At 58.4% G+C, this 225451-nt stretch carries 217 protein-coding genes and 5 pseudogenes; 116 read left to right on the forward strand and 106 right to left on the reverse strand.

Annotated features, from left to right (window positions below; translation table 11 throughout):
* The first annotated feature begins 506 nt into the window (after positions 1-506).
* The 3 genes and pseudogenes from JIO00_RS11210 to JIO00_RS11220 all read left to right on the forward strand — a co-directional run.
* On the forward strand, positions 507-869 hold the full coding sequence (locus JIO00_RS11210; protein WP_010459091.1) for a DUF6124 family protein: 363 nt from the start codon (positions 507-509) through the stop codon (positions 867-869).
* A 454-nt stretch (positions 870-1323) separates the two neighbouring features.
* Entirely contained in the window at positions 1324-1686 is a 363-nt protein-coding gene (locus JIO00_RS11215) for a DUF6463 family protein (protein ID WP_200668215.1), read from the forward strand.
* A gap of 164 nt (positions 1687-1850) precedes the next feature.
* Positions 1851-2030: pseudogene (locus tag JIO00_RS11220) on the forward strand (alcohol dehydrogenase catalytic domain-containing protein); the annotation flags it as partial.
* Between the two features lie 70 nt (positions 2031-2100).
* On the opposite strand, the gene JIO00_RS11225 reads toward JIO00_RS11220, so the two are convergent.
* The 5 genes from JIO00_RS11225 to JIO00_RS11245 form a co-directional block, all read right to left on the reverse strand.
* Positions 2101-2904 (reverse strand): 2OG-Fe(II) oxygenase, encoded by an 804-nt coding sequence (locus JIO00_RS11225; RefSeq protein WP_077748806.1) that lies wholly within the window; start codon positions 2902-2904, stop codon positions 2101-2103.
* Positions 2905-2987: 83 nt separating this feature from the next.
* Entirely contained in the window at positions 2988-3794 is an 807-nt protein-coding gene (locus JIO00_RS11230) for a glycosyltransferase family 2 protein (RefSeq protein WP_083377112.1), read from the reverse strand.
* 737 nt (positions 3795-4531) lie between these two features.
* Positions 4532-5665: an aminotransferase class V-fold PLP-dependent enzyme gene (locus JIO00_RS11235; protein ID WP_200668216.1), complete on the reverse strand. Its 1134-nt coding sequence runs from the start codon at positions 5663-5665 to the stop codon at positions 4532-4534.
* Between the two features lie 369 nt (positions 5666-6034).
* Entirely contained in the window at positions 6035-6277 is a 243-nt protein-coding gene (locus JIO00_RS11240; RefSeq protein ID WP_200668217.1) for a hypothetical protein, read from the reverse strand.
* Positions 6278-6488: 211 nt separating this feature from the next.
* Positions 6489-6971 (reverse strand): HIT family protein, encoded by a 483-nt coding sequence (locus JIO00_RS11245; protein ID WP_200668620.1) that lies wholly within the window; start codon positions 6969-6971, stop codon positions 6489-6491.
* 232 nt (positions 6972-7203) lie between these two features.
* Between JIO00_RS11245 and JIO00_RS11250 the strand changes: the two genes are divergently transcribed.
* The gene (locus JIO00_RS11250; RefSeq protein ID WP_200668218.1) at positions 7204-7548 is read left to right on the forward strand and encodes a VOC family protein; all 345 of its coding nucleotides are present in this window, start codon (positions 7204-7206) and stop codon (positions 7546-7548) included.
* Between the two features lie 135 nt (positions 7549-7683).
* Here the strand turns inward: JIO00_RS11250 and JIO00_RS11255 are convergent, their stop codons facing one another.
* Positions 7684-7932, reverse strand: coding sequence for a hypothetical protein (locus tag JIO00_RS11255; RefSeq protein WP_077750078.1), 249 nt, complete (start codon positions 7930-7932; stop codon positions 7684-7686).
* A gap of 207 nt (positions 7933-8139) precedes the next feature.
* Here JIO00_RS11255 and JIO00_RS11260 point away from each other — a divergent pair, with 207 nt between their 5' ends.
* The 3 genes from JIO00_RS11260 to JIO00_RS11270 all read left to right on the forward strand — a co-directional run bounded on the left by JIO00_RS11260 (position 8140) and on the right by JIO00_RS11270 (position 10915).
* Positions 8140-8481 (forward strand): hypothetical protein, encoded by a 342-nt coding sequence (locus JIO00_RS11260; RefSeq protein ID WP_077750079.1) that lies wholly within the window; start codon positions 8140-8142, stop codon positions 8479-8481.
* A gap of 247 nt (positions 8482-8728) precedes the next feature.
* Positions 8729-9727: an acyltransferase family protein gene (locus JIO00_RS11265; RefSeq protein WP_010459106.1), complete on the forward strand. Its 999-nt coding sequence runs from the start codon at positions 8729-8731 to the stop codon at positions 9725-9727.
* Between the two features lie 198 nt (positions 9728-9925).
* Positions 9926-10915 (forward strand): MBL fold metallo-hydrolase, encoded by a 990-nt coding sequence (locus tag JIO00_RS11270; protein ID WP_200668219.1) that lies wholly within the window; start codon positions 9926-9928, stop codon positions 10913-10915.
* Between the two features lie 122 nt (positions 10916-11037).
* Here JIO00_RS11270 and JIO00_RS11275 read toward each other — a convergent pair whose 3' ends face one another.
* Positions 11038-11409 carry a winged helix-turn-helix transcriptional regulator gene (locus JIO00_RS11275; RefSeq protein WP_234452946.1) on the reverse strand — a complete coding sequence of 124 codons (372 nt, stop codon included), beginning with the start codon at positions 11407-11409 and terminating at the stop codon, positions 11038-11040.
* Between the two features lie 118 nt (positions 11410-11527).
* Between JIO00_RS11275 and JIO00_RS11280 the strand changes: the two genes are divergently transcribed.
* The 4 genes from JIO00_RS11280 to JIO00_RS11295 all read left to right on the forward strand — a co-directional run bounded on the left by JIO00_RS11280 (position 11528) and on the right by JIO00_RS11295 (position 14167).
* Positions 11528-12664, forward strand: coding sequence for an alkene reductase (locus tag JIO00_RS11280; RefSeq protein WP_200668220.1), 1137 nt, complete (start codon positions 11528-11530; stop codon positions 12662-12664).
* Positions 12665-12843: 179 nt separating this feature from the next.
* Entirely contained in the window at positions 12844-13008 is a 165-nt protein-coding gene (locus JIO00_RS11285; RefSeq protein WP_010459110.1) for a DUF2986 domain-containing protein, read from the forward strand.
* Positions 13009-13098: 90 nt separating this feature from the next.
* Entirely contained in the window at positions 13099-13689 is a 591-nt protein-coding gene (locus JIO00_RS11290) for an eCIS core domain-containing protein (protein ID WP_200668221.1), read from the forward strand.
* A 19-nt stretch (positions 13690-13708) separates the two neighbouring features.
* Positions 13709-14167, forward strand: a complete 459-nt coding sequence (locus JIO00_RS11295) for a metallophosphoesterase family protein (protein ID WP_077750085.1) — start codon at positions 13709-13711, stop codon at positions 14165-14167.
* 93 nt (positions 14168-14260) lie between these two features.
* On the opposite strand, the gene JIO00_RS11300 is transcribed toward JIO00_RS11295, so the two are convergent.
* Positions 14261-15325 carry an alpha/beta fold hydrolase gene (locus tag JIO00_RS11300; RefSeq protein ID WP_077750086.1) on the reverse strand — a complete coding sequence of 355 codons (1065 nt, stop codon included), beginning with the start codon at positions 15323-15325 and terminating at the stop codon, positions 14261-14263.
* Positions 15326-15606: 281 nt separating this feature from the next.
* Here JIO00_RS11300 and JIO00_RS11305 point away from each other — a divergent pair, with 281 nt between their 5' ends.
* The 3 genes from JIO00_RS11305 (at position 15607) to JIO00_RS11315 (ending at position 17743) form a co-directional block, all read left to right on the forward strand.
* The gene (locus tag JIO00_RS11305; RefSeq protein WP_145310873.1) at positions 15607-16542 is read left to right on the forward strand and encodes a Ppx/GppA phosphatase family protein; all 936 of its coding nucleotides are present in this window, start codon (positions 15607-15609) and stop codon (positions 16540-16542) included.
* Positions 16543-16672: 130 nt separating this feature from the next.
* Positions 16673-17101, forward strand: a complete 429-nt coding sequence (locus tag JIO00_RS11310; RefSeq protein WP_077750088.1) for a DUF1801 domain-containing protein — start codon at positions 16673-16675, stop codon at positions 17099-17101.
* Between the two features lie 306 nt (positions 17102-17407).
* A complete protein-coding gene (locus tag JIO00_RS11315; protein ID WP_010459119.1) occupies positions 17408-17743 on the forward strand; it encodes a hypothetical protein in 336 nt (111 codons plus the stop codon).
* A gap of 142 nt (positions 17744-17885) precedes the next feature.
* On the opposite strand, the gene JIO00_RS11320 is transcribed toward JIO00_RS11315, so the two are convergent.
* Both JIO00_RS11320 and JIO00_RS11325 read right to left on the reverse strand, forming a co-directional pair.
* Positions 17886-19571, reverse strand: a complete 1686-nt coding sequence (locus JIO00_RS11320; protein ID WP_200668222.1) for a sensor domain-containing diguanylate cyclase — start codon at positions 19569-19571, stop codon at positions 17886-17888.
* Positions 19572-19715: 144 nt separating this feature from the next.
* Positions 19716-20609, reverse strand: coding sequence for an AraC family transcriptional regulator (locus tag JIO00_RS11325; protein WP_145310866.1), 894 nt, complete (start codon positions 20607-20609; stop codon positions 19716-19718).
* Positions 20610-20747: 138 nt separating this feature from the next.
* Here JIO00_RS11325 and JIO00_RS11330 point away from each other — a divergent pair, with 138 nt between their 5' ends.
* From JIO00_RS11330 to JIO00_RS11340, 3 genes are read left to right on the forward strand one after another with little or no spacing between them, the layout of a single operon-like run.
* Positions 20748-21491: an SDR family NAD(P)-dependent oxidoreductase gene (locus tag JIO00_RS11330; protein ID WP_200668223.1), complete on the forward strand. Its 744-nt coding sequence runs from the start codon at positions 20748-20750 to the stop codon at positions 21489-21491.
* A gap of 18 nt (positions 21492-21509) precedes the next feature.
* Complete coding sequence (locus JIO00_RS11335; protein ID WP_200668225.1) at positions 21510-21911, forward strand: VOC family protein; 402 nt, start codon at positions 21510-21512, stop codon at positions 21909-21911.
* On the forward strand, positions 21908-22876 hold the full coding sequence (locus JIO00_RS11340; protein ID WP_200668227.1) for a saccharopine dehydrogenase family protein: 969 nt from the start codon (positions 21908-21910) through the stop codon (positions 22874-22876). The genes JIO00_RS11335 and JIO00_RS11340 overlap by 4 nt, the downstream gene beginning before the upstream one ends.
* Here JIO00_RS11340 and JIO00_RS11345 read toward each other — a convergent pair.
* Entirely contained in the window at positions 22873-23178 is a 306-nt protein-coding gene (locus JIO00_RS11345; protein ID WP_010459128.1) for a DUF7693 family protein, read from the reverse strand. The genes JIO00_RS11340 and JIO00_RS11345 overlap by 4 nt on opposite strands.
* Positions 23179-23349: 171 nt before the next feature.
* Between JIO00_RS11345 and JIO00_RS11350 the strand changes: the two genes are divergently transcribed.
* The 3 genes from JIO00_RS11350 to JIO00_RS11360 all read left to right on the forward strand — a co-directional run bounded on the left by JIO00_RS11350 (position 23350) and on the right by JIO00_RS11360 (position 26415).
* Positions 23350-23730, forward strand: coding sequence for a c-type cytochrome (locus JIO00_RS11350; protein WP_077750094.1), 381 nt, complete (start codon positions 23350-23352; stop codon positions 23728-23730).
* A gap of 878 nt (positions 23731-24608) precedes the next feature.
* Positions 24609-25817, forward strand: coding sequence for an MFS transporter (locus tag JIO00_RS11355; protein WP_169857318.1), 1209 nt, complete (start codon positions 24609-24611; stop codon positions 25815-25817).
* A 118-nt stretch (positions 25818-25935) separates the two neighbouring features.
* Positions 25936-26415: a VOC family protein gene (locus tag JIO00_RS11360; RefSeq protein ID WP_010459133.1), complete on the forward strand. Its 480-nt coding sequence runs from the start codon at positions 25936-25938 to the stop codon at positions 26413-26415.
* A 25-nt stretch (positions 26416-26440) separates the two neighbouring features.
* Here the strand turns inward: JIO00_RS11360 and JIO00_RS11365 are convergent, their stop codons facing one another.
* The 8 genes from JIO00_RS11365 to JIO00_RS11400 all read right to left on the reverse strand — a co-directional run bounded on the left by JIO00_RS11365 (position 26441) and on the right by JIO00_RS11400 (position 38589).
* The gene (locus JIO00_RS11365; RefSeq protein WP_200668228.1) at positions 26441-27304 is read right to left on the reverse strand and encodes a hypothetical protein; all 864 of its coding nucleotides are present in this window, start codon (positions 27302-27304) and stop codon (positions 26441-26443) included.
* Positions 27301-28275, reverse strand: a complete 975-nt coding sequence (locus JIO00_RS11370; protein WP_200668229.1) for an alginate O-acetyltransferase AlgX-related protein — start codon at positions 28273-28275, stop codon at positions 27301-27303. Before JIO00_RS11370 ends, JIO00_RS11365 begins: the two co-directional genes overlap by 4 nt.
* Complete coding sequence (locus JIO00_RS11375) at positions 28272-28925, reverse strand: alginate O-acetyltransferase AlgF (RefSeq protein WP_172790682.1); 654 nt, start codon at positions 28923-28925, stop codon at positions 28272-28274. Before JIO00_RS11375 ends, JIO00_RS11370 begins: the two co-directional genes overlap by 4 nt.
* A gap of 8 nt (positions 28926-28933) precedes the next feature.
* Positions 28934-31477: a bacteriophage N4 adsorption protein A gene (locus tag JIO00_RS11380; RefSeq protein WP_200668230.1), complete on the reverse strand. Its 2544-nt coding sequence runs from the start codon at positions 31475-31477 to the stop codon at positions 28934-28936.
* The gene (locus tag JIO00_RS11385) at positions 31474-33588 is read right to left on the reverse strand and encodes a glycosyl transferase family protein (protein WP_200668231.1); all 2115 of its coding nucleotides are present in this window, start codon (positions 33586-33588) and stop codon (positions 31474-31476) included. The genes JIO00_RS11380 and JIO00_RS11385 overlap by 4 nt, the downstream gene beginning before the upstream one ends.
* A 12-nt stretch (positions 33589-33600) precedes the next feature.
* On the reverse strand, positions 33601-35814 hold the full coding sequence (locus JIO00_RS11390) for a hypothetical protein (RefSeq protein ID WP_200668232.1): 2214 nt from the start codon (positions 35812-35814) through the stop codon (positions 33601-33603).
* Between the two features lie 41 nt (positions 35815-35855).
* Complete coding sequence (wecB, locus tag JIO00_RS11395) at positions 35856-37094, reverse strand: non-hydrolyzing UDP-N-acetylglucosamine 2-epimerase (RefSeq protein WP_081854013.1); 1239 nt, start codon at positions 37092-37094, stop codon at positions 35856-35858.
* A 607-nt stretch (positions 37095-37701) separates the two neighbouring features.
* Positions 37702-38589 carry a LysR substrate-binding domain-containing protein gene (locus JIO00_RS11400; protein WP_102593380.1) on the reverse strand — a complete coding sequence of 296 codons (888 nt, stop codon included), beginning with the start codon at positions 38587-38589 and terminating at the stop codon, positions 37702-37704.
* Positions 38590-38723: 134 nt separating this feature from the next.
* Here JIO00_RS11400 and JIO00_RS11405 point away from each other — a divergent pair, with 134 nt between their 5' ends.
* The 4 genes from JIO00_RS11405 to JIO00_RS11420 are packed head-to-tail and all read left to right on the forward strand — an operon-like array spanning position 38724 to position 42930.
* Entirely contained in the window at positions 38724-39776 is a 1053-nt protein-coding gene (locus JIO00_RS11405; RefSeq protein WP_200668233.1) for an agmatine deiminase family protein, read from the forward strand.
* 4 nt (positions 39777-39780) lie between these two features.
* Positions 39781-40689, forward strand: coding sequence for an N-carbamoylputrescine amidase (gene aguB, locus JIO00_RS11410; RefSeq protein ID WP_200668234.1), 909 nt, complete (start codon positions 39781-39783; stop codon positions 40687-40689).
* 1 nt (position 40690) lies between these two features.
* Entirely contained in the window at positions 40691-41788 is a 1098-nt protein-coding gene (locus JIO00_RS11415) for an extracellular solute-binding protein (protein ID WP_200668236.1), read from the forward strand.
* A 23-nt stretch (positions 41789-41811) separates the two neighbouring features.
* Positions 41812-42930 (forward strand): agmatine deiminase family protein, encoded by a 1119-nt coding sequence (locus JIO00_RS11420; protein ID WP_200668238.1) that lies wholly within the window; start codon positions 41812-41814, stop codon positions 42928-42930.
* A gap of 49 nt (positions 42931-42979) precedes the next feature.
* Here JIO00_RS11420 and JIO00_RS11425 read toward each other — a convergent pair whose 3' ends face one another.
* Positions 42980-43930 (reverse strand): helix-turn-helix domain-containing protein, encoded by a 951-nt coding sequence (locus JIO00_RS11425; RefSeq protein ID WP_145310836.1) that lies wholly within the window; start codon positions 43928-43930, stop codon positions 42980-42982.
* Between the two features lie 294 nt (positions 43931-44224).
* Here JIO00_RS11425 and JIO00_RS11430 point away from each other — a divergent pair, with 294 nt between their 5' ends.
* The 6 genes from JIO00_RS11430 (at position 44225) to JIO00_RS11455 (ending at position 49484) form a co-directional block, all read left to right on the forward strand.
* Entirely contained in the window at positions 44225-45532 is a 1308-nt protein-coding gene (locus JIO00_RS11430; RefSeq protein WP_102593384.1) for an ABC transporter substrate-binding protein, read from the forward strand.
* Between the two features lie 197 nt (positions 45533-45729).
* Positions 45730-46503: an L-iditol 2-dehydrogenase gene (locus tag JIO00_RS11435; RefSeq protein ID WP_200668240.1), complete on the forward strand. Its 774-nt coding sequence runs from the start codon at positions 45730-45732 to the stop codon at positions 46501-46503.
* A gap of 227 nt (positions 46504-46730) precedes the next feature.
* Complete coding sequence (locus JIO00_RS11440; RefSeq protein ID WP_200668242.1) at positions 46731-47657, forward strand: Gfo/Idh/MocA family protein; 927 nt, start codon at positions 46731-46733, stop codon at positions 47655-47657.
* 91 nt (positions 47658-47748) lie between these two features.
* The gene (locus JIO00_RS11445) at positions 47749-48051 is read left to right on the forward strand and encodes an ArsR/SmtB family transcription factor (protein WP_010459152.1); all 303 of its coding nucleotides are present in this window, start codon (positions 47749-47751) and stop codon (positions 48049-48051) included.
* Between the two features lie 65 nt (positions 48052-48116).
* Positions 48117-49100: a zinc-dependent alcohol dehydrogenase family protein gene (locus JIO00_RS11450; protein WP_172790690.1), complete on the forward strand. Its 984-nt coding sequence runs from the start codon at positions 48117-48119 to the stop codon at positions 49098-49100.
* Positions 49101-49133: 33 nt separating this feature from the next.
* A complete protein-coding gene (locus JIO00_RS11455) occupies positions 49134-49484 on the forward strand; it encodes an antibiotic biosynthesis monooxygenase family protein (RefSeq protein ID WP_200668244.1) in 351 nt (116 codons plus the stop codon).
* 59 nt (positions 49485-49543) lie between these two features.
* Here JIO00_RS11455 and JIO00_RS11460 read toward each other — a convergent pair whose 3' ends face one another.
* The gene (locus JIO00_RS11460; RefSeq protein WP_186353611.1) at positions 49544-50239 is read right to left on the reverse strand and encodes a tRNA (adenine(22)-N(1))-methyltransferase; all 696 of its coding nucleotides are present in this window, start codon (positions 50237-50239) and stop codon (positions 49544-49546) included.
* Between the two features lie 276 nt (positions 50240-50515).
* Here JIO00_RS11460 and JIO00_RS11465 point away from each other — a divergent pair, with 276 nt between their 5' ends.
* The 3 genes from JIO00_RS11465 (at position 50516) to JIO00_RS11475 (ending at position 53840) form a co-directional block, all read left to right on the forward strand.
* Complete coding sequence (locus JIO00_RS11465) at positions 50516-52375, forward strand: ABC transporter ATP-binding protein (protein ID WP_200668246.1); 1860 nt, start codon at positions 50516-50518, stop codon at positions 52373-52375.
* Positions 52376-52629: 254 nt separating this feature from the next.
* Positions 52630-53124: a cupin domain-containing protein gene (locus JIO00_RS11470; protein WP_200668247.1), complete on the forward strand. Its 495-nt coding sequence runs from the start codon at positions 52630-52632 to the stop codon at positions 53122-53124.
* A gap of 257 nt (positions 53125-53381) precedes the next feature.
* Positions 53382-53840, forward strand: a complete 459-nt coding sequence (locus JIO00_RS11475; protein WP_010459160.1) for a MarR family winged helix-turn-helix transcriptional regulator — start codon at positions 53382-53384, stop codon at positions 53838-53840.
* Positions 53841-53854: 14 nt separating this feature from the next.
* Here the strand turns inward: JIO00_RS11475 and JIO00_RS11480 are convergent, their stop codons facing one another.
* The 4 genes from JIO00_RS11480 to JIO00_RS11495 all read right to left on the reverse strand — a co-directional run bounded on the left by JIO00_RS11480 (position 53855) and on the right by JIO00_RS11495 (position 56228).
* Positions 53855-54307, reverse strand: coding sequence for a hypothetical protein (locus JIO00_RS11480; RefSeq protein WP_102593386.1), 453 nt, complete (start codon positions 54305-54307; stop codon positions 53855-53857).
* 110 nt (positions 54308-54417) lie between these two features.
* On the reverse strand, positions 54418-54846 hold the full coding sequence (locus JIO00_RS11485) for a nuclear transport factor 2 family protein (protein WP_200668248.1): 429 nt from the start codon (positions 54844-54846) through the stop codon (positions 54418-54420).
* A gap of 198 nt (positions 54847-55044) precedes the next feature.
* On the reverse strand, positions 55045-55524 hold the full coding sequence (locus tag JIO00_RS11490; protein WP_200668249.1) for a phage infection protein: 480 nt from the start codon (positions 55522-55524) through the stop codon (positions 55045-55047).
* 131 nt (positions 55525-55655) lie between these two features.
* A complete protein-coding gene (locus tag JIO00_RS11495; RefSeq protein ID WP_083377082.1) occupies positions 55656-56228 on the reverse strand; it encodes a chorismate mutase in 573 nt (190 codons plus the stop codon).
* A 172-nt stretch (positions 56229-56400) separates the two neighbouring features.
* Between JIO00_RS11495 and JIO00_RS11500 the strand changes: the two genes are divergently transcribed.
* A complete protein-coding gene (locus JIO00_RS11500) occupies positions 56401-57246 on the forward strand; it encodes a helix-turn-helix transcriptional regulator (protein ID WP_200668250.1) in 846 nt (281 codons plus the stop codon).
* A 46-nt stretch (positions 57247-57292) separates the two neighbouring features.
* On the opposite strand, the gene JIO00_RS11505 is transcribed toward JIO00_RS11500, so the two are convergent.
* Positions 57293-57802: a YkgB family protein gene (locus JIO00_RS11505; protein ID WP_200668251.1), complete on the reverse strand. Its 510-nt coding sequence runs from the start codon at positions 57800-57802 to the stop codon at positions 57293-57295.
* A gap of 363 nt (positions 57803-58165) precedes the next feature.
* Positions 58166-59092 carry a LysR family transcriptional regulator gene (locus JIO00_RS11510; protein ID WP_102594917.1) on the reverse strand — a complete coding sequence of 309 codons (927 nt, stop codon included), beginning with the start codon at positions 59090-59092 and terminating at the stop codon, positions 58166-58168.
* Positions 59093-59234: 142 nt separating this feature from the next.
* Here JIO00_RS11510 and JIO00_RS11515 point away from each other — a divergent pair, with 142 nt between their 5' ends.
* Positions 59235-59636, forward strand: coding sequence for a RidA family protein (locus tag JIO00_RS11515; protein WP_010459176.1), 402 nt, complete (start codon positions 59235-59237; stop codon positions 59634-59636).
* Between the two features lie 86 nt (positions 59637-59722).
* On the opposite strand, the gene JIO00_RS11520 is transcribed toward JIO00_RS11515, so the two are convergent.
* Positions 59723-60127 carry a DUF6632 domain-containing protein gene (locus JIO00_RS11520; protein ID WP_172790698.1) on the reverse strand — a complete coding sequence of 135 codons (405 nt, stop codon included), beginning with the start codon at positions 60125-60127 and terminating at the stop codon, positions 59723-59725.
* A 625-nt stretch (positions 60128-60752) separates the two neighbouring features.
* Here JIO00_RS11520 and JIO00_RS11525 point away from each other — a divergent pair.
* The 4 genes from JIO00_RS11525 (at position 60753) to JIO00_RS11540 (ending at position 65704) form a co-directional block, all read left to right on the forward strand.
* The gene (locus JIO00_RS11525; protein ID WP_200668252.1) at positions 60753-62594 is read left to right on the forward strand and encodes an RNA-directed DNA polymerase; all 1842 of its coding nucleotides are present in this window, start codon (positions 60753-60755) and stop codon (positions 62592-62594) included.
* Positions 62587-64146 (forward strand): DNA polymerase, encoded by a 1560-nt coding sequence (locus JIO00_RS29790; RefSeq protein WP_234452947.1) that lies wholly within the window; start codon positions 62587-62589, stop codon positions 64144-64146. Before JIO00_RS11525 ends, JIO00_RS29790 begins: the two co-directional genes overlap by 8 nt.
* 339 nt (positions 64147-64485) lie before the next feature.
* Positions 64486-64794: a hypothetical protein gene (locus tag JIO00_RS11535; protein ID WP_200668253.1), complete on the forward strand. Its 309-nt coding sequence runs from the start codon at positions 64486-64488 to the stop codon at positions 64792-64794.
* A gap of 367 nt (positions 64795-65161) precedes the next feature.
* On the forward strand, positions 65162-65704 hold the full coding sequence (locus JIO00_RS11540) for a DinB family protein (RefSeq protein WP_200668255.1): 543 nt from the start codon (positions 65162-65164) through the stop codon (positions 65702-65704).
* A gap of 181 nt (positions 65705-65885) precedes the next feature.
* On the opposite strand, the gene JIO00_RS11545 is transcribed toward JIO00_RS11540, so the two are convergent.
* Positions 65886-66821: a DMT family transporter gene (locus JIO00_RS11545; RefSeq protein ID WP_200668257.1), complete on the reverse strand. Its 936-nt coding sequence runs from the start codon at positions 66819-66821 to the stop codon at positions 65886-65888.
* A 74-nt stretch (positions 66822-66895) separates the two neighbouring features.
* On the opposite strand from JIO00_RS11545, the gene JIO00_RS11550 reads away from it, so the two are divergent.
* Complete coding sequence (locus JIO00_RS11550; RefSeq protein WP_200668259.1) at positions 66896-67750, forward strand: LysR family transcriptional regulator; 855 nt, start codon at positions 66896-66898, stop codon at positions 67748-67750.
* A 204-nt stretch (positions 67751-67954) separates the two neighbouring features.
* Here JIO00_RS11550 and JIO00_RS29795 read toward each other — a convergent pair whose 3' ends face one another.
* The 5 genes from JIO00_RS29795 to JIO00_RS11570 form a co-directional block, all read right to left on the reverse strand.
* Positions 67955-68254: a hypothetical protein gene (locus JIO00_RS29795; RefSeq protein ID WP_077750366.1), complete on the reverse strand. Its 300-nt coding sequence runs from the start codon at positions 68252-68254 to the stop codon at positions 67955-67957.
* Positions 68255-68346: 92 nt separating this feature from the next.
* Positions 68347-69066, reverse strand: a complete 720-nt coding sequence (locus JIO00_RS11555; protein ID WP_200668261.1) for an NADPH-dependent F420 reductase — start codon at positions 69064-69066, stop codon at positions 68347-68349.
* 343 nt (positions 69067-69409) lie between these two features.
* A complete protein-coding gene (locus JIO00_RS11560; RefSeq protein ID WP_077750368.1) occupies positions 69410-69970 on the reverse strand; it encodes a hypothetical protein in 561 nt (186 codons plus the stop codon).
* A 60-nt stretch (positions 69971-70030) separates the two neighbouring features.
* Entirely contained in the window at positions 70031-70525 is a 495-nt protein-coding gene (locus JIO00_RS11565) for a PaaI family thioesterase (protein WP_200668263.1), read from the reverse strand.
* An 80-nt stretch (positions 70526-70605) separates the two neighbouring features.
* Positions 70606-71610, reverse strand: a complete 1005-nt coding sequence (locus tag JIO00_RS11570; protein ID WP_077750370.1) for a LacI family DNA-binding transcriptional regulator — start codon at positions 71608-71610, stop codon at positions 70606-70608.
* A gap of 227 nt (positions 71611-71837) precedes the next feature.
* Between JIO00_RS11570 and JIO00_RS11575 the strand changes: the two genes are divergently transcribed.
* Genes JIO00_RS11575 through JIO00_RS11585 form a run of 3 tightly spaced genes read left to right on the forward strand, consistent with a single transcriptional unit; the run spans position 71838 to position 75360 of the window.
* A complete protein-coding gene (locus tag JIO00_RS11575) occupies positions 71838-72977 on the forward strand; it encodes a Gfo/Idh/MocA family protein (protein WP_174604247.1) in 1140 nt (379 codons plus the stop codon).
* The gene (locus JIO00_RS11580; RefSeq protein WP_200668622.1) at positions 72974-74071 is read left to right on the forward strand and encodes a sugar phosphate isomerase/epimerase family protein; all 1098 of its coding nucleotides are present in this window, start codon (positions 72974-72976) and stop codon (positions 74069-74071) included. The genes JIO00_RS11575 and JIO00_RS11580 overlap by 4 nt, the downstream gene beginning before the upstream one ends.
* Positions 74072-74127: 56 nt before the next feature.
* Positions 74128-75360 (forward strand): nucleoside permease, encoded by a 1233-nt coding sequence (locus JIO00_RS11585; protein ID WP_200668265.1) that lies wholly within the window; start codon positions 74128-74130, stop codon positions 75358-75360.
* Here JIO00_RS11585 and JIO00_RS11590 read toward each other — a convergent pair.
* From JIO00_RS11590 to JIO00_RS11605, 4 genes are all read right to left on the reverse strand, one after another.
* Complete coding sequence (locus tag JIO00_RS11590; RefSeq protein ID WP_200668267.1) at positions 75345-76037, reverse strand: class I SAM-dependent methyltransferase; 693 nt, start codon at positions 76035-76037, stop codon at positions 75345-75347. The genes JIO00_RS11585 and JIO00_RS11590 overlap by 16 nt on opposite strands.
* Positions 76038-76123: 86 nt before the next feature.
* Positions 76124-76654 (reverse strand): glyoxalase superfamily protein, encoded by a 531-nt coding sequence (locus JIO00_RS11595; RefSeq protein WP_077750375.1) that lies wholly within the window; start codon positions 76652-76654, stop codon positions 76124-76126.
* A gap of 314 nt (positions 76655-76968) precedes the next feature.
* Entirely contained in the window at positions 76969-79224 is a 2256-nt protein-coding gene (locus tag JIO00_RS11600; protein WP_200668269.1) for a TonB-dependent siderophore receptor, read from the reverse strand.
* Positions 79225-79493: 269 nt separating this feature from the next.
* Complete coding sequence (locus JIO00_RS11605; protein WP_145309509.1) at positions 79494-79919, reverse strand: hypothetical protein; 426 nt, start codon at positions 79917-79919, stop codon at positions 79494-79496.
* Between the two features lie 154 nt (positions 79920-80073).
* Between JIO00_RS11605 and JIO00_RS11610 the strand changes: the two genes are divergently transcribed.
* Positions 80074-80748, forward strand: coding sequence for a TetR/AcrR family transcriptional regulator (locus JIO00_RS11610; protein ID WP_077750378.1), 675 nt, complete (start codon positions 80074-80076; stop codon positions 80746-80748).
* Positions 80749-81404: 656 nt separating this feature from the next.
* Here JIO00_RS11610 and JIO00_RS11615 read toward each other — a convergent pair.
* Entirely contained in the window at positions 81405-82097 is a 693-nt protein-coding gene (locus JIO00_RS11615; protein WP_010459214.1) for an RES family NAD+ phosphorylase, read from the reverse strand.
* Entirely contained in the window at positions 82091-82495 is a 405-nt protein-coding gene (locus JIO00_RS11620) for an antitoxin Xre-like helix-turn-helix domain-containing protein (protein ID WP_200668271.1), read from the reverse strand. The genes JIO00_RS11615 and JIO00_RS11620 overlap by 7 nt, the downstream gene beginning before the upstream one ends.
* A 194-nt stretch (positions 82496-82689) precedes the next feature.
* Between JIO00_RS11620 and JIO00_RS11625 the strand changes: the two genes are divergently transcribed.
* Positions 82690-83160, forward strand: a complete 471-nt coding sequence (locus tag JIO00_RS11625) for an anti-virulence regulator CigR family protein (RefSeq protein ID WP_145309503.1) — start codon at positions 82690-82692, stop codon at positions 83158-83160.
* A 171-nt stretch (positions 83161-83331) separates the two neighbouring features.
* A complete protein-coding gene (locus JIO00_RS11630) occupies positions 83332-83853 on the forward strand; it encodes a hypothetical protein (protein ID WP_200668273.1) in 522 nt (173 codons plus the stop codon).
* A gap of 182 nt (positions 83854-84035) precedes the next feature.
* Here JIO00_RS11630 and JIO00_RS11635 read toward each other — a convergent pair whose 3' ends face one another.
* On the reverse strand, positions 84036-84470 hold the full coding sequence (locus JIO00_RS11635; protein WP_200668275.1) for a GFA family protein: 435 nt from the start codon (positions 84468-84470) through the stop codon (positions 84036-84038).
* Between the two features lie 46 nt (positions 84471-84516).
* A complete protein-coding gene (locus tag JIO00_RS11640) occupies positions 84517-85458 on the reverse strand; it encodes a carbon-nitrogen hydrolase family protein (protein ID WP_154911633.1) in 942 nt (313 codons plus the stop codon).
* A 104-nt stretch (positions 85459-85562) separates the two neighbouring features.
* Here JIO00_RS11640 and JIO00_RS11645 point away from each other — a divergent pair, with 104 nt between their 5' ends.
* Entirely contained in the window at positions 85563-86252 is a 690-nt protein-coding gene (locus JIO00_RS11645) for a winged helix-turn-helix transcriptional regulator (RefSeq protein ID WP_010459223.1), read from the forward strand.
* 98 nt (positions 86253-86350) lie between these two features.
* Here the strand turns inward: JIO00_RS11645 and JIO00_RS11650 are convergent, their stop codons facing one another.
* The 6 genes from JIO00_RS11650 to JIO00_RS11670 all read right to left on the reverse strand — a co-directional run bounded on the left by JIO00_RS11650 (position 86351) and on the right by JIO00_RS11670 (position 91152).
* A complete protein-coding gene (locus JIO00_RS11650; RefSeq protein WP_010459225.1) occupies positions 86351-86638 on the reverse strand; it encodes a cyd operon YbgE family protein in 288 nt (95 codons plus the stop codon).
* Positions 86635-86757 carry a cytochrome bd-I oxidase subunit CydX gene (cydX, locus tag JIO00_RS11655; protein WP_010459227.1) on the reverse strand — a complete coding sequence of 41 codons (123 nt, stop codon included), beginning with the start codon at positions 86755-86757 and terminating at the stop codon, positions 86635-86637. Before cydX ends, JIO00_RS11650 begins: the two co-directional genes overlap by 4 nt.
* Positions 86758-86779: 22 nt before the next feature.
* Entirely contained in the window at positions 86780-87916 is a 1137-nt protein-coding gene (gene cydB / locus JIO00_RS11660) for a cytochrome d ubiquinol oxidase subunit II (RefSeq protein ID WP_172790709.1), read from the reverse strand.
* Positions 87909-89480, reverse strand: a complete 1572-nt coding sequence (locus JIO00_RS11665) for a cytochrome ubiquinol oxidase subunit I (RefSeq protein WP_200668276.1) — start codon at positions 89478-89480, stop codon at positions 87909-87911. Before JIO00_RS11665 ends, cydB begins: the two co-directional genes overlap by 8 nt.
* Positions 89477-89677: a cytochrome oxidase putative small subunit CydP gene (gene cydP, locus JIO00_RS30140; RefSeq protein ID WP_331460111.1), complete on the reverse strand. Its 201-nt coding sequence runs from the start codon at positions 89675-89677 to the stop codon at positions 89477-89479. Before cydP ends, JIO00_RS11665 begins: the two co-directional genes overlap by 4 nt.
* Before the next feature lie 149 nt (positions 89678-89826).
* Positions 89827-91152 carry a sigma-54 interaction domain-containing protein gene (locus tag JIO00_RS11670; RefSeq protein WP_042932153.1) on the reverse strand — a complete coding sequence of 442 codons (1326 nt, stop codon included), beginning with the start codon at positions 91150-91152 and terminating at the stop codon, positions 89827-89829.
* A 237-nt stretch (positions 91153-91389) separates the two neighbouring features.
* Here JIO00_RS11670 and JIO00_RS11675 point away from each other — a divergent pair, with 237 nt between their 5' ends.
* The 6 genes from JIO00_RS11675 (at position 91390) to JIO00_RS11700 (ending at position 96015) form a co-directional block, all read left to right on the forward strand.
* Positions 91390-92268 (forward strand): MBL fold metallo-hydrolase, encoded by an 879-nt coding sequence (locus tag JIO00_RS11675; protein WP_145309493.1) that lies wholly within the window; start codon positions 91390-91392, stop codon positions 92266-92268.
* Positions 92269-92320: 52 nt separating this feature from the next.
* Positions 92321-93991 (forward strand): bifunctional protein tyrosine phosphatase family protein/NAD(P)/FAD-dependent oxidoreductase, encoded by a 1671-nt coding sequence (locus JIO00_RS11680; RefSeq protein ID WP_102594895.1) that lies wholly within the window; start codon positions 92321-92323, stop codon positions 93989-93991.
* Between the two features lie 28 nt (positions 93992-94019).
* Entirely contained in the window at positions 94020-94820 is an 801-nt protein-coding gene (locus tag JIO00_RS11685; RefSeq protein WP_083377057.1) for a sulfite exporter TauE/SafE family protein, read from the forward strand.
* A gap of 112 nt (positions 94821-94932) precedes the next feature.
* Entirely contained in the window at positions 94933-95373 is a 441-nt protein-coding gene (locus JIO00_RS11690) for a YeeE/YedE family protein (RefSeq protein ID WP_200668277.1), read from the forward strand.
* Positions 95370-95789, forward strand: coding sequence for a DUF6691 family protein (locus JIO00_RS11695; protein WP_200668278.1), 420 nt, complete (start codon positions 95370-95372; stop codon positions 95787-95789). The genes JIO00_RS11690 and JIO00_RS11695 overlap by 4 nt, the downstream gene beginning before the upstream one ends.
* Positions 95790-95802: 13 nt before the next feature.
* Complete coding sequence (locus JIO00_RS11700; protein ID WP_010459248.1) at positions 95803-96015, forward strand: YgaP family membrane protein; 213 nt, start codon at positions 95803-95805, stop codon at positions 96013-96015.
* Positions 96016-96049: 34 nt separating this feature from the next.
* Here JIO00_RS11700 and JIO00_RS11705 read toward each other — a convergent pair whose 3' ends face one another.
* The gene (locus JIO00_RS11705; protein WP_010459250.1) at positions 96050-96718 is read right to left on the reverse strand and encodes an FMN-dependent NADH-azoreductase; all 669 of its coding nucleotides are present in this window, start codon (positions 96716-96718) and stop codon (positions 96050-96052) included.
* Positions 96719-96821: 103 nt separating this feature from the next.
* Between JIO00_RS11705 and JIO00_RS11710 the strand changes: the two genes are divergently transcribed.
* Positions 96822-97676, forward strand: a complete 855-nt coding sequence (locus tag JIO00_RS11710; protein ID WP_200668279.1) for a LysR substrate-binding domain-containing protein — start codon at positions 96822-96824, stop codon at positions 97674-97676.
* A gap of 148 nt (positions 97677-97824) precedes the next feature.
* Positions 97825-98154, forward strand: coding sequence for a DHCW motif cupin fold protein (locus JIO00_RS11715; protein WP_010459253.1), 330 nt, complete (start codon positions 97825-97827; stop codon positions 98152-98154).
* A 177-nt stretch (positions 98155-98331) separates the two neighbouring features.
* On the opposite strand, the gene JIO00_RS11720 is transcribed toward JIO00_RS11715, so the two are convergent.
* Entirely contained in the window at positions 98332-98733 is a 402-nt protein-coding gene (locus tag JIO00_RS11720) for a hypothetical protein (protein ID WP_200668280.1), read from the reverse strand.
* Positions 98734-99225: 492 nt separating this feature from the next.
* Here JIO00_RS11720 and JIO00_RS11725 point away from each other — a divergent pair, with 492 nt between their 5' ends.
* On the forward strand, positions 99226-100119 hold the full coding sequence (locus JIO00_RS11725; RefSeq protein ID WP_200668281.1) for a transporter substrate-binding domain-containing protein: 894 nt from the start codon (positions 99226-99228) through the stop codon (positions 100117-100119).
* A 23-nt stretch (positions 100120-100142) separates the two neighbouring features.
* Here the strand turns inward: JIO00_RS11725 and JIO00_RS11730 are convergent, their stop codons facing one another.
* Entirely contained in the window at positions 100143-101060 is a 918-nt protein-coding gene (locus JIO00_RS11730) for a LysR family transcriptional regulator (RefSeq protein WP_083377050.1), read from the reverse strand.
* A 125-nt stretch (positions 101061-101185) separates the two neighbouring features.
* Between JIO00_RS11730 and JIO00_RS11735 the strand changes: the two genes are divergently transcribed.
* From JIO00_RS11735 to JIO00_RS11760, 6 genes are all read left to right on the forward strand, one after another.
* Positions 101186-101944, forward strand: coding sequence for a 5-oxoprolinase subunit PxpA (locus JIO00_RS11735; RefSeq protein ID WP_010459262.1), 759 nt, complete (start codon positions 101186-101188; stop codon positions 101942-101944).
* A 92-nt stretch (positions 101945-102036) separates the two neighbouring features.
* Positions 102037-102282, forward strand: coding sequence for an acetyl-CoA carboxylase (locus tag JIO00_RS11740; protein ID WP_169857289.1), 246 nt, complete (start codon positions 102037-102039; stop codon positions 102280-102282).
* Between the two features lie 10 nt (positions 102283-102292).
* On the forward strand, positions 102293-103666 hold the full coding sequence (locus tag JIO00_RS11745) for an acetyl-CoA carboxylase biotin carboxylase subunit (RefSeq protein ID WP_083377048.1): 1374 nt from the start codon (positions 102293-102295) through the stop codon (positions 103664-103666).
* Positions 103663-104535, forward strand: coding sequence for a 5-oxoprolinase subunit B family protein (locus JIO00_RS11750; RefSeq protein ID WP_102595540.1), 873 nt, complete (start codon positions 103663-103665; stop codon positions 104533-104535). The genes JIO00_RS11745 and JIO00_RS11750 overlap by 4 nt, the downstream gene beginning before the upstream one ends.
* Positions 104532-105506: a biotin-dependent carboxyltransferase family protein gene (locus JIO00_RS11755; RefSeq protein ID WP_200668282.1), complete on the forward strand. Its 975-nt coding sequence runs from the start codon at positions 104532-104534 to the stop codon at positions 105504-105506. The genes JIO00_RS11750 and JIO00_RS11755 overlap by 4 nt, the downstream gene beginning before the upstream one ends.
* A 111-nt stretch (positions 105507-105617) precedes the next feature.
* The gene (locus JIO00_RS11760) at positions 105618-106934 is read left to right on the forward strand and encodes a purine-cytosine permease family protein (protein ID WP_200668283.1); all 1317 of its coding nucleotides are present in this window, start codon (positions 105618-105620) and stop codon (positions 106932-106934) included.
* A 112-nt stretch (positions 106935-107046) separates the two neighbouring features.
* Here the strand turns inward: JIO00_RS11760 and JIO00_RS11765 are convergent, their stop codons facing one another.
* Complete coding sequence (locus tag JIO00_RS11765; RefSeq protein ID WP_154504284.1) at positions 107047-107532, reverse strand: DUF6130 family protein; 486 nt, start codon at positions 107530-107532, stop codon at positions 107047-107049.
* A gap of 331 nt (positions 107533-107863) precedes the next feature.
* Between JIO00_RS11765 and JIO00_RS11770 the strand changes: the two genes are divergently transcribed.
* Complete coding sequence (locus JIO00_RS11770) at positions 107864-108139, forward strand: hypothetical protein (protein ID WP_083377043.1); 276 nt, start codon at positions 107864-107866, stop codon at positions 108137-108139.
* A 97-nt stretch (positions 108140-108236) separates the two neighbouring features.
* Here the strand turns inward: JIO00_RS11770 and JIO00_RS11775 are convergent, their stop codons facing one another.
* The 6 genes from JIO00_RS11775 to JIO00_RS11795 form a co-directional block, all read right to left on the reverse strand.
* Positions 108237-108665 carry a hypothetical protein gene (locus JIO00_RS11775; RefSeq protein WP_200668623.1) on the reverse strand — a complete coding sequence of 143 codons (429 nt, stop codon included), beginning with the start codon at positions 108663-108665 and terminating at the stop codon, positions 108237-108239.
* Between the two features lie 100 nt (positions 108666-108765).
* Positions 108766-111348, reverse strand: coding sequence for a bifunctional diguanylate cyclase/phosphodiesterase (locus JIO00_RS11780; RefSeq protein WP_077749843.1), 2583 nt, complete (start codon positions 111346-111348; stop codon positions 108766-108768).
* 278 nt (positions 111349-111626) lie between these two features.
* Positions 111627-113081, reverse strand: a complete 1455-nt coding sequence (locus JIO00_RS11785; protein ID WP_200668284.1) for a TrkH family potassium uptake protein — start codon at positions 113079-113081, stop codon at positions 111627-111629.
* 250 nt (positions 113082-113331) lie between these two features.
* Positions 113332-113466: a hypothetical protein gene (locus tag JIO00_RS29940; protein WP_256580182.1), complete on the reverse strand. Its 135-nt coding sequence runs from the start codon at positions 113464-113466 to the stop codon at positions 113332-113334.
* 49 nt (positions 113467-113515) lie between these two features.
* Positions 113516-114298, reverse strand: a complete 783-nt coding sequence (locus tag JIO00_RS11790; protein WP_200668286.1) for a nuclease-related domain-containing protein — start codon at positions 114296-114298, stop codon at positions 113516-113518.
* Between the two features lie 111 nt (positions 114299-114409).
* A complete protein-coding gene (locus JIO00_RS11795) occupies positions 114410-114682 on the reverse strand; it encodes a hypothetical protein (protein WP_042932149.1) in 273 nt (90 codons plus the stop codon).
* Between the two features lie 617 nt (positions 114683-115299).
* Between JIO00_RS11795 and JIO00_RS11800 the strand changes: the two genes are divergently transcribed.
* Together JIO00_RS11800 and JIO00_RS11805 are read left to right on the forward strand one after the other, a co-directional pair.
* Positions 115300-115818, forward strand: a complete 519-nt coding sequence (locus JIO00_RS11800) for an isochorismatase family protein (protein ID WP_145309459.1) — start codon at positions 115300-115302, stop codon at positions 115816-115818.
* A gap of 168 nt (positions 115819-115986) precedes the next feature.
* Positions 115987-116541: a GNAT family N-acetyltransferase gene (locus tag JIO00_RS11805; RefSeq protein WP_145309457.1), complete on the forward strand. Its 555-nt coding sequence runs from the start codon at positions 115987-115989 to the stop codon at positions 116539-116541.
* 535 nt (positions 116542-117076) lie between these two features.
* On the opposite strand, the gene JIO00_RS11810 is transcribed toward JIO00_RS11805, so the two are convergent.
* Both JIO00_RS11810 and JIO00_RS11815 read right to left on the reverse strand, forming a co-directional pair.
* Positions 117077-117643 (reverse strand): DJ-1/PfpI family protein, encoded by a 567-nt coding sequence (locus tag JIO00_RS11810; RefSeq protein WP_145309452.1) that lies wholly within the window; start codon positions 117641-117643, stop codon positions 117077-117079.
* A gap of 329 nt (positions 117644-117972) precedes the next feature.
* A complete protein-coding gene (locus JIO00_RS11815) occupies positions 117973-119940 on the reverse strand; it encodes an alkyl/aryl-sulfatase (RefSeq protein ID WP_145309450.1) in 1968 nt (655 codons plus the stop codon).
* A 414-nt stretch (positions 119941-120354) separates the two neighbouring features.
* On the opposite strand from JIO00_RS11815, the gene JIO00_RS11820 reads away from it, so the two are divergent.
* Complete coding sequence (locus JIO00_RS11820) at positions 120355-121713, forward strand: MATE family efflux transporter (protein ID WP_042932146.1); 1359 nt, start codon at positions 120355-120357, stop codon at positions 121711-121713.
* Between the two features lie 70 nt (positions 121714-121783).
* Here the strand turns inward: JIO00_RS11820 and JIO00_RS11825 are convergent, their stop codons facing one another.
* Complete coding sequence (locus tag JIO00_RS11825) at positions 121784-122710, reverse strand: universal stress protein (protein ID WP_077749851.1); 927 nt, start codon at positions 122708-122710, stop codon at positions 121784-121786.
* A gap of 273 nt (positions 122711-122983) precedes the next feature.
* Between JIO00_RS11825 and JIO00_RS11830 the strand changes: the two genes are divergently transcribed.
* Entirely contained in the window at positions 122984-124228 is a 1245-nt protein-coding gene (locus JIO00_RS11830) for an MgtC/SapB family protein (RefSeq protein WP_200668288.1), read from the forward strand.
* Positions 124229-124243: 15 nt separating this feature from the next.
* Here JIO00_RS11830 and JIO00_RS11835 read toward each other — a convergent pair whose 3' ends face one another.
* Positions 124244-125143 carry a diguanylate cyclase domain-containing protein gene (locus JIO00_RS11835; protein WP_102593856.1) on the reverse strand — a complete coding sequence of 300 codons (900 nt, stop codon included), beginning with the start codon at positions 125141-125143 and terminating at the stop codon, positions 124244-124246.
* Between the two features lie 211 nt (positions 125144-125354).
* Between JIO00_RS11835 and JIO00_RS11840 the strand changes: the two genes are divergently transcribed.
* Positions 125355-126278, forward strand: coding sequence for a universal stress protein (locus JIO00_RS11840; RefSeq protein ID WP_200668290.1), 924 nt, complete (start codon positions 125355-125357; stop codon positions 126276-126278).
* Positions 126279-126331: 53 nt separating this feature from the next.
* On the opposite strand, the gene JIO00_RS11845 is transcribed toward JIO00_RS11840, so the two are convergent.
* Positions 126332-126895 carry a GNAT family N-acetyltransferase gene (locus JIO00_RS11845; RefSeq protein ID WP_077749854.1) on the reverse strand — a complete coding sequence of 188 codons (564 nt, stop codon included), beginning with the start codon at positions 126893-126895 and terminating at the stop codon, positions 126332-126334.
* 228 nt (positions 126896-127123) lie between these two features.
* Between JIO00_RS11845 and JIO00_RS11850 the strand changes: the two genes are divergently transcribed.
* The gene (locus JIO00_RS11850; RefSeq protein ID WP_169857433.1) at positions 127124-128035 is read left to right on the forward strand and encodes a universal stress protein; all 912 of its coding nucleotides are present in this window, start codon (positions 127124-127126) and stop codon (positions 128033-128035) included.
* Here the strand turns inward: JIO00_RS11850 and JIO00_RS11855 are convergent.
* Together JIO00_RS11855 and fnr are read right to left on the reverse strand one after the other, a co-directional pair.
* Entirely contained in the window at positions 128025-129008 is a 984-nt protein-coding gene (locus JIO00_RS11855) for a zinc-dependent alcohol dehydrogenase family protein (RefSeq protein WP_200668291.1), read from the reverse strand. The genes JIO00_RS11850 and JIO00_RS11855 overlap by 11 nt on opposite strands.
* A 23-nt stretch (positions 129009-129031) precedes the next feature.
* Positions 129032-129775, reverse strand: a complete 744-nt coding sequence (fnr, locus tag JIO00_RS11860) for a fumarate/nitrate reduction transcriptional regulator Fnr (RefSeq protein ID WP_200668292.1) — start codon at positions 129773-129775, stop codon at positions 129032-129034.
* A 251-nt stretch (positions 129776-130026) separates the two neighbouring features.
* Between fnr and JIO00_RS11865 the strand changes: the two genes are divergently transcribed.
* Positions 130027-132399 carry a phosphoketolase family protein gene (locus JIO00_RS11865; RefSeq protein WP_200668293.1) on the forward strand — a complete coding sequence of 791 codons (2373 nt, stop codon included), beginning with the start codon at positions 130027-130029 and terminating at the stop codon, positions 132397-132399.
* Between the two features lie 52 nt (positions 132400-132451).
* On the forward strand, positions 132452-133336 hold the full coding sequence (locus tag JIO00_RS11870) for a universal stress protein (RefSeq protein ID WP_200668294.1): 885 nt from the start codon (positions 132452-132454) through the stop codon (positions 133334-133336).
* Positions 133337-133369: 33 nt separating this feature from the next.
* On the opposite strand, the gene JIO00_RS11875 is transcribed toward JIO00_RS11870, so the two are convergent.
* Together JIO00_RS11875 and ftsH are read right to left on the reverse strand one after the other, a co-directional pair.
* On the reverse strand, positions 133370-133795 hold the full coding sequence (locus JIO00_RS11875) for a potassium channel family protein (protein ID WP_010459314.1): 426 nt from the start codon (positions 133793-133795) through the stop codon (positions 133370-133372).
* A gap of 9 nt (positions 133796-133804) precedes the next feature.
* Positions 133805-135649, reverse strand: a complete 1845-nt coding sequence (gene ftsH, locus JIO00_RS11880; RefSeq protein WP_154504306.1) for an ATP-dependent zinc metalloprotease FtsH — start codon at positions 135647-135649, stop codon at positions 133805-133807.
* A 303-nt stretch (positions 135650-135952) separates the two neighbouring features.
* On the opposite strand from ftsH, the gene JIO00_RS11885 reads away from it, so the two are divergent.
* Together JIO00_RS11885 and JIO00_RS11890 are read left to right on the forward strand one after the other, a co-directional pair.
* The gene (locus JIO00_RS11885; protein WP_200668295.1) at positions 135953-136873 is read left to right on the forward strand and encodes a universal stress protein; all 921 of its coding nucleotides are present in this window, start codon (positions 135953-135955) and stop codon (positions 136871-136873) included.
* Positions 136874-136969: 96 nt separating this feature from the next.
* Positions 136970-138358, forward strand: a complete 1389-nt coding sequence (locus JIO00_RS11890; RefSeq protein ID WP_234452949.1) for an MBL fold metallo-hydrolase RNA specificity domain-containing protein — start codon at positions 136970-136972, stop codon at positions 138356-138358.
* A gap of 53 nt (positions 138359-138411) precedes the next feature.
* Here the strand turns inward: JIO00_RS11890 and JIO00_RS11895 are convergent, their stop codons facing one another.
* The 3 genes from JIO00_RS11895 to JIO00_RS11905 form a co-directional block, all read right to left on the reverse strand.
* Positions 138412-138954 (reverse strand): Hsp20/alpha crystallin family protein, encoded by a 543-nt coding sequence (locus JIO00_RS11895; protein ID WP_200668298.1) that lies wholly within the window; start codon positions 138952-138954, stop codon positions 138412-138414.
* A gap of 84 nt (positions 138955-139038) precedes the next feature.
* Positions 139039-140532 carry an arginine-ornithine antiporter gene (arcD, locus tag JIO00_RS11900; protein ID WP_077749859.1) on the reverse strand — a complete coding sequence of 498 codons (1494 nt, stop codon included), beginning with the start codon at positions 140530-140532 and terminating at the stop codon, positions 139039-139041.
* 205 nt (positions 140533-140737) lie between these two features.
* Positions 140738-141805, reverse strand: coding sequence for an ArsO family NAD(P)H-dependent flavin-containing monooxygenase (locus JIO00_RS11905; protein ID WP_200668300.1), 1068 nt, complete (start codon positions 141803-141805; stop codon positions 140738-140740).
* Between the two features lie 210 nt (positions 141806-142015).
* Here JIO00_RS11905 and JIO00_RS11910 point away from each other — a divergent pair, with 210 nt between their 5' ends.
* Positions 142016-144856 carry a cation-translocating P-type ATPase gene (locus tag JIO00_RS11910; protein ID WP_234452950.1) on the forward strand — a complete coding sequence of 947 codons (2841 nt, stop codon included), beginning with the start codon at positions 142016-142018 and terminating at the stop codon, positions 144854-144856.
* 66 nt (positions 144857-144922) lie between these two features.
* Positions 144923-145375, forward strand: coding sequence for a hypothetical protein (locus JIO00_RS11915; RefSeq protein ID WP_200668302.1), 453 nt, complete (start codon positions 144923-144925; stop codon positions 145373-145375).
* Between the two features lie 48 nt (positions 145376-145423).
* Here the strand turns inward: JIO00_RS11915 and JIO00_RS11920 are convergent, their stop codons facing one another.
* A complete protein-coding gene (locus tag JIO00_RS11920) occupies positions 145424-146788 on the reverse strand; it encodes an erythromycin esterase family protein (RefSeq protein ID WP_200668303.1) in 1365 nt (454 codons plus the stop codon).
* A gap of 337 nt (positions 146789-147125) precedes the next feature.
* Here JIO00_RS11920 and JIO00_RS11925 point away from each other — a divergent pair, with 337 nt between their 5' ends.
* Positions 147126-147785 (forward strand): c-type cytochrome, encoded by a 660-nt coding sequence (locus tag JIO00_RS11925; protein ID WP_200668304.1) that lies wholly within the window; start codon positions 147126-147128, stop codon positions 147783-147785.
* A 72-nt stretch (positions 147786-147857) separates the two neighbouring features.
* Here JIO00_RS11925 and JIO00_RS11930 read toward each other — a convergent pair whose 3' ends face one another.
* From JIO00_RS11930 to JIO00_RS11955, 6 genes are all read right to left on the reverse strand, one after another.
* The gene (locus tag JIO00_RS11930; RefSeq protein WP_077749865.1) at positions 147858-148505 is read right to left on the reverse strand and encodes a BON domain-containing protein; all 648 of its coding nucleotides are present in this window, start codon (positions 148503-148505) and stop codon (positions 147858-147860) included.
* A gap of 207 nt (positions 148506-148712) precedes the next feature.
* Positions 148713-149414 (reverse strand): VIT1/CCC1 transporter family protein, encoded by a 702-nt coding sequence (locus JIO00_RS11935; protein WP_077749866.1) that lies wholly within the window; start codon positions 149412-149414, stop codon positions 148713-148715.
* A 31-nt stretch (positions 149415-149445) separates the two neighbouring features.
* Complete coding sequence (locus JIO00_RS11940; protein ID WP_234452951.1) at positions 149446-150423, reverse strand: FAD:protein FMN transferase; 978 nt, start codon at positions 150421-150423, stop codon at positions 149446-149448.
* Positions 150407-152587, reverse strand: a complete 2181-nt coding sequence (locus JIO00_RS11945) for a PepSY domain-containing protein (RefSeq protein ID WP_200668305.1) — start codon at positions 152585-152587, stop codon at positions 150407-150409. The genes JIO00_RS11940 and JIO00_RS11945 overlap by 17 nt, the downstream gene beginning before the upstream one ends.
* A 25-nt stretch (positions 152588-152612) precedes the next feature.
* On the reverse strand, positions 152613-153083 hold the full coding sequence (locus JIO00_RS11950; RefSeq protein ID WP_010459354.1) for a DUF2271 domain-containing protein: 471 nt from the start codon (positions 153081-153083) through the stop codon (positions 152613-152615).
* Between the two features lie 92 nt (positions 153084-153175).
* Complete coding sequence (locus tag JIO00_RS11955) at positions 153176-153499, reverse strand: PepSY domain-containing protein (protein WP_200668306.1); 324 nt, start codon at positions 153497-153499, stop codon at positions 153176-153178.
* 132 nt (positions 153500-153631) lie between these two features.
* Here JIO00_RS11955 and JIO00_RS11960 point away from each other — a divergent pair, with 132 nt between their 5' ends.
* The 5 genes from JIO00_RS11960 to JIO00_RS11980 all read left to right on the forward strand — a co-directional run bounded on the left by JIO00_RS11960 (position 153632) and on the right by JIO00_RS11980 (position 158733).
* Positions 153632-154291 (forward strand): response regulator transcription factor, encoded by a 660-nt coding sequence (locus JIO00_RS11960; RefSeq protein WP_154504324.1) that lies wholly within the window; start codon positions 153632-153634, stop codon positions 154289-154291.
* Positions 154288-155631, forward strand: coding sequence for a sensor histidine kinase (locus tag JIO00_RS11965; protein WP_010459360.1), 1344 nt, complete (start codon positions 154288-154290; stop codon positions 155629-155631). Before JIO00_RS11960 ends, JIO00_RS11965 begins: the two co-directional genes overlap by 4 nt.
* A gap of 562 nt (positions 155632-156193) precedes the next feature.
* On the forward strand, positions 156194-156841 hold the full coding sequence (locus tag JIO00_RS11970) for a hypothetical protein (protein WP_042932140.1): 648 nt from the start codon (positions 156194-156196) through the stop codon (positions 156839-156841).
* Positions 156842-157111: 270 nt separating this feature from the next.
* Entirely contained in the window at positions 157112-158239 is a 1128-nt protein-coding gene (locus tag JIO00_RS11975) for a saccharopine dehydrogenase NADP-binding domain-containing protein (protein WP_200668307.1), read from the forward strand.
* A 2-nt stretch (positions 158240-158241) separates the two neighbouring features.
* On the forward strand, positions 158242-158733 hold the full coding sequence (locus JIO00_RS11980) for a DUF2269 family protein (protein ID WP_010459366.1): 492 nt from the start codon (positions 158242-158244) through the stop codon (positions 158731-158733).
* Positions 158734-158772: 39 nt separating this feature from the next.
* Here JIO00_RS11980 and JIO00_RS11985 read toward each other — a convergent pair whose 3' ends face one another.
* Entirely contained in the window at positions 158773-159519 is a 747-nt protein-coding gene (locus tag JIO00_RS11985) for an SDR family oxidoreductase (protein ID WP_200668308.1), read from the reverse strand.
* A gap of 179 nt (positions 159520-159698) precedes the next feature.
* Here JIO00_RS11985 and JIO00_RS11990 point away from each other — a divergent pair, with 179 nt between their 5' ends.
* Positions 159699-160268, forward strand: coding sequence for a YceI family protein (locus JIO00_RS11990; RefSeq protein WP_200668309.1), 570 nt, complete (start codon positions 159699-159701; stop codon positions 160266-160268).
* A 13-nt stretch (positions 160269-160281) separates the two neighbouring features.
* Here JIO00_RS11990 and JIO00_RS11995 read toward each other — a convergent pair whose 3' ends face one another.
* Positions 160282-160725: a hypothetical protein gene (locus JIO00_RS11995; RefSeq protein ID WP_042932138.1), complete on the reverse strand. Its 444-nt coding sequence runs from the start codon at positions 160723-160725 to the stop codon at positions 160282-160284.
* A 297-nt stretch (positions 160726-161022) separates the two neighbouring features.
* Between JIO00_RS11995 and JIO00_RS12000 the strand changes: the two genes are divergently transcribed.
* The gene (locus JIO00_RS12000; RefSeq protein ID WP_042932845.1) at positions 161023-162150 is read left to right on the forward strand and encodes a GGDEF domain-containing protein; all 1128 of its coding nucleotides are present in this window, start codon (positions 161023-161025) and stop codon (positions 162148-162150) included.
* 171 nt (positions 162151-162321) lie between these two features.
* Here JIO00_RS12000 and JIO00_RS12005 read toward each other — a convergent pair whose 3' ends face one another.
* From JIO00_RS12005 to JIO00_RS12015, 3 genes are all read right to left on the reverse strand, one after another.
* Positions 162322-162678 carry a hypothetical protein gene (locus JIO00_RS12005; protein ID WP_010459375.1) on the reverse strand — a complete coding sequence of 119 codons (357 nt, stop codon included), beginning with the start codon at positions 162676-162678 and terminating at the stop codon, positions 162322-162324.
* 24 nt (positions 162679-162702) lie between these two features.
* On the reverse strand, positions 162703-163188 hold the full coding sequence (locus tag JIO00_RS12010) for a DUF3592 domain-containing protein (protein ID WP_200668310.1): 486 nt from the start codon (positions 163186-163188) through the stop codon (positions 162703-162705).
* A gap of 172 nt (positions 163189-163360) precedes the next feature.
* Positions 163361-163801: a hotdog fold domain-containing protein gene (locus JIO00_RS12015; protein WP_010459379.1), complete on the reverse strand. Its 441-nt coding sequence runs from the start codon at positions 163799-163801 to the stop codon at positions 163361-163363.
* 162 nt (positions 163802-163963) lie between these two features.
* Between JIO00_RS12015 and JIO00_RS12020 the strand changes: the two genes are divergently transcribed.
* The 4 genes from JIO00_RS12020 to JIO00_RS12035 all read left to right on the forward strand — a co-directional run bounded on the left by JIO00_RS12020 (position 163964) and on the right by JIO00_RS12035 (position 167781).
* Positions 163964-164599 carry a TetR/AcrR family transcriptional regulator gene (locus JIO00_RS12020; protein WP_083377017.1) on the forward strand — a complete coding sequence of 212 codons (636 nt, stop codon included), beginning with the start codon at positions 163964-163966 and terminating at the stop codon, positions 164597-164599.
* A gap of 24 nt (positions 164600-164623) precedes the next feature.
* Positions 164624-165334 carry a GNAT family N-acetyltransferase gene (locus JIO00_RS12025; protein WP_077749873.1) on the forward strand — a complete coding sequence of 237 codons (711 nt, stop codon included), beginning with the start codon at positions 164624-164626 and terminating at the stop codon, positions 165332-165334.
* A gap of 317 nt (positions 165335-165651) precedes the next feature.
* Positions 165652-167304: a malate dehydrogenase (quinone) gene (gene mqo / locus JIO00_RS12030; RefSeq protein ID WP_200668311.1), complete on the forward strand. Its 1653-nt coding sequence runs from the start codon at positions 165652-165654 to the stop codon at positions 167302-167304.
* A 180-nt stretch (positions 167305-167484) separates the two neighbouring features.
* The gene (locus tag JIO00_RS12035; protein WP_177346275.1) at positions 167485-167781 is read left to right on the forward strand and encodes a hypothetical protein; all 297 of its coding nucleotides are present in this window, start codon (positions 167485-167487) and stop codon (positions 167779-167781) included.
* An 80-nt stretch (positions 167782-167861) separates the two neighbouring features.
* Here JIO00_RS12035 and JIO00_RS12040 read toward each other — a convergent pair whose 3' ends face one another.
* Entirely contained in the window at positions 167862-168842 is a 981-nt protein-coding gene (locus JIO00_RS12040; protein WP_234452952.1) for an AraC family transcriptional regulator, read from the reverse strand.
* A 26-nt stretch (positions 168843-168868) separates the two neighbouring features.
* Here JIO00_RS12040 and JIO00_RS12045 point away from each other — a divergent pair, with 26 nt between their 5' ends.
* From JIO00_RS12045 to JIO00_RS12080, 8 genes are all read left to right on the forward strand, one after another.
* Positions 168869-169837: an oxidoreductase gene (locus JIO00_RS12045; RefSeq protein ID WP_154504336.1), complete on the forward strand. Its 969-nt coding sequence runs from the start codon at positions 168869-168871 to the stop codon at positions 169835-169837.
* 155 nt (positions 169838-169992) lie between these two features.
* The gene (locus tag JIO00_RS12050) at positions 169993-172203 is read left to right on the forward strand and encodes a putative bifunctional diguanylate cyclase/phosphodiesterase (RefSeq protein ID WP_200668312.1); all 2211 of its coding nucleotides are present in this window, start codon (positions 169993-169995) and stop codon (positions 172201-172203) included.
* Between the two features lie 162 nt (positions 172204-172365).
* The gene (locus JIO00_RS12055; protein ID WP_200668313.1) at positions 172366-175365 is read left to right on the forward strand and encodes a xanthine dehydrogenase family protein molybdopterin-binding subunit; all 3000 of its coding nucleotides are present in this window, start codon (positions 172366-172368) and stop codon (positions 175363-175365) included.
* Positions 175362-176168, forward strand: a complete 807-nt coding sequence (locus JIO00_RS12060; protein WP_200668314.1) for an FAD binding domain-containing protein — start codon at positions 175362-175364, stop codon at positions 176166-176168. Before JIO00_RS12055 ends, JIO00_RS12060 begins: the two co-directional genes overlap by 4 nt.
* 2 nt (positions 176169-176170) lie before the next feature.
* A complete protein-coding gene (locus JIO00_RS12065; protein WP_077750313.1) occupies positions 176171-176671 on the forward strand; it encodes a (2Fe-2S)-binding protein in 501 nt (166 codons plus the stop codon).
* Positions 176672-176676: 5 nt separating this feature from the next.
* The gene (locus JIO00_RS12070) at positions 176677-178215 is read left to right on the forward strand and encodes an AMP-binding protein (RefSeq protein WP_200668315.1); all 1539 of its coding nucleotides are present in this window, start codon (positions 176677-176679) and stop codon (positions 178213-178215) included.
* 19 nt (positions 178216-178234) lie between these two features.
* Entirely contained in the window at positions 178235-179038 is an 804-nt protein-coding gene (locus JIO00_RS12075) for an enoyl-CoA hydratase/isomerase family protein (protein WP_010459412.1), read from the forward strand.
* Between the two features lie 181 nt (positions 179039-179219).
* A complete protein-coding gene (locus tag JIO00_RS12080; RefSeq protein ID WP_200668316.1) occupies positions 179220-180572 on the forward strand; it encodes an MFS transporter in 1353 nt (450 codons plus the stop codon).
* Here the strand turns inward: JIO00_RS12080 and JIO00_RS12085 are convergent.
* The gene (locus JIO00_RS12085) at positions 180565-181350 is read right to left on the reverse strand and encodes an alpha/beta fold hydrolase (RefSeq protein WP_200668318.1); all 786 of its coding nucleotides are present in this window, start codon (positions 181348-181350) and stop codon (positions 180565-180567) included. The two genes, JIO00_RS12080 and JIO00_RS12085, sit on opposite strands and share 8 nt — an antisense overlap.
* A 90-nt stretch (positions 181351-181440) precedes the next feature.
* On the opposite strand from JIO00_RS12085, the gene JIO00_RS12090 reads away from it, so the two are divergent.
* Both JIO00_RS12090 and JIO00_RS12095 read left to right on the forward strand, forming a co-directional pair.
* Positions 181441-182412 (forward strand): XdhC family protein, encoded by a 972-nt coding sequence (locus JIO00_RS12090; protein ID WP_200668319.1) that lies wholly within the window; start codon positions 181441-181443, stop codon positions 182410-182412.
* 188 nt (positions 182413-182600) lie between these two features.
* A complete protein-coding gene (locus JIO00_RS12095; RefSeq protein ID WP_077750318.1) occupies positions 182601-183455 on the forward strand; it encodes a helix-turn-helix transcriptional regulator in 855 nt (284 codons plus the stop codon).
* Positions 183456-183558: 103 nt separating this feature from the next.
* On the opposite strand, the gene JIO00_RS12100 is transcribed toward JIO00_RS12095, so the two are convergent.
* Positions 183559-183849 (reverse strand): DUF6388 family protein, encoded by a 291-nt coding sequence (locus tag JIO00_RS12100; RefSeq protein WP_010459421.1) that lies wholly within the window; start codon positions 183847-183849, stop codon positions 183559-183561.
* Between the two features lie 69 nt (positions 183850-183918).
* Positions 183919-184662 carry an SPOR domain-containing protein gene (locus tag JIO00_RS12105; RefSeq protein ID WP_200668320.1) on the reverse strand — a complete coding sequence of 248 codons (744 nt, stop codon included), beginning with the start codon at positions 184660-184662 and terminating at the stop codon, positions 183919-183921.
* 586 nt (positions 184663-185248) lie between these two features.
* On the opposite strand from JIO00_RS12105, the pseudogene JIO00_RS12110 reads away from it, so the two are divergent.
* Together JIO00_RS12110 and JIO00_RS29800 are read left to right on the forward strand one after the other, a co-directional pair.
* A pseudogene (locus JIO00_RS12110) lies at positions 185249-185716 on the forward strand (cation:proton antiporter domain-containing protein); the annotation flags it as partial.
* Positions 185696-185845 (forward strand): annotated as a pseudogene (locus tag JIO00_RS29800) (zinc-binding dehydrogenase); the annotation flags it as partial. The pseudogenes JIO00_RS12110 and JIO00_RS29800, both read left to right, overlap by 21 nt.
* 109 nt (positions 185846-185954) lie before the next feature.
* Here the strand turns inward: JIO00_RS29800 and JIO00_RS12115 are convergent.
* Positions 185955-186938, reverse strand: coding sequence for an LLM class oxidoreductase (locus JIO00_RS12115; RefSeq protein WP_200668628.1), 984 nt, complete (start codon positions 186936-186938; stop codon positions 185955-185957).
* Between the two features lie 755 nt (positions 186939-187693).
* Here JIO00_RS12115 and JIO00_RS12120 point away from each other — a divergent pair.
* Complete coding sequence (locus JIO00_RS12120) at positions 187694-189001, forward strand: OprD family porin (RefSeq protein WP_200668321.1); 1308 nt, start codon at positions 187694-187696, stop codon at positions 188999-189001.
* 319 nt (positions 189002-189320) lie between these two features.
* Positions 189321-190136 carry a CmcJ/NvfI family oxidoreductase gene (locus tag JIO00_RS12125; protein ID WP_145309381.1) on the forward strand — a complete coding sequence of 272 codons (816 nt, stop codon included), beginning with the start codon at positions 189321-189323 and terminating at the stop codon, positions 190134-190136.
* 230 nt (positions 190137-190366) lie between these two features.
* Here JIO00_RS12125 and JIO00_RS12130 read toward each other — a convergent pair whose 3' ends face one another.
* From JIO00_RS12130 to JIO00_RS29805, 4 genes and pseudogenes are all read right to left on the reverse strand, one after another.
* Entirely contained in the window at positions 190367-191467 is a 1101-nt protein-coding gene (locus JIO00_RS12130) for a low temperature requirement protein A (RefSeq protein ID WP_017338523.1), read from the reverse strand.
* Between the two features lie 521 nt (positions 191468-191988).
* Positions 191989-192516, reverse strand: coding sequence for a DsbA family protein (locus JIO00_RS12135; RefSeq protein WP_010459441.1), 528 nt, complete (start codon positions 192514-192516; stop codon positions 191989-191991).
* Between the two features lie 17 nt (positions 192517-192533).
* The gene (locus JIO00_RS12140; RefSeq protein WP_200668322.1) at positions 192534-193070 is read right to left on the reverse strand and encodes a redoxin domain-containing protein; all 537 of its coding nucleotides are present in this window, start codon (positions 193068-193070) and stop codon (positions 192534-192536) included.
* 36 nt (positions 193071-193106) lie between these two features.
* Positions 193107-193412 (reverse strand): annotated as a pseudogene (locus JIO00_RS29805) (TolC family protein); the annotation flags it as partial.
* A gap of 428 nt (positions 193413-193840) precedes the next feature.
* On the opposite strand from JIO00_RS29805, the gene JIO00_RS12145 reads away from it, so the two are divergent.
* The 3 genes from JIO00_RS12145 to JIO00_RS12155 all read left to right on the forward strand — a co-directional run bounded on the left by JIO00_RS12145 (position 193841) and on the right by JIO00_RS12155 (position 199089).
* The gene (locus JIO00_RS12145; protein WP_442793949.1) at positions 193841-196606 is read left to right on the forward strand and encodes an AAA family ATPase; all 2766 of its coding nucleotides are present in this window, start codon (positions 193841-193843) and stop codon (positions 196604-196606) included.
* A gap of 125 nt (positions 196607-196731) precedes the next feature.
* Positions 196732-197166, forward strand: coding sequence for a phosphate-starvation-inducible PsiE family protein (locus tag JIO00_RS12150; protein WP_049870760.1), 435 nt, complete (start codon positions 196732-196734; stop codon positions 197164-197166).
* Positions 197167-197307: 141 nt separating this feature from the next.
* A complete protein-coding gene (locus JIO00_RS12155; protein WP_200668324.1) occupies positions 197308-199089 on the forward strand; it encodes a monovalent cation:proton antiporter-2 (CPA2) family protein in 1782 nt (593 codons plus the stop codon).
* A gap of 22 nt (positions 199090-199111) precedes the next feature.
* Here the strand turns inward: JIO00_RS12155 and JIO00_RS12160 are convergent, their stop codons facing one another.
* Positions 199112-200002: a LysR family transcriptional regulator gene (locus JIO00_RS12160; protein WP_010459455.1), complete on the reverse strand. Its 891-nt coding sequence runs from the start codon at positions 200000-200002 to the stop codon at positions 199112-199114.
* A gap of 110 nt (positions 200003-200112) precedes the next feature.
* Here JIO00_RS12160 and JIO00_RS12165 point away from each other — a divergent pair, with 110 nt between their 5' ends.
* Positions 200113-201120 carry a zinc-binding alcohol dehydrogenase family protein gene (locus JIO00_RS12165; RefSeq protein WP_102593885.1) on the forward strand — a complete coding sequence of 336 codons (1008 nt, stop codon included), beginning with the start codon at positions 200113-200115 and terminating at the stop codon, positions 201118-201120.
* A 73-nt stretch (positions 201121-201193) separates the two neighbouring features.
* Complete coding sequence (locus tag JIO00_RS12170; protein ID WP_102593886.1) at positions 201194-201502, forward strand: putative quinol monooxygenase; 309 nt, start codon at positions 201194-201196, stop codon at positions 201500-201502.
* Between the two features lie 55 nt (positions 201503-201557).
* On the opposite strand, the gene JIO00_RS12175 is transcribed toward JIO00_RS12170, so the two are convergent.
* Together JIO00_RS12175 and JIO00_RS12180 are read right to left on the reverse strand one after the other, a co-directional pair.
* Positions 201558-202541, reverse strand: a complete 984-nt coding sequence (locus JIO00_RS12175; RefSeq protein ID WP_200668325.1) for an LLM class oxidoreductase — start codon at positions 202539-202541, stop codon at positions 201558-201560.
* A 249-nt stretch (positions 202542-202790) separates the two neighbouring features.
* A complete protein-coding gene (locus tag JIO00_RS12180; RefSeq protein ID WP_010459465.1) occupies positions 202791-203348 on the reverse strand; it encodes an ATP-dependent Clp protease proteolytic subunit in 558 nt (185 codons plus the stop codon).
* A gap of 264 nt (positions 203349-203612) precedes the next feature.
* Here JIO00_RS12180 and JIO00_RS29815 point away from each other — a divergent pair.
* A pseudogene (locus tag JIO00_RS29815) lies at positions 203613-203774 on the forward strand (general stress protein); the annotation flags it as partial.
* A 600-nt stretch (positions 203775-204374) separates the two neighbouring features.
* Here the strand turns inward: JIO00_RS29815 and JIO00_RS12190 are convergent.
* Together JIO00_RS12190 and JIO00_RS12195 are read right to left on the reverse strand one after the other, a co-directional pair.
* Positions 204375-204956 (reverse strand): hypothetical protein, encoded by a 582-nt coding sequence (locus JIO00_RS12190; protein ID WP_145309530.1) that lies wholly within the window; start codon positions 204954-204956, stop codon positions 204375-204377.
* A 96-nt stretch (positions 204957-205052) separates the two neighbouring features.
* A complete protein-coding gene (locus JIO00_RS12195) occupies positions 205053-205955 on the reverse strand; it encodes a LysR substrate-binding domain-containing protein (RefSeq protein ID WP_442793950.1) in 903 nt (300 codons plus the stop codon).
* A gap of 243 nt (positions 205956-206198) precedes the next feature.
* Between JIO00_RS12195 and JIO00_RS12200 the strand changes: the two genes are divergently transcribed.
* The 6 genes from JIO00_RS12200 to JIO00_RS12225 all read left to right on the forward strand — a co-directional run bounded on the left by JIO00_RS12200 (position 206199) and on the right by JIO00_RS12225 (position 212693).
* Entirely contained in the window at positions 206199-207167 is a 969-nt protein-coding gene (locus tag JIO00_RS12200; protein ID WP_200668327.1) for a LysR family transcriptional regulator, read from the forward strand.
* 68 nt (positions 207168-207235) lie between these two features.
* The gene (locus JIO00_RS12205) at positions 207236-208873 is read left to right on the forward strand and encodes a GMC family oxidoreductase (RefSeq protein ID WP_172790754.1); all 1638 of its coding nucleotides are present in this window, start codon (positions 207236-207238) and stop codon (positions 208871-208873) included.
* Between the two features lie 19 nt (positions 208874-208892).
* Entirely contained in the window at positions 208893-210350 is a 1458-nt protein-coding gene (locus tag JIO00_RS12210) for an aldehyde dehydrogenase family protein (protein ID WP_200668328.1), read from the forward strand.
* A gap of 113 nt (positions 210351-210463) precedes the next feature.
* Positions 210464-211393, forward strand: a complete 930-nt coding sequence (locus JIO00_RS12215) for a catalase family peroxidase (RefSeq protein ID WP_200668329.1) — start codon at positions 210464-210466, stop codon at positions 211391-211393.
* Positions 211390-211938 carry a hypothetical protein gene (locus JIO00_RS12220; RefSeq protein WP_154504346.1) on the forward strand — a complete coding sequence of 183 codons (549 nt, stop codon included), beginning with the start codon at positions 211390-211392 and terminating at the stop codon, positions 211936-211938. Before JIO00_RS12215 ends, JIO00_RS12220 begins: the two co-directional genes overlap by 4 nt.
* 392 nt (positions 211939-212330) lie before the next feature.
* Positions 212331-212693 (forward strand): DUF6124 family protein, encoded by a 363-nt coding sequence (locus JIO00_RS12225; RefSeq protein WP_010459485.1) that lies wholly within the window; start codon positions 212331-212333, stop codon positions 212691-212693.
* Between the two features lie 816 nt (positions 212694-213509).
* Here the strand turns inward: JIO00_RS12225 and JIO00_RS12230 are convergent.
* The 7 genes from JIO00_RS12230 to JIO00_RS12260 form a co-directional block, all read right to left on the reverse strand.
* On the reverse strand, positions 213510-214526 hold the full coding sequence (locus tag JIO00_RS12230; protein WP_010459487.1) for an AbrB family transcriptional regulator: 1017 nt from the start codon (positions 214524-214526) through the stop codon (positions 213510-213512).
* A gap of 189 nt (positions 214527-214715) precedes the next feature.
* On the reverse strand, positions 214716-214934 hold the full coding sequence (locus tag JIO00_RS12235) for a PLD nuclease N-terminal domain-containing protein (RefSeq protein WP_010459492.1): 219 nt from the start codon (positions 214932-214934) through the stop codon (positions 214716-214718).
* Positions 214935-215109: 175 nt separating this feature from the next.
* On the reverse strand, positions 215110-216525 hold the full coding sequence (locus JIO00_RS12240; RefSeq protein WP_200668330.1) for a purine-cytosine permease family protein: 1416 nt from the start codon (positions 216523-216525) through the stop codon (positions 215110-215112).
* Between the two features lie 286 nt (positions 216526-216811).
* Entirely contained in the window at positions 216812-217963 is a 1152-nt protein-coding gene (gene argE, locus JIO00_RS12245; RefSeq protein WP_200668331.1) for an acetylornithine deacetylase, read from the reverse strand.
* Positions 217960-218637 (reverse strand): DUF1028 domain-containing protein, encoded by a 678-nt coding sequence (locus JIO00_RS12250; RefSeq protein WP_010459498.1) that lies wholly within the window; start codon positions 218635-218637, stop codon positions 217960-217962. Before JIO00_RS12250 ends, argE begins: the two co-directional genes overlap by 4 nt.
* 166 nt (positions 218638-218803) lie before the next feature.
* Positions 218804-219220: a RidA family protein gene (locus tag JIO00_RS12255; protein WP_017338215.1), complete on the reverse strand. Its 417-nt coding sequence runs from the start codon at positions 219218-219220 to the stop codon at positions 218804-218806.
* Between the two features lie 24 nt (positions 219221-219244).
* Positions 219245-220555, reverse strand: coding sequence for a flavin-containing monooxygenase (locus JIO00_RS12260; RefSeq protein ID WP_200668332.1), 1311 nt, complete (start codon positions 220553-220555; stop codon positions 219245-219247).
* A 269-nt stretch (positions 220556-220824) separates the two neighbouring features.
* On the opposite strand from JIO00_RS12260, the gene JIO00_RS12265 reads away from it, so the two are divergent.
* Positions 220825-221808 (forward strand): GlxA family transcriptional regulator, encoded by a 984-nt coding sequence (locus JIO00_RS12265; protein WP_169857429.1) that lies wholly within the window; start codon positions 220825-220827, stop codon positions 221806-221808.
* A 29-nt stretch (positions 221809-221837) separates the two neighbouring features.
* Here JIO00_RS12265 and JIO00_RS12270 read toward each other — a convergent pair whose 3' ends face one another.
* The gene (locus JIO00_RS12270; RefSeq protein ID WP_010459506.1) at positions 221838-222326 is read right to left on the reverse strand and encodes a copper chaperone PCu(A)C; all 489 of its coding nucleotides are present in this window, start codon (positions 222324-222326) and stop codon (positions 221838-221840) included.
* Positions 222326-222931 carry an SCO family protein gene (locus JIO00_RS12275; protein WP_010459508.1) on the reverse strand — a complete coding sequence of 202 codons (606 nt, stop codon included), beginning with the start codon at positions 222929-222931 and terminating at the stop codon, positions 222326-222328. The genes JIO00_RS12270 and JIO00_RS12275 overlap by 1 nt, the downstream gene beginning before the upstream one ends.
* Before the next feature lie 329 nt (positions 222932-223260).
* Between JIO00_RS12275 and JIO00_RS12280 the strand changes: the two genes are divergently transcribed.
* Both JIO00_RS12280 and JIO00_RS12285 read left to right on the forward strand, forming a co-directional pair.
* Complete coding sequence (locus JIO00_RS12280; RefSeq protein ID WP_010459510.1) at positions 223261-223461, forward strand: YbdD/YjiX family protein; 201 nt, start codon at positions 223261-223263, stop codon at positions 223459-223461.
* Between the two features lie 191 nt (positions 223462-223652).
* On the forward strand, positions 223653-224459 hold the full coding sequence (locus tag JIO00_RS12285; protein ID WP_010459513.1) for a membrane protein: 807 nt from the start codon (positions 223653-223655) through the stop codon (positions 224457-224459).
* 39 nt (positions 224460-224498) lie between these two features.
* Here the strand turns inward: JIO00_RS12285 and JIO00_RS12290 are convergent, their stop codons facing one another.
* Positions 224499-225242 (reverse strand): hypothetical protein, encoded by a 744-nt coding sequence (locus JIO00_RS12290; RefSeq protein WP_077750124.1) that lies wholly within the window; start codon positions 225240-225242, stop codon positions 224499-224501.
* Positions 225243-225451: the final 209 nt, after the last annotated feature.

Raw genomic sequence — 225451 nt, forward strand, 5'->3', positions numbered from 1 at the left:
CACAACCATTGCTCGAACTGAACCTTGACCACGCCGTTGGCATTTAACCGGCATTTTAATCTCTGTCATTGTTTTCTGACGCAAACAGGCCTGCGTGTACGCTTTTGGGCGAGCGCTACGCGTCGCTGTTTTTTGAGTGCTTTAAACATGTTTGGGCGCGCGCGTTTAAAGACACTCGGCGTTACGTCCTAACGGCTACAACGCCTTGCGTCGTTGCCTACGCGTGCGCCAGAATCCGCCGGCTTGTGCGGCTTTGGGGTGGGCTATATCGTTTCCTGGTCACTGAAAAACAGTGATCGGGTTTGGTAGCCCGCTTGTGACAGTCGCATGGCGACACCTCAGGCAGTCCCTTCTTTCGGACTCTGCTTTTATGGTGGGCATGCGTGGGGCTCCTTTGTGAGCGCCGGGTTTCCTGTCGCAACCGGTCTACCAACCCACGTATGGCCGCCACCCTCGTTTGGTAGCGAGAGTGATGGCTCCTTATATTTGTGACGGGAGCTTCATCTATGATCAAACCAACACCCAACCCACCGGACACCAATCCGGCATCCCCCTACGAATCCCTCGATTCCAGAAAACTCCACGAAGCCGCCGAACGCGCCCTCGACCACTACCTCAATCCGGGCGCCCACATCATGGCCAGCAACCACGAACCCGAACCCATGTTCCTCGCCAACCCGGCATACGACACCGAGTCCTTGCTGGCCAACGCCAGCGAATCACTGGGCTCGGCCACTACTATGCTCAGCAATTTTGCGGCGTTATTGGATAACTCACATCGCAAGACGCTGTTGGGGATTACCCAAGTGGTGATGTTGGGGGAGTTGGCGGTGAATCAGGCGTTGGATAAGGTTGAGGTGAAGGAGTAAGAGTGCACCCTCTGTGACGGTGGGTTAACCCGTCGTCACAGAGGGGAGGTGACTGCATCAGAATCAAAGGTCCGAACCGGAGGGCATTCGGTTATGAAAGATTTGCACGAAGTTGCCCAGCCTATTGCCCAGGTGTGTTCGACCCTCTTCCTTCCCGTTTGAAGAACCGTTGCACTGGCGGGATGAGCGGGGTCGCATCGCCCCCTGACGCGAGGCCCCTGCAAAAAGTAACGACGAATTTGCCTCGACACATCCTGCGCTTTGGGTCGACTGCGGTTTTTCGTGACTGACTGCAGTCGGCCAAAAGTGAACGGTGGACACGGTGATGGCAAATGGATAGCTTCGTTCGAGGGCTGCAGTCCTTGCGGCCAACCATGCTGCGTTTCTCCCTCAGCAATGTCGCATTTGCCGTGACCACTTCTAAACCACCTTACCGTTACGGAGCATATAAGACATGTCAAACATCGTCGCATGGACCCTGTTCTCCTTGGGTGTGCTCCATATTCCATTCGGTATTTTCAAGTTCAAAGCAGCATTCGCCGCCGCTGTAAATGCTGGCTTCGTTGACCAGTTCAGGGCGCACGAAGATCGGCGTGCAGCCTTCTGGTTTACCATGCTGGGGCCGCTTTTTATGCTCGCAGGGCAGACAGCGATCCACGCCGTAGCCGTTGGCGATCTTGCGCTACTTAAGATTGTTGGCATCTATGTGCTGATGATCTCGATCATTTGCGTCATTGCTGTTCCAAAATCTGGGTTCTGGGCAACGCTCCTGGTTTCTCCGCTGATCATCGCGGCAGGGTATGGCTTGTATGCCTGACAAACGGTTCATCCTTCACGACAGGCAACAATCGGCCAAAAGCAGTCGGTCGGTCTAGTCTACGAAATCTTGGTTATTCAGAGCGTTCAAGGTTGTTCTAGTGAAGTCACATCGCAATTGTCATCCGGTTGGCCGAGTATTACCGCATAAACTCGGCGGTTACCCTTACCGGACACGACATATCTGACGTTGTCGAAGAAGTGGGGCCGGGTGTGATGGCCTTCGCACCAGGAGACGAAGTCTGGTACACCCCGCAAATATTCGACGGGCCAGGAAGTTATGCCGAGTGCCACGCTGCTGCAGAAAGCATTATCGGGAAGAAGTCTCCCTCGCCGAGCCATCTTTAGGCGGCAAGCCTGAGCCTGGTCGGCGGAACGGCGGGGGGGGGGGAGGCGTCCTCTCTAGCGATATAGCTTAGTTTCTCTTTTTGATTAGTTTGTTCAAATAGTACTTGAGGCTTAAACGATCTTTGGGTCTTGGCTTGTAATGTGTTTTATTTCTTTGTGCGGGATCGGCCGCCATGGTTTGTGCGGTGTAATAATAAAGCGCTATAGACCTGCGCGTGATGTGCTCCGGAGTCGTTAAAGGCTCGGGGTGCCCATGATTACTGTCTTTGTCTGTGTTGAAAATGACACAGCGGTTATAAATTGGCAGCACTTTTTTAAGACAAGTCTTCATGTCGATATCCCAAAGTTCCAGGTTGCCGCCGTACTCCTCTTGCCAGTCTTCATTCAGATAAATTATGGCATTCAACCTGCGTTCAATATTAAGCTTTTTGTTGAGTCTGAAGTCCGAATGAACACCTAGGAAGCCACCACTTTTCGTTTCATGCAGCCCGCCACCGGTAAAGTAGGGGTCGGGTATCAAACCTTCAATGCCCGTGAGCTTTTCAAGAAACTGCAACATGGGGGCCGAGTTAAAGGCGTTGAAAACAGTCTTCAAATAGGGGGCGCATTCGTTGGGACTGATTTGTCGTTTGCGCTGACCTTTATAGCCACGCTCGTAGAGCATTTCGTTGTTAGTTGGCTCGACTGGGAAGTGCGAACAGATACTCGCAATCAGGTCTTCCTGTAAAAAGTTATCGATGACTATATGCGGAAATGGCGTAGCCTGGATATAGCTACTGGCTAGCGAGTCACCCAAAGCGCTGGCGGCGCTCTGGTCGAAATCAAGCTCCGGGGAGAGGGTGATAGGTAGTGTTTGAGTGATGGGGGCCATTACCGCTCCAATAACTTAATATAAAAACCCAAGGATAATTTCAAGCCGTGTCGCACACACTACTCGCTGCGTGCCTTCAACGCTTAGCTTTGGCTGTTGTCTTTGTTAAGACGCTTGAGAATGTTGTTGTACATTTTGGTTCGTCTATGAGTCTTTTCATAGCCACCAGCCGCTGCGACAGTGCCGGACTGAATGTGATCTAGATAGCTGAAAATTTTACGCGGCGATAACATTTCAATGACATAGCCAAGCTCGGTCATGCGGTCTTGGAGCGTGTAGCCGGGCACACGATCATCCATCGAGAAACGCAAGCCGTGCTGTTTGATAAGTTTGCAGTTCCACAATGTACAGAAACTCTTCAAGTAGACTTCTCTGTACGGTTTTGGTTCTCTGGAACGTAATCCCAAGGAGATTTTCAGGCGTCTGAAATGGTGCTTTAACAATCGTGAGCTAAACCGCCAAAGGGTTCTCGTGGTCCCACGATTTAGTTGCTCTACACAACCGACGGCTACAATGTTGGGGTTTTTCATGCATTTATTTAGCATCATTGGAAAAACATTTTTATCGAAAATAAATGTATCGGTGTGCATCAGGAGTAAATAATCAGACTCAATCCGCTCCAACACCATGTCAAGTGCTTTGCCATGGGCGATATGGCCCTGCTCTGGTTCAGAAACAGTACGCTCGATTAAGTTGATCCAGTCAAGAGTCCGCAAGTACTCAGTACTTTCATCGGCGGAATAGTTGTCAACTACCCATATTGGAACGATACCACCCACATGCTGATGCAATAAATCCAAACATATCTTGGTGATTTCTGGTGTCTTGTAATTCACTATCACTATACTGAAGCTCTTAGCGCTTTCACCCAGAAAACTAGTGTTATTCATCGCTCAGGCACCCAGCGGTATTGTATGTAAATATAGAAATAACTGACCTGTGGGCAGTTGCCGCTTATTTGTCTGCGAAAAATTTTGCGTGACTATAAAACACAATTTGTTAATCCGTTTTGTCATACACTGAATAACCATAGCTTACTCAGACGTGATGGGCAGGAATAAATGCGGACTCCATCGTATAAGGACCTACTCCATCGGTAAATATCCGTGAATTAATTCGTCACATAAGGAGGCTGGTCAGGCGACCTTCTCGGGGAAGGGTGAGCTGAGCTTACGTGTGGCGTTCACATTCGGTGTGTTAGCACCTACAGAGTCTTCCCAAGCAGGGACGTCATGCGTGTGCCGCGTTTGAGCGTGCATAGGGTGCACGCGATCCATTTTTAGGGTACGCCCACATCAGTGAATGTAACTTGGGGTTAAGGCACAAGCAGCGTCTGCTCTTGGCCGATTTTTGCCCGTTGCCACCGTCTGCAATGGGGCAATCCGAGTCATACAGCCGCCAATCATCCACCCCGTGAAAGGCTTTGTTGGAACCCTTTTCTGATAGCGCTGAAGGGTGCACGTGTCAGTAAGACGCGTGCATGGGCGTTCCCTTGTGGTTCTAATATGACGTCCGGGCGACTAGCGTCAAATTTGTCGAAGATTAGCGCCATGGGCCGGCAGTGCCCGGGGCAGGATGCCTTCCTGGAACTCACAGGTCCGGCATCTGCTGCGGGCACGATGAGGGCTTAGTTAACCAACACCTCGTCCAATGCCTGCTCGAGGGTGCTGACCGTGCGCTCGATATTGTGCAGCTTTTCGAGTCCGAACAGACCGATGCGGAAGGTCTGGAAGTCGGCCGGCTCGTCGCATTGCAACGGCACTCCGGCGGCGATCTGCAGGCCGTGGTTGGCAAATTTCTTGCCGCTCTTGATGTCGGCATCATCGGTGTAGCTCACCACTACGCCAGGCGCCTGAAAGCCCGCTGCGGCCACGCTTTTGATGCCTTTGCCGGTCAACATTGCGCGCACCCGATCGCCCAGGGCCTGTTGTTCGTCGCGGACCTTGTCGAAACCGTAGGCTTGCGTCTCTTTCATCACTTCGTTAAATCGCGCGAGGGAATCGCTGGGCATGGTCGCATGGTAGGCATGTCCGCCCTGTTCGTAGGCCTGCATGATCTGAAGCCACTTTTTCAGGTCGCAGGCGAAGCTGGTGCTTTGCGTCTGCTCGATGCGCTCGAGGGCCAAAGAACTGAGCATCACCAGTGCGCAGCAAGGGGAGGCGCTCCAGCCTTTCTGCGGTGCGCTGATCAGCAGGTCGACTGCGCATTGCTGCATATCAACCCAAAGCGTGCCTGAGGCGATGCAGTCCAGCACGAACAGGCCACCCACCGCGTGCACGGCGTCGCCGACGGCCCGCAGGTACTCGTCGGGCAGGATAATCCCTGATGAGGTTTCAACGTGGGGGGCGAAGACAATCTGCGGCTTCTGCGCCTGAATGGCTGCCAGCACTTCGTCCAGAGGGGGCGGGGCGTAGGCCGCCTGGCGACCAGTCTCGACCGGTCGGGCTTTCAGCACCGTGGTGGCCGCCGGGATGTTGCCCATCTCAAGGATCTGGCTCCAGCGATAACTGAACCAGCCGTTGCGTATCACCAGGCATTGCTGGTCGGTGGCAAACTGGCGCGCCACCGCTTCCATGCCAAATGTGCCGCTGCCCGGGACCACCGCAACAGCCTGGGCGTTGTAGACCTGTTTCAAGGTCCTGGAAATGTTCTTCATCACGTCTTGAAATGACTGCGACATGTGGTTGAGCGAGCGGTCGGTGTAGACCACTGAGTACTCGACCAACCCCTCGGGATCGATACTGGGATATACCTTTGACATGGGGTGACTCCTTTGGCAGAGATGTCAGTGGTATCGACCCTGCCCTAAGCCTTGGCAAATGACAAGATTGCTCGGGATCGAATTGCGACTTCTGTCGAGCGGCTGGTATCACCTGTGGGCGGCAACGGGTTCTAACTGCGCAGATTGCGCACATGAAATACAACGGTAAAAAGCAGGCAATTACCGATAACGAGTAAAACGGTGCAACTGCCCCCAGTCCGGTTGGCCGACAACGATGGTGTAACGCGGCAATCAGGTTACAACCAGTCTGTCTACTGACTATGACCGATTACAGCCTGTCGCGAAGGGCAGCAACCGACCCAAAGCGGACGTCGAGGGCGAGCTTCTGAGAATGGTCGATAAGACGATTTACGCGGCAAAAGTAAGCACTCTTGCCTCTTGAGTATCTGCTATGAACGCATTGACTTGCTCTTGCGGATGCGGGGAAAGCTCTGGGTATTCATCTGCAAGGTATTGGATGACCATATCTTCTTCCCAAGGGCCGAGCGAAGTCATGTAGTCAGGGTACTGATTTTGAATTTCTCTCCATGATTGGTAAGGATGCTTGGAGAGCAACATGACTGTTCGGGTGTAGATAATATGAATCTGCACGAATCTATTTCCGTATGTTGACGTTTGGGAAATCGCCAGGCGAGTTTAAATTCTTTTCAAGATTGCCTTCCTGTCGGCAGCTTTTGCCTGAAGAAAAGTGGTGGGCTGGACGTCCGCTTTTGGCCGATTGCAGTCCCTGGTGACGGGCAGAAATCGACCAATAGCTACCGTTCACGAAGGACATCGACCCCAAACGAACAAACCGCTCCCCCTATCTGAATGCTATTCGTAAATCATCAATAACCTGCTTGATTGACGGCCCTTGAACTTCAGGCGGCTCAGGGCTTTCTCCAAATTCACGCCAGATGAAGAGCGTGAGTTCTGCTCCATCAGTCAGTGACTGGGCGTTTTCGTCGCTGGCGAAAGTCTGCAAAAGCCTGTACCGGGCATCTTTCCAGAAAAGCGTCTCGACCCAGGCGTACACCGGAATGAAGTGAAAGTGGATGGGGTAGCCAGGGGCGTGACCGAATCGGCTGATGTAGAGCCATTTCGGCTTCAGCTGCCATTCAAGGGTTTTCTGGATGTTGGCCATCAGCCCACCCAACTCTGCGAGTGCACCTTCGGGAAGTTCAGCCAGTGAGTTGACCTGAGTTTTCGCCCCCAGCATCAAATAGCCGGGAAGCGCCGACGACCTATGATGATTGAGAAGCCAATGGGTGGTTTCAAGAATGACGAATGGTGGTGCTATTTCCATGTGCTGATGTCCATGGTCATGGGGCACATAGAGTATCAAGGCATCGACTGTTGTGAAGGCCACCTCTGTGCCTATGCGCTTCTCACATCGGATTAATGCCGATTCATCACTGTTTTTCAAAGGCTCGGGGCACATTTTTGGCCAAACCCCGACGCCGTACTGCGCGTTATTTCCCACCTGACAAAGCGCAAAAAAATGCGTATTCACTGACGTTTCAGTCGGCACCAATGATTTGAACAACGCCCGCAGTTTCTACGACAGCTTACTGGGCGAATTGGGCCAGAAGCGTATTGCCGACCTCGGCGACAACGGTTCTATCTGGGGCGAGAACTCACCGTCCTTCTTTGTTCTGAAACCGGCGAACGACGCACCTGCCAGCGTCGGTAATGGGGTGACCATCAGTTTCGAAGCGCCGCCCCGTGCCGCCATCGACGCGTTCCATGCAGCCGTTTTGGCCGCTGGCGGTACCTGTGAATGCCTGCCGGGACCGCGTGGCTGGGCACCGAATGCCTACGCTGCCTATGCCCGTGATCTGGACGGCAACAAACTGGCGGCCTATTGCTTCAGTCCCGATTAAAACCCGGTTCGCCTTGATTTTCGCCACCATGATCCTGTTGGACATACCCAGCAGGGCGTAGCGCGATTACCCCACTAGATGATCCACCAACGGGTGAACCGTCTCATCGACCGAGACCGGAGTCTGGACCCGCTGTCATTGGTCGGGCGCTAGCCATGTATCCACCACCCGCCGATCCAGCTCCTCCCAATCAGCCATGCCCAACACCCGCGTGGTGTTCAGCCCGCGCAAATAACCGCGCAGCTGGTTGGCGGTGGCACGGGTTAACTCCCGGTCGTGCGGGTTTTCGCACAGCAGTACAGTTTCGTACTGGATCAAGTACTCGGCCACCCGGTCACGGAACTCGGGCAGGACGGCGTCGCGGATCAGGTCAAACGTTCTCAAGGAGAGGCCTCATCAATGTATTTCGGTTGTGATTGAGTGTGTACGAGTCTGCACGGCGCGCAACTATTGCGTGAAGTAATAGTGACAATCACGAAAGACAAGTTCTGCTTTGTCAGTAATCACCGGAAAATCGCCCCCATCGAACACAGCCCGTGACGCTGACCCGTCACGCGATGAACCGGACTTTTTATTTTCAGGATGACACCCATGCGCCCTTTATTTGTGCCTGCCATGGCGTTTGCCTCTCTATTGCTCGCCGGTTGCGCCTCTGCGCCGAACGACCCGACGCTGACCCTGCAGACCAGTAAGACACCTGCGCAATACGCCGACTGCGTCGTACCGAAATTGCAGGGCAGTGCGTTGAACCCGACCGTCTCGCAGACCCAGCGCAGCTACCGGATCGTGGTGCCGAGCAAAGTCTCTGCGGACAACGTGCTGGAGGCCTACAAGTCCGGCAGTGGCGGCAAGGTGTTCATCTACGAGCGGCACTTGCTGGCCTCGAACTTCCTGCCGTCGAGTTTCGGACGCGCCGCCCAGGATTGCATCTGACCCCGGCCCGTAAACGTTTTTCAAGCGCTCCTTTGGTTGGCCGCAACCAACCAATTTTTTGCCCCGCACCGCCTTTCGGTCGCGGGGTTTTTTTTGTCAGGGCCAATTCGAATCGCCATACGGCATCGATTGCCTGGTCGATCTCACATGAATGAAAACAGGTCCCCGCGGCACGAAATAATCCTGTTCTCAGGACGCAAAGCATCGTAGTTTACGCGCCATAAATACAAGGACGTCAGGAGTGTAAGTGGGCGCTTATCGTTTGCTGTTGGCTATTCTTGTAGCCGTTTCTCATATGGGTAAAACGTTCGCGGGGCTTAACCCTGGCGTGGTTGCCGTGATTTCCTTTCTGATCATCAGCGGCTTTGTAATGACCTCGCTCATCGAGCGCAATTACAAGGCGCCGCAGAAAATCGGGCTGTTCTACATGGACAGGGCCTTGAGGCTTTACCCTCAATTCCTGTTCTACTTCCTGGCATCGTGCGCCGTGATTTATTGCCTGCTGCCCGGCACGCCTCAAGCCGCCGAGCTGACGCTCGGGAACATCGCGGCGAGCCTCACGATGGTGCCCCTCGGCTTCTACATGTTCGGGCTCGCCGGGCCGCTGATTCTGCCGCCGGCCTGGTCTCTGGGGCTGGAGATGTGTTTCTACCTGGTGATTCCATTCCTGTTGATCTACAAGGCGAGGGGCGTTGCGTTTGTCCTGTCTGTCGCCGTATTTATGACTGCGTGTCTTGGTTTCCTCAACACCGATGTGTACGGCTATCGCCTGTTGCCGGGCGTCTTGTTCATGTTCCTGTGCGGCAGCTACCTGTACAAACCGCAGGCGAAGGGTTTAGCGATCGCTGCCGGCACTGCCGTGGTGGCTGCCTTGATGTTTGCGGCCATCGAAGCGGGACTGATTGAGCGTCGGCCGTTTAACGCGGAGGTGACGGCGGGCATCGCCTTAGGCATCCCGGCCGTGTACGTGCTGACGAAACTCAAGTTTCACCGGGTTGACGAATTCCTCGGGGACATCAGCTATGGCGTGTTTTTGAATCACTTTGTGGTGATGTACTTCCTGCGTGCTTTCTGGCCGGTTGCCTACGACGCGCACATCGTTGCCGCCGTTCTGATCCTGTCGTTCGGGTTGAGTTGCGTTTCGTACTACAGCATCGAACGGCCGGCGCTGAAACTCCGCCATGCGCTTCGGGCGGGCGCGAGGTTCAGCGTGGGTAAACGGCGAGGCGGCGAAAAGGTGGCTTAGTGCGTGTGACTTCGTAGAGCCCGTCTCCACACTTTTGCATGAAACGATCACGCTAAGGTGCAAGCTCACCATACCCAGGTATGGTAGCTGGCGTGGTGCGTCGCGATGCAGACTCGATTCCTGAACGATCAGTCCCTTTCACCTCGAGAGAGTGGCTTTCGCTTAAGACCCCTTGAGTCAGGCAATCGGAGAATAACCATGACGACGCATCTGAACATCCCCACCCCAAAGGATGGAGCATCTCAGCCAGTGAGCGGTCAGCCGGTCTCCGGCTTAAGCTTGTACACCACCTCGAATTTCGGCGGAACGGGGGCGCAAGAGATGGTTTCTTCGCGCTATGCCCTGCGAGTCGGCGAGATTGACGTACTGGTGATCAGCGATGGGGTGCTGCCGCTGCCGACGTCGACGATGTCCACCAATGTCGACCCCGCCGATCGCGAGGCCTGGTTCAAGGATCAATACCTGGGGCCGGACGCATTCGATTGGCCGCTCAACGTTCTGGTGCTGCGCAGCGGCGACCAGACAATCTTGGTCGACGCGGGGCTGGGTGGGCAGTTCCCCGGCTTTCCGCGGGCCGGGCAGTTCCCCAAGCGTCTGGAGTCGGCCGGCATTGACCTGGCGTCGGTGACCGACGTGGTGATCACCCACATGCACATGGACCATATCGGCGGGCTGCTCGTCGATGAGGTGAAGAACCGGTTGCGTCCTGATGTGCGAATTCACGTTTCGGCGACCGAGGTCGATTTCTGGGCGACTCCCGACTTCACCCAAACCACCATGCCGACGCCGGTGCCCGACGTTTTGCGGTCCACGGCCCAGCAGTTCATGGATGCCTTCCACAACCAGCTGAAGACGTTCGAAGACGAATATGAGGTGGCACCGGGCGTGATCGTCAAGCTGACCGGCGGCCACACTCCGGGGCACAGTGTGGTCTACGTGAACTCTGGCGGTGAGCGGTTGACGTTCGCAGGCGACGCGCTGTTCCCGGTTGCCTTCGAGCACCCTGAATGGCACAACGGCTTTGAACATGACCCTGAGGAAGCGTATCGCGTGCGCGTTCGCCTGATGCGCGAGGCGGCGGCGAGCGGCGAGCTGTTTGTCGCTACGCACCTGCCGTTCCCCTCCGTTGGTCGAGTGGCCATCGACGGAGATGCCTTTCGCTGGATCGCGGCCATCTGGGACTATTGATCGCTCGCGGGAGCCGGACCTCCGTTCAGGCCAAGGCAGGCCGAGCGGGGGGCACAACTTTTACCGGGCCAGCGCTAACCTGGCCCAATGCGTATCAGCACGACGCGATGTCGGGCACCCAGTCAGGCATTCTCATTCTCTGATCGGATAATGCGATCTCGAACAACTGCCTCGCAGGGCAACAGCCGATCGGCCTCGTCGAGTTCCATCGCGTGATGGACGCCCCATTCGATCAACAATTCGAGGATGGGCCGCAGGCTTTCGCCCAGCGGGGTGAGCAGGTATTCGATCCCCTGACGATCCCGGGCGCTGGGTTGGCGGCTCACCATCCCGTGTTCCTCAAGCGCTCGCAGTTGCTCGATCAACACCTTCTGTGAAACGCCGACGATGCGCTTCTCCAGATCACAGGTGCGTTGCGGTCCGTCCAGCAGCACATGAAGGATGACTCCCTTCCAGCGCCCGGAGAGCACAGCCAGCGTGCGCTCGATCGGCAAGCCCGGCAGTCTATTGATTGTCTTCATTGGGTACCACTGACTAAACGGTGTGTAGATAAGCCTGATTTAGGAACAGTACGCTTTTCCTTCCGATCAGATCCGACCCGAAGGAAGCCCAATGATAGACCTGTTTGAATCTCAGTTGGTTGGCGGCACCCTCAGATTGAAAAACCGTATCGTCATGGCGCCCATGACGCGCACGCGGACGTCCGAGGGTGACGTCCCCAATGAATTGATGGCCACCTATTACGGGCAGCGAGCCAGTGCCGGACTGATCGTCGCCGAGGCAACGGACGTTGCGCCTTCCAGCAATGGCTACGCCATGACACCTGGTATCTACACGCCAGCCCAACGGCAAGGCTGGCGCCTGGTGACCGATCAGGTTCACCGCAACGGCGGCACGATATTTCTGCAACTGTGGCACGTTGGCCGGATGGCCCATCCATCGCTCATGCCGAACGGCGAGGCGCCTTGGGGCGTGACCGACGAAAGGGCTGAGTCGCAAGTGTTCGCTCACGGCCCGGATGGCAAGTTGGACCACATCCCGGCGGGCCAGCCTCGGCGCCTGACGTCAGAGGAGGTGATGGCGTTGGTCGACACGTTTACACAAGAGTGCATCCACGCCCGGGAGGCCGGATTTGACGGTGTCGAAATCCATGGTGCCAATGGCTATCTGGTCGAGCAGTTCATGAACTCGGTGCTCAATACGCGCACCGATTCATATGGAGGCGGCAGCTTGGAAAACCGTACACGGTTCCTGCTGGAAGTCGTTGACGCGGCGGTGCGTGAGTGGGGGCCGGGGCGTGTGGGTGTGCGCCTGTCGCCGTTTGGCAAGTTCAACGGTATTCCGGCGGACCCGCTGACCGAGGAAACCTTGCTGTACGTGGCTGAGCGTCTGGGTCGTCTCGGCGTCGCCTATCTGCACCTGGTCTACGAGCTGATGCCTGAGGAAAACATGGAGTTGGCCGAGTTCAAATCGAACCACCTCGACCACGCTCTGCTGGCCAAGGTTCGGGCCGCGTTCCCTGGCGCAATCATCTGGTGTGGCGGGTTCACTGATCGCAACAGCGCGCAGGCTGCGCTCGACACCGGGTTGGTGGACTTAATTGCCTTCGGCAGACCCTTTATCGCCAACCCGGACCTTGCAGAGCGTCTCAAGCACGGCTGGCCGTTAGCCGAAGCGGACCGATCAGCGTATTACACCCGCCGCGGCGAGGTCGGTTATACGGACTTCCCCGCCTATTCCCTGGGGTAGTGCTTTTCGCAGCCTTGGCCTGATTGCGGCGGTGGCAGGCGTTCGGTGGCGGGCGGTTCTGCCAGCGCCTGCGATTTGTCGTCAATTGCCCGCGTTGTGCACCCTGTGCGCACCCCGGGGATCGGGTCCGGCCATTTAAGCTGATATCATTCGGGCGCTGACACACCGAGTGAAAAACCATGAATCGTCAAAAAAAAATCAAGCAGCTATTAAAGGCGCATGCCAAAAAAGCCAGTGCCAAACTGGCACCGGCAAGCAAGTCTAAATACATCAGCAAGGCTGATCGATTGAAGCTCGCGGCTGAATCCACTCTCGACCCCACCACTTCCTCTGAGAGCGAGTGAGTTGCAGGAAAGAGTGGTCTGTGGTGTACAGCGATGTTTTGCCGACACGCCGATTCACTGTTAGCGCCGCATCCGTCCCTGGAGCGTCCAATGCCACCCATCATCACGCGCCTGGTGGCGCTTGTTGTTCTTTGCCTGACGCTTGAAGTGCCAGCCCAGACCGGCGCCTGCCCGGCTGGCGAGAAGCAAGTGTGCCTGGACGGCTGCATCTGCCTGCCAGACATGGGGCTGACAGGTGACCTCTACCAGATCGCCGCGCCAGCCTTGGCGCTGTGGCTGACCCAGGCCCGCGCCGACGCCGCCGTCACCGGCCTGCAACCCATTCCACCGCACATCCGGGAGCAATTGCTGCGCTGGTACGATCCCGTCGTCCTCGATGCCGCACGCTACAAAGTCAGCGATAGCGGCCAGTTCAACGCCGCCACTGCCATGCTGCAAAACCCCGATGTCGGTGCCGTGACGCTGATCGACATCATCCTCTTCCGGGATGCTGAAACCGCAGAACAGAACATCGTGCTCTGGGCGCACGAGCTCAAGCATGTGCAGCAGTTCCAGGAATGGGGGGTAGAAGGATTTGCCCAGCGGTATACACAAGATTTCAATGCGGTGGAGGCGCCGGCTTATGCCATACAGGCTGAGGTCAGGCGGACGTTGCGGGACGGAGCTGTCACTCATCCTTGAACCTGATCTGGAGCGGCGCATGAAAGTTGGTGTGATTTCCGATACTCACGGCTTGCTCCGTGCCGAAGCCCTGGCTGCCCTGGCGGGTTGTGAGCGGATCATTCACGCGGGTGACATCGGCAACGCCGACATTCTCGATCAACTCAAGGCTATCGCTGCGCTGTACGTTGTCCGTGGGAATAATGACCTGGACGCCCCGTGGGCAGAAAAACTTCCTGACCTTCTTCGTTTTGATCTCGACGGATGGGAAACGCTGCTGGTGCATGACGTCGCCGATGTCCCGGCCGCGCTCGACTCAGCCATCAAGCTAGTGATCACCGGTCATTCGCACAAGCCACGGATAGAGTGGCGTGGCGACCGGCTTTACCTCAATCCCGGCAGTGCGGGGCGGCGGCGTTTCAAGCTGCCGGTGACGCTGGCGCTGCTGGATGTGTTCGAAACGTCCCTGGAACCGCGTCTGGTGTCTTTGCTGGAATGATGTTCAGAACGGGGTCGGCGGAATTTTTTCCAACATAAAACGGCTCGTTGATAAAACGAGCCGTCGTTGTGAAAGGACTATTTCAGATCGGCCTCAAAGGTGATCCGCATCAATCACTGCCTTGGCGAACGCCTGTGGATCTTCCTGCGGCAAGTTGTGACCGATGCCGCCGCTGATCAGCCGGAACTCGTATTTGCCGGTGAAGCGCTTGGCGTAATCCTCGGGGGCTGGGTGCGGCGCACCGTTGGCATCGCCTTCAAGGGTGATGGTCGGCACGCTAATGGACGGCGCCGTGGCCAGTTTCTGTTCGAGCGCCTCGTATTGAGGCTCGCCCTGGACCATGCCCAGGCGCCAGCGGTAATTGAAGACGGTGATCTCGACGTGGTCGGGGTTGTCCAGGGCCTTGGCGCTGCGGTCAAACGTGGCGTCATCGAACGCCCATTTTGGCGACGCCAGTTGCCAGATCAGCTTGGCAAAATCATGAGTGTTTTTCTCGTACCCGGCACGACCACGGTCGGTGGCGAAGTAAAACTGGTACCACCATTGCAATTCGGCCTTGGGTGGCAGCGGGTTCTTGCCGGCCGCCTGATTACCGATCAGGTAGCCGCTGACCGAAACCAGCGCCTTGACCCGCTCTGGCCACAGCGCCGAGACGATGCCGGCGGAACGTGCGCCCCAGTCATAGCCACCGAGCACCGCTTGTTTGATCTTCAGCGCATCCATGAAATCAATGACGTCACTGGCCAATGCGGCCGGTTGGCCGTTGCGAAGGGTTTTATCGGACAGGAAATGCGTATCGCCATAACCACGCGCATACGGCATCAGCACGCGATAGCCCTTCGCTGCAAGCAGCGGGGCGACTTCGTCATAGCTGTGAATGTCATACGGCCAGCCGTGCAGAAGGATCACCACCGGACCATCAGCCGGGCCTGTTTCGGCGTAGGCCACGTTCAGCAGCCCTGCCTTGATGTGCTTCAGCGGGCCGAACGGGGAGGGTGTGGCCTGAGCGGCGTCGGCCTTGACCGCCGCCGGCTGCACGGTGGCGCTCGTTTGTGCGTGGGCCGCACCGAGCGCGCCGAACAGGGCGAATGCCAGGATCGACGAGCTGACCAGGTGGCGACGAGTCATGCCGGTTTTGTTCTGCATTGCCATCTTCATGGTGATGTCTCCGTTGCAAGGCGTTGGCCAGGGGTTCTGGCTGAGCCCCTTGAAACCTTGAAAACATTTGAACGCGGCGACGTATCTGGCCTGTGTCGAAACGCAGGCCCGGTGAAAACGCATGTATCAAGAGGGTAGCCGTACACACTGTGATACACAGCGACGCAGGGGGGGGCGGTGTCATCTTGGTGTCACCTAAGGCATGGCAGGATCATCACAAACCATCTTCAATACCCAGCGCACCCGCCCGCGGGCTGATGAATCTGCCAGGAATCCCCACCATGAAAGGGAACGCCTCTCTGTTTGCGGCCATTGACCTGGGCTCCAATGCGTTTCGCCTGATGATTGGCCAGTCGGTCAGACGCAACCAGCAGATCGTGATCCAGGAAGTCAAAACCCTGCGCGAGCCCGTCCGTTTGGCGGAAGGATTCCAGGGCGGCGCGCTGGATGAGTTGGCGTTGGATCGAGGTTGGCAGGCGCTCGCGCGATTCGGCAAAAAACTGCGCGGCTTTGAGGCTGGACGGGTGCGGGCCGTGGCGACCAGCGCGGTGCGCGAAGCCGACAATGCCCAGTTGTTTTTGACCAGCGCCGAGCGTCACCTGGGTTTTCGGATTGACGTGATCTCCGGGCATGAAGAAGCCCGGCTGGTGTATGCCGGGGTTGCCCACACGACACCGAGTGCCGCAAGTATGCGGCTCGTGGTGGACATTGGCGGCGGCTCCACCGAGTTGATTCTGGGGCAGGGCGCACAGCCCCTATTGACCGAAAGCATTGCCATTGGTAGCAGCACTTTTGGCACGCGTTATTTTCACGGAGGCTGCATTACGGCTCAGGGCCTGCTGGAAGCCGAGCGCGTCGCCACGGTGCAGTTTGAAAAGGTCGCACGTCGTTACCGGGCGCTGGGTTGGCAGCAGGCCATCGGCTCTTCAGGCACCGCGCGGATGCTCGCCAAAGTCCTCAAGGCCAACGGCTTGAACGATGATGACCAAGACGGAATCACCTACGGCGGCCTGCTGCGCCTGTCGTTGCGCCTGCTTGAAGCGGGGCAGGTCAATCACCTCAGGCTGGCGGGTTTGCAACCCCATCGCCTGAATAGCTTGCCTGGCGGACTGGTGGTCATGCTGGCCGCGTTCAAGGTTTTTGGCCTGTCGCAGATGACGCCTTCGGAAGCGGGTTTAAGGGTCGGGGTGTTACATGGATTGATGGCCAGGCATTGACTGGATTCTGATGACTGACTGCAGTCATTACCGGTCAGGGACGCAAGCCGTCAGTCAGCGCGCCTCAAAGGCGGGTGAACGCCATCTATCATGAACCGGGCGAATCCATCCTGAAGGAGGCGGTTATCTCATGAACAAGGAACCCATCGGCTCAAAGAACGCAGAGGACGAAGGCGCCTCTGCGCTGATAGACGCGAGAATCAAAGAGCTGAGTGACTGGCGGGGCGAAACGCTCGCCAGGATTCGAACGATCATCCAGCACGCCGACCCCGATGTGGTCGAGGAATGGAAATGGCGGGGCGTTCCGGTGTGGTCACACGCGGGCATCATCTGCACCGGCGAGACGTACAAGAACGCCGTGAAGATGACCTTCGCCAAGGGCGCTTCGCTGGAGGATCCTTCGGGACTATTCAATGCCAGTCTTGAAGGCAATACCCGACGGGCGATTGATGTGCATGAAGGCGATGAGATTGATGAGGAAGCGTTGAAGGCGTTGATTAACGCTGCCGTCGCGCTCAACTTCTCGCGAGCTGCCGCGCGTGCCAAACCGGTGAAATGAGCAAAGAACTGATGCCGATCAGTGAGTCAATCTCTACGGCTATGCCATTTCAATCCCCATGGCGGCGGTTGGGGCCGATGCTGGCAATGTTATCAAGCTGGACGACGAGCCTGTTTCATCTGCACGTTCACCGGCTGCGATAACTCAGAGCTGAGACGCGACGTTTCACTCTCTCGAACAAAAGCCGCCGCCAACCAAGGGGCGGCCAATCACCTGCGTTAGCTGATACCAATTGGCCATCTCATCCGTTAGAGTGTGCGCCGCCCGAGAGATGGATCCCGGGCAATATCTCATGGAGCTTTTTCAGTGAAGTACGTTAGTAAAGTTGTCGCAGTGGCCCTGTTCGGTCTGGTTCTGGCGGGTTGCACCGGCACGCCGATGAACACCCAGCATTATGAAAGCAGTCAATACACCGTCCTGGGCCACAGTGAAGCGAGCGCCACGGGCCTGCTGCTGTTCGGCGTGATCCCGATCCAGCAGAACAACCGTTTTGTTCGCGCTCAGAACGCGGCGATCAAAGCCAAGGGCGGTGACGCGATGATCAACACCCAGGTGCAGGAAAACTGGTTCTGGGCGTGGGTCCTGACCGGCTACACCACCAAGATCTCCGGTGATGTGGTCAAGCTGAAAAACGTTCAGTAAGCCCAATACCCGGTCTTGATTGCGGATGCGCAATTGTGGCGAGGGGATCAGTCCCCTCGCCACAGGTTGTCTCTCAGCTGAAGATGTTCTTAAGTGAATAGCCTTGCGGTTTAACCGGGTTTTCATCAGTGGAAGCTGGAGGTCAGTGGCGTTCCGTCACGCGAGCCTGCGGAGCCACCCGATTTCTTCCCGACCACTTCGCCTGATAGAGCTGTTGATCGGCGCGTTTGATCAGCGCGGTGGTATTGCTGTCCGATATCTCGGCCAGGCCAATGCCGATGCTGACCGTGACGTGCCCGACCGTAGCAAAAATGGCTGCGGCAATCGCGGCGCGAATCTTCTCGGCAACGACCTCGGGGCTCTCGGGTTCCTCGACTTCCGGTAACAGCACCGCAAACTCCTCGCCACCGTAACGGGCCACGAAGTCAGTGGCGCGGGTGTTGTCCTGGATCAGCCGGGCGAGTTGGTGCAGCACCTCATCGCCGATCGCGTGGCCGTGGGTGTCATTGATTTGCTTGAAGTGGTCGGCGTCGATGAACAGCAACGCAAAGGGCCGTCCGGTGCGTTGAAACAGCAGGTTGCACTCATTCAGTTTCTCGTCGAATCGGCGCCGGTTGTACACGCCGGTCAGTGCGTCGTGGGTGGCCAGTTTCAACAGATCGGCGTTGGCCTGGGTGAGGGCGGCGGTGCGTTGCGCGACCGTGGCTTCCAGCGACGCATTGGCTTCCTGCAACTCGCGCTCCTTGCCGAGCAAGGACTCCGTCATGCCCTGGAGGGATTGGCCCAGCTGGGCAATTTCTCGCACCGAATGGTCCCGCGGAAACGTCACACCCGGTTGTTGGTTTTGTACCCGTTTGGCTGACTTTGCCAGCTGTTCGATCGGGCGGCTGAGGTACAGCGCCAGGTAGTACGCCACCAGAGCAAACACGATGGCGGCAATGACCCCCAACACCAGCAATTTGTAAAACAGGATACGTGCGGGTTGAAGCGCGATATCCAGTGGCTGGCGGACCGCGATGTACCACGTCAGGTCCGTGCTCGAGGGCGTGGGGACCGCGACCACGCTGGTCAGGTAACCGTCGCCGACTGACCAGCCGGCGGTATCGGAATGGTTTTCCCGGGCGACCGGCATGTTCGCCACACGTTGCCCCATGAGCGCTTCGGGATAGAGCACTTTGCCGTCGTGGTCGACGATCAGCGCCTCTACCTCGGGCGTCATGTCCTTGCGCAGCACGGCCGCGTCGACAATCCGCGTCGCCCAGCTCCAATGGGCATGGGCTCCCAGCACACCGATCACCTGGCCCTCGGCATTGCGGATCGGCGCGGCGAAATCGATGAAGCGCAAAGGCTCGCCACTGGCGGTTCCGGGCAGCAGTTTGGCCAGCAGGACCGCTTCATGAGGATCGCCGGTATAAGCACCGCGCAACCCGGCCTGGAACCAGGGGCGCTCTTTCACCGATTGATTGACCAGAAGACTGTTCACGGCTTGCCGTACACGCCCGTTGGCGTCAGCCAAGCCCATCCAGGCGTACTCGGCACGGGATTGCGAACGCAGCTCCATCGACGACAAGATGTCCGGATCGCCCAGGTCGCCGTGCTTGAATAACGGCGCTCGACTGAGCAGAGACACTTCGAGCTGACGCTCATGCAGTTGTGCGCCCAATAGCTCGGCCGCCGACCTTGCCGTACTCAACAACGCATTGCCGCTGGCCTGCTTCATTTGCTCGGTGGCGATGTGGCCCACGTAGAAACCCACACTCACCAGCGTGAGCAACGACAGACCGGCAAACCAGAGTGTCAGGTGGCTTCGCAAGCTGGCTTTGATCATGGAAGACACCTGACGGTTTGAAGTCGCAGCATGGTATGCGCAATGGTCGGGTGGGGGCCAGTGGCGGCGCTTTCATGGCATCGATCGGTACACGCATTCGCCAACGCGATGACAAGAAACAGAGTCAGTCGGACCGAAGCACCCTCAGTCGGCACGTCCGCGCAGTTGCGCGAGAATCCGCGCGGCATCCCGGGCCGGAGGCAAACCGAAAACGCGGGCGTAGTCCCGGCTGAATTGGGTAGCGCTTTCATAGCCGACATCGAACGCGGCGCTGGTGACGCTTTTAGCGTTCGCCACCAACAAAGTCCGCGCCTGAAGCAGCCGCACGCGTTTTTGATACTGCAAGGGGCTGAGCGTGGTGACGGCTTTGAAATGGCGGTGGAACGCTGACACGCTCATCGACGCTGTGCGGGCCATGTCCTCGACCCGCAGCGGCTCGGCGAAGGCGCGGCGAATCCACTGGATCGCGAGGCTGACACGGGCCATGGCCGTATCGGGCGCGGCAATCTCGCGCAGCATCCAGCCGTGCGGTCCTTGCAAAACCCGATAGAGAATCTCCCGCTCGTACACCGGGCTCAGGGCCGCGATGTCCGCCGGCCGGTCCATCAATCGCAGCATGCGCACCCAGGCATCCATCAGCTCGGGTGTGACCGCGGCCACTGAGAAGCCGGCCTCCTGTTCTGACGGTGCGACAGGTTTTGGCAGGTCTGTCAGTAACGTTGCCAGTACGGCAGGGTCCAGCGTCAAGGCGACGGCGAGGTACGGCTCGCCAGACGTGGCCGGGTGCACACTGCCGACCGCCGGCAGTTCAATCGACATCACGAAATAGGTCGCCGGGTCATACCTCAATGTGCGATCGCCGACGGTGATGGTCTTACTGCCTTGCAGGATCAGGTTGATCATCGGCTCATAGACAGCGGCCAACTGATGTTCGGGAATCGCACCCTGGACCATGGCCACGCGCGGAATGCCCGTCTCTGTACGCCTGTTTTCGGCCCTGGCGGCAAGGGTTCTGAGTTCATGCAGTTGGTTTTCCATGGGGAGACATCTGACCGCAGGGGGACGCACGGCGCAAGCGAAAAGCAGAAACAGGCAGGATTGGAGTAGTAACGGCTGCGCTCGCCCGAGGGTCTATGGTTACCGTGGTTGCTCATCTGATTGACAGTGGAGCAAGCCATGAGCGTTATCGTCATTACCGGCGGCAGTCGAGGCATTGGTGCCAGCGCCGCAGTGCACTGTGCCCGGCGTGGAATGGGCGTCATCCTGACCTACAAGAGCAACGTGCAAGCGGCGGATTCGGTGGTTCAGCGCATCAAGTCCGAAGGTGGTCATGCCGTCGCCCTTGAACTGGATGTCTGCCATGCCGGGCGCTTCGGCGTGTTCGTCGATGCGGTACGACAGGCGCTGCAATCGAACTGGCAAACCACCACCTTGGGTGGTCTGGTCAACAATGCCGGCCACGGCCTGTTCAATCCGCTTGAGACGGTCACCGAGGCGCAGTTCGACGACCTCATGAACGTTCACCTCAAGGGCCCGTTCTTCCTGACCCAGGCCTTGCTGCCGCTGATGGAGGAGGGCGCAAGCATCGTCAACCTGACCAGCGCGACGACACGGGTGGTCACGCCAGGCGTGGCGCCTTATGCCGCTTTCAAGGGCGGACTGGAAGTACTGACTCGCTACATGGCCAAGGAGTTTGGTGAGCGGCGCATCCGTGCCAATGCCGTCTCGCCCGGCGCCATTCGCACCGAACTGGGCGGCGGCTTGAGCGAAGAATTCGAGACGCTGCTGGCCTCGCAAACGGCGCTCGGTCGCATCGGCGAACCGGACGACGTCGGTCGAGTGATCGCCACGCTGCTGTCCGAAGAAAGTGCCTGGATCAACGCGCAATCCATTGAGGTTTCCGGCGGTTACATCATCTGAACCAGCGAGGCGCATTCCATGCTTGATCATGTGTTTATCTCAGTCAGCGACACCCAACGCTCCGTCAATTTCTATACCGCGGCGCTCACACCGCTCCGCATCACTCACTCGCTCGATTTCGACGGCAAGGATGGCCCGCCGGGCCACCCGGACCTCAAGGGTTTCGGTGCGCAAGGCCGGGTGTTTTTCTGGCTGCGTGAAGGGGTGGTGGAGGGGCGGGCTGCGCATGTCGGGTTCGTTGCGAACAGCAGGGGCGAGGTCGATGCGGCCTATGCCGCTGCGATGAAAGCAGGCGCTACCGATAACGGCGCTCCCGGCGCACGGTTGCATTACGACCCGAATTATTACGCGGCTAACGTCCTGGACCCGGATGGCTACAGCCTCGAATTCGTCTATAAAAACTGGCAGCACCAACAATGAGCAAACTTCTGATTTATGGCGCAACCGGGTACACCGGCCGAATGGTCGCGGCACAAGCGAAGGTAGCCGGGCTGGACTTCGAAGTCGCTGGACGTGACGCGACAAGCGTGGCTGCGCTTGCCCGGCAGCTGAGCGTGCCTTATCGCACCTTCACGGCCGACGCTCAAACGGCGCAAGCGCTGAGCGGCGTCACGGTCTTGTTGAACTGCGCCGGTCCTTTTGTGATGACTGCAGAGCCGTTGATGCGGGCCTGCATCGAGGCCGGGGTCGACTATCTCGACATTACTGCCGAAATCAACGTTTACCGGCTGGCGGAGCGGTTGGGCGAGGATGCCGGTGTGATGCTATTGCCAGGCGTCGGCTGGGACGTTGTCCCCACTGACTGCCTCGCTCTGCACGTTGCCCGTCGTGTCGAACATCCGCAATCGCTACGGATCGCGCTGCAGGTTGCAGGCTCCATGTCCCGTGGATCGGCCAACAGCGTTGGCGAGATCATCGGTGCAGGATTGATGGCGCGGGTCGACGGCGTACTCGTTCCTGCGCCGGATGCGCAACCGCGTCACTTCGACTTCGGCGCCGGGCCTGTGCTCTGCGCGCCGCTGTCGTTCGGTGATCTGGTCACGGGTGGGCGCTCGACGGGTATCCCCAACATTGCGATGTTCGTGCACATCAGCGGTGACGCATTCCCAGAGGGCGACTTGTCCCGACTTCCCGATGGCCCCAGCGAGCAAGAGCGCCTGTCGCATCGGGCCTATGCGGTTGCTGAGGTGACGGGGGCAGATGGGCAGGTTGCGCGGTCGGTGATTGAGACTATCAACGGCTACTCCTACACACCGTTGGCCGCGGTGGAAGCGGCGCGACGCGTGTTGGCCGGGGAGCGGCGTTCCGGGTTCGAGACACCGGGTCGTCTGTTCGGAGTCGAATTCGCCGAGAGCATTGCCGGGACGGTGATCGTTGATCTCTAAGGCTGGCGCTGAAGGCACAGCAAGCGCTCGATCTGCGCTAACTCCCAGGTGCTGAGCAAACTGACCGGGTCGGTGCCGTAACGTTGCCAGCGGTCGAGTTCACCCTCGCGGCCGTCCGGGGCCTGGCAACGTTGGCAATGCAGCAGACGGGCGCCGTCGACACCGAGGCTCAGGCGCCAGCCTTCGATATCGACGTGCACGTGGCCGGGCTCGGGTTGTCTGGCGAGGCGCGATAGCGGCCGGAGTTCCAGCGCGGCGTCGCGCAACTGCTGGTAAACCTCGCGGGCGGTCAAGGGTGGCACAGGGCATCTCCGGTGGAATCGCAGGGTTGCACAGGATAGAGTCTGCGCTTGCCGCTGTCAGCGGATAGCGGGGTCGTTATTCCACCCGTCTGCCGGCGGCTTACTGGAAGTAGGTTCACCGGGTGCGAGCTGATTTACGTGCGCTTGGCCACAAATGATTTGGAGCAGGACATGAATAAAGCCGCAGCCCTTATGGTGCTTATTGCGGGGGTGTTCGGCGCGCAAGTCCAGGCGGCCGGCGATGCTGAAGCCGGCGCGACACTGTTCAAACGGATATGCGGCGGCTGCCATCAAGTGGGGGAGTCGGCGCGGGGTTCGTTCGGGCCGCAACTCAATGGCATTTTTGGACGCCCGTCAGGTAGCACGACGGATTATCAATACTCCGACGCCATGAAATCGGCCGGCATTGTCTGGACCCGCGAGACCCTGATCGCGTACCTCGAAGATCCAAAGGAAGTAGTGCCCGGTACCCGGATGATTTTCTGGGGGCTCAGCGATCCGGAGAAGATTGAAAACCTGTTGGCATATCTTCAGACCTTTCAGCCGCAGTAGGGCACCCTGCATTGACGCAGCGCGGCTTTCGATCAAACGCTCGGACCCACCCTCAGCATGGCGACGTGCGGACCATGACGATCTATATGTAGGAAGGCACCTACAGAAACTCACGAAACCATGATTTTTCACACTCATAATCGAACTGGATAACCGCCCGATGGCGCGGTTTTACTTCGTTAGGATGTGTCAGTTTCCTCCCGGTATTGACTTCGATGTTTCAGGGGGAGAGTCTTGGCGTCGCTGGAACCCGTAGCTGAAACCGGATAGAAATGCTCTTGCCAAATAGACTCGAAGATCATCGTGTCTCTAGTGCAGAAACAAAACATTCTGGTTTTCTGGCCGTGAATGTTGTTTTTCATGCGCCATGAATACACCGTGTTTGTTAGCTGCGAGCTGTCTGGGATGGGCGTTTTAGGTGGCATTGGTTACATGTGATAACACGGGTAAGAGGGGTTGGCGGATATGCCTGCCCTAAATAGTTAGTTCTAATGATCGACGCGTTGCCATTGGATAGTTTGCGGCAGATGGCAGGTTAGATTGATTAGATAATATTCCAAGGACTGCACTTGCATGATGTAAGTGCGAACAATCGATAGAAGTGAGTTTGTTCACTTCTGGAGGCAAGGATGCACGACCAAGTTACGTCTGAATTTTCTGTTCATCTGTGTATTCATCAACTATTCGAAGCCCGGGTTGCACGCAGTCCTGAAGCCACGTCGCTGGTCTTTGAGGGTGAGACGCTCAGCTATGGTGAACAACTGCCTCGCTTGCTTGCTGGTTCACCTGTGCCATTGAGTCGCCGATAAACCGCCCGCAACAGTTTGCGGGCGTGCAGCGGGGTACCCATCGGCGAAGCATTATTAAAAGGAGAAATCATGGCAAATCCCTACCGCGAACTGCTCACCACCCCGGGCGTCATGGGGTTGGTGATCGCGAGTTCCATTGCCCGTCTGCCACAGGCAATGATCGGCATCGGCATCATTACCATGTTGGTGCAGCAGACGGGACTTTATTGGCTGGCTGGCTCGGTCGCCGGTACCTTTACCCTGGCAAATGCGCTGATCGGCCCGCAGGTGTCGAAACTCGTCGATCAGCGGGGGCAGAGTCGGGTGCTGCCCTTAGTCACCACCTTCAGCATTGGCATGTTGCTGGCGCTGATCGTTGCCGTCTCTATGAGGGCGCCGACCCCGCTGTTGTTTATTCTTGCGGCACTGGCGGGCACGATGCCCAGCATGCCCGCGATGATAAGAGCACGCTGGACACAGCTTTTCCGTGGCAAGCCGCAGTTGCACACGGCTTTCTCCCTGGACACGGTGCTGACTGAGCTCGCTTTCATTATCGGTCCACCCCTGGCCATCGGTCTGAGCGTCAGTTTTTTTGCCGAAGCCGGACCGCTTGTCGCGGTCTTGCTGCTGGTCATCGGCGTGAGCGCTTTTCTTCTGCAAAAGCAGACAGAACCGAAGGTCATCGTGGGCGTCAGGAAGAGCACTGGCTCTACCTTGCTGATTCCCGGCGTTCGCACCATCGTTCTGGCACTCCTGGCGATGGGGGTGATTGGCGGATCAATCGATGTGGCGGCGGTGGCCTTCGCCAACGCACAAGACTGGCCAGCGTCCGCCAGCTTCATCCTCGCAGCCTATGCGCTCGGCTCAATGATCGCGGGCCTGACGTTCGGCGCGTTGAGGGTCTCCTTGTCGATTGAAAAGCAGTTCTTCGTTGGCGTTCTGATCACGGCAGTTACAGCCGTCTTGCCCATTTTCTCGCCGGACGTCTACATCCTTTCCGGGATGCTGTTTGTGGCAGGCATGTCATTCGCACCAACGATGGTCGTCGTCATGAACCTTGGTACGATCATCGTTCCACCGTCCAGGATCACCGAAGGCCTGACGTGGATGACGACGGGCATCAGCATCGGCGTGGCGCTCGGTGGCGTACTCGCGGGGCTGGTCATCGACGCCTATGGCGCACGGGCAGGGTTCGGCGTCGCCATCGGCGCGGGGCTGGTCATGGTGGTGATCGTGCTGTTGGGGCTGCGTACACTTCGCGCCACATCAGCGGTTTGCGCCGAGCCGAGTTTCCAGTAATCAGCACGCTGGACTTCGTTACAGCATTGATCTGCCGACAAGGGGCATGGCCCTCTTCGTGGTCCATCTGGTCGCTCAGCTAGAATGATCATTCATTCCCCATTGATGGAGAACCAGAATGGTCAGCAAAAACACGATTTGCCTCTGGTACGACGGCGCCGCGCTGGAGGCCGCGACGTTCTACGCCAAGACGTTTCCCGACAGCGCGGTGGGCACCATCCTTCGCGCGCCTGGCGACTATCCTGCGGGCAAGCAGGGCGATGTATTGACGGTCGAATTCACGGTGATGGGCATTCCGTGTCTCGGCCTGAACGGGGGCTCGGGGGTCAAGCACAACGAGGCGTTCTCGTTCCAGGTGGCGACTGACGACCAGGCCGAAACCGATCGCTTGTGGAGCGCGATTGTCGGAAACGGCGGCCAGGAAAACGTCTGCGGCTGGTGCCAGGACAAATGGGGATTGTCGTGGCAGATCACGCCCCGCGTCCTGACGGATGCCATCAATAATCCCGATCAAGCAGCGGCCAAGCGCGCGTTCAACGCGATGATGCAGATGGGGAAAATCGATGTCGCGGCGATCGAAGCGGCGGTCAAGGGTTAATCCGACCTGACGCTGATGATCTACGTTATCGCGCCAGTTGCTCCACCAGCTCAGGCGTCACGTAGTGCGGTCCGTCGAACAGGTACAGCGGATAACCGTCATAGGCTGCCAATTGCGGCTTGAGCTCGGCGGCGGTGGCGGAGCGAAATCCGCCGCCGAAGTTGGGGCGAAAGGCTTCGACGATGATGCGCACCCGGTCTTTGCCCAGACGCTCGCGCAACGCGTCGGCGTAGGTCCTGGCGACCGGTGCGGTGCGGGCGTAGACACCGACGCCGTCCTGGAAGAACACGCCAATATCATTCGGCAGCCACTGCTTGAGCCATTCTGCCGTGGCGACAGGGCCGATGTTGGCGCCGTCATATACGCTGATCCATAACGGTCGTGGCAGCTTGGCCAGCAGGGCGGGCAGTTCTTTGGCGCGGGTCCAGCTGGGGTCGACTTCGGCGGGGAAATACCAGCCGGTGACGTGCAAGGGCGTCGGCAATTTGGCGATGCGTGCCGAGACTGCCGCCAGTTGCTCGATGTTGTCCCGTGAGCGGTTTTCGCTGAAATAGCCGGCCAGTCCAAGGATGACGTCTTGCGCCCACGGGGCCTTGGCAATGCGTGCCCAATCGGGCAGAACCGGCACGCTGGGCAGGCCGGAACCGGCAACGAATGCCTGATCGTCGACGACAGACCATTGCACCAGCAGCTCGCGGGCCCCCAGCTTTTCCCAGTGGCCATTGATGCCGACGGTCTTGTTGTCCGGCTGCCAGACGATGCCGACGATCCCTGGGGTCTGGGCCTTTTTGTCCGTCACGTAGAGCACGCCGGTCCCGGTGCCGAGAATGGCGGCAAACAACAGACCCGCAATGGTCGCGCGACTGGCGGTGTAACCAAGAATGTTCACGGAAGCGCCTTATTGATGCGCTGATGCCATTGGCTCAGCGAGGTGACGCCTTTGGCGTTCCAGTTAGCTGCGGCATCGGGGCCGAGGTGGAATTGGCCCTCGTTGAATTGCCAGACGATCACTTGCGGTTTGTGTTGGGCGAAATCCGCAGACTCCAAGTATTGCAGCAGCGTAGCCCATGGGCCGACATCGCCAGGATTCCAGGTCAGCGCGACGGGACGGTCTAGGGCATTGGAAAGCTTTTGCGTAAAGCCCAGGTAAGGTTGGACAAAGCTGTTGCCGATCACCTGAACCGGTGCCGGTGCGTCATCGATCAGCAAGTCGTTCTGGGCCTGATGGCGAACGGTGTAGATGTCGCGACCAACCGATTTACGTTTGATCGCCGGCAGGAAATTGCTCGCCAGATCGCCGAACGCGCGTCGGTCGAACCACTCGCCCAGCGCCGCGCCACCGCCGGGTTCGCCTTGCAGGCGGTAACGCTCGGTAATCAGTTGCGCCGTGGCGTCGGCGGTGTTTTCCGCGCTCCAGGCGGTCCAGTGGTAGTCGGCGCGATAAAACGCGGTCTGTTTGCCGTGTTCAGTGCGTTGCAGGACGGGCTTGATGTTCAGCGTGGTCAGGCCTGCCTGAGTCAGCTCGCTCTGCAAGAGCTCGTAGCGCTGCATCACGGCCGGGCTCAAGGGCTGACTGGCGGGCAGGCGCGAGGCATAAAACGGCGCTTTCATCGGCACTACCAATACGACCAGACTGATGTGTTCCCGCGCAAGGTTCTGCTGGAGTTGTTTCACCAGCGCAATGTTGCGAGTCGTGCCGGGGTTATCGACCTTGCTCAGGCTTTCCCAGGCCGGGAACAGCCAGCCACCTTCGCCGGTAATGACCGCCGAGGCCGCTTCAACGCCGGTGCCCGACAGGCTCAACAAGACACCGGCGATCAGGGCGGAAACCGGCCAGCGAGATTTCCATTGAAGGGTCATGGCGCGGTCTGGTCGACAAGGCCGATCAGGCGTGGAGCCTGCCGGGAGCCGACCAGGAACAGGCTGTAACGATCGCCGGCCTTGAAGGGCGTCAGCTTGAACGGCAGGCTGATGTTCTGCTCGCAATTGGCAACCAGCGTTGCTTGCACCGGGTTAATCGTGCGCTGAGCCTGACCGTTGAACGGGACTTGATTGAACACCGGGGCATGGTTAGCCAGTTTCACCCCGGCCTTCTCGCAACCGCTGGCCAGGTTGTAGAGGTTGAGTTCGGCACGCAAGTCTTTGCCGCGCAGCGGCGGGTCGATGACCAGGCGGGGTGCCCGCGCCGGGTCACTGTCGAGAATCAGCGTGACCCACGCACTTTTCGGTGCACTCAGGCCCTTTATCTCGCGACCGTTGACGGTCACTTGCAGCGGTTGTCGCGAGTCCACGACCTGAAAAGGACTGGCCACCGTCGCCTGGGTCGAAAGGGCGAAACTCGCGCCCTGGCCCACCTGGACCTGCATGGCAGTGTCGGAGGGATTGACCACCCGCACCCAGGCCGAACCCTCCGGCAGTTTTGGCGCGTACAACTGGGCAATTTCAGGGGCGGCGTTTGCCCCCATCGGGATCAGGCCAAGTCCCAACCACAAACAGAATCGAATCTTCATGCAAGTCCTCAATAGGAATAAGTCAGGCGACCGAAGACACCTTGAGCGCGATCATCGCCCAGCACCTTGACGCGGTACTGCAGGGAGAAGTCGAGATAGGAGCGGGGCGCGTTGTACGCATCTTCGCGGAACCAGTAGCGCACGTTGTTGCCGACACCGATGCCACCGGCCTTGCCGGACGATGAGTCCGATTTGCCATCGGAGTCGGTGCCACTGTTCATCTTCGAGTCGTAATCGAACGCGGCCACCACATGAGGGAACGTCACCCAGCGTGAGCCCGCGCCACCGATGGCATAGCTGCGGCCGACCTGCCATTCGCTGTTGAAATAGTCCCGCGAGTCGTTGACGTAATGTCCGGCTTCAGCGAACAACTGCGAAGTCCACCAGCTGGAGGCATCGACCCGCAGATCGGTCCCGACGCTTGCGCCATAGCCCAGACGCAGCAGCCAGTCACCGTCGACGTCCGACGATCCCAAGGGGAATGTGCGCTCGACGGCGGCCATCACGTTCAGCGACGTGAAGGGTTTGACCCGTACACCCACCGCGCCTTGCAGCGCATCGAAACCGGTGTCCGAATCGCTGTTCTTGCTCCACAGCGTGTCGGTGACGCGTCCGTAGAGTTCGACAAAGCGTGCATTGCGATAGCCCAACGGGCGCCAGGACAATTCGGTGCTGTTTTGCAGGCTGTCATTGCTGCTATTGCCGCCGCTCGGCGCTGAGCTCAGGCCGCTGCTGGTGCTGTTGCCGCGGTAACTGGTGGTGTTGGTCAAACCCCAGGTGCGCGACACATCGGCCACGGCGCGACGGGTGTCGAACAGCTGCTGCGGGGACAGGTCCGGTTCACCGGCATTGTTTGCGTCGATGACGCGCTTGAAGTAGCTGACGGCTTGTTCGTCATCATTGACCCGCATCGCGTTATAGGCCGCGTCCTGAGTGGCTGTCGGCGTCAGTCGCGTCTCGGCATCGGCCTTGCGGAACGATGCGTGGGCACCCTCATCGTCGCCGGCCTGGACCGACAAGTAAGCGATCTGCAGGTCGCTCATCGATTCCAGTTCACCCGTGTCCCGCGCTTGTTGCAGCCGTTCGCGCGCGGTTCGGCGCTGGCCGATGGCGCTGTACAGACTGGCTTCTTCATAAGCAGGCAGGCTGCCCAGTGCCAAGGCCTGGGTAAAGTCCTGGCGAGCCCCGGCGTCGTCACCCGATTGCTGGCGCAGACGACCGCGTTGGGCCAGCAGTCGGGCGTCGTCGCCTGTGAGCCGGAGCCCCTCGCTGGCCGCCGCGATGGCTTCGGGCACTCGCTTCTGATCACTCAAGGCGCTGACGAGCAACCGTCGATACGCTGGATTCTGCGGCGCACGGGCAATGGCTTCGTTGGCCAGGACGACGGCCGAGGCGGGGTCCTTGCTGGCGAGTGCGGCGTAAGCCTGACCGGCCTTGTCGGTTCCGCCGTCGCGCTGGTTGCCCGGCCAGATATCGCAGACCAGGCCAAAAGCGGTTTCCTGACAGTTCAGGGCCGGGGCCGGAAACTGGGCGGCAGCGTTCAACCCGTTGTTTTTTTGCCTGAGGGCCATTCGGGCGGCTGTGCGTCGACGGGCCACTTCGCCGCCTTCGTCATCGGCCAAAGGTTGTAGCTGATCGAGCGCCCGCTGAGGCTCGCCATGGGCCAGCGCAGCGTCGGCGGCGAAGAAGCGTATGTCGCGGGTTTCGGTTTCCAGCAGGCCATCGATGGCCAGGGCGTGATTCAGGTCAGCCTCGGCTGCCGCTGTTTTACCCTGACGATCAAGGGCGTAGCTGCGCAGGATCCACGGCGCGATTTCGCCATCGTCCTGAGCCAGTGCGCCAGATGCGGCCAGCTCGGCTCCTCGGTAATCCTTGGCTGCGAGCAGGGCGCTGATCAGCAGTTGCTGATTGGCGCCGATTTCCGGTGCCCAGGCGACAGCCTTTCTGGCCTGATCCACGGCCAACGGCACCTGGCCTTGCTCCAGGGCGCGATAACTTTCGACGGCCAGCGGTGCGGCCAATTGCCGACGAATCGCTTCGCGGCGCATCAGCAACGTATCGTCGTCCGGGAACACGGCCAATGCCTGAGTGGTGGCTTGATCCGCTTCTTGAAGATGTTGTTGACGCTGCAACGACTCGATCAGCAGCAGTCGATAATCCATGCGTTTGGGTGCCTGAGCGATGGCTTTGCGTGACGCTTGTGCCGCCGCGCCGAAATCATCGCGATCATAGGCCTTGAAGGCTTGGGCGGCGGCGCCGAAGCCTGGAGCCTGACGTGACTGTGGGTAGCGCTTGGGATGATCACGCAGATCCTTGTCCCGTTGAGCCAGCACGATCAGCCTGTTCAAACGGGTGATGTCGGCGCGCTGACGCAACGCTTCGCGTGCCTTGGCGATGGCCAGGTCGTAGTCTTTGCGCTCGTAGGCGCTGTAGGCCTCGTTGGCGGTGACGTAGGCCGGACCGGTCAACGGTAATGGCAGTGTTTCGGCATGAGCCAGCGCAGGTATCAGGCTCAGCCCCGTGGCCATGAGGGTCAGCAAGGGGCGATTCATGCCGGAAGCTCCGCAGGATAGTGGCTGTGTTGACGTGCCACGGCCTTTTCGATGGTGGCGCGGGGCAGCACGCCGCTGTCGACCAGATAGTCGCCGATGCGTCCGTGACGCTGCGGGCGGTACTGCAACATGGTGCGGTTGAACACGTCGCGATCCAGCAGGCCCATTTCGATCAACAGGTCACCCAACAGTGGCGCGCGGGCATCTGGTACCGACTGGCCTTCGCGCACATTCATCAGGCGCAACTGCGCAACGATTTCGCTTTCACGGGCAATCAGCTGCACCGGCTCGCTGCCCAGTACCTCGCTGACTTGTTGCAGACCTTCGACAGGCAACGGACTGGCCACGGCCAGTTGGGCTCGTCCGTCGGCATTCAAACCCACCGGCACCACTCGCCAGCGCAGCGCGAATTCATCATCCAGGGTAAGGGTCGACGCCTGCGCCTTGTGGGCCACATCGAACACCCGCGGCAGGTCATTCTGGAAAGCGATGGCTTCGGCCAGTGTCTCGTCGTCCAGCCAGCCATTGCTGAGCAAGATCCGCCCCAATGGCATGTGCCGGGTTTTCTGTTCGGCGAGGGCGCTTTGCAGGTCGGTTTCGTTGATCGCCTGCCAGGACAGCAACACGCTGCCCAGCTTGCGCGGGGCGGCGGCGACCAGGTCGGTGGACGGGAAGTCGTGCATGGTCTTGTCCCACACCAGTTTGCGGTTCATGACCTTGCCGACCAGGAACATGCGCCAGGCCCGTGACGCGGCCATGAAGTTGACGAAGTTGCCCACCACCATGCGCGGGATGGACAGCAATCCGTGCTGCCAGCCGTACAGCACGGTGGTGAAGTAACAGCGATGCGCGATGCGCCAGGCCAGCGCAACACCGTTGGCCAGCAGCAAGTATTTGATGAAGCCGTTGGTTTCGAACGGCGTGGGGAAACTCACGTCCCACAGGCCGCTCTGGCGCAGGATGATCAGGCCCAACAGTTGGACCAGAATCACGTAGGCGATGATGCTGACAAACGCCGTCACCACGCCTTTGCGATCACGGAACAACAGATATCGGTTGGCCAGCGAACCGTTCCAGCCCATTTGCTCCCAGCCTTGCAGGCCGATGCCCAGCGTCCAGCGGGCCTTCTGCCGGAACGCGGTGCGGAAGGTGTCGGGAAAGAACTCGCGCACGCACAACGGCATCTTCAGCGTCGATTCGTAAGGCTTGCGAAACCAGGATTTGCGCAGCACGCGAAACTGCACCGGGAAGCGCACGAAGATCGCGTTCATGCCGACCTTGGCCAGGCGTGCGCCGACGTCGTAGTCCTCGGTGAGGCTGTCAGTGTTGAACGGCTGGTTCTGGGTTTCCCCGGCCAGCACACGCAGGGCGCGATGGGAAAAACAGGTGCCGACGCCGGCAGACGGCACCGTGTCGGTCATGCTTTCACGCACCACCAGGTCCTTGCCGTGCCATTCGGCGAACTCGTCCATGTAGGTGCCGGCCACCCATTCGTACCAGTTGCGTTCCAGCGAAACCACGGGCAACTGGATCATGTCCTTGCGCGGCAGCAAGTAGTTGAACAGACGCAATTCCATCGGGTGCAGCACGTCTTCGCTGTCGTGCAACACGACGCCGGCGAAGGTCATGCCGTGGGTTTTCTCATGCAGGAAGATCGCCTGGATCACCCAGTTCAGGCAGTCGGCCTTGCAGGTCGGCCCGGCGTGCGGGACTTCCACGCGGTGCAGCTGCTTGTAGCGCCGACGCATGCGCTCCACTTCGTCAATGGTGCGCTGATCGTTGATGTAGGTGCCGACGAAAACCACATAGTTCTGGTAATCGAGGGTCGACACCATGTTTTCGATCATCGGCGCGATGACGTCATATTCCAGCCAGGCCGGGACCATGATTGCCAGCGGCTGCTCATCCCGGGCCATCAACTGCTCGGCGGTCAGCGGTCGGTATTTGCGGTCCGCGGTGAACTTGCGAAACAGGCGGCGCGACCAGTACCACAGGTCAATGAACAGGTCGTCCAGGCTGGAAATCAGGATCAGCACCGCGACCACGATGGTCGAGATCTCCAGAAAGCTGTAGTAGTGAGCCAGCCAATAGGGCCAATAAAGCGACGTCATCGAAGGGTTCCGTTACTGGCGATTGCGACGGGCATTACGGCCAGCCAGCAACAGGATGAGAACCAACAGGATGCCACCCGGAATCAGCCACAACAGCGACGGCGTACGCCAGGCGTCGAGGCCCTTGGGTTCTTCGTTGTCGATCAATTGGCTGCCGCTTGGATCCTGAGTGTCGAAGGTGGTCAGTGCACCGTCGTTGCCGAGGATGGCCACATCGCCGCGGGTCAGCAGAATCTGTTTGGCGAAGCGTGGCGAGTCATTGCCCAATGCGCGATAGACCATACCGCGCTGGCCGCCGGCATCGACCACTTGCAACGAGGCAAGGTGATTGAGCGGATGCACGTCAAGCAACAGTTGATCCTTGTGATTGATGCGCAGACGCCCCTGCTCATCGACCTGCACGGACTCCTTGCTGTCTTTGATCGGCAGCTCGAAGGCGAGGAAGGCCTTGTCCAGCGTGACCGAGGCTTTCGGATCTGTGATGACCTTCAATTGCGCACGCAGCGGCGAGACCCCGGCGGCATCGGCGACTGAAATCACTTGCGGCAAGCTGCTCGCCGGATGATCGAGGTAGGCCTGAGGCACCAGGAGTTGGGTGTCCACGGCAAAGCGCGCGGCCATGCCGGAGAAGTCATCACCCAGCGCGGTTTTTTCCAGCACGATGTGGCTGGTCGGCAGCACGGAAACCGGGAAGGCTTGCGGCGTTTCCAGGCAGCGATCACTCACGGGCTGGCGCTGGAACGACACGCGTAGCACGTTGGTCGCGCCCACGGCGTAACGCGGGATGCGCGCTTCGATGCGTTGTTTTTCACCGTTGGCTACCAGCTGCTGCGCGCCAATCAGGTAGTCATTGAGAAACAGCGAGGCCACCGGCGCAGTGTCAGAAGCGCCGGGCGCGGCAGACACGTCGACCACAGCCTTCACCGGCAAGCGACCGTCGTAAGCCACGCTGCCCAGAGGGAATGACGTGCTCCAGTCAGACTTGGCCAGCACGTCGATGGCGCCGGGATTGCCGCCCAGGCGAGACAGGGCGACACGGCCGTCGGTGCTCAAGGGCAGCTGTGCTTCGCTGACGGTCAATTGGCGACTGCGTGCCAGTTTGTTCCAGGCGCTACTGAACAAGGCCAGCGCCTTGCCGGTGGCATGCGGCGCAATCATCAGAACCGGGCGCGTGCCCACCAGGGCCAGGCGCACATTGTCAGTGCCATCGGCGGCAAGGCCGGCATTGATATGCGTCTCACGCCATTGCGTGAACGCGTTGGCCGCCGTGGCATCGAAGCCCTGGATCTGGCTCTGCAGCGCGTCGAGGGATGCATTGATCGCTGTGAGCAGTTGCGGGTCGTTGATCGCCAGATCCGCCTGAACGTTCGGCGTCTGGCCCAATACCAGCAACGCGCCGATCTCCGCCGGGTTCGCCAAGGTGTGCGGACCTTTGCCGTTGAGGCTGGCGAACGCTGGAATACCTTGCAGTTCGGCCGGAATGCGCAGGCCGCTCAGGTCGACGCTGTCTTGTACGGCAGGGAAGGGCAGGATTTGACTGCGCTTGCCAATCCGCTCCAGTGCCACGCCCAGACGCCATGCCGAATCGTAGCTTTCAGCGGATAAGGTGCCGGGCGCGACCATGATCCCCGGTTTGCCAGGCAAGGCCGTCCACGCAGCGCCGACGTCGCGCAACTGGCTGGCGTCATAGCTGTAAGTCAGGCGGGTGTCGGGTTCGATACGTAGAACATTGCCGATGGCGCGTTCGTCTTCGCACAGCACACGGGACACGATCGACGACCAGGCGATGCCCAGGCGCAGCGAGCCGCTGTCCCGCGCTTTTTTGTCCACGCCCAGCGTGGCACTGGCGTCACCCTGGGGGTCGCTGAGCCCTTCGGCACGCACCGGATAACCGTCCAGCGACAGCAGCAGCGTGTTGCGGCCGCCTTCGCCATTGAGGTAACTGGCGTCGAAATTCAACGTCGCATCCGTCAGCGGAACACCTGCCGGCACCGGCAGATACAGTTCGCGGCGGGCATCGGTGGAGCCGAGGATGATCGGTGCATCGATCCCCAGATCGCTCAAGCGCACCTCCCGCTCTTGTCGGGTGTCGGCGTTGAGCCGGTTGATCGCCTGGGTGAGCGGACTGTCCGCGGCCAAGGCAAGGGTCGGCATGAGCGCGAGCAGGCTCACACCACAGGCAAGGGCGCTGAGGGCACCCGTATGGATGGCAACGGAAGACTTCATTCAGGTAGATCTCGAGCTGATAAGGGGAGGAACGGTTTGGTTTATCGAGAGGTAAAAGCGGGGTAATGCTTCTCGGGCGCAGGCTGTGCAGACGGGTATTGCAGGAACTTGGGCAAGGACTGGCCGGCCACGATGAAATCGTCCACCGGACGGCCCATCAGGGCATCGACGATGCGCGCACTGGCCTTGCCGTCGCCGTAAGGGTTGGCCGCCTGGGAGCAGCGGCGCCACAACAGGTCGTCATCGAACAGCGCGTTAACGCCAGCGATGATCGAGCCCGGCGAGGTACCGACCAGGCGCACAGTGCCCGCCGCCACAGCTTCCGGGCGTTCGGTCACATCACGCATGACCAGCACCGGTTTGCCCAGGGACGGTGCTTCTTCCTGCACGCCACCGGAATCGGTGAGGATCACATGGGCCCGTTGCATCAGGCGCACGAAGGCCAGGTAGTCCAGCGGCTGGATCAGGTGCACGTTGGGCAGACCGCCCAGATGCTCGGTGACCGGGCCCATGACATTGGGGTTCAAGTGCACCGGGTAAACGATCTGGATATCCGAACGCCGAGCCAGATGACTCAGGGCCTTGCAGATATCCAGGAAGCCTTCACCGAAATTTTCCCGACGATGCCCGGTCACCAACAGGACCTTGCGGCCGGTCTGCAGGAACGAAAACTGCCGGTCCAGGCTTGCGCGCAGGTCGGCATCCTGTTCAATGCGCCGTGCGGTCATCTGCAGCGCGTCGATCACCGTATTGCCGGTGACGAAGGTGCGACCCTGTAGGCGTTCGTCGAGCAGGTTCTGGCGCGACTCGTGGGTGGGCGCAAACAGCATGTCCGCCCCCAGGTCGATGCAGCGACGGTTCATTTCTTCCGGCCACGGGCTGTAGATATCACCGGTTCGCAGCCCGGCTTCCACATGGCCGACCGGGATCCGTCGATGGAACGCCGCCATCGCGGCCACCATGGCCGAGGTCGTGTCGCCGTGCACCAGCACGCGGTCCGGGCAGGTCATTTCCAGCACCGGGTCGATCGCCCCGTAAAGCGCCGCCGTCAGGGAGTTGAGCGTTTGCTGCGGGGTCATGACATCGAGGGTGTAATCGGCCTTGAGGTCGAACAGGTCCAGCACCTGTTTGAGCATGCTTTGGTGTTGGCCGGTGATGCATATCTGCGAATCAATGCCGGGTTCCGCAGCGAGGGCTTTGACTAACGGCGCCATCTTGATGGCTTCTGGACGGGTACCGAAGATCGAAAGGATTTTAATCCTTGAATGATGACGAGCGATGATGCCTTCCTCGCGCAGTTTTAGTGCGCAGCACAATGCAGGCCCAAGTTTTATTGAACTTGAGCAAGCCGGTGTTATTTGAATTTGATTAATGCCGGGGATCAGCGTTGATGCTGATATTCACTTCGTGTGAGGGGGAGAGCGCCTGTAAGCCCGGAAGCGGCGGAATTATTAGCATTGAAGAGAGATGTTTTAAAGCGTTACATGGAATTTATTATTTATTAAATGAGTTTGAAACTTTTATAGCTGATCCCTGTCTTTTTTTGGTTTTGTGTTTTTCTGGCGGGGTTTTGTTTTAGTTGGTAATAGAATATTAAGTTGTTGTTTTTAAAGGGTTTAAATATTTAAAGTCCATTCGTCGGTGTGTTTGAATTTTTGAATGATTGTTGCAGTCTCGATCGGCGGCATTAGCGAGTGGTTTTTGTGAAATACAAGTCACTTAAATGGCGCCTGAATAATGTCATGGCGCACTGGAAGTTCTTTTGAACTAATTAAGTTTCTTGTAAGCGACTATCTCTCAATAGCACTAGGCTGAGTGTTCTGTTGTTCAATATGAACTTCATCAACGGACTTGGCTGAGGATACTGGCCATTAGCCGAGTCCCCTTTCATATTGCAAGTGCGGGAGACGTCTGGCTCGTTGCGTCCAGGTTACTTAACAGCCACTCGACGAAGCTACGCGCCAGCGGATTGTTCTCGCTGTCACGATGGGTCAGCAAGGCCCAGTTCGGGCCGCGAATGGTGTCTTCCACCAAGGGCTGCAACAGTCCGCTGTCACGTGCCGGCCGACTCAGCAACTGACTGACCAGGGCGATGCCGAGCCCCGCGCAGGCGGCGTCCAGCAGCAGGCCGGGGTCGGAGAAATTCAGCCCCTGATCCTTCTGCCCGACATCAATCCCGGCCTCCACCGCCCAATGACTCCAGTCCATCTCCCGCTCTCCGTGAAGGGTGGTGCGCTGCTCGACGGGCACCGTCAACACGTCTGGATGACACGCCGGGTACAGGCGGTCGGCGTGCAACACCTTGAAGCTGCACTCGGCCTGGGAACTGATGTCGTCACGCACCGCGAGGTCGATGGTCTGGGTGGTCATGTCCGGGACTTCATCGGTGCTGAAAATCCACAGGTCGACCTCCGGGTGCTGACGACGAAAATCCCCCAGACGCGGCAGCAACCAATGACGGGCGAATGTCGGCGTGGTGTTGAGCACCAGTTGGTTGGGTTTCTGGTATTGCCCGAGGCGACGAATGCCGACCGCCAGTTGCTGCAATAACGCCTGGGTGGTGCTGAGCAAATCGTGACCGGCATCGGTCAGGCTGACGCTGCGTCCACTGCGAAAAAACAACGGCTGCTCAAGGTACGCCTCAAGCGTGCGGATCTGCTGGCTGATCGCCGATTGGGTCAGGTGCAGCTCGTCGGCCGCCTTGTGAAAACTGCCCAGGCGGGCGGCGGCTTCAAAGCCGCGAAGGGTGTTGAGCGGAGGCCAGTGCTTGAGCATATCGATAAGTTCCTCTAATTACTTTTCTACAAAATCCATCGTTTGTTGGCCTTGTTTTACGGCCGTAGCATGCATGCCAAGACCGCGAAGGCAGTTTTCATTGAACACAATGACTTAACTCAAGGGTGCTTGTCATGCAGCAGAACGAACTTCAGAACAGTGGCTGGTGGATGCCGGCAGAGTGGGTGAAGCACGCCGCGACCTGGATGGTCTGGCCACACAACCAGGCGCTTTGGGAGTCGGGCTGGGGCGTCACCTTGCCGTTAGTGCAAGAGGATTTCGCCCGGGTGGCGAACGCCATCGCCCGGTTCGAACCGGTGAAAATGGTCGTCGACCCGTCGGCCGTTGCGAGTGCCAAAGCGCTGTGTGGGCCCAACATCGAATTGATCGAATTGGCCGTGAACGACAGTTGGTGCCGCGACTCCGGCCCGAGCTTCGTCTGCCATCCGCAACACGGTCTGGGCGGGGTGAGCTGGCGCTTCAATGCCTGGGGCGGCAAGTCGCTGCATAACCTCGACGAAAGCCTGGCGCGCCGCGCACTCAATCGCCTCGGCGTGCCGTGCTTTGGCACCCCGCTGAGCAACGAAGGCGGTGCGATTCATGTCGACGGCGAGGGCACGCTGATCACCACCGAATCGGTGTTGCTCAACCCCAATCGCAACCCGGGCATGACCAAGGCCGAGATCGAGGAAATCTTCACGCAGTTATTGGGCGTGAAGAAAACCATCTGGCTGCCGGGTGACCCGGACTACGTGACGGGCGACATGACTGACGGCCACGTCGATGGCGTCTGCGCCTTCGCCCGCCCCGGCGTGTTGCTGGTGGATGCCACCCACGACAAAGATTCGGTGTACGCCGAGGTTGCACGGGAAAACCGTCGCGCACTGGAGCTGGCCACCGATGCCCACGGGCGCACGTTCGAGCTGATCGAACTCTATGAAGCCACCGATGCCGTGGACACCGAAGCCGAAGTGTTCTGTGCCTCGTACACCAACTTCTACATCGCCAACCACGCGATCATCATGCCGGCCTATGGCATCGACGCCGACCACGCGGCGGCCGAAGTGTTGGCCCGGGCGTTCCCGGGGCGCGAGGTGGTGCCGGTGCGGATCAATCACCTGGCCCATGGCGGCGGCGGGGTGCATTGCATCACCCAGCAGCAGCCCGCCTGGCCAGTGCAGGGGTGAAACCATGACGCTACTGACGATTGCTACCACCCAGATGCCGTGCACTTGGGACTTGCCGAACAATCTCGATCAGGCCGAGCGACTGATCCGTGAGGCGGCCGCGAAGGGCGCCCAGGTCATCCTGTTACAGGAGCTGTTCGCTACGCCGTATTTCTGCATTGAACAAAGCCATAAACATTTGGCGTTGGCCGAAGAGTATCGATACAGCGGCGTACTCAAACGCTTTGCTGCGCTGGCCAAGGAGTTGGGGGTGGTGTTGCCGCTGAGCTGGTTCGAGAAGGCTGGCAATGCCTACTTCAATTCCCTGAGCGTGGCCGACGCCGACGGGCGCTTGCTGGGGGTGTATCGCAAGACCCACATCCCCAACGCCATCGGTTACCAGGAGAAGGAATACTTCAGCCCCGGCGACACCGGCTTCCGTGTCTGGGACACGGCATTCGGGCGCCTCGGCGTCGGGATCTGCTGGGATCAGTGGTTCCCCGAGACCGCCCGCTGCCTGGCGTTGATGGGCGCCGAAGTCTTGCTGTTTCCCACCGCCATCGGCTCTGAGCCGGGCTGCGAAACCCTGGATTCCCGTGACCATTGGCAGATGACCATGCGTGGCCATGCCGCTGCGAACATCCTGCCGGTGGTGGCGGCCAATCGCGTCGGTCGCGAGGTGGCGACCACCGATGCGGCCTTGCAAATGAGCTTCTACGGCTCGTCGTTTATCTGCAACCACAAGGGCAAGTTGCTCGCCGAGGCTGATCGCGACAGCAGCGACGTGCTGGTCCACAGCCTGGACTTGCACGCCATGCGCGAAGAACGCCTGAGCTGGGGCATTTACCGCGACCGTCGCCCGGACATGTACGGGGCGTTGCTGAGTCAGGACGGTCGTCACCTTCATGCACGCTGGAACACTCAAGGAGTTTGATATGCGCATTCCCCGCAAGCTGTTGCTCGGCGCCTTGGGATGGGCAATCGCCTCGTCGCCGCTGCACGCCGAAGAGAAGACCCTGCGGCTCTACAACTGGGCCGATTACTTCGCCGAAGACACCCTCGCCAGATTCACTGCCGAAACCGGGATCAAGGTGATCTACGACGTCATGGACGGCAGCGAAACCCTGGAGGCCAAGATGCTCGCCGGCGGCAGTGGTTATGACCTGATCTTCCCCGGCGACACCGTCGCCGAACGCTTGATGCGCGCCGGCAGCCTGCTGCCGCTGGATCGCTCAAAACTCACCGCTGTGGACGACATCGAACCCGGTTTGCAGAAGCTGCGCAGGCAGTACGAAACGTCGAGCCAGGCCACCGTCCCCTACACCTGGGGCACCATCGGCCTGACCTACAATAACGAACAGGTCAAACAGCGTTCGCCCGACGCCCCGGTCAACAGCCTGGACATGCTGTTCAAACCGGAACTGGCGGCGAAATTTTCCGATTGCGGCATCTCGATGATCGACTCTCCGGACGAAGTGCTGGCGGTGGTGCTCAACTACCTCGGGCGTGAACCGCGCAGCGCCAAGCCTGAAGACCTGGCCGCAGCGAGTGAGTTGCTGATGAAGCTGCGACCGCACATTCGCAAGTTCCAGTCGCAACCCGTGACCGATCTGGTCAACGGCAACCTGTGCCTGTCCCTCGGTTACAGCGGTGACATGACCCAGGCACAACGCACCTCGGACAGCGCCGGCAAGCACACTCGTTTCGAATATCGCATTCCCCGCGAAGGCACGACCGTGTGGATGGACACCATGGCCATTCCGGTCGACGCCAAACACCCGGAGTACGCCTACGCGTTCATCAACTTCGTCATGCGCCCGCAGAACATGGCGGCCATCAGCAATTTCACCGGCTACCCGACATCCAACGCCAAGGCCCGCCCGGACGTCGATGCGACGATGCGCAACAACCCGGATATTTACCTCGATGAGGCCACCTATGCGCGGCTGATTCCGGGCAAGGACATTCCCCAATCCGACATGCGGGCGCGGATGCGCACCTGGACCAAATTCAAGACGGCGACAGCGAAATGAGTGCTTCAGACAAGGATCAACACATGCCGACACGTCGGGATTTCATCAAGCAGGTGTCGGTGATTGCCGGTCTCGGCGCCGCAGCTTCCCTCGGCTTCAGCTTTGCGCCCGTGCACGCAGCGACACAAGGTCGTTGGCGCATGCCGGACGAGGGCGACCGACATGAACGGGCCTTCATCGCGTTTGGCGCACAGAGCGCCATCTGGGAGGATTTCACGCCCGAAGTGCAAGCGACCATGGGCCTGATCGCCCGCACCATCGCCCGATATGAGCCGGTCACCGTGTTCTGCCGCCAGGGCGAGCGGCGTCTGGCCGAACAACAGTGCGGCACGACCAATATCACCTACGTCACCACTGAGCTTGACGACATCTGGATGCGCGATATCAGCGCCAATTTTGTCATCGATGGCGAAGGCGGACTCGGCGCCGTTGATTTCAACTTCAACGGCTGGGGCAACAAACAGCAGCATGACGAGGATGCGCAAGTGGCCGCTTTGGTGGCCGAGACTACGCAGGCACGTTATCTGCGCAGCGAACTGGTGGGCGAGGGCGGCGGTATCGAAGTGGATGGCCACGGCACGGGGATCATGACCGAAAGCAGCTGGATCAACCGCAACCGCAACCCCGACTGGACCAAAGCCGAGGTCGAGCAGGAACTGAAAGACCGTTTGGGGTTGCGCAAAATAATCTGGTTGCCGGGCATCAAGGGCAAGGACATCACCGACGCTCACGTTGATTTCTACGCGCGGTTCGTCAAGCCGGGCGTGGTGGTCGCCAACCTCGACAACGACCCCGATTCATACGACCGGAACGTGACATTGGCGCACCTGGATATCCTCAAAAACGCCACCGATGCGGATGGCCGCAAGCTGCAGGTGCATACCTTGTCGCCACCGCTCAATCCGCGCAAAAGTCAGTTCACCCGCAACAACCCGGACTTTGCTGCCGGATACATCAACTACTTTCTGGTGAATGGCGCGGTCATTGCGCCCGAGTTTGGTGACAAAGCGGCGGATACGAAGGCCTTTGAACTGTTGTCGCAGCTGTATCCGGACCGGGAGGTGGTACAGCTCAATATCGACGCCGTCGCGGCGGGTGGCGGAGGGATTCACTGTGTGACCAGTCATCAGCCGGCGGTTTGATCGCAATGGAAGCGAGTCCAGGTTGAACCGACTGGCTCGCATCGCTCATTCAATGGGCTTTGGTGAACGGCAGGGAGGCGTGGGGACCGTTGCGATTGAACAGGGTCATCGCCGAACCGCGACGGTATTCACTCGGGGTCTGGTCCATTTCGATACGGAAGTGCCGATTGAAGTTGGACAGGTTTTCATAGCCCACTTCAAAACAGATGCCCGCCACTGACATCTCGGTTTGCAACAGTAGCCGGCAGGCACGCTGAACCCTGAGCTTGCGCATCAGGTCGATGAAACCGTGGCCGGTGACTCGCTTGAAGAAGCGCGAAAAACCGGGCTCGCTCATGTTCAGGCGCTGGGCAATCACCGATAGGCGAATGTCGCCTGTGAGCTCGGTCAACAAGTAGTCAAAGGCCTTGTGGATGCGCTCGGAGCTTTGGGCATCCAGGGATGGCGCGTAGTAAGCGCTGGCGAGCACATGGACGTCTTGGGAGGGCGCTTTCATCAGTGCATTGATCAGTTGCAGAAACAGAATCAGGCGTTCGAGCCCCTGAGCGGGGCCAATGTCTTCCAGCAGATGTGCGGCCTGCACAGCCGTTGCGCCGCAGAACTCCAGGCCCCGGCGTGCACGTTCAAACAGGTGCTGAAGCTCGCCCAGTTCGGGCATCGTTTCACGCAAGGCCAGAATCGCGGCACCGTCGAATTGCAGAACCACATCGCGTCCTGCCAGGAACTCGCCGGGTGCCAGATCGCCTATCCAGTCATGGGGCAGATCAGGGCCGATCAGCGCCACATGTCCGGCACCGAATGCGCCGATGTAATCGCCCGCAACCAGCTTGCCGCTGCCTTGGCGGATCAGGTGGATTTCGAATTCCGGGTGGTGATTCCAGCGAGCCAGGGAGTAGGGGTAGTCGTGTTCATACCAGCGAAAACAATGATCGGGCTCGGGAAGAATGACCTCCAGTTCGGCGGGGCGCTGTTCAAACAGCGCGGCTCGGCTATCAGGCATGGCAGGTCTCTTTCTTTGTTATTTGTTGTTCGTATGCAGGCAACATACGCCTTCCTGCCTGGCGCTTGCTAGCTCGGGGATTGCTTGGCACTGATACTTTTTTGATCGCCAGGCTGTGTCCCGGGGACGGTAAAAAAAGTATCGGGTTGCTGTCCTCTGTGCGTTTGTCCGGGGTTTTCCAAGCTGGTGTAATCAAGCCGTCCACCATGGCTGCGCAGCTGTATTTGCCCGGCAATGGTTAACAACAAAAATAATAGCTTCCGTCGTCCAGGGCGCGAAGCGGAGAGCACTACGATGACCATCCCGAAAGCACTGTACATTTTTGCCGGCCTGTCTTTTGCCCTCGTCAGTCATGCAGCCGAAACGGTCACCATCGCCACTGTGAACAATGGCGATATGATCCGGATGCAGCGGCTCTCCAAGATCTTTGAACAGCAGCACCCCGACGTGAAGCTCAACTGGGTGGTGCTGGAAGAAAACGTCCTGCGTCAGCGCCTGACCACCGATATCGCGACTCAGGGCGGGCAGTTCGACGTGCTGACAATTGGTACTTATGAAACACCGCTGTGGGGTGCCAAGCATTGGCTTGAGCCGATCACGGCACTGCCGCCAGCCTACGATCTGCAAGACATCTTCCCCTCGGTACGCCAGGGCTTGTCGGTCGACAACACGCTCTACGCCTTGCCTTTCTATGGTGAAAGCACGATCACTTATTACCGCACCGACCTGTTCAAGGGCGCCGGGTTGACCATGCCGGAGCATCCGACCTGGACGCAGCTCGGCGAGTTCGCCTCCAGGCTGCACGAACCCGATAAAGGACAGTACGGCATGTGCCTGCGGGGCAAGGCAGGGTGGGGTGAGAACATTGCGTTGTTGAGCACCATGGCCAATGCCTTTGGCGCCCGCTGGTTCGATGAACAGTGGCAGCCGGAGCTGGCCAGCCCGGAGTGGACCGCCGCGGCGCACTTCTATGTCGACACCCTGAAAAAGTATGGGCCACCCGGTGTGTCGAGCAATGGCTTCAACGAGAGCCTCGCACTGTTCAACAGCGGCAAGTGCGCGATCTGGGTGGATGCCAGCGTGGCGGGATCTTTCACGACGGACAAGGAACAGAGCAACGTTGTCGACCGCGTTGGCTTTGCCCCGGCACCGACGCAGGTCACCGACAAGGGTTCGTCGTGGCTGTATGCGTGGTCGCTGGCAATACCGGCCACCTCCAAGCATAAAGAGACAGCCAAGGCGTTCATCACGTGGGCCACGTCGAAAGAATACATTCAACTGGTCGCTGAAAAAGACGGCATCGCCAATGTTCCGCCTGGCACGCGTCAATCCACGTACAACGAGGCCTATCTGCAAGCGGCGCCTTTCGCGCAAGTGACATTGCAGATGATGCAGCACGCTGACCCTGCACACCCCTCGATCAAGCCGGTTCCTTACGTCGGCATCCAGTACGTCACGATTCCTGAGTTCCAGGCGATAGGCACCTCCGTGGGGAAACTGTTTTCCGCTGCGCTGACGGGGCAAATGTCGGTCGATCAGGCACTCGCTGCCGCACAGACCTCCACCGAACGTGAAATGAAACGCGCCGGTTATCCCAAGTAGCCAACGGTGCATCGGGGGCCACTGTCCTGGTTTGTCTGGACACTGAGTGGCCTCCATCGCGGACAAGCCACGCGCCCACAGGATTGCGCAATTAATGTGGGAGCGGGTCTGTCCTGATGCGTCTCGCTGCCTGAACGCTACACCCCGCCTGCCCTTGATCGGGCTTACCCGAATGTTAGAAAACGGATGAACCATCAATGAAACGACTCGAAGGAAAAAGCGCGCTTGTCACAGGGGCTGCCCGAGGCATTGGACGTTCCTTTGCCCAGGCTTACATTCGCGAGGGAGCGACCGTCGCTATCGCGGACATCAACCTGGAGCGCGCCCAAGCCACGGCCACCGAGCTGGGGCCTGACGCATACGCTGTCGAGATGGACGTTACCCGCCAGGCGTCCATCGATGCGGCCATCGCCGCTGTCATCGCGCAGACCGGCAAGCTGGATATCTTGATCAACAACGCCGCACTGTTCGACCTTGCGCCCATTGTCGATATCACCCGCGACAGCTTCGAGCGTCTGTTTTCGATCAATGTGGCAGGAACGCTTTTCACCCTGCAGGCAGCGGCCCGTCAGATGATCATTCAGGGCCATGGCGGCAAGATCATCAACATGGCCAGCCAGGCGGGACGAAGAGGGGAGGCCCTCGTGGGGGTGTATTGCGCGACCAAAGCGGCGGTGATCAGCCTTACCCAATCCGCAGGGCTGGACCTGGTCAAGCATGGCATCAATGTGAATGCCATCGCCCCAGGTGTCGTCGATGGCGAGCATTGGGACGGCGTCGATGCAATGTTTGCCCGCTATGAGAACCGGCCATTGGGTGAAAAGAAAAAGCGCGTGGGGCAGGAAGTGCCTTTTGGGCGGATGGGCACCGCTGAGGACCTGACGGGCATGGCGATTTTCCTCGCGTCGTCCGAGAGCGAATATGTGGTGGCTCAGACCTACAATGTCGACGGCGGTAACTGGATGAGCTGACCTGTTTTTGCGCTGGCGTGGCGACGGTGCGATGCCTTCGCCCCGCCGGGTTCAGGGGGGCGTCGGTGGCGGGCCGCTATCGACCCTCGGCGTCCGTTGGCAGGGATAGCATCGCTCCAGCTCGCGTGCCAGATGAAACGTCAGCACATCATCAATGACTTCCCCGCCACACAAACGTAATCTTGCCGATTCGCGTATCAAGAAAAACAAAAAAACAGGAGTCATTGATGCAACCGATCCGTCTCGGTCTGGTGGGCTACGGCAAGATTGCCCAGGATCAACACGTCCCCGCTATCAACGCCAACCCCGCGTTCCAGTTGGTTTCTGTCGCCACGCAAGGGCAGCCCTGCGCCGGGGTCGAGAACTTTCGGTCCCTGGGCGAGTTGCTCGACAAGGGCCCGCAGGTCGATGCGATTGCGTTTTGCACACCGCCACAAGGCCGCTTCGCGCTGGTGCAACAAGCGCTGGCCGCCGGCAAACACGTGCTGGTCGAAAAACCGCCGTGCGCCACGCTGGGTGAAGCCATGGCATTGGTGAGCCAGGTGCAGGAGCAAGGCGTCAGCGGATTGTTCGCCTGGCATTCACGCTATGCGCCCGGTATCGAAGCCGCCCGTGCGTGGCTGGCTACCCGCACCCTGCACAGCGTGCAGATCGACTGGAAGGAAGACGTACGCAAATGGCACCCCGGTCAGGCGTGGATCTGGCAACCGGGCGGCCTGGGCGTCTTCGATCCCGGTATCAACGCGTTGTCGATTGCAACCCATCTGTTGGCGCTGCCGCTGTTTGTCGAGTCTGCTGAACTGCGAGTCCCCAATAACTGCCAGTCGCCGATTGCCGCTTCGATCAAAATGTCTGACGCGCGTCACCTCGACGTGCGCGCAGAGTTCGATTTCGACCACGGTCATGACGAACTCTGGAGCATCGAGATTCGCTGCACCGAAGGCACCCTGCGCCTGGATAACGGTGGCGCATTGTTGAGTATCGATGGCGTGCATCAAGCCGTCTCGGAGGAGGGCGAGTACGCGGCGGTGTACCGACATTTCCAACAACTGATTGGCGACAAAACCAGTGAACTGGACCTCCAGCCGCTGCGACTGGTGGCTGACAGCTTTTTTGTCGGCAGTCGGGTATCGGTTGAGCCGTTCTACGATTAACGGCTGCTCGGTCAAAGGGTGAGGCAAGCGTCAGCCGCTTGCTCTCGTATTAATGTATTGACATATCGGTAAATGTCGATATCTTCGAGTTATGGAATTACTCGAAATATTCAAAGCCCTCTCAAACCGTACACGCCTTGAAATCTTGAAAGGTTTGAAGGATCCAGCCAAGAACTTCCCTCCGCAGGATGAAGGTGACGTTCATACGGTGGGCGTCTGCGTCAGTAGTATTCAAGAAGGCGTCGGCCTGTCGCAGTCGACGGTGTCTGATTATCTGGCAACGCTGCAACGAGTGGGCCTGGTCGAGGTCAGGCGCATCGGTCAGTGGACCTACTACAAGCGCAATGAAGCAACCATCAGTGCTCTTGTCGAGCTCATGGGGAAAGAGCTGTAGCTTTTTTTTTACCGTAAGATATCGAGAAATCCCGATATCCCTTTTTGTCGAAACGAGGATTGACCATGAAAGCGCTCATACTCAAATCATTTGGCGGCCCGGAATCGTTCGAACTTCGTGACGTGCCCAAGCCAGTACCGCACACAGGACAGGTCCTGGTCCGGGTACACGCAACCTCCATCAACCCGCTGGATTACCAGGTACGACGTGGCGATTATCCCGATCTGGTGCAACTGCCATCCATTACCGGACACGACGTATCTGGCGTTGTCGAAGCCGTTGGGCCGGGTGTGACGACCTTCGCCCCGGGAGACGAAGTCTGGTACACCCCGCAAATATTCGACGGGCCAGGCAGTTATGCCGAGTACCACGTTGCTGCCGAAAGCATTGTCGGGAAGAAGCCTCCCTCGATCAGCCATCTTGAGGCGGCAAGCCTGAGTCTGGTCGGAGGAACGGCGTGGGAAGCACTGGCTGTGCGTGCTGAGCTCCGAGTGGGGGAAAGCATCCTGGTCCACGGCGGCGCGGGAGGCGTCGGTCATGTGGCGATCCAGCTGGCAAAAGCCATGGGCGCAAGGGTGTTCACGACTGTGCGCGAAGCAAACGTTGAGTTCGCTCGAAGTATGGGTGCCGACGTGATCATCGACTACGAAAAGGAGGATTACGTCGACGCCATCATCCGGGAAACCGGTGGTCGCGGAGTCGATGTCGTGTTCGACACCATCGGCGGCAACACACTGTCGCGCAGCCCCGACGTGCTCGCACAACTTGGCCGCGTTGTCTCGATTGTGGACATTGCCCAGCCACAAAACGTCGTTCAGGCCTGGGGCAAGAACGCGAGTTATCACTTCGTTTTCACAAGACAAAACCGCGGCAAGCTTGATGAGTTGAGCGCATTGATAGAACGCGGTCAGCTGCGGCCGCACGTTGGCGCTGTCTATTCGCTTGCCGACATTGCGCTCGCCCATGCCCTTCTGGAGAGGCCCAACAACGGTGTTCAAGGAAAAATCGCGATTGCAGTAGGGCCGTCGTCCCATCTCGTCAGTGCGTAATTTTGACCGTTGAACTCACTTTAAGGGAACGCCATGATTTACGAAATCGCTCTGCTACCCGTGCACAAAGAACACATTGAAACGTTCAGGCGTGCATTTGCCGAGGTCGCTCCTTTGCTCCGCCGCGCAAAGGGTTACCGCGGTCACTTGCTCGCACAAGGGATCGAAACTCCCCAGCTATTCAACCTGATCGTGCGATGGCAATCACTCGAGGATCACACGCCGGGCTTCGAGGCGAGTGAAGACCATCGGATATTCATGATGGGCTTGGAGGAATATTTTTCGGAGGAACCGACGGTCTATCACCTTGAGGGGGGAGCCTTTGCTACAGGCGAATATGATGATCCGAACAGCGCCGCCGGCATGGGGAATGCTGTTGCCTGAGGTGTTTTTAGCTTTGCCGGATCACCGCTCTGCACTGTTCGCGTAAGCCCTGCACAATCTCAAGCCAGCAGCTCGGTGATCCATCGGGCCTGCCGGGCGATCTCTTGCAGCTTCGCCTCGGGCACGGCCTGCCGCGCACGGGCGAAGTGGGTCAGGGTCTGCTGCTTGTGGCGCAGTATGCGCTGCCACTTGAGCAGGAACGCCGGGCTGCGTGCCTGCATCTGCAGCGGGCCGAAGTACAACTCCTCGGCGGTGTACGTCACTGCAGAGGCGCGCTCGGCGACGATGATTTCGTAGTCAAAGCGGTTTTCCCGCAGCAGTTCCTCGCAGAGGATGCGGTAACCGTTGTCCATCAGCCATTGGCGCAACGGCTGCTCGCCGCCGTTGGGTTGCAGGATCAGGCGTTCCTGGCCGCTCAGGTGCGCCTTGCCGCTGTCGAGGATGTCGCGGATCGTCTCGCCGCCCATGCCGCAGATGCTGATCGCCGTGATCCCATCTTCCGGCTCGATGGCCGCCAGGCCATTGGCCAGGCGCACGGTGATTCGCAGGTCTTGACCGCTTTCGCGCACGGTGCGTTCAGCCGAGTGGAACGGCGTCAATGCCACCTCACCGGCCACCGCCGATGCGATGACGCCCCGGCGCATCAACGCCACCGGCAGGTAGCCGTGATCCGAGCCGATATCGGCGAGGCGCGCACCGGCTGGCACATGCGCCGCCACGCGTTCCAGGCGCATGGACAATGTCTGTTCGTTCAACCGCAACCCCTTTTCACCACAAACGACCGGCACTTTGGCCGGATCGGGGCGCCATTCTGTCGAGCAACGCCGTGCATTTCAAATTCCTGCGACCGGGGCCATGGATCGCACGGTGCCTTGGCGCTCGAAGCGAACATGAATCCGAGCACTTTCTGTCATTGCTGAGTCAGTTCGGCGGTGCAATCGGCCAGCAGCGGCTTACCTCAATTTCACAAAACCCTCAAAGCAACCGTTCAATGGCAGAATCTCCCCCACTTGATCGTTTTGGAGAACACCATGCTTCGTGCGTTTGAACGAAGACTCGACCCTTTTCCTCCTGACGAGGTACCACCACCACCCGCCGGTCTGGCTCGTTTCCTGTGGGCCTGTACCCGGGGCGCCCGCGGTTACATCCTTGCGCTTGCGTTGCTCAGTGCCTGTGTATCGATCTACGAAGCCTGGCTGTTTTCCTTCCTCGGTCAGGTCGTGGACCTGCTCTCGACCTGGCAGGCGGGCGGTGAAGCGGCGGCGCAGGAAAGTCGCGTGTTGTGGGGCATGGGCATCGTCATGGTGACCAGTGTCGGGCTGGTGGCGTTGCGCACCATGGTGCAGCACCAGATATTGGCGATTAACTTGCCGTTGCGGCTGCGTTGGGACTTCCATCGCCTGATGCTGCGGCAAAGCCTTTCGTTTTTCTCCGATGAGTTTTCCGGGCGAGTCACTACCAAGGTGATGCAGACGGCGCTAGCGGTGCGCGACGTGCTCTTCACCCTGATCGAGATCGCACCCGGGATCGGGGTGTATTTCATCGCGATCATCGCACTGGCCGGCGGCTTCGCGCTGAAACTGATGCTGCCGTTCGTTGCCTGGGTCGTGTTGTTCGGTCTGGCCATGCTGTACTTCGTACCCCGTCTGGGGAAAGTCGGGCAGGAACAGGCCAATGCGCGGTCGATGATGACCGGGCGTATCTCGGACGCCTATACCAACATCACGACGGTCAAACTGTTCTCCCACTCCAATCGTGAAGCGCACTTTGCGCGTGCCGCGATGGAGGATTTCAAGCAAACCGGCTTTCGCCAGATGCGTCTGGTCAGCCAGTTCGAGATCGTCAATCAGGCATTGGTGGTGGCGTTGATCATGGCAGCCGGTGGTTATGCCCTGTGGCTATGGCACCTGGGTGAGGTTGGCGCGGGTGCCGTGGCGGCAATCACCGCCATGGCGTTGCGGATCAATGGCATGTCGCACTGGATCATGTGGCAAATGACCTCGCTGTTCGAGAGCATCGGCACCGTACAGGACGGCATGGCAACACTGACCCTGGGCGCCAAGGTGCAGGATGCACCGGGCGCGGGCGCGCTGGTGACCTCTGGCGGCGCAGTCACCTTCGATAAGGTGAGCTTCAACTACAATGGCGAACGCCAGGTGCTCGACGGCCTGAGCCTGAGCATTCGCGCGGGCGAAAAAATCGGCCTGGTCGGCCGCTCTGGCGCTGGCAAATCCACGCTGATCAACCTGCTGCTGCGCTTCTACGACGTCGACAGCGGGGAGATTCGCATTGACGGCCAAAACATCGCACACGTGACGCAAGAAAGCCTGCGCGGCTCCATCGGCATGGTCACGCAGGACACCTCCCTGCTGCACCGTTCTATTCGCGACAACATCGCTTATGGCCGTCCCGATGCGACCGAGGCGCAAATTCGCAACGCCGCGGCCAATGCCCAGGCCGATGGGTTCATTAGCCAACTGAGCGACCGGCAAGGCCGTACCGGCTACGACACCCTTGTGGGTGAGCGCGGCATCAAGCTGTCGGGCGGCCAGCGCCAACGCGTCGCGATTGCCCGTGTGATGCTCAAGAACGCCCCGATCCTGCTGCTTGACGAGGCCACCAGCGCGCTGGACTCGGAAGTCGAAGTCGCCATTCAGGAAAGCCTCGATGAAATGATGCAGGGCAAGACCGTGATCGCTATCGCCCATAGGCTGTCCACGATTGCGGCCATGGACCGGCTCATCGTCATGGATGACGGACGCATCATTGAACAGGGCACTCACAGCGAATTGCTTGGGAAGAACGGCGTCTATGCGCGGCTGTGGCAGCACCAAAGCGGCGGATTCCTGGGTGAGGACAAGGGTGTGTTCGAGGCGATGGATCAGGTGTGAGGGGGGAGGGTGAGCGTCCGGGCGAACTGTTGGTTGGCAAGAGCCCGGACTGAATTCATCCCTCCGTTGGAGGTTGTGTCAGCGCAGACGCTCGCGAAGTGAAAGGGCTGGCCATCGCCGTGAGTCGGGGGGCTGTTATGACACCTGTTATTGAATTGATTACATTGCGTATCAACTGAAATACGCATCAGCGGCATTATCACAGGAGATCGCCACCCCTACAGTAGAGAGGACATTTTTCTCAGGGGCCTCCCATGATTCAGAGCATTATGAAAACTGCTTGCCTGACTACGTTTCTTGCCCTGTGTACAACCCTGTCGGTGGTTCAAGCACAACCATTGCCGCTCGGTAAAACCGGTGCTTTGTATAACGAAGACGTGGAGTGGCGTAGCTTTCCAGCGTTTCCGCAAGCAGTAAAACTGGCTGTACTGGTCGGTGATCCTGCCAAGCCAGGTCCCTACGTCGTGCGAGTCAAAGTACCGAATGGCACGAAGTTAATGCCCCATACCCATCCTGAAGACCGTATATACACCGTCATGTCCGGTGTGTTTTACATTGGTTTTGGCTCTGTGTTTGATCCGGACAAGTTGGTCGCTTATGGCCCGGGCAGTGTCGTGGTGCTCCCGGCTAATACGCCGCATTTTCACTGGGCCAGATCGGGGGAATATGTTTCTCAGGTGTACGGAACAGGTCCGCTTGGGCTTGAGTACATTGACCGTCGTGACGATCCTCGTCATGCGTCAAAGTGAAGAAGAAGGGCGGGGCAGGCTTACCCTTTGGCCCGGTGACGCAAGCGCGAGTATGAAATCAGCATGCTGGTCAGCTCCTGCGTGAAAGTGATCTGAACCGCGCGATCAAGGGGCGTTCCCGTTGGACCGGTCGTCGGCCTTCAAAGGCCTGATCGACCTGAAAGCGCCGGCCGTAGCAGTGAGCACTTCCGATGCCATCGCATGCGACGTATAGTCTGACCTTGCAGTCCATCCGTCTTTGGCCACAGAGAACGCTCATGAAATCCACCGAAAAGACAGCCGCCCTCGACCTGAAGCTTTCAGACTTCCTGTGCTTTGCTGTCTATTCCTCTAACCTCGCTTTCGGCAAGGCATACAAGCCAATGCTTGAACGGCTCGGACTTACCTACACGCAATACATCACCCTTGTGGTGCTGTGGGAAGAAGACAACCAGACCGTTGGCAGCCTTGGCGAAAAGCTGTTCCTCGAATCCAACACCCTCACGCCGATCCTGAAGAAACTGGAGGCGATGGGTTATCTGCTGCGCCAGCGCGACCCGGAAGACGAGCGGCAGGTTCGCATCCGCCTCACAAGCGAGGGGCGAAAACTGCGTGAAGGCCTCACGGAAGAAGGCTTCCCGCAAACCGGTCTTGATCCCGACGAATTCGTGCAAATGCAGAAAGCCATTGTGAAATTACGGGACAACCTCATCCGTACTACGAAAGACAGGGAATAAGCCGTTTCGAATGGCTACTTCACTGCGCCTCCCTGCTTGATGTCACCGCAAAAAATATCGACGTTGCCACTCTCCGGAGCCGTTCGCACGACGATGGAATACTCGCTGGAAAGCAGGTCTTGCAGGGCGATCGGTGCACTTCTTGAGAACGACCAGCCGCGTACAGGTTCGCGCTGGGTGTTGACCTTGTCGTTCATTGCAAAGGCCACTGGCCCGGGCTGCTGGCAGGTGCCTTTATGGATGAAGCTATAGAGACGCAAGGGCAAAGTCGCTCCGCTGGGAGCTCCCGTGATGAAGAAGCTGAGTCCGGTCTGTTTTTCCCAGCTTGTCAGCGTGACGTTGCCGATCTGCCCGGTGTTCTGTCGGGTGGCGACCAAGGGGACAGACACGCCATGGTCTGTTGAAGTGGCGCAGCCGAAAAGGCTTACGCTGATCATTAGGGTTGCAAGTGAGCATCTGAAGTTCATTGCCAACTCCTGCGTAAGAACTGCAATGGGTGATTAGCCGGTATAGAGCGAGGTGCTCGGGTTGCCTGTCGGCCCCCCTGCAGCACCGCGCCCCAACCGATGCTTTGCAATCAGGCTTTGCTGGCGGCCAGAAAAGCGCCAAGGCGTTGTCCCATTTGCTCGCCCAAGGCTTGCAAGGCACTGAATGGGCGAACCATCACCTCGAATTCGACGATTTTTCCGTGTTCATTGAAGCGGATCATGTCGATACCCTTTAACTCTTTGCCGTTCACTTTGGCGCTGAACTCCAGGACGACGCTCAAGCCGTCGGCCGTCGACAGTTCCCGGTGATAGGCAAAATCCTCAAATACGTTGACTACCGTGTTGAGAATCATCGATACCACGGCCGCTCCCGGGTAGGGTGTGTGGGCCATCGGTGAGCGGAATATTGCCTGTGGGTCCAACAACTCGGGCAGGGCGCTCAAGTCACCCTTGCGGATCATGTCGTGCCATTGCTTCAGGGAGTGTGCGGCGTTGGGGTGCAGGTTCAGCTCAGACATTTTCAACTCCTGTATTTTTGTTGTTCTGTAGAACGTTTCAGTGTTGCCCATGCAGTGTCGCCCGATGGCTTGCTGCAAGACCCTGATAGTGCCGCCAAGATCGACTGGCGGCTATGCGAATGTACTAAAAGTAGCTCACGAAAAAGCCCGGCGGGTCAGGCCGGGCTTTTTGATAGGTACCGCTGTGAAGCCATTCATTCAGGCGACGCGGTTTTCAATCAGGCGGTCGGAACCACCTTCGGCAACGCGGTTCTCGATGAGACGGTCGGAACCACCTTCGGCGACGCGGTTTTCAATCAGACGGTCGGAGCCACCTTCTGCAACGCGGTTCTCGATCAGACGGTCGGAACCACCTTCGGCGACGCGGTTTTCAATCAGACGGTCGGAACCACCTTCGGCGACGCGGTTCTCGATCAGACGTTCGGAACCACCTTCGGCGACGCGGTTCTCGATCAGACGTTCGGAACCACCTTCGGCGACGCGGTTTTCAATCAGACGATCCGAACCACCTTCAGCAACGCGGTTTTCGATCAGACGATCCGAACCACCCTCAGCCACGCGGCTTTCAATCAGACGATCCGAGCCGCCTTCAGCGACAACCGGGTGAGCAGAGGTAGCGGCGAAAGCGTTAACTGCAAAAACCGAGAAAGCGATGCTGAGAAGGATTTGGCGTTTCATGATGGTGTGCTCCGGGGTGTAGTTGTTTGGTATGGAGGCGATGTTACGCCCCGGAGTTTTTAAGAGAACTTCATTGAGTTAATGGTGACTATTGATGCAGTCAATGGCTGCCCGAGACTACCGTCGGCCTGTCACTGATCGGCGACACACAGCTCCCCGGTCGCGCGTATCAATGCCTGACCATGCAGTTGGTCCTTGATCAGGCCGGCGCGTGCCTCGCCCAGCCAGTTGGGGCAGTTCGGGTCTTTGCGATAGGGCGCGAACTCAGCGTATTGCTGCAACAGCCGGTTTTGCAGCTCATCCAGTTGGGGCCTGATCTGTTTGGCAAGGTCCGGCCGCGGTGTGTCAGGCGCCTTGCCGGCCGCCCGCCAATTGGCGAGCAGTCCGTACTGCACGAGCTTGTTGGCTTCGATCTGTGCGGCGATCAACTCGGCGACCTGTTCCGGGTCCAGTTTGCGTTTAACCGCCATCTTCCTGGCGTTAGCGATCACTTGCGCTTCTCGGGCACTGTCCTGGATGGGTTTGCCGCTGTCCCACTTGGCCAGCGCCACCAAATCACCAATGTTCAGTCGCTCATTCATCGTCACCAGCAGCGGTTGCAAACTCTCGGGCGCTGGGGAGGGCGTGCTCGCCTGTGCGCCGCCAGCGAATAAACCGATCAGGGCGCAGGCCAGCAGTTGCGGGATGCGTGGGGAGTGGGGCATAAGCAAAACCTCGTCAGAACTCAGGACTCACACAATCAGGTGTTGTGTATCACACAGGTGCGCCAAGCATACAACGCCTGGAGCGCCCGCCGCGTGGGGAAAGGACCCAATCGGACCGCAACCCCCTCGGTGATATGCTCTTTCGTGTCTACACTTCGCCCAGAGATCGCCCATGGATCGCTTGTCTACACTGTTGTCGCAGTTCGGCGTGCGCGCCAACCTCTTTTACAACGGCAAGCTTTGCGGCATGGCGTCTTACGACGGTGCTGACACGCGAGGTCATATTCACCTGCTTCAGGCCGGTTCCCTCACGTTGCTGGGGCTCGATCGCAAGGACTTGCTGCTGACTCGGCCCAGTCTGATTTTTCTGCCCCGACCACGCCGGCATCAACTGTTCGCCAATGAACCCGAAGGGGCTCAACTCCTGTGCGCATCAATGGAGTTCGAGGGTGGGGTCGATAACCCGCTGTCGGCTTCGTTACCCGATCTGCTGGTGCTGCCCCTGGATGAGCTACCGATGCTGGCCGACACGTTGAGATGGATGTTTGTTGAGGCGGCGGGCGGACATTGCGGCAGGGAGGCTGCGCTGGATCGCTTGTTCGAATTGCTGATCATCCTGTTGTTTCGGCATCTGCTCGACCACCACCAGTTGCACACCGGAATGATTGCCGGGCTGGCCGATTCACGATTGGCGCGCTCCCTGGTCCAGATTCAAAACGCACCGCATCGTCCCTGGTCGATTGCCGAGCTTGCGAGCGAGTCAAACATGTCGCGCGCGGCCTATGCCGTGCATTTCCGGGCCGTCATCGGGCAGACACCGGCCGATTATCTGTTGAGTTGGCGTATCAGCCTGGCGCAGAAGCGTCTGCGTGAAGGGCGACCGATCACGCTGATCGCCGCCGAGGTCGGTTATGAAAGTCCTTCGGCGCTTGCCCGCGCTTTTCGTCGCAAGACGGGCTACAGCCCTCGGGACTGGATGAAGGATTCGGCAGGAGAGGCTGATGGCGAAATGGCCTGAAAACCTCTAGCGGTTTCAGGCCATTCCTGGAGGACAAATCATCGGTTCAACGCGATTCCAGTGCAGTCAGAGAATGGCCGGCCACGAAAACCGAAGCGGCAAGCAAGCCGATATCCTTCAGGAGAAACTGACCAGGTGCAACCGAAATGGCCGGGAAACCGAGGCCGGGTTCAATCACGCCAGGTGTCGACAACATGAAGCTCAAGGTCGTGAAAAACAATCCGGCAGACAACGCACCCCCGATCAATGAAAGCTTGGGTGACAGCAGACGCCCCGCAATAAGGAGACCGATCGAGACTTCCAGGATACCGAGCAGACTGGAGAACGTATCCACACTGAAAATGTTGTAGACCCAACCGAGGAAAGGGCTGTTGCTTACCAACGGGACCAGGCCCTCGGCTTCATAGTGCGTGAACTTCATGCCGCCGAACCAGAAGTAAATGATGGCCAGAGCAACGTAAGCACCGTAGGTGCCGATCGCCGTGGTTCTAACCCCGAGCGATGCTTTCTGAGTGACGCCGGTCGTTCTGAAGCTCTCATTGTTCAAGGTAGTCATGATTCAGGCTTCCAATAATGTGGGGATTCAAACCCAGCGCGGTTTACGTTGGGAGTGGACACAGTGTTGCCTTTGACTCCACGCTCTTGGCTTCTGAACGTATTGAGAACTGTGCAGATCGTCTTGACTCACTTCAGGTCTTGAAAAGAGGAGGGCGGCTGGACCATCGCGTCCCGACGCCTGCCCATGACACTGGCCAGCCTGTTGCTGTCCCTGGAAATGATCTTCGCGACCTGCCTGGGGCTGCTGTTGTATTTACCAGGGCCCTCGGTGCCGGAGGGGCATCGCACTGATTGTGGTGGGAGCCGTCACAGCGATCATTTGGACAAAGCGACCGCCATGGCGAATTCCCCAACGCTGTATTCACGAGTCATGTCCGTCGCTGACCGGCGCATGGTGTGCCATCAGCTCAGCGACCCAATCGATGAACACGCGCAGTTTGATACTGATATGCCGATTTGGCGGAAATGCCACGTAGATGGGCATCGGATCGAGTTTCCAGTTCTCGAACAGGGGCACTAACTCGCCGCGCGCTTCGAAGGTCTTGGACATGTACTTTGGCAGCCACAGCACGCCCAGTCCGGCAAGGCCGGCCGCGAGGTAGGCATTGCCATCGTCGACTGCCAGCGCGTAGCGACCTTTGATCCGGACACTCTCAACGTCGTTGTGCAGGGCATAGGGCACGGCTTTGCCGGTGCGCGCCCACAGGAAACCGACGATACGGTGATGCGAATCTTCCAGCTCCCGCGGATGCGCAGGCGTACCGACGCGTGCCAGGTAGCTGGGCGCTGCAAAAACACCAAGCTGGAGGTCGCCTACTCGTCGGGCCATTAACGACTGATCCGTCAGCTCGCCGCCGCGCACCACGCAATCGACGTTCTCATCAATCATATCCACGATACGATCGCTGACGCCCATGTCGATCTGGATGTCTGGGTACCGCTCGTAAAACGCAGGCAACGCGGGTACGAGAATCATGCTGGCCAGCGGGCTTGGCACATCCACTCGCAACCGGCCCCTGGGCAGCGTCGAGGCGCCGGACAGGCTGGTCTCGGCGTCGTCCATGTCGGCCAGCAATTGGAGCACTCGCTCGTAATAAACGGCACCGTCGGCGGTGACGTTGACTTTGCGAGTCGTGCGGTTAAGTAATTTGACGCGCAACCGTGCCTCAAGCTGCTGGACCAGTTGTGTCACGGTGGTCTTGCTCATGTGCAGTGTTTCGGCTGCCTTGGTGAAGCTGCCCGCTTCCACCACTCGAGCAAATGCCTGCATTGCATCAAAACGGTCCATTGCTGCCCCGGCTATCGATCAGATTGTTTGGATTTCACAAACAGTGATAGCTACGGTTGCTTGTTTATCGCCCAGGCACAAGTCCTTACAGTCTCGACATCGTTTGTTCCGGGTCTGCGTAGACCCATTGATGGAGGCATCTATGACACAGCGTGATGTTGTTTTTCCACCCGGACGCCAGGCGCTTTATGAGCGCAATCGCTATTCGCCGGCTATCAAGTCCAATGGTTTCTTATTCGTGTCGGGACAAGTCGGCAGTAACGAAGACGGCTCGCCCGAACCCGATCTGGAGGCCCAGGTTCGACTCGCGTTCAACAATTTGAATGCAATCCTGGGCGCTGCCGGTTGCACCTTCGACGATGTGATTGACGTCACCGTCTTCATCGTCGATCCCGAATCAAAGTTCGAGACGATCTGGAAGGTTCTGCCAGAGTTCTGGGGTAACGCGCCGCACCCGACGCTGACCGGCGTCGGCGTCACGTGGCTCTACGGTTACCAGTTCGAGATCAAGGTGATCGCCAAGCTTCCAGAAACCACGGGATGACCTGAGATCTGACGTATCGACAGCTCGCCCGTGGTTGCTTTACTGAAACGCAATTTTCGTCCCGATCCTGACAGTCAAACTTGCTCTTAGGCCCCATTGTGTGTCCGGGGCTGAGCGGCCAATTGCGAGCGGGGCGTCAAGATGGCCAAGGCAACCGCCACGATGAAAAGCGCCGGCACGTCACCTGCCAAGTGCCCCATTTGCCCCGGCTGGGTGAGCGCCTGGACGGTCATGATTCCTCCGTGAACGGCGCTAGACCATACGGTGAACCAGATTAGGCTCAGATTGGCTAATGGGTCGCGTGCGGCCAGGATCAAGAACACCCCAAGTGTGGCGTAGATGCCAACGATCATCATCGGGTAGTCCGAGTGACCGACGTGCCAGGCCCAGCCGGATGGCCAGAACAACATAAGTGGGTAGAGAGCAAGGCACGCGAGGCCAGCCAAAACTAGAACGACGCGCAAATACCTGAGGCGATCGACTACGGTCATGGCGGACTCCTCTTTGGGCCTAACTCTAAGTTGACCTCAAGTGGGGTGATAACACCTTCACGGGCTTGGTCGACTACATTCCTTGCTCTGTCATCTTGCCTGGCTAGACCGGGCATTGTGACTGTCGGGCGACCGCTGAAGGGGGTTATACACCATGGTCGAAAAGCCCATCTGCTCAATCAGTTCCGGCAGTACACCAAGCATAGCTACTCATTAGCTATCGCTTCGTTCACCGGCTGTTTTTGGCCGATGTCTGCCCGTCGCGAAGGGCAGACATCGGCCAATAGCTGACCTTCAAGGTATCTACAAAATCAGTAGCGATTCAGATCAGACGGTGACAGACGCCATCGCTTGCCTCACTCCCGATGACAGCCGGGTGTCACTACGACGGAGGACCCACGATTCGACAGAAAATTTTCGCCTCAATGATTCTTTCTATTCCTGTGGCAATACGCCAGCGGACATGCTACCAAGTAGACTTCGCCGGGACATTCGGATAAACGCTATCTCGCAGCATTTTTACGCATCGTCGCAAGCGTCAACAAAAGGTCTAATTCGCGGCATGGAAAATAGCAATATAGATGGGTGATTTGGCTGCGCTTCCTCAACTATCAAGGATTGAAGTATGGAAACAGAAATTGCTTCCGAAAACAGCGGCGAAATCACAGTCACCTGTGAAAGCGATTCACTTCATCTTACGCTAGACTTATTGTTGTCAGAGATACAAAATAACAAAGCACTACTTAAAGATAATGTTTTTCGAAAAAAACTAAACATCCTATTCAAAGAATCAAACTCCAAAAAGCTGATAACCTTAGATAGTAAAGATCCCCTTGAGCTATTAGCATTCCCAATTGACATCGACGCAGTATTACAACACTTAAACCAAGATATGCGCGATGACTGGTTCGTTGACGTAATACAGCACCAAGACTTATTTTCTAATAAGCTACAACTGCACGACACGTTAAAATCTCTCTTGCTTGAAGAAAATGGACGTTACTTAGGCTGTGAAAGACAGGCGTACGACATCCCAAAAAAAGGTCTAGGAATTCGTTATTCATTAGAAACGGACTTCTATGATCGCTTCATATATCAAGCTATTTGCTCTTATTTGATGCCATTTTATGATCCGCTATTATCTCATCGGGTGTTAGGTCATCGATTTAACAAAAAGCGATCGTCCGAGAAATACATATTCAAAAGCCGAATCGACTTATGGAAAACCTTCGAAGGCGTAACGAAAACAGCACTTTCTAATGACCAATCACTGCTAGTCACCGATCTAATTAACTATTTCGAAAATATTTCCCTATCGGCCATAAGTACATCGTTTGAAACAATGCTTGAGCAAGTGCGCGCATCAGGACCTGAGAAGACTTTAATTCGAAATGCGATACATACTCTATGTACGCTCCTGGCAAGATGGGGATACAATGAGAAACATGGCCTCCCTCAAAATAGAGATGCCTCTTCCTTCATTGCCAACGTAGTACTCAACTCAGTTGACCAGAATATGGTGGCTTTGGGATACGACTACTATCGGTATGTGGACGATATCAGGATCATTTGCTCTTCACCGCGAACAGCCAAAAAAGCGCTTACAGACTTAATAAATCAGCTCCGAAAACTCGGAATGAATATTAACTCAGGAAAAACCGCGATCCTTACAAAAGATACTCCAGACTCCGAAATCGCCGAAAATTTCCCGACTACCGACGATAGAACACTTACAATCGACAGCATGTGGCGCTCCAGAAGTAGGAGGGTTATAGCTCGATCAGCAAAGTACATATATCAGTTACTTAAAGACTGCATAGACAACAAACAAACTCAGTCGCGACAGTTTCGATTTGCAGTGAACCGTTTAATTCAACTAAGCGAAGCGAAGATCTTTGATATCCATACAGAGATTTCAGACGATCTTAAACTGTTAATAATAGAAACTTTAGAAGATCACGCTGCCTCTACAGACCAATACTGCCGCCTTCTTTCAGCCCTAAACTTAACAGAAGATGACCACGGAAAAATCACTCAATATTTGATGGATGATGAGAAATCCATTCATTCCTGGCAAAATTTTCATCTTTGGTTGTTGCTTGCAAAGAACCGCTACAAAAGTGAAAGAATTCTTAAGTACGCATCCGCCAAAATACAGACGGACGTTCTTCAAGCAGAGGCATCCGCGATCTTCATATACCTCCGCTGCGTTGATGAAAGTGCTGCATTAATTCCAGTCATACCGCAATTCAAAAGTACATGGCCTTTTTACCACCAAAGAAATTTTTTACTTGCCACTAGCGAATTTGGCAGGGAAGACTTACGGCCTTTAATATCAGAGTTAAAAACAAAGATAAAAGGTACTGCCACGCGAGCAAGATCTCATTTCAAAGACGGACGGCCTCTTACAGAACGCGAATCAAGAAGCCCAATGGAACTATACGAAGAGATAAGCCCATATGACTAAAAAGGCTCTCATTTTCATTAGGGATTACACGGATCAAGGAAAAGATAGATTTTTTCTTTGGTCTGAAAAAGTTCTGAAAGAGGCATCTGCTGAAGATATCTCCTCTCAAACAGAAGAGCTGGTTTGCCATGATTACTGGCTTATAGCCCCAATACTTTTCAGACTAACTGGGAGGCTTCCAAAACTAATTACAGACGTCGAAGAGCTAAGGATTTCCATCTCTGGGAAGAGATCCGAGAGAGAGAAAAAAGAAAAGATAGACATCACCAATTCGCTTCAAAGCCTTATACCCAAAGAGACCATACAAAAATATCTCGCGATATTTAACAGAAAAGAAGAAATCTGCGAAGAAACTCTTTCCGTGTTTGCCGATGCTCTCGTATCGTATTATAACCAAGTTGAAGCTGAAGCAAAACACGAGCAGGAATGGGACAGACTAGTCCAAGTTGAACAGCCTGTCGCGCGCTACCTGATAGGTTCTGCTGCGGCTGGAATAAATATAAGCACGGAAGTGCTCAGAGGCCACAAGGATAAAATAGAATTCGATTTTTACATGGCCCTAAAGCACTTTTCGTCCAAATACAGTGTTCCTCTAGAGGTCCCGTCGGATGAAGATGTCGTGGAATATTTAGAGCCTCGCGGCTTTGATTTTTCTGGCGTAAATGTAGATTACGTACTCAATTTCGTCCCAATGCAGGACGAATATGCTGACGACTTACTAAAACTAAGAAAAATTCATAAATCTAGGATGGTATTGGCGGCAATACCGCTCAGCCAGAAAAAAATATTCCCAATAGTAGACTCATTCGGTTCGATTACCTCGCGCATCTACTTCAAAGACCCATCATTGCAAAATCTTGCTAAGCAACACCGAGACATACTGATCCCAGATGAAGGAAAACTCTTCTCCTACGTCGATTACGATCAGTATGAGGCCGGAATAATGGCCGCGCTATCCGGCGATTCATTACTTACGAAACTTTATGCGGAAGGTGATCTCTATGAAATAGCGGCGGAATCTATTTTTCGGGATGCAACAAAGCGAAAAGAGGCGAAGCGACTATTCCTATCTTACGCGTATGGAATGAGGCATCGTGACTTAATTGATGCGGCGTACGGGTACGGCGCAGACAGACAACATGCAAAAGTTTTTTTTAGACAATTCTCTGAATTTGAGGATTGGAAATCCAGAGTTTATACTCAGTTTGAAACAGACGGCAAAATTGGAACCGCTCTTGGCAACCACATTAAGCGAGAGCGAACGGGAACTCTAAGTGAAAAGGAGAAGAGATCTTCAATCAGTCAGCAAGTCCAAGGTACCGCATCACTTATTTTTAAAAAGGCTTTAATTACGATGAGTGGCGATCCACGAGTCGAGCTAAAAGTGCCGATGCATGACGCCGTGCTTTTCCAGCACCAGGCAGGTTTTGACCCGCAAGTCGTAGTCAAAATTTTTGCAGAGGCTATGTCCAACCACTTTGAACACAAGGTGACAGGGAAAGCATCGTTGGCGCCGTTTGGTCCTCCTCCAGAAGCAGTCCAGATTGCCTAACGAATGAAAATAACTAAGCCTATGCTAGCCCCGAGTTTTTTGTGGCGCCAACAATCGACCGTTTCTGGTTACTAGCGGTGTCAATCTCCCGTGTTTCGTAGACAATTCTGTTAGTCCGCTTATGGCCGTTGTCTGCCGGTCACGACCGGCTTCTCCTAGCCGGTTTCGGCCTGTTGTAAGGGGCTGCAATCGACCCATAGTAGCCATACGTGGATGACAGCTTCCGGCCCATAACAACCTGTACGACAGCTCTGCCAGACCTGACTCCATTGTTGTAAAGTACACAATCGACGGTGAAGCGAAAACTAAGCTTTCTAAACCAGAAGGGTGGTTAATTAAATGAAGGAACAGTTGGAGATTTTAAATTCCTTGGCCGCCATCATTTATGAAGAGGCGCCGAACGCTTGTGAAGAAATTGTTTATAAAGCTGAGCTGGATTTAGATGAGGGTTGGGTTGAGTCCAGTTTTTCATACTCTAAAAATGGAGTTCGGCATTCGGATTTTTTATCCGATTCGTGTGAGGTGGGTGTGTCGGCGTTGGTTTCGAAGTTGAACGAGCACATGTTTCAGCATACGGGCGGTAGATGGCGTTGCTTTGTTATGAAATTTGACCGCGATTTTGAGGTTTCTACCGATTTTGAGTACTGAACAGGGGTAAATGGGGACAGATCACGTTTTCTGTGCCCCAATTTCATCAAGTAAAGAAGCTAACCGTTGTGCTTTTTAGTCCCTGCGCTTTGCTTCACTCCTACATTGCCTCGTTTGTGAGCGCACTCAGTATCGATTAGCTAAAGATGCATTTCTAATGTGTTCTACTTTACAAGTCAGCAGCCTCATATCAGGGCTTCGACAGGCAGCAATTGGCCGATTGTTGCCTGTCGCGAAGTGCAGCAACCGACCCGATATAGCCGGTCACGTGTCTACGAAATCAAGGGCGATTCAAAAAGCCTTGCTCTAGAATGGCCCCAGATGAGCGTGGAACGCTTGTCTAGTATTCACTCAAAGGATGAACACGATGGGCCGCACCGACCATATCTGCCTGATGGCTATCTATAACGATTGGATGAACGCAAAGGTTTATGAGGCGGCCAGAAGTCTGACAGATGAAGAGCTGTCAGTGGATAGGAAAGCATTCTTTGGTTCTATTCTCGGGACGTTGAATCACCTGGTGGCCGGGGACACTATCTGGCTAAAGCGATTTGCCAGGCACCCGGCGAATTACTTGGCTCTGGAGCCGATTCGACAGCTCCCGGCCCCTAAAAGCCTCGACCAGTTACTGCTCTCAAATATTCGAGAACTTTCGGCACATCGCGTTTGGCTCGATCAGGTGATTGTCGAGTGGTCTCGCTCGATTACAGAGGCGGATTTAGATTACACCCTCAATTACACAAGCATGAAAGGAACCCCCGCTGACAGGAGCTTTTATGGCTTGGTCATGCATTTCTTCAACCACCAGACTCATCACCGAGGCCAAGTTACTACTTTGCTGTCACAAGCGGGTGTCGACGTAGGCGATACTGATCTGGTCCTCCTCATTCCTTCCGAGTCGCGCACATAATCTAAAAACCAGCGCTAGACCGGGATTTTCATGTCATACCGGGCTGGTAAACCAGCGTGGCCATCTGCAACACTCCTTCGGCTTACACAGAATTTAGATGTGTTGCATCGACCGGTTGAATCCACAGCCGATTGCAGTCTGTCGGCAAGAGCAACTTCTGCCCCGAAACATCCATCAGCTTTTACCGCCGAGCCTGCCGAGCCTCCGACCGAACCACCATCCAGATACCGACCCCGGACACTGCCATGCCTGACACCATTTGCCATGACAACGGTTCGTTGAACATGGCCCAGGCCCAAAGCATCGTGACGGGCGGGCTCAGGTACAAGACGCTGGCCACTCGTGTGGCTGTCGCCCGGCGCAGGCAGACCCAATAAAGCCCGTAGCCGCCTAACGTAGACAATCCCACCGTCCACAGTACGCTTAGCGCAAACCCCATGCCGGGTATCGGCGCCAGGCTACCTTGCGTGCCCTCGATCAGGGCGAATGCAAAACTCGACACGCAACATTGCAGCCACAGGTTGGGCAGCAGGTCCAGCGATTCAGAGGCGTGCAGATGCTTCTGCCAGAGTGTCGCGATGGCGAGCGAAAGCGTACCGAGCACCGGCAGGCCATACGCCCAGAGGGGCGCGCTACCCCAAGCCAACGCGCCAAGCGTCACCACCACAACCCCAACCAGGCCGATGACCAGCCCTGTCCAGACTTGCCAGGCCAGTTTTTGCCCCAGCACGCCAGCGGCCAGCAATGCGACCGCCATCGGCAGCAGGTTGGCGAACACCGCGGCAAGGCCCGCCGGTACGCCCAGGGCTATGCCTTGTATGACGCCGGCCAGATAGCCGGCCATGGCCAGAAGACCGATGCCGGCGTTTTTCAGCAACACGGCAGGGGAGGTTTGCCGCAATTGCCTGGCGACGAAAGGAAACAGGATCAGCGTGACCACGACGCAGCGCCAAAACACCACCAACAAGGGGGGCGCATAGTCCATCGAGAATCGCGCGCCGACGAATCCGGAACTCCAGGTCAGAATCAAAGCCGCCTCGAGCAGCGGCAGCGGCATCTTCTGGCGCCAGTGGGGGATGACTTGCTGCTGACAGGAGATCGGTGTGGGCTGGTTCATTGCCACAGGCTACGAAATCGGCCTAATCTAATAAATCAAAATAAAGTGCAGCAGTCATTCACGAAGATTAAATCATGACGGCGATACTCGATATCGAGCTGGTACGTACATTTCATGCGGTGGCGCGGATTGGCAAATTCAGTGCGGCGGCCGAGCAGCTGCATAAAAGCCCGGCGGCGGTGAGCGTGCATATCCAGCGGCTTGAGGCAGTCGCCGGGGGGCGCTTGCTGAATCGCGATAATCAGTCCGTCTCCCTGACCGCACTGGGCAAGCGTTTGCTTTTGTCGACGACAGAACTGCTGAGCACCCATGACCGGGTGCTGGCCGACCTGCATGGAAGCCACCTGGCAGGACGCATCACCCTGGGGGTCCCCGACGAATACGCCGCCCATGTCATCCGCGACATCCTGCCGACATTCGCCGCTGCCTGGCCCAACGTGGTGCTGGAGTTGAAGACAGCCCCCAGTGATTCGCTGCGTGACCAGGTCCAGCGTGGAAAGCTTCAGGCCGCGGTGATTGCCCAAGCCAGGGGGCAGCTGACCATGCAGGCGCAATTTCTCGTCGCCACCACGCCGATCTGGGTGGGGCCGGCAAACAAGTCGCTGGCCTCGATGGATCCGCTGCCATTGGCCGTGCATGCGGCGCAATGCCCTTATCGGCAAGCCATGGTGGCATCACTCAAACAAAGCGGCCGCCGGTGGCGCGTGGTGCTGGACAGTCCGTCCAACCAGGCCGTCAGCGCCTGCGTGGAGGCCGGGTTGGCGATCAGTCTGATAGACCGCGCCCGGGTGACGGAAAGTATGCAGATTCTCGACGGTTTGCCCGTCATACCGGAGCATGAGGTCGTGTTTATCCGATCGCCGTCTTCAGATGGGGATGAAGCGGTGGATTTGCTCTCCCAAGCCATGCAGCAGCATTTTCGGCTCTAGTCCGCGAGCAAGGGAAACTGTCAGGCTCGACCGTCCCATGCTGAATGGCATTGCGAGCAAAGCTGCACTACCGTGTAGGTGTAAGCCTTCGTGCCGCAGTCCTATTCTGGTTGAGAGGTGGGTTTCATGAACAACATCATCTACATCGTCGGGTTAGTGGTGGTCGTCGTGGTTATCCTGTCGTTCCTCGGCTTTGCATAGGTTTCAATGCCTGCACTCCGCCAACACCACTTGGCAAGTAGTCGGCGTGCCACCGGATCGGCCGGCATAGCGGATGCAATTATCCATGGATTTTTTACGCGCCATGCTCAAGGTGGAGCCCCAAGCCAGTCCACCCTCGCCAGCGGTGGGAAGCGCTTTTGCATAGCAGGCTGAGCCCACGCTTGAAGTTGCATAGCGAGCGGTGGACGCTTTGCCGGAACATCCCGCGATCAGCGCCAGGTTGATGGCGAGCAGGGAGGGTATGACCCATGACGAGCATTGGCGCGCTGTTCTATTGGCCATCCCATTTCCCCTGTATCAAGAGGCGAGCCGTGTGGGGTTGTGCTTCATTGAGATTAGACGGTGTTGGACCTGACCCTCTATTGATTTCAACACTAACGAGCTTCAGCGCAGGTCGCCTCTACATTCTGACAAAGCTCACCGACGCCCCGTCGTTGCTTGAGGTCGGCCTCACGCCAGACGCCGCTGAGCGGGCCGCCCGGCAACCCCTCATTGGCGCGCGCCAGCGGGAACAGCACCGGTACAAACCCGGCATCACGCACTAACCGGACGCCGATATCCCGGGCCTGGGCATCGTCGGCGAAAACAGGAATCGCCTTGTTTTTGCCGGAAAGGCCTTTCATTGAGGCGAAGCCAATGGCGTTGAACGCCCGCACCAGGTGCACGCCGGGCAGATACTGCTGATCCGCCAGGGCCACGCCCATGTCCAGCGCCTTGCGCCCGACATCTGCGTCACGGCCGCCAAATGGATTACTGGTGCTGAATATCACTTTGCCGTCCAGTTTGCCCTTCAACTGTTCGGACAGCGCCGGCATGGCGCCATAGGGAACACTCAACACGATCACATCGCCCCAGGCCGCGGCCTCGGTGACCGAGCCGGCCCGCGCGTTGGGGCCGGCCTCCTTGACCAGGTCCGCCAGCGCCTCGGGGTGGCGTGATGAAAACATCACCGAGTGCCCGGCCTTTACCCAGAGCGTGCCAAGCGTACCGCCGACCTTGCCGGCGCCGATCACGCCGATCTTGAGGGTGTCTGCCATCGCCTGGCTGGTGTACAGAACCAGGCCGGCGAGCATCAGAGAGAAGATTCTGGACATGCACTGGGCTCCTCGGTTGGACAGCGGTCTTGGAATCACCGTAGTTGAGCTTGCGTATAAACGAAAGCTGCCGAGGGAGGCGGCGGACGAGCAGGGGTATTTGATGAGCGGCGTGAGGCGTGTTCAGCAAGGGAAGCTATTGTCTATGTGTTCGCCTCGCCAGTTGCCGTCCAACCAGCTCGTCCCTGAGGCGGCTGGCGAGGTGGACCCTCTTGGCCGATTGCTGCCTTTTGATTTCGCTTGTACTGGACTGGACAGCTGCCATGCCGACTCTCGCCAACTGCGAAGATGGTCTATTCACCCTCCAGGGTTGCGGCCACCCGCGCCACTTTCCACGACCCGCCTAGCTGGTCAGTGTAATGGCGACGTCCAAGGCAGAGATGGGCACATAAATCAGGGTGATCGTCGAATACGCTTTGCGCGATTTGGCCTTGAATGCGCAGACCGGGAGAATAATCATGACGACATCCAGCGCACCCCAAAGCGCCATCGGCGATACCTGAAAGAAGAGGACGTTCACGATGAGGCCGAGCACGAGGTAGGTCGAAAACGATAGAAGGGCGTAGCGCCCATCCTGTTCGAAGTAAACGCGAAGCCCGCTTTGCTCGTCCTCACTTCGACTGGGCAGCAGTAACGCGGCAGAGACAAAAAGCGAGAGCGCCAGGAGCACCAGCAATAAAAACTCGGCAAACGAAAAGGTCGCTTTGATCGTCGGCAACGCGTTGACCGCCCACCAAAAATCCAGCTGGGACGTGAAAAGCATGACCGCCCAGACCAGCGCCACCCAATCAGGCGCGGCGACGCGGCGGATGCGGAACACCGTCAACGCACCCATCAGCAGGCGAGTGACGGAGAGCCCCAATATCATCGCGAGTACCGTGGCCACGATGGGGAAGTTGCTCATGACACCTCCTTGTAAATTACGCGACCCACACGCAGGATCGATTCCGCTTTCGGTTAGGTCCTACCGACTGTGCGCCGCCGCCGCCAATTGATCGGTATCCACGCGGACAAAAACGGAATCGCCAACCGCCGTGAGTACGTCCCCGGCATAGACCTCGCAGATGACACGGGTTTTGCGTCCGACATCGCCTTCCACTCTGGCACGCAGGGTCAATGGCACACCCATCGGTGTCGGTTTGATGAACTTGATGCCAAGGTTGCCGGTGACGCAATTGATCCGGGGCAGGCTGGCGACTTCGCGGTTTTCCCCACGGTAGTGATAAGCCATCGCCGTCCAGTTGGAATGACAGTCCACCAGCATCGCGATCAACCCGCCGTACACCAACTCCGGCCAGCCGCAATACATGGGATCAGGCACGTGCTCGGCCATGACATGCACGCCGTCCGCATGCCAGAAGCTCTTGATGTGCAGCCCGTGCGGATTGCTGCTGCCGCAGCCGTAACAGACGCCGTCAGGCGCGGCGGTGTCTTGCAGAGAGTTGTCGAGACTGGACATGACAGGCGCTTCCTCATACGAATGAACTCAACCGTCGGATTCTAACGCTGGTATCGGGGTGCGGTCACTTTGGTCATCCGTTAGCGCGCCCTGACAACTGCGGTGCTGTTGCGCAACGTCAACTTGAACGGCAACACCACATGCCGCTGTTCGATCGGTTTCTTCTCGATCAGCGCGATCAACATCTCGACGGCTTTCTGACCGAATGTTTCGGCGGGTTGCGAGATGGTCGTCAGCGGCGGGTCGCAGTACGCCGCGAAGGGGATGTCGTCGAAGCCCACCAATGAAATGTCCTCAGGAACGCGCAGGCCTTGTTGCTTGATGCGTTTCAACGCGCCGATGGCCATTTCATCGTTTTCGCAAAACAACGCCGTGGGACGGTCGGGCAATTCCAGCATCGCGGCGGCGCCGTCATGTCCGGCCTTCAGACTGAAATCGCCATGGCAGATTAGCGCGGCATCCGACGTGATACCGGCCTGTTGCAAGGCGTCCTGATAACCGGCCACGCGATCGCGGGTCAGCGGGCTGCTTTTCGGGCCTTTGATCAGGCCGATCCGGCGGTGGCCCAGTTCGATCAAATGTTCGGTCATGGCCTTGGCAGCCGCGCGGTTGTCGAGGCTGATGGTGGGATGACGGCCGCCCTGTATCACCTCGCAGGCATTGACGATCGGCGGTAAATCGGCGCTGGGGAAGGGCGCTTCAAAAGGGTCATAGGCGCGTAACTGGATCACGCCATCGGCCTGATGGGCGTAGACCAATTCGGCAAACTCCCGTTCCACTTCCTCGCGGCCCTGGGTGTCGCACAGCAACAGCCGATACCCGGCGAGCTGGGCGGCTTGCTGCGCGCCGCTGATCACCTTGGCGAAAAACGTGTTGGCGATGGTCGGCACCAGAATCACCAGGTTGCCGGTTCTGCGCGAGCGAAATTGCACCGCCATCTGGTTCGGTCGATAACCGGCTTTTTCCACCGCGGCGTTGACCTTGTCGCGCGTGTCGGGGAGCACGCGTTCAGGCGACTTCAGCGTCCTGGAGACCGTGGCGACGGAGACGCCGGCCAGCCTGGCTACTTCGCGGATATTGGACAAGACCACCTCGTTATCGAACTGTGCAGGGGCGAGCTTAACGCAGGTAAGCCCACCCCTGAAATTTTCCTGGAGATTCATCCGGGGTTTGACACCTCGTCAAACAGGGCCTAGATTTCCGTCACGATGTAACCGGTTACATCGGCTTTCGGATGCATTCCTGTAAAGCCGCCGGAAACCGCCTCAAACAGAGAAACGATGCGATGAGTGTTGCCGTGAAAAAAATAAGAATGGGCTTTGTCGGTGGTGGGGAGGGCGCCTTCATCGGTCAGGCCCACCGTCAGGCCGCCGGGCTCGATGGCCGTTTTGAGTTGGTGTGTGGCGCGTTCAGTCGCGACGCCCGCAACAATCAGGACACCGGCGCCGCGCTGGGATTGTGCGCTTCGCGTTGCTACAGCGACTGGCGGCGGATGCTGGAAGCCGAGCGCGCGCTGCCGGTCGATCAGCGCATGGAGCTGCTGATCATTGTCACCCCCAATCACCTGCACGCGCCGATTGCCAGCCAGGCGCTGAGTGCGGGATTTCATGTGTTCAGTGAGAAACCGGCGGCGTTGAATCTGGCCGAGTTGCTGCCGCTCAAGGCTGTGCTTGAACGCAGCGATCGCCTCTATGGCCTGGCCCACACGTACCTGGGCTATCCGATGGTCTGGCAGGCGCGGCAGATGGTTCGCGACGGGGTGATCGGCTCCGTGCGCAAGGTGATTGTCGAGTACCCCCAAGGCTGGCTGAGCGAGGATGTGGCGGGGCAGGGCAACAAGCAGGCCGGCTGGCGCGACCTGCCTGAGCAGTCCGGGTTGGGCGGCTGCATCGGCGATATCGGCACCCATGCCTTTTCATTGGCCGAATTCGTGGCGGACCAGCCCATCCAGCACCTGTGCGCGATGTTGAATACCCACGTTGCCAGCCGGCAACTGGACGACGATGCCGCGATGCTGTTCAAGATGGCTGACGGCGCGAGTGGTGTGTTGATTGCCAGCCAGGTCTGCGCGGGTGAAGAGAACCCGTTGAAAATCCGCGTCTACGGCGACAAGGGCGGCCTGGAATGGCGCCAGGAAGAGCCGTCGAGCCTGATCCATCGTTCCCTTGACCAACCAATGCGCGTGCTGCGTTCCGGTGTCGGCCAACCCTGGTTGTGCGACGCCGCGACCCGGCGCATGCGTCTGCCGGCCGGACATCCCGAAGGCTATCTGGAAGCCATGGCCAACCTCTACGGCGATTTCGCCACGGCGATTCGCAGCAACGTCGACGGCAACGTGGCCCCCGGCGTGCCGGGCATCGACGTCGGGCTGCGCGGCATGGCCTTCATCGAAACCGTGATTGCCAGTCATCGTGGCGATACGAAATGGACCGAACTGGTCTGCCCTCAATGAACCCGGAGCACTCGCCCGTGAACCCTACTTCTCAAGCAGGCCTGCGCGGCCCGGGGATCTTCCTCGCGCAGTTCATGTCCGCCGAAGCGCCCTTCGACACCCTGGCCAATATTGCCCAGTGGGCGGCGTCGCAAGGCTACAAGGCCATTCAGTTGCCGACTTTGGGCACGCAATACATCGACCTGGCGCGCGCCGCTGAAAGCCAGGAATACTGCGACGAATTGAAGGCAGTCTGCGCTAAAGCGGGCGTCGAGATCAGCGAGTTGTCGACGCACCTGCAAGGCCAACTGGTGGCGGTGCATCCGGCGTTCGACGCCCTGTTCGACGACTTTGCCCCGGCGCATCTACGCGGCCAGCCGCAAGCACGCACCGAATGGGCCATCGAGCAGTTGAAGCTCGCAGCCCGGGCCAGTCAGCGCTTGGGACTGAAGGCCCACGCAACCTTTTCCGGTGCGCTGCTGTGGCCGTATGTCTACCCCTGGCCGCAACGCCCAAGCGGATTGGTCGAACAGGGTTTTGCCGAACTGGCCAAACGCTGGTTGCCGATTCTTGATTGCTTCGAGGAGGCCGGTGTCGACCTGTGCTACGAAATCCACCCCGGTGAAGACCTGCACGACGGCGCCTCGTTCGAGCGTTTTCTGGAGGCGGTGGATCACCATCCACGCGCCGCGATTTTGTATGACCCCAGCCATCTGCTGCTCCAGCAAATGGACTACCTGGGCTTCATCGATCGCTACCACGCGCGCATCCGCATGTTCCACGTCAAAGACGCCGAGTTCCGGCCCGATGCGCGTTCGGGCGTCTACGGCGGTTACCAGGGCTGGGTTGAGCGGCCGGGGCGTTTCCGTTCCCTGGGCGATGGCCAGATCGACTTCAAATCGATCTTCAGCAAACTGACCCAATACGACTTCAGCGGTTGGGCCGTGCTTGAGTGGGAGTGTTGCCTCAAGGACTCCGCCCAGGGTGCCGCAGAAGGGGCGGCGTTCATCGAGCGGCACATGATCAGCAAGACGCAGAAGGCCTTCGACGATTTCGCCAGCGTGCAGTCGGACGAAGGTTTCAATCGACGATTGCTGGGGTTGCCCGAGGCCTGATCAAAAAGTTATTCGCTTCTCTCTCCAACAAGAAAAACAATAAGACGGTGACTGTTATGTCCACGATGACCGCGCGCCTGAGCGCCATGATGTTCCTGCAATTCTTTATCTGGGGCGGATGGTTCGTCACCCTCGGTACGTTCCTCGCCAGTAACCTGGGCGCCAGCGGCGGGCAGATCGGCATGGCGTTCTCCACCCAGTCCTGGGGCGCGATCATCGCGCCCTTTGTGATCGGCTTGATCGCCGACCGCTTCTTCAATGCCGAACGCATCCTTGCGGTGCTGCACCTGGTGGGCGCCGTGTTGCTGTATCAGCTGTATCGAGTGCCGGACTTCAGTACGTTTTACCCTTACGTGCTGGCGTACATGATGATCTACATGCCGACCCTGGCACTGGTGAATTCAGTGGCGTTCCGGCAAATGAGCGACCCGGCCCTCGAGTTCTCCCGCATCCGCGTGTGGGGCACCATCGGCTGGATCGTGGCCGGCGTGGTCATCAGCTTTGTGTTTGCCTGGGACTCCCAGGCCCTGATTTCGTCAGGCGGGCTGCGCAACACCTTTCTGATGTCGGCGATTGCGTCTCTGGTGCTCGGCCTCTACAGCTTCACCTTGCCGCGCACCGCGCCACTGAAACCTGAGGTGGGCCGCAGCGGCCTCAAGCAAATGCTCGGGCTGGATGCGTTGAGTTTGCTGAAGGACCGCAGTTACCTGGTGTTCTTCATCGCCTCCATTCTGATCTGCATTCCGTTGGCGTTTTATTACCAGAATGCCAATCCGTTTCTGGCGGAAATCGGCGTAACCAACCCAACGGCGAAAATGGCCATCGGGCAGGTTTCCGAAGTGCTGTTCATGCTGCTTCTGCCGCTGTTCATTCACCGCTTCGGGATCAAGATTGCGCTTTTGGTGGGGATGTTGGCGTGGGCCTTGCGCTACTTGCTGTTCGCCTACGGTAACAATGGCGACCTGGCGTTCATGTTGTTTACCGGCATCGCCTTGCACGGTATCTGCTACGACTTCTTCTTCGTGTCCGGCCAGATCTACACCGACGCCAAAGCACCGGAGCGTTTCAGAAGCTCGGCCCAAGGGCTCATTACTTTGGCGACCTATGGCCTGGGCATGCTGATCGGCTTCTGGGTTGCAGGGCAGGTGACCGACCACTATGCGCTGACGGGCAGCCATGACTGGAAGAGCATCTGGTTGTTTCCGGCGGGGTTCGCCCTGGCGATCTTTTTCTGCTTTGCGCTGGCGTTCAAGGGGCGGCAGGCAGCGGTTGTTCAATCGACCGTCTGAACAACGCCTTGCCCGCTTTCGGCCACCAACAGCAATGACTGCGGCACCGGACTTTGCGGGTGCTGCGGCTCTTGCAGGACGGCCAGCCGAAAGCCGGCCATGTCCAGCGCATTCAGCCAGCTGGACAAGGTGCGGAAGTACCACGGCATGGGCTGCCACTGGCCCTTGAACCCGGCAAAGGTTTCTTCCCGCCAGCCATCCTGATAGTCGCCTGCCGCGACAGCCCACGGGTGCAGTGTCTGGATCACCAGTGCACCACCAGGACGGAGCAGGGCGTTCATGGCGGCGAGCAGCGGAATGATGTCCTGGTGCAACAGGGCGAAGTTGGCGCAGATCAGGTCGTAGTCGCGGCCGATGTCCACCTTGGCCTCCACCAATTCTTCATAGCTCGCCACATGCACCTGCGATGACCCCGACGCCCGCGCCGCTTCGACCAGCGTCGCATCGCCATCCACACCGACGGCCGTGATGCCCCGTTGAGCCAGCGCGCGCAGTAACCAGCCCTCGCCGCATCCGAGGTCGAGCACGCGCTCGGGCTGGCGGCCCAGCACAGCCAGCAGGATGGCCTGGTCGGTCACCGTGAGGCGGCTTTCGATGGCGCCGCTGCGGATGGCTGTGATCCAGGCGTGGGCGTTGTGGTGCCAGCTGTCGAGGAGGGTGGATTCGGAGGCGGGCATGTTGGCGTCTGGCGTGGTGGGTTGGTTAGAAGGATAGGACACGTATCAAGGAAGCGGGCTGGGTCACCCCAGCCCGCCAGGCAGGATCAGCTTTGGCAGAATCGAATGCGATTGCCGAAGGGGTCATGGACTTCCAACACTTGCCCCCAACCTTGCTGAACGATATCTGGCCGTCCGTATCCGTAGCGTTTGCCCTGTAATTCGTCGCGCAACAGTTCGATATTGTGCATAGGGACAAATGTCGTCGATCCCGGGCTCGCATCGCCATGATGTTCGGAAAGATGGAGCTGCAGACCGTTTCGGCTGATGCCCAGGTACAGCGGCAGATCTGCTTCGAAGCGGTGCTCGAATTCGACGCTGAAGCCTAGAAAATCAAGGTAGAACTCGCGCGCCTTGGTTTCGTCAAACATCCGCAGTATCGGGATGGCTCTGTCGAAGGTAATGGCGGGTTGATCAGGTTCCTGGGGAAGCGTCGCAGACGCTGTGTTCCAGTCCTTGTAACCCAGTTGATGCGCGACCAGCTCAAGCGCGGTTGAGTGAGACGTCGCTTGATTGCGCCCCTCAAGCGAGGCACGCAGCCTCTTGGCCATCTGCTTGGCTTGTTCGATTGAAAACATCGTTCCTCCTGTAGCCAAGGCATTCTGGTGCTCGCGTTGCCAAACCTCGGCTCTCAAGAGATACGACAGGATTTGGGGGAGAAGCAATGCTTTCACCTTTCCCTTCGGGAGCGAGCGGCGGGCAGCATCGGCCCGGGACTGATGATACACAGCGGTCAATGAGTGCGGAAGTCAGGCGCAGGTGAACGAGAGAATGGGCTATTTATTCGACATGAGGCGAGGACGCTTTCGTGTTTGTGTGTCGTCAAAAAGTACAACACCGGCGCAAGGCCGGTGTTGTGTCAGCAGAGTGCAGCGCCAACCGATCGGGTGCCTTAGAAACGGTACTTCGCCGAAGCCGTAATGCTACGCGGTGCACCGTATGTCAGGGCGCCGTAGGCATCGAAGATGTCGAAGTACTTCTCGTCGGTGACGTTGTTGGCATTCACCTGGCCCGAGAGGTTTTCGGTGAACTCGTAGCGAGCCATCAGGTTGACCAGGGCATAGGCATCCTGCTGGATCTTCTCGGAATTGCCGGCCGGGTTGACGGCGTAGGTGTAGATCGAATCCTGCCAGTTAACCCCGCCGCCAATGGTCAGCTTGTTGAAAGCCCCTGGCAGGCGGTAGGTGGTAAAGGTGCGCAGCAACTTGGTCGGGTACAGCGTGTTGACGTCGTCGCCGTCGGCATCTTCGGCCGTGAACTGGGTGTAACCCACCGATGCATTCCAGTCCGTTGCGAGTTCGCCGGAAACTTCCAGCTCGAAACCCTTGCTGGTCGCGCCTTCACTCGCCTCGTAGGCGAAGCCGCCGACCGGGTTTGAAGGATCGATCAGCGCGCCGGTGTTCTGGCCCAGATTGTCTTGTTTGATCTGGAAAACCGCTGCGGAGGCGTTCAAGCGGCCACCGAAGTACTCACCCTTCAGGCCCAATTCAGTGCTCTCGCCAACGATCGGTTCCAATGCCTGGCCACTGCGGTCGCGTACCGATTGCGGCAGGAAAATTTCTGTGTAGCTGGCATAAGCCGAAAGGTTGTCGGTGAGGTCGTAGACAATACCTGCATAGGGTGTCAGCTCATGATCGACATCGATCTTGCTCACTTCCGAGAAGACGTCATCACTGGTCTTCTCGTACCAGCTTTCACGCGCGCCAAGGATCACTTTCAAATCGTCGGTCACGTTCAGGCGGGTTGCCGCGTACAGGCCCTTCTGGCGGGTCTCGCTGTAACCGTAGTCGGTCCTCGGGCCCCATACCGGTTCTGCGAAATTACCGTTGTAGGAATCGAAATCGGCGACACCGCCGAAGCCTGTTTGCGCGTCGAGTGAATCGGTGTCGAACTTCTGCTTGCTGTCCACATAGCCGAAGGCCAATTCGTGCTCGCGACCCAGGAACGAGAACGGGCCATTGAAGCGGATGCCGTAGTCGTCCTGGGTGGTCTCGGTCTTGTAGGTCGCCGGGAACGAAGACATCGCGGAGCTGCCGTTCCTGCCTGGATTGCCGGACAGGTACAGCAGGGAAGAGTCGCCGGTGCGTTCGCCACGGTTGTAGCTCAGATTGACTTGCCAGTCGTTGGCAAAGATGTGATCAAGATTGACGAAGTAGGTCTCGTAGGTCGTGTCCCACTTGCTCCATTTGGCGGAGGTCGACTTCGAGCGGCTCCAGTTCGTGCGGCCGCCGTCTGCGTACCAGACTGGCAGGCCACCCCACATCGGCGAGTCGGCGTTGCTTTCTTGCCGGCTCAAGCCGAACCAGAGCGTGGTGTCGGGCGTCAGGTCGATATCCATCGTGCCATAGAGGGTCTGGCGCTTGTTCGAGTTCATATCGATCCACGTGTCGCCCTCGTTGGTCTCCCCGACCAGCCGCGCGCGAACGGTGCCTTCCTCGTTCAGCGCCGTGGACACATCAGCCTCGACGCCGTAGGTGTCCCAGGTGCCGGCGCTCAGTTCTACAGAACCCTTCAGGTCTTTACTGTTGGCGCGCTTGCGCACCATGTTGATGGAGGCGGATGGATCGCCGGCACCGGTCATCAGACCGTTGGCGCCGCGTACTACTTCGACGCGGTCATACATGGCCAGGCTGCTGAAAATTTCCCCCGAACTCCATGGCTGCTCGTAGATGGTGGGCACGCCATCGATCATCAGCGAGTTGAGCTCAAAACCTCGGGCGTTGAACTGCGCCCGGCTGGTCTCGTAGCGGTTGACCGACACACCGGTGGCATTGTTGACCACGTCGAGGATCGTATGCAGGTCCTGGTCCTGTATGCGTTGCTGGGTGATGACGCTGACCGACTGCGGCGTCTCCCTCAGTGACATGCTCAACGGCGTGGCCGTGCGTGCAGCCTCAGTCGTGTAAGAGTTGGTGTCTTCGGTGACGGCACTGCGTTCGCGAATGGCCGTCTCAGTGATCGCGATAGGGGCCAAGGTCACAGAGCTTCCAGTCTCCGTCTGCTCAGTCTGTTCCGCCGCCTGCAAGGAGGGCGCAGTGATGGCGATACCGGCTGCCAGCATGTGCACTGCGAGCGCCAGGGGGCGCAGGGTCGAAGGCATGCGCGGCGTCACGGAGGTTTGTGTACACAGGGAGATGGGGGCGGTCATGCGAACACTCATTTGATTTTGCTGTTATTGAGAATCCGTATCATACGCAATGGAAATTGATTCTGGAATAGGATTTATACTCATTTGAGATGGTTTATCAAATGGGGTGTGTCCAGCGCATTGCGTGCACGCCTGGAGCGAGGCTGCATCGGCCGTTGACACAGGCTTGATCGCAGCGCAGCCGGATCATGTCGGAGGCAGCAATCGATCCGAGGCAGAGTCACCCCGGACCGATACGCTGCCGAAAAAGCGGGGATGTGTTTGGCGCGTCAAGACAGGCGCGATTCGCCTGTCGGGCTGCTCAGGTACACGGTTTTCACACCGATGCGCGAGAACACCAGCCACACAAACAGCAGCACACTGCAACCGATGAGGAGCGAGGCGACGCCAATCAACGGCTCGACTGACGGGAAGCCCTTGAGCCGCAGCGTCAGCGCGCCGAGCATCAGGGGGACGCCAACGTTGTATATCCAGAACTGCGCTGCGGCCACGCGCCCTTCGGTGATGGACGGGTGGGCTGTGCCGATGATGCCGAACAGGGCCATCGACACCCATCCCAACAGATTGATATGGGCATGTACCGCGAAGAGCGAATGATCGCCGGAAGCGCCCATCGCCACGCCCAGCATCACGCCAATGGCAAAGTAGAGGGCAGCGAGCCGAAACCAGGTCCGGGAACGGGGGGTGTGATTCATGGCATTCACCTCATGCGCCCTGGGGCGCGTTCAGTTGCTCAAACAATTGATTTGAAGTCGTCAGGCGCTCCTGCGTGCGACTTCTTGTGGGTTGGATATCGAGTGTCTATTATGAGACTCGTGTCTCACGACAAGACAGGATCTCATTTACTCCATGCCAATTTCCAAGTCAAGCCCGTCCAGCGGAGACGGCGATCAGGGCCGCGACAACCAGAAGCGCCGCACGCGTCAGGCGCTGATCGATGCCGCCATCGCCTTGCGCGACGAGGGCCATAACCCGACGGTTGCGCAAGTGGCCGAGCGGGCGATGGTGTCGCGCGCCACGGCGTATCGCTACTTTCCCTCGACGGAGGCGTTGATCAGCGAGACGGCGGCAGACCGAGACATGACGCCGCTGGAGCAGATCTGGCGGCCGGGGGACGATCCGGTAAAGGGCATCGGTCTGGCGGCGAACGCGCTGAACAAACTGTTGATCGACGACGAGATCGGCCTGCACGTGATGGAGCGTTCGTTCATGACGGTGTGGCTCGAAAACGAATCCCGTGAGGCACTGCGACCAGGCCGACGCATGAGCTACATCGAGCCGATTGTCGACTCGCTGAAGGACGTGCTCTCACCTCGGGCGCGAAAGCGATTGAAGCAGGCGCTGTCGATCGTCATGGGCACCGAGGCGTTGATCGCCGTGCGCGATATCAGCCGCGCGAGCGTCGCAGAATCACTCGACGCCGCCGCTTGGGCGGCTCGGGCGCTGGTGCGTCAGGCACTGGCGGAGGATGAAGAGGCACGACGAAAACGCAACGCTTCGAGCGCGCGGTCTTCGGCTCCTTGACACCGCATATCCCTAAACTGCCTGTGATCCGGGCCGATACCGATCAAACGTAAAGACGGCGGCGTCTCGCTGGTCAATAGAAAACCGCAACCATAATTCGCCACAGCCTCCAAGGACGGTACTTTGAATCACATCAACACCTGCGCGTCTCAAACATCCACACATCGTGTCGCTCTTGGTTTGGTTGTCGGTATTGGCAAGCGTGCTCATCGCCGGCTGTTCCAGTCCGCCTCCACCGGTCACCCCGGTCTACCGCGATCTCTGCCTGGAGGCTGGCCCTGTCAACAGCGCGGTCTACGATACGTGTGTGCAAGATCGGGAATTCGACAAAGCCTTGGCATACAAAGCACTTTTCGAAGATCTCGGGCTCTCTTTCCGGCACAGACACCCGAAGCACCGATGCTTTCATCGCTCGGACACAGGCCGCCTTGGCACCGACCGGGCCATATCCTGTCGAGTTGAGCGCAGGCAAAGAACCCGCGTGGCGCGCCGACGAGCTCACGGGAGATAACCTGCATCGGGAAATCCGGATCACGCCAAAACGGTGCGTGGAGTGATGTAAACCTGGGTGCAAATCACGCCCGCCCAATACGACAATGGGCAGGCCCGTGCAACGCAGCTTCAGTGTAATTCGATCAAACGATCAGACGATCGTTTCAAGCCTCGCTGATCTTGCTGACACTGGTGACCTGACCATTCCAGACCATCTCGTAATGCGCAGTTTGAATGATTGATAGAACCGGCTTGGGCGTCATCAGCGCCCAGCAATAACTGCCTTGCATCCGCACCGAGTGGTAACGAATCCCTGGACAGCGCGCCTCTTTGACGGACCTGCCCAAGCGCCGCGAGTGCGTGTAGTCGTCAGGGTCATAAACCGGATCAGTCAGCGCAATGGCAGCAGCGTCTTTCATTGCCACATCCACGAAGGCGCAGGACAACCCCCGGAACACAAACCGCTCATAATTGAGGCTCGGCACATTTGACCAATAAAGACTCTGGTGATGCCGAACCTCGGCCAATGCCGTGTCCATGGAGTCCGCCAGGTACAACACCCCAAAACGACCATCGCTGAACCGCGAACCCGCCGGGTTGACGTGGGTAAACGGTGCCGTCGCATAAGAGCAGCCAGGGATGCCGAACGGGATTTGATCCCGCGCAATCAACTCAAGATGACCCACTTCATTTTTCAGCCGGGGATTGGTCAGCGCCTGAATCTGATACAGCACCTCAAACTCGTCCGCATCCGCCACGTCATCAAACATCGCAATCGGTGGAAACTTCGAATTGACCAGTCGATAAGCCTGCAGCTGTTCGCCAGCCAGTTCTGCCAGTTCGCTCACCGTCACCATTGCGCGCCACGCAGCACGTCAATGCGCTTGAAGGTTTCATACAAGGAAATCATGTCGCCCTGAGCCATGATCTCCAGCGGACTGCGCCCATTGAAAAACTCGTTGTGGTTGGCCATCGACGGGAAGCCGTAGACGTTGTCCGGGTTGTCGAAGACCAGGCGCAGTGCCGCGTGAATGTTGAGCACGAAACTGATGCGTTGCATCTGGTCTGAATCCAGCGCTACGGACCACGAAGGATCGCGCTGCCGGGCGCGGGTGTAGGTGCTGCGGGAAATGCGCAAGATGCGACAGGCCTGATCGCTGGAGGCGCTCCACTTTTCTAGGATGCCGACGGCAGCGCGCAGGCCTGTTACGCATTGGGCTTTGGTAAAGGCTTGTTCCTGGAGGGGGACTGCCATATTCAATAGCTCTTCTGAATCTGTAGATTCGAAGATAGGTTTAATGAATCTATAGAGCAAGTCTGCTTCGACCAATGGACATTGAAGTCATTGTTATCGGTTAAATACTTTTGGCGACGGGAAGGGAACCAATCTCCTCAATAACGACTAAATTTTAACGAGGGATATTTCCCCCTTACTGAAGGAACGACCCAATGTTCACATCACGCTCATTGATTGCCGCTGTTACAAGTCTTGCACTGGTCTGCGGCTCGGCAACGGCATTGGCCGATCCAGGTAATGGAAAGGGCCAGGGGAACGGCAAGGGAAACCCGCAAAATGGCCAGGCCCATGGCAACCAGGGAGGCCAGGCCGGCCAAGGCAAAAACGCCGGGGGCGGCGAATGGGGTCATGGCCCGAGTATCAATCACAACAGTATTCTGGGGATTGTCGGCGGCTATCGGGACTACTGGAGCCCCGGCCCTGCGTTACCACCGGGTATCCAAAAGAACCTCGCGCGCGGTAAGCCGCTGCCCCCCGGCATTGCCAAAAAACTGGATGGCCGCCTGGTTGGCAGGCTGCCTCATTACGACGGATACGAATGGCAGCAAGCGGGGACCGATTTGATCTTGGTGGCGCTGGCCACCGGGCTGATTTATGAAGTGTTGAACGGTGCGTTTGATTAGCGCTTGAGTGGCGAATGCGATTGGAATCCACTCACAAAAGCCTCGTGATTCATTCCAGGCTCTGATGCTGATCAGAGCCCGCATCCATTGCAGTCCGTCCGTCGCAGGGCCAGGAACCGAAATGGGATTCTTGCGTCCTATGGCATGCGATATCAACCTACGGAAGCCACCATGCTTTTAAAGAACAAGAGTCTTTTTGCTGTCATGTCCTGCGCCCTGATGCTTGCGGCTGCGCCATTGCTCCCCGTTGACCTGTCCGTCATGAACTCCGCCTATGCGAAAGAGGGTGGTGGTGGTGGTGGTGGTGGTGGTGGTGGTGGTGGTGGTGGCGGCGGTGGCAATGGAGGAGGTGGTGGTAACGGCGGTGGCAATGGAGGTGGCCATGGCGGTGGCACGGGTGGTGGTCACAGCGGGTCCGGTCACGCCGGCAACGCTGACAGCAGTGGCCGTGGAAAGGGACTGTCCAGCGATCATGCCGGCAAGGCCGTTCGCGACCGTGGTGAAAGCGGAAACCACTATGGCAGTGAACGCAACGGTGATCGCAGTAAAGGCTCAACGACTTCAGGCATCGCCCAATCCAGAGATGCGCGCGGCGTCACCAAAGCCGGTGCGATTTCGACCTCGACTCCAGGCGATCACAACGCGAAAGGGTTGAGTAACGCGACTTCCTCGGGATCAAAAAACCCGTACTGACCCGCGAGGCTGAATCGGTCTGCTGCCTGGCCGGGCGTTGAAGCCGTATCGGTTGATGTACGCGACTACACCGAAAAAAACGGGCGCCTTTACGGTGCCCGTTTTCAGTTGTGCCGCTGCTTGAGCGCCGATCAGGCAGCAACCGGCATAAGCTGCAATCCCGGACACTTCTTTTGCCAGCACTATTCCTCCACGATGATCCCCGATCCCCCTGACTCGCCGGGAACATCCTTCAGCTTGGGCAATCCATCCTTGATCCGCAGCACCGTCTCTTGATAGTGCACGTGAACGCCCGGCGAGTACGCGAGATCCGGAATGACCGCAGCATACACGTCAATCAGCCCCATCTCGGGGTGGTCAGTAAAGAGGTGCCCGCCACACGTCTTGCACCATTTGCGGTAGCTGCGCGGTGTCTTGTTGTAGGTGCCGATGTTGTCGGCGCCCCGAGTCACTTGCACCGCGTCGGGTTTCCACAGCGTGAAGGCATTGACCGGTCCTGCTGACCAATGCCGACACGACTCGCAATGGCAATAGCCCATTGCGGCCGGTTCACCGCTGACGGTGAACTCGACTGCGCCGCAGAAACAACTGCCTTTGTACGACCGTTCAATGCTCATGGCATGACTCCTTTATCAATGGCCGATACAGCACGGATGCCTGTCTTCACTCGTCGATGTAGCGAACCGGTATCGCTGGCGAGCGCCGCACGTGCAGTTCGAAAATGTCAGGGCGCGCGTAATGCCCGGTGACGTCGAGCGCCCGTCGCGCCGGCGCCACGAGTGCGACGTCAATGTCCGCATACAGAATGCCGGCCTCCCGATGCAAGGGGCCGGCCACAATCCGGCCTTGAGGACTGACCACCACCGAGTCGCCATCGTTGATCCATTCGTCCGGATCGGCAAACAGTTGCATACGCGCTGGAAAGTCCTCGGGAATGTCACTGCCGCGCAGCGCGGTGCCGCTGCCGAGCACCCAACAGCGGCCTTCAAGTGCAATGTGCCGCATCGTGCTGATCCAGCCTTCGCCGGTGTCGTAGGTGGGCGCGATATAGATCTCCACCCCTTGGGCATACAGGGAATAGCGCGCCAGCGGCATGTAGTTTTCCCAGCAGATCAGCGCACCGACGCGGCCGACCGGTGTATCGACCGCACGCAACCCGGATGCATCACCGAAGCCATGCACCATGCGCTCCGGATTGGTCGGCATCAGCTTGCGATGGCGGTTGAGCACTGCGCCGTCCGCACCGATAACGACTACGCTGTTATAGAGCGTGCCGCCTCCCGTAGATCGGTCGCATTCATTGATGCCGCACACAATCGTCACGGCGTGAACCCTGGCGGCTTCGCATAATTCGCCCAGATCACCGTTGGCGATATCGACCGCGTTGGCCAGCAGCCGCGTGTGCAACTGGCCCATGACAGCCCCGTCCTTGCCCGCCGCCAGTCGCCAGATCCACGACGGGTAACCGGGAATGAACGATTCGGGCAAAACGATCAGCGAGGCGCCTGCTGCCGCCGCCTCGGCGACCGATTGCACGGCCCGGGCGATCGTCGCGCTGCGATCGAGCAGCACGGGCGGGCGCTGAATGATGGCTACCTTGGTCATGGCGTTCTCCATTGGCTTTTGGCTTTCGAAGGCTTGAGCGTGCGCGTGGCGAAGGGGCCGGGCTAGTTCAAAAAGTGAAGCGTTGCAGTTGCGGAGTCCAGGCAATGGAAGAGAGCTACGGCCAGTTCTGCACAGTCGCCCGCGGTGCTGAAGCCCTGTGCGAGCGCTGGACACCGTTGGTGGTGCGCGAGCTGCTGTGCGGCAGCAAACGCTTTAACGAACTGCACCGTGGCGTCCCCCGAATGTCCACCAATCTGCTGGCACAACGGCTACGCCATCTGGAAGACATCGGCGTCGTACACCGCACGGCCACCGGCAAAGTCTGGGAGTACAGCCTGACCGCGGCGGGCGAGGAACTGCGCCCCATCATCATGGCGCTGGGGCACTGGGGAGCGCGCTGGATCGGCAGTCGCCTGCGCGATGACCAACTCGACGCCGGCCTGCTGATGTGGGATGTGCGGCGGTTCGTGCGCATTGAGACGTTTCCGTCGCGACCGGTGGTCATCCAGTTCACGTTCCGCGACGCGCGGCCCGGCGAGCAAGCGTGGTGGCTGGTGGTGGAGCAGGGCGTGGCGGATCTATGCCGCGATGACCCGGGCCGCGAGCTGACGCTGGTCGTGGACTCCAGCGTGCGCGCGTTGACCGAAGTATGGGCGGGCGACCGCACACCGCGGGAGGTGCTTGAGTCGCAAGAGCTGCGTGTGGATGGCGCGGTGAAGGACGCGGAAAACCTGTGGCGCTGGCTGGGGACGAGTGCGTTTGCGGGGACCAGGAGGGCGGCAGTCACTCGTTAGCTTGGCGAAATAACCATCAGCGCTGGCCGATCTGAGCATGATCTGACTGGCCTCAGTTCCTTATGTTGAAGAGTCAGATCAAATCGTGTCGTCAGTCCTCACTGTAGAAACTTTACCCAGCCAGCAACGGCAAGTAACACGAAACAAGTCCAGCCTGAGAGAAGCCAGCGCCAGACGAGCATCCGCGGGACAAAACCCACACCTTTCACAAAGGCCACGCTCATGGCTGCGAATAATGCTGTAGCCAGCGCGTGGTCAGGCTTCCCGTCAGGAGCGGCCATCATGGGAGGATAGAGCGTACAAGCGAGCATGATTGCTAAAGCGATCACCAAACTCGGCAAATGAAGGTGTGAGGTTGGTTGAGGGTTAGCGACGCGCGGCATCATGACAGCGTCTCGTCGTTGTCGCTCAAGGCTCGGCCAACTTCGTTCTCGCCCCACATCGCGTTCAATATAGCCAGTAGCAATGCAAAACCGACCCCCAGCATCCAGGCGAAATACCACATGTTCATTACTCCTTTGCCGGCACTAGTAGGCAGAATGTTCGTTGGCTTTGATCTGTGCAACGGTGACCTTGCCGCGCATGACGCGATACGCCCACGAGGTATAAAGCACAATCAGTGGCATGAAGATCAACGCGGCCCAGAACATGATGGCCAGGCTTAAGTGACTGGCGACGCTGTCCCACACGGTAAGACTTGCCGCAGGCATCGTTGATGACGGCATGACGAACGGAAACATCGATACGCCGGCCGTGCAGATAACACCGATGACTGAAAGCGATGACGCAATAAACGCTGAAAGTGTATGGCGCGCCATCAACAGCACGGCGGCACCTGCTGCGCCGATCAATCCCAGTGCGGGCAGCAGCCACAGCAAAGGATAATGGCCATAGTTGGCCATCCAGGCTCCCGCTTCGCGCACCACGGACTTGCTGAGAATGTCAGGCAGTCCTGCCGTATCAACTACCGATGTAATGCGATAGCCATCAATCCATTGCAGCCAAATGCCGGCAACGATAAATGAACACACGAGCACGATCGCTGCACCCACCCCGCCTTTGATTGCCCTCGCCTGGATAACCCCTTCAGTGCGATGTGCCAGATAAGCACCACCTTGCAGGGTGATCATTGCGCTGCTTACAACGCCGGTGAGTAACGCGAAGGGGTTGAGCAGTTGCCAGAAGCTGCCGGTGTAGGTCGAAACCAGCAGGTCGTTAAACTGGAACGGCACACCTTGCAGCAGGTTGCCAAACGCAATCCCGAACACCAGAGGCGGCACTGCTCCACCCACAAAGAGTCCCCAGTCCCAAGTACTGCGCCAGGTGGAGTTATGGATCTTGCTGCGATAGTCAAAACCCACCGGGCGGAAGAACAGCGCCCAGAGGACCAGAATCATCGCCCAGTAGAATCCGCTGAATGCGGTGGCATACACCACAGGCCACGCCGCAAACAATGCGCCACCCGCAGTAATGAACCAGACCTGATTACCATCCCAATGCGGACCGACGGTATTGATAACGACGCGCCGCTCCATGTCATTGCGGCCGACAAAGGGCAGCAGCGTGCCGACTCCCATGTCGTGGCCATCCATGATGGCGAAGCCGATCAGCAATACACCGACCAGCACCCACCAGATAATTTTCAGGGTGAAGTAATCAAGCATGGTGGAGTTCCTTCAAATGGGCATCGTGTACATAACGGCCAGTACCGAGGCTGCCAGGACCTTGACGGGCAAACTTGACCATCAGGAACATTTCAACCACCAGCAGCACGGTGTAGAAAACGATGAATCCCGCCAGCGAGCCATAGAGGTTGTTGACGCTAAGCGTGGATACGCTCATGTGGGTCGGCAGCACGCCGTAAATGGTCCAGGGCTGGCGGCCGTATTCAGCGACGAACCAGCCCAGCTCGCAGGCAATCCATGGCGCAGGCAGCATGCAGAGCGCCCAACGCAGTAACCAGCGGCGTCGTGTGCAGGTCGACTTCAAGGTGCTCCAAAAGGCAAGTCCGAAGAGCACAAGCATGGCAAAACCTAGCGCGACCATGATCCGGAACGCCCAGAACATAGGTGTCACGCGCGGTACGGTATCGTTTACGGCCTTTTCGATAATGGCCGGCGTGGCCTGGTTGACGTCCTCGACATACTTCTTGAGCAACAGGCCAAAGCCCAGATCGGTTTTGTATTCATCGAATGTCTTCAGAGCTGCCGAATCGGTGCGATTGGCTCTGACGGCTTCGAGGGCATTGACGGCGGTAATACCTCGGAGAATTCGAGCGCGGTTCTTTTCTTTGATCTCATGAATGCCTGGAATCTGCTTGCTGACTGATCGTGTGCCAATCAGGCCCATCAGCCACGGCACTTCAACTTCCCAGTTATTTTTGGACTCGGCTTCATTAATACTGGCCACCAATGTCAGGCCCGCCGGAGCAGGCTTCGTTTCCCACATGGCCTCCATGGCTGCCATCTTGGTTTGCTGCGCCTCACCCACCGTGTAACCCGACTCGTCACCCAACACGATCACGCTCAGCACTGATGCGAGACCAAAGGCCGCCGCCACCCGGAAACTGCGTTTGGCAAACTCGACATCACGATTCTTGAGCAAGTACCAACTGGAAATCGACAGCACAAACATCGAACCGGTGACATAACCGGCTGAGACGGTGTGCACAAACTTGGCCTGTGCTACCGGATTGAAAACCACTGCCCAAAAATCAACCATCTCCATGCGCATGGTGATGTAACTGAATTCTGAACCTACCGGGTTCTGCATCCAGCCATTGGCGATCAGAATCCACAAGGCTGAAAGGTTTGTACCAATCGCCATCAGCAGCGTGACCAGCAAGTGGTGCTCTTTCTTCAGACGATCCCAACCAAAAAAGAACAGGCCGATCATGGTCGATTCAAGAAAGAACGCCATCATGCCCTCGATCGCCAGTGGGGCTCCGAAGATGTCGCCGACGTAATGCGAGTAATACGCCCAGTTGGTACCGAACTGGAATTCCAGGGTGATGCCCGTAGTCACCCCCAAGGCGAAGTTGATGCCGAACAACTTGCCCCAGAAGCGCGTCATGTCTTTCCAGATAACATTACCGGTCATCACATAGACACTTTCCATGATGACCAGCAGCCAGACCATGCCAACCGTGAGCGGTACAAAAAGAAAGTGATAAAGCGCTGTGGCTGCAAACTGCAGCCGAGACAAATCCACCAGGTGTTCTGAAATCACTTGCTTGCCCCTTGAGTCGAGGTGGGTACACCGAAACGGTTTCCGATGGTGTTCGAGTCGACACTGACGTGCGAATCCCGGATGAACAGCCACCACAGCACTGTCAGCACCAGTAGCTTGATCACTACTGCTGTGAGCAGATGGCGTCGCAGTCGTTTGTCGGAAATGGTCATGACTATGCAGTTAGCACACGGCATGCCAAGGGGGGGGAAGTAAGTTTTTATCGTTTTAAAACAGACGCTTAGATGATAATCCAGCGATGCGTGAAATGTGTTGGCAGGTCAGTGCGCTGCCAATCTGCCACGGTTGGCAGTCATTGGCAGTCTTACGGTGTGAGCACTCACTACTACGCCAAACCTTGTTCTTTCAATCGTCTGTACAAAGTACGTTCGCTAATTCCAAGGTGCTTGGCCAGTTCAGCGCGGGTACCTTTGAAAGTAGCCAGTTCCTGTACCAGCGAGCTGCCATCGAAAGCAGTTGAAGTAGAGGCCTGAGCAGATGCCACCACGGATACCTGAGGCAAATGTATGGAGCGAATCACACCATCGTCAGCAAACAGACTGGCTCTTTCCAGAACATTGCGTAACTCACGGATATTGCCGGGCCAGGAAAACCGCTGCAATTGCGTCAGCGCATCAGCGTCTATTGTCAGTCGGCGCTTGCCTGAACCGGCGCGTTGCAGAAATGAATTCACCAGCAACCCAATGTCTTCAATTCGGTCGCGCAAGGGAGGTAACTGAATGGGAAAGGCGCTGATGCGGTAGTACAGGTCCTGCCTGAACTCACCTTTCTCCATCATTTTTTCCAGTGGTTTGTGGGTCGCCGCTATTAATCTGAAGTTAGCGTGAAGGGTCTCGACACCCCCGACACGGCGATAGGTGCCCGATTCGATCAGGCGCAACAGTTTCACCTGCATCGCCAGCGGAACATCGCCAATCTCATCGAGAAACAACGTGCCGCCCTGGGCCGTTTCAACCAGGCCAGGCTTACGCATGGTGGCACCGGTGAATGCTCCTTTTTCATGGCCGAACAACTCGCTCTCAAATAACGTTTCAGTCAAGCCAGAGCAATCAACGACGACAAAGGGTCCAGTGGCCCGCTCGCTGGTTTCATGTACGGCGCGGGCGAACAGTTCTTTGCCCGTACCGGACTCACCGAGCAGCAGCACCGGCAGCATTGAGGGTGCCACCCGCTGCAGCTCCGACAGGGCACGGTTAAAGGCGGGTGAACGGCCGACCAACCCTTCGTTGCTGGGCCGCGCTGATGCGCTGCGAACCAGTGTCAGACGCTCCACATAGGCAGTAATAACACCGTGCTCATCTAGAATCGGGCGCAATTCGACGTCGACATGCTCAGGACCGCGAGGCGTGTGGTGAATGTGCAAAACGCGATCCGGTCCGCGCATTTCCTGCGCCTTTTTCATCGGACAGTTCTCACCCGCCTGATCACATGGGACATCGTAATGGTGTGAGATTTGATAACACTTATGGCCGATAAAGGGCTTGTCAGCGCTGCCAAACTGCCGCTGATAGGCCGTGTTGGCAGCCAGAATGTTGTAGTCCGGATCGAGCACGATCATCGGCTGGGGTTCGTACTCAAGAAACGAAACAAGTGACTGCACTTGATCCGAGTGCGGGAGTGAGTGGGGTGGGGCGGGCAGGATAATCTTCATCGTGGCTCCTGAGAATCCATCCATCCTGTTGTGGCACTGCCACCTCTGTCAACAAGCACTGCCAATGGCAGTAAATCCAGGTGAATGTAGAAAAACTCAAACCATGCTGCAAAAAATAAACTTAATAAAATCAAATAGGTAGGAGCATATTTTTGTGCGGGTCGGGCTTGGCAGACTTATTGCTATATCTGCCTCAGTGTGAGCGGCTTGGTAAAAGCCCCCTAAGGAGACAGGCCAATGAGTGTAAAACTTCACGTCGAAGGATTCTTCGATTCTGCTACCAATACCGTCAGCTATCTTGTTCTGGATGAGGCGACCCACCACTGCGCTTTGATCGACAGCGTACTTGATTACGACCCTAAGTCCGGCCACACCAGCACAACGTCTGCCGACAAGTTGATTGCGAGGGTGAAGGAACTCAATGCGAGGGTCGACTGGATTCTTGAGACTCACGTCCACGCAGACCACCTGACGGCCGCGCCCTACCTGAAGGAAAAGCTCGGTGGGAAAATAGGGATCGGCAGTCAGATTTCTACGGTGCAGGAGGTGTTCGGCACGCTGTTCAATACAGGTCGCGATATGGCCCGCGATGGAAGCCAGTTCGATCACCTGTTCGTCAATGACGAGCCGTTTGCCATTGGCACGCTGCAATGCCACGCGCTCCATACACCCGGCCATACACCCGCCTGTATGACGTATGTCATCAGCGATGGGATCGAAACGGCTGCCTTCGTTGGCGATACCTTGTTTATGCCCGACTACGGTACCGCACGCTGTGACTTTCCCGGCGGCAATGCGCGCACGTTGTTCCAGTCAATCAACAAGGTGCTGAGTCTGCCGGCCAATACCTTGCTGTACATGTGTCACGACTACCAGCCGGGTGGCCGCGAGGTGCAGTTCGTCAGCACCGTTGCAGACCAGCGCGCGCACAACGTTCATGTGCGTAATGGCATCAGCGAAGAGGAGTTTGTGGCGATGCGCACAAAGCGTGATGCATCGTTGGAAATGCCGACACTCATCCTGCCATCGGTTCAGGTCAACATGCGAGCAGGGCACTTGCCCGAGCCTGAAGCGAACGGAACGCGCTACCTGAAAATCCCGCTCAACGTCGCCTGACGTTGCCTTTCCCAGAAAACGCATAAGAAAAATACCCATAACGGAGATCCTTATGGACATTCGCCACCTTGCGCCCGGACTGTCGGTATCAGAACAGATTTTCCCCAACCAATTGGCTGAACTCAAAGAAGCCGGTTTTCGCACCGTCGTGTGTAACCGTCCCGATGGCGAAGGCAGTGATCAGCCCTTGTTTGCCGAAATCAAACGAGCCGCCGAAGCGGCCGGCATCGAGGCGCACTACCTCCCCGCAGAGTCAGGCAAAGTCACTGACGAGCAAGGTATTGCCTTTGGCAAGCTCCTTGAAACACTGCCAAAGCCGGTGTTGGCCTATTGCCGTTCCGGCATGCGCTCGACAACGATGTGGGCACTGTCACAAGCGGGCCAGCAACCCCTGCCACAGATCGTCGAGACCGCCAAAAAAGCCGGGTTCGATATGAAAGGCGTCATTCGCCGGATCGCGAATCAGGGGCGCACGCCGGTCGAAGTGGCCGAGGCGCAGCATACCGTGGTCATTATCGGGGGCGGTGCGGCAGGTATCGCGACCGCTTCCAGTTTGCTGGCACGAGAACCCGGACTCGACGTTGCCATCATCGACCCGGCCGATGTGCACTACTACCAGCCTGGCTGGACACTGGTCGGCTGTGGAGTCTTCGATGCGCCACAAACTGCCCGAACGATGGGCTCGACCATCCCTCGCGGTGTGCATTGGATCAAGTCGGCGGTCGCCGCTTTCGAACCCGAGAGAAATGCCGTCATTCTTGATGGGTGCAGAGTCGTCAAATACGAGCAACTGATCGTGTGCCCTGGTCTCAAGCTCAATTGGCATGCAATCGAAGGTTTGTCGGACACCCTTGGCCGCAACGGCGTGACTTCAAACTACCTGTATCAGCTTGCCCCCTATACGTGGGAACTGGTGCAGCAACTGCGTGGTGGCCGAGCCATTTTCACGCAACCGCCCATGCCGATCAAATGTGCCGGGGCGCCGCAAAAAGCCATGTACTTATCTGCCGATCATTGGAAACGTACCGGTGTATTGGACAAGGTCGAGATCGAGTTTTGCAGCGCCGGCGCGGTGCTGTTCGGAGTTCCCGACTACGTGCCCGCACTGATGGAATACATCAAGGCCTATGGTATCGACCTGAATTTCGGCAACACACTCACCAGCGTGAATGGGCCTGCACGGACTGCAACGTTCAACTGCGTCAAGCCGGATGGCAGCGCCCATCTTGTTACGCGCGACTTCGATCTACTTCATGTGGTGCCACCGCAGATTGCACCCGATTTCATTCGCGTCAGCCCTCTCGCTGACGCGGCGGGCTGGATTGATGTCGACCCAGCCACGCTGCGGCATAAAACCTGGGTCAATATTCACGCGCTGGGCGACGCCACCAACACCAGCAACGCCAAGACCGCGGCTGCAGCACGCAAGCAGGCGCCAGTCGTTGCCCATAATGTGTTGGCCGCAATGGGTAAAGCCAAAGGCAGTGCCCATTACGACGGTTACGGCTCCTGCCCGCTGACGGTTGAACGCGGCAAGATCGTATTGGCTGAGTTCACCTATGGCGGCAAGGTCGCCCCCAGCTTTCCATCCTGGCTGATTGACGGTACCCGGCCATCGAGGCTGGCATGGCTGCTCAAAGAGCGGATTCTTCCACCGCTGTATTGGAAGGGAATGCTCAAGGGCCACGAGTGGATGGCGAAACCTGAGTTGGCTGACGTATGAAATCAGACCTGAAAGCAAGGAGACTGAGATGACCGTCGTCTTACTGCTCGGGCTTACTGTTGGCGTCATTCTGGCGCTGACCGGCGCCGGTGGAGGAATACTGGCTGTTCCGTTACTGGTGTTTGGAGTGGGATTGAGCATGGCCGAGGCAGGGCCAATCGGTTTACTGGCTGTCGGTTTAGCCGCGACCCTGGGTGCCGTAATGGGACTCAAAAACGGCACCGTCCGCTATAAAGCGGCGCTTTTAGTTGCAGGCGCGGGGATCGTCTGTTCTCCACTTGGCCTTTGGCTGGCGCAACGCACGCCTAACCGTCCGTTGACGATCATGTTTGCCTTCGTGCTGATGTACGTTGCGTTCCGGGTCTATCGACGATCGCTCACTCCCTCCACGGAGTCGAAGACCCCCGTCACATCCAAACCACCGCCTTGTCTATTGGACGTGAACCGAGGAAAGATTAACTGGACGGGGCCGTGTGCATGGGCACTCACCGTTTCCGGCATTGTCGCGGGCGGGCTTTCCGGCTTGCTCGGCGTGGGCGGTGGCTTTGTGATGGTGCCGGCACTCCAGCGATACACCAATTTGACAGCGCAGTCGGTGCTTGCAACGTCTCTTGCCGTTATTGCGCTGGTTTCCATTTCCGGCGTTGCTGCAAGCTCCGCAGCCGGGCATTTGCAGTGGGCGGTCGCCCTTCCGTTTTCCATTGGCGCATTGGTCGGAATGGTGTGCGGACGTCTGATCGCTGCACGGCTGGCGGGTCCACACTTACAAAAAGGCTTCGCCGCAGTTTCCATGGTGGTGGCGGTGGCCTTGCTAGTGAAAGCTATTTAGTCATGTGCATACGTCGCCGTGACGCAAAGCAGGTGTTCGATCGCATCGGCAATCCCGCTGCATTGGCAGTCATCCACACCCTCTATCAACCATTTCGTGCCGGAGAATCTTCATGAATGTCGACTGGCTCAACTTCACCCCTTGGTCATCCCTTGCCGGTGGCGCACTGATTGGCTTGGCGGCCAGTCTATTCGTCGTCGCCAACGGGCGTATCGCAGGCATCAGCGGTCTGATCGGCAGTCTTTTACAGCGTGGGAGCGAGGGGGTGAGTGAGAAAGCACTTTTTCTCCTGGGCCTGCTCATCGCACCGATTCTATGGGGCTTGTTCGCCACGCTGCCGCAGATCGAATTCAAAACTGGCTGGTTCGGGCTGATCGCCGCCGGTGTATTGGTGGGCATCGGCACACGATACGGTTCAGGTTGCACCAGTGGCCATGGGGTGTGCGGCATATCGCGCCTTTCGCCGCGATCGATGGTTGCCACTGCGTGCTTCATGTTCAGTGGTTTCGCCACAGTGTTTGTCCTGCGTCATCTTCTGGGAGGTTGGACATGACCAAACTGAGTGCATTCATTGCAGGTCTGCTGTTCGGCTTGGGTCTGCTTCTGGCAGGCATGGCCAACCCGAGCAAAGTACTCGCTTTTCTGGATCTGACCGGTGCCTGGGACCCTTCCTTGGCGTTGGTCATGGTCGGCGCAATCGGCATAGCCATTGGCCCGCTGACCTGGGCACGCCGGCAATCCAGTTCGCTGCTGGGAAAGCCAATGCAGCTACCGATCAAACGTGAGTTGGACCCACGCCTGATTGGCGGGAGCCTGTTGTTTGGCATCGGCTGGGGAATAGCAGGCATTTGTCCTGGCCCCGCAGTGGCCATTCTGCTGACAGGACGCTGGCAAATAATCCTATTCATGTTGGCCATGCTGGCCGGCATGTTGTTGTTTACTGCGCTGGAGACCCGGCGCAACCATTGATCGGGAGATCGCCATGAAAGCGAATGTCGGAACCATTGATCGAACCCTGCGCATTGTCGCCGGTCTGCTTCTCATTGGCCTTAGTCTGTCCGGGGTGATCGGCGTATGGGGCTGGATAGGTTTAGTGCCGCTGGCCACTGGTATTTTCCGTTTCTGCCCTGTCTATACGTTGCTCGGCATCAAATCGTGCCAGTCGACCTGTTCGGACAGCAGAGAACGGCCATAAGAGGTTAGGTCTCGCAGGCCGTGCTTCAAAACCCTCAGATACCTGCTGCCATTATTGCGGGGGAGGGGATGAAGCGGTCTGCCAGACGCCTGGCCTGCTGAGTCGCAGCCTCACGCGCGCGCAGGTCAACGTCTTCCCCCAGGATGGTTTTCTCCACAATCACCGAATGCACATCCGTGACGCCGATAAATCTCAGCCAGGCTTCCACGTAGGGCTTCTGAAAGTCGAAGCGCTCCGCCGGTGTGATCGACTGCGCCGAAAAATCCAGGCCGCGGGCGTACATCACCACGGCGCGTTTGTTGTGCAGCATGCCTTCCAGACCGCGTTCCGGGTCAACGCTGAACAGGATGTCCTTCTGCGAAATCAGGTCGATGAAGTGCTTGAGTTTGTAAGGGATGCTGAAATTCCACAGCGGTACGGACATCACCAGTACATCGGCGCGGTGCAGGTGCGCAGCCAGTTCTTTCAACGTGTTCCAGGCCTCCTGTTGCGCTGTGGTCAACGGCGTGCCACTGAGCCCGGCGTATTTGGCCTCCATCGCCACATCATCAAATTCCGGCAGCGCCATGTTCCAGAGGTCGAGGGTGACGATTTCTGTGTCCGGGGTGTTTGCTTGATAACGCGCAATGAAACTGCGAGCGACTTCGAGGGAAGCCGAGCGCTGTTTGCGTGGAGAGCATTGAATATGCAGAAGGGTTGTCATGGCACACCTTGAATGATGAGGGCGGGGCAGGTGACGCATTGCAACATAGTTGTATTTGAAATATAAATCGTAAATTCCAACTAGATTAATCACGAATAAAACTATGTTCGACACGTTGCTGCTCAAGACATTTGTCACGGTCGTCGATGAAGACGGCTTCAGCCGTGCCGCCCAGAAGCTGCACCTGACTCAGTCGGCGGTCAGTGGTCATGTGCGGCGATTGGAAGAGCAGATTGGTAAGCCGCTGTTGACGCGTACCACCCGTTCCCAGCAACTGACGGCCGATGGCGAGCGCCTGGTCGCTTACGCACGCACGATCCTCACGCTGAACCGTGATGCCTGGACTGACCTGACACGCACACCGTTTCACGGGCGGTTGCGGATCGGGTTGTCCGAAGATTTTGTCGAGTCTCGATTGCTGCGCACTGTTCAGGATTTCGCGGCGCAGTACCCCGGGATGGAAATCGAGGTGCAGGTGAACATCCCCGGTTCGTTGCTGGCGCTGATGAAGCAAGGGCAACTGGACGTGGTCATCGGTTCGTTGTGCGAAACCAGCGAAGCGGGGTTGCTGCTGTGGCAGGAGCCGCTGGTGTGGGCGTGGTCGGCGCAACCCGTCACCCGGTTACCGACGCCGTTGCCGCTGGCCCTGTTCCCCGCGCCGTGCCCTTATCGCGAAGCTGCGCTGACGAGACTGGCGCAGGCGGGCATCGCCCAACGCACGGCAATGTTGTGCAGCAGCACCGCCGGGTTGCGGGCGGCGGCACTGGCAGGCTTCGCGATAGCGCCCATGCCTCTCAGTCAGTTGGGGCAGGGGCTGGCGGTTATCGGGGCTGAACAAGGATTGCCGGCATTGCCGGATGCGCAATGTCGGCTGTTCGCCTCACCTGACGCGGATCAGGCGATGGTGGCAGCGGTCACTCAGCTCATTGTGGAGTATTGCTCCACGCGCAGGGCTTGATTGGCATGGGCGTAGCGGCATCCATTTGAGTCAGTGATTGCAAGCTTGGATGGGCGCCTGTATCTCCTAAATGCGGAGCATCTGTATCTATCGAGAATCCCACTGGAGCGGTACGGTCCACAGATCCTCTGTCATTGATGAGCCACCCATGGATCTAACGGATGTTCCCTTTGGTACGACCGATTGGTCGACTGTCGAACCTGTCCAGTACGCCGGACAGACGGGCACTGCCTATTGGCGAACCTGTCAGTTTGGTTCGACGCGTGTGCGGATGGTTGAATACAGTCCTGGTTATCTGGCCGATCACTGGTGCTGGAGAGGGCATATCCTGTTGTGCCTGGAAGGCGAGTTGCACACGGAACTGGAGGATGGTCGCCAATTCACGCTTACAGCGGGGATGAGCTATCAGGTGGGCAACAACGCTGAGGGGCATCGATCTTTCAGCACCACAGGCGCGAAGTTGTTTATCGTGGATTGACTCTGGTACCAACCACGAGCGTCCCATTGCAGAGTCAGGTGCTCATCGAAGGACCTTTGTGGCAGCACTGTGCGCCCGTTCTGCCTGTCCAGAGCTTGACGGAGTAAAATCAGAGCGTAAAAAAGCCCGGCATGTCAGGCCGGGCTTCTTGTCGGATGTCGCAGTAAAGCCATTCATTCAGGCTGCGCGGCTTTCGATCAGACGGTCGGAACCACCTTCAGCGACGCGGTTTTCGATCAGGCGGTCGGAACCACCTTCAGCGACGCGGTTTTCGACCAGACGATCCGAACCACCTTCAGCGACGCGGTTTTCGATCAGGCGGTCGGAACCACCTTCAGCAACGCGGTTTTCGATCAGGCGATCCGAACCACCTTCAGCGACGCGGTTTTCGATCAGACGATCGGAACCACCTTCAGCAACGCGGTTTTCGATCAGACGATCCGAACCACCCTCAGCCACACGACTTTCAATCAGACGATCCGAGCCGCCTTCAGCGACAACCGGGTGAGCAGAAGAAGCGGCGAAAGCGTTAACTGCAAAAACCGAGAAAGCGATGCTGAGAAGGATTTGGCGTTTCATGATGGTGTGCTCCGGGGTGTAGTTGTTTGGTATGGAGGCGATGTTACGCCCCGGAGTTTTTAAGAGAACTTCATTGAGTTGATGGTGACTATCGATGGCAGCAATGGATGCGCCTCACGCCCGTGCCGTCCGCGCAAGCCACCGGACTTATTGCCCGTTTTGCTGGGCAAGTCGGGCACCATCGGGCGGGATCTGGGCTGAGGGTTGGAGCGGCTGCGGGGTTGAGGTTGTTTGCCCATGATTCGCCTCCAGACGTGTCGGCATTTCGCGAAGTAATCCCCCGATAAAGCTGCCGCCTGAACATCGCGATGAAATTCGTGCGATCTCGCACATGCCTTGGTTTTCTGATCTGGCGCAAAGTATCTACCGTCCCTGAGCGTAGTGTTGGCAATAACGTTTCGTAGACACGCCGGAAATTGGTGCTCACATCCTTTACGTTTTTCAGTGTGTTTTGAGATGTCTTTGCCTTTTTCATACTTTCAAGGGTGTCCCATGAAAACCTCATATTTCGTAGCAACGACAATCCTCGCCGCAGGCTTGTCCGCCATTGCATCTCCCGCGAACTCGCAGACACTCGAAAAAGTTTCCGACAGTAACAAAATCACCGTGTCTTACCGGGAGGCGTCGGTACCTTTCAGCTACTTGATCAGTCCTGCCGAAGCCGTAGGTTTCTCAGTCGATTTAACCGATGCCATCGTTGATGATGTGCGCAGGAAGCTCAACAAGCCGAACCTGGAAGTGGCTCACATTCCAGTGTCTTCGCAAACCCGCATTCCGTTGCTGGTCAATGGCACATACGATCTGGAGTGCGGATCCACCACCAACAACGCTGCCCGTGGCAAGGATGTGGCTTTTGCAATTAGCCATTTCTACGCAGGCACGCGCCTATTGACCAAGAAGACCTCCGGCATAAAGAACTACGCCGATCTCGCAAAAAAGACTGTCGCCAGTACCGTCGGCAGCACGAACGAGAAGGTCCTTCGCCAATACAGTGCCGACAACAATCTAGACGTACAGGTTGTCTTGGGCAAAGACTATGACGACTCCATGGCGCTGGTTGAAAATGATCGTGCCGTGGCGTTTGCCATGGACGATATCCTGCTGTTTGGCCTCATGGCGAACTCGAAAAATCCTGATTCGCTCGAAGTCGTGGGTGATGCGCTGCAAGTTGAACCCTACGGCTGCATGCTTCGCAAAGATGATCCTGAATTCAAGCAATTGGTCGATGGCACCATAACCCGTCTGATGGAGTCGGGCGAATTCGAAAGGCTATACACCAAGTGGTTTCAATCACCGATTCCTCCAAAAGGAATGAATCTGAACATGCCGATGAGCGAACAACTCAAAGCCAATCTCAAGGCGCGCAGTGACAAACCAGCGCTGTAAAGCTTGACGAACTTTGCTCGACTTCAGCGTCGCGCAGACAGTTGTTGCGGCGCCAAAAACGCATCGTGGAAGTAATTACGAAACGCCTGCATGGCCGGGCTGAATTCGCGCTCGCGATGCCACGCCAGACCAACGCTCATGGGCGTCACTTTATCGGTGACGGTGAGGGTCTCGATGCGTTTTCCTTCCAGTGACCAAGGGCGGTGTACCAGGTCCGAAAGGATCGCCACGCCGCTGCCATTGGCGACCATGCTGCGCACCGCTTCCACTGAACTGGTGCGCACCCGCACGTTCGGCTGTTGGTGCGCGTGTTCCCAGTAGCGCATGGCGCTTTGTTCGGCTTCGTCGACGGTCAGCAGGATGTAGGGTTCTTTCGCCACGTCGGCGAGGCTGACCGCCGAACGTTCGCACAGTGGATGGTGGCTGGGCAGCCAAAGCCGTCGTTCGGAGTTGAAGAGAATTTCCGAGACGATGTCCGGGTGAGTGAGGTTCGCGGTGAGCACCACGGCCATGTCGAATCGACCTTCCAGCAGGCCTTCTTCGATGGCCGTCCGTTCCTGTTCGTGGACTTCGATGGCCACGTCAGGATGCCAGTGTTCCAGGCGTTGCAGGTGGTGCGGCAGGAAGTAGCCGATCACCGTGTAACTTGCTGCCAGACGCAGCACGCCACTGGCGCGAATGTCCGGCAACGGACTGTTCATCGCATCATCGACACTGCGCAAAATCACATACGCGCGATTCAGAAAGTGCCGCCCGGCATCGGTCAGGCTCATGCCCTGGGCCGAGCGCTGGAACAACAGCGCACCCAGCATACCCTCCAGTTCCTTGATCGCCGTGGTCACCGCCGACTGGGAAATATTCAAATGGATCGCGGCCTGGGAAATTTGCCCGATCTCGGCGGTGGCGACGAAATAGCGGACCTGGCGCAGGGTCAGTGACATGGGCACTCCGGATGACGAGGTATCTGTTTTTCAGAAGATACCCTATCTGTTAATAGATCTTCCCAAGGGGTACGGAGGAATCTAACTTGGCCTGCATGAAGTCACAAGTGTCAGGAGCAAGCGTCATGCAAGCAGTAGATTTCAATTCGGACATGGGCGAAGGCTTCGGCCCATGGACCATCGGCGATGGCGTCGACAACGAACTGATGGGCTTCATCAGTTCAGCCAATATCGCCACCGGTTTTCATGCCGGCGACCCCGGCACCATGCGCCGCACCATCGAGCAGGCCAAGCGCCTGGGCGTGGCCATCGGCGCGCACCCGGGGTTCCGCGACCTGGTTGGATTTGGCCGCCGGCACATCAATGCACCGGCCCAGGAGCTGGTCGACGACATGCTCTACCAGTTGGGCGCCCTGCGTGAACTCGCCCGGGTTCAAGGCGTAGCCCTGCAACACATCAAGCCCCATGGCGCGCTCTACATGCACCTGGCCCGGGACGAACAGGCCGCCCGTCTGCTGGTGGAAAACCTTCAGCGCCTGGAGCCTGAGTTGCTGCTGTATTGCATGCCCGACTCGGTGATCTGGCGGGTCGCCAAGGAGCTTGGCCAACCGGTAATCCGCGAGTTCTACGCCGACCGCGAATACGACCTCACAGGCTCCATCGTCTTTACCCGCAACGTACGAGCCTACGATCCGGCGCAAGTGGCCGCGCGAGTGCTGCGTGCCTGTCAGCAAGGCGTGGTGCGCACGGTCGAGGGTGAAGACCTGGCGATCGAATTCGATTCGATCTGTTTACACAGCGACACCCCTGGCGCCCTGGCGTTGGTCGAAGCCACGCGCAGTGCCCTCGACAGCGCTGGGATCGAGGTTCGTGCACCGCGCTAAATCAGGACGAGACACCTGGCACACAGATGCCAGGGTTTGCACACCGATTCATTTTTGCCTGCCTTTCTACAACTATTCCAAGAGGAACAGACATGGCCGAACACACTGTAATCACCCCGTTGCCCGGGACCTTCTACCGCAAAGCGACTCCTGAATCGGCGAACTTCGTCGAGGTGGGCGCGCAGGTCAGTGCCGACTCGGTGATTGGCCTGATCGAGGTCATGAAGCAGTTTTCCGAACTGACCGCCGGAAAGGCCGGTCGCCTCAGCGCATTCCTGGTAGAAGACGGCGATCCGGTGGAACCGGGTCAGGTCGTCGCAACACTCGACGACGAGTGAGGGCGCGATCATGACTCAAGGTATTCGTAAATTATTGATTGCCAACCGTGGCGAGATCGCCGTGCGGATTATCCACGCCGCCAAAGCGTTGGGGATCCCCACCGTTGCGGCATGCAGCGAGGCAGACGTCGATTCCCAGGCCGCGCGCATGGCCGATGAAGTCCACGTCCTTGGCCCGGCCCGTGCGGATAAAAGTTACCTGAACGTCGAAGCGTTGCTCGGTGCCTTGAAAACCACCGGCGCCAATGCAGTACACCCCGGTTATGGTTTTCTCTCGGAGAACGCCGATTTTGCCGAAGCGGTCCTTGCCGCCGGCGCCATTTTCGTCGGCCCGAGCCCGGACACGATCCGGCGCATGGGCGACAAAGCCGAGGCCCGGCGCACTGCGCAAGCCGCCGGCGTACCGGTGGTGCCGGGTTCCCCCGGTGAATTGTTCGACGTCGAATCGGCGCTTAAGGCCGCCGAAGCCGTGGGCTTCCCTCTGTTGATCAAAGCCTCGGCCGGTGGGGGCGGGCGCGGCATTCGCCTGGCGGAAAACGCCCAGCAACTGACAGAAGAGTTTCCCCGCTCACAGCGTGAAGCCCAGGCCGCGTTTGGCAATGGCGCGGTTTACCTGGAGCGGTTTATCAGCAAGGCCCGGCACATTGAAGTGCAGGTCTTGGGCGACGGTCAGCACGCCGTGCATTTGTTTGAGCGGGAATGTTCCCTGCAACGTCGCAGGCAGAAAATCTTTGAAGAAGCGCCGTCACCGGCCCTCAGTCAGCAGCAACGGGAAACCCTCTGCGCCAGCGCCGTGCGCCTGACCGAATCCCTCGGCTACAAGGGCGCCGGGACGCTGGAGTATCTGTATGACGACGCCACCGGCGAGTTTTTCTTTATCGAGATGAATACGCGGATTCAGGTTGAGCACCCGGTCAGCGAATTAATCACCGGCATCGATCTGGTCCAGGCCATGTTGCGCATTGCCGGGGGTGAACCGCTGGGCTTCAAGCAGAGTGATATCCAGCTCAACGGCGCCGCCCTGCAAATGCGCCTGAACGCTGAAGACCCGGCGCGGGATTTCTTTCCCAGCCCGGGGCTGGTCGAGGAACTGATCTGGCCGCAGGGTGAGGGCATTCGCGTCGATACTCATCTGTATCAAGGCTACCGTGTGCCGCCGTACTATGACTCGCTGCTGGCCAAGCTGATCGTGCATGGCGCTGATCGCGCCGAAGCCCTGGCCCGTGCGCGGGTTGCGGTAAGGCGAACCACGCTCACTGGCATGGCCAGCACCTTGTCCCTGCACGGCGTACTGCTGGAGCAACCGTGGCTGCACAGCGCCGACTTTCACACCGGCACCCTGGAAACCTGGCTGGCCGAGCGCCGTTTCGGAGGTGAAGTATGAGCACTCCCATCCGCTACAGCTTTGGCGCCGATGAGCACCTGTTCGCCGAAGTCAGCGACAGCATGTCCCTGGACGCGTTCTTCAAGGGCCTGGCCGTCACTCGCGCGGTGGAACGGCTGGCACTGGATGGCGTGCTCGATATCTGCCTGGCCAACGCGTCATTCCAGATCCGTTTTGACCCGGATCGCATCGCCCCTCATACCTTGCTCGAAGCGGTAAAGATCGCCGAAGTCGGGGCCGTCGCCGAACGCACGTTGCAGACGCGGATCATCGAGATTCCGGTGCTGTACAACGACCCCTGGACCCACGAAACCCTGATGCGCTTTCGCGACCGGCATCAGGACCCGAGCGCCACGGACCTGGAATACGCCGCACGGATCAACGGCCTGGCGGACGTCGAGGCGTTTATCGCCGCCCACAGTGGTGCGCCGTGGTTTGTCTCGATGGTCGGCTTCGTCGCCGGGCTGCCGTTCATGTTCCAGATGGTCGAGCGCGAGCGGCAGTTGCAGGTGCCCAAATACCTGCGCCCGCGTACCGACACGCCAAAACTGACCTTGGGTCATGGCGGTTGCTTTGGCTGCATCTACTCGGTGCGCGGTGCCGGTGGATATCAGATGTTTGGCGTCACGCCGGCACCGATCTACGACCCACAGCAGAACCTGGCGTACCTGAAAGAGCACATGGTGTTTTTCCGCCCCGGTGACATCGTGCAGTTCAAACCGATGGACCGTGAGGCGTATGACCACGCGGTGGCCGAAGTGGAAGCCGGTTGCTTCGATCTGCGGATCCGGCCGGTGGAGTTTTCGCTGGATGCGTTTCTGGCCGATCCCGTTGGCTATCCCAAGTCGCTGCAGGAGGTGTTGGCATGATCAAGGTACTCAAACCCGGTCTCGCCACGTCGGTACAGGACCTGGGACGCGAAGGGTATTACCACTTGGGCATTCCGCCCTCCGGCGCGCTTGATCCGTACGCCTTGAGTGCGGCCAATCAACTGGTCGGTAACCCGGCGGGGGCGGCAGCACTGGAATGCACGTTGCTGGGGCCGGAGCTGGAGTTTCAACAAGACGCGCTGGTGGCTGTGTCCGGCGCGCACATGACGCCACGGGTCGACGGCGTGGAAATGCACCACGACACGGCGTTTGCGGTGAAGGCCGGGCAAGTGCTGCGCTTTGACTTTCCCAAGGCTGGCGCCCGCGCTTACGTGGCGGTGGCCGGCGGCATCGATGTGCCGATCATGCTCGGCAGTCGTTCCACTTATGCGCTGGGTGCGCTCGGTGGTTTTCAGGGGCGCAGGCTGGTGGCGGGTGATGAACTGCCCGTCGGTATCGCCAGCGGCAAGAGCCGAGCCGGGGCCAGTTTGCCCATGGCGTTGCGCCAGTCCTTGGGGGGCGAAATCACTCTGCGGGTGGTGCCGGGTCTTTACTACCACCGCTTGAGCGAATCCGCCGCGCATAGTTTCTTTGCCGAACCCTGGACGGTGGGCTCGGAAGCAGACCGCATCGGCTACCGCTTCAAGGGCGGCAGCGCGCTGAGCTTTGAGCCCCGCGAGCAACCGTTCGGCGCCGGTTCTGATCCGTCGAACATCGTCGACAGTTGCTACCCCATTGGCTCGATCCAGGTCCCGGCCGGGCTCGAACCGATCGTGTTGCATCGCGACGCCGTGTCCGGCGGAGGCTACGCGATGATCGGCACGGTGATCAGCGCCGACCTCGACTTGATCGGCCAGATGCAACCGAACCAGAAGGCCCGCTTTGTCGCGGTGACCCTCGAAGAGGCGCTGGAAGCGCGACGTTCCTATAAGAAAAAACTCAGCTGCCTGAGCAAGCTGTTCCCTTCCTGATTCTGCCCGCCGCATTGCGCGGGTAATGCCAAACGGTAAGCCAACGCCGCACTTCGGTGCGGTGGCGGCTGCCCGCGCTTCAACCTTTGACTGGTTTTGGAGTTCACGCATATGGCTGCTTTATCGCAATCGAGTCAAACCGGGCAAGACCCGGCCAATCAACCCGTTCCAGCCGAAGCGCGCATGGGGCGATTGTCCCTGACCATGGCCTGGCGGGCGGTGTGCAGTGCGATGTTTTACATCGTGGTCGGCGCATCACTGGCGTTGTCGTATGGAGCCCGCAACGCACTGATCGGCATGGTTCTGTCGGTGATCAGCTATGGGCTGGTCAATAGCGTGCTCAGCCGCTTTGCGATCCGCAGCGGCTTGTCGGTGGCGTTGTTTTCACGGTTGCTGTTCGGCAGTACCGGGGCGTGCCTGGCAACGTTGATCTTCTTTTCCACGGCGATCTACTACGCGGTATTCGAAGGCTCGGTAATCGCCGTGGCGCTCAATCACCTGTATCCGGAGCTGGTTTATCCGCTGGCCGCATTGGCGGTGGTGCTCTACAGCGTGCCAATGATTCTGGGCAGCGTGCAGCATTGGCTGGACAAGCTCAACGGCGTGTTGTTGCCGGTGTATCTGGGCGGTTTGCTGGTGGCGGTCGGGCTCTCGATCAGTCGATATGGCTACCAGCCGCAATGGCTGGATTTCGGCCCGGCAACACCCAGCGCCTTCGGCTGGTGGGACTGCTTTGTCGCTTACATGGGGGTCTGGGTGCTGATGCTGTTCACCTTCGACTACGCGCGTTTCGGCAAGCCTGAAGACGCCGAGTATCACGGGCGCTGGAACTTCGGCATGCCGTTCTACGCGGTGACCTTCCTGCTCAATGGCGCGGCGGGCATCTATCTGGTCAGCAGTATTCCCCACGAAGGTGCGCTGAACGAAGTCTCTGTGGTGATGGCGATTCTGCAATTGATGGGCTTGTGGGGCTTGTTGTTTGTCTGGGCCACGCAAACCCGGATCAACACCGCCAATTACTACCTGGCGACACTGAACATGCAGGCGTTCTTCGGGCGTTTTGGCCTGCGCGGTTCGTACTTGATGTGGGCACTGGTAGTGGGGGTGATCGTCTACGGCTTGATGCTCGCGGACGTGTTTGCCTACCTCCTCAAAGCGTTGGCCTATCAGGGGATCTTCGTGGTGGCCTGGGTCGGCGTGGCGTTGGCGCAGATACACTACGGGCGCAATGAAATGGCGGCACTCGAACGGGTACCCGCGTTCAATTCCGTGGGTTTGACGGCGTGGTTTGGTGCCACCGCTTTGGGGCTTGCGTTGATGTTTGTTGGCGGTGGCCTGAGCAGTTTTTCCGCACCCTCTACGGTGATCGTTGCATTTGCGTTGCAGTCGGGCTTATCCCATCGGCACCGGTTAGTGTTGGCTGAGTAGGATTTTTCAGTCACTCGTTGTGTGCCTGCCTGCTCTAGCACGTTAGAGCAGGCATCGAACGCTCATGACGAATCCGCTGATGAATGGTCCAGGGCTGCTGATGGCACAACCGTTATGGTTTCACTGCGTGGCTTTCTTCAACATGAGGAGCGTCCGCTGGGTTCTTCTGCGGAACGACAAAGTTCACCACCGTACTGGTCAAAATCTTATGACTCGGATCAGCCACTTCAAGTAGAACCTTGTGAGCGCCCGGCGTCAGCCCAACCAAAATAATCGGGTCTTCACTGGTGTGCGCCCAAGTACCTTTCCAGTCGTCGACGGTCACGTGAAGGTGGCCGAGCCGTGGTGATACTTCGACAGCCGTTTTGCCAAATACCGGCATGATCCGGGCGTGCTCGGTTCGATACTGAATAATGACAACCCCGCGGGCCAGCGGCGCGGCGAGCGGCGGGTAGGCAATGAGTTTTGGTCCTGCCTCAGACTCCAATGGGAGTATGGCCGGTGGCTGATCGGTGTCTGCTACCCCTTGACCCCACGCGGCTACGCAAAGGAAGGCACCCAACGCAAAGGTAGATAGATTTCTGAGAGCAAGGGACATGGTGTTTTTCTCCCGCGTGATCTCATCCAAGGCTAGATCAAACCGGGCAGTTGTCTATGCCCAAGCTGCCTCTCTCTGCAAAACAGCCGAGTGGGGAAGGGCAGAAAACGGGTGTTGAATACGAGCCTTTTAATGACGGTGATCGGCTAAAAACAGCCAGTAAATGGAGCGACGCAAAATGACAGCTAAGCTTCCTTCTACTGTCGGGCTTATTGAGCAGACCGGGTTTTGCGGCCATGGCGTGTCGCCGCCTTCAGCGGTCACCACGTCGTTACAACAGCCAGCCCGATCTTGAGCGTCAGCCCTTCACAACAGCCTCGGAGGGGAGCCAATGAAACGTTTCGTCATGCTCATCGCGATCTCTTTGCTGACCACTGCTTGTCAGAGCACAAATGATAATGGCGTCACCCGACTAGACAATTGTGTCTGCTATAAATCGACCGAGGCACAACATTTGCCAGCATCGCAAATGGCATGGACAGACCCCGAAACGTTGCAGGAGCAATTCTCACATTGCATTTGCCGGGCCTTGGTTGACCTGAAGAAGGTCGATGATCCCGGCAAATTTTTCGTACCCGGAACCGAAATAAGAACGGAACTGAAATAAAACATGATCGGGGTTGTGAGCCATCCGTACGCTTTGGTGTTTGCGATCACTCGCTCGGGGTGGTGCAGCGTGCGAAACAGACCAGAACCGTCTGGGCTCAACGTCCATCTTCAACGTAAGGGCCCAAGTAGAAAGCTTGCGTATCCCAGTTGATTCGATAAATCACTTCTTTGCCTGGCTTGATCCTGGCCGCGACCGTTTTGATCGCGGCACCCGCACATAATCCAGACTCGGCGAGCCCGGCACCGAGATTCACTTCACCGGCAGGCAAAACGAAAGATGCCTTTTGACCGGGGCCTATCTTGGCTGCGCGCTGACCATCGATGTAGAACATGGCGTCACATCCCGCACCGACAAACCCGTCATCACGGACAATAGTCAGGCGTCCAGGCTCTTTCGTGCCCTGGCTTTTGAACGCGTACATCTTGTCGGCCGGCACTGGCCGGGCTTCAGAAACCGGCAGGGGTGAGGTTGCGCACCCGCCCAAAGCCAGCAAGAGCGCCCCCGTTGCGATACTCCTTCGCATCGTTTTTCCTCCCGAAAAGGGCGAATGCATCAGGCGCCATTCTGTATTGCTTGATGACGCCATTCGCCAAAAACGCTTTAAATGGATTTGTTACCTTTTACTAAACCTTGCTCTTGGCGTCTGTGTTTTTTCGGGCCTTCACCAGCAGGTTAAAGGCGTCAGTATCAAGTGGCCGACTTAGAAAGAAACCTTGGCCTTCATCGCACGACACTGCTTTGAGCAAATCCAACTGTTCGGCAGTTTCAATCCCTTCCGCCGTAACGGTGAGTGATAACGCGCGGCCCAAGCCCACAATCGCCTGGATGATGGACTCATCATCACTTTCGACCAGTTTGTTTAGAAAGCTCCGGTCTATCTTCAGGCCATCGAAGGGGAACGTGCGCAAATAACTCAGTGAAGAATACCCCGTGCCAAAGTCGTCCATGCATATGCGCACGCCCAGGCGCTTCAATGTACGCATCAGCTCTAGTGCGCCGGGGGCATCTTCGAGCATGACGTTTTCAGTAATCTCCAACTCTACCCGGGTAGGCGCGATTCCTGAGTCTTGAAGTGCTTTCTGCACACGCTCCACCAAATTGCCTCGCTTGAATTCGCTAGGTGAAAGGTTGACGGATACAAACAAATGTTCCGGCCACCGTGCGGCGCAACGGCAGGCGGTGTCGATGACCCAGTCACTCAAGGAAAGGATCAGGCCGGATTCTTCAGCGATGGGGATGAACGTATCGGGAGGTATTAACCCGCGCTCAGGATGTTGCCACCGTATCAACGCTTCAGCACCGACCATCTGCCCGTCTGAGATACGGTAGCGCGGTTGGAAGTGGAGTCGAAGTTCTCCATTTTTTATCGCAAAGCGCAGATCACTTTCCAGACGACGCCGCTCAATAATCCTGGCGTTCATATCCCCCGCATAGAAACGCCAGGTATTACGACCTCCAGCCTTGGCTTCATACAACGCAATATCCGCATAACGTAGCAGCTCAGTCGCCTCGCAAGCGTCATTTGGCGCCATCGCGATACCAATACTGGCACTGACAAATACCTCTTGCTCATTGATTTGAATCGGCTGCTCGATGGACTCGATCAAACGGCGACAAAGCGCCTCGACTTCCTCCTGGGAACTGACATCGGTGAGTATCAGTACAAACTCGTCCCCCCCAATCCGAGCGACAAGATCACCGTGGCGAACACAGTCTGCCAAGCGGCTCGACACCTGGTTAAGCACCAGGTCACCTGCGGCATGTCCTAACAGATCATTCACTGGTTTGAATCGATCAAGGTCCAGACTGAGCATGACCAAGGGTTGTTCTAGTGTCGGCAACGCTTTGAGTTTGCCATCAAGAAACTCCTGTAGTCGTGTCCTGTTGGGAAGGCCGGTCAGGGCATCATGTTGTGAGAGGAATTCGATTCGTCGACGGGCTTCAACTTCCTCCGTGACGTCGGTTGCTGTCCCCCGGAATCCTCCTCCTGCCATGACTCGCGCCGAAAGACGGGTGATTCGCTCTTGGCCATTTGTATCCACGTAGCGGCACTGAACACTGATATCCGGACGACGATTCGGAATACTGAGCCACTGAGATAAAGTGCCTAATTCAGTGCGCAGCAGATCATCCATCGCCGCACCAATCCATGCAGTCCTGGAAAAGCCCGTGATATCTTCAAATCGCTCGGATAGATAGGTGAAGCGCCAACCGGCGTCCATTTCCCATACCCAATCCGAACTGGCCTCAACAACATCACGAAAGCGCGCCTCACTGGTGGCAAGGTCGGTCTGACTGCTTTGCAGCGATGCATAGCTGGCGTCAAGCGCCTGCGCAGCGGCCGTCGTACGACGCAAGATCACCCACGTCATCAGGCACACCAGCAGCGCAGCGAGTCCCACCAAGGGCAACCCCAGCGCCAATAATTGCAGCCCTGGTTTGTGCGGACTCCATTGCAGGACGCCTGCTGTACCGGCCTCGCCCAGGGGATAGGCAGACACCAAGGGGATTTCGTCGGGAGCGGCCGTGTGCAGGCCATCTACCCCGAAATCCCGGCCTATTGTTGCGAGCTTGGCGCTGTCCAACATTTCAACGAATATCAACACCGACGCCGATCTATCATCCGCTATGACCGTTGGATCGGTTCCGGGCGTAATCGCAGCCGCAGCGACGAGGGCAGGTATCCCTCCCACATTAATGAACGTAGTCGTCGGCGTTTCGGTTTCCGCTCCCTCACGTGCTTGATCGAGAATCGCATCAACAGACTGTTCTAGCCATTGTTCGACTTCAACTGACACCCTCTGACCCTTGACCAAGGAATAAACGGTACGATTGACATCGTTGACTACAAACACTCCCCGAAACCCAAACTCTGTATAAAGTGTCGTCCCGAGATTTTGCCGTACGTACGCCCAGTCCACGTCTACCTGAGTATGCAAGTGCTTGTAAGCATCGCCCCAAAAGGCGTAATCCTTGACGGTCGAGCTCAGCGATTTTTCCAACGATTCCACGGCTTTCTTCGTGTAAAACGCACTGTCACGCTCCTCCGTCCGATCTAGATTTTGCGCAACATAAACAAGTGAATAGCAGGCAAATAAGAAAACCCCCGCCAAAAGACCCACAAACTTGAATAGCGAAGTTCGAGTCAGGGCCACGCTTGAGCGATTGGTTGAAGAACAAGAGATGGTGGGGAGAGCGTTAGGCATAAATGACCGGTACTCGTTGAAGCTAGTTATTTACATATCAGGTTGTCGGCAGTCGACGCTGAATAGTGAGCGCCCGTCCGTCGCGCCAAGCAGGTCTGCCCAGTCTGCCGGAGACGGGATTTCACGAAGACGCGTTGCGCTACCGATGCAATAGGCCTGTTGTCAACGGCGACGGACAGTTATCGGCCGAACCAGCAACTCAAACGACTACTGATCTTTCTATGGCAGTACTCGCCGCCCCCCATGTACTTTTTAGACTCAGCCCTCGACAAGGTGGGTCAATATTTCCAGAAAACTGGAGTGACAAGTACCAGCACCGTCAGGATTTCCAGCCTTCCCAGAAGCATTCCAATGGTCAGTAGCCATTTGGCCGCATCAGGTAATGTTGAGAAATTACCGGCGGGCCCAATGATCGTGCCCAGCCCTGGCCCGACGTTACACACCGCAGTAGCGGCACCGCTCAACGCTGTAGTCCAATCAAGCCCAATGAGCGCCAGGCCCAAGGCGATGGCCGCAATAGTGATCGTGAAGAAGAACGAGAAGGTCAAAAGCGAGCGCACGATTTCCTCGTCGATCGGATGACCGTTGTACTTCTTCTGTATCACGGCTCGAGGATGGATCAACTGCTTCAAGCTACTGACCAGGAGAGCGGCTGCAACCTGGAAACGGAAGATTTTAAGGCCACCTGCCGTTGAGCCTGAACATCCACCGACGAAGGTCAGGTAGAAAAAGAGCAAGACAGCGAAGCTTCCCCACAAGGTGTAGTCGCCAACCGCAATTCCGGTGGTCGTGACAACCGAGGTCACGTTCACTGCCACGATACGAAACGCGTCCCACCATCCGTAATCGCTATGAAAGTACAGCCAGGTGCCCACGCACAGTGATGTGACGAACAGGAACCCAATAAATCCGCGGACCTGGTGATCCTTGAGCAGCGCGCGCCGATTGCCCCGCAATGTCGCGACGTACAAGGTGAAGGGCAGGCTGCCCAGAATCATGATGGCCACCGCTACCCAGTGAATCGCTGGTTGCGTCCAATGCCCAAGTGAGGAGTCCGAAGTCGAAAATCCCCCGGTGGAGATCAATGACATTGCGTGGTTGACCGCTTCGAATGGCGTCATTCCAGCGAGCCAGAGCGCCAGGGCTCCGATGCCAGTGAGCCCAAGGTAGAGCAAAAGAATGTACTTGGCTGCCATGTGGGAGCGAGGTGTCACTTTCTCCGACCAATCTGAGGACTCTGTCTGGAACAGACGCATGCCGCCTACTCGCAACAGCGGGAGGATCGCCACCGCCATGCCGATGAAGCCGATGCCTCCCAACCAATGCAGCATGGAGCGCCATATCAACAAGCCGGGAGATGAGCTATCCAAACCGGTGAGTACAGTCGAACCAGTGGTTGTGATACCAGACATCGTTTCAAAGAATGCATCGGTGTAGCTGATATCGCTGATGAACACCATTGGCAACGCTGCGAAGGTGCACACAACGACCCAGCTTCCGGTCGTCAGCAGGTACATATCCCTGGGACGAAGCTGGCCAGTATCCGGGCGTCCCCTCACGATTAACAGGAGGCCACAGATAAAGGTAATCAAACTCGACCAGAGAAATGCTGACAGATCGTCGCTACGCTCATAGACCACCAGTGTGATCATGGGAATAGCCATGCTCACGGCCAGCGTGATCAGAAAAAGCCCAAGGATGAATCCGATAAGCCGAATGGCTGCGAGGGACATAACAATAACGTTCCAAATTTGCACCGCGCAGTATCGGATGCGCACCCCGTCAAACCCGTAAATTTTGCGTAAAATTTCTGCCTGCGACCCGTCGGGATAAGTGAGGCTAGCAAGAGCGCCCCTGTTGCGATAATCCTTCGCATAATGCTTTCCTTGCTGAAAAAGGGCGAATGTATCAGCGCGTCATGTTGCTTTGCTTCATAAAGCCATTCGCCCAAAACGCTTTAAATAGATCTGTCACCTTTCATCTTCAAGGCTTCTTCGGCGGGTAGTTACCGCGCAAGCCCCCGGACTTGTTGCCGGTTTTGCTGGGCAGGTCAGGTACGACCGGGCGGGACTTGGGCTGAGGGTTGGAGCGGCTACGGGGTTGAGGTTGCTTGCTCATTTGCGCCTCCTGAATTGCGGCACTTCGCGAAAGGGCCTACTCATTCAGCTTAGCTGCCTGGCGAAATGGGCTGCACCGTTCGGCACTTGGGAAAAGTGCTGCAGCCCCAAAACTGTTGACCGCTCCTCGGGCCACCGTTGTATGTCCGCACCACCAGCGCACTGCCGCAGCGCGGGCATTGGCGCGAGGCCGATGGATCGTCGCGCTGCTTTAGGCGTTGCACATGCTCACGCCGGGTAGCGAGCGTCGGCGCCAGGCGACCTGCTTGCAAGGTCTGCAACATGGCCGTCACCTGCGCCTCGCTGAACACCGTTTGCTGGAAAGACTTGATGTAATGGACCCAGCCACCGCCTCGGGTGACATTAGCCGGCATTCTGGTCTTGAAAGTGCTTGGGCCGACAAACACGATGACCGAATGCACAAAGTCCGGGCCGATGCCCAACGCCGCTTGCAGGGCCTTCAAGTGTTTGTAGTTCTGGCGGTTCGGGTTCTGGAAGGTGAAGCGCTTCTTGTGAAACAGCTGCGTCCACTGAGCCTGCTTCTCACCACCGAAGATCCAGCCTTTCATGTGCTTGGTCTCCAGCACAAAAATGCCGAAGGGCGACACAAACACATGGTCGATCTGCGTGGTGCCGTCCGGGGTGATCAGCGTCACGTCATGCAGGCGACGGTAAACCTGACGATCCAATCTAAAGTGTGCGCGCAAACGCACCAGACGCTCACCGAACCAGCCTTTGAACAGGCGCGTGCGCAGCAGCGTCCATACCAGCAGCAGTGGTAGTAGCCAGATCAGGATGTTGAGTAAGGGGTGCAGGATAACGGAGGTGTTCACTTGGCAGTCCTTTGCAGTGAGGGGAGGGGTGTTGAGTTGTCCGATGCTACGTCCCAGTAAAGCATTCCGGACCGCAAACAAAACGGGCGCCCGATAGGCGCCCGTTTTCATTTACTCCGCCGCCTGCGCCCGCAAGCGTCGGCCGATCACATCCATCAAGTCACAGCCATCGCGCAATGGGATGGCCAGCAATTTGGAGAAGTCCGTCAACACCACCGTGTCACAACCGAGCTCGGCGCGGAAGGCGATGTTTTCCAGCACCTGCGTGACAGTGCGGATGCGGTAGTCGGCCATGGCTTGAAGGACGTCGAGTGGAGCTTGGGTATCGATGAGCAGGGAGGCCGGGATCAGGTCGATTCCGGTGAGAGGCATGTATCTTTCCAAAGGTAAAACTCCGATCAAAGCAAAGGTTGACTGTCCCTCAATCGTCGCCAAACGAATGGGTGACAGCTGTACGCAGGTTGGCGAACCGGGATCGGAATACCGGCAGACCCGAAGGTCTCCCGCGCACAGCTGCCATAAAGACAGCTTTGCGGGCATGCGAAAGCGACTGCATGAAAGCACAGCGCTTTTGCATCCGATCGATCAGGTCGCCAAACCTGAATCGCCATTTTGGGCGACGGGGCGGACTATAAACTTCATCGGAACGACGGGCAAGGTTAGGAATTCCGAAGTTTGTGTAGGAGATTAATGGCGGTCCTAGGACCGTTACATACCTTCTGTGAGCGACTGCTATCGGCCAAAAGCGGGCCTCAATGAGCAATACAAGAAGTAGCCATCGCGTAGATCTTGTCCCCTTGCCAACCAGGCACCGTGCAGATACTGTCCGCTTATGAATCAGCTACGCATTGCCTCGACCACCACCACGACTACGACCGCCCGAGGCGGGTCGTGAGAGGTGTCGTGAGCCAATAACGCACGAACTTCAAAGGCCCGCCAGTGATGGAAAGGGCCTTTTCTTTTGGCCTTGTGTCGCTGGTCCAAACGCAAGGAAAAGCACTATGCATGCACTGTTGATTCTCGATATGCAGGTTGGATTGTTTCATGGCCCGGATGAACCATGGGCTGGTGAGGCGCTGCTGAATACGTTGAATAGTCTGTTGAATAAAGCCCGCAGGGCCGGCGCGCCAATTTTTCTTGCTCGCCACGTGGGGCCGCCCGGCTCGCCTATCGAACCTGGAAGCCCGTTGACGCAACTGGTGCAGGAACTGTTGCTGCAAGGCGACGAAGTGATTTTCAACAAAAGCCGACCTAACGCTTTCGCCATGACTGACCTGGCCGATCGACTAAAGGCTTGTGGATCTCGAGGCGTGGTTATTGCGGGAATGAAGACCCAGTATTGTGTCGACAGCACCTGCCGCGCCGCACGAGATCTTGGATTCGACGCAGTGCTGATCGCCGATGGTCATACCTGCACCGACACTCCCGCATTGAAGGCTGAAAGTATCGTCGCTCATCACAATGCAACCCTGGCGGGCCCATTCTGTCGTGTCGTTCACGCTGAGGACTGGCGTTTCTGACCGGCATTGATAGATCGACTCAAGTTCTGGGTCGATCTGTCCGCTTTGGGTGGCTGCTGCCCCCACGGCAGGCAGAAATCGGCCAAGTGTAGACACGCGACAAAGGCACGATTGCTTTAGGAAAGTATTGATCAAATCTGCAACAACTCTTGCCAAGGATTTCATGCGATGGATTGCCCCCCGACGCTATACACCAGCCGTCTTATCCTCACGCCACTGCGAATGACTGATGCAGCCGCGATACAACAGCTGTTTCCCCAATGGGAAGTGGTCCGCTACCTTGACAGCCGTGTGCCATGGCCCTACCCGCAGGATGGGGCGCTGGTTTACGTGCGCGATGTCGCTCTTCCCGCCATGGCTAGACGACAAGAGTGGCACTGGATGATTCGCACGCGCGCGCAACCTGAGCGCAGCATCGGGAGCATCAGCCTGTATGACCAGCCAGGTAACAATAGGGGGTTCTGGCTCGCGCCTCTGTGGCAGGGCAACGGCTATATGCGCGAAGCCTGCGAGGTCGTCAACGCTTACTGGTTCGCGACATTACTACGTCCGGTCATGCAAGTGCCCAAGGCTGTCGCCAACCACGCTTCGCGCAAGGTATCCCAACATGAAGGCATGCGGATGATCGGGACGCGGAACGGGCATTTTGTCTCGGGGCCCATGCAGGTCGAAGTCTGGGAGATCACACGGAGCGAGTGGCTTGGCGCGCGCGCTGAAACTTGACCTGAAATTTGTGCCGGTCCGAGTGACAGGCTGCTATCGGGTCGATTTCAACCGGTTGCAAACGGCCAGAAGCTGCCATTGCGCGCCAGGATTCAGGCATCGGATGATCCAGCACGCCACACAGCAAACACCTCAAAAAATGTCGGCTTGGACAGCGTGGATCAACTTAAATACCCTATCGCTCCCAGAGTCTCAATCAAACGCAACAATGCTGGTTTTTCGGCTGGCTTTTCGCCGATGCAACACACGTCCGGGTCGCTGAGAGAGCACCAAACCGACACAGGGTCGCCTACCTTCAGTCCGTATGAGGCTTTACGCAGAGTTGCAGTTGACCAAGCGTCAATGGTTTCGTTGAGAGACTTGTGAAACCGCTTCCCATTGGCACTATAACTGAAGCTCATGAACTGCGCTCCGATCCACGGCCCCTCACTCCCTACAAAGGTTACATAGCCTAGTACTACTTGCTCCACAGGTACATCGCCAGCGCTCATCAATTCTCTCCTGAGAATGTGCCCGACATGCCGGGACGACGCGATCACCCATGTTCTGCTGCCAACATTGACCTGAACTGAGAAATGCTCTCTGAAGATAGCCCGGCACGTTCAAACACTGCGCAGGTGAAGCTAACGGGGGCGGTGCCTGGAGCAGTAATGATGCGGTCTGCCATCACCGCTATTGAGCTGCTTCGGTAAAGCGTGCAGCCTTCATAACTGACGGCATTCTGTAAGAAGTCAGCGCTGTTCGAGGTATGAGGAACCATGTCTAGAAGCCCGGCCCTCGCAAGTGCCAGCGTTCCTCCACAGATACCGGCAATGGTTGCTCCACTTGAACGACTGGCATGAAGAAAGTCTCGAATATCCGGGGCTTCTGCACTTTCCCAGACCATTCCTCCAATGACGACGACAACGTCCGGTTTCCAGTCCAGACATTGTTGCAAGCTGCTATCAACCGTTACAGCCAATCCACCCTGCGAACGAAACTGCCCCGTAGTAGGAGCGAAATACCTGACGTCGATCCCGTAAAACGGGGACGCCGTACCAGCAATGAAAGCATATTCCCAGTCCGCAAAACCGGGTGTCAGTATCAAACCCACGCGTGCCATCAATCAGAATCCTCCATGAATGCCCGTAACATATGACGACAACAAACAGACATCAAGGGCAGCTTAGGGTCGATGACTGCCCTTCGCGACGGGCAGAAATCGGCCAAGAGCGGACTGCCTGCCCTATTAATAAATCTGAGAATTATCTGGCTGGCCTCGTAAATCCGGATCCCGCCAGCCCAGGCGTTACTGCCCAATAGTGTCAAAACAAGGATCTATGGAGCAATATTCAGTCGGCAAGCGTGGCTGCTTCGATACATAGCGCACCCTCTGAGATTGCATCAGGCAAACCAATCAAACCCATTGCCAGAGTGCCAAGCGCATAAGCGCTACGGTTCCGCGATGGTGAACCAGAAATCGAACTTGTCGAAATGGGTCAGCATGTCTTTAAACTTGTCCTTGTCGCCTTCGATTTTCACTTCGCCACTGTCCGATAAGTTGCCCAGTTTCAGTTTGCCCAAGGCGATGTCATCGAGGGTGGTCCGGTTAAGAGTGACCGTGCCGTCGGTCTTATCCAATGGCTTGCCTTTTTTGTAGTTCATGACGCCGTTTTTTACAGTCAATACGTACGTGGCGTTGGTGTCCGGGAAGTTGAGGTTGAACGTATAGGACTTCTCGCCGACTTTCGGGCCATTCAAGTGAATGGCAAGGAAGTCGAGAAACATTTCAGTGGTCATGCCGCGAATGATGTCAGGTGAACTGGTATTGGGCGTGACCATTTTCTTGACGCCCCCCCGCAGTTCTTGGGCGCCGGACAGATAGAAGTTGCGCGCAGGTCCCGATTCAGCCTGGTAACCCATCTGTTCCAGGGCGTCAGCCTCGACAGAACGAGCAGCCTGGTTCTTCGGATCGGCGAACACCACCTTGTTGGCGACAGTCGCCGCCCAGCGGTAGTCGCCTTGGGCATAGGCATCCTGAGCGGTTTTGACCATCTTGTCGGCACCCACCATTTCGACGTACTTCTTAGCCTCCTCGGTTGGTGGTAATGGATCGAAGTTGGCCGGGTTACCGTCCCAGAAGCCCAGGTAGAGTTGATAGGTCGCGCGCACGTTATGTTTGAGATTGCCGTAGTAGCCGCGGTTATAGAACTCTTTCGCCAGGCTGTCAGGCAGGACGAACGCCTCGGCGATCTCGTTCATGGTCATGCCCTGGTTGGCCATGCGCAGCGTCTGATCGTTAATGTACTTGTAGAGGTCGCGCTGTTTCTCCAGATGCTGCACAACGCGATCATTACCCCACTGCGGCCAATGGTGGCTACCGAACGACACCACGGCATCCGCCCCCCACAGATCAATGGTTTGCCCCAGGGCACTCGCCCACTTTTGCGCGCTGCGAACTTTTGCACCACGCAGGGTCAGAATGTTGTGCAAGGTGTGGTTGCCATCCTCGGCCAAGTCAATGGCTTTGAATTGCGGGAAGTAGAACAGCATTTCAGCCGGAGCTTCTGTGCCGGGCGCCATTTGGAACACCACCTCGATCCCGTCGACGGTGAGTGTTTCTCCGGTTTTCTCGATCAGTTTGTTTGGTTCGAGCAGGGTGATGGTGCCTGCTGCTGTGGTTATACCCAAGCCACCACTGACCGTACCTTTGGGGTCTTTTGGCAACAGATTGCCGTACATGTAAGAAGCGCGACGGCTCATCGCGGTGCCGGCAAACACATTTTCACTGACCGCTTCTTCCATAAAGCCTTCAGGGGCGATCAGCGGCACTTTACCGGACTTCACATCGGCGTCGTCGACCATCGCGCGCACGCCAGCGAAGTGGTCAACATGCGAGTGAGTAAATATCACGGCAGACACTGGTAGTTTTTCAACTTTGTCATTGACCAGCCCCAGCGCCGCTTTGGCTGTTTCCGCCGAAGTCAGTGGATCAATGACGATCCAGCCAGTCTTGCCACGGATGAAGGTGATGTTGGCCAGATCGATATTGCGTACCTGGTAGATGCCATCCACCACTTTGAACAACCCTCGAATCGTCAGCAACTGCGATTGCCGCCACAGACTCGGGTTGACGGTGGCCGGTGTCGGGCCTTCTTGCTTGAGAAAGTCGTACTGAGACAAGTCGATAACGGTATTGCCCGCATCGCCCTTGATCACAGGACTGGGTAAATCGGCAACGAAGCCGTGGTTCGCATCGTCGAAGTCTTGTTTATTGGCAAAGGGCAAATAGCTGAGCAAAGCATCGTTGGCTTTTCGAGTTGCATCGGTGGCGTCGTTAGGTGCGGCCTGCACCGCGCCGATTACCACGCAACTCGATAACACCGCGAGTACTATTTGTCTGGGAAGCAGAGCTAGCATGTCGTGTCTCCTCATGTTTGCAAGCACACTCCCGAAACAGCTTCTGACGTCGGGAATAATTTCGTACAAAGCAGTGAAAAACGCAGGTCATAACAGGGTGGCTGCATGGCGCATTGGGGGGGGGGCGACGGTGCTCTACTGACTCGATACTCTAGCTCCGCACCCTGGTCCGCATTTATTGTGTTTACCCTTGGAGTATTACGACGCCAAGGCCTGCAGAGTTGAGATATATCAAGCAGTCAGTGATCGTGTATGCGGTTAGTGAGGACGGGAGAACGCCCGTGGAATTGACAGGCAGCTTCTGGCCGAAAGCACACATCACTCACGCTGTTCACATCCGCGAAATCGAAAGGGCAGTGCCCAGCCCCCTAGCGTAGAATTCCCAAACCGCGCCCACCCCGAGACGGACCCTCAATGCAAACCCCAGCCCCTCAACATCCCCTCTGGAAAACCTACCTCCTTTTCCTCGCTCCCATGGTCCTCTCCAATTTCCTCCAATCCATGTCGGGCACCATCAACAGCATCTACATCGGCCAAATGCTCGGCACCCAGGCCCTGGCCGCCGTGTCGGGCATGTTCCCCATCGTCTTCTTCTTCATCGCCCTGGTCATTGGCCTCGGCGCAGGTGCTGGCGTGCTCATCGGCCAAGCCTGGGGCGCGCGCGAGCCGCACTTGGTGAAAACCATCGCCGGCACCACGTTGCTCCTGGGCGCAATGATCGGACTGGTAGTGGCGATTTTGGGCAGCGTCTTCGCACGGCCCGCCCTGCAAGGCCTCGGCACACCGGCCGACGTGATTGACGATGCGGTGTCTTACGCCCACGTGATGATGTGGATCATGCCGTCGCTGCTGGTCTACGTGCTGTTCACTCAGTTGCTGCGCGGGGTCAGCGATACGGTGTCGCCGTTGATTGCGTTGGTGGTGTCGACGTGTATCGGGTTGGCGCTGACGCCAGCGTTGATTCGGGGGTGGTTCGGGTTGCCGATGATGGGGATTCAGAGTGCAGCGTATGCGGGGCTGGCGGGGAATTTGTCGGCGATGGGCTGGTTGGCGTGGCGCTTGATTCGCAAGGGGCATCCGTTGGCGCCGGATCGGGAGATGTTTGCGGCGATGCGCCTGGACCTGGTGATTCTCGGCAAGGTGTTGCGCATCGGTTTGCCGACCGGGTTGCAGATGGTGGTGTTGTCGGTGTCGGAGTTGGTGATTCTGGCGCTGGTGAATCGGCACGGTTCACAGGCGACGGCGGCGTATGGGGCGGTGACGCAGATCGTCAATTACGTGCAGTTTCCGGCGTTGTCGATTGCGATCACCGCGTCGATCCTTGGCGCTCAGGCGATCGGGGCAGGGCGGCTTGAGCGCATGGGGCCGATTTTGCGCACGGGGCTGTTGATCAATGTGTGCCTGACCGGTGGTCTGGTGGTATTGGGGTATTTGCTGTCGCACTGGTTGCTGGGGTTGTTTCTCACCGAGGATTCGACCCGGGCGATGGCGGAGCATCTGTTGCACATCATGCTCTGGAGCCTGTTGGTGTTTGGCTTCCAGGCGATTGTCGGCGGCATCATGCGCGCCAGCGGTTCGGTGCTGGTGCCAATGGCGATTTCGATTTTCTGCGTGGTCGGCGTGCAGTTGCCGGTGGCGTATGTGCTGGACGGGCAGTTTGGGTTGCAGGGCGTGTGGATGGCCTTTCCCGTAGCGTACCTGGGCATGCTGGTGTTGCAGACGGCGTATTACAAAAAGGTCTGGAAGCATCAGGCGATCGAGCGGTTGGTGTAGCGCCGCGCCATAAAAAATGGGCTGCCGTGCAAACGGCGGCCCATTTTTTTGGATGGCGCGCGGTCGTTGCTTATTCCTCGATGACTTCCGGCGACACCACCCACACGCTGCACGGCATTTTGTACAGCAGGTGTTCCACTGTGCTGCCGATCAGCCGCCCGATGCCGCGGTGGCCAACCCGGCCCATGACGATCACGTCGACGTTGTAGGCATCGGCATAACTGGACAGGACTTTGGCCGGGTTGCCCATCACCATGTGCCGCTGTTCCGGCGGAATGCCGTTGCGTTCGGCCAGCGCGTTGAAGGCTTCACCTTGGGCGTCGAACAGGGTTTTGGCCTTGGTCGAGGAGAAGAATTTGGTGGCGTCGCCGAACCCGAACTCATCGGCGCCGATGGACGACAGGTCATAGGCGTACACCACGTCGACCTGGGCGTTGCAGGCCGTGCCCAGCTTCACCGCCTCATGCAGGATGCGGTCATTGAAGCCTTCGTATTGGCCATCGCGATGGAACGGGTCGACGGCCGCGACGATCCGGCGCGGCAAGGCGTGTTGCACGTTGCTGACAAAATGCAGCGGCACCGGGCATTCGCGCAGCAGGTGGATGTCCAGCGGCGTGAACATCATCCGTGACAGCAGCGATTCGTGTTGCAGCGCCTTGATCACCAGGGTCATCGGCTGCTCTTTGAGGTGGATCAGGATTTCCTGCAACGGACGTTCGACCCAGACCACTTCCGTGGTGACGGTCACGCCGATCTTGCGCAAGGGCCGGGCCTGATCTTCCAGCCACTGGCGGTGGCGCTCGACGTACCCCAGGCGCATCTGCTCCAGAGCGTCCCGGTTGACCAGGCTGGCGGTGGCCAGGCCTTCCAGGAAATCGAACGCGACGATGTGCAGCGCCGCGTCTTGCGCCTTGGCCAGCGCGGCGGCCCGGTCGAACGCGGGGCTGTTTTCCATCAGGGGCGAGGCAATGAGCATGAAGCGTGCTTGTTCGGTCATGACAATTCTCCCTTGGGTCTTCACACAGACGCAGGCCTGAAGTGGCCGCGAGGGTTGGCTGGAGCGTTTACCTGAAGTCCATAGTGGCAATGGTGAGGATGGGCCGCTTGATCTTTGTCAAACCTGCGCGTGTCGGCGCGAGGGCGGCCGACGTTTGGTTGCCTGGGCCATACTGGAAGAGGTTGATCATGATCAACCTGGGCATGAAGGGTTTGGCGCACGCTGGCGTCAACTGAATGCAGATCCCCCCGGCCTGGCCGGATTGAGAGTCCAATGAATGAAACCCTCGGCGGCATGACCGGCGCGGCGGCTGCGCTGGGGATCGGCATGCTCATCGGCCTTGAACGCGAACGGCACAAGGGGCGAGGGGACAGCCGTGCCTGTGCCGGTTTGCGCACGTTCGCGATTACCGCGTTGCTGGGGTATGGCGCGATGCAAGTGGGCGGCGGCTTGCTGTTGGGGATCATGGCCACCTGTGTGGCGTTGCTGGTCACGGTGGCGTACTGGCGCAGCCTGAGCGATGACCCGGGCGTGACCAGCGAAGTGGCCTTGTTCACGGTGTTGGTGCTGGGCGGGTTGTGCGTTACCGCGCCGGCGCTGGCCACGGCCATCGGTGTGGTGATGGCGGGGTTGCTGGCGTATCGGCAGAAATTGCATCACTTTGCGCGCAGTCAATTGACCGAGGCGGAAATGCGCGACGCACTGGTGCTGCTGCTGGTGGCGGTGCTGGTGGTATTGCCGTTGGCGCCGGACCGCTTCATCGGCCCCTATTCGGCGATCAACCTGCGAACCATTTGCGCCTTGACCGTGATGCTGATGGCGATAGGCGCAGTGGGCCATATTGCCGTGCGAACGCTCGGCAGCCGTTACGGCTATGCGCTCAGTGCCATCGCCTCCGGGTTTGCCTCCAGCACTGTGACCATCGCCACGATGGGGCATCGGGTCAGCGCGGAGCCCGGCAACATCAAGATCCTCGGCGCTGCGGCGATTTTCTCCAACCTGGCCACCTTCACGCAGGTCGGCCTGATCCTGGGGGCGGTTGAACCCGATCTGCTGCGTCACGTGTGGGGACCGCTGTTGTGCGGGACCATCGCCACCGCGCTCTATGGCCTGGGTCTGATGTTTCACAAGCCGGTGGCCGGCCCCAGCCAGCCGATCAAGGTCGGTGGGGCCTTCAACCTCAAGCTGGCCGTGGTGGTCGCGCTGGCCATGACCGGTATTACTTTTCTGTCGTCGATGATGCTCAACTACTTCGGCGAGGTGGGGGTGATGCTGACGGCAGCCTTCACCGGGTTCGCCGATGCGCATGCCTCGACGGCCTCGATTGCGGCCCTGGCCAAGTCCGGGTTGTTGCCGTTTGATGTCATTGCCGCGCCTTTGCTGCTCGCGGTCAGCAGCAATTCCCTGAGCAAATGCGTCGTGGCCTGGGTCAGCGGCGGGCGCCGGTTCGCCGTGTATGTGGTGCCCGGCCAGGTGTTGCTGACAGTGGCGATGTGGGCGGGCCTCTGGTTGCTCTGAGGCCCTGTTTGCGATCTAGTCATCGGGCGACAGTCGTTTGAAGCGGCAGGCGTTGCCACCGGCTCGCTTGGCCAGGTACATGGCCCCGTCAGCCTGTTCGAGCAGGTCTTCGACACTTGCGCCATTGGCAGGAAACAGGCTGATCCCGACGCTGATGGCCGTGTTGATGCGGTGCGCATCGATCATGAACGGCTCACCGATCGCGGCGATCAGTTTGTTGGCCAGGGCTTCAAGCTGGTCGGCTTGTTCCATGCACGTGATCAGGATTGCGAACTCGTCGCCACTCAAGCGAGCGACCACGTCAGACCTGCGCACGGACTGGCCCAGGCGCTCGGCGACGGCCACCAGCAGCTTGTCGCCACAGGCGTGTCCCAACGTGTCGTTGACCGATTTGAAGTGGTCCAGGTCGATAAACATCAACGCCAGTGGCTGCTGGTGTTTGGTGGCGTGGTTGATCGCCTGATTGAGCAGGTTCAGAAACAGACTGCGGTTGGGCAATCCAGTCAGGGCGTCATGGAACGCCAGTTGCTGCATGTTGGCGCGTTCTTCATCCGTGACCTTGAAATTGTGCAGGATGGCGATGAAATGCGTCACCACGCCATGAGGGTCGAGCACGGGGGTGATGATCTGATTGACCGTGCAGCTGGCGCCGTCCTTGCGTCGCTCGACCATTTCGCCCTGCCAGGGCAGGCCCGCCAGAATCGTCAGCCACAGGTCACGGTAGAAGGTGGAACTTTGTCGACCCGAAGACAGCAGGTGCGGGGTTTTCCCCACCAGTTCCGGCTTGGAATAGCCGCTCAAGCGGCAGAACGCATTATTGATCCAGACGATGCATCCCGTGCGCTCGGTGATCAACACCGGGTTAGTCGCAGCGTCCCATGCTCTTGCCAACACCTGCTGGTCATATTCGATCATTGCCCCCTCCCATGTAGCCCTGGACGCATCAGGCCTTGATTCAGGCTAAGAGGAAGGGACCGGGAATCTGTTGATCAAAATCAACTTTTACGGACGCAACGGGCATCAAAAACGCGCGTTATAGCTGATAAAGATCAAGTTGCCCGAAGCAGGAACGCTCACTCTGAATACCTGTTCATTCCATTGAAACGACTACGTGCCGAGGTGCCCCATGTCGCAGACTCAGCGTTTACTGTTAATCGCTCCCCAAAACATGACCCACACGCCGGCCTTCGCCCGTGCCGCCGCGTTGTCGCTGGCCATGCAGATGCCCTTGCACATCGTCGCCTTCGATTATTTGCAGGCCCTGGCGGTGGCGGGGTTGTTCGCCCCCGAACAGATCAGCCTGGCCCGTGACGGGTATTTGCAAACCCATCGGGAGTGGCTCGCCGAGCAAGCCGCGCTGATGAGAAAGCACGGCGTCGAGGTCACCAGCGAGGTGGTCTGGGTGCAGCATCCGTATGAGGAGATCCTGCATTTCGTCAACGAGATGTCCTTGGCGTTGATCATCAAGGATGCGCAGGAAGAGTCAGCCTTGAAGCGCGTGTTTTTCACGCCGCTGGACTGGCAGTTGTTACGCGATTGCCCGGTGCCGGTGCACCTGGTGACCAACGCCGTCAACCCTAAGCCGCACAACGTGCTGGCCATCATCGATGTGTTGCGCAGCGAGGACCAGGACCACGTGTTCAACGACCAGATCATCGACGCCGCAGCGAAGCTGGCCTCCGTGTGTGGTGCAACCCTTGAGCTGGTGCATGTGTATGACTGGACGGCCGTGTATGCCCAGGACATTGGCTTTGGCGCGCTGCCATTGGCCGTCGGGATTTATGAAACCCTGGGCAGCGCCCAGCACGAAGCGTTTGCGGCGATTGCCGAACGCCACGGGGTAGCGCCGCAAAATCGCCATTTCATCGAGGGCGCGCCGCTGACGAGCATTTGTGATTTTGCTGCTGAGCACCGCACCGATATCATCGTGATGGGGACGGTGCAGCACAAGGGGCTGAACAAGCTGTTGGGGACCACGGCCGAGCAACTGTTGCATCGGGCGCCTTGCAGCGTATTGGCCATCAAGCCGGGCCGGGTTTTACAATCCTGAAGGCTGGATCGTCCCGCGATGAACCGTTGGCCTGAACATCGCGGGACGATTTTTTACAGGGCTAGACGGTGAATGACCTGACGCGTGTCATCAGGATCGTTGTGTGTTTCGAAACCCAGCGCTTTGGCCAGGTCACGCATCGGCGTGTTGCTGGCGGCGTCCACCGAATACATCTGGCGGAAACCGTTCTTGCGCGCGGCTTTGATCAAATGCTCCATCAACAAGGTGCCCAGGCCCAGGTGCATCCATTCATCGGCGACGGTCACGGCGCATTCACATTCATGTTCCCCCGTAGCGGCATAGCGGCTGACACCGATCTCGATCAGTTGGCCATTTTCGTGGACCAGCGCAATGAAAGCCGTGCGCTGTTTGTTATCGGTGTCCATCAGCTGGTCGAGCATCGCCGTGCCGGGTTCGTTGATTTGTGCGAGAAAGCGCATATGCCGGGACTCGGGCGACAGGCGCTTGATAAACGCGCGTTCACGTTCGCGGTCTTTTTCCGCCAGTGGCCGGATCAGCACATGACGCCCGTCCTTGAGCGCTTCGATCCAGTATTTGCCGGTGACGGCGGCATAGGCCGCAGCGGCTCGGTCATTGTGGTCTTTGACAGTCAGCATGGGGTGTTCCTCCATCCGGTTTGAAAGGTGGGCGGCACGATGACGAGCCGTTCGGTGACTTCCTTTCTACGCCGTTGGCGGCGCCTGAATCTGATCTGGATCAGAGAGTCGCGACGGCAGGCGTTGATTGGCTCATGTTTGATGTAAATCAAGCGGGAGGAGGGGGCGAGGAGCGCAGTCTTGGACACTTGCCGGCGTTTGATGACCGGTGTCGAGCCGAGGTGTGTGATGGGCCAATATCAACGTTTGTTGCTGATCGCCGACCAAACCCTGCATCAGTCCCCCGCCATGTTGCGGGCCGTCGCGCTGGCCAGGGCGAGCGGGGCCGAACTGGCGGTGCGGGCCTTTGTCGAGCCGGCGCCGGTGGTGCATGTGTGGGAAGACAAAATCGACGACGCACGCTATCAGGGCTATTTGCGCCGCTACCGTCGCTGGGCCGCCGATGAAGTCGAACGGCTCAATGAGATGGGGCTGGAAGCAACGGTCGAGGTGGTGTTCACCACCCATCCGCTGCTGGATATTCTGCGGACGGTCGAAGACTTCAAGCCGGATCTGCTGATCAAGGATGTCACCTTCGAACCGTTGCTCAAACGGGTGTTCATCACACCGCTCGATTGTCACTTGCTGCGCGAGTGCTCGGTGCCCGTGCACTTGGTCAACCAGGCGCGTTACGGCTTGCCGCACCGGGTCGTGGCGGCGGTGGACCCGTTCGACCCGTCGACGCAAATCAATGGCTTGAATGACACGATCATCCAGACCGCGAACGCCCTGGCCCTGCAATGCGACGCTCCGCTGCACCTGCTTTACGCCTACGACTTGTCACCGGCGTTCAACGGCGATGCGCCGTTGGCCAGCGGTGGCTGGGACGTGGATTTAATCGAGGAACTGCGCCAATCCTTGCACCAGGCCTTTGTCGCCCTGGCGGATCGCTACGGTGTACCGCCAGAGCGGCGGCATTTCGTGATGGGCCTGCCCGTGCCGGTGATCAGTGAATTCGTCGAGCACTACCTGGCGGATGTGGTGGTGATGGGCACGGAGCACAGAGTGGGGATCGACCGGTTGATCGGCAGTAACACCGAGCGGGCGCTGTACTCGGTGCCGGGCAGCATTCTGGCCGTCAGGTCAAACGTCAGGGGGTGAGCACGATGGCACCCTTGAACTGCCCGGCCCGCAAACAGGCGAGCGCCTGGTTGGCGTCTTCCAGGGCAAAACGGGTGACGTCGCAATGCACAGGCGTGTGTTGCAGTTCTTCGAAAAACGCGGTGCCGTCTTCACGGGTCAGGTTGGCCACCGAGCGCACGCTGCGTTCGCCCCACAGCAGCCGATAAGGGAACGAGGGAATGTCGCTCATGTGAATACCGGCGCAAATCACGCAGCCGCCCTTGGCAGTGACGGCCAGTGCCAGCGGCACCAGCGCACCGACGGGGGCGAAAATCAGGCTGGCATCGAGCAGGTGCGGCGGAGGCTGGTCCGATGGACCGGCCCACTCGGCGCCCAGTGACCGGGCATAGGCCTGGCCTTCGCTGTCCTCAGGTCGAGTGAAGGCCGATACCCGTTGACCCCGGCCCCGCGCCACCTGAATCGCCAGATGCGCGGCGGCCCCGAAGCCATAAAGGCCCAGGTGCCGAGCGCCCTTGGCCATTTGCAACGCGCGAAAGCCGATCAGCCCGGCACACAGCAATGGCGCGGCCTGGAGGTCCGAGAGCACCTCGGGAATAGGGAAACAGAAACGCTGGTCGGCCACGGTGTACTCGGCATAACCGCCGTCCAGGTGACAACCGGTGAACTGCGCGTGGTCGCAAAGGTTTTCCCGGCCCGAAGTACAGAACGCGCATTCACCGCAGGTCCAGCCCAGCCACGGAACGCCGACCCGCCGGCCGATCCAGTCGGGCGCGACCTCGCTGCCCACCGCCGTGACTTCGCCGACGATTTCATGGCCGGGTACCCGTGGCAGCACGGCTTGCGGCAATTCACCGTCCACCAGGTGCAGGTCGGTGCGGCACACGCCGCAGGCGAGCACTTTAAGCAGCAATTGATGTGGGCCAGGTATCGGGATGGGACGTTCTTGCAATTGCAACGGTTGGCCGGGGACAGACAGAACCATGGCGCGCATGACAAAGCTCCAGGCGGGCGAAATCAGCGAGGTTGGCGATGACAGCCGGCAATCATTTGCTTGAGCCCTTCCATGTCCAGGATCTTGACGTCGCGGCCGGCGATTTCCACCAGCCCCTGGTCCCGCAGGTGCGCAATGCCCCGGCAAATGGTTTCCAGGCGTAGCCCAAGATAGGAGCCGATTTCTTCGCGACGCATTTTCAGCACGAACTCCTTGGATGAATAGCCACGGATGCTGAACCGTTGGGACAGGTTCAGCAAAAAAGCCGCCAGGCGCTCATCAGAGTTCATGTTGCCCATCAACATCAGCATGCTGTGATCGCGCACGATTTCGCGGCTCAGCAGCCGGTTGAGGTTGTGCTGCAACGACGGCAGGGTTTGCGCCAGTTTTTCCAGCTGCGCAAAGTGAATGGGGCAGACTTCGCTGTCCTCCAGGGCAAACGCCGTGCAAGCGTGCTCATCGGCACTGATGGCGTCCAGACCGAGCATTTCGCCGGGTATGTGAAAACCGGTGACTTGTTCACGGCCATCAACGGACACCACACAGGTCTTGAATGAACCGATACGCACTGCGTAAAGCGAACGCAAAGGGTCACCGGTGCGGTACAGCGCGGCGCCCTTTTTGACCTTGAAGCGTTGCACGATCAGCGTATCGAGCCGTTCGACCTCCTCTCCGGTCATGCCAATGGGAAGACACAACTCCAACACACTGCAGCTGGAACACGCAGACTTGAGGTGATGAACTTGCAGCGGACGAATTTCAGGCATGAGAGGAACGCCGTCTGGGAGTCGTTTAAGCATAGTTGGTGAGCCATCGGGGGGAGGGTTCATTCGAATGTTTGACGGGGTAATCGACGAACGGGGAAAACCGTCCCTTACGGTTTGATTTTCATGGCATTTCAACGCCCTTCAACTTGAGCGCCGACGGTAATACTTGATGTAAATCAAGTCTTGAGCGTTCCAGACTCCCAGAATTGGTCAAGGATTGCCGGCCGGTCGGATCTTTTAAGGAGAACTTCATGAGCGATTTCCTCAGTGATGAGCAACTGGTGGGGCTGGACGCCTATTGGCGGGCATCCAATTACCTGGCCGTCGGGCAGATCTACCTCAAGGACAACCCGCTGCTGCACCAGCCTTTGACCCTGGCGCACATCAAGCCGCGTTTGCTCGGTCACTGGGGCACAACGCCGGGGCTGAACCTGATCTATACGCACCTCAACCGGCTGATCAAACAGTACGACTTGAACATGCTGTTCGTCGCAGGCCCTGGTCACGGCGGCCCCGCCGTGGTGGCTCAGACCTATCTGGAAGGCACCTATACCGAGTGTTATCCCTCGGTGGAGCGCGACACCAACGGCCTGGTTCGTCTTTTCCGGCAGTTTTCCTGGCCTTACGGAATCTCCAGCCATGTGTCGGCGCAGATTCCGGGCTCGATCCATGAAGGCGGCGAACTCGGTTACAGCCTGGCCCACGCCTATGGCGCGGCGTTCGATAATCCCGATTTGATCGTCGCCTGCGTGATTGGCGACGGTGAAGCCGAAACCGGCACGCTGGCGGCGAGCTGGCACTCCAACAAGTTTCTCAACCCGGCGCGTGACGGGGCGGTATTGCCGATCCTGCACCTCAATGGTTACAAAATCGCGAACCCCACGGTGCTGGCCAGAATCAGCGAGGATGAGCTGTCGGCCCTGATGTATGGCTATGGCTACGACCCGTATTTCGTTGAAGGTGATGAGCCGGCGCAGGTGCATCAGGCCCTGGCCCAAACGCTGGACACGATGGTGCTGAAAATCCGCGAGATTCAGCGCGAAGCACGCCAGCCTCGGTCATCGGAGGCGCCAGAGCGGCCGCTTTGGCCGATGTTGGTGTTGCGCACCCCCAAAGGCTGGACCGGGCCGAAATTCGTCGATGGCCATCGTGTCGAAGGCACCTGCCGTGCGCATCAGGTGCCCTTGGCCGATTTCCAGCAACCGATCCATCTGCGGCAACTGGAGGAATGGCTCCACAGTTACCGTCCCGATGAGCTATTTGATGCCAATGGCGCGTTGTTGCCCGACATCGCGGCGCTGGCACCGACGGGGCATCGGCGCATGAGTGCCAATCCCCATGGCAACGGCGGCGCGTTGTTGCGACCGCTGGACCTGCCGCGATTTGCCGACTACGCGGTGAAACTCGAGGCTCCCGGCAGCCTGCGCGCCGAGGCCACGCGCGTCTTGGGCACGTTTTTGCGCGACGTGATGAAAAACAGCCTGGCCTCGAACAACTTTCGCCTGTTCGGCCCGGATGAAACCGCCTCGAACCGGCTGGACGCGGTCTATGAGGTCAGCGCCAAGACATGGATGGCGCCATTGGAGGCGGACGACAACCATTTGGCCGCCGATGGCCGGGTCATGGAAATCCTCAGCGAACAGGTGTGCGAGGGCTGGCTCGAAGGCTATCTGCTGACCGGGCGACATGGCCTGCTGTCCTGTTACGAGGCGTTCATCCATATCGTCGATTCGATGGTCAATCAGCACGCCAAATGGCTGAAAACCGCCAGCGAAGTGCCGTGGCGCAAACCGATTGCTTCGCTCAATTATTTGCTGACCTCCCATGTCTGGCGTCAGGACCATAACGGCTTCTCTCATCAGGACCCCGGGTTCATCGATCTGGTGGCGAACAAAAAATCGGACGTGGTGCGCATCTACCTGCCGCCCGACGCCAATTGCCTGTTGTCGGTGGCTGACCATTGCCTCAAGAGCTGCAATTACATCAACGTCATCGTCGCCGGCAAACAACCGGAATGGCAGTGGCTGGACATCGATGCCGCCATTTGCCATTGCCAGGCCGGCATTGGTCGCTGGGGGTGGGCCAGCCAGAACGATGACGACCCCGACGTGGTCATGGCCTGCGCCGGTGACGTGCCGACCCTCGAAACCCTGGCCGCCGTAACGCTGTTGCGCGAGTACGTGCCGGACTTGCGGGTGAGGGTGGTCAATGTGGTCGACTTGATGGTGTTGCAGCCGTCCTATCAGCATCCCCACGGGATGTCGGACTCGGCGTTTGATGAGCTGTTCACCGTCGACAAACCGGTGATTTTCGCCTTCCACGGTTATCCCGCGCTGATCCACCGCCTGCTCTACAAACGCACCAATCATGACAATTTCCACGTCCGGGGCTTCAAGGAGGAGGGCGCGACCACCACCCCGTTCGACATGGCGGTAATCAACAATCTGGATCGGTATCAACTGGCGCTGGACGTCGTCGAGCGGGTGCCGCGGCTGCGCGATCAACTGCAAACCGAGCGGTCGCGCTACTGGTCGACGATGGAGCGGCACAAGCTCTACCTCATCGAGCACGGGCAAGACATGCCCGAGGTGCTGAACTGGCAATGGACGCCGGCAAATCCCTGAGTCTTGCCGCGCCGCGGTGCGTGTCGAATGTTCACCTGACGGGAGTCACATCATGAGCCAGTATCAACGCTTATTACTCATCATCAACCCGGCCCTGCGCCATTCCCCGGCGATCAAACACGCGGCGGCATTGGCCAGGGCCAGCGGCGCGAGCCTGCATATCGCCGCTTTCATTCCTTCGTTCAAATTGTTGTCGCTGCTGGAGGAAGGTGATCGGGAACAGGCCCGTCAGCGCTACCTGCAAGACCATCGTGATTGGCTCCAGGTGCAGGCCGAGACGCTGCGTTGCGAGGGCATCGATGCGACCACGGAGGTGGCCTGGGCCGAGGATATGGAGCAAGACATCCTCGATCATGTCACGGAAATGCAGCCCGACCTGTTGATCAAGCAGGTGCAGCACGAGTCTGCGCTCAAGCGCGCCTTTTTCACTCCGCTGGATTGGTACTTGCTGCGCCACTGTCCGATGCCGGTGTATCTGGTGGGCGGGCGCGGCGACGGCTGGCCGCGCAAGATCGTGGCCGCGGTGGAAGTGTCCGACACCGAACTCCCCGACAATACGCTGAACGACCGCATCATCAGGCAGGCCAACAGCCTGGCCATCCAGTGCGATGCCGAATTGCATTTGCTGTACGCCTGTGACATTTCGGCGGCCTTTCTGGCGGACATGGATGGATTGACCCTGGCGGACCTGACCAAAGCACTGCGCAAGGACCTGCAGCAAGCCTTCGTGAAACTCGCCGGCCAATACGGTGTGCCTGCGGATCGTCGTCACCTGGTGTCCGGCCATCCGGTCAAGGCGTTGAGTGAATTTGCCCACGAACACGAGGTGGATGTGATCGTGATGGGCAAGGTCCAGTCCTCCGGCGTCGACAAGCTCCTGGGCAGCACCACCGAGCACATTTTGTATCAGGTGCCGTGCAACGTGCTTGCGGTCTAGAGGCCCCGGGAGGGCTGCGTGCCTTCGGGCCGGCTATTTGCGCTTCCAGTACTTCTGCATTTCAAGAAACAGGAAGGACGCCGTCCAGGTGATGAGTACCAGACCGGTCAAGGCTTGCAGGCCGGTCAGGTATTTGAGGTTGCCCACCGGTGAAATATCGCCGAAGCCGATGGTCGTGTAGGTGGTGAAGGAAAAGTACACGCAGTCCATGAATGAGCCATCGAAGTTACCCGTCAAGGTGCCCCATTCGCCGGAACGCACCATCAGGTAATAGACCAGTGCGAAGCACCAGACTTCTGTTGCGTGGGCAAACAGGGCTCCGAATACCCCGACGACGATCCTGAAGCGGCTCCAGAGTCTCAGGCGGGGCAGCCAGTCGTTCAGGCGTAACAGGCATTCGTAGTGGATGACCACGACGATGATCACCACCAGTGTATTGATCAGCGTGACTGCCAGCATGGCGAACCTCTAGCGATCGCGCAGTGTCACGGCGAGGGGGAGTGTCAGGACCGGCTTCATGGGCTGAAGCGGGGGGAACTCTTCAGGGGTCAAGGTTTCTTTCTCCAGCAAGAGACGGGCCCCGGCGTCCAGATCGGTGCGGCGGCTCTGCAGCAACGCCTTGGCCCGGGTATAGGCTTCGTCGAGCAGGGCACGGATGCCCAGGTCGATCTCCCTGGCGGTTTGTTCCGAGTAGTCTTTCTCACTGACGCCCTGCATACCTTCGCCAAGGTAGGTGGCCGTTTTTCGCTCCAGCACCGCCAGACCCAGTTCGGCGCTCATGCCAAACCGGGTGAGCAATTGACGAGCAATATCGGTGGCGCGGGCCAGGTCGTCGGCCGCGCCGGTGGAGATCTGGCCATAAGCAAGGAATTCGGCGGCTCGACCGGCCATCAGCACGGCAATCCGGTCCTTGAGCATCTGGCAGCTGATGAGGAAGTGATCTTCAGTGGGGCGCTGCAGTGTATAGCCCAGCGAGCCAATGGCCCGGGGCACAATCGAGACTTTATGCACGGGGTCCATGGCCGGCAGACTGCTGGCGGCCAGGGCATGCCCCATCTCGTGATAGGCCACCACCTGACGCTCGTCGGCACGCAACACGCTGCTCTTGCGCTCGACCCCGGCGACAATGCGTTCCACCGCTGCGGTGAAGTCTGCAAGATTGACCGCATCAGCGCCGCGGCGCGTAGCGACGATGGCCGCTTCGTTGACCAGGTTGGCCAGGTCAGCGCCCGTGAAGCCCGTGGTGATGTCGGCAATCTGCTCGCTATCCAGCGTGGGTTCCACGACGATTTTTTGAAGATGAACCTTGAGGATGGCCTGACGGCCTTTGCGGTCTGGGCGATCGATCAGCAGCTGGCGATCGATCCGACCCGCTCGCAGCAGGGCGGGGTCGAGAATTTCCGGGCGATTGGTCGCGGCAAGTAGAACGACGCCTTCACGCGGGTCGAATCCGTCCAGTTCGGCAAGTAATTGATTGAGGGTTTGTTCTTTTTCATCATTGCCGCCAAATGCACCGACGCCACGCATTTTGCCCAAGGCATCCAGTTCGTCGATGAAAATGATACAGGGCGCCGCTTCCCGAGCCTGTTCGAACAAGTCGTGCACGCGGGCGGCGCCGACGCCGACGAACATTTCGACGAACTCAGACCCCGAGATCGAGAAGAACGGCACACCGGCTTCACCCGCGATCGCTTTAGCCACCAGCGTCTTGCCAGTGCCGGGCGGGCCGACCAGCAACGTACCCTTGGGAATGTGCGCACCCAGGCGTGAGTATTTGGCCTTGTCCTTGAGGAATGAAACGATTTCCACCAGTTCGGCCTTGGCTTCATCGATGCCGGCGACATCGGCGAAGGTCACCCCGGTATCGCGCTGGACGAACACTTTGGCGCGGGACTTGCCAATGCTCATCAGCCCGCCCATGCCTTGTTTTTCCGCCAGCCCGCGAAACAGGAAATGCCAGACCACCATAATCAGCACAAAGGGCAACAGCCAGCCCAGCAGGCCGCTCAGGAAAGTATTTTCATTGATGCCGGTAAAGCCGACACCTGAATGCGCGAGGTCGCTCGCCAGTGCTGGATCGACCCGCACCGTCGAGAACTGCAGGCGTCCGTCGATGGGCTCTTGAAGCTTGCCGCTGATCTGGTCTTTCTCGATCCGCAAATCGCTGACTTTCTGTTCGCTCAGCAGTTGCAGGAACTGACTGTACGGAATGCTCTGCACCACACGCCGTTCGATAAACAAAAACTGAACGAGGGTCAGCACGACAAACGCGATGGCGAAGTAAGACAGGTTCCATTGGTGGGTTTTTTTCATGGACGTGGCTCAGAGAAGGGGCCGCGGCGGGGATGGCGCAACCGTGAGTCTGGTCAGTGTTTTCTACGCCTGAGCGACAAAAAATCATTGAGTTAAATCAACAATGCTTCTGTGCGCCCGAAGTCGATGGGGACGCCCGCCGAAAGCCTTCCATTAGTTGACAAAGATCAGAGCCACCACGGGATAACGCCTGATACTCAAACAACAGCTTTCCAGCCGCCATCAGCCTGTAGAGCTGCACAAACGCCGACAGGAATCGGGTTTGCGGTAAGGCAATAGGTCGATCCCAGGACGAGGTAGGTGATGCTGAATATCAAACGTATCTTATTGATTGCCCCTTCCGAGATGGTCCGCACCCCGGCATTCGACCGCGCACATGCACTGGCCTGTGCCACCGGTGCCTTGCTGCACATCGTTGCCTTCGACTATGTGCAGGTGCTGGCCGTTGCCGGACTGTTTGACCACGATGCGATGGCTCAGGCGCGGGAAGGCTATTTGCAAGTGCACCGTCACTGGCTGGAGCAGCAGGCCCGGTTCCAGCGGTGCATCGGGTTGCAAGTGACCACTGAAGTGGTCTGGGCCAAATCCAGCCGGGCGAACGTGCTTGAGTACGTCAACGATTTCCATCCGGACCTGGTGATCAAGGACACCCACCATGTACCGGCACTCGACCGCGCGTTCCATCGGCCACTGGACTGGCTGTTGCTGCGCGACTGCCCGTCCCATTTGCATTTGGTCACCGAGGCCAGGAATCCCAAGCCGTTGAACATTCTTGCGGTCATCGATCTGTCCCATCTGGAGGAACTGACGCAGGGTCTCAACGACCGGATTCTCGACCTGGCCTCGACGCTGGCGGCCTCCTGTGGCTCAACCTTGCAACTGCTCAACGTCAGCAGCTGGTCGGTGGTGGGCGACGCAACGATGAGTGTGCCGACGCTGAGTCTGAATGACAGCCTCAGAGATGCGGTCAACGATGCCCAGGAAGAGGCCTTCGAGGCGCTTGCCGAACGCTATGGCATCGACAGACAACACCGACACCTGCTGACCGGCATTCCGCACAAAGTCATCGGGCTGTTCGCCAAACGGCACGCATTCGACATGGTGGTGCTGGGGACGGCCTATAGCCATGGGGTTGACCGGTTCATCGGCAGTACCGCCGAGAGCGTATTGAACCGCGCACCGTGCAGTTTGATATTCGTCAAGCCACGCCCCTGGCTCGACTGAACGGCCACCCGTTGCGCCACAGTTGATAAAAATCAACTGCCCTTGAGCCGAAAGGAGCGATCAATAGCGCTTCCATGAATGTTCAAGGAGACGGCCATGCGAATGACATTTCTTGGTGCTGCGGGCACCGTCACGGGCAGCAAGTACTTGCTGGAGCATCGCGATCAACATGTGCTGATCGATTGCGGATTGTTCCAGGGCTACAAGCAACTGCGCTTGCACAACTGGGACCCTTTCCAGCTGCCGGTTCGCGACCTCCAGGCCATCGTGCTGACCCATGCCCATCTGGATCACAGCGGCTACTTGCCGGTGCTGGCGCGCAATGGTTATCGCGGCCCGGTGTATGCCACGCCCGCCACCTGTGAACTGGTCAAAATCCTGCTGCGAGACAGTGGTCGCTTGCAGGAAGAAGAGGCCGAATTCGCCAATCGACACGGCTTTTCCAAACACACCCCGGCCTTGCCGCTTTATACCGAGCAGGACGCCGAACGCGCACTGAAGCTGTTGCATCCGGTTGAGTTGCATCACCGGGTCACGATTGTTCCGGGGCTCAGTATTCTGTTGCGCGGGGCCGGGCATATCCTGGGCGCCGCGACCGTTGAAATCGTCGCCGATGGCATCACGCTGGTGTGTTCCGGGGACCTGGGGCGGCCGAACGATCCGTTGATGTTCGCCCCGGAAACCATCGAACAGACCGATTACCTGCTCATAGAGTCGACCTACGGTGACCGTCGGCACCCTGTAGAGTCGCCGGAGAAGCAACTGGCCGAGGTCATCACCCGCACCGCGCTGCGCCATGGCATCACCCTGGTGCCCTCGTTTGCGGTCGGGCGAGCACAGTTGTTGATGTATCACTTGTACCGACTCAAACAGCAGCACGCGATCCCGGACCTGCCGATCTACCTCAACAGCCCCATGGCGACGGATGTCACGCGCTTGTATCAGCGTTTTCGCAGTGAGCACCGGTTGTCGCTGGAGGACTGCGAAGGCATGTGCCAGGGCACGCATTTTGTGCGGGCAACCCGTGACTCGATCGAGCTGGATCAGCAACGCACCCCGGCGGTGATCATCGCCGCCAGCGGCATGGCGACCGGAGGACGGGTGCTGCACCACCTCAAGGCGCTGGCGCCCAATCCGCTCAATACCCTGCTGATCCCGGGCTTTCAGGCCGGCGGCACCCGCGGTGCGCAGATCATCGCCGGTGCGCCTTCGGTGCGTATCCACGGCAAGGAGGTGCCAATCCGGGCCGAGGTGGTGCCGATGGAAACCCTGTCGGCGCACGCTGACGCCGACGAGATCATCGAGTGGTTGCGCGGGTTCAAGCGGCCGCCGAAACACACCTATGTGGTGCACGGCGAGCCCAATGCCTCGGATGTCTTGCGCCGGCGCATCAGCCTGGAGCTGGGTTGGTCGGTGTCGGTGCCGGAGTACCGTGACAGCGTCGAGCTCACGCCCATCGATCCATCTTCAAGTTCATCGTCCTGATAAAAAAGCCCCCTGGCCGGTTTTCCGGCCAGGGGGCGAGGGCTGCTCGGGACTTACTCGCCCTTGATCGGCACGACTTTGTCCGCTTTCATCGCGTCAGGCTTTTTCGGCAGCGAGATGCTCAGCACGCCTTTGCTGAAACTCGCGTCGATCTTCTCGGCATCGACGCCTTTGGGCAAGCTGAACACCCGTTCGAAGGAGCCGTAATGGCGCTCACTGAGGTGATAGCCTTTGCGTTTTTCCTCCTTGTCTTCTTTCTTTTCCCCTTTGATGATCAGGCTGCCGTTGGACAGTTTGATCTCAATGTTTTTCTGATCCATGCCGGGCAGTTCGGCGGTGATTTCGTAGCTTTTGTCTTTCTCGGTGATGTCCACGGCCGGCAGGCTGGGGACCGTCAACTCCTGCGACCATAAAGGCTCGACATCGAACAGCCCACGACTGAAGGGGGATAGCCCCCGGCCGTGACCAAAGTCCGAGAACAGTTGATCGACCTGCTGCCGGAGTTTTTCCAGAGGTCTCCAAAGGTCTGTCGTGGCGGAGAGCTGACTCCCTTTGTCCTCAGTCTTTATCGGCATTTTTTTCACGGAATTGCTCATTTTCAATACTCCTCTTGGGATTGAAGGGTGGACTGAACATCCCTCGCTACACTCCACCCGGAAAACACTCAGCAGGCCTTTGCGTTACAAGGCCAGCGTCCCGGACCACAGCATCCACCCGGCAAAGGCGGCCGCCGTCCAGATGATGATTAACAGCCCGGTTTCAGGGCCGCTGAGCGGTTGGCCCTGGCGAGACTTCATCGTGACCAGGTAAATCAACGAGCCGGGGGCGTAAAGCAACGCGCTGAGCAGCATGTATTTAGGCCCGGCGGCATACAGCAGCCATGTGCAATACAGCGTGGCGACCAGGGCGATGGCCATGTCGCGCAGTTGCAGGCCCCTGTGACCGGCGTAGGTCTGGCCCTGCCAGGTCAATTTCAGCGCGTACAGACCGCTGAACAGGTACGGCAGCAGAATCATCGACGTGGCCAGGGAAATCAGCGCGAGGTAAGTGGCGCTCGAATACAGCGTCAGCAACAGGAACAGTTGAATGCAGCCGTTGGTGATCCACAGCGCATGGGCCGGCACGCCTTGGGTGTTCTCCACGGCGAGTGTCCCCGGCATGACGTTTTCCTTGGCCGGTGTGAACACTGATTCGGCTGCCAGCAGCGTCCAGGCGAGCAGGGCACCGCCCACCGAAATAATCAAGCCGATGCTGATCAGCACCGCGCCCCATGGCCCGGCCGCCGCCTCAAGCACGCCAGCCATCGACGGGTTTTTCAGCGCCGCCAGTTCTGGCTGTCTGAGAATGCCCAGCGACAACAGGGACACCGCGATCAGCAGCAACAGGGTGATGACAAAACCGATGACCGTGGCACGGCCGACGTTGGCCCGTTCTGCGGCTCGGGCGGAAAACACGTTGGCGCCCTCGATCCCGATGAACACCCACACGGTGACCAGCATGGTGCTTTTGACTTGATCAAGCGTGCTGCCCAGTGCCGACGAGCCCCAGAAGTCGACCGAGAAGGTTTCTTTCTGAAAGGCCGCGATCACCAGGCCGATAAACAGCAGCAACGGCACAATTTTGGCGATCGTCGTCAACGCGTTGGCCCGCGCCGCGGTGCGCATGCCCCTGAGGATCATCCAGTGCAACGACCACAGCACCACGGACGCCCCGGCAATGGCCGCTTTGTTATTGCCTTCACCAAACAGCGGGAAGAAGTAGCTCAACGCCGCGAACAGAATCACCAGGTAACTGACGTTGCCGATCCAGGCGCTGATCCAGTAGCCCCAGGCGGAATTGAAGCCGAGGAATTCGCCGCCCAGGGCGCGGGCATAGGCAAACACGCCGTTGTCCAAGGCCGGCTGGCGGTTGGACAAGGTCTGGTAGACCAGGGCCAGGGACAGCATGCCCACGCCGGTAATCAGCCAGCCAATCAGAATCGCCCCGGCTCCGGCACTGGCCGCCATGTTCTGCGGCAGACTGAAAATACCGCTGCCGATCATCGAACCGACCACCAGCGCGATCAGCAAACTCAGGGAAAGTCGTTTGGGCTCGACCTTTCGCAAGCTGCCCGCCAACGGATGGGGGACCGTCGGTGGGATAATCGGTTGAGTGCCTTGCAGTTGGGTAGCCATGTCAGCCTCCACGAGACGAGACGAGAGTTCTCTGCACTCACCGCGAATGCGCTGGTGCGAATACTGGCTCTAAATGTCGGCGTGAACGGGCTGCCCGTCTTTGATTTAAGTCAGAGACAGGGGAAACAGTTTTGCCGGCGTCGGCGAGTTATTGACGAAGGACCCTGGGGGGATGAATCGCCCCATCGCGGCGATCACCCTGGATTCAATGTTCGGTTAAAAATCTGTCGATTTCTTCCACGGTGCTGCGTGCTGTGCGCGTGACGCCAATCAGTGTCGCGGAAGCGGCGCCGGTCCAGTCGCCATAGCCCACCAGCCACAAGCGCGGCTCTTGAATGGAATGCGTGCCTTCGACGGCCACGCGCCCATCGGCGGTGCACACGCCCAGTGATCCCAGATAGCCGAGGGCAGGGCGGAAGCCGGTGCACCAGATCACCGCGTCGACCGGCGTTTGCGAGCCATCGGCCCACTCCACGCCGGTGTCGGTAAAGCGCAGAAACGGCCGAACCGCGTGCAATACACCGCGCTCCCGGGCTTCGACGACGGGCGGCACCATCACGATATCGCCCAAGCCACCGACCGGTTGTTCAATGACGGTGCCGGCGAGTTGGGCTTTCCAGCGTTCGGTGGCGCGTTCGAACAGCACTCGGCCATCGACGTCATCGGCGAGAAACTGTGGCGGCTGCGGCGTGACCCAGGTGGCGTCGGCCACTTGCGAGACTTCAGCGAGGATCTGGGCACCGGAGTTGCCGCCGCCCACCACCAGGACTTTTTTGCCGGCAAACGGCCTGGCGTCGACGTAGTGGGCCGAATGCACTTGCTGGCCGGTAAAGGTTTCACTGCCGGGGTAGTGAGGCAGGAAGGGATGGCGCCAGGTGCCCGTCGCGCTAACCACCGCGCGGGCCAGCCAGCTAAGGCTATCGGTCTTGACGAGCAGCCGATTATCCCGGCGTTCAATAGCGTTCACCCAATAGGGCCGCGCGGTAGGGAATTGGTAGCGTTGCTCATACTCGCGCAGGTAATCGAGGACGTTGTCGCGGCTTGGGTAGCCGTCCGTGACCGGCGGCATCATCCAGCCGGCGATGGAGCTCCAGGTCGAGGGTGAAAACAGTCGCAGGGAATGCCAGCCGTGCCGCCAGGCGCCGCCCGGCCCGGCTTCGGCATCAATAATCACAAACGAACGCCCTGTTCGGCGCAGAAAGTAAGCCACGGCGAGTGCGGACTGGCCACCGCCGATAATTGCGACGTCCACTTCGGTGGGGGTAGAAGGCATGGCGAATCCTCAGGGCGCAAAGTCACGCCAAGATACCCGATGCAGATCGGCTATTTGTTGATGTTGCTCAAGCGATTAAAGCAGCGGCTGATTAAGGGAATGCTGCACAACGCACTCAACCGGTTATCGTCACCTATCATTTCGGTGCATTCGCGTTCGTTACGCTATCAATGGATCAACGGCGCACGCTCCGTTGTAAAAGGGGATCAAATGAATCGCGCAGTTGAGAGTGGTAAACGCCGTATCGTTTCTCCCCACCTCGAAGACGTCGAAACGCTTGTCCGCGAGCTGGACGCTGATCTGCGCGTGGGCTTGTCCAGCGCGCAAGCCCAGGCCCGTCTGAGTCGTGACGGACCCAATGAGTTACGGACCCAACCGGTCAAGCCCGCCTGGCATTATCTTCTGCGGCAGTTTCAAGATCCGCTGGTGTACCTGCTGCTTGTCGCGGTGGGCATCACCCTGGCCACCTGGTTGCTGATGGACCGTCAGGAATGGCCGGTCGATGCGTTGGTGATCACGCTGATCGTGCTGGCTAATGCGTTGCTCGGTTTTTTCCAGGAAACCCGCTCACAGCGAGCTGTTGCGGCGTTGGCCAACCTGACCCAGACCTCTTCTTCCGTCATCCGCGACGGGGCCCTGACGCGAATCCCCAGTCAGCAACTGGTGATCGGTGACCTGCTGGTGTTATCCGAGGGCGATTCGGTGGGCGCCGATGCTCGCCTCATCCAGGCCAATGAATTGCGCGTGCTGGAAGCGTCACTGACCGGAGAGAGTGAAGCGGTGTCGAAAAATACCGCGTGTTCAAGCACCGAGGTGCCTTTGGCAGAGCGCGCCAATATGATTTTCAAGGGCACAGCCATCGCCCAGGGGACGGGAGTCGGCGTGGTCACGGCGGTCGGTATGGCGACTGAAGTCGGGGCCATCGCTCATCTGCTGGATGTCACGCCCGAAGAGGTCACACCTCTGCAAAAGGAAGTGCGCGCCATAGGGCGGATGCTCGGCATTGCGGTTCTGGTGATCGCTACGGTGGTCGTCGTGGCCGTGCTGATGCTCACTGACATTCAGACGGTCGACGACGTGCTGCGGGTTTTGCTGCTGGGTGTGTCCCTGGCGGTGGCGGCGGTGCCAGAGGGGCTGCCTGCCGTTCTGTCACTGGTGCTCGCCTTCGGCATGCTGCGCATGGCGCGCAGCAAAGCCATCATCAAGCGACTGTCTTCAGTGGAGACCCTGGGGTCTGCATCGGTCATCTGTACCGACAAGACCGGCACGCTGACCCGTTCCGAAATGACCATCCAGCAAACCATGACTGCGTCGGGTAAAGGAGTGGTCAGCGGTGTCGGCTACGCCCCGCAAGGGCAGATTCATCACCAGGACCTGCCCTTGAGTGGGGGGCCGGTGCACAGCGAAAACGTGCTGTTATTGCGCGGCGGCAGCCTGGCTGGCAATGCCGTGCTGGCGCAGCAGGAAGACGGCACCTGGGTGGTTCAAGGTGATCCGACCGAGGGTGCCTTTCTGGTGGCGGAGCGCAAGCTTGATGCGCCGGCACGCAGCGTGAACCGCTTCGAGCGTGTGGCTGAAATACCCTTTACCTCTGATCGAAAAATGATGTCGGCCCTGGTCATCGATCATGAGCACAACGACGAGCGGCTGCTGATCAGCAAGGGCGCGCCCGATGTGCTCCTCCAGCATTGCACACAAGTCCAGGTCGGCATGGATGTCGTGCCACTCACCGACGACCTGCGTGCAAAAGCCGTGGCTGATGTGAATGAGTTGTCGGGCGTGGGATTGCGCACGCTTTCCGTGGCGTACCGTCCCTTGGCCGCTGGCGAGGAGGTCACGAGCGGTGAACCCCTTGAGGCCGGCCTTGTTTTCATCGGTACGGTCGGTATCAGTGACCCGCCGCGTGAAGAAGTCGCGCCGGCCATTGCCGAAGCCCATCGGGCAGGCATCCGCATCATTATGATCACCGGTGACCATCCGCGAACGGCTGCGCGCATCGCCGAGGATCTGGGCATCATCCAGGCCGGTGCCGGGGCGTTGACCGGGGCGGATCTGGATAAGCTGGACGATGCGGCCCTGGCCGAGGCGGTCCGGTCGACCTCGGTCTATGCCCGTGTGGCGCCCTCGCATAAGTTGCGGATTGTCGATGCGCTGCAAGCGCAGGGGCATGTGGTGGCGATGACCGGCGATGGTGTGAATGACGCTCCGGCACTGAAGTCAGCCGACATCGGCATTGCCATGGGCATTACCGGAACGGAGGTGACCAAGCAGGCGGGAAAAATGATCCTGGCCGATGATAACTTCGCGACCATCGTATTGGCCGTGCGTGAAGGCCGCGGGATTCTGGACAATATCCGCAAGTTTCTTCGTTACTTGCTGTCTTCCAATATGGGCGAGGTGCTGACGGTGTTTCTCGCCGTTGTGGGGGCCAGCGTCATCGGCCTGGTGGATGAGAACGGCGGGATCATCCTGCCGCTGCTGGCCACGCAGATTCTGTGGATCAACCTGATCACGGATGCGGCACCGGCCATCGCCATGGGCCTTGATCCGCATAGCGAGGATGTCATGACACGCAGCCCGCGCAAGCCTTCCGACCGAATCATCGACACACGCATGTGGGTGGGGGTGTTCGAGGTGGGGCTGGTCATGGCATTGGCGAGTTTGTTAACGGTCGACTGGATGCTGCCGGGAGGGTTGATACCGGGGGATGCGTCGCTGGAGGAAGCACGCACGGGCGCTTTTACCGTCCTTGTATTGGCGCAGCTATTTAACGCGTTGAACGCGCGCTCTGAATCAACCAGTGCGTTTATCGGCCTGTTCGCCAATCGATGGCTCTGGGGCGCCATCGTCCTGGCCATGGTCTTGCAGATTGCAGTGGTGCACTGGGCGCCACTCAACAAGGCGTTCGGCACGAGTGCATTGACGCTCAGCCAGTGGGGTCTTTGTCTGGCAATGGCGAGCCTGGTCTTCTGGTTCAGCGAGCTGCGCAAGCTGTGCAGGCATTGGCACCGTGCAAGACGAGAAGACAGGACACAACTGCACTCAAGTTGATCAAGATCAAACGGCATTTGCTGATCGGCGTCATTGTTTTGATAAACATGGGCGAGAGATACGGTCATGACAGACAACAAACTCGTCAGCAGCGGGGTTCACGTGACCCAAGGCAGAGGGACGGCACTCGGGCACTTCCGCTGGCCGGGTCCCCGTTCCTGGAAACGTGAGGCAACCTTCCTGGTGGCGATCCTGATGGGGCTGACGGCGGGATACTTTACGGTGTCTCATTTCGCCTCCCAGGCGGCGCAAGACTTGGCAGACAGGTGCACAGCGCGTTTTGAGATCGAGCTTGAGAATGCCGACATCGATTCCCTCACAAGAGCCCTGCCTCGGTCATTGTGTGAATGTCTGGCGAATTCGCTCCTCGACAAAAACGGCATTGCGCGGATGGCGATGGTCAACTGGCGCCTGCTTGATCCGTTGGCTCTTGAGCCGGTGACGGAAAAGGATGAGGACAGTTGCATCAACGCGCTGTGGGTGCCCAGTGTTGAATTGGCCAAGCGCCTGAGCATTTGAAGAAGGGGCACCTCGCAGGGGAGCCGCTTTCATCGATCTTGCTGCGCCTCACAAACCAAACGGAAAGGTCTCGTCCTCCGGTTCGATCGCCTGGCCTTTCGGCAGCGCCAGTGCGGTCACGGGGCGGGTCTGTTCGATCCAGATCATTGCGTCAAACTGGTCGGCCAGCGCCGCCTCGAAGTAATGGCTGCGACGCTCGGTTTCAGGACGATAAATCACGCCGATGGCCCGCTCCAGCAATGGCTTGCTCAGGACGCGACGCAGTTCTTTGCGGCGCGGGTCTCGCCAGTCGGTCAACGACGCTGGAATGCCGGCTTTGAAAAACTGATGCTCCCAGCTGTCCGGGTGCGAGGGCCTGATGTCCTTGATGAGCAGGTCGCCGTCCCAGTCATCGGCCGCCGCCACCTGGCCCCGGTCGGTGCTCATGCCAATCAGCACGACCTCGCGACCATAGGCACTGCGGCATAGATGACCGATATTGAACTGGCCCTTCCAGCCCATTTCGGTGGCGGCCGCATTGCCGATATGGGAGTTGTGCGCCCAGACCACGGCTTTGGCGTGGGGCCCCCGATGCTCAAGCAGCCGCTGCAGGGTGTCGAACATATGCCGGTCGCGCAGATTCCACGAGGCCGTCGAGCCTCGATAAATCGCGCGGTAGTATTGCTCCGCTGCCTGCACCACCCGGGCGTTTTGCGCCGCATTGAAGAACCCTTCATCATCCCGCACGAGCCCGGCCAGTTGTTTGGCCAGCATGGCGTTGAGTTGCTCGACCACCGGCTGTTCGCAGGGCATCAGGCCGCCGCGTTCGACGAAGTGACCGTACAGCGCCGGATCATCCTGCCACGGCGTCAGGCAGCCATAACGCCGCCGTGCTTCGTGGGCCAACTGCGGGTCGACCTGGTCCAGGTAGCGCAGCACTTCATGAATGGAGTTGCGCAAGCTGTAAATGTCGAGGCCCCGGAATTCGACACGACGTTCAGGGGCGAGTGAGTGATTGAATTGATGCAGCCAGTGGACGAATGACCTCACCTCGGCATTGCGCCACATCCAGGTCGGAAAACGGCTGAAAATGTGACGCTTCCACGCCGAACGGGCCAGGCCCCGGACGTAATGGTCGACTTGGCCGGCGTCCGGCCAGTCGGCTTCCACCGCCACAATGTTGAACCCGTGGTGTTCAATCAGCCTTTGGGTGATCGCTGCCCGGGTTTCATAGAAGTCGCGGGTGCCATGGCTGGCCTCACCGATCATGACGACACGGGCATCGGCGTAGCGATCGAACATTTCACCAAAGGTCGATGAGTCCCGCGTCGGCAGGGGTTCTGCGTATTGACGCAGGAGCGGTGCGATGGTGGCCACATCGATGTGCCGAGGAGAGCCATCCCTGTCCGGCGAGTCGTGGGAGGGGGTGTTCATGACGGTTATCCCCTTGAGTCAGGTCACTGCCACAGGCCTGGCGCGCGTCTTCCATCAGATGCTCTATCGTCTGGTGGGTATTCCAACACCTCGATTCAGACAAATGATTGAGTTTGATCAACAAAGGGGGCAATGCCTTGAGCGATGGTGTTTGAGACAGCGTTCCCGGCACACGGGATATAAGGCGAAGCGATGGCCTTTAGTTCGAATCAGGCTGAACGGTTCGTTGTCATTGACCTGTAACGGGCGGCCTCTGGCTAAGCTCAATTCAGAGGGTCACTCCGACAGCCTCAAGGTGTGACGGGCGTGTATTGATCGTCGAATCGAGGGTGAGACCATGGAAGCCTGTGACAAGAAGCGTACTCCCCGCCAATCACATCGTTTACTTGCCATGTGCATCGTGACGTTGATGGGCTGCACGAGTAGCAACGAGCAGACCTCGCAAGACGCGTCAGCCATGTCCGGTGTCGCCATGGTGGATCAGATCTGCTCCTTGTGTCATGGCTTGACGGGGGAGTCCGCCTCACCGATGTTTCCCAAGCTGGCCGGGCAGCAAAAAGAGTACCTGAAGCTGCAACTGGGCGACTTCAAGCGGCATCTGCGCAGCGATACATCCGGGGCTCAGTACATGCGCGGGTTTGATCATTTGACCGAGACCCAGATCACCGAACTGGCCGATTATTTTTCACGTCAAAGTCCAATGAAGGCGGATGCCGACAGCGCCGATGCCCGGGGTGAATCCATCTTTGGCAATGGCATTCCCGAGTCCGGCGTCGCTCGGTGCGGTTCGTGTCACGGTGCTGGCGGGGAGGGCAATGGCCGGATTCCCCGGGTGGCAGGTCAACATGCGGAGTATGCGATTCGCCAGATCAAGGTGCTGCAGCAGACGGAGCAGCGTCCCCGTGACGACTCGATGAAGTCGTCGAATCATTCACTGTCTGAGGCGGACACCGAATCTGTCGCTCGTTACATGGCGACACTCGGCGCCAAACCATAATGATCTTTGAGACTCAGTGATGAACCTCACGGCTGCAGCCCGGGGAGATTGCACACTCCCCGGTGCCGTGACTCAGGCCAGCAGTATGTGATCGATCACCTCTTTTACACCGGGTACTGACCAGGCCGCCCGTTCTGCAACCTGACGCTGGCGCCATAAATGGACCCGGCCTTCGAGTATCACCACATCGCCCTGGACCTTGACGTGTATCCCCTCGGCTTCTACTTCGGCATTGCGCTTGAGTGCCGCTTCGATGCTGCGCTGGATATTGCCAGCGTCGACCCGGGGACGAAGGGCTAGCTGATTGTCGATGCCCAGCACGCCGGACAATTTGCGAACGGCCCGTTCCGCGGTTTCTTTTTGGTATTGCCAGTCCACTTGGCCTTCCAGGGTGACCCACCCATGTTGCACGACGACCTTGATGTCGCCTTCGGGCACGTCGGAACTCCAATTAATGATTTTCAACGCGCGACTGGCAATGGTGTCATCTGCCGTGCCGGCGCCTTTCTCGGGGCGGATCTGAATTTCTTCGGCGACCGCGCGTACGCCTTTGAGGCTTTTGACCGCGCGTTCTGCGTCGATTTTCTGGGCATAGGTGGAAACGTGACCGGTGAGGGTCACCACACCATCGTCCACGGCCACGCCAATGTTCGCAGCATTGATTTCAGGCTGGAATTCCAGTTCATCCAGAATGGCATTACGCAGACTCAAGTCGTTCATGATGAAGTCCTCTGTGAAGGGCGTGAGACAGGACGGACCGTGAATGCCCGGTCAGTCTTTTCTACGCCTGAACGAGGAAGCGTCATTGAGCTATATCAACAATGGGGCAACAGGCCCGTGGTGTCAGAATGCCAATCTGACGAGCGATGGTGTCGGGGCGTCCTTTTCATCAAGGGACGCCCTTTGTTTTTGCGGGAGGGACGTGTGCTAGACCACAGCGCCAAACAAGTGCCCCACCAGTGCCGTAACCGCCATGGCCAGCGCCCCCCAGAAGGTCACCCGCCATGCCCCGGTGATGACCTTGGCGCCGCCGGCCCTGGCGGCAATGGCGCCCAGCGTCCCGAGAAACACCAATGACATGCCCGATATCCAGGGCACCACGCTGAGCTCCGGCGCGACAAACGTCACCGCCAGGGGCAGGGCGGCACCCACCACAAAGCTGGCGGCGGAGGCGAGGGCGGCCTGCAAGGGTTTGGCGGTAAGGGTGGCGCTGATACCCAGTTCGTCCCGGGCGTGCGAACCCAACGCATCATGGGCCATCAATTGATCGGCCACCTGATGCGCCAGTTCGGGTGATACGCCACGGTGCATGTAGATGTTGGCGAGCTCGATGTGTTCGGCTTTCGGGTCACTGGCCAGCTCGGCCCGTTCGCGGGACAAATCGGCACGCTCGGTATCCGCCTGGGAGTGTACGGAGATGTACTCGCCTGCCGCCATGGACATGGCGCCGGCCATCAGTCCCGCCATGCCCGTGACCAGCAACGTGGCGTGGCTGGCGTTGGCGGCGGCAACGCCGATCAGCAGGCTGGCGGTGGAGACAATCCCGTCGTTGGCCCCCAGGACGGCGGCGCGCAGCCAGCCGATACGATCACTGCGGTGGGATTCGGTGTGTCTGTGCATGAATTTCATGGTTGAGCGCGACTCACTGTCATTGGGCGGTTCACATCGGGCGGGTTTCAATCTGCGCCTGCAACTGGCCGCCGACAATGGATATTTCCTTGAATTGTTGCCCGTCGCGCAGCACGAACAGCGCGTCCATCCCGCGTTCCTGTGCCAGACGTGGCCCTTCGGTTTCACCCAGCACCATCAGCGCCGTGGCCCAGGCATCGGCGAGCATGCACGAAGCCGCCACCACAGTGACGGCGGCGAGCGGGTTGCACAGCGGCGCGCCGGTAGCCGGGTTCATGGTATGAGCATAGGCTTGACCGGCCACGTCGACCCACTGTCGGTAGTCCCCGGAGGTCGCGATCGCGGCGTCGCCAAGTTCCATCACACCCATGACTTCACGCACGCCCCGGTCAGGCTTTTCCACCGCCACGGTCCAGCACTGGCCGTCGGGTTTGACGCCCCGGGCGCGCATCTCGCCATCGATGCCGACCAGGTAGCGGGTGATGCCAAAACCATCCAGGCAACGGGCCAACTCATCGACGCCAAACCCCTTGGCGATGCCATTCAAATCAAGGTGCAGCGGCGCGCGTTTGCGCACCTGATTGCGTAACGGGTCGACCACCAACGCGGCGCTGGCTGACAGCCGGGTGCGCGGCGGCATCGTCGCGAGCGCCTGTTCTGTAACGGTCGGTTCTGTGGGGCCGAACCCCCAGGCATTCACCAGATCACCGACGGCAATGTCGAAGGCGCCGCCGGATTGCTGACTGACACGCAGTGCCGCTGACAGCACCGTTGCCAGTTCCTGAGGCACCGAAATCCATTGCTGCTCGGGAGCGGCATTGAGGCGGTTGAGGTCCGAGTCGGGTTTCCAGGTGGACATTTGCTGATCCACCCGGGCCACGGCGCACGCCAGGCGCTGACCCACTTCGTCGGTATCGATCCCGGCTCCGGCATAGAACAGGGCGGTGTAGCGGCTGCCCATGGTTTCGCCGTTCAGGCTGTAGCGCTGCAACTCAGTAGACGTCTTCACGGTAGCGTCCTTGTGCCTTGAGGGTCAGCACCGTCAGGTTGAGAGGTGCCAACACCTCATCGAGGGCGTGCATCACGCCTTTGGCCATTTCGCGACTGCCACACACCAGCACCTGGGCGCCTTTTTCAATCAGTCGACGCAGGGCCTGGGCATCGCCGATCAGCCGGTCTTGCACGTAGCAGCGGTCCTGAACCTGAGAGAAGGCGGCGCGCAATGCCGTCAGGCGCCGGTCGGCCAGGTACTGCTTGAGTTGCGGCTCGTAGAGGAAGTCCGAGGCCGGGTTGCGCCCGCCCCAATACAAGTGCATCGGGTGGTGGGCCGTGTTGTTGCGGATAAAACCGGCCAATGGACCGATGCCGGTACCGGCACCGATCAGGATCACCGGGTGCGTGCCCGACGCCGGGCGAAATTGCGGGTTGGGCTGGATAAACGCTTCGATCGATGCTCCGATGTCCAGGCCATGAAGGAATTCCGAGCACACGCCACCGTTGTGTTTGCGCACGCAGATTTCCAGCACGCCGTCCTGCGAACCGCTGGCCAGCGAGTAGAAACGGGGGATCGGACTGCCCGGAGGCACAATCCCGACCAGGTCACCGGCCAGGAAGTCCGGCAGCGCACCGGGTGCCTTGAAGCGCAAGACGTGGGTCGGTGCGTTCACCTGTTCGCCATAGACGATGCGCTCTGTCAGCAGCAATGGACGGGTCTGTGGCCGCTGCGGGGCATGGACCAGTGTCAGGTCATGTTTGAGCACGTCGCCCAGCGCGTGGCCCCAACGTGCAAATTCCTGAGAGGATTGGCGGTTGACGGTTTCCAGCCCCAGTAACGGCGAGCCACCGGCTTGTAACATCGCGTCCTGCACCTGATGGGCGAACTGACAGAACTGCGCAAACTGGCGGTCACCAAAGCCCAGCACGGCAAAGGGCAGGCCGGGCTTGAGGCCGGTTTTGGCCAGCCGCGCCATGAACTGCGAAGCCGAGGCTGGCGCGTCGCCGTCACCGTGGGTCGCGGTGAGGATGATCACGCGTTGGGCGCTGCGGTAGTCGTTGGCGTATTGATTCATCGCCGCGCTATGCACTCGGTGTCCGGCCAGGTGCAAGGCGTCATGCAAGGTCTTGGCAAAGCCCCAGGTGCTGTTGTTTTCACTGCCCACCAGAATCACGCTGTCGGCAGAGTGGGCAGGGCTGTTGTGGCGGATGTTCGGGCTCGCCTTGCGCCGGCGCCACCACAACAGGAGGCCGGTGACGCTCATCAACGGCACACAGAGGGCACAGAGCCCAAGCGGCAGGCCCAGCCACCACAGGCCTTCACCGGTGTGCAGCTGATAGATCAATTCGTAGAGGTTGTGCATCGAGTCATGGGCCTGGTAGGACAACAAGGCGCCGCTGGCCTGATCCACGTAGCCGTCGCCCTGGGCCGTGCGCAGGGAAAACACGTCCTTCGGGTTGCCGGGACTGGGGTAGACCAGTTCGCGCAGGTCATTCAGGTCGGTGGCCTGCAAGGCTTGCAGGCTCGCCACCGGCAAGGCCGGCCCGGCACTGACGTGGGCGGGGAAGGCGGGTTCATTCTGACTGCCGTCGGCGATAAAGCCGAAGGTGGTGGCGGACATATACAGCCCGCTCAAGGCCGACAGCAGCAGCCCGAGCAAAGCCAGTCGTCCGACTTCAGCATGCCAGCGCTGGTTGAACGTGCCGCGCAGTGGCCGCAGCAGGTTGCGCCAGCCACCCAGGCGTCGGGCCAGCAACAGCGCGCCGGACACTGACAGCATCAGCATGAACAACGCGCCGACACCCGACACCCCATGGCCCGGTGTGCCAAGGAACATCGAGCGGTGCAGCTCTTTCACCCAACGCGTGAACGCGGAGGGCGCATAAGGCGCGAGGCCTTCGCCAGTCAGTGGGTCGACCGTTTCAGCCCCGGCCTGACCGTTCTGGTTGTAGTAGACGATGACCGTCCCGGACGCTGTGCGCTGGATCTGCTCCACGCCCGGGAAGTGATTGGCCACACGCCCGGCCAATTGGCCGACGTTGAGTTGCCCGGCCGCGGTGGGGGTGCTGTGCAAACGTTCCAGGGCCGGGTCGACCGACAGGATCGCGCCGCTGATGGCCAACAGCATGACCAACAGGGCGGCGATCAGGCCGGACAGGGAATGGGACTGGCGAAGCATGTTCAGCCTCCAGAAAGGGCAGGTGCTACAAATCGTAAGTAAAGGACTCGACATAGGTGCTGCCGGTCGCCGGCTGGCCTGCGCCCTTGGACGTCAGGGGCACGCTGACATCGGCGCGGGCGTCACGTTTGTCCTCGACGGCACTGTCGATGCGGATCTGATACCCGGCATCGATCAGGGTGTCTGCCAGTTCGACGCTGACTTTGAGCGTGCGCCCACTGCCGACACTGGCGCCGCTGACGCCGTCAAACTCGCTCGGGTTCATCCCGCTGCCACGGGCCCAGTCGCCCAGGTGTTTGTAGTACTTGGCCTTCTTGCCGGCCACCCACAGGGTTTTCTGGTATTGGCCGTTGGCGTCGGTCACGTAGATCGCCAGGTAGGCATCATTGCCGCTGTAGTCCTTGAGCTGGGTGGTCAGGGTTACTTCCCGGGCCTGGGCCAACCCCGGCAGGGCAATGGCGCCGGCGAGACAGGTGGCTGCGATGATCTTTTTCATGAGGGTGTCCTTGTGATCGTTAGGTCGAGAGCCTGGACCTGCTTGCTGACAGCAACCTGAATCGCAGGAAAAACTCATCGACGGGTGAGGCGTCATTCGGTGAGCGGGCTGCCGAGATAATCCCTGGCATCGCCGTCGTCGCGGAAATGGATCTCGAGCGTGCGCAGGCGCAGCGAGGCCGGTGAGTAGCTGGCTTCGATGGTGTTGCCCTTGCGGTCCAACCCCTTGAGTTCGTAACAACCGTCGTCGACCTTGATGCGTTGCACGCTCCAGCCGTATTGCCGCTCGACCTGCTGTCGCAAAGTCTCGCGGGGTTGCCAGTCGCTCACCGGGTCGCTGCAGTCGTCGTCGGCCATGGCGAAACCGCTAAGCAGCAGGCTCAACAGCGCGGCATGGGCAATAAAACCTGATTTCATGATCTGTCTCCTGCCGAGGTCGGCGTCTGTGGCATACCCTAAGGTGCATTCCTGACAACCAGCTGAATCTTCAGATTCACGTCAGGTAAGGCGATTAAGGTGCGGCACGACAACCACCACAGGAGGTGCCAGATGCGGGTTTTATTGGTCGAGGACGCCCCAGGGCTTGGGGAAGCGGTGCGCGAACAGATCGCCGATGACGGTCACGCCGTCGATTGGGTGCAGCGCCTGGACCATGCGCGCAACAGCGTGCGCACCACGCCTTACGACCTGATCCTGCTGGACCTGATGCTGCCGGACGGTCGCGGGCTGGATTTTTTGCGTCAGCAGCGCTCGGCGGGGGACGTGACCCCGGTGATTATCCTGACGGCCCAGGATCAGATTTCCGATCGCATCGCCGGCCTCAATGCCGGGGCCGACGATTACCTGGTCAAACCGTTCGACCTGTTTGAACTCTCGGCCCGTGTGGCGGCGGTGGCCCGACGTTACAGCGGCAATCCCAATCCGCAGATCAGACTTGGTGATTTGCAGGTCGACATGAGCGCCCGCACCGTGCAGCGTGCCGGCACCACCGTGGACCTGACGGCCCGCGAATGGGCGCTGTTCGAAGCGTTCGTGCAGCGCCCCAGCGCGTTGTTGTCCAAGTCGCAGCTCGAAGAGCGGCTGTATGCCTTCGGTGCCGAAATCGAGAGCAATACCATCGAGGTGTACATCAGCCGTCTGCGTAAAAAACTGGGGCGCGATCTGATTGAAACCGTGCGCGGCATGGGCTACCGGTTGGCGGCCGCATGAAGTCTTCTTCGAGCCTGCAAAAACGCCTCGGCCTGGGGCTGACCCTGGGCATGACCTTACTGTGGCTGGGCGCGACTGTCGGCGCCTGGCTGGTGGTGCAACATGAGTTGAACGAGGCGTTCGACAGTGCGCTGGAAGAGACCGCGCAACGGATCTTGCCGCTGGCCGTGCTGGAAATCAGCAACCGGGAGGAACCCCGTGAAGCGCAGCACGTTGCGACGTTGAAAATGCACAACGAATACCTGACGTACCTGGTGCGCGATGCCAGCGGCAAAATCCTGATGCAGTCCCACGACGCCAACCCGAAGATCTTCAGTAAGCGGCCGACCGAAGGATTTTCCACCTCTGAAAAGTACCGTTTGTATGGCGCCAGTGCGTTACGCGAGACGCTGTTCATTGAGATCGCCGAGCCGCTGGGTCATCGCCGTGAAGCCGCGCGGGAGGCTTTGTTTGCCTTGTTGTTGCCGCTGTTGGCGCTGATTCCCGTCAGCCTGTTGGGCACCTGGTTGTTCGTGCGGATCAGCCTGCGCAGTGTGTTGGCGTATCGTCGGGCGGTCGAGGCGCGTGGGGTGGGGGATCTGTCGCCGATCAAGGTGGCCCGCCTGCCCGCAGAAATCGATCCGTTGGCCGAGGCGGTCAACCACCTGCTGGAGCGCTTGCGCAAGGCCCTGGAGGCCGAGCGCAGTTTTACCGCCAACAGCGCCCATGAACTGCGCACGCCACTGGCCGCGACCCTGGCGCAGATCCAGCGTTTACACCACGAGGCGCCCGAAGGGCCGTTGCGGGTGCGGGCGGCGAAGATCGAAAACGCCTTGCGTGAGCTGGCGCGGCTTTCGGAAAAGCTCATGCAATTGGCCAAGGCCGAGGGCGGGGGGCTGTTGTCCGAAACGCCTCAGGACCTGATTCCGTTGCTGGCCCATGGCGTTGATGAGTGGAACCAGCGCAGCGGCCAGCGCATTGAATTGCATTTGCCAGGGCAGGCCAGCGTGTACTCGAACATCGACCCGGATGCCTTTGGCATCTTGTTGCGCAACCTGATCGAGAACGCGCTGAAGTACGGCGCCACCGACCAGCCGATCGAAGTCAGCCTCACCGAACAGGCCCAACTGCGGGTAGTCAATGGCGGCCCGGCGGTGCCGGCATCGGTGTTACAGCACCTGACCGAGCGTTTTGTGCGAGGTCACAGTGAAATAAGCGGTTCTGGATTAGGGCTGGCGATCGCCAAAACCATTGTCCAAGGGGTCAACGCGAGTATGAAATTGGTCTCTCCTGCAACCGGTCGACAAGAGGGTTTTGAAGTGTGCGTCTGGTTACCGCTCGCGACGGTGATCGGAGACTGACAACGGCCGGGTCATTGTCGTAAGTCCGCTTGCGTTAAAAAGTCCGACTGTTTCAGCGGTGAGGACAGTAAATGAGCGCGGGTCTCTCAGGCACTTATCGTAAGTAATGCAACAACTAATGGATCCAATGAAAGTATCTGGCGCTCATCTAATTTACGCGGGCCAGTTATCATGCGGCTTTCCGGGAAGTTGCCGATTTACCGTCGGGGTGAGTTGCTTTGACTGAAATAACCGTTTGTCGGTAGTCTGCTCAAAAAATGAACATTCTAGCCTCTGCGCCCTCTGATACTTCAGCATGTCACCATGACGTGCTATTGCTGTCGTAAAAAAGAAGTGGAAAAAAACCTCATGTGCAGTGAATGCAAATGGGGATTTTTTTATCTGAAATTCAGGAGGTAATAACTAAGCCGGTCATTGAATTGCCTGGTAATTCAATGGGCTAAGCAGTGTCAGGTCGACGATTTGGCATATCTTATAAAAAGTAAGATCGCACAGGGTTTGAAGAGCGAAATGCCCTGTTGAAGAACCGATCTGTACTATCGAATAAGGTGGGGAACTTACCGTGGCGATAAATACAATTATGAGCCTGTTGGAAAACAAAGAATGTATGGAATTTTTGCGGCTGGGCGTTATTTACGTTCATTTATTGTCGTGTTGCGTGGCTATTGGTCTGGTGTTGACCAGTGATATTGCAATGGTTAAAGATTTATTGAAACGGAAAACGTCCACTGGGCATGATCATGCTCACATGGAAAGTCTGCAGAAGTCGGTGGTGGTTGCGTTAATCGCGTTGTGGGTAACCGGTATCGCTGTCATGGGAATTGATTACCTGGATAAAGGTATGAACTACTTCATGAACCCAAAACTTCAAGCCAAAGTTATTATTGTCATGTTGCTGACCTACAACGGCATGTTGTTGCATCGCCTGGTATTGCCCGCTTTGCAAAAGGCCGGCTCCTTGCTCGATCTCGGATTCAGCGCACGGATGCTGGCGCTGTTTTGCGGCTCGCTGTCGGCGGTGTCGTGGATGTACGCGGCCATGCTGGGCGTCGGTCGCCCGTTGGCCTGGAAATACTCGCTTTCCGAACTGTTGATGGCGTATCCGGTGCTGATCGCATTGGGTTTCCTGACCATGCTGGTGTTGACTCAGCGAGTCAAACAACAGGACTACGCCGTTTTCTCAGCGCGGACCGTTGCGAGCCAGTGCTAGGTCCGTTCAGCGCGTAAGTCTGGCGGGCTTGTTTTAAAGCCTGGCAGTGGCGACTTTCTTAGTGCAAGGCAATATAGGCCTGCACTGAGAAGGTCGCTTTTTTTTTGCCGCCATCTTGGCGCGTAACTGTAAGCGGGCACGGTGAATGGATGCTCGCTTATGGCTAGCGGTGCTTCGCGGCTTGCCTGTCCGTTCGATATCAGTAAAGCTTTGCCGCGCCCGGTCCCGGGCGGGTTAGCTACATGATCCAATGGTTAAGGAAAGCGTTGAATGACACTCAGGGTGATGGTGGTCGGTGGCTACGGAAATTTCGGCAGCATCGTTTGCAGGCATTTAGTTGCGATGCCAGACGTAGAGCTGGTGGTCTCCGGTCGTAACTCACACAAGTTGCAGCGCCAGGTCAATGAACTGAAAACCCAGTCCGGTCGTGTCTGTGAAAGTTGGTGCGGTGATGCCATGAGCAGTGCGTTCGGCTCCACGCTGAGCGCGATGGGCATCCAGTGGGTCGTGCACACCGGCGGCCCGTTTCAGGGGCAATCCTATGCCGTCGCGCAAAGCTGCATCGACGCGGGCGTGAACTACTGCGATCTGGCTGACTGCCGCACCTTCGTCAATGGCATTGATGTGCTCGACGCGAGCGCGAAACAGGCCGGCGTGGCCGTTCTCAGTGGGTGCAGTTCGGTGCCGACGCTGTCGTCGGCGCTCATCGACCACTATCGATATCGCTTCAAACGCATCGACTCGATCGCGCATGGCATTTCTTCCTCGGCCAAGATGCCCGGCCTCTCGACCGTCGAAGGGGTGCTGGCCTATGCGGGCAAACCAATCAAGCAGCTCAAGAACGGCCAGGTGCACGAAGTGTCGGGCTGGCAGGATTTGACCCTGCGCAAGATGCCGCAATTGGGGACTCGTGTCCTGTCCAATGTCGATGTGCCGGACATGGATATCTTCGCGGCCCGTTACGGCGCCCATACCTTGAGTTTCAAGGCAGGTTCGGGCCTGAAACTCGGTGGCGTGGTCAACTACGTGCTCGCCGAGGCGTTGAGAATCGGGCTGGTGCGAGACTCTGCGGCGTGGGCGGCAAGGCTGCATCGTTGGGGGACGTGGTTTGAGCGATTCGGTGATGGCTTGAGTGCGATGTACATCGACGTCGAAGGGCAGGGCGTTGACGGGCAACCGCTGTCCATGACCGTGCAATTGACGGCGCACAATGACAAGGGCCCTGAAATCCCGAGCTGCGCGGCTGTCGCCCTGGTAGCAAAACGGGGCGCGGGTTACGTGCCGGCACCCGGTGCCCGTCCCTGCGTGGGCGAGATCAGCGTCGACGAGTACATGGCCGCGATCAACGACCCCGCCAATCTGCAGCTGTCCGTGCGCTTTTCTGACGAGCAGGGCTGAGCATGCTCTATCTGTGCCTGAAATACCTGCACGTCATTGCCGCGATTTTCCTGTTCGGGTTCGGTATGGGCTCCTACCTCTATCTGATCGCGGCCAGTCGCACAGCCAACCCGCAAGTGATCGCGCACGTCGCCAGAATGGTGGTGCGCTTCGACACCTGGATTACCACCCCGGCAGGCTTCATTCAGATCGTCTCCGGTTACCTGCTGATGAAAGTGTCCGGGCTGCCCATGAGCACTGAATGGATTCTGACCTCGTTGATCATTTTCCTGTGCGTGGGGTCATTGTGGCTGCCGGTGTTGGTGCTGCAGAAGCGGCTGCACGGGATGGCGTTGAGCGCGGTGGAGACGGGCGAGGGGCTCGACGCGCAATACCGGTCGGTCTACCAGAAGTGGTTCTGGATGGGCGTGATGGGTTTTGCGGGGATGTTTGTGATCGTGATGATGATGGTCACGAAGATGACGCCGATGCAGTTGATCGAGGCGGTGGCCTAGCGCAACGGCCACGCCTCATATTTGATCTGGCGTTGTCGCCTAGTGGGTCTCAAGCCACTCCTGAAACCGGGTCGCGCCGACAATGGGATTGGCACCTGGTGTCAGCGACTGGTCATTGATCGGCGCACCGAAGTAAGGGACCGTGTCGTCCGCGACGGTCTGGCGCGGGTCCCGGGTGTGCTTCAAATAGTCGCTCGCGAACTCGATGAGGGGGCGGTTTTCAGGGCCGGCCACTTCGACGGTCTGATTGATCGGTGCTTTCAACGCGATGTCCGTCAGTGCCGCCGCCACATCGGCCGAGGCTACCGGCTGCAGCGCGGCGGACGTCAAGTGAATGGTGTCGCCTTCCTCGCGCCCGGAGTGAGCAATGGCATGGATAAACTCGAAAAACTGCGTGGCCCGCACAATGGTGTAGGGAATGCCCGACTTCTTGATGAGTTTTTCCTGGGCCATTTTCGCCCGGAAGTAACCGCTGTCGAGCATCCGCTCGGTGCCGACCACCGACAGCGCAACATGGTGTTTGACGCCGTCAATTTTCTCCGCCGCGATCAGGTTGTGCCCGGCGGTTTCGAAGAAGTGCAACGCCGCGTGGTCCTCGAACGAAGGCGAGTTCGACACGTCGACCACCACGTCCGCACCTTTCAACGCCTGCGTCAGCCCCTCGCCGCTGATGATATTGACGCCGGTGCTTGGCGACGCCGCCAAGGCTTCATGCCCCAGATCCTGCAGGTTCTGGCAGAGCTTGCTGCCGATCAGCCCGGTGCCACCGATGACGACGATTTTCATGTCCTGTCTCCCGAAGCGGTGAGTGCTTGAATCATTAAACACCTGTGCAGGTGGCCGTATCGGGCGCTGGTGCACGTTGCCGACAGGAGGTCGGAAGTCTCAATGCCTGGTGGAATAAACGGTGGTTCTTTGCTTTAGTCCACCTGTCTGGCCAGCGTGTGCCACGACTGGAGCGCCCCATGAACACTCGATTCCCGTCGTTTTCCGTACTGGCTGCTGCGCTTGCCTTCGGCTTTTCTCCAGGTGCCGAAGCGGCCGAATACACGCAAGTGAATGAAACCGCCAGCACGATCTCCTTTACGTACAACCAGTTCAGCTCGCGGGTGTACGGCACCTTTGACACGTTCAAGGCCACGCTCGACTTCGACACGGACAACCCCGAGGAGGGCCGTGCCGCGCTGACCATCCAGCTCGATAGCATCGATGCCGGTAGCGAAGACGCCAACACCGAACTGCAAAGGCCCGCCTGGTTCGACACGCAGAAGTATCCCGAGGCGACGTTTGAATCGACCGCCGTGAACGCGCTGGGTGACCACCGCTATTCGATCACCGGCAAACTGACGCTGAGGGGCGTCACCCGTGAGGTGACTGTTCCGGTCCTCCTGAAAGAGGAGGAGGCCATCGGGATCTTCGATGGCCAGCTAACGCTCAAGCGTAGCGACTTCAAGGTCGGCGAGGGTGAATGGGGCGACACGGTTGTTTCCGACGACATCATTATCCGGTTTCGGATGGTTGCGCCGCAGCGGTAGCGGTCAGTGGGGTCTAACGGCAAGCATCCGCCACGGCCTTCTCGGCCCGTTCAATTTCCTGCTTGATGTCCGTGGTGATCCGCTGTTCCTTGAACTTCTGTTCGAGAAATTGCTGGCTCCCCTGGTTTTTCAGCTCTGCGTCGGTGGCGGCGTCCTGCGCCTGCAACTCGGCAGCGTGTGCGTCTATGACGGCTTCAACCTCGGCATCATTCTTCGCGGTATCCAGGGAGCTGACCAATTTGCCGACTTCGGCTTTCTCGGCTTCGGCGTAAGCATCGACAGACAGCCCGGCAGCCATCGCTCGTGCTCGAATTTCCACCTCTTCCTTGTGCTGTCGAGCTGCCTTGCACACTGCATCCCGGCGCGCGCGTTCGCCAGTGTTCCATTCTATAAACCCATACGTCGTCACTCCGATCATGGTCAGGGTAATGACGGCGCTGATAAGTTGGGCTCTCACATTGCGCAACCTCAACATTCAAGTGGATCCGTATGAGTCACTATCGCCCGATTCCATGGGAGGCTTCAAAAGCGTAGCAGGACGAACGCGTTGTACGTTGCCGGGGCAATGTCATTTGGCTCGATGCCTAGGGATAGCTCACTTTGTGCTATTACTTTTCTGACGATTGTCACAGAGGCTTTAAGGGCGCATTGCCGTGAATGTGCGGGTACCCACGAGTCGTAATTGTTTGTTTGCCTAGGTGGCAGGATGCCACAATCGCTTTTTTTGTCGCAGCATCATGATCAGGCGGATCAAATGGGTGGCCCAGGATTTCGGCACGACCAGGATGCTTTCATCGCAGCGCAGGTGCGCAGTGATCGATTGCATCAGCTTTTCCACCAGTCATTCCCTGCGATTTTCGGCAGTTTTCTGGCCGCGATCATGCTGTGCGGGCTGTGCTGGGAGCGTTTTGATCACTCCATCATTTTCACCTGGATAGGGCTGCTGACAGCGTCGTCGTTGCTGCGCCTCCTGATGTTCGTGGCCTGGTTTCGCTGCCCGGACAGTGAGCGCACCCCGCAACGCTGGGAGAGGAAATACGGGTTCACGCTGGTGTTGTCCGCCGGTATCTGGGGGGCGGGTGCATTTGCGGTCATGCCGGCAAACGACCTGTTGGCCCAGGCACTGGTCATGCTTTTTGCCGTCGGCATGTCGGTCAGCGCGGTGTCGTGTTATTCGGCGTATCGATACATGACGCTGGCGTCCATTGGCCTTGTGTTGTTGCCGTGTACGCTCTGGCTGCTGTTTCAATCGTCAGCGATTCAGGTCGGCATGGCGCTGGCCGTGATTGTGTTCGCCTCATTCGTGGCCAGCGCGACACGCAAACTGGCCGAAGCCCTGGAAACCGCCTTCCTGCTAACCCGCGAAATGGAACGCGCCCATCGCATTGCCACTTACGCCGCACAGACCGATGAACTCACCGGCCTGAAAAATCGCCGCGCTTTTTTCGAGCATGCCCAGCAACTGTTCCATGACTGCCAACACAACCGCTTACCGTTGTGCGCGGTGATGCTGGATATGGATCACTTCAAGCACATCAATGACACCTACGGTCATCAGGTCGGAGATCAGGTGTTGCGGCAAATGGGCGTGATCATCAACCGGTCCTTCCGCGACACGGATGTCTTCGGCAGGCTCGGCGGTGAAGAGTTCGCGATCCTGCTCCCGGATACTTCCATTGAAGTCGCCCTTAACATCGCCGAGCAACTTATCCAGTCGATCGGTGGATTGATGACCGGACCGGTTCACCGTATATCGGCCAGCCTCGGTGTGGCAGCGATGGATATCGGCGATAACGATTTTCAAAGTTTGCTGAATAACGCGGATAAAGCGCTGTATCGAGCCAAGGCGCGTGGGCGTAATCAGGTAGCCGTTTCGGAGTAGGGAGGAAGGATTGGACCGGCGCACATTTTATTTCTTCCTGAGTTCGGCTCTGCAATCAAGGATCAATTATTTCCTGCATGTTCATATGTCCCTCTTTGCATCAGGCGGGAGAGGCGGATGGGGTGTCAACGAATAGCGGATTTTCGACCTCAGGCCTTATCCGTAAACGGCTCAAGAAAAATCGGCGGTATCCCACAGCAACGCTTCAACTTCGTCAAACGTGCCAGCTAACCTCAGAAAGGTATTTGCCCACCCACTGCTCAGACTGACTTCCTGCAGCGGGCCTGTCACTGCAAACAGGACCGCTACTTTCAGTCGCTCGGGTAGTGTGCCGGCTTTCAGAAGGTTGACCAGCCCGAGCAGCTCCGCTTCTGCCGCAGCGGCATCTTCCCAGCTCGACCAGTCAAAATTATTCTCCTCCATCGAAACCAATTCGATAGAGGCTTCGAGAATATGGATGAGTCGCTCAGTCGGAGTTTCCCGGACTGGCTGGCCATTAAACAGTTGCCTTGCACGTTGCAGATTCATGGTTGAACCACCTTTAGGCCAGTCTCAATAAAACCGGTCTTCTTCCTTCATCGCATAAATCCGCCCCAGGGTCCTGGCCGATATCCCCAGGGACAACAACGCCAGCAACACCCCACCCATCATGATGTAAAACCCCGGACGATTGCCGCTCAGCTCGCGGGCAATGCTGTTCTGCCCCGGTAACCAGCGCGAGTAAAGCAGGTCAATGCTGCCGCCGGTTTCATAGGCGGTTTTCTGTGCGTAGCGCTCGTCAACGTATTGATCGTCGTGCGCCTGGCCGTTGTGATCGGTGTAGCGGTAATGGATCACTTTGCCGTCGCTGTTCATGAGGATGTTGTCCAGCCGGGTCACCGTGCCGGTGGTCTCTACGGGGCTCAAGCGGATGGCGGCGTAGGCAATGCCCTCGTGCCGGGCCATGCCAGCGAGGATCAGCACCACGCAACAGGCCACGGTGAGCAGGATCACGCGGTTGAACAGGTGATCCTTTTCGGCTTCGCGGGGGTAATACATTTCACGGTCCTTCGTTTGTGGGTTCACAGGAAGGATTCGGCGAGCGAGGGCACAACTTTAGTCGCGGCGGGATTATCGACAGTTGCCTGTTGCCCTTCGAAAGAACGATAGCGGGTTGCGCAATTGTTGTAGCAGCCAGACGCTGGCTGCTACAGGTAGCGGGCGTGGGCGTTTAAGCGAGCTTCACATTCATGGTGATGCGCGCAGTGAACACCTTCTTGCCTTCGGCATCATGAATATCCACCGGCACGATCTTGTCGCCCTCCGTCCGCCAATCCACCGCCTCGCCATCGGCCACCGCCGTCACATCGCTCTTGGCCTTGGCCAGATACTCGACCGTCATCCCTTTCGGAATCCAGCGCGCACCGGCGGGAATGGACACGTCGGTCATCGTCCCTGCCGCCAGTTCGGCGGCGTTGCACATCGCAATCGCATGAACCGAGCCCAAGTGGTTGGTGATCTCCTTGCTGAACGGCACCTGCACCGTGGCATGACCGGGGCGCAACGCCGAGATCAGCGGCTTGATGGTGCTGAAGTAGGGCGCCACCTGGCAGGCCATTTTGCTGAACGCTTCCGGGCCGGCGCTGTTGAACATGCTGAGAAACTGACTCATTTTGAAGCCTCGCTGAGGGATGGTTTTACAGAATGATGTTCCGTAACAGAATAATGTTCTGTGACGGAACAGTATTCTGTTGCGATTAAATCTGTCAACCTAGCGCAGCTTTCTCACCGGCAGCCGCCTGCCTTGTCATGAATTTTCTGGCCTGTATCCCGCATGGAAACCGCAGATCTACTCGAGCGCAGCTACCCCGGCAGAAGAGCCGAACTCAAGCGCGACATCTTCAGAAAAGCCTTGGCCCTGTTCAACGAACAAGGGCTCGAAGCCACGACCATCGAAATGATCCGCGCCGAATGCGATACCAGCGTTGGCGCGATCTACCATCATTTCGGCAACAAGGAAGGCCTGGTGGCCGCGCTGTTTTTCACCGCGCTGGATGACCAGGCACTGCTTCGCGACAGCTACCTCGCCGAGGCACAGACCACCGAAGAGGGCGTGCACGCGCTGGTCCACAGCTACGTCGATTGGGTCGACAGCCAACCCGACTGGGCACGTTTCCAGTACCACGCGCGATTCGCCGTCACCAAAGGGCCGTTCAAGGAAGAACTGGCCACTCGCAACAAAATCCGTAACCAGACACTCGGCCAATGGCTGGCAGAGCCCGGCCGACGCGATGAATTGCGCGCGTTTCCGGCCGAATTGCTGCCGTCGCTGATCATCGGCCAGGCGGACAGTTACTGCCGGGCCTGGTTGTCGGGGAGGGTGGTCGCCAGTCCGAAGGCCTACCGGGAATTGCTGGCGGAAGCGGCGTGGCGATCAATCTGTGACAATAGCCCCGCCGAAACCCAGTAAAGCGATCCCGGAGTCAGAATTTCAATGCCCGAACTCACCCACTTCGACGCCCCGTGCCCGGAGCACATCAACAGCCAGATCCTGCAGATGGTCGTCGACAACCTGACCGACATCAGCATGGTCGGCATCGCGCCGAGCAACCCGCTGTACAACGTGTATCAGTACGCGGTCGGTTACGAAGTGCATCTGTACCTGGAAGCCCTCGGCGGGTCCAAGGGCATTGCGGTCGAGTTGATCGTCGCCACCGACGATGAAGACCCTGAAAAGGTCATCGGCTTTCTGCTGTACCTGCCGGTCAAGGACGATCCCGAAGCCTGCGGCGTGGCCTACATGGCCGTTGACTCGGGTCATCGCCGCCGAGGCGTCGCACGGGCCATGCTGCAAGACATGATCAGCCGCTACCCCCACGCCGAACTGACCTGCACCGTGGCCAAGGTGCCGTGGTTCGAGTCGATGGGTTTTCAGGTGCTGGGCGTGCGCGGCACGCAGGTGCTGATGAACACCCGCGACCACAGCAGCGAAGGCTTGATGGGACTGTTGGATGTCACATTTATCTACAGTTCTCTAGAGGTTCGGCAGATACATAACTACTTGCTGCAAAAACACGGAAAGCGCGCGATGGTCGATGCCGAAAAGCAACGCGACCGGCATCTGGACCAAATGACCCACAACGCCAAGGTGTTTGTGCTGAATCGTTTGGGCCGGGACGCGGCGAACGAGCCCCGTCTGGACTAGACTCATAAGTCCTTTTGGGAGCGCGTGGTCGTCCTGCCATGATATTCTGCGCGCCAACTTGGTTTGACCTATTCAGTTGGCCCGTCCTTGAGACGTGCCGACAGGATCAATGTCGCTCAAGTAGCTGAAGCCAATAATGATAAAAAGTCAGTTCAGTAGGGACATATAAATTGAGGTCGATGCAGACAGTCGGCCTTGTGTGCCCACCCTTCGATTCTTGTGTACGAGCACCCACGACGTCCTGCCTGAATGTCGTGAACCAAGGGGCCGTGAGCGGGAATGGAAGGGCGGATGGCGTTTTATCATAGGTGCTACAGATGTTTAAGAAAATGAACACGGCCCTGCTGGGGCTGGCTTTGTCGATGGGGATCACGTCCGTTCACGCGGCAGAGGCAAAGAAAGTCGATGTACTGCTGATCGGCGGCGGCATCATGAGCGCGACCCTGGGTGTCTGGCTCAACGAGCTGGAACCTGGCACTTCGATGGAAATGATCGAGCGCCTCGACGGCGTCGCCCTGGAGAGCTCCAACGGCTGGAACAACGCCGGTACCGGTCACTCCGCCCTGGCCGAGTTGAACTACACCCCGGAAGACGACAAGGGCAACGTACAGATCCCGAAAGCCGTTGAAATCAACGAAGCGTTTCAGATCTCCCGTCAGTTCTGGGCCTGGCAGGTTCAGCAAGGCGTGCTGAAAAACCCGCGTTCGTTCATCAACTCCACGCCGCACATGAGCTTTGTGTGGGGCGATGACAACATCAAGTTCCTGAAGAAGCGCTACGAAGCCCTGCAAGCGAGCCCGCTGTTCGCCGGCATGCAGTACTCCGAAGACCCGGCTGTGATCAAGAAGTGGGTTCCGCTGATGATGGAAGGGCGCGACCCGAACCAGAAAATCGCGGCCACCTGGAGCCCGATCGGCACCGACGTCAACTTTGGCGAAATCACCCGCCAGTTCGTCGCGCACCTGCAAACCACACCGAAGTTCGACTTGAAACTGTCTAGCGAAGTGCAAGACATCACCAAGAACGACGACGGCACCTGGCGCGTCAGCTACAAAAACCTGAAAGACGGCACCAAGTCCGAAACCGACGCCAAGTTCGTGTTCATCGGCGCGGGCGGCGGTGCACTGCACCTGCTGCAGAAGTCCGGTATTCCTGAAGCCAAGGAATACGCAGGCTTCCCGGTAGGCGGCTCGTTCCTCGTCACCGAAAACCCGACCCTGGCCGAACAACACCTGGCCAAGGCCTACGGCAAAGCCTCCGTTGGCGCACCGCCAATGTCGGTTCCGCACCTGGACACCCGTGTCCTGGACGGCAAGCGCGTCATTCTGTTTGGCCCATTCGCGACCTTCAGCACCAAGTTCCTGAAGGAAGGCTCGTACCTGGACCTGCTGACCACCACCACCACGCACAACGTGTGGCCAATGACCAAAGTCGGCATCAAGGAATACCCGCTGGTCGAGTACCTCGCCGGCCAACTGATGCTGTCTGACGAAGACCGCCTCAACGCCCTGAAAGAATACTTCCCGAACGCCAAAGCCGAAGACTGGCGCCTGTGGCAAGCCGGCCAACGCGTGCAAATCATCAAGCGTGATGAAGCAGCGGGTGGCGTGCTGAAGCTGGGCACCGAGATCGTTGCATCGCAAGACGGCACCATTGCCGGCCTGCTGGGCGCATCGCCGGGCGCCTCGACGGCTGCACCGATCATGCTGACCGTGCTGCAGAAAGTGTTCAAGGACAAGGTGGCTTCGCCTGCCTGGCAGGAAAAGCTGCATCAGATCGTGCCGAGCTATGGCACTCAGCTGAACGGCAGCCCTGAGAAGGTTGCGCAGGAGTGGGCTTACACCGCCAAGGTGCTGCAACTGACGCCGCCGCCGGCGATTGGTCAGGTAGCGGCTCCGGCTGCTGCTCCGGCTGATGCTGATAAGGCGAAAGCGCCGAAGGCTAATGCTGCCAGTGATATGGCTTTGTAAGTAGAAGCGTAATCAGAGAAAGCCCACTGATCGGAGACGGTCAGTGGGCTTTTTTGTGGGGAGTGGTTTTCGAGGGGGTAGATTCATCTGGGCTCACGTCTCGGTGCTTCATCCAAAGCCTGTCTCAACGCATCAAAAATTTTGAACCGCCTTTGGGTGCGCTCGCCTAATGATTAGCTTGTGGACGAATCGCACAGGCAATGTGCCAATACCGGCATTTTCCGAGAGGTGGTCAACGTGGCTAAAGACGAGAAGAAAAGCAAAGGTGATGCTTCGAACGCCAGCAAGGATTTGAAAGACAAAAAGTCATCGAAGGCAAAGAAATCAGCTGCGGCCTCGGCTCTTTCGAAATCTTCCGAAAAGAAAGACAAGAAAAAAGATGCCGAACCGAAGAAATCTGCAAAAAAAGCTGATAGCAAGCCAGACAAGGCTAAGAAATCAGACAAGGCAGAAAAGCCGGCGAAAAAGAATAAGTGACCTCTGCGATCTGCTAGGGCGTTACGCCCTAGCTTCCTCAGGCCAAATTGCGAGCAAGCCTGGCCCACCTCAATACCCGGTTATCGCAGTGCTTCACGTCGATATTGTCCGGGCGATTTTCCGTGAACACGGCGGAACGCGACTCCAAAGGCAGCGTCCGACAGATAACCCAGCGAAGCGGCAACGGTAGCGACGTTGTCCGTGCCATCGCGCAACCTCGACGCCGCCACTTGCATGCGCCATCGCGTGACATATTCGCCGGGCGACTGCCCCACGCGCGTCTTGAATAATGCAGTAAAGCCAGAGCGGGACATGCAAGCCATATCCGCCATTTCAGCCAGCCTCAAAGATTTTTCGGGTGCGCCATGAATGGCACGCAACACCTTGGCGATGACCGGATCTCGAAGTCCTCCCAGCCAATTCAAATCAGTAGAGTCGGCGGCGGTGATGCGATGGCGAAGCACGTGAATGAAGATCAGCCGCAGTAGATCGTTGCACATTGCATGCGCGCCAGCTTGATTCGATTGCCACTCACGATCCAGTTCATCCAGCAGCCAGCCAAACGACGATGCGCCTCCGGACCCGGCGCGGATGATGAGTGCAGGCGGCAATGCATCGAGCAACTCCATCGCCGCAGGACCGACAAGTGAAACGCTGCCGCCCAGCAACTCGACATCGTCACCCACGCCGAACATTGCCGACGCCCCCGCATGGGAAAACACATCGGAGGCATTTATCGCCTCCACATCCGGCCCGCTGGCCAGAACGAACGGCGTACGAGCAACGACAAAACAGTCGCCAGCCCTCAGATGACAAGGCGCCATGCCGTCCATGCGCAACCAGCACTCGCCTCGTCGCACGACATTGAATTTCAATTCGATGGGCCGGAACTGTAATGCCCAAGTGCCGCCTGCCTGCAATCGCACGGAGCAGGCGGCACGCAGTCCTGACAGCGCCAGGACTTCGGACAAGGGGTCAGAAACTGAATTTTGGATGATCACGATAGAAAACCGGGTTTCTTGAGCTGTTTCGTCCAGCGAGCTTAGTGAAGAATCGAGCACTTCGATACCTGCGAGGGAGATTTCTCATGCCGACGCTTCAAAACCCTATTCACTCCGACTTCAATGCCGCCAGTACCGCCGCCGAGGTCATGGCAGGTGTTGACCTGACCGGCAAAATTGCGATCGTCACCGGCGGTTATTCGGGAATCGGACTGGTCACCACGAAATGCCTGGCCGCGGCGGGCGCACACGTTATCGTTCCCGCCCGAGATCCGGTCCGGGCCCTGGCCGCCCTGGCAGAGGTCAAGCGGGTCGAAGTACTGGAGATGGACTTGATGCAACCCGCATCGGTTGAAGCCTTCAGCCGACGCATGCTCAACAGTGGCCGTCCGATCTCGCTGCTGATCAACTGCGCCGGGGTCATGGCCTCGCCACTGACGCGAGACGGCGATGGGCACGAAAGTCAGTTCGCTACGAACCATCTCGGTCATTACCGCCTGACTTGCGGGCTGTGGCCGGCACTGATTGCCGCGGGCGCGGCGCGCGTGGTTTCGGTCTCGTCACGAGGGCATCAGATCGCCGGGGTGGATTTTGACGACATCGATTTTTTGCGCCGGCCATACGACAAGTGGGTGGCGTACGGTCAGTCGAAAACCGCCAACGCACTGTTTGCGTTGGCGCTCGACAAACGCGGACGTCATCGCGGCGTGCGGGCATTCTCGCTGCACCCGGGGCAAGTCCTGACCAGCCTCGGACGCCATCTGAGCAGCGCCGAAATAGCCGCATTCGACGTGCTGGATGAGCACGGTCGGCAGCGCCTGAACCCGGAGATCGGACTCAAGACACTGGAGCAGGGCGCTGCAACCGGCTTGTGGTGTGCGACCAGCGCCACGCTTGCAACCTTGGGCGGTGTTTACTGCGAAGATTGCAATATCGCCTCTATCAACGAATCGGAGACGGGACGCAAGGGCGTGGCCAGATGGGCAGTCGATCTTGAGTATGCCGAGCGTCTTTGGGCCGCATCGGAGCAATGGACAGAGATGACAGTTTCATAAATCTGATACTGTTTTTTATGTTGGATCTGAGTCTTTTTTTAGTGCGTCGGTGCTCTATAGAGTGCGCGTCCGACGCACTAGTGGACAGTGATCGGCCGCCTACTATTTCTGGCTCTCTGAAGACCGGACGACCTCGAGAGTCTTCAGGAACCACCATGAATACTCGTCCTGGTTTTCGCAGCAAGACACTCCCCGAATCGCAACGTGACATTCTCGGTATGATCGCGACCGATCATCATCTGGGCGACATACTCTGCGCCATCTGCCAGATGCACGACGCACAGGCCCCCGAAACCTTCTGTTCGATACTGCTCACTGATGCCGAGGGCAAACGCTTGCTGAGCGGCGCGGCGCCCAGCCTTCCGGTCGAATACAGTGACGCGATTCATGGAATGGCCATTGGTCCACAGGAAGGAACCTGCGGCACCGCTGCGTTCCGGCGCGAGCTTGTAGTCACCGAAGACATCGCCCGGGACCCCAACTGGGAGCGTTTCCGCAGCCTGGCGCTGGGGCATAACCTGCGTTCCTGCTGGTCGGTGCCTTTGCTCTCCCATCAGGGACGCGTGTTGGGTACATTTGCCCTGTACCAGAACCGCGTCCATGCGCCGGACGAGGCGCAGATTCAACGACTGGACCGCGCGGCCCAACTGGCAGTCATCGCGATCCGCCATGAGCGTGATGGCCAACGACTGGAGGAAAGCGAACAACGTTTTCGTTCATTGTTCACCTACAACCCCCACCCCGTGTTCTCCCTCGATCTGTTCGGCAATATCCAAAGTGTGAACGCAGCAGGCCTGAAGCTGAAACCGTACACCGCAACCGATTTCATTGGTCATCACTTTTCCCATCTGGTACTCGAAGAGGACCTGGAGCGGGTCAGTCAGCATTTTTCCGCAGCCCGCGCCGGAGAACCTCAGCGCTTCGAGGCACGGGTTCTCGACGAGAGTGACAATCTGCTGACCATGGACATCTCTAACCTGCCGATCATGGTCAACGGAGAAATCGTCGGGGTATTCGGCATTGCCCGGGACATCAGCGAGCAGAAGCATTACGAGCGCCAGTTGAGCTTCAACGCCAGCCATGACCGGCTGACCGGCTTGCTCAACCGTGTTTCGCTTGAAGAACGGCTTGTTCTGGATTGTCACATCAGTCGTCGGCGCAAGCGTCGTCTGGCGGTGATGTGCATTGATCTGGATGGATTCAAATCCATCAACGATTCGATCGGACACTACTTCGGCGATCAGGTGCTGATTGAGGTGGCGCAGCGTATGACCCAGCAGATTCGTCCCGGCGATACCATCGTGCGCATGGGCGGTGATGAATTTATCGTTCTGCTGCCGGACTTGCTTCGTGATGAGGACGTTGTACCGGTGGCCGAGCGGTTGATGGCCAGCATTGGCAGACCCTACTGCATCCAGGGCATTGACCTGCACGTGAGTGCAAGTGTCGGCATCACCCTGAGCGATGGTCACATCGAGCAGCCGATGCAGCTGATCCAGCAGGCTGACATGGCCATGTACAAAGCCAAGCAGCAAGGGCGCAACAACTTTCAGTGGTACACCAGTGATCTTAATCAGCGCGTTTGCGAGCACGCGAGCCTGCGCAATGACCTGCAAAAGGCTATCGAAACCCAGTCGCTCAAGCTGCATTATCAACCGCAGATAGAAGCGCGCACGGGGCGGGTGGTCGGGATCGAAGCGTTGCTGCGCTGGGAGCATCCGGAAAAAGGATTTATCTCACCCGCGGTGTTTGTGCCGGTGGCAGAGGACAGTGGTCAGATCATCCCGCTAAGCCTTTGGGTACTCGATACGGCCTGCGCGCAACTGCGCCAGCTAGGCGAGCAGGGCATTACGAGCATCTCAATGGCCGTGAATATTTCGCCGATGCATTTTCAGCGTGGCCAGTTCGTCCAGTGTGTCCAGGCCACCCTGGAGAAACATGGTCTGCGTGGTGAGCAGTTGGAGCTGGAGATCACCGAGTCGCTGCTGTTGCATAACGCGGAACAGGCAATCGACACGTTGCACCGGCTCAAGGCGCTGGGGGTGCGCATTGCGCTCGATGATTTCGGCACCGGTTTTTCCAGCCTCAGCTATCTCAAGCGTTTGCCCATCGACAAGATCAAGATTGACCGCTCGTTCATTCAGGAAATTGCTACCGACCCTCACGATGCAGCGATCACCCAAGGCATTATTTCCATGGCCCATCACCTCAGTCTGACGGTGGTCGCCGAGGGCGTGGAAACGGCGTCCCAGGTGGATTTCCTGAAGGGCAGTCGTTGCGATATTTTTCAGGGGTATTACTTCGCCAAACCGATGCCTTGTGCAGAAATCGAAGCTTTCCTGAGCCATCCCGCGTCCCATCCCTGACCGGCCATTATGTCGGGTCTCAGTCCTGAAAATCAGACGCTAAGGCAAATTTTCAGACTCCAGCGCAGAACTCCCTCTCCTCAGGCAAGGCGCTCCCGGCGCCTTTCTCACACACTCGGCTCTAACGCTATCGCGCTGCACAACAACAAGAGCCGCGAAAAAATGACTAGTTTCCAACCTGCTACCGAAAGCCAGACCGGCCACATCGGCGCCCGTCAGACCCGTGTCGAGGACGCCGCCTTGTTGCGCGGCCTCGGCTGCTATGCCGATGACGCTGCGATCCCTCCGGGAACGCTACACGCGGCGATCATCCGCTCACCCCACGCTCATGCACGTATCACCTCGGTGGACTTTTCCCGTGCGCTGCTGATGAAAGGCGTGCATGGCGTGCTGGTCGGCGAAGACGTCAAACGCTGGGCGCTGCCGTTCCCGGTGGGTGTGCGTCAGCCGATGGAGCACTGGTGCGTCGCCGTTGACAAGGTGCGTTACGTCGGGGAGCCGGTGGCCGTGGTGATCGCCGAGAGCCGCTATCTGGCCGAGGACGCCATCGAAGGGGTGCGCGTTGAATACGAGCCGCTGCCACCGATCATCGATCCTGAACTGGCCACTGCCGAACAGGCGCCGGTCCTGCACGAAGCAGTCGGCAGCAACGTGGTCAATGAGCGGCACTTTCGTTATGGCGAGCCGGAGCAGGCCTTCGAGCAGGCGCCGCACAAGGTCTCGCTCAAAGTGAAGTTTCCGCGCAGCTCCTGCACACCCATTGAATGCTATGTGGTGCTGGCTCAGTACGAGCGCGCCACCGGCATTTATGACGTGCTGGCCAATTTTCAGGGCCCTTATGCGTTGCACACGGTCATGGCCAGGGCACTGAACGTGCCCGGTAACCGCTTGCGTTTACGCACACCGAAAGATTCCGGCGGCAGCTTTGGCATCAAGCAAGGGGTTTTCCCTTACGTGGTGATGATGGGGCTGGCGTCACGCAAGGTCGGTGCACCGGTGAAGTGGGTCGAGGACCGTCTGGAACATCTTCAGGGAGCTTCTTCGGCGACCAATCGGGTGACCGAAATTGAAGCGGCGGTAGAAGCCGATGGCCGCATCACCGCGTTGCGTTATGACCAGATCGACGATTGTGGCGCCTACCTGAGAGCGCCCGAACCGGCGACTTTCTACCGCATGCACGGCAACCTGACGGGTGCCTACGCGATCCGCAATTTGCAAGTGCGCAACCGAGTGGTGCTGACCAACAAAACCCCTTCCGGCCTGAACCGGGGTTTCGGTGGACCGCAGGTGTATTTCGCCCTTGAACGGCTGCTGCAACACATCGCCGTGCAGTTAAAGCTTGATCCATTGGACGTGATCCGCCGCAACCTGGTGCCGGCCGATGCCTTCCCGTATCGCGCGGCCGCCGGTGCGTTGCTCGATTCCGGCAACTACCAGGCTGGCATTGCCTTGGCGGCGGCTGATGGCGGTCTCGACGAGTTGCTCAAACGTCGTGATCAGGCGCGTGCCGAAGGCCGGATCTATGGCATTGGTTATGCCGCGGTCATCGAACCGTCGATTTCCAACATGGGCTACATCACCACCGCGATGACGCCCGAAGAGCGGCGCAAGGCCGGTCCGAAAAACGGCGCTGTCGCCACCGCAACCATCAACGTCGGCCCGTTGGGTGACGTCAGTGTGCACGTGTCCTCCGCACCGCAAGGGCAGGGCCATCAAACCACCGTGGCTCAGGTCGTTGCCGAAGTGCTTGGGGTTGCGCTGGAATCGATCGTGGTCAACGTCGAACTGGACACTCAGAAGGACGCGTGGTCGATTGCCTCTGGCAACTATTCCAGCCGTTTCGCCGGTGCTGTGGCCGGTGCCGTCTACAAGGCAGCGCTGAAGATTCGCGATCGTCTCGCCGCGATTGCCGCCGAGCAATTGCAGGCCAGTCCCGAAGATATTCGTTTCGCGGGCGGCAAGATATTCGTGGTCAATGGCGGGGCGGTAGCGCCATTTCATCGGATTGCCGGTGCGACCCACTGGTCGCCGGGCCTGCTGCCGGAAGGGGAAAACGGCGGTCTGCGTGAAACCGCCTTCTGGAGCCCGCCGCAATTGGAGGCACCGGACGACAAGGATCAGGTCAACAGCTCGCTGTGCTACGGCTTTGTCTTCGACATCTGCGGTCTGGAAATCGACCGCATGACCGGCGAGATCCACATCGATCGCTACGTCACCTGTCATGACGCCGGCCGCCTGCTCAACCCGGCGCTGGTCGATGGCCAGATTCGTGGCGGCTTCACCCAAGGGCTCGGCGCGGCGCTGATGGAAGAGTTCGCCTACGGCGAGGACGGTAGTTTCCTCAGCGGGACCTTCGCTGATTATCTGGTGCCGACCGCACCGGAAGTGATCGAACCGATGATCCTGCACATGGAAACGCCATCGCCCTTCACCCCACTGGGCGCCAAGGGTGTGGGCGAGGGCAACAATATGAGCACGCCGGTGTGCGTCGCCAACGCGGTGGCCGACGCCCTCGGCCGCTCGGACATCCGTCTGCCACTGACGCCATCGAAAGTACGCACGCTGATCGGGATCGACGAGCCGCCACGGCCCGCCGGTATGGAGCCCGATGAAAACCTCGACGCAGTACCTGCCGGTGGACCGGCACTGCGGGCCAACGACTCTGTGGTGATTCCTGCTTCGCCGCAACAGGTCTTCGACACCTTGCTCGACCCGCAGACGCTGGCTGCGATCATTCCCGGTTGTCACGACCTCGTGCTTGAAGGCGAAAACCGTTACCGCGCAGACGTCACTGTCGGCGTCGGCATGATCCGCGCGCGCTTCGAGGCCAAGGTTGCCCTGAGTGATCTGGACCCGCCGCATTCATTGCGTCTGTCCGGTTCCGGCAGCAGCTCGATGGGGTCGGCCCAGGGGCAGGCCAAGGTGCGTTTCGTTGAACTGGAAAACGGCCACACACGCCTGGAATACCAATACCAGGTGGCGGTCAGCGGCAAAGTCGCCGCGGTCGGCGGCCGAATGCTGCAAGGGGCCTCGAAAGTGATCATCGGACAAATATTTACTCGCCTGTCACAACGGGTCAGCGGCCAAGCCATCTCCACCGGCTGGTGGGCGCGATTGCGGGCCTCGCTTGGCGCGCTGTTTGGCAAGGGAGGTGCGCAATGAAACCGGCTGCTTTCGATTACGTTCGGGCTGACAACCGTCGTCAGGTGGTTGAGTTGCTCGCCGAGTACGGCCAGGAAGCTCGCATCATCGCCGGTGGCCAATCGCTGATGGCGGTGCTGAACATGCGCCTGGCTCAGCCCAAGTTGCTGATCGATATCAATCATGTGGCTGACCTGGCCTATATCGAACTGCGCAAGGATTGTCTGGCGGTAGGTGCCGGGGTACGACAGGCGCAGTTGCTGGCGCGTTCGACCCTGATGGACGAGGTGCCTTTATTGGCGCTTGCAATGCCTTGGATCGGTCACTTCCAGACGCGTAATCGCGGCACAGTCTGCGGTTCGGTGGCTCATGCCGACCCGAGCGCCGAGTTGCCGCTGTGCCTGGTGACGCTGGGTGGCGAGATCGTTCTGGAGTCGAAAAAAGGCAAGCGCATTGTCAAGGCTGCTGACTTCTTCCAAGGCATTCTCACCACCGACAAGCGTGCGGATGAACTGGTTGTCGAGGTGCGTTTTCCGCTCAAGCGCGAAGGCATCACCTATCGCTTCCGCGAAATCGCCATGCGCCACGGCGACTTCGCAATTGTCTCCCTGGCCGCGGCCATCGGCGCGGACCAGGTCGAACTCGGCATCGGCGGGGTCGCTGACCGTCCGCAACGTCGCAGTCTGCCTCGCGGTGCGGGGCTGCCGGACGCGCTCAATCAAACCGCCTGGTCGCTCGACGCACAAGACGATGTGCACGCCAGCGCTGCCTATCGCCGCCAACTGATTCGCGAGCTGGGTCACCAGCTGATCGAAGGAGTCTGAACATGCGTGTAACTGCCGACCAAACCTTTCCGATTCGCCTGGAACTCAATGGCCGCGCCCGCGAAGCGCTGGCTGAACCGCGGACCCAACTCTGTGACTTCCTGCGCCACGACCTCGGTGCCACCGGTGTCCATGTCGGATGCGAACACGGTGTCTGCGGTGCCTGCACGGTGCTGGTGGACGGAGTCGCCATGCGTTCCTGCCTGATGCTCGCGGTACAGGGGCACGAGCGGCGTATCGAGACCGTCGAGTCCCTGGCCGACGACGACACACTGAGCGACCTGCAACAAGCCTTTCGCCGTCATCACGCCTTGCAGTGCGGCTTTTGCACTGCGGGCATTCTCATGTCCTGCGTGGATTTTCTCGAGCGGGTACCCAACCCGGACGAGACCCAGGTACGCGACATGCTTTCGGGGCACCTATGTCGCTGCACGGGTTACACCGGCATCGTTCAGGCCGTGCTCGAAGTCGCTGCCCAGCGCCAAACGAACAAAGGGGTATAACAAAAATGTTCGATCTCGGACGCAGTTTCCTCGCTGCCGTTGAACGCCGCCCGCACGCCGTGGCGGTCAGTGACGGTGCGTTGAAGAAAACCTATGAAGAATGGTTCGTCGATATCCAGAGTGCCGCCTGGGGCTTGCAATGCCTTGGGCTGCAACGCGGCGATCGACTGCTGGTAGTGATGCAAAACCGCTGGCAGATGGCAACCTTGCATTGGGCCTGTCAGTTTGCGGGCATCGTCATGACCCCGTTGAACTGGCGTTCGACTGCCGAGGAACTGGGCTACTGCATCGAAGATGCGCAAATCCGTGCAGTGGCTTACGACGACGCGACCGTGACCGCCGTGGCCGGTTGCAGCGCCGCCACAAGGCTGCCACGGATCGCCACCGGTCTGCGTGCCGCCAACACCGACCTGAGTTTCGAGGAACTGTGTTCGCAGACCCCCTCCGGCATGATTTTGCAGGCCGACGCCGAAGACTTTTCACTGCTGCTGTACACCTCCGGAACCACCAGCAAGCCCAAGGGCGTGCCCCGTCGGCACCGTAGCGAACGCGCCGCGGCGGTTGCCCACGTAGCGCAAAACCTTTACCGCCAGGGCGAGTGCACGCTGGGTGTCATGCCGCTTTACCACACCATGGGCGTGCGCTCGTTGCTGTCCATGGCGTTGATCGACGGGCATTTCGTCTGTGTGCCGAAGTTCGACGTGGAAGCCACGCTGCAGGCCATCGAGCGGGAAAAGGTCAGCAACCTGTACCTGGTGCCGACGCTCTACCACATGCTCATCGAACACCCGGCCTTTGCCCGCGAGCGAGTCGCCAGTGTGGAGAAAATCGGCTTTGCCGGTGCACCGATGAGCGACGGTTTGATGCGTCGCGTCGAGCAGGCGTTCCAGCCGAAATTGTTCGTCAATCATTACGGCAGCTCGGAGATCTACACCTTCACCATCGACCAGCAAGCCAGCCGCAAACCCGGTTCGTCAGGGCGCAGTGCAATGAACCAGCGCGTGCGCGTGGTGCCAATCGATGCTGAAACGGCAGACGTGCAGGTCAACCCATTGGAGGAGGGCCAGATCATCGCCGACCTGGCGAGTGACGAGGCGTTCGAAGGCTACCTGAACCGTCCCGAAGCGACCGCCAAGGCATTGCGTGACGGATGGTATTTCACCGGTGACATCGGTTACTTCGATCTTGAAGGCGATCTGTTCGTCACGGGGCGTGTCGATGACTTGATCATCACCGGCGGCGAAAACGTCAGTCCGGCAGAAATCGAAAACATGCTCTCCCTGCACCCGGCAGTGGAAGAGGTGGTGGTGGTCGGTCTGCCCGACGAGCAGTGGGGCAAGATCATCGCCGCGTTTATCAAGCTGCGCGCCGAGGTATCGGAAAGCGACCTCGATGCCCATTGCATTGCTTCGGGCCTGGCCAAATTCAAGCGGCCACGGCGTTATCAGTTCATCGATCAGATTCCCAAATCTCCAGTGGGCAAGGTGCTGCGGCGCGTGCTGCTGGCTCAATTTCAGGAACAGGCCTTGAAGGCCATCAGCTAATCATCCAGAGGACACTCTCATGCAACAGCAAGCGATCCAGCAATTTCTCGACACTCAGTTCGATGGCTTCCAGGTTGAAGTCGATGTGTCCCGCGAGCGCGCCGACATCATCCTCAACCGCGCACCGTTGAACGTCATTTCCATGGGGCAGCGTGATGAACTGCGCCAGGTCTTCGAAGCCCTCGATGCACACAAAGGCGTGCGCGTCATCGTGCTGCGCTCGGTGGGCGAACACTTCTCCAGCGGTGGCGACATCAAGGGCTTCCTCGAAGCGTCGCCAGAGCACGTTTCGAAACTGGCCTGGAACGTCGCGGCACCGGCACGTTGCGAAAAACCGGTGATCGTGGCCAACCGGGGTTACACCTTCGGCGTCGGTTTCGAACTGTCCCTGGCCTGCGATTTCCGCATTGCTTCGCAAACCACTCGCTACGCCTTGCCTGAGCAGAACCTCGGTCAGATCCCGGGCTCGGGTGGCTCCGCGCGCCTGCAGAAAATCATCGGCATCACCCGCACCAAACACATGGTGATGCGCGCCAAACGCATCACCGGTGACCAGGCCTACGCCTGGGGTATCGCGACCGAGGTCGTGCCGGATACCGAACTGGAAAGCACCGTCGACGCGTTGGTCGATGAACTGCGCCGCTTCTCGCCGCTGGCTCAGCGCACGGCGAAAAAACTGATCAACGACAACGAAGATGCGCCGCTGACCGTCGCGATTGAAATGGAAGGTCACTGCTACAGCCGTCTGCGTAGCTCCAAAGACTTCAAGGAAGGCGTTGAAGCGTTTCACAGCAAGCGTACGGCCGTGTTTATCGGCGAGTAAATCGTACTGGCGAGCGGGCCCGGGAGTATGTTGGTAACAGCGTACGCCTTACGGAGCAGGGCCTGCCGCCCCTTCAATACAACTGAAAGGGCACATCAAGGTTTCACCGCTGACCTGCTGATTACTCGCAACCCGTGCACCGGGATGCAGAACGTTCGATCACCGTTTGTGTGAGGCAACCATGACTACGACAACAACAATAACTGCATCACCCTCCAGCGCCGCTAGCGATACACCACAGATTCCACCGGGCAAGGCCTTGCTCGCGGCATTTGCCTCGACATTCGGCTGGGCGCTGGATTTGTTTGACCTGTTCATTCTGCTTTATGTGGCACCGATTATCGGCCGCCTGTTCTTCCCCTCGGACACCCCGACATTGTCGCTGGCCGCGGTATATGCCTCGTTCGCCGTGGCGTTGCTGGTGCGTCCGCTGGGCTCGGCGATCTTCGGCGCGTATGCCGACAAACACGGCCGCAAGCGTGCGTTGATGGTGTCGATGGTCGGCGTCGGTATTTCAACGGCACTGTTTGGCGCGTTGCCGACCATTCATCAGGTCGGCATATTGGCCCCGATACTGTTTTTGGTCTTGCGGGTGATTCAGGGCATTTTCGTGGGCGGCATCGTTGCCTCCACTCACACCATCGGCACCGAATCCATCTCGCCGCGCTATCGCGGCTTGATGTCCGGGTTGATCGGTGGTGCCGGCGCCGGTATGGGCGCGCTGTTGGCGTCATTCACTTATCTGGTGTTGTCGGAGATCTTTCCCGGGGAAGAATTTGACGTCTGGGGCTGGCGCTTCATGTTCTTCTGCGGCCTGCTAAGCACGTTTTTCGGTCTGGTGATGTTCCGTTACCTGGAAGAGACCCCGGTCTGGCAGCAACTGCAACAAGCGCGCAAAACCAAGGGGCCGGCGGTAGTTGTCGTGTCGCCGCTCAAGCGACTGTTCGGTCGCGAGTACCGCGGCGTGATGCTGGTCAACCTGCTAATTACGTTCGGAGGCGGTGCCACGTATTACCTGGCCTGCGGTTATCTGCCGACATTGCTCAACGTGGTCGCCAAAGTGCCTCATGCGCAGACTTCGCAGCTGCTCATGTACGGGTCGGTGGCAACCATTGTCGGAGCACTGGCCTTCGGTTACCTGAGTGACCTGATCGGTCGCAAGAAGACTTTCCTGCTGCTGGGTGTGATCAACCTGGTGAGCCTGCCGATGATGTTTCTGGGTGTCGCCGAATCGGGTTCGCTGACCCGTACTGCGCTGTATTGCGTGGGTATAGGCTTCATAGGTGGGGCGATCATCGCGCCGATTCTGATCTTCCTCAACGAACGCTTTGCCACCGAGCTGCGAGCCAGCGGCACCGGATTGTCCTGGAACATCGGTTTCGCCCTCGGCGGAACCATGCCAACCTTTGTGTCCCTGGTCAGCGGCAGCCCGGCGCAGATCCCCATGGTGCTGGCGATGTTCGCCGTCGGTCTGTCGGTGATCTACCTGATCGGCAGCGTGGTGATTCCAGAAACCCAAGGCAATTTCAAGTAAAGGCGGGGAGGCGCTTCAGGAAATCGCAGATCAGCTGCAAGGTCTGCTCGGTCGCTTCGGTCTGGGGAAAGTGTCGACAGTCATCCAGCAACACACAGCGGCACGGTCCAGCGACCTGTCGCTGGATGACCACCAGTTGCTCGGGCGTGGCGTAGTGGTCGTCGCGACCCTGAATGACCAGCAGCGGCCTTTCGATATAAGCCAACTGCGCTTCGAGATCATCCAAGGAAAAGTCCGGGTGCAACCAACTGTCGCTCCAACCGTGAAAAGCGCCATCGACATTGGTCCCGTGATGGCGTGCCAGGCGCTCGCGCAGTTCGCCCTGATGCCACACCTTAGTGGTATGGCGAATGCCGTCGAGGCTCTCAGCCTCGACAATCACGTGAGGCGCCAGTGCAATGCTGCCCAACACCCGTGGATCGTCGGTAGCGGCATAGGCAAGGACGATGGATGCGCCGTCACTGTGACCGAGCAAGACCACTTGCGGCAGTTGCAAGGCATCCAGCAATTGCCGCAGTTCACGAGGGCCGTCGCTGCTCAGGTAGTTCAGCGGCCGCGGCAGGGTTACCGGGCTCGATTGCCCATAACCCTGACGGCTGTAAGTGACCACACCGCAGCCGCTGACCTGGGCCAGGCGCAGGGGGAAGTCTTTCCATTGTTCGGCGCTGCCGAGGCCTTCGTGCAACAGCACAAACGTTGGTCGCGACGGGTCAGCCGCAGGCAGTTGGCGATATTCCAGGCGCAGCGGCCCAAGTTGCAAAAATTGTTGTGGCGACATGTTGAATCAACGATTGAACAAGGTTGCTCGCAGGTTACCGTAAACGTAACCCAGCATGCAGTACCACGCTTTGCTTGAGGTATAGAAAACATGCGTCATCTCGATGTTCAGGTGATCGACCAGGCACTGCAATGGGCTCGCGCCGGGCAGGCCCAGTGGCTGTGCACAGTGCTCTCCACCTATGGCTCGGCGCCGCGTGCGCCGGGTGCGATGCTGGTGACCAATGGCACAGGCGAACACGTCGGCTCGCTGTCGGGTGGCTGCGTCGAGGAGGAGTTTCTCGAAAGCCTGACGCGCGGTGAGTTACGCGAACCGGCGCAGATCGTCAGTTATGGCGACAGCGTCGAGCAACGCCACCGTCTGCGATTGCCCTGTGGTGGCGTGCTGATCGTGCTGGTCGAGCACCGCGCTGCCAGTCTCGAATGGATCGCCCACCTGGAGAGTCTGCAAGCGGCGTTGCTCGGCCAGCGCCGTCTGATGCGTCACGTCGAGCTGAGCAGCGGTGCCTTGCGCCTGGACCCGGACACTGGACACGGCAGCGAGCGGGTGCAAGTCGTCGACGAAAGCGTGCGTATCAGCGTTGGCCCGGCGTTACGACTGATTCTGGCAGGGCTCTCGCCGGTCGCTGAAGTCTGCGCCGGTTTTGCCCGTGCCATCGGCTGCGAAGTCATCGCCTGCGATCCCCGGGAAGAGATGCTGCATATACATCTCGAAGGTGTGGAGATGCAACGTGTGCTGCCCTCAATGTTCATTGCCGCCGGAGGTTGCCATGCGGCGACCGCGGTGGTGGCGCTGACTCACGATCCGCGAATCGATGATCTGGCGCTGATGGAAGCGGTCCACACCCCGGCGTTTTACATCGGTGCCATGGGTTCTCAGGCAACCTCGGCCAAGCGCGCCGAGCGGCTCAAACGCATCGGTGGTCTGACGGATGAACAGATTGCCCGTTTGCACATGCCCATCGGCCTGGATCTGGGCAGCAAGGCTCCGGCGGAAATCGCTCTGGCGGTGGTGGCCGATATCCTGCGCGTTTATCACGGGAAAGAACGCCATGCCTTGTAAGGCGGTTTTTCCGACGAGTGTGGGGGCTGCGAAAGTCGAGGTAGACGCTCGGTCATTCGCGCGCGATAGTGGCCAGCCACGTGTTGCTGAACCATTGAGTGACCGTCGGGGTTGAGAAATAGATAGACGCCCCGATGATATGCATTGTGGTCGGTAACAATATCGCTTCTAGCGAGCGGAGGAATCTGATGTCGATTGCCCAACGGGTTTTCCACGGCAGGTTTGGACGGGTCGCCTTGCTGAATATGGATCGTTCGCTGGTCACCCACACCCATTCCGAATGCCATGTCCTGGTTAAAGTGTCCGGTGAAGACACTTACTTCAACGTCAACGGTCGGCGGGTTCCGCTCAGCGATCGCACGGCGGTGCTGGTCAACGCCTGGGAGCCGCATTTCTACGATCCGCAGCCGGGCGCCGGTGCCACCCTGATCCTTGCGCTCTACATCGAGCCCGCCTGGCTAGCCACTGCCCAGCAGTCGCTGGCGCTCAGCGGTCGGCCGGACTTTTTTGCCCGGTCGTGCATCGAGCTGTCGAGTCGTAATCGCACCTTGGCCGACATCCTGGTCGCCGAAGCGCATGGCTGCGGGATCGTGCCGAAAGAACGCATGGAATTCATGCTGTTCGACTTCCTGATCGAACTGATCGAGGACTTTTCCAGTTGGCGGCATTTGTCGATGCTGGGTGCGCCGAACTCAGGTGAGTTCCGGGACGCGCGCGTGCGCCGTGGCACCGCCTGGTTGCTTGAGCACCTCGATGATCCGAACCCGATCGACAACGCCGCGCGGGCTTGTGGACTGTCTCGGGCGCACTTCTTTGCGCTGTTCAAGAAAGATACCGGCATGACCCCGACCTTGCTGCTGAACGACGCGCGCATGCGCCGGGCTTTTACCTGGCTGGAGCGTGAGCGCAGTGGAACGTTGGGCCTGTTGTCGGAGAACCTCGGGTTCTCCGAGCAAGGTCATTTCACACGGTTTTTCCGCCAGCACATCGGAGCTTCTCCCAGCCAGTATCGGCGTGTAGTGGATTGTTATGCGACGGTTTAAATAGAGACGAAGGCGGGGGTGTTGGGCAATACTCCCGCCGATGAAGTTAGTCTTTCATCTTGAAGCTGACGGCTTTTATAGATTACGTAAGTTGTAACACTTGTTAATTGTCCAGAAAGTCATAAATCTCTTTCATGCGCTCTTCGCGCATCAACTCAAGTTCTTCCTTGGTTTCGGCCACCCACTGCAGGATGAAGTCCCAGCAATCGCAGCCGTGCGCGTCGGCTTCTGCTTCAAATGCTTCTTTCAGAAATTTAAGGCGATATTCTTCCGGCGAGAGCCCACAGTTTTCAGCGAGGCTGTAGTTCAGCTCGCTGAGTTCAAGTTGGATCCATAAGTTGGCGTCCAGGAATTTCTTCAGGGCGAGTTCGGCTCTAAGTTCTTTTGCGATCATGAATACACTCTCGTGTCATAAAATAGGTAGACATTTTTTTCGAGATCAGTAGCTCTACACAGGATTATGTCAATTTCCCGCCATCATCCATCCTCTAACACCATGACTTTCACTCAACTCTTTCACGACTCGAGCCGCGTCCTGCTTTTGTTTATACGGGCCAATGACGACAAAGTTGTTTTCTTTACGCGCTACCGGCAACTCCAACTGCTGAATGGCTTTTACTGCGCGATGGCGGCTAGGTGTATTCAATGCAATTTCGACCACCCATACGCCGGATGAAGGCGTGATTGAAGCTTCTTTTTTAGTGTGGGAAATGTAGCCGCCGCATGTCAAACACGGGCGTTCCAGCGTGATCAGCGAGCCTGGTACTGTGCGAAAGGCATGCCATTGCGGATCAATGGTTTTTTTGCGAGCGAAGAGTGCCAGCAGCAGGCCGATAAAAGTAATCAGACCGCTGAGAATAATTGTCCATTTGTGTGCCTGTGTGGGCAATGAAGGCAGCGTAAGTACTGTAGTTTCATCTGGCTTTTCCATCAAAAACTGTACGGCCTCAGCCTCCGTTGAGTCGGGTATGCGGGATTCGTTTTTCGCAAGGTGCGCGAGCCCGTCGGAATCTTTTGCACTGAGCTCTGCCGCAACTTTATTTGCGGTGTCATCGAATAGTTGTTCGAACTTTGTCATTTTTTGCTGGATGTATGAATTGTCGACGTTATTTTGACAAGTTTGTCCTGTGGACGTGTAGGTCCATAGTAGTGCTGATAGTTGCCCAAAAACGCCAGTTACCAGGAAGCCCAAGCCAAGCTTTCGCACGACACCATCTCCAAATCAAATGAATTGTTATTTGTCCCGTTTGTTCTGATAAAACAGGGTTCTATTTTTGATCCTGGGATGGTCTGGATTCTTGAGCGCGTCAGTGTGCCCAAGCGCCAAAACGAGTTGGCTGCTTTTTGTTGTTTTAAAGAACATCGGGCATGCACTTTATAGACTGTTGGTTGACGAAAAAGGCTCAGGTGATCAAAAAAAAGCCGTATCAGATGGATTTGATGAGGGCCAATTAAAACACTTATATTTAAGGTTAATATCGTGGCCAAAGTACCTGGCCAAAGATTCAAGCCAAGCCTGCGCGCTCGGTATAAATGAAAGGATTGTTAGCCGGCCCTTTACGGTACGGACGGGGAGAAGCAACTGAATTTTCTGTCACCCTTTCAAACGATGCCGGTGTGCTGCACTACACTTCAGGTGCCATTCCTACCGCAGAGAGTTCTTGGAGAACGCTCCAGATGCTGTGCTTAGTCCTGAAGAGTTTGCGGAACTGAGCGCTCAGCTTGAAAGCTCTGCTCAACACGCCTGGCCGTGGACGCATTACCGGTCCTGATGTGGGATGAGGGTCAATGCTATGGCCGCTGAAGGCAACGTCGGACAATTATTTGCTGTCGTCACTTTGCTTGCCGCCGCCGTGGTGGCAGTGCCGCTGCTCAAACGCATCGGGCTCGGCTCAGTGGTCGGTTACCTGGCGGCGGGGCTGATCATTGGCCCCTTCGGACTGCAACTGATCAATAACCCCCACACCATCATTGAGGTGGCCGAGCTGGGTGTGGCGATGTTTCTTTTTGTGATTGGACTGGAGATGAAACCCTCGCACCTATGGGATCTGCGTCGGCAGATCTTTGGGCTGGGCAGCCTGCAGGTGGTGGTCTGTGCTGTTCTGCTCACTTTTGTCGGCATGGCTTTTGGATTCCCTTGGCAGGTGTCATTTGTCTGCGCAGCGGGTTTTGTACTCACCTCCACGGCCCTGGTTATGCAAGTTCTCTCGGAACGCGGTGACATTACCGAGCCGAGAGGGCAGCACGTCAGCGCTCTGATTGACCAAGGTGTTCTGCAGACCACTGTGGGCGAGCACTTCGGTGCGATTAATGCGGCCAACATGCGTCGTGCCCATGCGCTGGTCGAGAGCGGCAAGGCCCGGGGCAAGATCGTTCTAGAAGGTTTCTGACTTCACTCCTCGGGCGGGCTCGCTTGCGGGCCTCTGAACCGCCTGCGGCATCACTGCCATTTTTTATGTCGCAGAGTTGACGATGAATCCGTCCAGTAACGTATTGGTTTCAGTTCGCTTCGGAACGAGGCTGTACTCCGAATTGCGGAACGATGTGAGTGCCCAGCTCCTCAATAACTTGCGCAGCAGGGCGCTTACTGTATTTGAGATTCAGGATAACGTGGTCCACCCCGATTTCCTGAAGCACCTCCAGCAAACCCCGGAGGTGGTCGCGTCCAAGCCTGAACCCCAAATGAATACGAGTGGGCGGCGTTGACGGGTTCTCAGCGAGGTCGATGTATAGCGACTGAGCGAAGGGCTTATAGACGGAACCACATTGCTTCATGACCTCCAGCCGCCAATCTTCCACGATCAGTCGCTGCATGTTCGGTTGGCGTGGATAGTTGATCCATCCGGTGCTTTCGCGCGCTATCCAATCCAGTGACTGGCGGCTATGCCCGGTTACGAGCATTGGAATCACTTGGGTTGTGGGTTTCGGAATGAGGTCTGCGCCCCGCAGCTCACCACCGCTCCAGCGGATGGGTTCAAAGCTGGTGCTGTGGGCTCTGCGAATCACCTCGTAGTACTCTCGAAAGATGTCTCCGCGCCTTTCGGCATCGACGCCAAAAGCCGAAAATTCCACAGGGCGATCGCCGGAAGCTACCCCCAGAATCAAGCGACCTGCGCTCAACTGATCGATGCTGGCTGACGCCTTGGCCGTGTGCAGTGGATGGTGTAAAGGGATGGCAATGGATGCGGTGCCAAGCGTTATCTCTGACGTATGAGCGGCTATATAGCCCAGGTAAACCCAAGGGTCGAAGACTTGGCCGACATCGCCGAAGCCAGGGTCGCGAAGAGGCACATCGCGAAACCAGAGCGCGCAAAAGCCCAGCTCCTCGGCTCGTTTGGCCAATGCGACCTGGTTGAGCATGCTCGGAGTGTCCCCATCGAAGGCCTCCAAAGGAAAGAACAATCCCAGGCTCAAATGAGCCGGAGTGAAGGTTCGGCTGAACCCTCGATGCTCCTGATAAGGAATCGTGCTCGGCCGATACATACTAATCTTCCTCAATGGGGAGAACGTGAACAGCGCCCCTGTTTCCAGAGGTGCTGCGGCATCGGTCGCTTGGGAACGACAGGTGGGGTAGTGGGTGCAATCTTTGCCCGTTGCGCCGTACATGCTGGTCGGGTCGACCGGAGTGAGGGGCCAGTTGCTGGCGATACGCGCGGGCAGGTCCGGATTGGCATTGAGCGGGCGGTCAAAATAAATCAGATCGTTCCAACCCGATACATCGCCTGAGCAAAAGCATGGGGACCATCCAGCAAGAGTAGGCGGCTTTGCGGGGAACCGCCATGTTCGTCGTCCGTCTCGGTACCTGTCGCAGATGGTTAGACCGCAGTCTGGGCCTTGGGCGTCGTGATCGGCGCGCCACGGGTTGCTATAGAGGTCAGTCGTCAGGTCAGCCCGCTGAGCCTTTGGGTACTCGACCGACAATTGGGTCCGGCCCCAATCCTGAAATTCAGACGATAAGATAAATTTTCAGACTGCAACGCAGAACTCCATTTCCCTAGGCAAGGCACTCCCTGCGCCTTTCTCACACAATCCGCTCTATCGCTATCGCGTTGCATAACAGAAACAGGTGCGATGAGCGACTTTGGAACTTGCATTAACAATATTAACTTGATGCAGGAGGGGCGAGGCATCGTCGATTTCTCGTTTTCAGCAGGATGTTAAGAATAATAAAAAAACGCGCACCTGAAAATCTTGCGTTGCTTCTATTACTTTAAAATAACAAATGGAGCGCTATATAAATGAGTGGAAAAACAATAACTGCAAGTTCGGTGTTTCTTAGTATTACCCTGAGTGCCCAGGTGCATGCGGACTTCCTGAGTGATAGCAAAGCCACCTTGGGAATGAGAAACTTTTACTTCAATAACGACAACCGCGATGGCATTGCCGCCCCTTCCAAAACCGAAGAATGGGCGCAGGGTTTCATGTTGGACTTCAAATCGGGCTATACCGATGGCATGGTTGGCTTTGGTGTCGATGGCTTGGGGTTGCTGGGGGTTACCCTGGACAGCGGCAAAGGACGGCATGTCGGCAGCAGCATGATGCCTTCTGACAGTGACAACCGTGCCGTCGACGAGTGGAGCAGGCTGGGGCTGACCGGAAAAGTCAAAATGTCGAAAACTGAACTTCGCTACGGCACCTTGATTCCGAAACTCCCAATTCTGGTCGCCAACGATGGGCGCGTGCTTCCGCAAACCTTCGAGGGCGTTCAAATCACCTCGAGCGAGCTCAATAGCCTGACCTTGACTGGAGGTCGGATCGAACATGCAATAGGACGTGGTTCGAGCGATCAGACGGGGCTGGCCGTTACTGGTGGTACGCGTGAAAGCAATCAGTTTGACTTCGCCGGGGGCGATTGGAAAGTCACCAAGGATCTGACAGCTCAGTACTACTACGCCGGCCTCGATAATTACTATACGCAGCATTTTTTGGGATTGATTCACACCCTTGCCATCTCGGACAATCAGTCCCTAAAAACCGACCTGCGCTACTTCAAAACTGACTCGTCAGGTGCAAATAGCTCCGGTACGTCAGGCTACAGAGTTAGTGGCTACACCAAAAACGGTGATGGAGAAATCGACAACCGTACCTGGAGTGCCGCGTTGATTTACACACTGGGTGGCCACGCGATTACTGCGGGGTACCAAAGTGTGTCGGATGGTAGCAACTTCACTCAACTCAGTCAGGGTAGCCTGGTAGACAAGGGCGCCGGTGGAGCAAGCCTGTATCTGTATACAGACCGCCTGATCCAAACTTTCACCCGTGCAGGCGAGCGCACAGCTTTCGGTCAGTATGCTTACGACTTCGCCGCTCTGGGTGTCCCTGGCCTGAAAGGCTCGGTCATGTACCTCTCCGGCGATAATATTAAAACTACGTCAGGCAACAACCAAAAGGAATGGGAAAGAGACATTAGTCTGGACTACGTCCTTCAATCCGGAGCGCTCAAAGGCGTCGGGTTCGGCTGGCGTAACGGCAAGTCCAACAGCGAAGCATCTCGAAACGTAGATCAGAATCGTATTTTTGTGAGTTATAGCATTCCGCTTCTCTAGATAGTGGTACGGGAAGTTTGATTTAACCAACGTCCGAACCCGTTATGGCAGACAAACGATTGTAACGGGCGGGCCGGGATATCGGATGCTCATGATCGGCGCAGACCCGGAGTGCGACACGCCAGTCATGGTCAAGCTGGTCGTCGATGCCGAGGTAAGAGTGGTCCTTTTCTACCGGTCGGGTGCCATGCACCTCGGGCTGCATTTGATAGTGTCCATTCGAAGGCATACGATTGAGCTGGAAGGTGTCTACGTACAAGTTACAGATCCGCCACGGTGACACCACGCCGGAAGCGGTCAGCAGACCGGGAGGTGTTACTTGAAGCACACAACTGATACGCCCGCTAGCGTCATCACGACACTTACCTACCTGGTCAAGCACGATGCGAAGCCCTATGTGCATACCGAGGCTTTGACCGGTGACAGTGAACCGCACTACTTTGCCGAGCAGGAGGAGCGCGAGGTCACGATACACAACGGTCGTCCGTTGGCAGGCAGCCTGTCTCTGGACAAGCAGGGGTTTGAGCTCCATCGGCGGGATACGGTGGTCGACGACCTCTACGACGATGCCTTGGTGGAAAGCGTCTACTATGACGAGGTCAAGGCCTTGATCAAGGAGCTGACGGGCGCGAGCCGGGTCGTCATCTTCGACCACACCAGGCGCAGCGACGCCGAGGGGCGGGATATTCGCGGCCCAGCCAGCCGTGTGCATAATGACTACACCGAGCGCTCGGGTCCTGAGCGTATTCGCGACGTGCTGGGCCTGGATCAGGCCGCCGCACTGGTGTCGGTGGCCCAGATTAACCTCTGGCGCCCGATGAGCGGGCCCGTCAAGCGCTCGCCGCTGGCCGTGCTGGACGCCTCGACGCTTGACTCCAATGACCTGCTGGCCACCGACTTGGTCTATCCGGATCGTATCGGTGAGATCTACCACCTGGCCTACAATCCGCAACAGCGCTGGTACTATTTTCCGGACATGCGCCGTGACGAAGTCTTGCTGATCAAGGGGTATGACTCACGTCACGACGGCCGTGCCCGCTTCACGCCCCATACCGCCTTCAAAGACCCCAATACGCCGCCGGGAGCCCCGCCGCGCGAGAGTATCGAAGTTCGCACCCTAGCCTTCTTTGATTAGGTTTTTGCCGCTTGGCGCGGGCCTCCCGCCGCGCGGTGTTTCCCCCCCGTGCTTTACCAGGCGACCACCCGCTTCTCGTTGGTAGGGATGTATAGCGACTGGGTGAAGGGCTTGAACAGCTAACCACATTCGGCACGATCCGCAGTGCGCCCGTCCTCGACAATCAGCTGCTGAGTCTTTGGTGCGCGCGGATAGCTGATCCACCCGTGATATGGCTTAATTATAAAGATTCAACGATACCTGAAATTTAGGAAAACATAGCAGATCATGGTTGCTGTCAGGCCGACCAATATGTACTCGACGCGGGGTAGGAATATAACCAACCCACCTAGAGAAAACACGATCAAGGTGTTTTGTAGTATGTATTTCCTTATTTTAGGTACCGCTATGAAGTAGCCATATTGCTTGCCTAAGAAAAATAAAGCCATGCCGATGATTGACGTAATCTGGAAATCGCGCATCGCAATGTCATTCAAGATCGCATGCCTGATCAAATTTGCGAGAAGTGCTAGCCCCATAAATAGAAAAAGGTGCGAGTAGATTAAGGAGTGTCCACTCATACTACTTTCATTTTTGCTCAGTAGGTAAAAGCTATCAAAATAGATCCACCAGATACTGCAAATCATGATAAATCCGGTGATTGCCGCCATCACATTATAACGATCCCATTGAATGTCAGATAACCCTCCAGAAAGGCTAATTACCGACTCGCCCAATAAGATGAGGGTGAGTAAACCTAGTCGTTCAACCAAGTGTTCTGTATGTGCGGGCAATGGCTTTAGCTTACCCCAAGAAAATAGAGGGAGCAGAATGTCAAGTAAAATCCCAATGTAAGCGACAAGGTAACGCATAGGTGGGTCAAAAAGAATGGATGAAAGACTAACAACTGCGCTAACTAACAGGGCGAAGCCAAGCCTGGAGGAGAATTCGCTACGGTGATCGAATTTATTTATGGACGAAATGTACATAATACTGATGATGGCACGTATACCAAAATAGCAGGCAATGACAAGCGCATAGTTTACTTCCAATTCTTCCCCAATCCGTGCAGACAGCACAATGAGCAGCAACATTAAAAATAATGTTGCCAAGCGGTGAAGGTTACTGTCTGTATCAAACCTATTTGAGTAAATCGTGTGGCTGGACCAGATCCACCATAATGGAACAAAAAGCAGTAAAAATGTCCATAATTGCTCCTGTTCAAAGTGGCCGTGATGAAGATGTCCAAGAGTATGCGTAACCTTGCCAATTGCAACAACAAAAATCAGGTCAAAAAACAACTCTAACCATGTGGCGTGTCGATTTTTTTCATAATACTTCAAAGATTTCATTCGCTGCTGGCTCCGTGTGTACCTCTTTAATGTAGAAGGAAACTAACGGATAAGCGAACGGGTGGACGGGCATAGGCGTCAACCTTGGGGGGCGGTCGCAAAAACTGAGTGCAACACCTGACCTAGTCCACCACCACGTCTGTTAGTACGGTCAATACGGAATCCAGCGTGCCGTCGGGCCGATAGCAACATTGCGCACGGGCGGACCTTAGCGGGCAACTGGGCTGCTGTTCCGCCAACCATTCATTCAGCGCCTCGACCAGGACACGCGCCTCGACTATGGAATCTTCCGAGCTGTCAAAAATTAACATCGCCATTTTTTATGTCCTCGGTTCGCTGGGCTGATATTTTCGTGCCGCTGCTTTACGAGCGATGCTTATCGTTGGCAGCACCGTGGATTCCTCAATCTCCCGTATTGAAATATTATCGAATGCACACCTGGTGCGCGTGCGCAATGGGGCACGTTCGCCCTCGGCTACGGTGTGGGTGATGCCAAGCGATTTCACTATCTAGCGATTTCGTCAACTCACTAACGAAAGCTCAATCATCTGACTCATCTCGGTGAACTCTGGAGCCCCGTCATAGCGAAGCCCGTCAATGTAAAACGCTGGGGTGCCATTCACGCCGCTCCGTACGCCGCCATTAAAATCGGATTTTATTTTGGGTACGTAGGTACCGTCTTGCATGGCAAGATAGAGTTCTTCGTCGGAGAGGCCATGTTTTAGAGCGATGGCCCGAAACAGCGGCAGGCCCAATCGATCCTGATTTTCATACAATTCGTCGTGCGCCTCCCAGAAGAATCCTCGACTCCCGGCAAACTCAGCGGTGACAGCTGCAGCCATCGCATGCGGGTGAGCAGTGGTCAGTGGAAAATTACGGAACACGAACAGCAAATCATCGCGAAAATGCTGTTGCAGATTCTTGACTATCCAATACGCTTCAGCGCAATAGGGACATTGATAGTCGCCAAATTCCACCAGTGTGACCTTGGCATGCGCACTTCCCTGGCGATGGTCGCTGGCACTTACCGGGACTTTGAGAGTGGCCATGGGATCACCTGTTAATTTTAGGTTGGCGTGCTTTGTGATGAATTCGCCAGAGCATCCAGCGCATCCAGAATGCCTTCCGCCCCCGGATTGATTGCCATTGGTGAGATGTAGCTCCAGGCGATCACTCCCTCCTTGTCAATCACGAACAACGCCCGCTTACAAACTCCCAGGTGGGAGTCGTACGCTCCATACTGTCGCGCCACAGCCCCTTTGGGCTCGAAATCGGCGAGCAGGCTGAAGTGAAAATTCCGATCTTTGGAAAAGGCCTGATGACACCAAGCGCTGTCAACCGAGATACCCAGTAGCGTCGCACCGTATTCTCTGAATGTGGGTAGCAACTGGTTGTACAAGGTCAGTTGGTCGCCACAAACCGAAGTCCAGTCTGCGGGATAAAACGCCAGTATCACGGGATTTCCCTTTAGCTCGCGCAGGGACAACTGCTGATCAGGGGTTGCGTACAGAGTGAAGTCGGGCGCGACAGTGCCGGCCGGCAGCGGCCCCTGAACCAGGTCGCCATTCGTTTCTTTCGCATCATCCAATTCTGAAGTGTGCATGGCTTGAGCCCTTATAGATGGGCGGTTGGGGTCTGCTCAGCGGGATACGACTTGCCCGGGGGGATAACTCCATCCACCGCCAAGTGATTTATAAATGGCGACGATGCCTCGATACACCTCGTTCGAGGCCTGAGCCTAAGTGTCTTCGGTTGCGAGACGTTCACGATCCGCATCAAGAAGCACGAGGAGATCATCCGTGCCTTCGCGGTATTGGATTGAGGCCAGGTTGGTAGCGGAAAGGCTGGATTCGCTCTGACGCACCATTGACTATAGTCGTTGTTGGCGCTTGCCGTAATCGCTGAACGCGTTCTCCGTTTCCTCCAGTGCAGGCAAGATCTCGCGCGCTCGTTCTTTTGCTGTCATTTTCGGCGGTTTTTTTATCCGATGGTTTTGGTGCGAACCGCAATCATGTCCTTGCTGATCGATTCGCCCCTGCGAATTCCGACATCGAATCGTTGCTCGATCACGCTGGTGATTCCATAGCCTCATTTGCTGATGAGTTGGTGGTTTACGACTAGCGGTATTTTTGAGCACGAATTTATCAGACGTCGTTCGTCGGTATCCTGGGTCGCCCATAGCGTGTTTGGATGAGATCCGACTATCGTTATTGGATGGCGTAGTCTGCCGAGACTGCCATTCCCTCCAACGTAATCGTCTTCCTGAGCAATCTCAGCGTATTGCGGATCTCATGCCCCTATGTCTTGAGCATCGTTTACGGGGACGTAGATCCATCCGAATGAGTCCGTGTTATCCATCTTTGGAGACAACTCATCATGGCTACTCTCTGTGAAATATGTAATGCGAGACCCGCTGTAGCGCGAGTGACCGTATCGCAAAATGGCCAAGCCAGGACAATGTCCATTTGCGACCACGATTACCGTCAACTCTTACGCCATCAAAGCATGTTGAATCCATTCGACTCTCTACTGGGCGGGGGTGTGTCCCGCTTTTTCGACAGCATGGGCGGAGCAAAGGATCAAGCGGGTGATGACTTCAGGCTCTCTGCGCAAGTGCCTCGAGAATCTGTCGATGCAACCGATGCATTCAGTTCCCAGACGCTGGAAATCCTGCAACGCGCGGGTGAGAAAGCCCATGAGCTCAACCGTAGCGAGCTCGATACTGAGCATTTGTTGTATGTGCTTGCGGATACCGATGTGGGTACGGCGTTGCTTAAGGAGCTGAAGCTTTCTCCGGACGAGATCAAAGGCTACATCGATCAACATGCTCAGAGGGGCACAGCGGAGGCCCAGGCCCCAGTGGACCAGATGAGCATTTCGCCACGGTTAAAGAAAGTTTTCAATTTTGCGTTCCAGGCATCTCGTGATTTAGGACATTCGTACGTTGGCCCAGAGCATTTGTTGATCGGGCTTGCCTCTGTACCAGAAAGTATCGCCGGGACATTGCTTAAAAAATACGGCGTAACGCCTGAAGCCTTGCGGCAGAAGGTGGTCAAGGTGGTGGGTAAGGGGGCTGAGGATGGGCGAGTCGACACCCCGACGGGAACACCGACACTCGACAAGTTCGGTCGCGACCTGACGTCACTGGCTCGTGAGGGCAAACTCGATCCCGTACTGGGGCGCGCGCAGGAAATCGAAAATACCATCGAGGTGCTGGCGCGGCGCAGAAAGAACAATCCGGTTCTTATCGGCGAACCTGGCGTCGGTAAAACAGCCATCGTTGAAGGGCTTGCACAACGAATAGTAAAGGGCGATGTCCCTGAGATTCTGCGTGGCAGGCGGCTTGTTGAAGTCAATCTGAACTCAATGGTTGCGGGCTCTAAATATCGTGGTGAATTTGAGGAGCGAGCCAAGCAACTGCTTGATGAAGTCGCCGCAAAAAGCTCGGAGCTTATTCTGTTCATCGACGAGTTACATACGATCGTTGGCGCGGGGCAGGGTGGTGAGGAGGGCGGCCTCGATATTGCCAACGTACTCAAACCCGCATTGGCACGCGGAGAGCTTAGCTTGATCGGTGCGACGACACTCAATGAGTATCAAAAGCACATCGAAAAAGACGCAGCGCTTGAACGACGTTTTCAGCCTGTGCTGATAGCCGAACCCACCGTAGAACAGACCATCATTATCCTGCGTGGGCTGCGCGACAAGCTTGAGGCTCACCATCAAGTCACATTCGCCGATGAAGCATTTGTGGCGGCAGCAGAGCTGTCGGATCGTTACATCACCTCGCGCTATTTGCCGGATAAAGCCATAGACCTAATCGATCAGGCCGCGGCCCGCGTTCGAATCAGTTCCTCGTCAAGGCCGGCCAGCATCCAGGAGCTGGAAGCCGAGATTACGCAACTTAAACGTGAACAGGATTATGCATCCTCCCGTAAACGTTTTGATGAATCCAAAGGCTTTGAAGAACGCATTGGTCAAAAACAAGCGCAACTGGGAGAGGAAACAGAAGCCTGGGAGCGCAAGACAGGTTCCGAAACCCTTGAGGTGACCCTGGAGTCAATTGCCGAGGTGCTGTCCCGTCTCACCGGTATTCCTGTGACCGAGCTTACGCAAGAAGAGCGTCAAAAGCTTTTGAATATGGAAGACACTTTGCGTGATCGGCTGGTGGGGCAGGAAGATGCTGTGCTCGCAGTCAGCGATGCCGTTCGGTTGTCTAGGGCCGGTCTTGGCCAAGCCAACAGACCTATTGCCACGTTTCTCTTTCTTGGCCCTACGGGCGTCGGCAAAACTGAACTTGCCAAAGCGTTGGCGGAAACGGTGTTTGGTGACGAGCAATCGATCATTCGTATTGATATGTCGGAGTACATGGAGCGGCATGCGGTTGCTCGTTTGATCGGTGCGCCACCCGGTTATGTGGGATATGACGAAGGCGGTCAGTTGACAGAGCGTGTCCGCCGCAAGCCCTACAGTGTGATTCTGCTCGACGAGATCGAGAAAGCGCATCCCGATGTGAGCAACGTATTGCTTCAGGTATTCGACGATGGGCGTCTCACGGACGGCAAGGGACGTGTTGTGGACTTCAGCAATACGATCATCATTGCCACCAGTAACCTGGGCTCTCCCATCATCATGGAGAATCTCGAGCGCCCTGAAGATGAACGCCTTACGGAAAAAGCGTTACGTAATGAATTGATGGGAGTCTTGAAAGGGCATTTTCGTCCCGAATTCCTGAACCGTATTGATGACATCATCGTGTTTCATGCCCTTACCCGTGACAACATCCGATCGATTGTGAACATTCAGCTTGATCGGGTCATTCGAACCGCAGCTGCACAGAACATTACAGTGAAAGTTGATGGCTCACTCATTGATCATCTGGCGGACGTTGGTTATCAGCCAGAGTTTGGCGCGCGCGAGTTGAAACGTCAGATTCGCCAGACCGTCGAAACGCGGCTTGCGAAGGAAATGCTCGCTGGCAAGCTGAAAGCCGGCGACAGTGTCGAGTTGGGTTACGACAAAGAGCGTGGCGAAGTGGTCTTCAAAAAGGTCGAGGTGGATGCGTCAAAGACTTCCGAAAAGGGTAGTCCACCTGGCCAATCGGATGATCTGACACCTGCCGCGGAGACTGGGACTTAGCCTCATGCTTGGACGGGCCCGGCAGACTGAAGACGCAAGTGTGGAGGGTTATCGTGTCAAAGCCTGATTCTGAAAGGCGTGAGCGCAACTCGACGCTGAAAAATTTCAGACTTCAGTGGGCGCTGATGAGTGCTTACGAACGTTTCGAACAATTGGTTGTTCTTGCGCTCAGTCTCATCATCGCGTCTGTGATTATGATGGCGCTACTGCAGCTCTGTCGCAGGGTCGTGCCGTTGTTGATCAGTGGTGCGATTGATCCTCTGGACCACGATGTTTTCCAGGCCCTCTTTGGCTCAATCTTCACCGTGCTGATAGCCCTGGAGTTCAAGCATTCGATTGTGCGCCCCGCCTTAAGACGCAACAGCATCGTTCAGGTTCGCACAGTGCTGTTGATCGCCCTGCTGGCGCTCAGCCGGAAGTTCGTTATTCTCGATTCTGCCGCTACTCCTGCGCTCACCATTGCCGCACTAGGATTTGCCACCCTGGTACTCGGCATCGTCTGCTGGCTCTTACGAGAGCGTGATAAGGATGACTTACGAGAAAGTGATAAGGATGAATAGCTACAATTCTTGGTGAACGCTCCGGATCTGGTGCTTAGTCCTGAAGAATTTGCAGAACTGAGCGCTCAGCTTGAAAGCTCTGCTCAACACGCCTGGCCGTGGAAGCATTACCGGTCCTGATGTGGGATGAGGGTCAATGCTATGGCCGTTGAAGGCAATGCAGGACAATTATTGGGCGTCGTCATTTTGCTTGCCGCCGCCGTGCTGGTAGTGCCGCTGTTCAAACGCATCGGGCTCGGCTCAGTGGTCGGTTACCTGGCGGCGGGCCTGATCATTGGCCCCTTCGGACTGCAACTTTTCAATGACCCCCACACCATCCTTGAGGTGGCCGAGTTGGGCGTGGTCATGTTTCTTTTTGTGATTGGCCTGGAGATGAAACCCTCTCACCTATGGGACCTGCGTAGGCAGATCTTTGGGTTGGGCAGCCTGCAGGTGGTGGTCAGTGCATGTCTGCTCACTTTTGTCGGCATGGCTTTCGGATTCTCTTGGCAGGTGTCATTTGTCTGCGCAGCGGGTTTTGTACTCACCTCCACGGCTCTGGTTATGCAAGTTCTCTCGGAACGCGGTGACATTACCGAGCCGAGAGGGCAGCACGTCGTGTCCATTTTGCTGTTTGAAGACCTGTTGATAGCCCCTTTGCTGGCGGTGGTGGCATTTCTGGCGCCCACGGAGTTGGCGAATGGACCCACGTCTCCACTTTGGCAACGCATAGGTATCGCAGCGCTGTCCTTGGGTGCATTGGTGGCCATCGGGTTGTGGCTGCTCAATCCCCTGTTTCGGGTATTGGCCCAAGTCAAAGCGCGCGAGGTAATGACTGCCGCTGCGCTGCTGGTTGTGTTGGGCGCAGCGTTGCTGATGGAACTCGGCGGTCTTTCAATGGCGATGGGGGCTTTCGCGGCCGGTGTGTTGCTGTCCGAATCCACTTTCCGCCACCAGTTGGAGGCCGACATCGAGCCGTTTCGCGGCCTGCTGCTGGGGCTGTTTTTCCTCGGCGTCGGCATGTCGCTGGATCTGCAATTGGTGGCCGAGGCCTGGAAGCTCATCATCTCCGGCGTGCTGGCGCTGATGGTGGTCAAGGCGCTGTGTATTTATGCGGTCGCGCGCCTCGCGAAAAGCGGTCATGACGACGCGCTGGATCGCGCCTTGCTGATGGCGCAGGGTGGCGAATTTGCTTTTGTGCTGTTTGCCGAAGCGCTCAAACTCAGGGCCATCAGTCCTGAAGTCAACGCCAATATGACGGCTATTGTGGTGCTCTCCATGGTCATAACGCCGGTGACTTTATTGTTGTACAAACGGTTTGCTCGCGCGCGGACCGTTTCCCTGGACGGTGTGGAAGCCGCACAGAATCTGCGCTGCAATGTACTCATCATCGGTTTTGGCCGTGTGGGGCAGATTGCCTGCCAAGCGCCGCTCGCTCAGGGAGCGAAAATTTCCATCATCGATATAAATCCAGAGGTCATCCGCGCCGTGACACCCTATGGTTTCAAGGTCTATTACGGCGATGGCGCCCGCCATGAAATATTGCACGCCGCTGGCGCCCATCACGCTCGCGCCATCATTGTTTGTGTGGACGATAAAAAAGCCGCGACTCGCATTGTCGAAAGTACGCGGCACTTCTGCCCGCAGGTGAAATTGGTGGTACGCGCTTTTGACCGCGAACATGCGCTGGAATTGGTCAAACACGACGCCGACTACATCGTGCGGGAAACCTTTGAGGCCGCCCTGCTGCTCGGCCGTCAGGCCGTGGTGACTCTGGGGGCGTCGGAGCACGAAGCCGACGCGGTGATCGACGAAGTGCGCAAACGCGATGCCGAACGTTTTGCCTTGGAAACATCGGGCGGGCTGTTTGCCGGACGAGCGCTGGTACTGGGGAATATTGAACGCATTGATCCGCCGGACCACGACGCGCGGGATGCTCCGTGAGCATCAATCGCAGTCATTCGGTTCAACTGCGCTCCAGAGCAGAAAACTGGCTACTCAACCACGTATAAAGCTGAGAAACCGCAGGGCTGATCTGCTTGCGATGCGGGCATACCAGACTCAACGGTGACGCTTCGCCAGGATAATCCGGCAGCAGCACAAGCAGACGCTCTGCGGCGACATCTGCACTGACATCCAGCCAGGATTTGTTGGCGATACCTTCACCTTCCAATGACCAGCGCCGCACGACATCGGCGTCATCGCTGAACAGTGGCCCCGAAACCTGCACGGTTTGTCCGCCCAGGTTCCACTTGTCGTAGACCCGGCCATTTTGCAGATAGAGCAGGCAGGCATGCTTGCTCAAGTCATCCGGTGTTTGGGGAGAACCGCAGCGTTGCACATACTCCGGCGAGGCAACCAGCACCCGCTGGTTCCACGGCGCAAGCGGCAGTGCCACGTAGTTGGCATCTTCATTCGGGCCGTATCGAATCGCCACGTCCACCGGGTCGCGAAACAGATTGGCCATCTGGTCCGACAGGAAAAAACGCAACGTCAATTCCGGATGCTGACGGCGGAACAGCGTCAACCACGGCAGCAGTATGTTGCGCCCCAGATCGGATGGCGCTGTCACTTGCAGTACGCCCCGCAGCGTGGCGTTCTCACCACGCAGGTTTTCCTCGCCTTGCTTCAGGGTCTCAAGCACTGAGTGGGCGGTGGGCAGATATTGCTCGCCCTCGGCAGTCAATCGCAGGCTGCGAGTGGTACGGGCGAACAGGCGCACGTCCAGTTCGCGTTCCAGACGTTTGATGGCGGCGGCTACCTGACCAGGCAGTAGATCAGCCTCCAGCGCCGCTGCGGTGAAACTGCCCAGCGCGGCACTGCGGATAAATAAACCAAGATCATCGATGCGGATCATTTTCACTCCTGCAGTGAAAGTGTTGGCGCATTCTGCTTGTTTTTCTTTGTACATGGGAAGTCGAAGATGGCTGCAAGTGAGCGCATCAACCCTTCAGACAGCGAGTTTCCATGAAAGCCATCACCTTTACCCAACACGCCCTGCCCATCGACAATCCACACGCATTGATCGACATCAGCCTCCCGGTGCCCAGGCCTGGCCCACGGGATCTGCTGGTCGAAGTTCGCGCGGTATCAGTGAATCCGGTCGATACCAAGGTGCGCGCCGGAACTTTCACAAAAGAACCGAAAATCCTCGGCTGGGATGCCACAGGCATTGTCCGCGAGGTCGGCTCTGAGGTGACGCTGTTTCAGCCGGGTGATGAAGTGTTCTATGCAGGCTCGATTGCCCGCACCGGCAGCTACAGCGAATTCCATTTGGTCGATGAGCGGATCGTCGGGCACAAGCCTCGTTCATTGAGTGCAGCCGATGCGGCCGCGTTGCCGTTGACCTCAATCACTGCCTGGGAATTGTTGTTTGACCGGCTCGGTGTCGTCGAGGGTTCGGGGGAGGGCAAGTGCCTGTTGATCACTGGAGCGGCTGGCGGCGTCGGTTCGATGCTGGTGCAACTGGCCCGACAGTTGACCCGCCTTACCGTCATCGGTACCGCCTCACGCCAGGAAACCGCTGATTGGGTGCGGCAGTTGGGCGCGCATCACGTGATTGATCACAGCCAGCCACTGCTCGCACAGTTGCAAGCGCTCGGCGTGGCGGAGATCGACTATGTCGCCAGCCTGACTCACACGGAACAGCACTTTGCACAACTGATTGACGTGCTCAAGCCGCAAGGGCGCCTGAGTGTGATTGACGATCCCGAAAGCCTCGACGTGATGCCGCTCAAGCGTAAGTCGCTGTCGTTGCATTGGGAGCTGATGTTCACCCGGTCCCTGTACGAAACCCCGGACATGATCAACCAGCATCACCTGCTCAATCGGGTCAGCGCTCTGATTGACCAAGGTGTTCTGCAGACCACTGTGGGCGAGCACTTCGGTGCGATTAATGCGGCCAACATGCGTCGTGCCCATGCGCTGGTCGAGAGCGGCAAGGCCCGGGGCAAAATCGTTCTCGAAGGTTTCTGATTTTACTCATCAGGCGGGGCCGCTGAACCACCTGCGGCATCACTAGCCAATCTTTAATGTTGGAGCGTTGACGATGAATACGTCCAGTAACGTGTTGGTATCGATTGCCGTGCTCAAGGCCAAGGCAGGCAAAGAACTGGCATTGAAACAGGAATTGCTGGCGCTGGTAGAGCCGACCCGCGCAGAGCCGGGCAATCTCGACTATGTGTTGTTTGAGTTGCGTGACGAGCAGGGCACGTTCTACATGCGCGAGGCTTTCAGGGATCAGGCGGCGCTGGATGCGCATTTTTCGATGCCTTACTTTCAGCGCTTTGCTGCGACGGCAGATGACCTGCTGAAAGAGCCGTTGCAACTGATATTCCTTGAGCAGGTATCGGCTTGATCATTCAACCTGCTGAACCGCACCACCTCGGCCGGGCGTGGACGCGGCCGGCGTATCAATTTGCTCCAGGGCGCGGCTTGACTCCGAATTGCGGAACGAGGTGAGCGCCCAGCTCCTCAATGACTTGCGCAGCAGGGCGCTTTCCGTACTTGAGATTCAGGATAACGTGGTCCACCCCGATTTCCTCAAGCGCCTCCAGCAAAGCCCGGAGGTGGACGCGTCCAAGCCTGAACCCCAAATGAATGTGAGTGGGTGGCGTGGACGGGTTCTCACTGAGGTCGATGTAAAGCGACTGAGTGAAGGGCTTATAGACTGAACCACATTGCTTCATGACCTCCAGCCGCCAATCTTCCACAATCAGTCGCTGCATTTTCGGTTGGCGTGGATAGTTGATCCATCCGGTGCTTTCGCGCGCGATCCAATCCAGTGACTGGCGGCTATGCCCGGTCACGAGCATTGGAATGACCTGGGTTGTGGGTTTCGGAATGAGGTCTGCGCCCTGCAGCTCACCACCGCTCCAGCGGATGGGTTCAAAGCTTGTGCTGTGGGCTCGGCGAATCACTTCGTAGTGCTCTCGAAAGATTTCTCCGCGCCTTTCGGGATCGACGTCAAAGGCCGAAAACTCCACTGGGCGATCGCCGGAGGCTACCCCAAGAATCAATCGACCTGCGCTCAACTGGTCGACGCTGGCTGATGCCTTGGCCGTGTGCAGAGGATGGTGTAAAGGGATGGCGATGGATGCGGTGCCTAGCGCTATCTCCGACGTATGAGCGGCCATATAGCCCAGGTAAACCCAGGGGTCGAAGACTTGGCCAACATCGCCGAAACCAGGGTCCCGAAGAGGCACGTCGCGAAACCAGAGCGCGGAGAAGCCCAGTGCCTCTGCTCGCTTGGCCAATTCGACCTGGTTGAGCATGCTCGGAGTGTCCCCATCGAAGGCCTCCAAAGGAAAGAACAATCCCAGGCTCAAATGACCCGGAGTGAACGTTCGCCTGAACCCTCGATGCTCCTGATAAGGAACCGTGCTTGGCCGATACATAATCATCTTCCTCAATGGAAGAACGTGAACCGCGGGTCGACCGGATTGAGAGGCGAGTTGTTGGCGATATGCGCGTGCAGGTCCGGATTGGCAAGGAACGGGCGGTCAAAGGCAATCAGATCGCTCCAGCCCAATACTGATCACTCAGCAACGGACTTGGATTCATGCAAGAAGCGTAGGCGGTTTTGCAGAGAACCGCCATGTTCTGGGCGTGCGGAACTCGGATTTTGGCGCCAAGACTAAGATCAATCATCCACCACTGACCTTCCAGTGTTTGACGTTATCAGCAAACACCATCTGCTTCATCTCATGAGCAATACCATAAGCCAGCGATTCATGGGCGGCGATGACCTTTTCCTCCGCAGACAAGCAATGAAAAATATCGAGTTTGGTCGCTGCGTCAGCGGTTTCGAGCATGAAGATTTGCACGTAGCGCGCAAGGTCATTGTCGAGGCTGGACAGGTATTCTCGCAGTCGTTGATGGTCGACGGATTTTTGGCTGAAGTACCAGTTCATCGGATGAATCAGAAAGCGTGCGTGAGGGGATGTGATGCGCCGGCCTGCCGCCAGAAACATGATGATGCCCATCGATTCGATATTGCCGGCGTTGATTGCGCAAAGCGGTACGGGCAACGACTTCAGGAACGTGTAGAGCGTGAAGCCAAAATTGGTGCTGCCCCCGCAAGTGGACAGGTTCAGGAGAAGGGAGGTGGCACCCTGGTCGATAGCTTCAAGGCAGCAATCCCTGAAGCGCTCGGTCGTTGCCTGGTCGATCTGGCAATGAAAATGCACGATGTGTTCAGTCATTGATTGACCTCCTGGGTGCGATGCGGGGGAGGGCTTCCAAGCGCTATTGAGTCTAGTAAACATCGCTTATTCAGGGCGAAAAACCGCCGTAAGGTGACACCGACGAATGGGACAGCCGTCAGTCGACTGGTCGCCGTTTCCAATGGAACCAAACGCCCGAATCCGCTCGTCGCGAGCCCCGTATTTCCGTTCAAACTTTCCGTTTTGTGCATCCTCCGAATTGTACGGGCCCATGCTCGTGCCAACGATGTAGAGGTGAACAAAATGGCCAATACAGGAAATAACAATCCAGGCAATTTTTCCAATGATCCTGACAAGGCTTCAGAAGCCGGAAAGAAAGGCGGAGAAGCGTCTGGCGGCAACTTTGCGAACGATCCACAACGCGCGTCTGAAGCGGGTCAAAAGGGAGGTCAAGCTTCTGGCGGACAGCCCTCGCGCGATAAAGACAGCATGTCCGGAGGTGGGCAGGGTACAAATCGCGGAGGGGAATTTGCCGACGATAAGGAAAACATGTCCAAACCAGGCCAAAAAGGCGGCCAGGCTTCCGGCGGACAACAGCCCAACAAGGCTGATCAATCGTCCAGCGGCGGGCAAGGAAGCGGACGCGGTGGCAATTTCGCCGATGACCGCGATAAGTCGTCTGGAACGGGGCGCAATGATGATGGGATGAGCGGAGGTGGAGGACGTAAGTCCTGATGTCGTCTGACCCTATCAAGCCCCGAACTTTTCGGGGCTTGATATCGATGGCAATGCTCGTCTTATCTTGCTTAAGTCATGCTGATGGGGCTAGATCGCCTTCACCCTTGTCTCCTCGCCAGGATCAATTTATCCCACTGAGATTTCACAAGATGCACGCCAATGGCGATGACTTCGTTGTTGTGGACTCGCGAAACTCGACCAATCTAGCGCCTTTCTCGGGAGCACTCACAGGTAGCTGGTAATGAGCATGGGGTAGGGCAGTTGAAGGATTGAATGGAACATCTTCACTATATTGCGCGGTTTCTTTCGCCGCCTTAGACATCACTGTTACGTAAGGTCAAATCGCTCCAACGCATAATCCTTACCTGCCAAGGTCAGTTCAAAAATGGTGGCGCCAAACGTACCGCGGGTCACTTTTTGCGTCACCAGACGTTTAGCCTGGAGTTGCTTTAGGCCGGCTTCAACTTCTACCGTGCTGAGGGAGACAAGTTTGCAAACCGAGTTCAAGTTTGCAACTTTTCTGAAGTTCGCATGATAGGCCAAAACTTCCATCAGCAGCGTTTGGTTATCGGTCAATTTTGGAAACTGAGGGTTGTTCTTTTTGTAAACCTTTCGCTCTATCTCGTGTAACTCGCCGTCAGTTCCATCAGGGATACGGACGTAGTAAATCGCTACAGACAGCGTGCTGATGAAAATCGCGATAATCACCAGCAACGACCAATTCGGCATTGGCGTTTCCAGCAAAAGCCAATCCCCCAAACGTAGCAGCCAGCTCGTGGTGTCGGCCAACAATGTCAGGTCGAAATAAGTTTCGAGCGACGTTATGGCCACCCAAGCGACAACGAAAATGCCAGCCAGGAAGGCCATAGCCTTGGGTGTGAACGAGGAATGCTTGCCTTGTGCTGCCATGCTACTCGTCTCGACCGCAGAAACTGATGCTATCAGCATAGCAGTGGAAAAGCGGGCGTCTGGCACCTCACCTGCAAGGTCCAGCATTTGGCTTTATCAAACCAACGGACTCCCGCGCATCCCCCGCGCCGGATCATCCAGCAACCTGAATTGCTCCACCATGAAATCAATCAACATCCGCATCGACGGCAGCATCCCTTGCCGGCTCGCAAACACCGCATAAATCATCTCGGTCCGCGGTGCCCAATCAGGCAACACCACCACCAGCTGCCCGCGCTCGATAAAGTCATGCACCAGCGACATCGGCATCTGCGCAATGCCGACGCTGTCTATCGCCGCGCAGCGCAGCATCGGCAGCCCCTTAGTAATCAGTTGAGGACGGTGCTGGATCGTGAATTCCAAGCCATCTTGATGGTACAGCGTCCAGCTGTAATCGCGTTGCGGGCTGCCGTGATGGACGCTGGGGAAGCGTGACAGGTCTTCCGGCTCCTTGGGTTCACCGAGGCGGTTCAACAGCGCGGGACTGGCCACCAGGCATTGCGGCCGCTGGGACATGACGCGGTTGACCAGGTCCGAGTCCTGAAGGGGAGGCGGGCGGACTCTCAGTGCCAGGTCAACGCCTTCGGCGACCACGTCGACCTGACGGTCGCTGGCTTCCAGATGCACTTCGACACGCGGGTGCATGGCCATGAACCGGGTGATGATGCCGCCGACGCATTCTTCCAGTAAGACCGTCGGGCAGGTGACGCGCAGCAAGCCGCCGGGTTCTGAGTGGGTCATGGCAACCGCCGCTTCAGCGGCTTCAGCCCCTTTGAGCATGGCGCGGCAATGGGCGTAATACGTCTGCCCTAATTCCGTCACCGTGAAATGGCGGGTGTTGCGGATGATCAGGCGCACGCCCAGGCGTTCTTCGAGCAGTGCAATGCGCCGGCTGAGGTTGGATTTTGGAATGCCCAGCGCCCGTGCGGTCGGCGCGAAGCCGCCGTGGTCCACCACCATCACAAAGTACTGAAGGTCATTGAGGTCGAGCACCGGGCGACATCCATTCGGCCAAAAGAGGCCAACTATACAAGAACGATCGTCCAATGAATGGGAAAGACAAACCCGTTTTTCGGGACTGGTTCACAAGACAGCGAAGCACCTAGATTGCCGCCGTTCGGTGGATTCATTAAAGGAGCTTCAGATGTTACACAGGATGATTCTCGCGATGTCTCCACGCTTTTTTTACTGGATGACTAAAACTTGAACAAGCTGTCCGAGATGCAATCTTTTGTCATGGTGGTGGACACCGGTAGTATTTCCGAAGCCGCTCGGCGTTTGGGTATCGCAAAATCCATGGTCAGCCTGCGGATCCAGCAACTGGAAAAGCGCCTGGGCAGTATTCTGCTGGAGCGTGGGCGCCAGGCCCGGCTGACGGAGGCGGGCGATGTTTTTTACCGTTATTGCGTGCGCATTCTGGGCGATGTCGAAGATGCCGAAGACGCGGTGCAGGCGTTTCAATCGAGCTTGCGCGGTGTGCTGCGGCTGGCTGCGCCGATGGCCTTCAGCATTCGTTACCTGACGCCGATTCTGTCGTCCTTCGCGGTGCGTTACCCGGAGTTGCAGCTGGATATCGAGTTCGATGACCGCCACGTCAATCTGCACGAAGAACGCTATGACGCGGCCATCCGCATCGGCGAGTTGCCGGACTCCTCCCTGGTCGCCAAGACCATCACGCCCAACCGCCACATCATTTGCGCGAGCCCCGGATATCTTGCCGAACACGGCACACCGCAAACCCCGCAAGAGCTGTCCCGGCACTTCGCGATGCTCTATGTGAATCGCGAACCCCACGGCATGTGGACGCTGCCGGTGAACAACACCCTGGAATCGTTCCGTGTGCGCTGCCGGATGCGCACCAACAACGGCCATCAACTCATGGAAGGCGCCAAGGCCGGCATGGGCCTGGCGATTCTGCCGACTTTCCTGGCGGCGCCAGCGATTGTGGCCGGTGAGCTCAATGAAGTGCTGGCGTCTTATGCCCCACGTGGCGGCAATATTTCGGCGGTCTACCGGCAATCCCAGCGAGCGTCGCCCAAGCTTCATGCGCTGACCAGCTTCCTCATCGAACAGATCGGCAACCCGCCGGTGTGGGAGCAAATGCTTGCGGCTCACACGCGTTCAATCGTTCTGGAAAAACGAAACCGGGAATCGTCTTTTGCCGGCTTATGAGCCTGCGCACCGTCCAATATGCTTTTTCCCAACAGACGCATTCTGACGTCTGACAGGGAAGAAAACGAATGAAGAGTACCCTTGACAATCCTGCTCGCCGGGCGGTCCTGGCCGGCGGAGTTGTGGCCGCTGCGACGTTGGCGGCGGGCAGTGGTTTGGCGCAGGCGTTTGAGTCCAGCGGTATGGCTGGCAAGCGTGGCGCTGATCGCGCGTCGGTTGATGTGATCATTGTTGGCGGTGGTTCGGCGGGCGCGGTGCTGGCCCGTCGGTTGAGCGAGAACACCACGCGTGAGGTGTTATTGCTCGAAGCCGGCCATGGCTACGGCCCGCACAATTACCCCGAGATCGTGGCCAGCAGCGACATCGTTGGCGCTAACGCCAACCCTGAATTCGAGTGGGGTTATAAGACCCGACCGGGCTACATCGACCACCCCATCGGCGCCTTGCGCGGCAAAGTGTTGGGTGGGAGTTCGGCGATCAACGGCGCGGTGGCCATCCGTGCCCGTGCCACCGATTTCAAGCGCTGGGATCTACCAGGCTGGAGCTACGAAGAGCTGCTGCCGTCGTTCAAAAAACTGGAAACCCACAGCGGTGGTGCGAGCGCGTTGCACGGCCACGAAGGGCCGCTGCCGGTGCATCAACTCGGCAAGGCCGACGTCACGCCCATGCAGCGCGCGTTCATCTACGCGACCTTCGCCAATGGCTATCGCGTAATCGAAGACTTTGACGGCGCTGACGCCCACGGCGTCGGCCCGTACCCGATGAACATTGTCAACGGCGTGCGGGTCAACACCGGCATGGCGTACCTCACCGACGAGGTGCGCGCCCGCGACAACCTGCACATCCAGACTGACAGCCTGGTGGACAAAGTGCTGTTCGACGGCAAGCGTGCGATCGGCGTGCAACTGGCCAACGGTGAAAAATTGTTGGCCGCTGAAGTGATCCTTTCCGCCGGCAGCTACGGCAGCGCCGCGATCCTCTTGCGTTCCGGCGTTGGGCCTGGCGAAGACCTGCGTGCCTTGCAGGTTCCGCCAGTCGCCGAGCTGCCGGTCGGGCAAAACCTGGTGGATCACCCGTTCTATTACAACGCCTACGCCGCCAAGCCAGACGCCATCGGCAGCCAGTCGCCCGCCATCGGCGCCAAACTCTGGACCCACAGCCGTTCCGCCGAGACTGGCGAGCTGGACCTGCACATCACCGCCACCCACTTGTTTCCTCATGATCAAAGCCCGACCGGCGTCGGCTTCGTGCTCGCCGTCGCCCTGACGCGGCCACTGTCTCGGGGCAAGGTGACGCTGGCCAGTCGTGATCCGTTCGTGGCACCGACCATCGACCTGAATTTTCTCGCCGAGCCCAAGGACCGCCAGCGCCTGCTGGATGGCATCCGCCTGGCCCGCAAAATCGGCGGCACGGGGCCGCTGAATGCGTTGATTCATTCCGAGCTCAACCCCGGTCAAGGCAACGACTCGGACGAGGCGCTGCTGGCCAGCGTCAAAGCCAGTCTCGACACCTATCACCACCCGACCTCGACGGCGCCGATGGGCAAGCCGGGGGATGCGCGGGCGGTGGTCGACCTGCAAGCGCGGGTCATTGGTGTGCAGGGGCTGCGCGTCGTGGACGCGTCGATCTTCCCCGACGTGCCCTCGGTCGCCACCAACATCACCGTGATTGCCGCCGCCGAGCACATTGCCCGTCTCTACGCTTAATTTTCAGGAACCTGCCTCTATGAACAGCACCCCGGTATTGAACTGGATCGACGGCCAATGGCTGGACTCCGGTGTTTACAAAGACTCCATCGACCCGGCGACTTACGAGCTGATCGGCCGATACGCCGAAGGCGGCTTGAACGAAGCGCAAGCCGGCATCGAGGCCGCGCAACGGGCATTTGCCGAATCGCCCTGGAAAGATGACCGACACTTGCGCGCTCAGGTCTTGCTTGAGCTGGCGGATGCCTTCGAGCGCAACGCCGATGACCTGATCGACACTCTGGCACTGGAGAACGGCAAGATTCGGCCCGAAGCCGAGTTTGAAGTCGGCATGGTGCCCTCCAAGTTGCGCTATTACGCGGCCCTGGCGCGTGCCGAATACGGGCGTGCGGCGGAGCCAAAACCCGGCAGGATTTCCCTGGTGATTCGTCAGGCGGTGGGCGTGGCGGGCATCATCGTGCCGTGGAACTCGCCGGTGGTCTTGATGATCCGCTCGCTGGCTCCGGCGCTGGCGGCCGGTTGCACCACGGTCATCAAGATGCCCGGGCAAACCGCCCAGACCAACTGCCTGGTGGCCCGGATCATGAGCGAGGCGCTGTCGCTGCCGCGTGGCGTGATCAATCTGTTCAGCGAGCAGGGCGCGGCGGGCTCGATCCATCTGGTGGAATCACCGCGTGTTCCGGTGATCAGCTTCACCGGCAGCACCAGTACCGGCCGGGCGATTTCCGCCGCGGGTGCCCAGCACCTCAAGCGTTTTGGCCTGGAGCTCGGTGGAAAAACGCCGATGCTGGTGTTCAACGACGCCGACCTGGACGCCGCCGTGCCGACCCTGGTGAAAGCCCTGACGGTATTCGCCGGCCAGTTCTGCATGACCGGTTCGCGGCTGTTGGTGCAACGGGATATCGCCACGGTGTTGACTGAGCGTTTGGCCGCAAAACTGGACGCAGTGCGCGTCGGGCCCGCCGCCGACTCGGCCAGCGAGATGGGGCCGTTGATCGATAAGCCCAACGTGCAACGGGTCAATCAAATCGTCAAAGAGGCGATTACCGCCGGTGCCCAGGTCATCGTTCGCGGTGGCCCGGTGACCGAGGGGCCGTTGGCCAAGGGTGCGTTCTATCGCCCGACGCTGCTGCGGGTCAGCGACCCCGAAATGGCCATCGTCCAGCGCGAGACCTTCGGCCCGGTGCTGACATTGCAAGTGTTTGACAGCGAAGCCGAAGGCATCGAACTGGCCAACAACAGCGAGTTCGGCCTGGCCGCCAGTGTCTGGACCCGCGATGTCGACCGCGCGCTGCGGGTGGCTCGCGAACTGGAGGCGGGCACGGTATGGGTCAATGACTGGGCTGTGGTCTACGACGAGTTTGAAGAGGGCGGTTTCAAACAGTCGGGGCAGGGGCGCCTGAACGGCGTGGCGGCTATGGATGATTTTGTCGAGTACAAACACATCGCCCTCAATCCCGGCCTGCGCAAGGGCTGAATCTAATGCGGCCCACCCGATTTATGATTGGCGCGCTGCTGGCGGGGACGCTGACTGCGTCCTCCGCTTTTGCCGCCCACGAAAATGATGTGTCACCCATGAGAAGTGCCCCCATGTCCAAGGACAGACTTTACGACGCCTTACTGGACGCGCTGACCGCAACGTTCGGCCACCATCCGGGCTTTCGCGCGACCCATGCCAAGGGTGTGTTGCTCAGCGGAACCTTTATGGCATCGCCGCCCGCGCCGGTATTGAGTCGGGCGGCGCATTTGCAGGGTCAACCAGTGCCGGTGTTGCTGCGGTTCTCCAACTTCAGCGGCGTACCCGCCACCGAGGACGGCGACCCGATGGCCAGTCCTCATGGCCTGGCCATTCGTTTTGCCCTGCCGGACGGTGAGTCCACGGATATCGTGACCCACTCGTTCGACGGCTTCCCGGTGGCCACCCCCGAAGACTTCCTGAGTTTTCTGCAAGGCATCGCCGCCAATGTCGCCACGCCGCCGGACCCGCTGCCGCTGCAAACCTTTCTGGCCAGTCATCCCCGAGCCGAACATTTCCTTCAAACGCCCAAGCCCGCGCCGAGCAGTTACGCCGGTATCGAGTACTTCGGCATCAACGCCCTGGTGTTCACCAACCGTCAGGGTGAAGCGCATATCGGCCGATACCGGATTGAACCGTTGCGAGTGGAGCCAGTATTGAGTGAGCAGCAAGCCGCCGCGCTGCCTGCCGATTATTTGCAGGATGAAATCAGCGCACGGTTGGGCAGGGGCGCTGTGAAGTTGCGTCTGGTGGTGCAGTTGGCGGCGCCCGGGGATGCCATCGAGGACGGTTCGATCCCTTGGTCGCGCAGCCACGATGAAGTTGAGCTGGGGATTCTGACCCTCGATGCGCTTGTCCCGGCCGGGGAGCAGCAATCCGCCCAACAGCGCCTCGACTTCAACCCCGGTCGCTTGATCGACGGCATTGCACCCAGTGACGACCCGATGATTCTGGCGCGCGAACGCATCTACCAACGGGCGCTGCTCCGGCGGCAGCAACCATGAGCATCGAGGCTGAGATTGGCGTCAGCGTGATTGTGCATGAGGTCAATCCGCAGCATCAGGCGTTGTATGAGCAGTGGATGAACAAGGCCATCGACGCGCATCGGCAGTTTCCGGGTTACCTGGCAACGGATGTGGTCAAGCCTGTTGGCTCGCACCTGCGTTACGCGATCATTTTGCGCTTTGTCAGCAAGGGGCATGTTGTGGCGTGGCTGGAATCTCAGGTGCGGCATGCGTTGTTGCGCGAGTCATTGCCCTGGTTGCGGCAGGACTATCACCGTACTGACGATGATTCGAAATTCTGGTTTGAACCGGTGCAGGGGCGGGTGACTGTTGCGCGATGGAAGCAATGGGTGCTGTCTTGGATGATCGTTTTGCCGTTGACGGTGTTCTTGCCTTGGGGGTTGGCGGTGCTGCTTGAACTGGCTGATCTGCGATGGCCGGTCTGGGTATTCAAGGTCACGGTAGCCGGGTTGGTATCGTTCAACATGGTGTATTGGCTGATGCCGTTGACGACGCGGTTGATGTCGCGGTGGTTGTTGAAGTGATGATCGAATGAGGATTGCCCGCAGTCTGTTTAAACAGAAAAAATCACTCACGTTTAAATGAAGCTTGCTGTTACCGCATCGAGGCTACAACGCCTTGCGCCACCCCCTACACGTAAGACAGAATCCGCCGGCTTGTGCGTCTGGGGCGCGGGTTTTATCGTTCCTGGGTCACTGAAAAACAGTGATCGGGTTTGGTAGCCCGGTATATCCAGGCGCATGGCGCCACCTTATGCAGAGGTCGTTTTCATCTCTGTTTTTTATGGTGGCCATGCGCAGGGCTCCTTCGGGGGCGCCGGGTTCCTGGACCGGTCTACCAACCTGTGTATGGCCGCCACCCTACGTTTGGTAGCGAAGGGTGATGGCTCCTCATTAGTTATCCAGGAGTTCCATCCATGATCAAACCAACGCCAAACCCGCCGGGCATCGACCCTGCTTCCCCCTACGAATCCCTCGATTCGAAAAAACTCCACGAAGCCGCCGAGCGCGCCCTCGACCACTACCTCAACCCGGGGGCCCACATCATGGCCAGCACCCACGAACCCGAACCCATGTTCCTCGCCAACCCCAAGTACGACACCGAATCCCTGCTGGCCAACGCCAGCGAATCACTGGGCTCTGCCACCACCATGCTCAGCAACTTCGCCGCGCTGTTGGACAACTCACACCGCAAGACCCTGCTGGGGATCACACAAGTGGTGATGCTGGGGGAATTGGCCGTGAACCAGGCGCTGGATAACGTCGAGCCCAAGGCGTAAGTCACCAATCCCTGTAGGAGCGAGCCTGCTCGCGATGGCGGTGGATCAGCCAACATTTCTTTTGAATGTAAATCCGCTATCGCGAGCAGGCTCGCTCCCACATTGGATGGTGTCGTCCCACAGGTATTGTTATCGCCGCTGCCCCCTGTAGGAGTGAGCCTGCTCGCGATGGCGGTGGATCAGCCAACATTTCTGTTGAATGTAAATCCGCTATCGCGAGCAAGCTCGTTCCCACATTGGATGGGGGCGTCCCACAGGTATTGTTATCGCCGCTGCTCCCTGTAGGAGTGAGCCTGCTCGCGATGGCGGTGGATCAGCCAACATTTCTGTTGAATGTAAATCCGCTATCGCGAGCAGGCTCGCTCCCACATTGGATGGGGTCGTCCCACAGGTATTGTTATCGCCGCTGCCCCCTGTAGGAGTGAGCCTGCTCGCGATGGCGGTGGGTCAGGCAACATTTCTGTTGAATGTAAATCCGCTATCGCGAGCAGGCTCGTTCCCACAGGCCTCGCGCTGCTCGGCAGCGGCTACACGTCCAGCATCTGATCCGTATTTTCCTTCGCCATCTGCCTCTGTCATGCACCCACCCTCACGCTCACAATGACAGCACGGTCCGCAGTCGCGCAGTCACTGCACCGTAAACTCATAATGTAGGAGGCCCCATGGGCAAGATGGCAATTTTCCTCGGTGGATTTCTGGTGTTAACCATTTTGATTGGTGCCCTGGCCACCATCTCTCCCGTTTAGTCCCTTCCTCCCGGCAGCACAAAGCAAAACGCCTCCACATCGGGAGGTGTTTGCGATTTGTGTTCGGCAATCACTCAGCCCGCCAGCGCCGCGCCTGCACAATCAGCGCCGGGGCAAAGTGCAGCACGACCATCCGCACCAAATGATGCGTCAGGATAAACACCACATTCAGCCCGCCACTGAACGCGACGATGGCAATGGTTTCAATGGCCCCCGGCATGTACGCCAGCCACAACGACAGCGGATCGCTGCCCAGCAACTGCCCGGCTACACCGGCAAACGCGGCGGCGATCAGCAACATGAGGCCGACGGCGAGCAGCCCGGCGCGGCCATGGCGGACCAGCTCGGCGAAGCTGATGTCCTTGAATTTCGAGCCAATCAGCACGCCGATCAGCACGGAGGCGGAGTCGACACTCCACTGCGGCAGGTGGAATGTCTGGAGGTAGCCCAGCTTGATGCAGGCGGCGGTGAGCACGATGGCGGTGAGCATGAACGGCGCTGGCACGCCGACGCTCAACAGCACGCGGCCGAGCAGCAGGCACAAGGCGATCAGCGACAGCAGGGTCAGCGCCGTGCTCACGTTCAGCGGGCTGCTCTGGGCCAGCGCCACGTCGACATGCCCGGGAATGCAAAAACTGACCAGCAAGGTGATCGACAACAGGCGGACCAGGTGCACGACGATCACTTTGCTGGACGCGCGTTCAGACTCGATCAAGTCGAAGACGGCGGCGAGTGCGCCGGGGTACACGGATAACAGCGAGTCCTTGAGGTTCCAGCCCGAGACTCTGAACAACCAGAAACCGGCCACGGAACTCTGGACCATCAGGCACAGCAGCATGAAGCCGAGGCTGGGCAACATGGCCGCCACGGTGTGATTGTCCCACGAGGTAAACATCAGGCCGGTCGCAATCCCCAGCACGATTTGCACATAGCCAAGGCCGAAGGGCAGGGTGGGGGAAAATCGCAGATTGCTGGCGATCAACGCGCTCGCGAGTATCGAGCCCAGTAACAGGCCGTGGGGGATACCGGCGTATTGCAACACGGTGCCGACGCCGGTGGCGATCAGCAAACACACCAGGGTTTTCATGAGTCTTCCTTGATTCTTGAAGTGCGCCAACGCTTCCATTTGGGCCGTGTACGTTTTCCCACTTAATGGCGTGAGGCGTCAAGTACGTGCGTCTCAGTGGTGTCAGTGTGAGTTACCGGGTATGGCGAGCGGCCGTCCGTGGGCTCGCCCCTGTCGATCAGAAACGGGTCATCACAAACCCTCCAAGCATCATTGCCTGGCCTGCGGCGAATGCGGATTGTGGTCGGTGTGTTTCGGTCCCGCCAATGCCCACGCCACCACCCCAATCAGCGGCACAAACACGATCACCACGATCCACAAGAGTTTGTTGGTCGATTTGCCTTCGGCTTTGCGCACTCGGTTGATTGCCCATAGCTCGACCAGCAACAGAACGGCTGTCAGCACGATCCAGATTGTTTCGATTTGCATGAGTCACCCTCCAGATAGTCCTTCTGTTAGGTGAGCCGTGGTGGGCAGGGTTCATTAAATTTTGGTGGAGGCTTGTGCTGGGTTGCTCGCGAGGGTGATCTGTCAGTCAAATCTGCTTTGACTGTCAGGGCCTCATCGCGAGCAGGCTAGCTCCTGCAGGGATTGCGGGGGTTCATTAGATCGAGTTGGCGAGTTTTCCGGTGGAGAGGCGGCGTTTGTAGGCGCTGTCGCGGTTGGCCAGCCAGTAGTAGAGCGGCGAGGTGATGAGCAGGCCGACCAGCCAGGACAGGTCAGCGCCGTTGATGTGTTCGGAGATGGGCCCGACGTACAGCGGCGTGTTCATGAACGGAATCTGCACCGCGATCCCGATCGCATACGCCAGCAACGCCTGCGGGTTGTAGCGTCCATAGATCCCGCCATCGACCTTGAAGATCGAATCGATGTCGTACTGACCTTTGTGAATCGCATAGAAATCGATCAGGTTGATCGCGGTCCACGGCACCAGTACCACGAGCAGCACCAGCACCATGTCGACGAAGTGACCGATGAAGTTGGCGGAGGCACCGACGGCGGCGAAGCAGCACGCGGCGAGGATGATGAGAGAGAGGACGGCGCGGCTTTTGGCGGTCGGGATCCAGCGGTAGGCGAAGGTTTGCACCAGGGTGATGACCGACAGCACAGCGCCGTAGAGGTTGAGGGCGTTGTGGCTGATGACGCTGAGCAAGAACAGCACGAGCATCAACGGGCCGATGGAGCCGGTGGCGAGTTTGACCGCGTCCATGGTGTCCATGCCCACGGGCGTGGCGAGGACGGCGACGGCGCCGAAGATGAACGAGAGGCTGGAGCCGAGGACGGTGCCCAGGTAAGTGGTCCAGAACGTAGCGGCCACCGGCACGCTCTCCGGCAGGTAGCGCGAGTAGTCGGAGACGTAGGGGGCAAAGGCGATTTGCCAGAGCGCGGCGAGGGAGACGGTGGCCAGCCAGCCGGAGATGTTGAAGCTGCCACGGGTGAGGAAATCGGCGGTCTGCACGTGGGTGAAGATGTAGCCGAAACCAAGCACGATGCCGGCGCCCAGCACCCAGGTGCCGATGCGGTTGAGTACGTGGATGAACCGGTAGCCGATGATGCCGATGATGCCGGAACCGAGGGCGCCGATGACGATGCCGACCGGCACCGGCACGCTGTCGACCACGCCGTGCAGTGATTTGCCGGCAAGAACGATGTTGGAAGCGAAGAAGCCGATGTACATGATGCCGGCGATCAGCACCACCAGCAGGGCGCCGAGGGAGCCGAACTGGGCGCGGCTCTGGATCATTTGCGGAATGCCCATCTGTGGGCCTTGCGCCGAGTGCAGCGCCATCAGCACGCCGCCGACCAGGTGGCCAACGAGGATGGCGACGATGCCCCACACCAGGTTGAGGTGGAACATCTGCACGCCAAGGGCGCCGGTGACGATGGGTAGCGGGGCGATGTTGCCGCCGAACCAGAGGGTGAACAGGTCACGGGTCTTGCCGTGGCGATCTTCGGGCGGCACGTAGCCGATGGTGTGTTTTTCGATGAGCGGGGCGGCGGTTGTTGCGGTGGTAACCATGACGGACTCCAAGGCAATTTGAGTACGTGGACGTACTTCGGTGAGCGCCGCACGGGGGCGACGCTTTTCTTGTTGGAGTGATGATGTGCGGTGGGGACGGATAGATAAATTAGTAAGATTGTGGGTATAGACGTTAAAAAAAGTAGGTCGTTTGGTCACCGCAAAACCCTGTGGGAGCTAGCCCGCCAGGGATAGCGATTTGACAGTCAACATTGATTTGGCTGTCAGATCGCTATCGCTGGAAGGCTAGCTCCCACAGGGATTTTTCGGGTGTTCGGAATCTTTGTTATTCAGTGATCGATAGCAGCATCCGTTGCAACATGGCGTCGCAGGCAGTGAGTTGTTCGAGGCTGACGAATTCGTCGGGTTTATGGCCCTGGTCCATGCTGCCGGGGCCGCAGACGACGGTGGGAATGCCGGCGGCATCGAACAGGCCGCCCTCGGTGCCGAAGGCCACGGTGCCGAACGCTCGGGAGCCACAGAAACTGGCGATCAACTCGGCCGCTTCGCTGTGTGCATCAGTCGCCAATCCCGGATACGCCGACAACTGGCTGAATCGAATCTCGCTCTGTTCACTCACGGCACGCATGCGCGGCAACACCTGTTGCTCGGCAAAGGCCTTCAACGCCTGTGCAACTTCACTCGGATCATACGAGGGCAACGCGCGGATTTCGAAGTCGAAGCGGCAATCGGCGGGCACGATGTTCAAGGCCTTGCCACCGCAAATCACCCCGGTTTGCACGGTGCTGAACGGCGGATCGAACCGCGCATCGTGATGCTCGGGGGCTTTGAGTCGGTTGCCGATCCGCCCCAGCTCACCGATCAGTTCGGCGGCGTATTCGATGGCATTGACCCCCAGCGGCGCGTAGGCGGAGTGGCACGCTTCACCGTGGACATCGCAGCGCATCGCCAGTTTGCCTTTATGCCCGAGCACCGGTTTCAGCTCGGTGGGCTCGCCGATAATGCACAGCATCGGTTTGACCGGGCGCTGTTCCAACTCCGCCAGCAACGAACGCACGCCGAGGCAGCCGACCTCTTCATCGTATGAAAGCGCGATGTGCACCGGCAGCCGCAACCGGGCGTTCACCAGCGACGGAACGAGGGCCAGTACACAAGCGATGTAGCCTTTCATGTCCGCCGTGCCGCGCCCGAACAGTTTGCCGTCGCGCTCGGTGAGTTCAAACGGCGCAACAGTCCACGGCTGGCCGTCGACGGGCACCACGTCGGTGTGCCCCGACAGCACGATGCCCGGCCGATCCGCCGGGCCAATGGTCGCGAACAGATTGGCCTTGCTGCGCTGCTCGTTGTAGATCAGCTCGCAAGGCACATCGAAACCCACGAGGTAGTCGCGGATGAACTCGATCAGGTGCAGGTTGGATTCGCGGCTGGTGGTGTCGAACGCCACCAGGGTTTCCAGCAAATCACGGCTGCTGCTCATCGGTCGTCTCCGGCGACGCCGTAGCCGGGGGACTTGTCAGGGGCGAGGGCGCGGTCGATGTAGTCCTGAACTTGCGGGCGATAAGCGTCCCAGAGTTTTTCCAGCTGGCCGATGGGATTTTCGTCCGCCCAATCGACCCGCAGGTTGATGATCGGCCAGGTCAGTTCGCCGACCACCACCATCGCCGCCGAATGCACCGGCCCGGCTTCGCCACCGGCGGCGATGGCCGCTTTCATGGCAGCGAGCAAGCGGTCGGCGAGTTGTCCTTCGCCGTGTTCGAACGCTTGGACCATGGCCTCGATGACCGAACGGTCGGCAAGCATGTTGCCGGCGGCGACGCATTGTTCACCGGACACGGCGTTGTGGTTACCGAGGGTTTGCGCGCCGCTGAAATGCGCGGTCTGGCCGAGGTGGTCGATGGCGGTAATCTGACGGTATTGGCTGTAGCCGTTGCGGGTCAGGACTTTGTCCAGCGCCTCGGCCGGCGCCAGGCCTTGTTCCATCAGCGCGAGCACTTCCGGGCCTAACGACGGCAAGGTGATGTTTTGTGTGGAGACGGCGCCGACACCCGGCAACAGCCAGGGGCAACGGGCGCCGACGGCGATGCTGGAGGAACTGATCGCAATGCCGAACTGACCAGTTTCGGGGCATCGGGCGGCGATGGAGAAAGTCATGGGTTTAGCTCCTTGGTTTGCCTTGGAGAAATAGGTGTTGTGCGGGCCTCTTCGCGAGCAGGCTCGCTCCCACAGTTGGATCTGTGTCGTACACAAATCCGCGGCCACTGAAGACTTCCCTGTGGGAGCGAGCCTGCTCGCGAAGGCCGCGACTCGGTCTAACGACTTACTCAGGAATCACCGCAATCACATCAATCTCCATCAGCCACTGCGGCTGCCCCAGCGCCGACACCACCAACCCGGTCGAAATCGGAAACACGCCTTTGAGCCACTTGCCCACTTCCTGATACACCGGCTCGCGATACCGCGGGTCAATCAGATAAGTCGTGGTTTTCACAATGTGGCTGAGGTCGCTGCCAGCCTCTTCCAGCAACTGCTTGACGTTGCGCATGGCCTGCTCGGCCTGCGCACGCGGGTCACCCAGACCCACCAGCCGGCCCTCGAAATCCGTTCCGACCTGGCCGCGAACATAAACGGTATTGCCGGCCCGGACCGCCTGGCACAGGTCATTGTCCAGGCTCTGGTTCGGGTAGGTTTCCTTGGTGTTGAACATGCGAATACGGGTATGGGTTGGCGTGGACATTTTTAGCTCCTGACAGAAAAAGGCTTAGGCACTGACCGTGGTTTTGAGGGCGGCCGGGGCCTGTTCAGCCTCGCGCTGCGCCGCATCGTGGTAGTCGAGGTAAGAGCGCTGGATGGCGATGTGATCCGCCACGTACTTGGCGTCGTGCCAGACACCCCAGATAAACGAAGAGCCGCGACGGGACTGCCACGGCAGGCCGAGGAAATACACGCCAGCCTCGCTCGACACACCGCGCTGATGCTGGGGCTTGCCGTTGTCGTCGAAGGCATTGACCTTGAGCCAGCTGTAATCCGTGGCAAAGCCGGTGGCCCAGATGATCGAAGTCACGCCGGCCCTGGTCAGGTCGAGTTCAAGAATCGGGTGGGTCACGCATTCGGGATCCGGGAACACGTGGCGGGCTTCAGGTTCTTCCGGCAAGTCCAGGCCATTGCGTTCGATGTAGGCATCGGCGGCATTCAGCAGCGCCAGATAGTTCTCATCGCCACGCGCCAGGTTGTCGGCCAGGTTTGGCTGGAACGTCGCTACGCTACCGTTGAACGATTGAGTCAGACCCACCAGCGTCATGCCGCGATGGGCGAGTCCACGGAAGTCCACCGTGCGCCCGCCATGGGCACCGCTGACCGCGATGGTCACGTGCTCCCGTCCCGGTTTCATCGCCGCCTGATCCCACTCGCCCAGCACGCCCAGCCACCAGCAGAAATCACGGTTGCGGTAAGCGCGAGGAGGGCGGTCGTGGGCGCCGACGGAGAGGTAAACCTTCTTCCCGGCACGCTGCAATTCATCGGCAATCTGCACGCCGGACGAACCCGCGCCGACCACCAGCACCGCGCCTTCAGGCAGTTGCGCCGGGTTGCGGTAGTCGGCCGAGTGGATCTGCATGAAAGGCTGATCTTTCGGCGCAATCGGCGGAATGACCGGCCGCTGGAAAGGCCCGGTGGCCGCCACCACGCGGTTGGCCTCAATCACGCCTTCAGAGGTTTCAATGGTGAAACCCGGGCGACCGACATTGCGCTCGACTTTCAGCACGTCGACGCCGGTGCGGATCGGCGCGTTGAATTTCCTGGCGTAGGCTTCGAAGTAATCGGCGACGCGTTCTTTCGGGGCAAATTCGTCGGGGCTGAGGTCGTCGAAATCAAGACCCGGGAACCGGTCATGCCACGCCGGACCATTGGCCACCAGCGAATCCCAGCGCCCGGTGCGCCAACGCTCGGCAATGCGGCTGCGCTCCAGCACCAAGTGCGGCACCCCGAGTTTGCTCAAGTGTTCACTCATGGCCACGCCAGCCTGACCGGCGCCAACAATCAGCGTATCTGTTTTTATTTTTTCGGTGGTCATCTCAATACCCTTCGAAGTTGGAGTGAGGTCGCGAACGCCCCGCCATTTCTTGGGCTCAAGACTAGGGATGACCCTGGTATCGGTAAAATATTATTAAGCTGGCATTTGAGTATAAATAACTGAGGCAGAGCGCCGTCTGGCGCTCGGGTGGATACGCCGAAGAGGCGCCACGGGTTAACATGGCGCTTTATCAGCGCACCATACAACCGGTTGGGTAATGTAATGGAGTGGATCGAGCATTGATCGAACGACGCCAATTCAGCGGAGGCATGAAGGGCAAAAACCTTCGCTATCTCAATGAACACCCTGATGGGACCCGGCAAACGGTCCGCGCAGGCTTTCTGCTGCTCGAACATTTCTCGCTGCCGGCGTTCACCCAGGCGCTGGATACGGTCGTCACGGCCAATCTGCTACGACCCGACTCGTTCTCTTCTCGCACCTTTGGTTTGAACGATGGCGAAGTCGTCAGCGATCTGGGCCTGGTCATTCGGCCCGATGCCCGTATCGATTGCGCAACGGTCAAAGCGCTGGACCTGCTGGTGATCTGCGGTGGCTACCGGACAGAACTCAAGGCCAGCGAAGGCTTGATCAGTCTGTTGCGCACGGCGTCGGACCAGGGCGTCAGCCTGGCCGGGCTGTGGAATGGTGCATGGTTTTTGGGGAAGGCCGGTCTGCTGGACGGTTACCGTTGTGCGATTCACCCGGAGCATCGCCCGGCGCTGGCGGATTTCTGCAAGGCCACGCAGGTCAGCAGCGAGCCCTACATCATTGATCGAGACCGGCTGACGGCTTCGAGCCCGTCCGGGGCCTTCCACATGGCGCTGGACTGGATCAAAGGCCTTTACGGCAAAGCGCTTGTCGAGGGGATCGAGGACATCCTGGCGTTCGAGGAGTCGCGCTACCGGCGCATCAAGCCTACGGAAAATGTCTGTGTGAGCGCGCCATTGCGCGAGGTGGTGAAGCTGATGGACGCCAACCTCGAAGAGCCGTTGGAGCTGGAGCAACTGGCGGTCTACGCGGGTCGTTCTCGTCGACAGCTCGAACGGTTGTTCAAGGAGCAACTGGGCACGACACCGCAACGGTATTACATGGAACTGCGAATTACCGAAGCGCGGCGGCTGCTCCAGCATACGGAGCTGTCCCAGGTGGACGTGCTGGTGGCGTGTGGCTTTGTGTCGCCGAGCCATTTCAGCAAGTGCTACAGCTCGTATTTCGGCTACCGGCCTTCCAAGGAGAAGCGACTCGTCAAATAAGAGCCGCTCGCCCCGAGAAACCCCGACCGTTAATGCATCTTGCTGTGATCAGCCATGCCGAGTGCCCGGGCCTCGGCTTCCACTTTAATCGTCTCTTTCTCGCCCTTGGCGTTTTCCACGGTCAGGATCAGCGGGACTTTATCGCCTTCCTTCACCTGCGCCGTCAGGTCCATCAGCATCACGTGATAGCCGTGGGGATCAAAGCTCACCGGCTTGCCGGCCGGCAGCTCGACAGACTCGACCTGACGCATGCTCATCACATCATCTTTCATGCTGGATTGGTGAATCTGTACGGTTTTGGCGACAGGCGATTGCACGCTGAGCAGCTTGCTGTCGCTGTCGGCTTGCAGGGTCATGAAGGCGCCGGTCGATGGCTGGCCGGCAACGGTCGCGCGGACCCAGGCGTCGTCCACTCTGGTTTGCGCCGATACCTGCCAGGCCATGCCGATCAGGGCGCACCCCAGGACCAGTTGTTTGACGCGTCGCGAGAAAGCGGTGTTGGCGTGGATCGAATTCATCAGCAGACTTCCATGACGGTGAGCAGGTCTTCTGCGCACTCTTGAGCCGTAAGGGACGCGGACAGCCCCAGGCGCAAGTTGCCCCGGGAGTCGAAGACGTAGCTGGTCGCGGTGTGGGAAAGGGTGTAGGTCGAACCGCTCGGGATCTTTTCGAAGAACACGCCGAACTCCTTGGCGGTGGCGGCGGTTTCTTCCAGCGTGCCGTGCAGCGCCTCGAAGCTCGGGTCGAACGTCTTGACGTAGGCGTCGAGCATTTGCGGCGTGTCGCGTTCCGGGTCGAGGGTGATGAAGATCACCTGCAGCTTCTCGCCGTCTCGGCCCATCAGTTTCTTGGCCTGTGCCGCGCGGGCCAGGGTCGTGGGGCAGACCGCCGGGCATTGGGTGAAGCCGAAGAACACCATCGGCATCAGGCCGCGATAACTGGTGAGCATCTTCGTTTCGCCCTGGGCGTCTTTGAGCTTGAAGGTACGCCCCATGATCTTGTCGCTGAGGTCCTTGCCGTACTTGAACGACAGCCTGGAGCTGTCATCGCAGCCGGCGAGCAGGCCAAGACTCAACAAGCCCATACCGCGCAGGACCGTGCGGCGGGTAAACAACGTACTCATGGAAAAGCATTCCTGTGTTGCGACGGGAAATCTGTAGCGCCTGATGAGTCAGACGAAAAAAGCGCGTGGATATTAACAAACTGTGGCCGTGTTTCGCTCATTGTTGGACGAGGGGTGGTTTTGGTACAGCATCAGAAGTTGCAGAAAACTACGGATCAGCGTCGGACCTGTAGGAGCCAGGCTTGCCGGCGAAGGCGCTCTCAAGTACGCCTTCGCCGGCAAGCCTGGCTCCTACAGGTACTGATTTACGTCCGGTCGAGCGTCGACACATTCCAGATACAAAAGTGCGCTTTCATAGCCCTGTCCCCCCTCACAATGAGAGCGTTGCCATGATCCGTAAACTGCAGCAAGCCGCCCGCTTCCTCAGCCAGAGCGCGCGTTTGATGGTCGGCGTCCCTGATTACGACAACTATGTCGCCCAGATGGCGCTCAAACACCCCGAAGAACCGGTGATGAGCCATTCGGCGTTTCTTCGCGAGCGTCAGGAAGCCCGCTACGGCGGCAAGCAATGCACCACGCGTTGCTGCTGATTACCCGGGCAAACGCCGCGATCAGCACAATATCTTCGCCATTGCGTAACCACTGCTAAGCTTCGACGTTGCAGCGTCCGAGCCTTTACGGGATCGGGCGTTGAGCGTGGCCATGGAGTACGACTTCAGTATCAATATCCACTTCTACAGGGGTGGCGAGCGATTGTCGGTAACCTGCACGGAGGCAGGCAATGGTAATCAAGCACGTAGGCCATTCAAGTGCCGAGGGCGTTCCCGAGCCACTCGATCACGAAGAGATAGAGCGGGTGCTGGCGCTGTTGCTGGCCAGTCCGGTGTTTGCCAAGTCCAGGCGCATGGGCAGTTTGCTGCGTTTCCTGGTCGATCACGATCTTCAGTTTTCCACTATCCCACTCACCGAGCATGCCATCGGCATCGCCGTGTTTCGCCGTGACCCGGCTGTTTACTGCACCGGAGACGATCCGGTGGTGCGCGTGCAGGTGGGCCGGTTGCGGCGCAAACTCGCGATCCATTACGCCACCCTCGGGCAGCAAGACCCGGTACGCCTGAGCATTCCGGCCGGTTGTTATCGGCTGGCTTACCAGCGGATCAGACCCAAAACCATCTCGATGCGCCATCCTGTTTTGCAGATACAGCCGTTTACCTGCATCACCCGTGACGGCGATGACTTCACCAGGGGCTTGTCTGAAGAATTGAGCTGCCGGCTTTTCGAGTCGTTCGAGCAGACGCAAAGCCATGGCAACCACGTGTTGATGAAAGTGTCACGCTCCAGTGTCAAGGCACTGGACGTTGTGCGTGCCGGGCGCGGTAACTATTCCCTTGAGGGCAGCGTGCGGGTGGAACCGAGCCGAGTCCGGGCATCGGTGCGCCTGATTGATGTCGCACAGGGGCGGATCCGCTGGTCCGAGCAGTTCGATCGCAATCAACCTTACGGCATCGCGACCCAGGAAGATCTGGCGGAGTCCATCTGTCGGTCGTTGACGGGCTATTTCGCCCGGGGAAGCGGTGATGTTTCTTGAGAGGAAGGGGCAACCGCGAGGTTGCCCCCGGTGCGACGATTACACGGTTTTCCATGCACCGTCTTCGTAGCGACGGGTTGCATCGTTAACGACAGTCAGGTCGATTTCGATGGCCTTGGACCGCGACGTGCTGAACATGGTGCTGGTCTGCACGTTCTGTTCGAACCACACGAGAATGGCCTCGACAGGGGTCAAAACGATATTGCCGGTGACCACCTGCTTGGTGGCGACGTAGATCGGCGTGCTGACCTGCGTGCCGTCGATGCCGACTGACAACTGGTTGATGCCGGGGTGGATCGGGCCGTATTCGTTATCCAGGGTAATGGATATGTCTGGGCCGCCGGTTACCGCCTGGCCCAGCAAGCCTTCCGGGCTAAGTATCGATTGTTGCCCCAGGCCGATCGTGACGATGTTGGTCGACACCTTCACCGTCACGTCAGCCTGAAAAGTATTGGACCCGAACAGTTGGTATTGCGGGGTCCAGCTGAAGCCGTTGTTGCTCAGGTACTTGTCATAGGACTGCCAGACAACGTTATAGGCTTCGTTGCCGACTTTCTTGGCGAAGCACAGCTTGTAGCCTGACTGCTTGAGAAGGGTCAGGTCATCGGCTGCGATCTCGATCGTGACGGACTTTTGCGTGGCTGCCAGGGTTGACGTCAACACCTTGCAGTAGTCCGACGTTTTCAGAGCCGTGGGGGCAATGCTCTGGAACGACTTGAGGGCCTCTTGCACATCATTGTGAAGTTGCAGAGCTTGCTTGCTTACAGCGCTCGACTTACTCATGGCTTTCCTCTTCCTTGGTTGTGTTGGGCAATCAATGGGCAGCGGGCAGCGAATCCGACAAGTGATCGGGCAGCACCCTCTAAACACATCGACGGCTTCACAGTAGGCGCAGGATTCAGGGCGGCGAAGTGTCTTGGCGTTACAGCGGGGAGGGCGGTTAAACCAGCAAGGTAACAGCCTGCGTAACCGGGTTGTATCAAGGGAATCTG

The sequence above is a fragment of the Pseudomonas sp. SW-3 genome (genome assembly GCF_016615645.1).
GTDB classification, from domain to species: Bacteria; Pseudomonadota; Gammaproteobacteria; order Pseudomonadales; family Pseudomonadaceae; genus Aquipseudomonas; species Aquipseudomonas mandelii.

What these genes read in the sequence shown, in the direction of transcription:
- JIO00_RS11210 (WP_010459091.1), top strand. Translation starts at nt 507, where the DNA reads ATGATCAAACCAACACCCAACCCACCGGACACCAATCCGGCATCCCCC.
- JIO00_RS11215 (WP_200668215.1), top strand. Translation starts at nt 1,324, where the DNA reads ATGTCAAACATCGTCGCATGGACCCTGTTCTCCTTGGGTGTGCTCCAT.
- JIO00_RS11225 (WP_077748806.1), bottom strand. Translation starts at nt 2,904, where the DNA reads ATGGCCCCCATCACTCAAACACTACCTATCACCCTCTCCCCGGAGCTT.
- JIO00_RS11230 (WP_083377112.1), bottom strand. Translation starts at nt 3,794, where the DNA reads ATGAATAACACTAGTTTTCTGGGTGAAAGCGCTAAGAGCTTCAGTATA.
- JIO00_RS11235 (WP_200668216.1), bottom strand. Translation starts at nt 5,665, where the DNA reads ATGTCAAAGGTATATCCCAGTATCGATCCCGAGGGGTTGGTCGAGTAC.
- JIO00_RS11245 (WP_200668620.1), bottom strand. Translation starts at nt 6,971, where the DNA reads ATGGAAATAGCACCACCATTCGTCATTCTTGAAACCACCCATTGGCTT.
- JIO00_RS11260 (WP_077750079.1), top strand. Translation starts at nt 8,140, where the DNA reads ATGCGCCCTTTATTTGTGCCTGCCATGGCGTTTGCCTCTCTATTGCTC.
- JIO00_RS11270 (WP_200668219.1), top strand. Translation starts at nt 9,926, where the DNA reads ATGACGACGCATCTGAACATCCCCACCCCAAAGGATGGAGCATCTCAG.
- JIO00_RS11280 (WP_200668220.1), top strand. Translation starts at nt 11,528, where the DNA reads ATGATAGACCTGTTTGAATCTCAGTTGGTTGGCGGCACCCTCAGATTG.
- JIO00_RS11285 (WP_010459110.1), top strand. Translation starts at nt 12,844, where the DNA reads ATGAATCGTCAAAAAAAAATCAAGCAGCTATTAAAGGCGCATGCCAAA.
- JIO00_RS11290 (WP_200668221.1), top strand. Translation starts at nt 13,099, where the DNA reads ATGCCACCCATCATCACGCGCCTGGTGGCGCTTGTTGTTCTTTGCCTG.
- JIO00_RS11295 (WP_077750085.1), top strand. Translation starts at nt 13,709, where the DNA reads ATGAAAGTTGGTGTGATTTCCGATACTCACGGCTTGCTCCGTGCCGAA.
- JIO00_RS11300 (WP_077750086.1), bottom strand. Translation starts at nt 15,325, where the DNA reads ATGAAGATGGCAATGCAGAACAAAACCGGCATGACTCGTCGCCACCTG.
- JIO00_RS11305 (WP_145310873.1), top strand. Translation starts at nt 15,607, where the DNA reads ATGAAAGGGAACGCCTCTCTGTTTGCGGCCATTGACCTGGGCTCCAAT.
- JIO00_RS11310 (WP_077750088.1), top strand. Translation starts at nt 16,673, where the DNA reads ATGAACAAGGAACCCATCGGCTCAAAGAACGCAGAGGACGAAGGCGCC.
- JIO00_RS11320 (WP_200668222.1), bottom strand. Translation starts at nt 19,571, where the DNA reads ATGATCAAAGCCAGCTTGCGAAGCCACCTGACACTCTGGTTTGCCGGT.
- JIO00_RS11325 (WP_145310866.1), bottom strand. Translation starts at nt 20,609, where the DNA reads ATGGAAAACCAACTGCATGAACTCAGAACCCTTGCCGCCAGGGCCGAA.
- JIO00_RS11330 (WP_200668223.1), top strand. Translation starts at nt 20,748, where the DNA reads ATGAGCGTTATCGTCATTACCGGCGGCAGTCGAGGCATTGGTGCCAGC.
- JIO00_RS11335 (WP_200668225.1), top strand. Translation starts at nt 21,510, where the DNA reads ATGCTTGATCATGTGTTTATCTCAGTCAGCGACACCCAACGCTCCGTC.
- JIO00_RS11340 (WP_200668227.1), top strand. Translation starts at nt 21,908, where the DNA reads ATGAGCAAACTTCTGATTTATGGCGCAACCGGGTACACCGGCCGAATG.
- JIO00_RS11350 (WP_077750094.1), top strand. Translation starts at nt 23,350, where the DNA reads ATGAATAAAGCCGCAGCCCTTATGGTGCTTATTGCGGGGGTGTTCGGC.
- JIO00_RS11355 (WP_169857318.1), top strand. Translation starts at nt 24,609, where the DNA reads ATGGCAAATCCCTACCGCGAACTGCTCACCACCCCGGGCGTCATGGGG.
- JIO00_RS11360 (WP_010459133.1), top strand. Translation starts at nt 25,936, where the DNA reads ATGGTCAGCAAAAACACGATTTGCCTCTGGTACGACGGCGCCGCGCTG.
- JIO00_RS11370 (WP_200668229.1), bottom strand. Translation starts at nt 28,275, where the DNA reads ATGACCCTTCAATGGAAATCTCGCTGGCCGGTTTCCGCCCTGATCGCC.
- JIO00_RS11375 (WP_172790682.1), bottom strand. Translation starts at nt 28,925, where the DNA reads ATGAAGATTCGATTCTGTTTGTGGTTGGGACTTGGCCTGATCCCGATG.
- JIO00_RS11380 (WP_200668230.1), bottom strand. Translation starts at nt 31,477, where the DNA reads ATGAATCGCCCCTTGCTGACCCTCATGGCCACGGGGCTGAGCCTGATA.
- JIO00_RS11385 (WP_200668231.1), bottom strand. Translation starts at nt 33,588, where the DNA reads ATGACGTCGCTTTATTGGCCCTATTGGCTGGCTCACTACTACAGCTTT.
- JIO00_RS11390 (WP_200668232.1), bottom strand. Translation starts at nt 35,814, where the DNA reads ATGAAGTCTTCCGTTGCCATCCATACGGGTGCCCTCAGCGCCCTTGCC.
- JIO00_RS11400 (WP_102593380.1), bottom strand. Translation starts at nt 38,589, where the DNA reads ATGCTCAAGCACTGGCCTCCGCTCAACACCCTTCGCGGCTTTGAAGCC.
- JIO00_RS11405 (WP_200668233.1), top strand. Translation starts at nt 38,724, where the DNA reads ATGCAGCAGAACGAACTTCAGAACAGTGGCTGGTGGATGCCGGCAGAG.
- aguB (WP_200668234.1), top strand. Translation starts at nt 39,781, where the DNA reads ATGACGCTACTGACGATTGCTACCACCCAGATGCCGTGCACTTGGGAC.
- JIO00_RS11415 (WP_200668236.1), top strand. Translation starts at nt 40,691, where the DNA reads ATGCGCATTCCCCGCAAGCTGTTGCTCGGCGCCTTGGGATGGGCAATC.
- JIO00_RS11420 (WP_200668238.1), top strand. Translation starts at nt 41,812, where the DNA reads ATGCCGACACGTCGGGATTTCATCAAGCAGGTGTCGGTGATTGCCGGT.
- JIO00_RS11425 (WP_145310836.1), bottom strand. Translation starts at nt 43,930, where the DNA reads ATGCCTGATAGCCGAGCCGCGCTGTTTGAACAGCGCCCCGCCGAACTG.
- JIO00_RS11430 (WP_102593384.1), top strand. Translation starts at nt 44,225, where the DNA reads ATGACCATCCCGAAAGCACTGTACATTTTTGCCGGCCTGTCTTTTGCC.
- JIO00_RS11435 (WP_200668240.1), top strand. Translation starts at nt 45,730, where the DNA reads ATGAAACGACTCGAAGGAAAAAGCGCGCTTGTCACAGGGGCTGCCCGA.
- JIO00_RS11440 (WP_200668242.1), top strand. Translation starts at nt 46,731, where the DNA reads ATGCAACCGATCCGTCTCGGTCTGGTGGGCTACGGCAAGATTGCCCAG.
- JIO00_RS11445 (WP_010459152.1), top strand. Translation starts at nt 47,749, where the DNA reads ATGGAATTACTCGAAATATTCAAAGCCCTCTCAAACCGTACACGCCTT.
- JIO00_RS11450 (WP_172790690.1), top strand. Translation starts at nt 48,117, where the DNA reads ATGAAAGCGCTCATACTCAAATCATTTGGCGGCCCGGAATCGTTCGAA.
- JIO00_RS11455 (WP_200668244.1), top strand. Translation starts at nt 49,134, where the DNA reads ATGATTTACGAAATCGCTCTGCTACCCGTGCACAAAGAACACATTGAA.
- JIO00_RS11465 (WP_200668246.1), top strand. Translation starts at nt 50,516, where the DNA reads ATGCTTCGTGCGTTTGAACGAAGACTCGACCCTTTTCCTCCTGACGAG.
- JIO00_RS11470 (WP_200668247.1), top strand. Translation starts at nt 52,630, where the DNA reads ATGATTCAGAGCATTATGAAAACTGCTTGCCTGACTACGTTTCTTGCC.
- JIO00_RS11475 (WP_010459160.1), top strand. Translation starts at nt 53,382, where the DNA reads ATGAAATCCACCGAAAAGACAGCCGCCCTCGACCTGAAGCTTTCAGAC.
- JIO00_RS11480 (WP_102593386.1), bottom strand. Translation starts at nt 54,307, where the DNA reads ATGAACTTCAGATGCTCACTTGCAACCCTAATGATCAGCGTAAGCCTT.
- JIO00_RS11485 (WP_200668248.1), bottom strand. Translation starts at nt 54,846, where the DNA reads ATGTCTGAGCTGAACCTGCACCCCAACGCCGCACACTCCCTGAAGCAA.
- JIO00_RS11490 (WP_200668249.1), bottom strand. Translation starts at nt 55,524, where the DNA reads ATGAAACGCCAAATCCTTCTCAGCATCGCTTTCTCGGTTTTTGCAGTT.
- JIO00_RS11495 (WP_083377082.1), bottom strand. Translation starts at nt 56,228, where the DNA reads ATGCCCCACTCCCCACGCATCCCGCAACTGCTGGCCTGCGCCCTGATC.
- JIO00_RS11500 (WP_200668250.1), top strand. Translation starts at nt 56,401, where the DNA reads ATGGATCGCTTGTCTACACTGTTGTCGCAGTTCGGCGTGCGCGCCAAC.
- JIO00_RS11505 (WP_200668251.1), bottom strand. Translation starts at nt 57,802, where the DNA reads ATGACTACCTTGAACAATGAGAGCTTCAGAACGACCGGCGTCACTCAG.
- JIO00_RS11510 (WP_102594917.1), bottom strand. Translation starts at nt 59,092, where the DNA reads ATGGACCGTTTTGATGCAATGCAGGCATTTGCTCGAGTGGTGGAAGCG.
- JIO00_RS11515 (WP_010459176.1), top strand. Translation starts at nt 59,235, where the DNA reads ATGACACAGCGTGATGTTGTTTTTCCACCCGGACGCCAGGCGCTTTAT.
- JIO00_RS11520 (WP_172790698.1), bottom strand. Translation starts at nt 60,127, where the DNA reads ATGACCGTAGTCGATCGCCTCAGGTATTTGCGCGTCGTTCTAGTTTTG.
- JIO00_RS11525 (WP_200668252.1), top strand. Translation starts at nt 60,753, where the DNA reads ATGGAAACAGAAATTGCTTCCGAAAACAGCGGCGAAATCACAGTCACC.
- JIO00_RS29790 (WP_234452947.1), top strand. Translation starts at nt 62,587, where the DNA reads ATGACTAAAAAGGCTCTCATTTTCATTAGGGATTACACGGATCAAGGA.
- JIO00_RS11535 (WP_200668253.1), top strand. Translation starts at nt 64,486, where the DNA reads ATGAAGGAACAGTTGGAGATTTTAAATTCCTTGGCCGCCATCATTTAT.
- JIO00_RS11540 (WP_200668255.1), top strand. Translation starts at nt 65,162, where the DNA reads ATGGGCCGCACCGACCATATCTGCCTGATGGCTATCTATAACGATTGG.
- JIO00_RS11545 (WP_200668257.1), bottom strand. Translation starts at nt 66,821, where the DNA reads ATGAACCAGCCCACACCGATCTCCTGTCAGCAGCAAGTCATCCCCCAC.
- JIO00_RS11550 (WP_200668259.1), top strand. Translation starts at nt 66,896, where the DNA reads ATGACGGCGATACTCGATATCGAGCTGGTACGTACATTTCATGCGGTG.
- JIO00_RS29795 (WP_077750366.1), bottom strand. Translation starts at nt 68,254, where the DNA reads ATGGCCAATAGAACAGCGCGCCAATGCTCGTCATGGGTCATACCCTCC.
- JIO00_RS11555 (WP_200668261.1), bottom strand. Translation starts at nt 69,066, where the DNA reads ATGTCCAGAATCTTCTCTCTGATGCTCGCCGGCCTGGTTCTGTACACC.
- JIO00_RS11560 (WP_077750368.1), bottom strand. Translation starts at nt 69,970, where the DNA reads ATGAGCAACTTCCCCATCGTGGCCACGGTACTCGCGATGATATTGGGG.
- JIO00_RS11565 (WP_200668263.1), bottom strand. Translation starts at nt 70,525, where the DNA reads ATGTCCAGTCTCGACAACTCTCTGCAAGACACCGCCGCGCCTGACGGC.
- JIO00_RS11575 (WP_174604247.1), top strand. Translation starts at nt 71,838, where the DNA reads ATGGGCTTTGTCGGTGGTGGGGAGGGCGCCTTCATCGGTCAGGCCCAC.
- JIO00_RS11580 (WP_200668622.1), top strand. Translation starts at nt 72,974, where the DNA reads ATGAACCCGGAGCACTCGCCCGTGAACCCTACTTCTCAAGCAGGCCTG.
- JIO00_RS11585 (WP_200668265.1), top strand. Translation starts at nt 74,128, where the DNA reads ATGTCCACGATGACCGCGCGCCTGAGCGCCATGATGTTCCTGCAATTC.
- JIO00_RS11590 (WP_200668267.1), bottom strand. Translation starts at nt 76,037, where the DNA reads ATGCCCGCCTCCGAATCCACCCTCCTCGACAGCTGGCACCACAACGCC.
- JIO00_RS11595 (WP_077750375.1), bottom strand. Translation starts at nt 76,654, where the DNA reads ATGTTTTCAATCGAACAAGCCAAGCAGATGGCCAAGAGGCTGCGTGCC.
- JIO00_RS11600 (WP_200668269.1), bottom strand. Translation starts at nt 79,224, where the DNA reads ATGACCGCCCCCATCTCCCTGTGTACACAAACCTCCGTGACGCCGCGC.
- JIO00_RS11605 (WP_145309509.1), bottom strand. Translation starts at nt 79,919, where the DNA reads ATGAATCACACCCCCCGTTCCCGGACCTGGTTTCGGCTCGCTGCCCTC.
- JIO00_RS11610 (WP_077750378.1), top strand. Translation starts at nt 80,074, where the DNA reads ATGCCAATTTCCAAGTCAAGCCCGTCCAGCGGAGACGGCGATCAGGGC.
- JIO00_RS11615 (WP_010459214.1), bottom strand. Translation starts at nt 82,097, where the DNA reads ATGGTGACGGTGAGCGAACTGGCAGAACTGGCTGGCGAACAGCTGCAG.
- JIO00_RS11620 (WP_200668271.1), bottom strand. Translation starts at nt 82,495, where the DNA reads ATGGCAGTCCCCCTCCAGGAACAAGCCTTTACCAAAGCCCAATGCGTA.
- JIO00_RS11625 (WP_145309503.1), top strand. Translation starts at nt 82,690, where the DNA reads ATGTTCACATCACGCTCATTGATTGCCGCTGTTACAAGTCTTGCACTG.
- JIO00_RS11630 (WP_200668273.1), top strand. Translation starts at nt 83,332, where the DNA reads ATGCTTTTAAAGAACAAGAGTCTTTTTGCTGTCATGTCCTGCGCCCTG.
- JIO00_RS11635 (WP_200668275.1), bottom strand. Translation starts at nt 84,470, where the DNA reads ATGAGCATTGAACGGTCGTACAAAGGCAGTTGTTTCTGCGGCGCAGTC.
- JIO00_RS11640 (WP_154911633.1), bottom strand. Translation starts at nt 85,458, where the DNA reads ATGACCAAGGTAGCCATCATTCAGCGCCCGCCCGTGCTGCTCGATCGC.
- JIO00_RS11645 (WP_010459223.1), top strand. Translation starts at nt 85,563, where the DNA reads ATGGAAGAGAGCTACGGCCAGTTCTGCACAGTCGCCCGCGGTGCTGAA.
- JIO00_RS11650 (WP_010459225.1), bottom strand. Translation starts at nt 86,638, where the DNA reads ATGATGCCGCGCGTCGCTAACCCTCAACCAACCTCACACCTTCATTTG.
- cydX (WP_010459227.1), bottom strand. Translation starts at nt 86,757, where the DNA reads ATGTGGTATTTCGCCTGGATGCTGGGGGTCGGTTTTGCATTGCTACTG.
- cydB (WP_172790709.1), bottom strand. Translation starts at nt 87,916, where the DNA reads ATGCTTGATTACTTCACCCTGAAAATTATCTGGTGGGTGCTGGTCGGT.
- cydP (WP_331460111.1), bottom strand. Translation starts at nt 89,677, where the DNA reads ATGCCGTGTGCTAACTGCATAGTCATGACCATTTCCGACAAACGACTG.
- JIO00_RS11670 (WP_042932153.1), bottom strand. Translation starts at nt 91,152, where the DNA reads ATGAAGATTATCCTGCCCGCCCCACCCCACTCACTCCCGCACTCGGAT.
- JIO00_RS11675 (WP_145309493.1), top strand. Translation starts at nt 91,390, where the DNA reads ATGAGTGTAAAACTTCACGTCGAAGGATTCTTCGATTCTGCTACCAAT.
- JIO00_RS11680 (WP_102594895.1), top strand. Translation starts at nt 92,321, where the DNA reads ATGGACATTCGCCACCTTGCGCCCGGACTGTCGGTATCAGAACAGATT.
- JIO00_RS11685 (WP_083377057.1), top strand. Translation starts at nt 94,020, where the DNA reads ATGACCGTCGTCTTACTGCTCGGGCTTACTGTTGGCGTCATTCTGGCG.
- JIO00_RS11690 (WP_200668277.1), top strand. Translation starts at nt 94,933, where the DNA reads ATGAATGTCGACTGGCTCAACTTCACCCCTTGGTCATCCCTTGCCGGT.
- JIO00_RS11695 (WP_200668278.1), top strand. Translation starts at nt 95,370, where the DNA reads ATGACCAAACTGAGTGCATTCATTGCAGGTCTGCTGTTCGGCTTGGGT.
- JIO00_RS11700 (WP_010459248.1), top strand. Translation starts at nt 95,803, where the DNA reads ATGAAAGCGAATGTCGGAACCATTGATCGAACCCTGCGCATTGTCGCC.
- JIO00_RS11705 (WP_010459250.1), bottom strand. Translation starts at nt 96,718, where the DNA reads ATGACAACCCTTCTGCATATTCAATGCTCTCCACGCAAACAGCGCTCG.
- JIO00_RS11710 (WP_200668279.1), top strand. Translation starts at nt 96,822, where the DNA reads ATGTTCGACACGTTGCTGCTCAAGACATTTGTCACGGTCGTCGATGAA.
- JIO00_RS11715 (WP_010459253.1), top strand. Translation starts at nt 97,825, where the DNA reads ATGGATCTAACGGATGTTCCCTTTGGTACGACCGATTGGTCGACTGTC.
- JIO00_RS11720 (WP_200668280.1), bottom strand. Translation starts at nt 98,733, where the DNA reads ATGAAACGCCAAATCCTTCTCAGCATCGCTTTCTCGGTTTTTGCAGTT.
- JIO00_RS11725 (WP_200668281.1), top strand. Translation starts at nt 99,226, where the DNA reads ATGAAAACCTCATATTTCGTAGCAACGACAATCCTCGCCGCAGGCTTG.
- JIO00_RS11730 (WP_083377050.1), bottom strand. Translation starts at nt 101,060, where the DNA reads ATGTCACTGACCCTGCGCCAGGTCCGCTATTTCGTCGCCACCGCCGAG.
- JIO00_RS11735 (WP_010459262.1), top strand. Translation starts at nt 101,186, where the DNA reads ATGCAAGCAGTAGATTTCAATTCGGACATGGGCGAAGGCTTCGGCCCA.
- JIO00_RS11740 (WP_169857289.1), top strand. Translation starts at nt 102,037, where the DNA reads ATGGCCGAACACACTGTAATCACCCCGTTGCCCGGGACCTTCTACCGC.
- JIO00_RS11745 (WP_083377048.1), top strand. Translation starts at nt 102,293, where the DNA reads ATGACTCAAGGTATTCGTAAATTATTGATTGCCAACCGTGGCGAGATC.
- JIO00_RS11750 (WP_102595540.1), top strand. Translation starts at nt 103,663, where the DNA reads ATGAGCACTCCCATCCGCTACAGCTTTGGCGCCGATGAGCACCTGTTC.
- JIO00_RS11755 (WP_200668282.1), top strand. Translation starts at nt 104,532, where the DNA reads ATGATCAAGGTACTCAAACCCGGTCTCGCCACGTCGGTACAGGACCTG.
- JIO00_RS11760 (WP_200668283.1), top strand. Translation starts at nt 105,618, where the DNA reads ATGGCTGCTTTATCGCAATCGAGTCAAACCGGGCAAGACCCGGCCAAT.
- JIO00_RS11765 (WP_154504284.1), bottom strand. Translation starts at nt 107,532, where the DNA reads ATGTCCCTTGCTCTCAGAAATCTATCTACCTTTGCGTTGGGTGCCTTC.
- JIO00_RS11770 (WP_083377043.1), top strand. Translation starts at nt 107,864, where the DNA reads ATGAAACGTTTCGTCATGCTCATCGCGATCTCTTTGCTGACCACTGCT.
- JIO00_RS11775 (WP_200668623.1), bottom strand. Translation starts at nt 108,665, where the DNA reads ATGCGAAGGAGTATCGCAACGGGGGCGCTCTTGCTGGCTTTGGGCGGG.
- JIO00_RS11780 (WP_077749843.1), bottom strand. Translation starts at nt 111,348, where the DNA reads ATGCCTAACGCTCTCCCCACCATCTCTTGTTCTTCAACCAATCGCTCA.
- JIO00_RS11785 (WP_200668284.1), bottom strand. Translation starts at nt 113,081, where the DNA reads ATGTCCCTCGCAGCCATTCGGCTTATCGGATTCATCCTTGGGCTTTTT.
- JIO00_RS29940 (WP_256580182.1), bottom strand. Translation starts at nt 113,466, where the DNA reads ATGAGCAAGCAACCTCAACCCCGTAGCCGCTCCAACCCTCAGCCCAAG.
- JIO00_RS11800 (WP_145309459.1), top strand. Translation starts at nt 115,300, where the DNA reads ATGCATGCACTGTTGATTCTCGATATGCAGGTTGGATTGTTTCATGGC.
- JIO00_RS11805 (WP_145309457.1), top strand. Translation starts at nt 115,987, where the DNA reads ATGGATTGCCCCCCGACGCTATACACCAGCCGTCTTATCCTCACGCCA.
- JIO00_RS11810 (WP_145309452.1), bottom strand. Translation starts at nt 117,643, where the DNA reads ATGGCACGCGTGGGTTTGATACTGACACCCGGTTTTGCGGACTGGGAA.
- JIO00_RS11815 (WP_145309450.1), bottom strand. Translation starts at nt 119,940, where the DNA reads ATGCTAGCTCTGCTTCCCAGACAAATAGTACTCGCGGTGTTATCGAGT.
- JIO00_RS11820 (WP_042932146.1), top strand. Translation starts at nt 120,355, where the DNA reads ATGCAAACCCCAGCCCCTCAACATCCCCTCTGGAAAACCTACCTCCTT.
- JIO00_RS11825 (WP_077749851.1), bottom strand. Translation starts at nt 122,710, where the DNA reads ATGACCGAACAAGCACGCTTCATGCTCATTGCCTCGCCCCTGATGGAA.
- JIO00_RS11830 (WP_200668288.1), top strand. Translation starts at nt 122,984, where the DNA reads ATGAATGAAACCCTCGGCGGCATGACCGGCGCGGCGGCTGCGCTGGGG.
- JIO00_RS11835 (WP_102593856.1), bottom strand. Translation starts at nt 125,143, where the DNA reads ATGATCGAATATGACCAGCAGGTGTTGGCAAGAGCATGGGACGCTGCG.
- JIO00_RS11840 (WP_200668290.1), top strand. Translation starts at nt 125,355, where the DNA reads ATGTCGCAGACTCAGCGTTTACTGTTAATCGCTCCCCAAAACATGACC.
- JIO00_RS11845 (WP_077749854.1), bottom strand. Translation starts at nt 126,895, where the DNA reads ATGCTGACTGTCAAAGACCACAATGACCGAGCCGCTGCGGCCTATGCC.
- JIO00_RS11850 (WP_169857433.1), top strand. Translation starts at nt 127,124, where the DNA reads ATGGGCCAATATCAACGTTTGTTGCTGATCGCCGACCAAACCCTGCAT.
- JIO00_RS11855 (WP_200668291.1), bottom strand. Translation starts at nt 129,008, where the DNA reads ATGCGCGCCATGGTTCTGTCTGTCCCCGGCCAACCGTTGCAATTGCAA.
- fnr (WP_200668292.1), bottom strand. Translation starts at nt 129,775, where the DNA reads ATGCCTGAAATTCGTCCGCTGCAAGTTCATCACCTCAAGTCTGCGTGT.
- JIO00_RS11865 (WP_200668293.1), top strand. Translation starts at nt 130,027, where the DNA reads ATGAGCGATTTCCTCAGTGATGAGCAACTGGTGGGGCTGGACGCCTAT.
- JIO00_RS11870 (WP_200668294.1), top strand. Translation starts at nt 132,452, where the DNA reads ATGAGCCAGTATCAACGCTTATTACTCATCATCAACCCGGCCCTGCGC.
- JIO00_RS11875 (WP_010459314.1), bottom strand. Translation starts at nt 133,795, where the DNA reads ATGCTGGCAGTCACGCTGATCAATACACTGGTGGTGATCATCGTCGTG.
- ftsH (WP_154504306.1), bottom strand. Translation starts at nt 135,649, where the DNA reads ATGAAAAAAACCCACCAATGGAACCTGTCTTACTTCGCCATCGCGTTT.
- JIO00_RS11885 (WP_200668295.1), top strand. Translation starts at nt 135,953, where the DNA reads ATGCTGAATATCAAACGTATCTTATTGATTGCCCCTTCCGAGATGGTC.
- JIO00_RS11890 (WP_234452949.1), top strand. Translation starts at nt 136,970, where the DNA reads ATGCGAATGACATTTCTTGGTGCTGCGGGCACCGTCACGGGCAGCAAG.
- JIO00_RS11895 (WP_200668298.1), bottom strand. Translation starts at nt 138,954, where the DNA reads ATGAGCAATTCCGTGAAAAAAATGCCGATAAAGACTGAGGACAAAGGG.
- arcD (WP_077749859.1), bottom strand. Translation starts at nt 140,532, where the DNA reads ATGGCTACCCAACTGCAAGGCACTCAACCGATTATCCCACCGACGGTC.
- JIO00_RS11905 (WP_200668300.1), bottom strand. Translation starts at nt 141,805, where the DNA reads ATGCCTTCTACCCCCACCGAAGTGGACGTCGCAATTATCGGCGGTGGC.
- JIO00_RS11910 (WP_234452950.1), top strand. Translation starts at nt 142,016, where the DNA reads ATGAATCGCGCAGTTGAGAGTGGTAAACGCCGTATCGTTTCTCCCCAC.
- JIO00_RS11915 (WP_200668302.1), top strand. Translation starts at nt 144,923, where the DNA reads ATGACAGACAACAAACTCGTCAGCAGCGGGGTTCACGTGACCCAAGGC.
- JIO00_RS11920 (WP_200668303.1), bottom strand. Translation starts at nt 146,788, where the DNA reads ATGAACACCCCCTCCCACGACTCGCCGGACAGGGATGGCTCTCCTCGG.
- JIO00_RS11925 (WP_200668304.1), top strand. Translation starts at nt 147,126, where the DNA reads ATGGAAGCCTGTGACAAGAAGCGTACTCCCCGCCAATCACATCGTTTA.
- JIO00_RS11930 (WP_077749865.1), bottom strand. Translation starts at nt 148,505, where the DNA reads ATGAACGACTTGAGTCTGCGTAATGCCATTCTGGATGAACTGGAATTC.
- JIO00_RS11935 (WP_077749866.1), bottom strand. Translation starts at nt 149,414, where the DNA reads ATGAAATTCATGCACAGACACACCGAATCCCACCGCAGTGATCGTATC.
- JIO00_RS11945 (WP_200668305.1), bottom strand. Translation starts at nt 152,587, where the DNA reads ATGCTTCGCCAGTCCCATTCCCTGTCCGGCCTGATCGCCGCCCTGTTG.
- JIO00_RS11950 (WP_010459354.1), bottom strand. Translation starts at nt 153,083, where the DNA reads ATGAAAAAGATCATCGCAGCCACCTGTCTCGCCGGCGCCATTGCCCTG.
- JIO00_RS11955 (WP_200668306.1), bottom strand. Translation starts at nt 153,499, where the DNA reads ATGAAATCAGGTTTTATTGCCCATGCCGCGCTGTTGAGCCTGCTGCTT.
- JIO00_RS11960 (WP_154504324.1), top strand. Translation starts at nt 153,632, where the DNA reads ATGCGGGTTTTATTGGTCGAGGACGCCCCAGGGCTTGGGGAAGCGGTG.
- JIO00_RS11965 (WP_010459360.1), top strand. Translation starts at nt 154,288, where the DNA reads ATGAAGTCTTCTTCGAGCCTGCAAAAACGCCTCGGCCTGGGGCTGACC.
- JIO00_RS11975 (WP_200668307.1), top strand. Translation starts at nt 157,112, where the DNA reads ATGACACTCAGGGTGATGGTGGTCGGTGGCTACGGAAATTTCGGCAGC.
- JIO00_RS11980 (WP_010459366.1), top strand. Translation starts at nt 158,242, where the DNA reads ATGCTCTATCTGTGCCTGAAATACCTGCACGTCATTGCCGCGATTTTC.
- JIO00_RS11985 (WP_200668308.1), bottom strand. Translation starts at nt 159,519, where the DNA reads ATGAAAATCGTCGTCATCGGTGGCACCGGGCTGATCGGCAGCAAGCTC.
- JIO00_RS11990 (WP_200668309.1), top strand. Translation starts at nt 159,699, where the DNA reads ATGAACACTCGATTCCCGTCGTTTTCCGTACTGGCTGCTGCGCTTGCC.
- JIO00_RS12000 (WP_042932845.1), top strand. Translation starts at nt 161,023, where the DNA reads ATGGGTGGCCCAGGATTTCGGCACGACCAGGATGCTTTCATCGCAGCG.
- JIO00_RS12005 (WP_010459375.1), bottom strand. Translation starts at nt 162,678, where the DNA reads ATGAATCTGCAACGTGCAAGGCAACTGTTTAATGGCCAGCCAGTCCGG.
- JIO00_RS12010 (WP_200668310.1), bottom strand. Translation starts at nt 163,188, where the DNA reads ATGTATTACCCCCGCGAAGCCGAAAAGGATCACCTGTTCAACCGCGTG.
- JIO00_RS12015 (WP_010459379.1), bottom strand. Translation starts at nt 163,801, where the DNA reads ATGAGTCAGTTTCTCAGCATGTTCAACAGCGCCGGCCCGGAAGCGTTC.
- JIO00_RS12020 (WP_083377017.1), top strand. Translation starts at nt 163,964, where the DNA reads ATGGAAACCGCAGATCTACTCGAGCGCAGCTACCCCGGCAGAAGAGCC.
- JIO00_RS12025 (WP_077749873.1), top strand. Translation starts at nt 164,624, where the DNA reads ATGCCCGAACTCACCCACTTCGACGCCCCGTGCCCGGAGCACATCAAC.
- mqo (WP_200668311.1), top strand. Translation starts at nt 165,652, where the DNA reads ATGTTTAAGAAAATGAACACGGCCCTGCTGGGGCTGGCTTTGTCGATG.
- JIO00_RS12045 (WP_154504336.1), top strand. Translation starts at nt 168,869, where the DNA reads ATGCCGACGCTTCAAAACCCTATTCACTCCGACTTCAATGCCGCCAGT.
- JIO00_RS12050 (WP_200668312.1), top strand. Translation starts at nt 169,993, where the DNA reads ATGAATACTCGTCCTGGTTTTCGCAGCAAGACACTCCCCGAATCGCAA.
- JIO00_RS12055 (WP_200668313.1), top strand. Translation starts at nt 172,366, where the DNA reads ATGACTAGTTTCCAACCTGCTACCGAAAGCCAGACCGGCCACATCGGC.
- JIO00_RS12060 (WP_200668314.1), top strand. Translation starts at nt 175,362, where the DNA reads ATGAAACCGGCTGCTTTCGATTACGTTCGGGCTGACAACCGTCGTCAG.
- JIO00_RS12065 (WP_077750313.1), top strand. Translation starts at nt 176,171, where the DNA reads ATGCGTGTAACTGCCGACCAAACCTTTCCGATTCGCCTGGAACTCAAT.
- JIO00_RS12070 (WP_200668315.1), top strand. Translation starts at nt 176,677, where the DNA reads ATGTTCGATCTCGGACGCAGTTTCCTCGCTGCCGTTGAACGCCGCCCG.
- JIO00_RS12075 (WP_010459412.1), top strand. Translation starts at nt 178,235, where the DNA reads ATGCAACAGCAAGCGATCCAGCAATTTCTCGACACTCAGTTCGATGGC.
- JIO00_RS12080 (WP_200668316.1), top strand. Translation starts at nt 179,220, where the DNA reads ATGACTACGACAACAACAATAACTGCATCACCCTCCAGCGCCGCTAGC.
- JIO00_RS12085 (WP_200668318.1), bottom strand. Translation starts at nt 181,350, where the DNA reads ATGTCGCCACAACAATTTTTGCAACTTGGGCCGCTGCGCCTGGAATAT.
- JIO00_RS12090 (WP_200668319.1), top strand. Translation starts at nt 181,441, where the DNA reads ATGCGTCATCTCGATGTTCAGGTGATCGACCAGGCACTGCAATGGGCT.
- JIO00_RS12095 (WP_077750318.1), top strand. Translation starts at nt 182,601, where the DNA reads ATGTCGATTGCCCAACGGGTTTTCCACGGCAGGTTTGGACGGGTCGCC.
- JIO00_RS12100 (WP_010459421.1), bottom strand. Translation starts at nt 183,849, where the DNA reads ATGATCGCAAAAGAACTTAGAGCCGAACTCGCCCTGAAGAAATTCCTG.
- JIO00_RS12115 (WP_200668628.1), bottom strand. Translation starts at nt 186,938, where the DNA reads ATGTATCGGCCGAGCACGATTCCTTATCAGGAGCATCGAGGGTTCAGC.
- JIO00_RS12120 (WP_200668321.1), top strand. Translation starts at nt 187,694, where the DNA reads ATGAGTGGAAAAACAATAACTGCAAGTTCGGTGTTTCTTAGTATTACC.
- JIO00_RS12130 (WP_017338523.1), bottom strand. Translation starts at nt 191,467, where the DNA reads ATGAAATCTTTGAAGTATTATGAAAAAAATCGACACGCCACATGGTTA.
- JIO00_RS12135 (WP_010459441.1), bottom strand. Translation starts at nt 192,516, where the DNA reads ATGGCCACTCTCAAAGTCCCGGTAAGTGCCAGCGACCATCGCCAGGGA.
- JIO00_RS12140 (WP_200668322.1), bottom strand. Translation starts at nt 193,070, where the DNA reads ATGCACACTTCAGAATTGGATGATGCGAAAGAAACGAATGGCGACCTG.
- JIO00_RS12150 (WP_049870760.1), top strand. Translation starts at nt 196,732, where the DNA reads ATGAGTGCTTACGAACGTTTCGAACAATTGGTTGTTCTTGCGCTCAGT.
- JIO00_RS12155 (WP_200668324.1), top strand. Translation starts at nt 197,308, where the DNA reads ATGGCCGTTGAAGGCAATGCAGGACAATTATTGGGCGTCGTCATTTTG.
- JIO00_RS12160 (WP_010459455.1), bottom strand. Translation starts at nt 200,002, where the DNA reads ATGATCCGCATCGATGATCTTGGTTTATTTATCCGCAGTGCCGCGCTG.
- JIO00_RS12165 (WP_102593885.1), top strand. Translation starts at nt 200,113, where the DNA reads ATGAAAGCCATCACCTTTACCCAACACGCCCTGCCCATCGACAATCCA.
- JIO00_RS12170 (WP_102593886.1), top strand. Translation starts at nt 201,194, where the DNA reads ATGAATACGTCCAGTAACGTGTTGGTATCGATTGCCGTGCTCAAGGCC.
- JIO00_RS12175 (WP_200668325.1), bottom strand. Translation starts at nt 202,541, where the DNA reads ATGTATCGGCCAAGCACGGTTCCTTATCAGGAGCATCGAGGGTTCAGG.
- JIO00_RS12180 (WP_010459465.1), bottom strand. Translation starts at nt 203,348, where the DNA reads ATGACTGAACACATCGTGCATTTTCATTGCCAGATCGACCAGGCAACG.
- JIO00_RS12190 (WP_145309530.1), bottom strand. Translation starts at nt 204,956, where the DNA reads ATGGCAGCACAAGGCAAGCATTCCTCGTTCACACCCAAGGCTATGGCC.
- JIO00_RS12195 (WP_442793950.1), bottom strand. Translation starts at nt 205,955, where the DNA reads ATGGTGGTGGACCACGGCGGCTTCGCGCCGACCGCACGGGCGCTGGGC.
- JIO00_RS12205 (WP_172790754.1), top strand. Translation starts at nt 207,236, where the DNA reads ATGAAGAGTACCCTTGACAATCCTGCTCGCCGGGCGGTCCTGGCCGGC.
- JIO00_RS12210 (WP_200668328.1), top strand. Translation starts at nt 208,893, where the DNA reads ATGAACAGCACCCCGGTATTGAACTGGATCGACGGCCAATGGCTGGAC.
- JIO00_RS12215 (WP_200668329.1), top strand. Translation starts at nt 210,464, where the DNA reads ATGTCCAAGGACAGACTTTACGACGCCTTACTGGACGCGCTGACCGCA.
- JIO00_RS12220 (WP_154504346.1), top strand. Translation starts at nt 211,390, where the DNA reads ATGAGCATCGAGGCTGAGATTGGCGTCAGCGTGATTGTGCATGAGGTC.
- JIO00_RS12225 (WP_010459485.1), top strand. Translation starts at nt 212,331, where the DNA reads ATGATCAAACCAACGCCAAACCCGCCGGGCATCGACCCTGCTTCCCCC.
- JIO00_RS12230 (WP_010459487.1), bottom strand. Translation starts at nt 214,526, where the DNA reads ATGAAAACCCTGGTGTGTTTGCTGATCGCCACCGGCGTCGGCACCGTG.
- JIO00_RS12235 (WP_010459492.1), bottom strand. Translation starts at nt 214,934, where the DNA reads ATGCAAATCGAAACAATCTGGATCGTGCTGACAGCCGTTCTGTTGCTG.
- JIO00_RS12240 (WP_200668330.1), bottom strand. Translation starts at nt 216,525, where the DNA reads ATGGTTACCACCGCAACAACCGCCGCCCCGCTCATCGAAAAACACACC.
- argE (WP_200668331.1), bottom strand. Translation starts at nt 217,963, where the DNA reads ATGAGCAGCAGCCGTGATTTGCTGGAAACCCTGGTGGCGTTCGACACC.
- JIO00_RS12250 (WP_010459498.1), bottom strand. Translation starts at nt 218,637, where the DNA reads ATGACTTTCTCCATCGCCGCCCGATGCCCCGAAACTGGTCAGTTCGGC.
- JIO00_RS12255 (WP_017338215.1), bottom strand. Translation starts at nt 219,220, where the DNA reads ATGTCCACGCCAACCCATACCCGTATTCGCATGTTCAACACCAAGGAA.
- JIO00_RS12260 (WP_200668332.1), bottom strand. Translation starts at nt 220,555, where the DNA reads ATGACCACCGAAAAAATAAAAACAGATACGCTGATTGTTGGCGCCGGT.
- JIO00_RS12265 (WP_169857429.1), top strand. Translation starts at nt 220,825, where the DNA reads ATGAAGGGCAAAAACCTTCGCTATCTCAATGAACACCCTGATGGGACC.
- JIO00_RS12270 (WP_010459506.1), bottom strand. Translation starts at nt 222,326, where the DNA reads ATGAATTCGATCCACGCCAACACCGCTTTCTCGCGACGCGTCAAACAA.
- JIO00_RS12275 (WP_010459508.1), bottom strand. Translation starts at nt 222,931, where the DNA reads ATGAGTACGTTGTTTACCCGCCGCACGGTCCTGCGCGGTATGGGCTTG.
- JIO00_RS12280 (WP_010459510.1), top strand. Translation starts at nt 223,261, where the DNA reads ATGATCCGTAAACTGCAGCAAGCCGCCCGCTTCCTCAGCCAGAGCGCG.
- JIO00_RS12285 (WP_010459513.1), top strand. Translation starts at nt 223,653, where the DNA reads ATGGTAATCAAGCACGTAGGCCATTCAAGTGCCGAGGGCGTTCCCGAG.
- JIO00_RS12290 (WP_077750124.1), bottom strand. Translation starts at nt 225,242, where the DNA reads ATGAGTAAGTCGAGCGCTGTAAGCAAGCAAGCTCTGCAACTTCACAAT.